Below are 230,686 nucleotides of genomic sequence, written 5' to 3'. Positions count from 1 at the left end.
CGGGTGAAGCGGGGGAGCAAGTGTCACTACGGGAGAGCGTCGCTCTGGCCGATTTCGACCCCAGGCGAACGAGTCGATATTTTCGCGCACTGGCGAGCCTGATTGATGGCGCTGAGCGCTCCCATCTTGCAGCTGTTATTGAGGAAGCGTTGGTGCCTACTGAAAGAGCTTGCCGAATATGAGGGGATTGACGGCGACGAGTGCGACAAACGACGCTTTCCACCATGGAACCCATCGAACTTACCCTGACCCTTGTCGCCAAGTTTGAAGTCGGATCGCAGCCCCAGTCGCAGGGCGATATATCGCCCGAAAGGTGCCGGGCAATCCGAGCGGTCTTGCTTGACCGCGTGCAAGACGACGAAGACATCGAGCTTGTTGGTGATTTGCTGATGGATTGGTCGGATGCTGATTGGTGGATTGCGTGTCGTTGCACAGGGGCACCGTTGGCCAATGCGCCAATCCTTCACCCGCGCGTCAGCCATGCCGCGCCGGATACGGACGCCGAAGACAAGTTTGCGCTGGTCCGCATGCCTAAGCGTGGTGCGCACCACGAAGAGTGTCCGTTCGCTGGGTCGGCAGGCAACGAAGCCGGGGCTGCTGTCGCCACAGACCGGGGTCCCCGAGCGATGGTCCGGGGACTCAGTGTGTTGACCGCGACGCACTCGCGACAGGCCACAGCGACAGGTGGAGGCGCCCATCTGGCAGATTCGAATCCGCGCGGCAAACGAATTCCGACGATGGCCCGCGTTCTCTTTACTCTTCTGGAGGCTGGCGGTCTGCAGAAGGTACACGTCAGAAAGTTCAGTCTGGCTGACCAGCTCTCGACGCTCCGGGACGTCATCAGTCGCCGTTTCATGGATGATGCCGAATTATTCCCCGCCGCTGGATGGGTGAGGACCTCGCTGAGCGAGTTTAATGACCTCGCTCGCCTGTTGGCTGAAGAGCGCTCCGTGAAAGCATGGCCACGAGGACTCCGCGCGCATGGACTCATCATTGATCACGTCGGCAAAGTGCGGGAAAGAAGCGGTCGGCTGTTTCTGGCCCCCACGCATGGACAGGAGCTTGAGGTCCACGGACGCGTCCGTCGGCCAGGCGCGGAGACGGTGGGCCCCTACGTCGCAATCATGCTGGTCACCGTGCCAAGAGCTGGCGGCGCCGCTGTGATCTCTCAGGCATACCTGCATCCAGCGGCAGATTCGAAAGGGTTGCTTCTGGTCGACTCGGATCTGGAGCGCAAAACGTTGGGTCAGCTCCTCATCCTTCAGCATAAGTTGCGCTCCGAAAGCGGAGACAAGGTTGAGATCGAAAAGCCCTACCTCGACCACTATGGTCCTGGTATTCGCCCCGACTTCATCGTTGCATACGCCGATCGGAAAGTCGTCGTCGAGACCATGGGATATATCGGGGAGGACTACGCCGAGCGCAAAAAGCGGACGCAGGCAGAGATGCTCTCGATCGGACCGGTTCTTCATGATGAATCACCCCACGACACCATTCTCTCGAGATTGGTGAAGGCGCTACAGGATCCTTGAATTCGGCTTGGATTTTGATGAAGGACGGCACCTTCGGTTGTGCAACCGCTGCTTGAGACGATTCTGTCTCCCTCGCATCAGTCAATCGCCGGGGTCTGCAAAGCCGAATTCCTCCGCGTATGCCCGAACGTTCATGTAGCGCGTCAGTTCGTCCACCAGCGTGGCGGGCATCACTGTCCGCTCATTGATGCGGGCAAAGACCCCGACCACTGCAAGGAAGGCTGCAGAGACAAGGGAAAGCAGCACACCCCGGACGGAGACGAGTGCACCAAGGATGTCGGTCGGCCGCGCCGACAATTGTGGAGCGGCCGGGGAGGGCAGGAAGGACAATGGGTAAATGACCCCGGCGAGGAAGAGAACGACGACCAGGGCAAGCCAGAATCGCATGGCGCGCCGGTTGTTTGCTGACTGTCCGCTGGAGGCGAGGCAGTTTCCAATCAGCCGGATGTGATGGTCGACCTTACGGCGCACCTCATCGATGCGCTCGCGTTCGGTGCGCATCATCCTCAGCAGCTCCATGTTGGGGATGCGGGGCAGGGTCCGTACCGACTTCTCGACAAACGCATCGACGCCGAACGGCATGCCGGTTCTCTTCAGCACGGCGGCAGTAGCCGGCGACATGGGACGGTTGCGTCGTTCACGCGCCTTTTGTCGCGCGTCAAGATGTGCCTGAAGGAGGGCGTCCATCACTGTGCGGTTGGCTTCGGGCGCCACGAAGGGTGACATCGGAAAATCGGCAAGGAGTCCGTCGACCGTGAGCTGGTCGTCGTCTGTCTCTTCGGTGTTTTTCAGGTGCGCACCCGCCTCCTCAAGCGCGTCTTCGTTGTACCGCCTCGAATACCATTCGAACCTGCGCGCGCCAGCTTCGTCGCCAAGCCGCTGCGCCTCGGTCTGGAGTTGGGTCATCTCCTGCACGCTTGACTCGTGCGCCGTCTGGTTGGCAAGCACCTTGTTGATGATGAAGCCGGCGAAGATGGCGACGATGGCGGCAGCGGATTGGGCAAGGGAGCTGAAAAACCAGTCCCAGTCGGTATCGGCAAAGGTGGGTGTAGTCATTTGGCTCAGGAGCTGGGCGTTGCCGACGAGGATATCTCGATCGATGCCATGCACGTGGGGGCTTCGTTCATTCCGGGGTACGTCCAGCTGGGTGCGCTGACAACCCAGCCGGAACGGAGCGGCTCAGGCCTCGGGCCAGTAGCCTCGCTTGACGTCTTCCTCGGCCACTTCCATCAGGTGTTCGAGGAGTGAGTCACCATTTTGCATGCGGCGGTCGATTTCGTTGATGTGGCTCACCGTGTAGTTCCCAGTAACCTGTTTGCCGCCGCGCTCAACATGCACGATGAATTGCTGGCCATCGGAATTTGCGACGACATCATAGGTATTTTTGTTGTGGATGAATGACTTGGTCTGGAGAGGCATTCTCGGGTGGTCCTGTGATTGAGTGATGCAGCAATACGCGTGGAATGGAATTTCCCGGCGGATGACCGTCTGCGGCGTTTGCGCCTCTGGGCGGCGGCCCCTCACCAGGGCCGTCCGAAAGCCTGAGGGGGGAAGCGTCTCCCCGATGCACGTTTCCGGCGCCCATATGCACTTGCTTCGAGCACATGATTCATCGCAAATATGGTCGATTGCCTCATTGTTGATTTACGCCGTGACAGATGTGTCCGATTGAGGGCCGGTTTGATGCCATCCCTTGAATGCGGGCGACGTGACGACCTCTGCAACGGGGGCGTAGAATCGCCGGACTTCGTCGTTGGTGGACGGTCCCGATCAGAGGGCCGCAGCGGATAGATGTGATAACGAAGCCCGCCTGTGTATTCAACCACGACCCGGTCACCCGCTTTCAGGCCATGGGCCTTGAAGAAGTCTTCCTACCAGTCGCGGGCGCGGAAAAACTTCTTCTCACCGTCAGTATCGGTAAGGGTTAGTTCACCGGTGCCATGGTGGATCTCCATACGTTCCGGTGCTACCTCGGCCCAGGAACCACTGCCCTTGACCGACTCCGGGAACATCCCTTAGATCGAACTCAGGTGGATGTGGTTGTAGGCAAGATTTGCCTCGGTCAGTTCGACAATGCCGTATCTCAGGAACAACCCCGGGGTTTGAATGGGGGCGAAATTAATGCGCAGCCGATTGCACGTCTTCCGTGTATCGGTCGATTCGACGGCTTGGGCTTCAGAAAAAGCATCGGACCTGTATGTAATCCAACACCCATTGTCGGGGGCTTCCCGCCTGTGACTCGTCGGCGGCAGGCGGCATATTCGCGACGGTTGAGCTCAGAGCCTGCCAGATTGAGTTCAGGATGCGGCCATTGCTTGCGGCGAGTGCGCCATCCCTGGCGCTGACGCAAACACGACGCCTGGATGTCAAGTAGCCGGGGTCAGGCGACTTTCGCCGCTATCAAATCCCTCGTCTTTCAACACATCACGGGCCATGGCCTTCGCGGCCCTCTGTGCACGGATGAAGCTGATTTCATCGTTCTGGACCTTCTTCTTGAAGCGAGAGTAGATCTGCAGCGTCTCCCACGTCGCGCCCGCTTGGACAAGTTCGTCCTCCACGATGGCCCGTGTGGCAGCCTCGCCATACTTTCGGATCATGCCTTTGTAGGCGCGGTTCTCAAACAACTCACCCGCAGTGCCACTCGCGTCTTTGATGAGGCTCTCGGATACCAGGAGGCTCGGAAGGGCAGGCAAGAGGTCGCCGGGCTTATCGACCGCTCCAATCGGGTGGTTCGCCTGTCCCGCCAATTTCCCGGCCCGTCGATGGCATTCACGTTGGCCCATGAACTGGGGCATGCCGTGCTCCACCCGGAAGGCGGCGGCATCCATCGCGACCGCTCGGGCTCATCGACGAGTCCTGCAGAGGTGGAAGCAGATTTTTCTGCCATCCACTTCCTGATGCCCGAGCGTCTGGTCCGTGAAAGGTTCGAGGACCCCTTTGGCACCGCACCGTTCGTTCTCAACGACGAAACGGCATTTGCACTTCGCATGAAAAACCTCGACATCGCCGAGGAGCGTTTTCCGACGGAACGCTCGCTTTCGCGGCACCTCGCCGGGCTCGAGCAGTACGACACGCGCCACTTTCCGTCCCTGGCATCCATTTTCGGGGTCTCATTGACCACGATGGCCATTCGCCTGGAAGAACTCGGGCTGCTGTAAGGCGGCAGTGCGGATGCAGGCGTCGGGAAATTTCATGCGTGGTCACGGATGACCATTTCCCTCGTGACCATGCATGCGGCACGGCTGGAGCTCTTACTTCCCTTTCTTCTGGGTCAGTACGCTGCCGGCCAGCGTCTTGGTGGTCTGGTTGCTCCGCCCGTCGTCGACCGCCTTGGCCGCGACGGTAGCGACCTTTGCCGACGTTGTCTTTGAGGTTCCCGCCTGGGCAAGGGCGCTGGCGGCAACCGTCTTGGCGGCTTTGCTCGAGGCGGGATTGCTGAGCACGTTTGATGCCTTCGTTGCGACGGGCTTGCTGGTCTTCTCGTTCCTTCCCGTGGTTCCTCCGATGGCTTTGGTGTGGGGGCTGCTTCGATGCATCCTGCCGAACACTTCCAGCCGTGTCTGTAGGAACACACCTACACCGGATGGTCTAAGTACAACTACCCCCACTTTTGCGATTCAAACCACCGTCCAGGTTTGCGACGCCGGGGTGTGGGACTCACACGCCGTCGGCGCTCCTGAGGGCTGATGCCTCCGGAAGCTCAAGGTGCCTGATCTCGGGAAGTGGGTCTGCAGGTGCTGCCTCGAGCCACATGCGGGCCGCTGCGTTCGTGTCGGCTGGGAAGTGTGTGAGCAGCTCGATGGCAAGCTCGCAGGCGTACAGCCGCAGAGCCGGAACGTCATCATCTTCGGTCCGTGTCACCCCGGAGCGCACGCCATAGGTTGCCTCCGCGTACAGGTCGCCAAGCGCTTCCCGCAGGCTCTCGGTGTGCGCGTCTTCGGTCCGTGACCGGAACGCGCGGACAGGCTTGAGCGCGGCCATATCCTCAACCCAGGTGAGACCCAGTCCCTGATGGGTCTGGGCGACAGGGCACCGCATGCGAAAATCCCAATGCCAGTCGTCAAGATGTGCCCGCATCCAGTTTCGCTGGGTAAGCTGCTCCGCTCATAGCGTCGGCAAACAGAGCGGGTGTTAAACGCCATGCTCAAGGCTCCTGTGGCCACATAGGCCCAGTGGTTCCACACCCCTGACAGTGACCCGAAGGTGCCAACGACGTCCTTCCCGATGGCATCCACGCCCTGCCATTGACGCCATCGTAGACGGGAGCGGGCTCCATTCTTGCGCGCGTTGAGTGCCTCCAAAGGAAAAGCCGATGGCCTCGAGTTAGGCGAGGATGGCTTCGTCGGTTCGAACCGGTGTGTCCGTGACGCAGAAGCTCTCGAAGCGGGGGAGGGGAACAATGGCAAAAGGATTGGGCATGGACGCAGGCCGGGAATCCGAGCATGGCTCCGCGAGGCTCGCTGTGAACCGCTGGGCGTTGGACAATCGGTCGTAGGCAGCGTCACCTGACTGCCCAGGGATGACTAGCGAAGCAGCGCCAGCTCGAGCCCGAGAATCTCTTCGGCCCGTGTGATGTCGTAGCCGAAGACGTTGGGCCGTCCGCTCTGGCCTTGCCGAATCGACGCCCCTTCGATGGGATTGAACAGTTGGACATAGCCACCCACGTCCTCAAAACGTCCCGTCCTGATGAGCTCCCCGATGGCGTCTGCCGGCTCGAAGTCAGCAAATGCCCTCGATGGGTCCCGCGCCAGCACGACGTCCGCGACCTCCAGGGGGGAAGTCCCCATCACAAGGAATTCCCCTTGATCGAGCTCGACGCGCCTTGGACTCACCAATGGCCAGCTGTCGTGGCGGTCATGCGGATAACAATGGAACGCGCCGACATCGGTGCCATAATCCGGAAGACTTCGCGCATCCCCGATATCCGAGCCAAAGAGGGCGCATTCGAAGACGGCAAGGTCGTAGCGCCGCCCATAGCCTTGCGCCACGTCATAGATGACAGATGTTGCGACATCTGCTGCAAGGTCGGCCACCCTCTGTAACGAGGGAAGGCGGAGATGTGGCGAGCCGACCGCCGCAAGCAACCTCGTCAGCATCGTGTGCGTCACCAATGCGGGGACGATTGCGCCCGCGTACGCAAAACCCAGCTTCAGTTCAAGCACACCGTCCCAGTGCACCTTGTCGCCATCTTTGATGGGGCGATGCGCTGAAACGCGTAGGGGAAGGAGCTTGCCGGCTTGTTCCGTCAGAGGGCGATCGCGACTGTAGCGCGAGTCCGCCGCCGACCAGACCTGGTTCGTCTCCTGGTTCTTCCACACCACCACACTTGTCATGGCTCTTTCTCGTCCTTGCTCTTGCGCCGCCGGGCAGCAAGGGGCCGTATTGTGGCGGACAGATTGGAGGCCGTCCATATTGCCGGCTCGACAGTAAAAGGCGGTGGATGCATATCCGTCTTGGCCGTCCAGGTGAATGTGGTTTGGGCGTCAGGCACGTCTGGCTTTGGGCTCACTTCCCCACTCGCAGCTGCCGTCTGCGGTATAACACACGGATTGCTGCCGGGAGCCCAGACCGCATGGACCGACCATTGAGCGATGACGAGCGCGTGGCCGCAGTTGGCTCGCCCCAATTTTTCAGCGTCTTTGGGGGCTCTGACCCCGATACGCCTGGTGACAACGACGTGGCCGACATGCGCGACGGCGACGACGCGGCATGGGCAGCCATCCACAATGCGGGGACAATCGACTTGTTGGCACGCTGCCTTGATGGCGCCGACTCGGCGCCATGGTTTGCAGTGCATCAAACCGGCTGCAGACTCAATCGGTTGTTGCCATCCCTCGAATGCAGCGTTGACCAGCTTGCGGCGTTCATGGCCCGCACGCAGGGGACGGCGCTTGCTGACGTTGTAGGTACAGAAGCCGTAGTCCAATGGCTCCATGCGCGTCCGGCCATCGTGGCAGACATCGTAGCGGCTCCCACTGATGCTGTGTTGTCTGTCAACCTCTTCACCGTTGCCCTTCAGGCATCAGGGGTGACGGCAACGGCGCGGAGCCGTCTCGTCGACGGAGATGCACGAATCCGATTTCAAGCCATCAACGCCTTGGCTTGGATGCCTGACGATGAGCGTGGTGCTGCCGAGACCCTCACGGCGCTGGAATCTGTAACTGCCGACCTTGACGACGAAGAGCGGGCCGGTGTCCTTCGCGTTCTGTTTCACGTCAATGGCCTCCATCCTGGGGCCGATATCGCGCCACTTCTCAAACGCTCCCTTGCAGACGGCGGTGCGATGGCCCAGAGCCAGGCTGTCGTCGGTTTGACCCGCACGCCTTCGCTTCTCGCGCTGGCAGCACGTGACGACGTCGCTGAAGCGCTTATTGGCAGCCGTGCGTCGACATCGAGGGTCTATTCTGTTCTGGTTCGCGCGCTGGCAAAGGCAAGCCATGGTGACGCTGCGGTTCGCCTCGCCGAACGCCTTGCTGAGCCGGAAGTAACTGAAGCGCTGCTCGGCTCGTTGCCGGGCGAACATGCAATGGCGGTTGTCATTGGTTGGTTAGGACGGGACGCTGAACGACTCGGTCCTGGGATTGAGCGGTTCTTCAACGAGCGACGGGCGCGTACATTAGGACTCGTCTTCGTGCCCCCGGGGGCGATTCCTGAGGAGCCCGGCATGCGTATCCTCGTAGCGATGAAGGCGATGTGCTGGCTGCTCCTCGAGCCGGTGACCGTTGCCGCCATCATTGTGGCGTTCCTGACCGTGGCCAATGGCGACGACCAGCAAGCGTTGACCCAGCTCCTCCGGACTGTGGTCTACGACCATGCGGCGGCACGCGACCATCTGAGCAGTATCAAGGAAGAATCGGGCGTCATCGCAGTCATCGGCCCGCTGCTGGAAGAGCACGACGCTTACCAGCGTTCGCTGGAAAAGATGGTGACGATTGCCGAAATGCGTCCGTCAGAAGCCCACCGCATGACCCTGAGGATGGTCAAGGACCGGGCTTCGCAAGCGATGGCGCGAGACGTCCATGACCAGTCATCGTTTTTCTCGCTCCTACCGCGCTCCCTCGTTTTGCACGGAGCCGGCATCGTCTACGCGGTTCATGATGCGGAGGGCGGGACGATGCCTGCGACGATGAAGATGGCCACTGTCAGCACGAGCATCGCGCTGCCAACCCTCAGTGTGCTCGACCCGGTCGGATACGACATGCTCAACGTCCGAAACCACCGGGCGGACCTCAAGCAATGATGGCCCTTCTGCGCGAATACCTTGCCTCGTTACGCGAGCGCGACGAACTCGATGCGATTTTTCCTGACCTGCTCGCCGAAGTCGGCTATAGGGTGCTGACCCGACCGCAACGCGGGACGACGCAAAAGGGCGTGGACATCGCGGCCGTTGGTATTGACGAAGGCGATGGCCGGCAAAAGGTCTTTCTTTTCTCGCTCAAGCGGGGCGATTTGTCCCGCCAGGAGTGGGACGGGACACCTCAGGCCGTACGTTCTTCTCTCAACCAGATGATGACCTACCGGAGGAACCGCATCCCACCACGGCTGAGCCGATTGCCCGTTGTCGGTTGCCTGGTCGTCGGAGGCCAGATGCAAGAGACCGTGCTCGACGACTGGAATGCGTTCATCCGGGATGCCGAGCCCTTCGGCATTGAGTTTGTATGTTGGAACGGCGATGACCTCGCGCGCCTTCTGTCCAAGGGCTACCTCAAGGAAGAGGTCATGCCGCAGACCATGCGCCGTGAAATCCAGAAGGCGGTCGCGATGGCCGACTTCCCGGACGTATCCGCACGGCACTTTGGCAAGCTCTGCCGTTCGCTGGTCGCTGACCACACGGACAGTGACATAAAAAAGCGCATCACCGCCATCCGCCAGGTCGCGCTTGCCGCCTCGATTGTCCACGCGTGGTGCCGCGACATCGGCAATCTGGAGGCGGCCTGGCGGACGAGCGAGCGTGCGGTACTCTGCGCCTGGGAGCTCGCCCGTACGGCGCTGCCAGCAAAACCCCGCCAACGCGAGCGAGTGTTGACCGCTGTGAACAGGGCCATCGTACTGCACCGCCAAGTGGCGGCGGAGTACGTCCTCGACCGCATCGCGCCGAATGCGGGGATTCAGCACGGGCTGACCATGCAGGTGCATTCGGCGGAATACGCCGATATCAACCTCGCCCTGTTCACGGCACTTGGCCGAATCGCGATGACAGGCCTCTGGATGTGCCACAGTCCGGGGCCTAACCCTCACGAAGGAGAGACGGAACGCACCGCTCTGACTGCCCTCGAATGCGTTGCCATTGCCCTTCGCATGATTGGCAACAATCCGATCCTCCTTCTGCCCTGTACGGACCGCCAGGCCACCGACATCGCACTGTTTATGCAGCTCTGCGTGTATTCGGGGGCATTCGCACATGAGTCCCTTGGTGAAGGCGTGCGCGGATGGCTCGCATCCATGACGGAGCGCCTGGGCTTCACATTCGCTCGCCGGACATTGTTCCCGAGGGTCGGTTCCTCCTACGAGAATCTGGTCGACCGCCAAATGCCCATGTCCGATGAGGAGTTCAAGACGCAGACAGGCGCAAGCACGCTCATTCCCCTCCTTGCCATCTGGCTGCATGTGTTGGCGCTCGGTAACGAGTACCGCTTTCTGGAAGCGCTGGTCGAGAGCCGGATTCCACACTGCACGTTGCAGCTCTGGATTCCGAGTGAGGATTCGGAGAACAAAATCTACGGGGACGATGCGTACCACGGTCTCGCGGTGTCCGACGTAGACCTCAAGCCGGACGGGGATCGCCTTATCGCGCGGGTCTCGCGCGCATGCCGGCATGACCCCTCGCTCCACTCGTTGTCTGCGGTGACCGCCGGGCTTTGGCCCATCGTCCTCCACGGCATTCGCCATCAGGGTCTGCCGGTGCCGCCGCCATTTTGGCTTGGGCAGGCGAGTAACGAGGACGCATCGGAGCAGCCAGGGACGTAACGGCGTGCATCCTGCGCGTAGTGCGGAAAGAGTGCGTGTGGAACGCTGAAATTCCACGGTCAAAATCGGGCGCTCCGGCGCGCCGGGGCAAGCCGTCGAGGCTTCGAAAGCAGTGGAGTGTGGCGAGAGATGCGGGCAAGGACTTTCCCGGCTACGCACTCGCCGAAGCCGGCGGAGTGGATTTGGATGAGCCATCGAACCGGTCGTAGGATCAGGAGTGGCGCAATCGGTGTCTGAATTCACGGTACCCTGGTCTGGTGGTGGGTCAGGGGGGATCCAGGACTCTCTTATTTGGGTTGCTTGACAGGCCGGGCAGGGCAGTTACGATCCCGGGACACTCACCGGTACACCCGGAATGTGTCCCGACGGTTGGGAGAGAGTGCTTGAGCTGAGTCCCACTCTCTCCGCCAGAGCCCAAGTCTCTATAAATTCTAAGATTTTTATCGAATTTTCGGCTTTGCGGCACCGGTGTTTCTGGGTAGGTCAACTATCCATGCGTCTCGCCCATCATCTGCTGCGCCGCCCGAGCGGCATGTGGTATTTCCGCATCTACATTCCGAAAGACCTTCGCCCAGTCTTCGGCATGACCATTTTCAAACGTTCTCTTGGGACCCGCGATCCGGTCTCGGCGCGCACCTGCGCCTACGCTTTGGGTGCTCGATGTGCTCAAATCTTCGCCAGTGCCAGGATTGGGACGAAGGACTTGGGGATGGATTGGGACGACTTGCTTAGCAAAATCGAGCGGTTCGAGATCAAGGCGGGCCCTGACGGGGTGTCCGTCAAAACGAACGGCACCGACGCGGACAACGCGGCCGGCTTGAAGGCGCTGCAAATGGCGTTGGATAAGCCGCTTTGGGCGGCGCCCAAGCCCGGGTCAGATGCGCCTCAGCTTAAGCTCAACCGTGTCTCGCCGAAGCCACGCAGCGACGTGCCGACGTTGGCGCAGGCTCTGAGGCAATACGAGGAAGTCGAAGCCAAGGACATCAAGCCGAACACCTGGATGCAACGGCAACGCAGTTCCGCTTCCTTCCTGAAATACATCGGGTCAGGCGTCAAGGTGGATCAAGTCACCCGGCCCATGGCGGCCGCGTGGGCCAACCAGCTGCAACGCGACGGGCTCACCAAGCGCTACGTGGCGAACATGGTCTCGCACGTGGCGCAAATCTTCCAGAAGCAGGTTCAGGCCGGGCACCTGGCTACCAACGTCGTGAAGGGCGTGGTGATCATGAAAGCTGCGGACAAGGCTGCTCGTCGGAACCAGGGGCACGCATGGGAGGCGTTCGAGCTGGCTGACCTGCCGAAGATCTTCAACCCGATCGCCATGCAGCGGATGCGGCAGCCGCACGTTCGCTGGGGCGCATTGATCGGTCTTTACAGCGGCGCCCGCGTTTCCGAGGTGGCCCAGCTCTATTTGCGGGACTTTGAGGAGGTGGACGGCGTTCCCTGCGTTCGCATCACCAATGATAACGACGGGCAGTCTTTGAAAACGGAGGCGAGCCGGCGCCTCGTGCCATTGCACCCCGACCTGATCCGGCTTGGTTTGTGGAAGAGGGTGCTTCATCGTGGGTTCGTGGGGAGCGATGTGGTGAGCGTGGGTGTCCATGGGTCCTCCTGATCGAAGAAACCTAGCCGAACGAGCGTCGCTGTCAATGCCAGTGCGCGATCCAAAATAGCCTCAAGTGAGCGTGATGGTTCAAGAAAAGCGGGTATGTGCCCAGTGCGTGGTCGAGCCATACCTGGCTGGGGTCATCACGGCGTCGGGCGACGTCCAAGAGTGCGACTATTGCGGCAACGAGTTGCCGACCATGTCCATCGGCGAGGTCGCGGAACGCTTCGACGTCGTGATCGAGAATTTTTTTGACGTCACAAGTCTCTCGGATGCCGTAGTGATTTACGAGAGAGATCCGGCCGGCGATGCTATCGCCGACGTTGTGGAAATGCAGCTTGATGCGGCGGGAGAGGTGGTCGAGGATGTTTTAGAGGCACTCACAGATATCTGGTCCGATCACAGCTCCATGGAAAGCAAGTATGGCGACGATCCCTATTTCTCTGAGAATTCGCATCTCGGAGGATCGTATAGTGTTGAATGGCGGGCAATGGTGGAAAGTCTTCGCTCAGAGGCAAGGCTTTTCAACCCGAAGACCAGCGCAGTCCTCGAACGCGTCTTCGGGCCTATCCTCAGCGACAAGACCCGCAAAGGCTCGGGAGTCATTGTGGATGCTGGGCCGGGCACCGCATGCACGACGCTTTTTCGGGCGCGTGTATTCCAGTCGCTCGAAGCCCTGGAACGAGCATTGCATCATCCAGCTCGTGAGATCGGGGCGCCCCCGCCGGGAGTTGGGCGGGCAGGGCGCATGAACGCTAAGGGTATTTCAGTCTTCTACGGCGCAACATCGGCGAACACGGCTGTTGCCGAGGTTCGACCGCCGGTCGGAAGCCATGTCGTTGTCGGGCAGTTCACGATAAGTCGATCGCTCAGGCTGCTGGATCTCAACGCCCTTGCTGACATCGTGCCAGCTGGTGTTCGCAGCTATTTTGATCCGTCGACCAAGGATGTCGTGGCTCGCCACGATTTCCTTCGATCATTGTGCGACCAGTTGGTCATGCCCGTGATGCCTGAGTTTGAAGACGATGGCTACCTAATTACGCAACTGATCGCTGACTTTTTGGCGACGCACTCTGATCTCGCGCTCGACGGAATCCAATTTCAGTCAGTTCAATATGGCGACGCATCGTCGGAGCGCGGGCAGAATGTCGTGTTGTTCAATAAGGCTTCGCGGGCCGAGGGGGCAGGGCCAACCGCGGCCGATCGCGTTGCCTATGTCAGCCTCTACGAACAGGAAGATGAGAGTGAATACTGGTGGCCTCAGATAACTTTTATTGATCCTGCCGACTGGAAAAATCCGCCTTATTGGCACCATGATCGAGATGAGCGAAAGGCTGCTCTAACCCTCGATACTCAGTCCTTGGTTATCCGGAAGATTGAGGGTGTGAGCTACAAATCGAACACGTCAAAGATCCACACTGATTTTGCTCCATCGAAGGCTGAAATGTAGAAGGTGGAATACTGAGGTCTATTCACGCTCGGATCGGTTCGAGAAAGCCAACGCGTTGTTTGTAGGCATTGCTTTTTTCACTGAACCAGTCTCAGCACCGGCGGTCCTAACCGACGCTAAGTTAAGAAGCGGAACGAACAGCCCCTATTGGCATAGTGCGTGCTAGGGTATTTTGATCAAGAACGCCGGGAAGACTGTAAGGATGAAAGAGGCCAAGCAACTGCTGTTGGGGCTCCTCGACTACATCGGTGAGCAAGCAAAGCTTGTGAAGCCGGAAGGCTTTCAGCTATCCAAGCTCGCCGGTCCGAAATTTGGTCCCCTAGATCTGGCGGGTCTTCCGGCGCTGCGATTCAACGTGGCGGAGGCCGGCGGGGCCGCCTGGCTCCGTATGGATCGGCTCGAAGCCATTCACGCCCCTGAGTTCCCGGCACCCCTTCTTCCTTTTGCTTCTGCATCGCAGGATCCGAGCGGTCAGCCGCCCGCTATCAACGGCACAGCCTTGGAAGCACATCTTGCTGCCAATCCTGAGGTAGACGGTGAGGAATTCCGCGCCGCCGTAGCCGCCGACTTCGAGCTCTACGCCAGCGAGTGGTGGGGATGGTCCGAACAGGAGAAGCCGCGCCGTCGCTCCATCGACCTCTACACGTCGTTCTTTGCCCTTAAACAACAGATCGAGGCGGAGGAAACGGCTAAACCTCTGGAACTGGTCTGGGGAGTCGGGGTGGCGTCCTGGAAGCTGGCCTCCGAGGAGGGCTCGCTCAGCTACGAATACCCGCTGATGACGCAATCGGTCGAAATTGTCATGGATGAGGAGACCATGGCCATTGAGATCCGGCCTCGTGATATCGAGGCCCGGTTGGAGCTGGATGCCCTGGTGGCCGCCTCTGTGATTGGAGCCGCGGAGGTGGAGCTGACTGCCAAGAAACTGCTGGGCCGAGAAGGGTCTGCCGACCTGTCGCCGTTCGATCCCAGTTCCTACGCTCACATTTTGAAGTTGGTGGCTTCCAACTTGGACGCCAAAGGTTCCTATCACGAGATATTGGCGGCTGGCGAACCTTGGCCGGCGCCGGGGCCGCACTTCGTGGTGACCGATGCGTGGGTTCTCCTGGCACGGCCACGGCAACACAATTTTCTTTTGGAAGATCTGAAACGCCTCAAAACAAAGGTCGAGGAGGCCAGTGAGTTGCCCAGCGGGCCGTTGTCACTGGTGACTCCGCCGTCTGACGAAACAACGTTTATCACGCCCATACGTTTTCGGGGACTGTCAACGAATGCGGGGTCAGACGGTGTCAGCGATAGCAGGATTGAAGAACTTTACTTTCCTCTGCCGAGCAACGAAGAGCAGATCACGATCATTGAACGGTTGGAGCGTGCACCGGGCGTAACCGTTCAGGGGCCGCCCGGGACCGGGAAAACGCACACCATCGCCAACGTCATCTGCCACTACCTGGCAACTGGGCGCCGTGTCCTCGTCACGTCACGGGGAGAGCCGGCCTTGCAGGTGCTTCAAGAGAAGTTGCCGGTAGAGGTCCGGCCGCTGACTGTCGCGCTTTTGTCGAGCGATCGGGACGGCACCCGTCAGTTCCAGGCATCTATCGAAGCCATCCAGCACAGCGTTTCACAGCTCAATCCACGCGAAACCCAGCGACAGATTGAAATCCTCAAAGCAGGTATAGATCGCACCCATCATGAATTGTCAGGTATCGAGCGCCGACTGGACGCCATCGCGGCAGACCAATTGGGCGATATCGAGGTGGACGGCGAGAAGATCCGCGCGCAGAAAGCCGCCGAGCTGTTGTTGCGCGGACAAGAGGAGCACGGCTGGCTGCAAGATAACCTCACACTTGCCTCAGAGCATCAGCCTCCGTTGAGCGAGGACGACATGTCGGCCTTGCGGTTGGCGCGTCGCCTGGTGGGGGACGATCTAGTGTATCTCGGGGCGACGCTTGCTGATGCCGACGGCTTGCCGTCCGCGGAGCAAGTGGGAGAGTTGCACGAGACGCTAATTAGCCTGAAAACGCTCGATCGAGATATCGCCGAGGTTCCCGACCTTGCAGTGCGGGGAAACACGCCTGAGGTGCATCAGGCCGTCCAAGAATTGCTGAAAAGCGTGGAACTGGCCCAGCGAGAAGTCGAAATCTTCGAAACAGCAGCGGCTTCGTGGGGCCCGGCGTTTCGGGAGAGGTGCCGCAACTCGTCTTATGGAGCGGAACGGGCTGCTTTCGAAGCCATTTTCGGCGACATTGATCGGCTGGTTGCAGCTCGTGCTGAATTTCTCCGGCGGCCGGTTCTGTTCCCAGCCGAGGGGTTGAGCTCGCCAAAAGCAATCGAAGGTGTCGCGCGGGCTGCCCAGACAGGTAAGCCCTTCGGTTTAATGGCTGTGGGCGCTGGCGACGCTAAGAAGTGTTTGGCGGCCGTCAAGGTTTCGGGCTTGCCGCCGCAAGATGCGGACAGTTGGCAACATGTTCAGCGCTATGTGTTTCTTCACCAGGAGTTGGCTTCATTCGTGGCTAGATGGAACACTTTCGCCGAGCCGCTGTCTTTGCCAACGCTGTCGGAAGGGACGCTTGATCTGAGGAATATCGAGACTTTGGCCACGGCAGCCCGGAAGGTCCACCGGCTCAGCACGCATCTCGACCGTGTCTTGGTCAATCAGGCCTCTTCGGTGTATGCAGACGTGCCGACGCCAAAGCTTCACGGCGGCTCGGGTGGTCTCCAAGAAGTCGCCCAGAGTTTGAGGAAATATCTGCAACGGGTAGCTCTGGCCCGTGCGGCGCAGGGGGTTACGGCCTTTCAGGAGCACTTGGCGGGTCGAACAGGAGCGATATCCGAAAACCTGCGTCAGTTCGGCCATCATCTGCTCGGCCAATCCCAGTGCACGGTCGAACAGGTCAGCTCCGAATACGTGAAATTGGTCGCGGATCTCAGGCGTGTCTCTGGCCTCGGATCGCACCTGGCCCTCATTGCTGCCTCCGCCGATCGGTTGCGAGCCGCGGGGGCTGTTTTGTGGGCAGAACGCATCGAACGGGAGCCATGCGGTCATTCCGGCGACGACAAGGTGACGCCGGCCCAATGGCGCAAGAGCTGGACGTGGGCACGGTTGCGGGGGCATTTGGAACAGATCGAGGCACGTCACGAGTTACGGGCGCTCGCGACACGACGGTCGGAACTCACCAGCGGGCTTCAACGCCTTTATTCTGACCTGGTGGCGAAGTCCGCTTGGTTGGCGACAAAGAACAACGCCACCGGAAAGATCATGTCTGCCCTCAATGGGTATGCGACGGCTATACGACGCATCGGTCAAGGCACGGGGGCGAATGCGCCGCGCTATCGTCGGGATGCCCGTGACGCGATGAATGACGCCGCGGGAGCCGTGCCGTGCTGGATCATGCCGCATGCACGGATTTCGGAAGCGATGCCGGCAGATATCGGGGCTTTTGATCTCGTGGTGGTGGACGAGGCCAGCCAGTCAGACCTTTGGGCGCTTCCAGCCATATTGCGGGGCAAGAAGATCTTGGTGGTCGGTGACGATAAGCAGGTGTCACCTGACGGCGGTTTCATAGCGGCCCAGCAAATTGAACTTCTGCGCCAACGCTTCTTGGGCGATCAGCCTTTTGCGGCGGACATGACGCCGGAAAAATCGCTTTATGATCTGGCTGCACGCGTTTTCGCCAGTCATCAGGTGATGTTGCGTGAGCATTTCCGGTGTGTGTCCCCGATCATCGCGTATTCGAACCGGTTCTACGGAGGCGCCATCCGGCCGCTTCGCATCCCCCTTGCGTCGGAGCGAATTGACCCGCCGCTGGTGGATATCTTTGTTCCCACCGGCCGGCGCGACACTAAGGACTTCAACCGGGACGAGGCCGAGGCGATCGCTGACGAGATCGGAGCAATTATCGCGAACCCGGCTTGGTGCGACCGGACCCTTGGAGTGGTGTCGCTTCTCGGGATCGAGCAAGCAAAATACATTGATGAGGTGGTGCGGGCACGGTTCCCAGCAGCAGAATTGCTGCGGCGTAAGTTCACGAGTGGGGAGCCGCGAGCCTTCCAGGGCAGCGAGCGCGACATCGTGTTCTTGTCCATGGTTGCAGACCGGGACCGCCACCATGCTCTGTCGCGGTTGGGGCACGAACAGCGGTTCAATGTGGCCGCCAGCCGAGCCAGGGATCGAATGTATCTGGTGCGTTCCGTCGAGCTCAGTGACCTTTCTGAGGTTGATCTTCGCCGAGGTCTCATTGAGCATTTCAGCCAGCCGGCGGTGCCGCGGGAGATCGAGGGCGAGAGTCCCATTGATATGTGTGAGTCAGGTTTCGAGCGGGAGGTTTTCACGAAGCTTACCGAACGGGGGTATCGCGTGATCCCGCAGGTGAAGGTGGGCGGCTTCCGAATTGACATGGTGGTGGAAGGGGCCGACGACCGCCGCCTGGCCATCGAGCTTGATGGCGATGAGTTCCACGGTCCGGACCGCTGGGCTCATGACATGAACCGCCAACGTATCTTGGAACGCGCCGGTTGGACATTCTGGCGGTGCTTTGCCTCGACGTGGTCGCTACACAAGGATGAAGTGCTGGCCGAACTGCTGTCGACGCTACACCAGATGCAGATTGGGCCTACTGGTGCGCTCGGGCAGTTGGCCACATTGGTCGAGCGGCGGGTCTGGCAGCCGCGGAATAAGCGCATTCATGAAGCCGGGGACGAAGTAGACCTGGTGATCCAGCAGGCCGTTGATGATGCTCGAACGGATTCGGCTTGACTACAAAAGTGCGCAGAGCACGATGCGAGAACATCGAACGAAGAGCGCGTCTTCCATGTTGTGCCAACATGACGCTTACATCCATCCAAATCCAACGTTGCGCGCGAGAGATGAGCCCGACCCTTGTAGACCCGAAAATGGAGACCTAACTGTGAAGCCTTGGAGCATAATTTCGCCGGATGACATTGATGTCGTAGCCCCAGACGGATCCATAAGATCAAGCGTTAAGGGGTATTTCTCCGGAAAGCAATTCGTCATTGATGACATGAGCGTTGATGTTCGAGAAGGGGATGAAATACGCCGGACTCTTCCGAATGGTCGGGAAGAGGCATTCGTCGTGACGGATCCAACGTGTTACACAGCGGGCCACTTTGGGCCGCATTATCAAGTGGCTGTGACCAGGCGCGGCATATTCGACAGGCACGTCGGCGGCAACTACACAATTAACGTGTCGGGAAATAATTCGCGGGTGAATGTCGGTTCGACCGACAACTCATCAAACACCGTCGAAGCCCCTGGGGTCGATGTTGCGGCCTTGGCGGCAGAATTGACGAGGCTGCGGGAGGCAGTCGCTGCCAAGGCCAGCCTTCCAGAGCAATACGTCGTGATTGGCGCCATCGCTTCGGCGGAGCTGGCGGCGAAGGACGGCGATGGGCAAAAGGCGACGGGCGCCTTGGCAATGCTAGGGAGTGCCGGCCATTGGGTTCTAGATACAGCAAAGGACATTGGAACCAAGGTAGCTGCCGAGGTGATCAGTCGGCAGCTTGGAATGCCGCCCGGCTGATGTGCAGCGGACCGGGTCGCCATGCCCTGGGTAGTGCTTCGTAGGAAGGGGGGGGGCGGTGCTGGCTCCCTTGGAGGCACTTTTTTGTGAGCTACGGAAGTCGGTCATGAGCCTAAGGCTTTGATCGGAGCACCAGTCACGGCGTCACGACCGCCCCAGCCCACGGTTTGCTCAGCCCAGCCACCCCGCGTGACGTCGGTCACGTAACGAGCGAAGCGCTATGTCAAGGATGCTTGACATGCCTAAGCGTTCTGGTTGGATGGTTCGCAGGGGCGGGCTGCATTGGGTTGGCCGCCGCTGCATCGTTTTGGTCATGGATGACCGTTCATCGCCTGCGCTCAGGCGACTTCATCAGGAGGATGACATGTCATTGCACGCCCGCCCCCATCTCGAAACCCACCGGCGTTCGTCGGGCCACTCCGCTGTTGCTGGCGTCGCCTACCGCCTCGGTCTTCGCTTGCTCGATCGGCGAACCGGCGTTTGGCACGATTATCGCCGCCGCAAGCTGGGCGAGGAGATCGTCCGGGCCCTGACCATTGCGCCGGAAGGCGCCCCCGAGTGGGCTACGGATCCCGAAGAGTTGTGGAACCGGGTGGAGGCCGCTGAAAAGCGGCAGGACAGCCAGGTGGCGAGGGATTACAGAATTCCGATTCCACTTGGCCTCACGGACCATCAAGCGGGAGACATGGCAGAAGAAATGGCACGCTTCATCTGCCGCCAGCTGCACACCGCGGTCTCCCTGGGTTTGCACCGCGACAGCCACATCGATGCGTTGGGTGCAGAGAAGACCGCAGAGAAAATAGGTTTTCATGCGCACCTCTATTTCCCGACGCGTCGCTTGGAAGAAATCGCTAGTGAGGACGGCACGTCGGGGTGGGCCCCGGGCGCTAAGCTCGTGCTGCTCTCCAACAAGAACACCGCGGGTGCGTTCGTCGAACAGCTCAACGAGAAGTGGGCGGACTTGGCGAGGGATCAAAGGCAATCGAATTCGCAGAGCATGTGCTGGCGTCGATCATCGCGGAACTGGACAGTCGACTGCGGACCAAATTGCGCGATGAGCCTGCCCTTCGGGTTGGCGGAGGCGGAGCCTCGACCTTGCCGATGTTCTGTCTCGGCCTCCAAGTTAACTCTCCGTGCCTGCAAGCTGGCGGTAACTTGGTATCGCAAAATCGGCTTCGGCCACCACGGCGGTGGCAACACTAAGGAATGTTATGCCCGTTGGCACCATCGTGATCGACTGGGATACTGATCGAACAAACAGCAACATCTGCGACGATCTTTTGGAACACGACGTGGTCATCGTGGAAATTGGCACACGACCCATAAAGATGCACAGGGCGCAGGCCATTTCAGAAGAGTTGAAGCAGCGCCCGGAGCGGTGGGCGAAAGAGGAAGATGGCGATGTCTTCTTGCTGACCTACGTGGTCGATAGCAAGGGGCGCATTTGCACTTACGACACCATCGATGATCTCGATAACTACGACGAATTCGATGTGCTTTTCCTCACCGATGACGATGGTGTAGGGACCAAGGGTGTGAAGGCCGGCATCGAGAAGTTGACGGTCGAGTGGCGCAAGAGGGGCAAGCCCAATCGCTACGCCACGTATTTTGAATACGACCTGGAAGACGACGAAGAAGAAACCTGAGCCACGCGATATGGGCCTCATTGCTTCGAACGCGTCGCCGGTGTTCTTCGCCGGCCAATTAGAATGCGCCTTCGAACGGACGCGGCCGGGCGCTCTGCTCACTTTCCGGCAGGCTTGGTGTCCACCAGGACGTATTGCCCCTTGTCGCCCCACCTTGGCGACTTCGCATCCAGCTTGATGCACGGGTGGCCGCCGCATGAGGTCATGTGGACCTCGGCGTAGGCGGTGGCCGTTTCTGCGTCCACGTTGGCCGCCGCGGTTCGAGCTCGGGCATCGCCATACGCTTGCCATTCCATCCACAGCACGGCACCGCCGCCAGCGACCAAGAGCACCATCGCACCCATCACCGCCAAGTAAGCCAACTTGGCTTGACGCTCCAGGCTCGCCGCAGCGCGAACGACCGCCTCATCGAGCCGCTGGGTTACGCCTTGCATCTTGCTGCCCGCCTGAGCGGCGGCTTGATCAAACTTCCCGGCGCCCTCATGTAGCGCGGCGTCGACGCCTTGCCGGGCAGACTGGGTGACGTGTGTGCTGGCGCCGTGGACGATGCGATCCACGTCCGCCTTGATGCCGGCGAGCGTTCGGCTCAGAGCCTGGGTGGTTTGCTCGCTGTGAGAGGAGGCGGCGGCGCTCCGGCGCTCCAGGGTTTCGGCCAGAAGGGCGAGTTGCTTGGCGGTTTCGATCAGCGGCGAAAGGTTGGCGTCCATGTTTACCTGCGCAGGGTGGGTCCGGTATGTTTGCCCCAGAGTCTAAGCCGAAGGAGCGTGCGATGGGTGACCCGACATTGACCGACGCCGACCTCTACGGCCCCAGCGGCCGACCGGAACCCACCGACATCCACCAGCGCGATCTGGGAGATTGCTACTTCCTCGCGCCCCTGGGATCGCTCGCTCACCAGCAACCCGGCCGCATCCAGGATGCGATCACCTACGATACGGCGTCTGAGAATTTCAACGTCACCCTTTATCAGCATGGGCACGGCGGATTTCTTGGGCTGCAAAGCGAGGCGAAGCCGGTCCACGTCCAGGTCAGTCAGGCCGATGTCCGCGCGGACATCCGGCTCAGCGACAACCTGATCGAGCCGCACGGCGCGAAGCACAGCCCCATCTGGCCGGCCGTCATGGAGGCCGCCTATGCCGATTTGGCAAAAAAGAAAGACGAGACGATTGACCAGGGGTTGGATGGCATTGGGCACGGGGGTTATCCCAAGTCGGCGATGTATGCCCTGACGGGAGAAACGTCGAGCCGGATCTCGGGACACGAAGCGAAGGGGCTGCCGCTGGACAAGGTCTACGATCGCATCTATGGCGCTTTAGACGAAGGCCGCCCGGTGGTCTTGAACACCAACTACATGTCAAGCGTGCCCACCGACGGGTTGATCAAGGGTGACGGGGGTTCGGGCCATGCCTACATGGTCGAGGGCATCAGCAAAGACCCGCAAGGTAACGTTGCGGTTACGGTGCGCAATCCGTGGGGCATGAACGTTTCCCATGGGTTGGGAATTGAGTCTCCCGATCCCCTGGTGAAAGTGGATCTGAAAACCGCCTTGGGCAACGGCCACGTGGACGATTTGGAGTTCGGTCCGAAGCCGCCAGTTCGGACGCAGGACAAGGAGGCGAAACCGGAGCAGGGTCAAGACCCGGCAGCGAAAGAACACGCTGCCGCAGTGAGGACGGGCGATCCCGCGATGGACCGTTTGCTGGCCTCCCTCAACGACCCTCAGGCCATGGGCCACGCGCTGACCGCTCTCGCGCAGTCGCTAGATGGCCAGGCATTCTGTGCAGAAGGGCAGGCGCAGTATCAGGCGATGGAAGCTCAGCAGGCCCAGCAGGCCCAAGCCCAAGTTGCACAGCAGTCACAGGCGGCGCAGCAACAGACCATTTCCGGACCGGTGATGACACGCTGATATGAAACCCATGACGCGCATTCTCACTGCTGTTTTCTTCTGCATCGGCTTCGTGGGCGTTGCCCCGGCCAAGGACGCATCCATGACGCTCGACCAGCTGCCCGTTCCCGAAGCTTTCAGTCCGCGCGCGCCGCTTGGCCCAACGGATCAGGCCGAAGCGCAAGAGGCGCTGGTTGCGGCGGTGGCTGGCAAGGTGAAACGGGAAGGGTATGTCATCACCGATCGCCGGATCTTCAATTGCGTTGGCTACGATCCGGCGACGGGCCCGCAGTGGGTGGTGCTGCACGCCGAGGTGGGCAACGCGATGGTGGATACCTTCGAGGCCAAGGAGTTCTACGATCACCTGGACGCGAAAGGGCCACACCACCTCTCGATCTGGCGGACTTCGCACGGCGACGTGATCGCGGTGGCGCAGTCCTACGAGACGTCCGAGGGAAAGGTGTTGGTCGGTTACTTCATGCTGGGCAAAGAGTAGGGCGGCGATGAGCCTGCCCTTCGGACGGGCCGATGCCGAACATCGGACATCTCCGACGTTCGGCGCCGGCCTCCGTTAGATGTTCCTGCCCCTGACCGGCGACGGTGCGCCTTAGCGCTGTTTGCCCCGATCCTTAGCGTTGTTCGGTAACCACGTCGAGCCCAGACGATCGCGGCCCTCAGTGGCTTGACGAGCCGCACAGCTAGGACAAAGCCTGGGTCCCGTGTCGCCAAGGGGCATCGCACATCCCCGGCAGATCACACCGTCTTCCATCGCGTCAGACCAATCACCCATTTCCTCTCTCCCTATTTTCTTCTTATCGAGTTGACCGGCTCTTTGACCGGCAGCAAGATATTGCGCCTGTGAGTTAGGCGACGCAAGGATCAGGGAGACGGATGGTTATCGGTTTCATCTGGGACAGCGGCTGCGATCCGCATACCGGCGTTGCCTGCACTCGCTAAGTGACAATAGCCTTGCCTTAAGGACCTGCTTACACGCTGACATCAGCAGGCCGAAATCCTCCCCTCATGAGAAGACTACGATGTTCTGCGAATGCACAGATTGTGGGCACGAATTCACCCCCGAGATCCCTATAAATTTCTCATGTCCCAAGTGCGGAGGTAGACGCCTAAAAGGACGGGATCACATCAAGATTTCGCTCACCCCGATCGAGGTCATTGGTTATCGCATGAGGGATGGGACGAGGAGGGGGAAGAAAAATCGAGACAGCGTGAAGTATACAAAGCGGCTCAGCTTTTTCAGGGAAACGAAGGAGTGGCATTACGTTGAGCGGACGCTTGATCGGAAGTTGGACCTATACCACGAATTCATAACATGCAGAGAGACAGGTCGTGTCGTCCGTGACATCTGCGAGCCTTTGTCAAAGCACCAGGGTCACGGCAGTGCGAAAGTAAAGCCCGCGGCGAACAATGCCGATGCGGAACCGACGGATATCCCGCCCAATACTAAGCTCGATGACCAAAAGGATTGATGTCACGTTGACTCGACAGAAAAACATGACTTACATCGGTCGCGTTGTCGGCGTCTGCACAATTTCGCCGCTTGCGTGATACGGTTAGCGGACCGTGGTCAACCAGTGAGGTCAGCGCCTCTCAGAAACCAGGTGCTGCGAGGGCCTGTGGGACGTGTGTGGAGCTGAATCCCACTCTCTCCGCCAAATCAAAGTTCTTCTCGCTCTATCCGACGCTTACAAGTGCCTTAATAGAGCCGGCCAGGCCGCTCGGCTGGTTAACTCCAAGCATGCATTTTTCTCATTACCTCTTGCGGCAAGGAGATTGGGCTAGCCATATTCCCTTCTTGGCGAGGACCAGGCGATACGGCCCCATGGGCCAGCCACGGCAATGCCATAGGACTACCTACATGACGATCCAAATACGCTTGGGCGTTTGGGCAGTGATCGCCGCACTAGCGCTTTCCGGCACGGCCGGTGCCAGCGACCATGGCTCTATCAGCGTCCGCACCGAGACCTACCCGCGGCCGCCATATTCTGGAGCGACCTATTACATCTACGAGCGGGATGGAAACGGCATCTGCACGAAACTAGCCGTATGTGACAAATACGACGAATGCGACACGAGCTACCACGTTGGAGTGTTCAAGGATCCGGAGGATGTCCAGACCGGCGAACCTTACGGTGGTTCGCCAGCGGTGACCATCCCGGAAGCGAAGTTACGTAAGCATCAATGCCTGGTCAAGTTCGTGCCGGATGCACTCTAAGCTACCAGCCGTTTTGAAGGATCACGACGCCTTCTAGAACGGGCGAAAGGATCCAGGGAGTAAATTCAGCAACCAAGGATTCGAGATGACGGATGATGATTTGGAACAAGCGCGAAGCGCTTTGCGCACATTCATGGCGGACATGAAGCGGTGGGAGTTGGGTTTCTATCATGAAAAGCTCGACGCAGTGAAAAACGGGCGCGACGCCACACTCATAGACAATCAAGGTCGTAAAGAGCTTTCGGAGGTTCTGGAAAAATGGTCGCTCCAGGATAAAACAAACCAAGGTCGTCTAATTGATCTTGGTTGCTCTGATCTATCGACGTATGACCCGGACAGCGATATTGAAGGTAGTGCGGAATTTACTGATGGTGATGCGATGTTCACCATTCACCAGAAAACTGGGCTCCAAACGATATCTCGATTCACATTGAATCTCGAATCTGGCGCGTGGAAAATTAAAAGGAAAGAATTCCTCAACTACAAGGATAAATGGCAGCGTTCTGTACTGTGAGTCCAGCCTTGCTAGATGTGCTGACGGCAGGATGTGTTACCTCACGATGCATGATTGAGAGCAGTGCGCGATCACGTTCGGGTTATCGAGGTGCCCCTCAGTAATGTCAGTTCGCATGTCTGACCGTGAGGGCACCTGAAGAGTTCAAGTGCGCTGTCAATGCACGACAACGCATTCCATGTCCGGCATCCAGCGCCCTTCAGTCGGCCAACGCGGATCGCTGGCGAAAATTCTTTACAGTCATCCAGACCGCCGAGATGAGGAAGTAGAACGCGCCAAAGCCGGCGTAGGGCGCAATCGTGGTCACGTCCAACGGCGCACTGCTATGCGCCTGATGAAACATGAAGCCGCCTGCAAGCGCTGACTGAGCGCCGCTGAGAACCATCGGCCATTGCCCGCTCGTGGTTTTCCAGCGCCGTACGGCAGTGGCAAGCTGCAGCAAGCCGGAGAAGATTGCCCAGGCGCCGAACACTGTGATGACGGCGGGCATGCCGACGGTAAGCGCCCAGCAGACGGCAAGTGCGATGACGATGCTGACGATGAAGTTGAACTTCTGCGATGGATTGGCGGCAAGACCACCGCTTCTGCGGGCATCGAGATAGTTGGCCAACGCGTCCCACGTCGGGTAGACGACAAGCAGGGCCGCTCCGATAGCGGGGTTGTGCCTGCCCACGAGTGCCGCCAGAGCAATCCATGCTATCGAGACTCCCGTTCGCAGGAAGTAGTAGGTCTGGAGCCATTTATTTAGTGAGCGATCAGCGGCTGGGGCGGGGCTTTGCATGTCAGTTCTCCAGGCGGTTGGCGATGTAGGAATCGCGTATATCTAGTAGTAGGTAGGTTTTGGAGTCGTAGCCTCCCTGGCTTTTTGCCGAGAGGCCGGAATCAAGTTTCAAAGCATCAAGGCTAGGGGTTGTCTGAATGGAAGCGCTTTTCCGTCACCTTTTGAGCGTGCCCACAGATGCTAGCCTACTAGTAGGTAGATATTCAATATGCCGCTACGGGGCCGTAGTTCGGTGTTCACAAGCCTCACGAGCTGCGCCGCCTTTCTATTCGGGTAAGCCCAATCAAGCGGCCGGATAGTGGGTATACAACGTATATTGCCGACGCAGACTGGCACAAGAATTCCCCACCGCTGCTCGATTTTGATCAATTACCTACCTACTGGTAGAATCGTTCAAGAGCAACTTGGATGGTATGGGCCATGTACGCAGAGCTTTCCCCGAAAGCCGCCGAAATCGTGTCGGTCACTCGCGCACTGCTGGAGACGGGCGGATATAACGGCTTCAGCTATGCGGACATATCCGCAAGCGTGAAGATCAGCAAGGCGAGCATTCACTACCATTTCCCCGCCAAGGCTGACCTGGTACGCGAGGTGATAGCGCGGTATCGGGCAGAAGCCCGCGAAGGCTTGGCCCTGCTGGATCGGCAGATCGCTGACCCGGCGGCAGAGTTGAAGGCTTATGCCGACTACTGGTCCACGTGCATCAAGAATCGCACGTCTTCGTTCTGCATCTGCGCCATGCTGGCCGCGGAGATTCCGAGCCTTCCTGCCGAGGTGGTCTCGGAGGTGCAGGGGCACTTCGAGGACCTTACGGCGTGGCTCACGTCGATCCTGGAGCGCGGGGTGGCCAAGGGACAGTTTCGTCTGGAGGCCAGCCCTCTGATCGAAGCGAAGTTCTTCATGTCTTCGATACATGGGGCCATGCTGGCTGCGCGAGGGTTCGGGGATCCTCGCGTGTTCGAGTCGCTGGTACAGGTATCCATGCAGCGCCTGACCCTGAGTGCCTGAGTGCCTGGCGGCGGGTATCGACAGCTACGCTTCACCATCGCGGGAAGTTCAAGTCAAACCGAGATTCCTGCCAACGGCAAAGGTGGCGAACAACAGGCCCGCGGCCAATACCGCGAAGACGATGGCCACTACCGCCAGCTTGCCAGCCACGCGTAGCAATGCGCGCCTGTCGATCTTCCGCCCCTTCTTCCCCTGGTCGTAATGCCACTTGATGGCCAGGAACATGCCCGTACCGAAAACGAGAACCTTGAAGGTGATAAAGGCTATGGGGATCCAATCCAACATGGTGTATTTCCAGGCTATTGCTTGTCACTGTCGATCATGAGGATCCTTCCCTAAGACGCTGCTTCAGCAGCTCCATTTCTAACTATTGCCAAGGCATCGTAGTTGAATCGTTATCGCGCCAACCCAGGAAATGACGCCGGCATCCGGCGAGTGTTGCGACGAAAATAGATGAAAGAGGAGGAATGCCAGGGCCTGCCATGCATGAGTGATGCTTCACCCTCTAAACCATGCTACCTAAAAACAATTTCCATACATCGGGACAAATTGTCCCAGCTCTGAACGGAGGTCGCAGGCAGGTCGCTGAAGGCGGATGCCACGCTTCATCGTCGGGATTTTCGAGGTTGATACGCGTCACCCGGTGACGGAAGGCACGTCGTCATGGGTGTTGACCAGGGCATCAGGCGTTTCTTTCTGAGGCAACATCCCAGGTGGCACCCTCGTAGAAAGTCCCTGCATCGGCTGCGTGCACCATGAGATACGCCAGTTCCTGACGGGAAATATGCGGCTTCATCCCCAGTCGCTGGCGCGAGCTGGGCTTGAGCGAGCTGCCATGGGTCAGCTTTGCGTCATCCAGCCTCGGTGCGCGCACAATGATGTAAGGGATGCCGGATTGCTTGAGGGCCTCCTCGCGCTCAAGCACGTTCTCCTGCATGCCTGGTTTTACGGCGTTGAGTAGCCACCAGATCCACGAGGAATCCTCGGCACCGATGACGGAGAGGAGCACGAAGCGCCGGGCGCCTTTCTTGATCGCGGCTTCCATCGCATGGATGCAGCCGCGGACCATGACGCTATGGATATCGGCCCTGGGCTTTCGGAACCCATGCGTGTCGACGGTAAAAAATACGGTGTCGATCCCATCGCATAGTGCCTTTTCAAGCGAAGCTGCGTCCTGGACATCGGCAGCCACCGGGGTGACATTGTCCCGGGCTGCCACTGGGCGCCGGGATATCGCGATGACGTGATCCCCACGGGCCGACAGCAATTGGGTGATCGCTTCGCCGGTGCCGCTGCTTGCCCCGACTACGGCATAGCGAGTCATGCCATCTCTCCGAGGCCATGCAGCACGTGTGGATGTAATGCCGGGCCGCTTGCAACAAAGCCCTCCGAACCAAGGTGCCAGTCATTGCCGGCGGTGTCGGTAACGATGCCACCTGCCTCGCGTACCAGGAGCGCACCTGCCGCCAGTCCCGATCCAACGCCGGCATGCTGCCAGAACGCGTCGATTCGTCCTGCAGCCAGATCCAGTAGTTCCATGGTGGATGGCACGGACGTGCGTACGAGAAGGGCTCTGTCGAGCATGCGCTGAAACATCCGCGACATCGCCTGGTGGACGGACGCATCCTGGAAAGGTTTTGCCTGGGCGGTGGCGACAATCGACGCGCGCAACTCGCTCTTGCCAGACACATGCAGGGTCTGCTGCCGCTCTGTGGCGCCATGGCCGGCTTCTGCGGTGAACAGTGCTCCCGACAAGGGCACATAGATGGCCGCCAGTACGGGCCTGCGCCCCTCCAGCAGGCATGCGGTAACCGCCCAGCCTTCGCGTCCGTGGACGTGGTTGACGTTGCCTTCCACGGTGTCCACGACCCAGCCATGACCGCCATCCTCAGAGGGCAGGGGCTCTTCATCGTCCAGCAGGATGCTTCCGGGAACGGCTGCGAGCAGGGCGGCTTCAAGCGTCTTGCCGACAGCCTGTTCATTGGCGGAAGCCGCTTCCATCAGCGCTTCCATCGTCGAAGGGCGGGCGCTTGTATCGAAGCGCTTTAGCAGCATCTGGCCGGCGGCCTCGATAGCGGCGCAGGTAGCGGCAAGGGTTGTCGAGGGGTAAGTCATGGACATTTCCTGGGGACTGAAGACCCTTCTATAATGTGAGTCATCACTTAGGTTTTCTACTCGCATTCCCTATGGACAAGCCTTCCCGCCACACGCCTTCGCGCCCCCGCAAAAAGCCTGTCCAGGCCCGTTCCCTGGCCACGGTTACGGCCATCCTGGATGCGGCAGCTCACATTCTGGAGTCGGCGGGTCCATCGGCCTATTCGACCAACGCGGTGGCCGCCCTGGCCGGGGTAAGCATTGGATCGGTGTATCAATACTTCCCGACCAAGGACGCCATTACGCGGGCACTGATAGATCGCGAGACAGGCGTCTTGCTGGAAGACGTAAGTCGTGCCGTCGAGAATGCCCATGGCGCGGAGGCCCTGATGGCCTTGATCGGGGTGGCCGTGCATCACCAGCTCCGGAGACCTGCGCTGGGCAGGATTCTCGACTACGAAGAAGCAAGGCTGCCCATGCAGGAAGACATGGCGCAGGCAGCCGAGGGAGCCAGGGTCCTTATCCTTCGGTGTCTGCAAGAGCTGAAGGAACGCGTGGAAAAACCGGCGGAGGCTGCCGCCGACGTCATGTCGATCATCAAGGGCATGGTTGATGGAGCGGGTCAGCGTGGGGAGGTCGATGAAACAGGATTGCGTTGCCGCGTAGAGGCGGCGGTGACCGGCTACCTTGGACAGATCTCGGCCAAGGGATCAAGTCGTCCGGCTTCGTCGCGCGGTTCGTGATGGCGATGAATGCCGACACGTGCCTCGCAGAATAAGGACCATTTGACGGGTCACATGGATAGCTCGATATATGCGTGCTCCGGAATCCTGCCGTCAGCACAGGCGAAGAACGGCTCATCTCCGCTACGCTCGCACCTCCAATACCTATGAAAGGAGTCAGTCGTATGCGTAGCTCTCGTTTCGTGTCCTTCCTGGGTCTGCTGAGCGTATGTGCCGTGGCCGGAACCGCTTCCGCCGCTGCCGCCACGGCGTCCTCGGGTACCGGTCTGGGGCAGTCATGGCCGAATGTCCCTGACGTCAGCAGAAATGGCAGTTTTCATGCATATGTGTTTGAGCGCAATGGAATTCGCTTCATCCAGATCAATGACTCCAACGGTGCGGTACGGGGTGCAGTAGCCTACGTTGCAGGAGAGGTCCTGACGCTGCCCATCGGACTCGATGCCGGAAACGTCGTCGTGGGTGAGGATGGTTCGGCTCCGTCGGGAGGGCAGTCTGTCTATCAGGATGGTGAGGTTTCCATCAACGTATCGGGTCAGCCGAATGGAGCGATGCAACTCATGGTCGAACCCTGCAATCCGCTGGTCTGCTCAGTAAAGGGGCAGTGACTTCATTGATGCATTTGGATGGAGGAGGGTGATAAACCATCCTCCATCATTATGATTTAAGTATCCGACGCGCAGTCTGCGCAGATGCCGAGCGTGCACGGGTCAGCAGCGCACCTGAGATGATCAGGGCCAGGATCGCCTGGGCCTGAAGCGTTGAAGGGTCGACGAGCAGTGTCGGCGCGGTAAGCGCGAGTGCAATGCTCGCAGCCATGCCGCCCAGGGCCGTTCCGTGCCACCCATGTCGCCAGGCAACGCCAAGCATGGGAACCATCAACAGCAGGCGACACGTCTGGCGGAGCCCGGGCTCATGAGCATGCAGCGCGAGCCACGTCATGAAAGCCATTGCAGGTATGGCCCACCATAGAAGGTCGCGGAAGAGCGCACTGCGCCAGATTCGCATGCCGCTCACCGCTTCGCCCCCGAGATCCCGGTAGCGTTCATGGAGCGCAAGGATGGCTGGTGTAAGGGTCAGGGCCCCGAGATAGGCGCCAAGTGTGTATGCGAGCAGGTATCCCGGCCACGCCGTATTCGGATCGGGCCATTCGCCTGTGGGTGAACTCAAAATGGACGCAAGCGCGGTAAGGAGCGTTGCAACTGCGGTGATGGCTGCCACGCCCAGCGCGGCGCCGAGCATGAGCGGCATGCAAACGCGGCCGTTGGCATCATGTAGCGCCCATCGCTGTCGTAGCGGCTTCATCAGGGCCATCCACAGAACCACCATGGGAACCGATTCGGAAATGGCCCATGGAATGCCCAGATCCGAAACGCAAAGCAATGAGGTTTCCAGAAGCGGGATTCCTTCGCCAAGCGCCAGCGCGGGCCAGTAGCGCAAAGGCAAAAGGAACAGGCAGGCAAGGCGTAGGCCCGCGGTAATCATCCACTGGGGAAAAGAAAGATGGCGTGCGATCTCATAGGCGGCGCCGTAGGCTGCCGCGATCGCCATGTGTTGTCCCCAGATGCTCCAGTGCACGTGAGTGCTGAACCGATGTCCTGCGCTTCCCTTCACTCCCGTCCCCTAGGTCGTGTTGCGATGGTAGTCCTTGCTGATCCTTCACCCCATCAGGAAATCATGCCACGAAAACAACCATAAGTTGGGTGTTTGCGGAATCTGGCGTGGCGACCTGCCGAATATGCATAAACTGGCCGTTGGATGAGCCACTCGTAACGTAGCCACACGTTAACCGGGCTCGCCTGCCTGCAGGCATGATAGTTCCGCGATCCCCACGCCGCTGTCCTGAAACAAGGGAACCACGTCCTTTCGTCGTTGCATTGCCCGAAGCGACAATGCCGCCCATCTCCCTGAGCCCGACGAAGCCGTTCCATGACAACATCCCCGCTGCGCGAAGCCGCCCCGCGTACAGCGACACCGGATTTAGTGCCCTCGACGCAAACCGTGGTATTGGCCATCGCCCAGGCCTTTTTCACTGCGGCATTGGCGGTCGATCTTACTCTTACCGGCATCACGGGCTACCAGCTGGCGCCCTATAAAGCCCTCGCCACACTTCCCTTCGCCACCATCACGGTAGCTGGCGCATTGGCAACATGGTTCGCCGCGCAACTCATGCGTCGCATCGGGCGCCGTCGTGCCTTCATCACCGGGGCGGCGACCTGCGCGGTGGGTGGTTGCGTCAGCGTCTGGTCGGTTATTCATGGCGACTTCTGGTTGTTCTGTCTCGGTACGGCCGCCGTGGGTGTGTTCCAGGCCTTCGCCCAGTACTACCGGCTGGCGGCTGCCGACTCGGTGGGCGCAGGTGCCAAGGCGCGGGCCATTTCCACCGTGCTTGCCGGCGGCGTGCTGGCCGCGGTGCTTGGTCCTTTGCTCGCTGCCTGGAGCCGGAACTGGCTGTCGACGGTCTTTGCGGGTTCCTACCTCGCCGTGGCCTTGCTGGGCACCGCGTCTGTCGTCCTGTTCCTGATCGCCTATCGCGACCAGCCCGATGATGCGGGGCCTGTTGTCGTCGGTGTGGAGGATGTGCGTACGTTGCCTGCCATCCTCACCACGCCGATCTCGCTTGCGGCCCTCGCCAATAACGCCATCGGCGGCGTCGTCATGATGTTCATCATGACAGCGGCCCCGCTTGCCGCGATGGAAGCCCATTATTCGGTGGACGACGGAGCCTCCGTCATCCAGTGGCATCTCGTGGGCATGTATGCGCCGTCGCTGTTTGCGGGTCGCCTGATTGATCGCCTGGGTCTTCCATGGGTGCTGTTTGCGGGCATCGTGCTGAGTGCGCTTTGCCCGCTGGTTGCACTCGCGTCGGGTACATTGATCGCCTATCACGCGGCGCTTCTGTGCCTGGGTATCGGCTGGAATTTCATGTTTGTCGGTGGCACGGCGTTGCTTGCATCGTCCTACCGGCCTGCGGAACGCACGAAAGTGCAGGGGGCCGCGGAGTTGCTGCGCTATGCCACCACTGCCGCCGCAACACTGGCTGCGGGGCCTGTGCTGGAGCGCTTTGGCTGGGTGGCGCTTAACGTCTGCATGCTTCCCTTGCTTGTTCTCGCGACAGTGATGACGCGGCACTGGGTACGAAGCACCTCGCGCACAAGCCGCTACGTGGGATGAGCGCAGTGCGCAGCCACGATGTCGCTTTCGTGGTCTTCCCCGGGTTCCAGATCCAGGATCTCGCCGGTCCGCTCGCCGTATTCGAATGTGCCGGCAATCTGGTAGATAGTGCGCCATATCGCTGCCATGTGGTGTCGCAGTCAGGCGGCCCCGTGGCAAGCAGTTGCGGGCTTGTGGTGTTGACCACGCCGTTCAATAGCCAGCGCTTCGATACCGTGGTGGTTACGGGCGGGGATGTGTCGAACGAGCCATCGGGTCATCCCGTGCTCGCGGCGCATCTGGCGCGCCTTGCCGCTATCGGCAAGACGCGTATGGCCAGCGTCTGTACGGGTGCTTTTATCCTGGCCGAGTCTGGCCTGCTCGATGGTCGCCGTGCGACGACACACTGGCGCTACGCGCTCCTGCTCCAGCGCCGTTTCCCGGCTTTGCGGGTGCATAGCGACGAGATGTATATCCACGACCGGGGTGTATGGACGTCTGCAGGCGTTACCGCGGGTATCGACCTGTCACTTGCACTGATAAGCGACGATCTTGGCGTGGATGTCGCGAGGGATACATCGCGTCAGATGGTGTTTTCCCATTACCGACCGGGTGGTCAGGCACCGTTTGTCTCGTCGAACGAACGGGAGCCCGTCACCGATCGGATGCGTGGGGTGATGGACTATATGTCAACCCATCTCGCAGAAGACCTTTCGACCGGACGTCTTGCAGGCATGGCAAGACTGAGCCCTCGGCAGTTCTCCCGGGCATTCTTCGCCGAGACCGGCTACACGCCGGCCAAGGCGGTTGAGCGTTTGCGCGTGGAAGCGGCCACCCCGCTCGTAGAGGCGGGTCATGAGCCCATCGAACGTATCGCGACAAGCGTCGGCTTCATCGATCCGGAGCGCATGCGCCGCGCGTTCATCCGGGTCACCGGTCATCCGCCGCAAAGCATCCGCCGCATGGCCCTGCACTCGGGTTCAGTCCCTCGGCCGGTCGGCTGATGGACAAAAGGCCGCATGGCGTGAATTGAGTAATTCCCTTATAAAGGGACGCATGAACCGAATCGCGTTTTTCGTATCCCCCGGTTTCTGGCTGCTCGATCTGGCCGGCCCCATGGGAGCGTTCGAGGCTGCGTCGGCGGTGGCGGAGCAGCCTCTCTATGAACTCGCCATCACGTCGGCAGAGGGTGGGGCGGTGACCAGTAGTGCAGGGGTGTCGCTCCCCACCATGGCCCACGGCAGCTTCTATGCCGACACTGTCGTATTTGTCGGCGGCCAGATCGAACCCATGATCGCGCCGGAGGTGGTCAATGCGGCGAAAGCGCATGCCGCGCAAGCCAGCCGCGTCGCCAGCGTGTGCACGGGTGCGTTCCTGCTTGCAGAAACCGGCCTGCTCGACGGCCGGCGTGCCACCACCCACTGGAAGAAGGCCCTGCAATTCCAGCAACGCTACCCGTCGGTGCGAACAGAGGTCGATGCCATCTTCGTGTCCGACGGACCCATCTGGAGTTCTGCGGGCGTCACGGCGGGTATCGATCTCGCCCTGGCGCTTATCGAAGCCGACCAGGGTCCGGAGATCGCACGCCTGGTCTCGCAAAGTCTCGTGGTCTATCACCGTCGTTCCGGTGGGCAGTCGCAGTTTTCCGAGATGTCACAGATGGAGCCGGCATCGGACCGGATTCGTCGCGCGCTCACCTTTGCGCGGGAGCACCTCAACCAACCCCTTCCCATCGAGCGCCTGGCCGAGGCTGCGAATCTGAGCGTGCGACAGTTTGGTCGTGCGTTTCGCCAGGAGACGGGCGAGACACCGGCAAAGGCCGTCGAGCGCTTGCGCGTCGAGGCGGCCCGCTCCCGGTTGCGCGATGGCGCGGAGCCCGTGGAGCGGATTGCTGCGGCGGTCGGTTTCCATGACCCGGAGCGGATGCGCCGGGCCTTCGTCAAGATTCATGGCATGTCGCCACAGGCCATGCGCCGTGTCGCGAAGGGCATGCCCGAAGAACAACACGCCTGACGCCGGATTCCCCTACGGCTTCTTCTGCTGTGCTGGGGTGACTCAAGATACGTCAACGGCGCCGAGATACACGTCAATGGCGGGCAGCACGTCTAGCAGAAACCACATCATGTGGTGAGAGATGCAGGATTCTGTGTCTCTCGGTACGTCTTCACATCTTCAAGCGGGAGCGCACTCACACGACATGTCTTCGTGTGATCGATGCTGCGCATTGATATGCGCGATGCATGGGCAAAAACGAGGGAAGTTCGTCCTTTCGTCATGAGCTGGCGTTGACGAGAATCCGGGCCTTGATCGGCATACGAGACAAACCTCCCATGAAACACATGATGTTGCCTGGCCTGCGGGGCATGACCGCATGAGCACGACACCTGAAAACTCAACCGTCCCGAAGAGTGCATCGAACATGCGGTGGCGCTCCGTGGCGTCACTTCTGTCCATCGCTGTTCTGGCGGGCATTGGCATCGTCGTCGTGCCCGCTACGAAAACATCTGCCGCACCGGTAGCGCCGCTGCCCACGGTATCCGTGGCCAAGCCGCTACATCGCGAAATTACCCAATGGGACGACTACGTTGGACGCTTCGAGCCCAGCCGCACGGTCGATATCCGGCCTCGCGTCTCGGGTCAGGTGGCCGCGGTCCATTTCACGGATGGTGCGCTGGTGCACAAGGGGGATCTGCTTTTTACGCTCGACAAGCGCCCCTTCGAGGCAGCACTCGCCGAAGCCCGGGGCAACCTCGCTTCGGCGCAAAGCGACCTGGTGCTGGCCCGCGCCGACCTCACCCGCTCCGAGCATCTGGTCGGCGATGACGCCATGGCTCAGGGTGAAATGGATCGCCTGAAAGCGCGCGTGGGTGCAGCGACGGCGGCGGTCACGAGTGCGACGGCCCGGGTGCAGGGCCGATCGCTGGACCTTGAATTCACTGAGGTCCGTTCTCCCATCGACGGTCGTGTATCGGACAGGCGTATCGACCCGGGCAACCTCGTGGCCACCGGCGACGGTCGCAACGGCACGCTGCTGACGACGGTCAATGCACTCGACCCGATCTACTTCGTGTTCGATGCATCGGAGGCGATGTTCCTGAAATCCCGGCGTGCGGAAAATGCAGGGAAGAGTGAGGCGGTAGCCGACGTCCGGTTGCAGGATGAAGCCGACTATCGCTGGCATGGCCGGGTGGATTTTATCGATAACGGACTCGATCCCCGCGCGGGAACGGTTCGCATGCGTGCCGTCATCGATAACCCCGCGTACTTCCTGACGCCGGGCATGTTCGGAAACATGCGCCTGGCGGATCGTGGTGCGGCGTCCGCGTTGCTTGTGCCGGATGAAGCCATCCAGACCGATCAGGCCGACAAGCTTGTCCTGGTCGTGACCACCGATGGCACAGTCAAGGCGCAGCGCGTGCAGACCGGTCCGCTGGTTGAAGGACTTCGTGTCGTCGAATCGGGGTTGTCAGGCAACGAATCGGTCGTGGTCAGCGGAGTGCAGTACGCAACGCCGGGCTCGAAGGTTGAAGGCAAGCCGGTGACCATCTCACCCGTAGCGACACCCTCCGGCGTGGCGGCACCCCTTGCGGCTAGTGAGGCGACCCTCGTCCCGCAAACGTCCCCGCATCGCCTGACCTCCCAAGGATCATAGCCATGCGTCTATCACGCTTCTTCATCACGCGGCCGATTTTTGCCGGTGTGCTGGCCGTCATCATCACCATCATCGGTGCCATTTCCTACTTCCGGCTGCCTGTGTCGCAGTACCCCGACGTCATTCCTCCGCAAGTCGTCGTTTCCGCCCATTTCCCGGGCGCCACGGCCGAGACGGTGGCCGAAACGGTCGCTGCGCCCATCGAACAGGAGATCAATGGTGTCGACAACATGCTCTACATGTCGAGCCAGTCAACAGGCGATGGCAAGGTAACCATTACCGTCACTTTCCGGATCGGCACGAACCTGGATGCAGCACAGATGCTCGTCCAGAACCGGGTCGCATCCGCCACGCCGCGACTGCCCGAGGAAGTGCAGCGCCTGGGCGTGACTACCCGTAAGACGGCGCCCAGTGCGCTGATGGCCGTCAACCTCGTTTCTCCCGACGGTACGTTCGACCAGAGCTACATCTCGAACTATGCGCTGACGCAGGTGCGCGACCGCTTGAGTCGCATCGACGGCGTCGGTGATGCGGTGATCTTCGGCAGTCGCGAGTTCGCCATGCGAATCTGGATCGACCCGGGTCGCGCTGCAGCGCTCAATCTCACGGCCGGAGAAATCGTTGCAGCGCTTCGCGCGCAGAACGTCCAGGTGGCCTCGGGTGCCATTGGTGAGCCGCCCGTCTCGGATGCCAACGCATTCCAGCTGAGCGTGCGCACCCTGGGGCGGTTGAAGGACCCGTCGCAGTTTGCGGATATCGTCATCCGTACGGACGCGGCAGGCCGCCAGGTGCGCGTCCGGGACGTGGCGAGGGTCGAACTGGGCGCGGCGGACTACAGCACCAACGCCTATTTGTCGGGCAAGCCGTCCGTGATGATCGGCATTTTTCAGCGACCCGGTTCCAACGCATTGGAGACCGGCAAGGCCGTCGAGCGGGAGATGGACGAGCTGACGAAAACATTTCCGCGTGGCCTCGAATACAAGAGCATGTGGAACTCGACGAAGTTCATCGAGCAGTCGACCGAGGCGGTCATGCACACCTTGTTCGAAGCCGCTGCCCTGGTGGTGCTCGTGATTTTCGTCTTTCTTCAGAACTGGCGGGCGGCCGTTATTCCCATCGTGGCTATTCCGGTCTCGCTGGTCGGCACCTTCGCTCTGCTGGCCATTGCCGGGTACAGCCTGAACAGCCTTTCTCTTTTTGGCCTCGTGCTGGCGATTGGTATCGTAGTCGATGACGCCATCGTGGTCGTGGAGAACGTGGAGCGAAACCTGGCCCTCGGTCTTGCACCCGTGGACGCGGCGCGCAAGTCGATGGATGAAGTGTCGGCTGCACTGGTAGCCATCGTGCTGGTGCTCTGTGCGGTCTTCATTCCCACGTTCTTCCTTGAGGGCCTCTCGGGTGCCTTCTACAGGCAGTTTGCGTTGACGATTTCCGGCGCCACGGTCATCTCGCTCGTACTTTCACTCACGCTTTCACCCGCACTGGCAGCACTGCTCCTTCGTCCGCATGCCGAAAAGGCAGCCAGCCATCCCGTCGTTGCCGCGCTCCATCGCTCAGGTGATTCGTTCAACAGCCGCTTCGATAGCTTTGCCGCGGCGTATGGCAGGCTCACCACCCGGATGGTCGCGAGGCCCAGGGCCGTCATGGTGTCCTATGCCGCGCTGATTGCCGCAACCCTGGGGTTGTTCTACGTGACGCCTTCGGGCTTCATTCCTGCCCAGGACCAGAGCTACCTGATTACCATCATCCAGTTGCCGCCGGGTGCTTCGCTGGCGCGGACAGATGCGGTCGTCCAGGAGGTCTCCCGGCGTGTGCTGGGCATCGAGGGGGTACGCGGCACCATCATGCTGCCGGGCTGGGATGCCGCCTCCAACACCAACGCGCCCAATGCCGCAACGGCGTTCATTCCACTCAAGCCTTTCGCCGAGCGTTCCCGTCACGCCAGCGACATCCTGGCCGAGGCCCGGCAGAAGACGGCAGGCATCACGGACGCACGGGTCCTGGTGATTCCGCCACCGCTTATCGACGGCATCGGCTCCGCAGGCGGGTACCGCATGATGGTGCAGGACAGGGGAGGGAGCGACTACCACGCACTCGGCCAGAAAGCCGGCAAGCTCATCGAGAAAGCCAATGGCACCCAGGGTCTGGCGCAGGTCTTTACCTTCTTCAATACACTCACGCCGCGCATCTTCGCGGATATTGATCGCCGCAAGGCCGACATGCTCGGCGTACCTCCGGAGCGTGTGTTCGAAACGCTGCAGGTCTACCTTGGCTCGGCCTATATCAACGACTTCAACCTGCTCGGACGCACGTTCCATGTCACCGCGCAGGCTGACCAGGCCTTCAGGCGCAGCCGTGCCGATATCGTCAACCTGAAGACACGCTCGGACGGTGGAGCCATGGTGCCCATCGGTGCCGTGGCGACGCTCAAGGATGAAACGGGGCCGTATCGTGTCGTTCGCTACAACCTGTTCCCCGCCGTCGAGGTGGATGGCGATACGGCTCCCGGCTATTCAACGGGTTATTCGATGGCCACGATGGAAGCGCTCGCCACGCAAGTACTCGGTCCGGGCTATGGCTTTGAGTGGACCGGCATCGCCTATCAGCAGAAGACGGTGGGCAATACCGCGGGCCTGGTATTCCTGCTTGCAGTGGTTTTCGTCTTCCTTGTACTTGCGGCGCAATACGAAAGCCTGACGCTGCCGCTGTCGATCATCCTCATCGTGCCGATGTGCCTGTTCGCGGCCATGATTGGGGTCAATATCCGCGGGATGGACAACAACGTCCTGACCCAGATCGGCCTCGTGGTGTTGATTGCACTGGCCGCCAAGAACGCCATCCTGGTCATCGAATTTGCCCGGCAGGCGGAGGAGCAGGACGGATTGAGTCCCGCGATGGCCGCTGCCCGTGCCGCGCAGATGCGCCTTCGGCCGATTCTCATGACGAGTCTTGCGTTCATCCTGGGTGCCGTGCCGCTGCTTGTAGCCACGGGCGCCGGCGCCGAGCTGCGTCAGGCTCTGGGTACCGCGGTGTTCTTCGGCATGCTTGGTGTTACCGGCTTCGGCCTGCTCTACACGCCTACGTTCTACGTGGTCTGCCGCGCCCTGGCCCTGCGTCTGGAACGCCGCCGCCTTGGCCGGACGCCGGCATCCACGCTTCTGACTTCGGACTGAGACCCATGCGGATTCGTATCTTTACCCTGTCGACTATCACATTGGCCCTGTCGGCTTGTGCGGTCGGTCCGGATTACAAATCTCCCGATGTTCCGTCGTCTGCGCAAGGTCCGTTCCTGATGACCAGCGCTACCGTGTCGGCGGATGCGCCCGCGAACGATTATTGGTGGAAGCTTTACAACGATCCGGTGCTCGACCGCCTCATCGACGACGCGCTGCGCGCCAACACGGATATCCGCGTTGCTCTTGCTCGTCTTGATCGCGCAAGGGCTGATCTGCGCGAGGCCAGGGCTCAATGGTGGCCGTCCACGGATATCGATGTCAGCGCCAATCGCCAGCAGCTCCCGGCAGTGCAGATGTTGCCGGGCTATGCGCGGGACAATACCTATGTCGATGCGGGGCTCAGCGTCGCCTATGAGGTGGATCTTTTTGGTCGGATACGTCGGCAGGTGGAGGCTGCGCGTGGGAACTACGGTGCCGCCGAGGCGGACGTCGATGCCGTACGGGTAACGATCGTGGCCGACACGACAAAGGCCTATGTGGATGCTGCCAGCGCTGCCCGGCGCCTGGACGTGGCACGACATATCGTCGCCTTGCTCGACCGAACCCTGGGCGTGACCAGGGCACGGCAGGAGGCAGGCCTGGCCGGCGTCCTGGATGTCACCCGCATCGCCGCACTCCGGGAGCAGCGCAACGCCGATATCCCGGTCATTGCCGCCGAGCGCCAGGCGGCCCTGTTCCGTCTTGCTGTCCTGACCGGCAGGGCACCGAAGGATCTGCCGGCGGAGGCGGCTGCCCGGGCCACGGCACCACGCATGGATGAGCCGATCCCGACGGGTGACGGTATGCAGCTGCTCGGTCGCCGCCCCGACGTGAAAGCGGCCGAGCGACGTCTGGCGGCTGCAACGGCAAACATCGGTGTCGCCACGGGCGACCTGTACCCCAAGGTATCGCTGGGGGCGTCTGTCGGTTCGACTGCCTACGGTTTCGGTGACTACTTCGGGCAGGGGCCCTTGCGCTGGATGCTTGGCCCGCTGATTTCATGGTCGTTTCCCAACCAGGGGCACGTTCGCGCGCAAATCGACCGCTCGAAGGCCGACACGCGGGAAGCGCTGGCACGATTCGACGGCACGGTGCTCCAGGCCCTCGGAGAAACGGAGACGGCATTGTCGAACTATGCGCGCGTCCTTGAACGTCGTCAGGCACTCGCTTCAGCACGGCATGAGGCCGAGCGAGCGGTCAACATCGTCCGGGCACGGCAGCGGGAAGGGCAGATCGACAATCTCTCGCTGCTGGATGCCGAACGGACGTTTGCAGATTCCGAAGCCGATCTCGCTAGCGCTGATGCCCGTGTCGCCGATAGTCAGGTGGATCTCTTCCGGGCACTGGGCGGCAGCTGGTCGTCGGCAGCGGTGTCCGGGGTCAATCCTCCCCTCGGGATAGCCATACGCGAGGCAGGTATGCCTTGGCGCACCCCTTGAAACAGACCAGTTGCCCCTGCGTGCCGGTAAACGACAGCAGCGTGCCGTCAGCCATCTTCAACTCCAGCAGGCCGCCCGGAACCGGCGAATGGATGACGCCGTCGTGCACAAGGGTGACCGGCATGGCGAAGGTTTTCTGCCCCCACCGCCAGTACGCCATGCCTTTGTCACCCTTGATCGAGATCTCGGCGGTATTGGGGCCATATCCCTCCTTGTCGTAGAGGTGTATTTCCTTTGACCTGCAAGCGACTAGCAGAATGATGACGGAAGCCACTGTCAGGGATTGGACAAGCTGCATGGCAACTTCTTCCTGGTGAAGATCGGGTGTGTGAATGTTTACTCGGCAGACGATCACGGACGGGGCCGGTTCGCCATGATCGTGGCCTTTCATACCGGCCAGTCGGTGAAATCCAGGGCTACGTATCCCCGTGGCGATGGCGGGGGAGACGGCGCGCAATAAAAAACCCGCAGAGGGGAGTCTGCGGGCCTTGGGGAACTCCATCCAAGCCAGGCAAGCGAGCAGGGGAACTCAGAGCCATGGCGGTGGGAACGTCGCCTCGCGGCGACCTGAGGTACAAGCTATTCCCCTGGAAGTTAACGCCACCTGAGTTTTCATGGATGAGGCTGGGTATGTTCAGCATCCATACCATGACGCATTTTCTTGCGCATGAGGGGGATATTGCGCCGAGCCTTATGGATGCTCTTCATTCTTGTGTACCGGCTTTCACTGGAGAAGGACGTCGCAATGTCACGGGCGGCCCGACCTTTGGAGGCTCACTCAAGTACCGGAAACCCTCGCATGTCGAACGCCCCCATCCTGATCGATCCGACCACCCGATTCCCGGGGCCGCCGTTTCATACACCGAAGCAATCTGCTCCAGGGCTTGCCGCAAAGCTCGATCCGCCCGCCGACCATGGAGAACGCTCGTACAAAGGCAGCGGCAGGCTGCAAGGACGCCGCGCTCTTGTCACGGGCGGCGATAGTGGCATCGGGCGTGCTGTGGCCATCGCTTTCGCGCGGGAAGGGGCTCACGTCGTCATCAATCATCTGCCCGAGGAAGAAGCGGATGCGAGAGAAGTCGTGACCCTTGTCGAGGCGGAAGGCGTTGTCGGAAAAGCCATCCCCGGTGACCTGAAGGACGAGGCATTCTGCAAATCCCTGGTCGGCCGTGCCGCTGAAGCGATGGGTGGCCTGGATATCGTCATCAACGTGGCAGGTCGCCAGACTCACCAGGCAGGCATCGAAGACCTGACCACCGCGCAGTTCGACGAGACCTTCAAGGCCAACGTCTATGGCCTATTCTGGATTTGCAAGGCCGCCATGGCCTTGCTTCCCAGAGGAGGCACCATCGTCAATACCGCTTCCATCCAGGCATATCAGCCTTCGGACATCCTGCTCGACTACGCCTCAACGAAAGCCGCCATCGTGGCGTTTACGAAATCGCTGGCGAAACAGGTGGCCGAAAAGGGCATCCGGGTGAACGCCGTGGCACCGGGCCCGATCTGGACGGCACTCCAGCCGTCGGGCGGCCAGCCTATGGAGAAGATCAAGAACTTCGGCGCCAGCGTCCCCATGAAACGACCGGGACAGCCCGTGGAGTGTGCCCCGCTGTATGTCCTGCTGGCCTCGAACGAGTCCAGCTTCGTCACCGGCGAGACCTATGGCGTGACGGGCGGCAATCCGCTGCCCTAGTGTCTTAAGCCGCGGGTGGGGCGCGGAGGCATTCGCGCAACGATGCGGTTTTACGGGATTTATATGGGATGACGATTTCCCGTTACTCCAAACGCTTGCCTGCCTTCTCATAATGAGTGGGCAGGCTGATTTCACCAGGCGTTTCGTGGAGCAGAGAAATGGCGCATCCGTCCCATATCGGCATGAATATCCGTCGCGAATGCAGCAACCAGAACATCACACTGGATGAGTTGTCCAGGCGGACCGGACTTTCGGTGGGGCGCCTATACGAAATCGAAGAGGCGGGAGGCTGCCCAAGGCTGTCCGAGATCATCGGTGTGTCCCGGGCGCTGGATGTTCCCTATACGGCGCTTCTGGTCAGTACGGCAAGGCCGGGGAACACTTCGGGCCGGTCGATCGTATCGGGTTCGCTGAGGCTGCATCGCCAGCCGCATGGTATGAAGCACGCCTCGTCCCGGTAAGCGACGCTGGGGTCAGCGTCTCCCCGGAGACAAAAGTCTCACGCGCAACCAGCGACATTCGCCCCTGCACCAGTTTCCACAGGGAGAATGTAACGTGACGAATGACGCCGCTCCGCCGCCGGAGATCGATGTGCCGCCCCAGCCAGTGGCGGAGGTGGAAGCGGAAGAGATGCCGTTGCCCAACGACCCCAAGACGGTCTTTCTGGGCATACTGACCGTCATTGCGGTGCTGGGCTGTGCCTATGTTGCTCGGGAGGTGATCCTCCCGGTCGTCCTGGCCTTCATCCTGAAACTGCTCCTCCAGCCCCTGATGCGGTTGCTTGCCAGGGTCCGGGTTCCGCGGCCGGTGGCGGCCTTGCTGCTGATCGTGGCGCTGTGGGGCCTGCTGGCCGGGCTGGGAGGCATGCTGAGCGGTCCGGCGCAGAGTTGGGGGCAACGGCTCCCCGAGGGCCTGCCTCGCCTGCAGGAGCGTGTGAAGGTCATCAGTGCCCCGCTGGACAGCCTGAAGGGGATGCTGGCGCATGCCAAGGGCATGATCGGGGCATCCGACGAAGGCACGGCGGGTCATCCGGCGGCTGCTGGCATCGATTTCCAGGGCGCCATCCTGAGTGGGGTCCAGACCTTCGCGTCTGAATTCCTGACGATGTTCCTCGTGCTCTTTTTCCTGCTCAACTCCGGCGATACCTTCCTGCGCCGGCTGGTGGAGGTGATGCCCCGGTTCCGGGACAAGCGTCAGGTGATCGACATTGCCTGGCAGGTGGAGAGTGACGTGTCGTCGTACCTGGTCACCATTACCATGATGAACCTGCTCGTCGGCATCGCAACGGGCCTGGCGATGTGGGCATTGGGACTGTCCGATCCCATCCTGTGGGGGGCCGTGGCGTTCCTGCTGAACTACGTGCCGATTCTTGGTCCGCTGGTGGGCGTGGTGACCTTCCTGGGTGTGGGCATGCTCAGCCTCGATCCGTTGTGGAAGGCCTTCATGCCCATGGTGCTCTACGGCGCGATCCACGTGCTCGAAGGCGAGACCATCACGCCCATGCTGCTGGCGCGACGCTTTACGCTGAATCCCGTCATCGTGATCATCGCGCTGCTGTTCTGGGACTGGATGTGGGGTGTGCCCGGCGCCATCCTTGCCGTACCGATGCTCGCCATCACCAAGATTCTCTGCGACGGCATCCGTCCGCTCGCTGCGTTCGGGCATTTCCTCGAAGGGGATCGTCGTAAAGCGGCCGACGAATCGTAGCGAGCGGGCAACCGGTTTATGCCCGCTCGCCCCGTATAGGAATGAGTCCACCTGGTGTCACTGCAATCACAGTGTGCGCGTGACGGATATCCATCTCCTGCAGGCCCGTCATGGTACCGAATGCCGGAAGTATCCCTGCGGTGTCGTCGAAGACGAACGCGGGCAGGCGATGCTTGCGCCATCCATCTCGCACGATGACGCCAGGGTGGACATGCCCTGATAGAACATAGCCACGAGGATCGGTTTCCGGATGGTGGGTGAGAACGAACGGTGGCTCCATCACCGGTTCCCGGAGCACGCCGATACCGAGTGAGCGTGCGTCGAAGTGGCGGTCGTGATTGCCTTCCACCAGCAGCATGTCAATGTCGGGATGCCGATGTCGCCATGCACGCATGGCCGTCACCCATTCGCTACCGTCCGTGGCCTCGCCGTGGGCAAGATCGCCCAGGATCACCAGCCGGCGTGGGGTGAACTCGTCGATGAGGGCATCCAGTCGCCCGATGTCCGTATAGGTATCGCCACTGGGCACGGCGATGCCGGCGCGGCGGAAGACGCCGCCCTTGCCGAGGTGGACATCCGCGACCATCAAGGTGCCCGTATCCGGCCTGAAAAGTGCGCGTTCTGCGTGGGCGATCAGGCGCGCGCCTGCAATAGCCAGCTCATACGTCATCATGTGTCTGCCTTCGCTTCAAGGCTGGCTCGCATGCGTTCCACGCGCGATCGCCAGTCGTCTGCGGAGATGCCGCCGCGCAAACGTTCTACCCATAACGGAAACGACAAGGGGGTAAGCCGGGGCGGCTCCTTCCATACCAGCTGCGAGCGGGCCATGCGCAGCATGACGCGGCGCAGGCGCTTCACCTCCAGATGCAGTTCAAGTACCTCGTGATCGGCCTGCCAGAGCAGGGGATGGTCGGGATCGTGCCTGCGCAGCACGTCGTAAAGCAGGCCGCTCGATGCCTGGAGCTGGCGCAGTGTCTTCGAATGGGCGGGATAGCCGCTGAAGACCAGTCCGGCCACGCGGGCGATTTCCCTGAACTGCCTCCGGGACAGCTCGATCAGGTTGATGCTCCGCACGATATCGGTAGCGAGCCGTGATGGGTGCAGCAAGCTTCGCATGGTGGCCGTATCCAGTGGCGGAAGCGTCGCGGCGGTGATCGTGAGCCCGTAATCGTTCACGGCATAGCCGTAGTCGGCCGGATGGATGAGCGACAACCGGTAAGCGAGCAGGGCGGCCATGCCCTCGTGTGCGAGATGGCCGGCGAAAGGATAGAGGAACAGGTAATCGCCATCCCGGGTACGAATCCGTTCGCACAAGGTTTCCTCCGTGCCCGGCACGGCGGATTGCCTTCGCTGGATGGCAAGCAGGGGTTCAAGCCGCTTCATTTCAGGCGATGCGGTGGCCTTCGAAGCCAGCGCGTGTCGCAGGTGGTCGGACAGTTCGCCCGACAGGGGCAGCCTGCCGCCTTGCCAGCGAGGCACGCCACCACGACGGCTGTTTGCCGCGCGCACGTAAGCCGTCATGTCACGGACGCGGACCAGCTCAAGGTTGCGACCGGCAAAGAGGAATCGGTCGCCGGGCCGCAGGCGCGCAATGAATGACTCCTCGACGCTGCCAAGGCGCGCGCCCTTGAGATATCGCACCTGGAGGCTGCCATCGGAGGTGATGGTACCGATCGAGAGGCGATGCATGCGCACGATGCGCGGTGCGCTCGCCAGGTATCGACCATGTTCAAGCACCAGCTTCCGGTATTCCGGATAAGCCGCCAGGGCGCTCCCTCCGGTCACCAGGAAACGAAGCGTTGCATCGAAGCGCTCCCGTGGCAGGGATGCGTATGGCCATGCCGAGGTGACCTCCGCATAGGCTTCGTCGGCGTCGAAACCGCCTGCCACCGCGAGTGTAGTCAGGTGCTGGGCGAGAACATCCAGGCATCCCTTGCGTGGATGGCGGGGCTCCAGATGACCCTGGCGCAGCGCATCGCGGGTGGCGGCAATGTCGGCCAGTTCGAGCAGGTGCGTCGGTACGCACAGGATGCGCGAAGGCGCACCGGGTTGATGCCCGCTGCGCCCGGCCCTTTGCAGCAGACGGGCGATGCTCTTGGGGCTGCCTATCTGGATCACCTTCTCGACACTGGAGAAATCCACGCCAAGATCGAGGCTGGACGTCGCCACCACACATCTCAGCCTGCCTTCGCGCAAGGCTTCTTCGGTCGCGAAGCGCAGCCTGGGATCGATCGAGCCATGATGCAGGGCGAGTGTGTCCGGATCTTCGGGCCACACGGAGGCAAGCGCCTCGTGCCAGAGTTCGGCTTGCGAGCGTGTGTTTGCAAACACGAGGCTGCTACGTGCGCTCATGAGCGTAGCGAGTACGCGCGGCAGCTGTCGCAGGCCCAGGTGCCCGGCCCAGGGAAATCGTTCGCCGGCTTCGGGAATGGCCGATTCGACAATGATCTTCTTGGGCGAGGAAGCACCTACCAGCACACCACGGGGCGTGAGCGCGGCCAGTGCTTCGTCAAGGTTGCCCAGCGTGGCTGACAGGCCCCAGATCCTTGCATCGGGCCGATAACGACGCAGGCGGGCCAGGCCAAGGAGCAGCAGGGTTCCGCGCTTGTTGCCGATGAGTTCATGCCATTCGTCGACAACGATGCCCTGTAGCCGCGAGAAACGATCGGCAGCATCGGGATAGCTGAGCAGCAGGGCAAGGCTTTCCGGCGTGGTGACCAGCAGTTCGCAGGCGCCACGTCGTAGCCGCGCGCGCTCGCCGCTACCGCTGTCGCCGGTACGACGAAGCACGCGCCATGGCAATTCCATGGCCTCGACGGCGGCGCTCAGGTGCTGCGTGGTATCCGTAGCCAGTGAGCGCAAGGGAGTGATCCAGAGCAGTTGCAGCCCTGCCGCGGGATGAAGCACGCCGTGGATGAGCGGGCCGCCGGCCGCTGCCAGCGTCTTGCCGGTGCCCGTGGGTGCATGGATCAATCCATCCTCGCCAGCTGCCCAGTGTCGCCATGCTGCGCGCTGGAAAGGCGCCGGGCGGCGGCCCTGCGACGCGAACCACGCCACCAGGCGTGATTCAGCCCGTCGCCAGCTTGCGGAGGTCGGCGAGGTGTTCGGCATCGTGGATGGACAGGTCGGTTCGCCAGCGGAGGATGCGCGGAAAGCGCAAGGCCACGCCGGACTTGTGGCGGCCGGACAACTGGATGGCTTCGAAGGCGAGTTCGAAAACGTGAGTGGGCGTGACCGAACGGACCGGGCCGAAACGTTCAATGGTGTTGGCCCGGATCCATCGATCCAGGGCGGATATCTCGGCTTCGCTGAGGCCGGAATACGCCTTGGCCACGGTCACCAGTTGTCCTTCGTCCCAGGCGCCGAAGGTGTAGTCGGTAAAGAGCCCCGAGCGACGGCCATGTCCGGGCTGGGCATAAAGCAGCACGCAATCGACCGTATAGGGATCGATCTTCCACTTCCACCAGTCGCCGCGTTTGCGTCCCACGCGGTATGGTGAATCCAGGCGCTTGAGCATCAGGCCTTCGGTCTGGCGCGCACGCGATTCTTCCCGGACCGTCTCCAACTCGGCCCAGTCGGTCGCGGGAACGATGTCGGAAAGGCAGAAGGTCGCGCCCAGTTTACTGACCACGGCTTCCAGCTGGGCGCGGCGCTGATACAGCGGCTGTTCGCGGATATCCTCGCCGGCGATTTTCAGCAGGTCGTAGGCCACGAAACAGACGGGAACCTCGGCCATCAGGCGTGCACCGGGTGCCCGCTTGTTGATGCGTTTCTGTAGTGCGGTAAAGGGCATGGGCGCGGGTGATCCGGGTGCCCATGCCATGATTTCCCCGTCCAGCGCGCATCCGTCGGGCAGTGCCAGCGCGGCCTGTTCGATTTCCGGAAAACGCCCCTCAAGCAGCTCGTTGCCCCGGGACCAGAGAAAGCTGTTGCCATGCCCACGTATGAGCTGGGCACGGATACCATCCCACTTCCATTCGGCCTGCCATGCTTGTGGGTCACCGAGTTCGGAGACGTCCCTTTCGAGTGGCGACGCAAGGAAGAAGGGGTAGGGGCGTTCATTGTCTTCGTCGGCACCTTCCGGCGCCGTAAGCAAGGCGAAGCTATCTGCCCCGGGAGTCCAGTCGCCGCTGAGGCGATGTGCCACGAGGTCGGCGGGGATCGCATAGGCGTCGGCGATGGACTGGATCATCAGCCGCTGTGACACGCCTACCCGCAGGGACCCCGTGAGCAGCTTGTTCACGAGGAACAACTCGTCTTTTCCGAGTAACCGCCACCACTGGCGGAGGCGCTCCACGCGCTCAGCGGACTCCATCGCCCGCAAGGAAGGAAGTCGGGACGTCATCCACTCCTGCAAGGCTGCGTTTTCGCCCGGCATGTCCGAGACCGGCAGCATGAGGGTGATCGTTTCGGCGAGGTCGCCTACCTGGGCGTAGCAATCGTCGATCAGCCACGTGGCAAAACCGGTTTCTTCCGCCAGCGCCACGCGCATTTCACTGGAAGTCGCGGTACGTTTGAGTTTGCCACCACTCAGGATATAGACCGCCCAGGCGGCATCCGCCGCCGACGTCTCCAGCAGATAGGCGGCGATGGCCTCCCGTTTGGCCAGGGTCGATGTCGTGCGGTCGAGCTTGCCGAACAGGTGGGCGAAGCGATGCATCAATCGCCCTCCTCGGATGAGCGCGGATTCAGCACCACATCGCCCAGGGACGACAGCGGCCGCGCATCATGGCCAGCTTCGCGCAGGTAGCGGATAAGCGCTTCGCCGTCGCCATGGGTCACGTAGATCCGGCTGGCGCCGGAATCCTGCACACTGCGAACCAGACCATTCCAGTCGGCGTGGTCCGACACGATGAAGCCCCGGTCGTAGCCGCGCCGGCGCCGGGCACCGCGTACCTGCATCCACCCGGAAGCGAAGCCGGTCGACGCCTGGGCGAACCGTTTCATCCAGGGCGAGCCGGCCGCCGAGGGCGGGGCGAGGATCAGCTCGCCGGCAAAGTCCCGGCCGCGGGGCGATTCACCGACGGAAGCCGTAGAAACCATCGCGACGCCCGCTTCGCGGTAGACATCGACCAGACGTAGCATGGCGCCGTGCAGGTGCACGGTACGATCCGTTCTCGCCGCCAGTTCGGCCAGCAGGCGCTGGGCCTTGCCCAATGCATAGCAGAACAACACAGCAGGTACCTGCCGGGCCGCGCAATCGTCCCACCAGGCCAGCAGGTCCGTGATCACCTGGGTCATCGGGGGCCATCGGTAGATGGGTAACCCAAAGGTGGATTCAGTGACAAAGATATCGCAAGGGACCGGCGTGAACGGCTCGCAGGTAGGGTCCGGATCGCGCTTGTAGTCGCCGGAGACGACGGCCACCGTGCCGGCCGCCTCGATCCGGATCTGCGCGGACCCCAGCACATGTCCTGCCGGATGCAGGGAGACCGTGGTCTCGCCCAACTGGAAACGCTCGCCGTAGGGGTGTTCGATCAGCGCAGCATCTTTACCCAGGCGCTCGCGAAAGAGGGGGAGCCCTGTCTCGCTGACGTGATAGAGCGCGCTACCGGCGCGGGCATGGTCGCCGTGGGCATGCGTGATGACGGCGCGTTCCACCGGCCACATCGGGTCGATGAAAAAGTCTCCAGCCGGGCAATAAAGCCCTTCCTTACGGGGCTGGAGAAGATATTCGTTCATTCATGGGAGGCTAGGGTGCCCTCCGTCAAGAGTCCGTGTCGGAAACGAGTTGCCTGCAAACGGGCCTTCCAGGCTGAATCGTCGTGGTTACGCGACCCAGTCCACACAGTGAGCGAAGCGTGTGGGCCGCAAGGACATGTATTGAGCCACACGCGGGCGTTGCGCGCGGTTCGGGCTACTGCCGTGCGGCAGGAGATGGTGCCAGATGATCATGTCGCCCCGCCTGGCGGCGATCGGCTTCATGGTAAGCGTTCGTCGTGCGTGGTCTTGCGCGCTGGTACCTTGCGGAACGCTTTTCAACCACTGTTTCAGCGAACGGTGAAAACCAGGCACGCAGCTGAAAGCTCCCTGGTCCTCGTCAACATCGGCCAGATACAGGATGCCCTGCATGTCGAGGCAATGTGGCTCGGCCAGCGTGGCATCCCAATGCAGATGGGGCCCCGGGAAGGGCCAGTTTTCGCGTTCCGGGGGATTCAGGCCGCCCTGATCAATCGTGACCCAGAGATCTTCACGACCCCAGAGCTGGGCATGGGCCTTGTGGATGCGTGGCGCGCAGCGATTGGCTACGAGTGCAGGGTGCCGGAGCAGGGGCACCCAGATGGAATGCCCCAGTGATTCGCGATACCAGGACTCCGGATCGTCACGGTCCATTCCCAGATAATCGTAGATGGCCTGTTCCGCGGCTTCGGCGGCCGGCGCGCTGATGGCATTGCGGAGGATGACGTAGCCGTGTTCGTCCCAGTGAGCGAGATCCTCCGCATCCAGGCCTTCCACGTTATCGAGGTCGCCCACTTCGGAGCCGACGGTCTCTCCTTCCAGCGCCTTCCTGAGCCGGTCCAGCGATGCTTCAGGCAAGCCGCCGTCATTGCATTCGCAGACCCATGCTTCGAACTGCTCATAGCCAGGGCGCTGATAATGGAGATACCGCAGGGTTTCCAGAACGTTGAGGCGCAAGCCAGCCAGAAGAGTCTTCTCGACATCCTGCGACAGTGGTGCGACAGACCCGGGTTCGCACTGGAGGGCCCAGTACGTGTGCAACTCTCTGATGCCCAGTTTTGTCGTCATCGGGGTCATGTAGGCACTCAGGCAGCCACGTCACCGGCAAAGAAGCCCAGGTACTTCACGTGCCCGGCTTCTCGCTCATGTGAAGCCGCCGAATCCGTGCCGGCCGAGCGAAGCAGGTCCAGCGTGGCCTGTCGATTGGAAAGGAACGTCCACGATACGTCCGGCGTTTCGTCACCACTCACCGCCGCAGCCGCTTCAAGTGCTTCAAGAAGCTGTGCCGGGGGCACGGACAAGGCGACGATGCCTTCGTTGGAAAGCCCGGTCGTCGCATGGTCGAGCAACTGGCACAGGAGGGCCTTGGTCGCCGTATCGCGCTGGTCGGCCGCATGGGAGGCCTTGATGGCGTTCACCGTATCGGGATCAGTCCACTGGCCGGACGCATCGCGGATGATTTCTTCCGCCTGCCAGGCTTCGGGCGGGCATAGCTTGTTCGAGGGTTCAAGCTCGATGAAGGGATTGAGCTCGGCCGGATAGACGCGGCACACCTGGGGCCGTGTCTCATACACACCGCAGCGCATGTCGGGCAGCAGGTTGGGGCATGGGCCGTCGAAAGAAGCTACGAGGGTGGCGATGACCCGGACGGGCATCTGGGCACTGCGAGCCGCGAACGACCGGCGTCGCTTGTGCTGGGCCAGTCCGTTCTCCATCGGCGGCTCTTCGGGCCAGGGGATGGCTTCGCTGAAGAGCTGTATCTCGCCCCCGTTGCGCAGCCAGCGGATGGCTTCGTCGACGCTCAACGGTAGTCGCAGGCCGTGGCAGCAGCGGCCGCACATGGTGCAGGAGAAGTGGACAGTCATCGATACACGCCGACGGGTAATGATTCGAGACGGGGAGGCCGCGGCGTTTGTAACGCCGCTAAAACCCTGGGGTCTCTGGATGGTGCGTAAGCGTACTGGAAAAAGAAAGCCCCGAAGGGGATCGGGGCTTATGGCCGGTTATGTCCAGCCGGTCGATGCGTGGCGGTCGCGCGCGAGGCGCGTTCCTACAGGGGTCTTATCCAGATGTTGCGGAAGCTGATGGGTGCCGAGGGGTCGCCGTGAGCCTGTAGCTTGACCGGTGCGTCCGTGTACGGGTTGTACCTTGGCTTGCCAATGTAGAGGGTTTCGCCGGTGAGCTGGGTGTGGTTCTGTACCAGTACGCCGTTGTGGAGCAACGTGACATAGGCGGGCGACTTCAACGTGCCGTCGGCCGCGAACACCGGTGCCGTCCAGATGATGTCGTAGGTCTGCCATTGGCCCGGAGCGCGCATGGCGTTCACCAGTGGCGCGGTCTGCTTGTAGACGCTGGCGGCCTGGCCGTTGACATAGGTGGGATTCTTCCACGAATCCATGATCTGGATTTCGTAGCCTTCGTCGCCGGGACCGGTGGAGGCGAGGAACACACCGCTGTTGCCACGTGCCTGGCCTTCGCCAGTGATATTGGCTGGCACCTGCCATTCCAGGTGCAGCTGGTAATTCCTGAAGTGCTGCTTTGTCTGGATGTTACCGGTGGTCTTGTCCACCGTCAGCACGCCGTCATGGACTTTCCAGTGAGCGGGGGAATGATCCTTGGAGGCCTCCCACTGGTTGATGTCATGACCGTCGAACAACACGATGGCATCGGAAGGCGGCGCGCTGTCCTGCTTGCCGGTCGCTACGACCCTGGGAACCGGCTCCCATTGCTCGGTTGCCTTGGGGTCGGTCTGCGCCCATGCGTTACCCGTTGCGGCGACTGCCACAAGAAGGGCGGGGGCAATGAGGTTTTGCCGTTTCATGGGTTTTCTCCGGTGGGAGTTCATACCGCGCATATCTTGAACGCCTCGGCAAACGAGTTGAACGGGTCGGGGTGTGCCGGCATGAATTCATGCGCGATGTAGCCCTGGAAATTCAGGTCGGCGATGGCCGTGGCAATGGCCCGGTAGTTCAGTTCCTGGCTGCCGTCGATCTCATGGCGTCCCGGCACGCCGCCGGTGTGGAAGTGGCCGATCCATTGGATGTTGTCGCGGATGGTGCGTATCACGTCACCCTCCATGATCTGCATGTGGTAGATGTCGTAGAGCAGCTTTACATGGGGTGAGTTGATGCCTTTCATCACGGCCACGCCGAAGGCCGTGCTGTCGCCCTGGTAGCCGTGGTGATCCACCTTGCTGTTCAGCAGCTCCACGCATAGCGTGATGCCATTTTCCGCCGCCAGCGGGGCAATCTTCGACAGGCCCGCCACGCAGTTGTCGAGGGCCTGGCGATCATCGATGCCCGCCTTGCGATTGCCGAACATGGTGATCATGTTGGTCAGGCCGGCCTGCTTCGCGAGGGGAATGGTGGTTTCCAGCTCTTTCAGCAGCGTGGCGTGGTTGGCCGGGTCGTTGAATCCCATGGCGATGAAATCATCTCGGCGCGAGGGATAACCCATCGACACGGCCATGCCGTTATCGGCCGCCACGGCCCATTCGTCTGCATACAGCAGGTCGACGCCCACGAAGCCGATGGCCTTCAGTCGTTTGCAAAGCTCGGGTAACGGCGCATCGGAGGTCCAGCGGCTCAGCGATTGTTTCAGTCGTCCTGCGGGTACCTTGCCCGCCGCGGCCTTGCCGGGCGGCGTTTTTGCCGACGCCAGCAGCGGCAGGGCGCCAAAGGCCGCTGCCGCCGCTGTCAGCTGATTCAGCGCGGTGCGTCGTGCGGGATTGGCGGGGGAGGTGCTCATGTCGGTTCCAGTCCCAGGATGGCGCGATTGAAGGCGCGGTCGCTGCCGCTGGCGGCGAAGTCGTCGAACGCGCGCCGGGTCACTTCGATGATGTGGTCGCGAATGAAGAGGGCACCTTCCTTCGCGCCTTGCTGGGCATCTTTGATGCAGCATTCCCATTCGAGCACCGCCCAGCCGGGGTAGTCGTATTGCGCGAGCTTGCTGAAGATCGCACGGAAATCGATCTGTCCGTCGCCCAGCGAGCGGAAGCGGCCCGGGCGATCGATCCAGTTCTGGTAACCGCCATACACGCCCGCGCGGCCGTTGGGCCGGAACTCGGCGTCCTTCACGTGGAAGGCGCGGATGCGCTCGTGATAGAAGTCGATGAACTGCAGGTAGTCCATCTGCTGCAACATCATGTGGCTGGGGTCGTACAGGATGTTTGCCCGGGGATGATGATCCACGGCATCCAGGAAACGCTCGAAGGTGGCCCCGTCGTGCAGGTCTTCGCCGGGGTGCAGTTCGTAGCAGACGTCCACGCCCACGTCGTCGAAGGCATCCAGGATAGGCCGCCAGCGCCGGCCCAGTTCGGCGAAAGCCTCGTCGATAAGGCCTGCCGGCCGTTGCGGCCATGGGTAGAACAGGTGCCAGGCCAGTGCGCCCGAGAAGGTCACGTGCGAGGTCAGGTTGAAATGCCTGCTGGCCTTCGCGGCCAGCATGAGCTGGTTGGCGGCCCATGCCTGGCGTTCCGGCGTGTTGCCGCGCAGGGCATCCGGGGCAAAGGCGTCGAACAGGCGGTCATAGGCGGGATGCGACGCGACGAGCTGTCCTTGCAGGTGCGTGGAAAGTTCGGTGACTGACAAGCCATGCTCTGCCAGCATGCCGGCGATGTCGTCGCAATAGCCCTTGCTCGCCGCTGCCTGCTCAAGATCGAACAGGCGCCGGTCGTTGGTGGGAATCTGCACGCCGACAAAGCCAAGCGATGCCGCCCAGCGGGCGATATCCGGCAGGGTATTGAACGGCGCCTCATCCGCTGCGTACTGGGCGAGGAATATTCCCGGGCCCTTGAGTGTCTTCATGCATCAGATCCTGAGTTGCGTTTCGATGGCCCAGGCGCGTCCGTTCCCTGCCTGGGACAGGGGAATGTCAGACCTGAGGGCACCCGGGACCGGGTCGTACTGGAGAATCTGCGTGCAGCCGGGCTGGGACATGAAGAAGGCCAGCATGGTCAGCTTCTTGGTCATCAGCACGAAGTCGGCTGCGGGTGGCGGAGTGCTGCCATGTTTCGTGGCCAGGGCTTCGCCATGGAGCTTGTTGACCAGGGCCTTGCGCTGGGTTTCGTCCAACTGGGCGAAAGGCTTGCCGCCGGCCTGGTCGAAAGCTTTCAGGGCGCTGAGGTAACGCTGTTGCTCGGCCTTCGTGTAGACATCCTTGAACATCTGGTCGATGAACAGGGGGGCGCCGATGTCGATGGCGCCCGGCGTATCGGTACGGGGAATCACGATGTCCGCCACTGACGCAATGACGTCGTTCTGCGGGGGACTGAAGAATCGCGGTCCGGTAGCCGGCTTCTGCGAGGCGGCATGCGCCTCGAACACGGCAAGCAGGGATGGCCCGGCGATGGCGCCGACGGCCAGGGCGGACATGCTCTTCAACCATTCACGACGGTTCATGGCCATATCCTCAGATGTTGCCGCGCTTGAGTTCTTCCACGGCGTAGTTGGCCGCGCGTGCGGTCAGGGCCATGTAAGTGAGGGACGGGTTCTGGCAGCCGGACGAGGTCATGCACGAGCCGTCGGTGATGAAGACGTTCTTCACGGCGTGCATCTGGTTCCAGCCATTGAGCACGGAGGTCTTCGGATCGCGTCCCATGCGCGCCGTACCCATCTCGTGGATGCCCGCGCCGACGTTGGCCTTCATCGAGTACGAGGTCACGTTGCGATAGCCGGCAGCATTCAACATTTCCATCGCATCGCTGATCATTTCCTTGGTCAGCAGAAGCTCGTTTTCACGGTGAGCCGCATCGAAGTTGAGTGCGGGCAGGCCGTATTTGTCCTTGATGGTCTTGTCGAGGGTGACGAGGTTCTTGTGCGAAGGAAGCATCTCGCCGAAGCCCATCATCGATATCGTCCAGGGACCCGGTTTCTCCGCCGCATGCTTGAGTGCATCGCCCAGCAGGGGTTCGTCGACCAGTCGTGTCCAGTCTTCGCGTCCGGCGCCGCCCTGGAAGCCGAAGCCGCGCAGGTACTTGCGCTTGTCGGCACCCACGTTGCGATAGCGCGGGATATAGAAACCATTCGGGCGACGTCCGGAGTAATAGCGATCTTCATGGCCGTCGACATCGGCGCGTGCGCCATTGCCGAAGATGTGATCCATGATGTTGTGGCCTACCTCGCCGCTATCGTTGCCAAAGCCGTTGGGGAAGCGGCTGGACACCGAGTTGAGCAGGATGTGCGTGGTACCGAAGGTGGACGCACACAGGAAGATCACGCGGGCGAAGTATTCGGTCTGGTGACCGGTTTCGGCGTCGAGCACCCGTACGCCGGTGGCCTTGCCCTTCTCGTTGTCGTAGATCATTTCATAGACGATGGCATTGGTGACCGTCGTCAGGTTGCCTGTCCTCTCGGCCGAGGGCAGGGTGGACGAATTGCTGCTGAAATAGCCGCCGTAAGGGCAGCCACGCATGCAAAGGTTGCGGTACTGGCAGGTGCCGCGCTGCGGGCTCTGGTCATGTTTCAGCGGGGCGGACAGATTGGCCGTGCGCCCGATGATGAGCTTGCGGTTCATCTTGCTTGACAGCTTGCCCTGGAAATCCTTCTCCACGCAGTTGAGTTCCATGGGCGGCAGGAAGTCGCCGTCCGGCAGCTGCGCCAGGTGATCGGTATTGCCGCTGACGCCGATGAAATGCTCCACGCGGTCGTACCATGGTGCGATGTCTTCATACCGGATCGGCCAGTCCACGCCCACGCCTTCCTTGCCATTGGCCTCGAAGTCCATGGGGCTCAGGCGGTAGCTCTGGCGTCCCCACATCAGCGAGCGACCGCCCACGTGGTAGCCACGGAACCAGTCGAAGGGCTTGGTTTCTTCATACGGATTGTCGATGTCGTCGACGAACCAGTGCTTGGTGGACTGGGTGATGCCGTAGAACGAGGGGCGGGTGTGTTTCGGATGGCGCGCGATGTCTTCCTGCGTCGGCTCGTCCGCATAGGGCAGTTCCCACGGCGCTTTCATGGCGGTGGGGTATTCACCGTGGCGGACCATGGGGCCACGGTCGAGGATGAGGGTCTTGAGTCCCTTTTCCGTGAGTTCCTTGGCGGCCCAGCCGCCACTGATGCCGGTGCCGACGACGATGGCGTCGTACGTGTTCTTTTCCATGCGTGTGCCTTCAGACGAGGTTGCGATCAGGAAAGGGGGCGCTTCAGCGCAGGGGGCGCAGGTAGTCGTAGTCGACGCGCGCGGCTTCGAGCTGGCTCATGCGGGCAAACGGACCTTCCTGCTCGACGAAGCAATGCTTCAGTCCGGCAGCATCTGCCGCCGCCATGATCGGCTTGTAGTCCAGCGTGCCGCGGCCCAGTTCCGCGCCGGGGTAATCCTTGCTGTTGCCGGGCAGGAAATCCTTGGCGTGCATAAGCGGGATGCGGCCGGGGTTGGCCTTGAAGTAATCGGCGGGATTCTTGCCACCGGCATGCACCCAGCCGCAATCCATTTCGAACTGGACGAGCTTATGGTCCGTTTCCTTCAGGAGCACGTCGTAGAAGGTCTGGCCACCACCCACGTCGGAGAACTCCAGGTGATGGTTGTGGTACGCGTACTGAAGACCCGCCTTGCGTGCCTTCTCGCCGAGCTGGTTGGCATAGTCGGCCGTGCGCTTGGCACCATCGAGCGAATAGTCGGCATCGGCCGTGTTGCGCTCCTTCTGCATGATGGCAGGCAGCATGCTGCTGACGATGTAGCGCGAGCCCAGTACATGCGCGGCCTCGATGCCCGGCTCGAAGCCCAGGCTGTCGTAATGCAGGCTGGGTGAGCTCAGGCCGGCTTCCTTCAGCTGGTCGCGCAGGGTCTTCGCCGTCGTGGTGACGATGGCCTCGATTTCCGAGTAGCCGATCTTCTTAAGCGTCTTGAGCGTGCCGATGGGGTCGTCCTGATAGGCCTTCAGCACCATGTAGAGCTGTATGCCCAAGGTCTTGCCCTGCGCGGCAGCGGCCAGGAGTTTTCCGGGCGCGCCGAGGGTAAGCCACGCTGCCGTGCCACAGAGTGCGGAGCGGGTCAGGAACTGCCTGCGATTCATCATGGAGGGATCTCCTTGGATAACGTGTTCGGGTCAGGTGGCGCTGGTGACCGGTTCGCTGGCCGTTGCCTTGCGATCCTTGAACAGCAGCACGAAGAGGACGAGCACCACGGCCGCGCAGGCGCCGGCAATCATCCAGATGGCATACCAGTCGTGCGTGGTCACGCCCTGGGCGTTCGTACGCGAATAGGTGTCTACCGCCACGCCGGAGAGCCACGATCCGACGAACATGCCCAGGCCATAGGTGAGGAAGGTGATCAGGCCCTGGGTGGCCGCACGCAGCGCGAAGGGCGCCTCGCGATCGATATAGATCTGGCCCACGACGAAGAAGAAGTCGAAGCAGATGCCGTGCAGGATGATGCCCAGCCACAGCATCCACATCAGCTCACCCGGGTTGCCGAAGGCGAACATGGCGTAGCGGATCACCCAGGCCAGCATGCCGACCGCCAGCATGTACTTCACGCCCAGCCGGCGGAAGAACCAGGGGATGAGCAGCATGCAGAGGATTTCGGACATCTGCCCACCGGTCATCTTGCCGGCCGCATTCACCACGCCCACTTCGTTGAGGAAGAGGTTGGTGAAGGCGTAGTAGAACTGGAGGGGGATGCAGATGAGGAACGAGGCCAGGGCGAATACCGCCATGGACCGGTTGCGCAGCAGATGCAGGGATTCCAGCGGTAGCGCATGGCGCATCGTGAAGCGCTGCGGGTTGGCCAGCGGCGGCGTGGCGGGCAGGGTGAAGCAGTAGCCCGCCATCACGATGGAGAGCGCCGCAGCGAGGTGCAGGGGCGATGCCGTGGCCTCCACGCCGAGGGCGCCGACGACCAGGCCGACGGCAATCCAGCCCAGTGTACCGAACACGCGGATCGCACCGAATTCTTCCTGAGGATCGCGGATATGGCGCATCGCGAGCGAGGTGGTCAGCGCCAGGGTAGGCATGTAGCAGAGGCTGTATGCCAGCAGCGCGGCATAGAGCACACCAAACGAGCTCTGCTGTGCGGCAATCACCAGCAACACGGCGCCGACGATGTGCAGCATGGTCAGCACGCGGCGCGTATCGAACAGGCGGTCGGCGAGCAGGCCAACGAACAGCGGCGAGATCATTGCGCCGATGGCGGTGGTGCCGGCGATGGCGCCGATTTCCGTACCACTGAAATGCAGCGTCTGGCCCAGCCAGGTTCCCACCGTGACGTACCAGGCGCCCCAGATGGCGTATTCGAACAGCATCATCAACCTAAGGCGCCATTTCATCCCCGTTTCCCCTTTTTGCGTGATGTTCCCAGAGGGTCTTCGATGTGTTGCCAGACGCCGCCCGCGGCGTGGCTCTTGAGCATTGCGTCGATCACCAGGCTGTTGCGGTAGCCATCGGCGAAGGTGGGCAGCGCATCGGGCCGCGTATCGGCCGTGCCGCCCTGTCGTATCCAGGCATAAGCGTCGGCGATCAGGTTGCGGAAGGCATCGGCCCAGGCTTCCGGATGACCCGCCGGCAGGTGTGCATAGCCGCGTCCTGCCGGGTCGAGCAGGGCAGGGTCGCGCGTCAGCACCGTATTGGGCTGGGCGTGATGCCCCACCCACAAATCGTTGGGCTGCTCCTGGCGCCACGCCACCGAGGCGAGGCGCCCGCTGACTTCCAGGCGCAGGTCGTTCTTGTGGCCCGGAAGCACCTGGCCCACCGTGACGCAGCCGCGTGCTCCGTTGTCGAAGCGCAGCAGGACACTGGCAAGGTCTTCGCTGGTAATTTTTACTTTGCGGCGCGCGGCTGACTTTGCCGCGCTGGCGAACGCTTTCGTCGAGGTGGCAGGTGCTTCGCGCGTCGGTACGGCGGTGTGCAGGTCGGCCAGCACGGAAACGATGCGCGCGCCGGTGACGTGCTCGGCGAGATCGCACCAGTGCGAGCCGATGTCGCCGAGCGCCGAACTTGCACCGCCGCGCTTGGGGTCCAGTCGCCAGGAATAGGCGCGCTCGTCGGTGAGCCAGTCCTGCAGGTAGCAGCCATGCACGAATACCGCCGGGCCTATCTGGCCTTTGGCGATCATGGCGCGTGCCTGCTGGACGAGGGGGTAGCCGCGATAGTTGAACGTCACCACATGCGCCACGCCTGCTACGCGCGCCGCTTCGTAAAGCTCGCGCGCTTCGTCCGTCGTGCCAGCCAGCGGCTTGTCGGAGACCACATGCTTGCCGGCGCGGAGCGCTGCCAGGGATACGTCTCTATGCAGGTGATTGGGCGTGGTGTTGTGAACCACCTGGATCGCGGGATCGGCCAGCAGCTCGTGATAGCTGGCATACGCCTTTGCCACGCCCAGCTCGCGCGCCCGTTTCCGCGTGGATTCCGGACTGGAGCCTGCGATGCCGACGATCTCCACGTCGCCAAGGCGGCGCACGGCATCGAGGTGATGGGCTGCAATGAAGCCGGGGCCGACGAGACCCATGCCGAGCTTCTTCATCGGTCTGCTGCCCTGGCGCTGGTCTTCAAGGACTGGCCTGCCATTTCCCCTCCGCTGTGCAGATGCCATCAAATGTATTCGATTACATTTTCATGGACACCCGCACCGGCTGTGCTGGTTGTGTTCGTACTGGTGCGCCGCGCCCGCTGCCCCATCGATGCGCGTCGTGAAATGTGGCAACGTATGTAGCAGATGTCCAAACGCAGTTGCAACGATTTAATGTAATCCATTACATTGCATTGCAGCATAAGCGACAGGGAATACGAGGCCATCGTGCCGTTCCGGCCCGCACCCGGCTGCTATCGTGCGCGGCACGTTGGCGACAAACCAAAGAGGAAAGCGCGTGAGCGAGGCGTCACCGAAGCGCAGGAAGCAGGGAGCCAACGGCGGCAAGGCCGATGCTGCGGTGCAGCCTGTACGCGTGCGCACGGTCAAGGAGATCGCGGCGGCGGCCGGCGTATCGGTGGCCACGGTGTCGCGCGCCCTTCAGCGGCCGGAGGTCGTAAGTGAGAGCACGCGCCAGCGCATCCATGAGGTGGTCAAGCGGCTGGGCTATACGCCCAATGCCCTGGCGCGCAATCTGCGCACCTCGCGTACGCGTCTGATCGTGGCCCTGGTGCCCGACATCGCCAATCCGTTCTTCTCCGAGGTGATCCGCGGCATCGAGCAGGTGGCGCACGAGAACGGCTATTCGGTGCTGCTGGGCGAGACCCAGGGCAGCCTGGTGCGCGAACAGGCGTATGCCGACATGGTCGCGGCACGACAGGCGGATGGCATCATCACCATGTCACCCCGCGTACCGGCCATCCCCATCGATGGCCGCCTGCCCGTGGTGAATGCCTGCGAGTACGTCAAGGACAAGGACATCTCAAGTGTCTATATCGACAACGTCGCCGCCGCCGTGGCGGCGATGGATTATCTGGTTGCCCTGGGGCATCGGGAGATCGCCTTCTTCGCTGGCCCGGCATCGAGCCCGATCTGCGTGGATCGCGAACAAGGTTATCGCCTTGCATTGCAGAAGGCGGGTATTGAGCCGGACCCGTCGTTGACGGTGGTGGGGGACTTCTCCATCGAGGCGGGCGAACGTGCCGTTGACCTGCTGCTTTCACAGAGCCGGCCATTCAGCGCCGTCTTCTGCTCCAACGACGAGATGGCCATAGGCGCCCTGCGTGCGCTGAGCGCAAGGGGTGTGCGCGTACCGGAAGATGTTTCCGTGGTGGGCTTTGACGATATCCGCTTCGCGCGCTATACCTCGCCTTCGCTTACTACCATCGCCCAGCCAAAGAATGCACTGGGGCGCGAGGCGATGAGCATGATGATCGAACTGCTCAATGACCCTTCGGTGCCATCGCGCAAGCGGGTGTTGTCGGCGGATCTCGTGGTCCGTGGGTCCACGGCACCACGATCAGGCGGCTCGTCATCCCGGTCGTGACCGGGATGACGACGATCAATGGTCAGCGGCTATGAGATACCCCAGCCGGGATCATGACGCATCCACGGCAGTTTGCTCCGCCCCCGTATTAGTCTTCGGGGCGTTCAGGTCTTTCAGGATGTTGTCCGCAGCCTGGAACGCCAGGGCGGCGATGGTCAGCGTGGGATTGCCGGTTGCTACCGTGGGGAACACGCCACTACCTACCATGTACAGGTTGCTGTGATCCCATGATTGCTGCCGTGAATTGAGCACGGACGTTTCCTTCTTGTCGCCCATGCGATAGGTGCCCACGATGTGACCGGCGCCATAGAAAGTGAAGGTATCTCCCTTGTAGTCGAAGTTGGTGGCCGTCACCTGGTCCGGGGTGCCGTAGAGCACGGGTGAGGGCGGTTTCATCGTGTATTCCGTGGCGCCCATTGCATTGAATATCTGCGTCGATACGGCCTTGGCCGAGACGAAGGCGTCGCGTTCGTAGTTGCTGCGGATGCGATAGGTGACGTAAGGGCGGGGCAGGCCGAGATGATCTTTTGCCGTCGCTGACAGCTGCACCCGGTTGTCCGGGTCCGGAAGCTGCTCGATCAGGTAGCCCAGGCGAATCTGCCGGATGTAGATGGCATTGAGCGTCTGGGTGAGCTGTGCGCCGAAAAGCGTGCTGTTGGCGGGTAATGAAGGATCGAAGCGTAGTGGCTTGCCTTGCTGGTTCTTGGAGTCGCCGTTGAGCTGGGTGTTGTTCTGCCCGAACACGAAGTCTGCCAGCGTGGTGTACGGATCGTTCGATGCCCACTGCCAGCCTTCGTTACCGATCTCGATACGATATGCCGAGCGGTTGCTGCGGAACGTGCCGTCGCGAAGCGACTCGAAGCCCGAGGTCGAAAGTGGGCCGCGATAGGCATAGATCGGATCTTTCGCCAGCGCCCAGGCCAGGTACATGACATGGTCCATCAGGTTGCGGCCCACCTGGTCACTAGAGTTGGCGACGCCGTTCGGGAAGTTCTTGTTCTTGTTCGACATCAACAGGAGCCGCGGCGTTTCTATGGCATGGGCGGCCAACAGGTACGTGGTGCCAACGGCCGTGCCCGTGCCCGTCTTGTCCCCGAGGTGGTCGTCATAGGTGATGTAGTCGATGCCGATGACCTTGCCGGACTTGTCATCGACACGGATATTGCTCGCCACCGTCCGGTAGTGGATCTCCACGTTGCCGGTCTGCAAGGCATTGGCGAGGGTGACCGTCGCATCGTATTTGGCCTGGATGGGACAGATGGGAATGCAGTTGGTGTTGCCTGCACACTGGCGGCGATCGCCGGGCAGGGAATTGCGCCCCTGGGGCGTCGGGGTGGTGAAGAGGTTGATGCCATCGACGGTCACGCTATGGACCTGACCGAACGCCGTATCGACCAGTGATTCCACGATGGGTGGCATCGGATAGTTATAGTTGGGCCCGTAGGTGCCGGATGGCTCTACACCGAATTGCTGGTAGATCTTGTCCAGGGCGACCTTGTCGCCCGCTACGCCGATTTCGTTGGTGGCTTTCTCGTAGTAAGGCACCAGGCCCTGGTAGAACGTCTTGCCACCGGGCCAGTCCACGCCATGTCCGTATCGCGTCTTCAGTTCGAAGTCGCTGGGGAAGAGCCGCAGGCTGGTTCCCAGCCAGTGCCACGTGGTGCCGCCACCGATGCGCTCATAGGAACTGCCGAAGGCGAACACGGCCTCCGGGCTGTCGGTCTTCAGGTTGGGCGCTTGCGGCGGGTAGGTGAAGTAGCACTGGTCCGGTTTGCGCCAGGCGCCTATCTGGAGCACGGTGTAGCGCGGCACGTTTTCCAGCGACGGGTTGGGTAGCCCCAACGGGTTTTCCGGCGTGGACTGTTTCGGGTCCTGCGTGGTCGGCGGATAGGGTGACTCCGGTGTCTTTGCATTGGCCTTGAAGAACGTGCTCATGTAGCCGCTGCGATCCACCGGTACTTCCTGGCCGGCTTCAAGGATCAGTACCTTCTTGCCCTGCCTGCCAAGCTCATAGGCAACGATGGAGCCGGAGATACCCGAGCCCACGATCACGATGTCATAGGTTTGCGTGGTCATGACTGGCCTCCCGGATTGCCCGTGTAGTCGCTGAGTGGCACCGGGTCTTTTGCCCAGTAGCCGTAGCGGTAGTTGGAATCGCCCATGGGGTGGGACTGCATCACCTGCCAGACGAGGCTCGACGTATAGGCGCCCTCGGAAATGATGTCGCTCACGGTACTCGCCGGCGTTGTCGCCGTGGCGGGGATGACGGTTGGCCACGCGCCCGCGTACCACATGAAGATCAGCTTGCGGCAGGCGAGCACGAATGCTTCGCCATTGGCAGAATCCAGCATGGCCTGCCCGATTTGTTGCGGCGTGAGCTTGCTGGCCTGGAGGCCTTCGAACTTCTGGAAGATCTGGCTAGTCAGCGACGGGTTCCCGCTCTCCTGTGCAATCTTCTGCGTGAACAGGGGCAGGTACACCGATTTGATATCCACCGGGTCGAGGTCGGGTGCGATCACGCTTTCATTGAAACCCGTGAGCACCGCGCTGAGGCCGATGAAGTTATCCATATCGCTATTCATGGCTCGTCTCCTTGGGAGCTACTGGGCGCGTTGGAGCAGATAGGTGAAGTCCGAGAACTTCCCCTGCGTGGTGGTGGCGTTGTTGTGGCAGGCCATGCAACTGCTCGAGGTCTGCTTCACGCGGCCCTGGATGTAGGTTTCCAGCGTGGTGTTGGCGAGGAAGGACGGCGCGGGCACACCCGTCGGGTCGACCTTGCTCTGGGCGTTGGTGGGCCACTGGGTGCTGACCAGCTGGTAGTTCAGCCATACCGAGTCGGGATTCACTGCCGCCAGCGCCTGGTGGTAGGACGCATTCAGCTGCTGCGCGTCGTCGGTGATGGCTATCACGCGTTGCACCTGGCTGGGCTTCGTGTGCGGATTGCCCGGGTTCCATGGACGTGCCGGCGGTTCGTTGACCTTGCAATCCTTGCAGCTCGGGTCGAAGAAGTTGTATGCGCTCAACGTGGGTTTCTGGCCGGCCGTAGGCACGTTGCTTACGTGCTCGAACGTGGACCAGATCCATTGCGGCTCGGCCGTGGTCTTGTGGGCAATATGAAAGCCGACCAGTCCGACCTGGGTCAGCACGCAGGATGGCTTGACGCCGGCTTCTTCCGCCGGGTTGTCGTAGACCAGCGCATAGGTTGTGTAGAACTTCGAAGGGTCGTACTTGCCGCCCATCTTGACCCATGCGGTCTTGATCATGATGGAGCCGAGCTGCTGTGATTTCGGGTTGCTGGCCGGGAAATCGGCATCCGCTCCGAACGCCTGCTGACCTGCCTTGGAATACAGCTTGTTAGTAAGGATGTAGTTGAACATCACCTCGTTGGTGGAAATGGCGAAGCGGGTGTACTGGCCGTTCTGGTCGATCAGGGGGCCGGTCTTGAAGGGCTCGGCACTTTCGTCCAGCACGCTGGGCGTCTTGCCGACCTGGGTCAGGTGCATCGTTCCCGGCGGGAGGTGTTTGGGGTCGATGTTCTTGCAGACGTCGGGGAGAGGGCTGTCCTGGCCCCAGGGTGCAGGTGTGGCGCCGCCGGCAAGGAAGATGCTTCGACTTTCCCGGTAGCTTTCCCACACGGTGGGACTGTTGGTGGACTGGCCGATCTTTACATTGTTATTCGGCGTGCCGTCGGCATTGGCCGGCCAGTTCAGTGCAACGAACGACTGCCAGGAAAAATCGTCGAAGTCGTGTTGCAGGGAGGCCAGATCCGGCGGTTTTTTGCTGAGCGTGATCTCCAGTGGAATCTGCGATGAAAGCGTGGGCACGACAGGCGCAGCCGATGGCGTCCCGTCGGCGGCATGGGTGACCTGGGCGGTCAGTAAGAGCGATAGGCCGAATAACACCGGGTAAATGCCATATTTGCATTGCCCCGTGGAAAACAGGTGTCTGGATGTCATTGCAATCGTCCTGGTCCACAATGGTTCGAAAAAAACCATGGGGCGTTCCGGCACAAGAAGGAGCGCCACCACTCGTAGGGGCGAAGCCTGCGCAGTCATGAAGCATTCGAAGACGGCAGCCCTGGCCACCGGGCCCCATTGTCTGGCGCGGGTATGCGGGTCGGTACACGTTTTCCCTGGCCGGAATGTGCGTTAGCGGCAGCGGAGTGGCCCCGAGCGTGACGCTTTTGTCTGTCAGGCAGTTTCGTGCGCCGGCACCGCAAGAAACGGAGTGTCGGGCGTGGCCGGTAAACCTAGAGTGCTCCCTGGCATTCAACCAAGGGACAGCGACTGACATGATTCAACTCGACGCAAAGGTGGCCATCGTGACCGGTGCCTCGGCAGGTATCGGCCGCGCCATCGCAAGGATGTTCGCTGCACAGGGCGCGGCGATCATCCTTACCGCCCGCCATCGGGAAGCTCTGGAGGTGGTGGCCGGAGAAATACGTGCTGGCGGCGGCAAGGCCTATGTCGTGGCGGGGGACGTGTCCCATGCCGAAACCCACGAGCAATGCGTGGATGCCGCCGTCCGCGAGTTCGGAGGGCTGGATATCGCCATCAACAACGCTGGAATGGTTGGGCCTATCCTGCCCCTGGCCGAGATAGCACCGGAGGACTGGCAGCAGACGCTCGCCACGAATCTCACGGCGGCCTACCTGGGTGCCCGCGCCCAGATCCCGGCGATGCTGAAGCGTGGTGGTGGATCGATCGTCTTTACGTCCAGCTTCGTCGGAACGAGCGTGGGCCTTCCCGGAATGGCTGCGTATGGCGCCGCCAAGGCCGGATTGATGGGACTCGTGAAAGGCATCGCAGCGGACTACGCTGCGCAAGGCATTCGTGCCAATGCCCTCCTGCCCGGCGGCGTGGATACCGCCATGGCGGGTGATCAGCAACAGAAGGATTGGGCCGCCGGTCTGCACGCCATGAAGCGGATCGCCCGGCCCGATGAAATCGCTTCGGCGGCGCTGTTTCTCGCCAGCCCCATGTCGAGCTTCGTCACCGGCTCGGCCCTGTTCGCCGATGGCGGAAATGCCGCCGTGAAGTGAAGGATGATCAGCGTAGCCCGATCATGCCGTTGTCATAGTTCATGAACATCGCATGTCGCTCGAAAAAGGCGATGCCTACGCAGGTGCGGATATTCATGTCCTGATTGATCACGATTCTGTCGGTTCCGATATCGCCTACGCGTGAACTGTAGACGGTATCGGGGCCGATGGCGAAACGAAGGATCGCGTTGTCTGCCAGCGTGGCATCGAAACTCGCACCCCTAGGTACGTTGATGATGGTCTTCGGATTGCCCGAGTCGAACATGACGCTGCCGTGGTATTGATAGCCATCGGCCGATATCGTTGCGTTGCCGATGATCTGCGAGCATACGTTGAGCGGTCCCCGGTTGCCGATGATCCCGCCACGGCATCTGGCATAGACCCTGGCAAAGCCACTCGACATGTTGTCGGTGAGTCCCACGGTCAGCAGGCGGTCCAGGGGGCAGTGCTCCAGTTGCGAAAGGGGGCAGTCGGACATCGAAACACGGTTCAGAAGGAAGCCTTGCCCGATGCCTGTCGCGAATGCCAGCTTGCGGAAGGGGCTGCTGAGACCGCAATCCGTTACCACGCGTTCGTCGCAGACCACGGCGGTGCGTGGTGCCTTGTTACCGTTTGCGCCGTCGTCTTCCGGATTTTTCAGTGCATTGACGTCGGCATTGATGCCAATGATGTTGGCCGTGGAATTGGTCGGGGCAAACGGATGGTATCCCTTGTCATTGCCGGCGGCATAAGCAAACAGCACGGGAACCAGGCCGGTGACGACCTGGCCGTCCTTGCCGAAGGTGATCTGCGCAAAGCCGAGGTTGCCCTTGGAAGAATGAGCTTTGTCGCCGCGCCCGCCGTATTTCTTCTCGATGACGACATCGGTAACGATGATTCCGTTATAGGAGATGCGCCTGCTGCCCGGGGGAAAGTGGAAGCCATCCCTGGAAAGGATCGAGGGCGGAAACACCTGGAACGCATTGAGTACGACACCCGCCGAACCCGTATCGATAAGTCCGTGGATTTGCCTTGCGTCATCTCCGACCCGGATGGGGGCAAAAATGCGATCGATCCTGGGCTCGATACGCGCTGCGTTGAGTTCCACGGCCACGGGCCGAGTCACGAAGCTTTCGCAGTAGATCGAGACGGTATAGTCCACGCCATGGCCGGCGAGGTTGTCTACCACGCACATCTGACCGGCTGGCTGTCTTGCGATGTCGACGGAGGCAGGCCCCCGGCCTGGGTCTACGGTGAAGCGGGTTTCGTGAGGTGCCAGGGTGACCTGGTTGCTGCCAACGCGCAGCACGAGGCCCTCTCCCTCCAGGTGGTGGATACGCCCGGCGACGGGTCCGGTGGCCGGCCGGCTGTCCTCGATGACATTCGACGAAGCGGCCGTCTGGCATCCGGACAGGCACAGTAGCGCGCTGGTGGCGAGCAGTTTCAGGAGGGGGTTCGGGCGGACCATGCGCTTTGGTTCTCGGGATGAAGCAGGGTGCGGGTAAGTAATGCCAGGCGAACGGGCTGGGCAGGGGTGGCGGGATGCTATCGGAGGGGCGCTGGTTCTGATTGACCGTTGCGATCACGAGCGCAGGAAAATCCATTTCCAGACCCATGGTAAACGAGGATCATTCTCATTTAAACTCGCCCGCTGATTTCAGGGGTGCGTGTAGTGAAGCGAAAAATTGCGATTCTTTCGGCTGCCATCGTGGTGGCGTTTTCGGGCACGCCTGGCCGGGGTGCCGACGTGGACCCGCCGTCGGAGCCGTCCAAAGCGAAAGCCCTGCCGGGCGTGGAAGTCACGGCAAACCGGGGCGCCGAAGGTCGTTTCGTGATCGATACCGCCGACGGTGCCGCCAAGACGGATGTGCCCGTCCATGAAACGCCCCAGTCGATCAGCGTGATCGGCCGCGACCAGCTGGATGATCGCAACGTACAGACCCTGAACGATGCACTGCATTACACGGCGGGCGTCGCCACGTACTACAGCAACGATACCCGCAACGACGCCTTCACCCTCCGCGGATTTGGTGCGGAATTCATGTATCTGGACGGTACCCGGCTGGGCGCCGTCGCCGGCCGCGGGCTGGATCAGTGGCGCGTGGATCCTTATCAGCTCGACCGCATCGAGGTGGTCAAGGGCCCTGCCTCGATGCTGTATGGCCTGGGCGAGCCGGGCGGGGTGGTGAACATGGTGTCCAAGATGCCAACCGAAGATGCGCGCCACCAGGTCGACATCACGGCGGGCAGCTATAACCACTATGGCCTGGGTATAGATACCTCCGGCCCCCTGAGCGACGATGGGCGCCTGCTCTATCGTTTCATCGCGCAGGAGAGCTACAGCGAAAACCAGGTGGACTACGTGCACGGTACACGCACGCTGCTCGCGCCATCGCTGACCTGGCGTCCGGATGACAGGACGTCGCTGACGGTCATGGCGACCTACCTGCACGACGACACGATGGACAGCAACAACTTCCTGCCGCGCATCGGGACCCTGGTTCCCAATGACCTGGGGCAGAAGATCTCCACGCGGCTGTCCACGAGCAACCCGGGTTACGAAAACTACGACAAGACCCAGGCTTCCATCGGGTATCTGTTCGAGCGCGAACTCAGCGAGGCGTGGCGCTTCCGCCAGAACTTCCGTTACGCATACCTGACCCTCGACAACCAGGCCCTGTTCGGCTTCCGTCTTCTGGCGGACCAGCAGACGATCCTGCGCGCGGCGATGAACCTGGGTTCGAGCTTCAACAACGTGGACCTGGACAATCAGTTTCTCGGCAAGCTCGAAAGCGGCCCCGTGAAACACACCGTACTGCTTGGCCTGAATGCCACCAGCCAGAATTTCGCCGATAACGAAGGCTACGACTACGGCTATCCCCTGAATCTTTATCATCCGGTCTACGGGCCGGTGCAGCGACCGGATTACAACGATACGCGCACCCGCCAGCTGCAACAGCAGATCGGCCTGTATGCGCAGGACCAGATGAGGTACGACCGGTGGGTGCTGGCACTGAGCGGCCGCGAGGATGCGGTGCGCTCCACCACTCACGATTATCTGGGCGACACCCGCCAAACGCAGACCAATCACGCGTTCAGTGGTCGTGCCGGCCTGATGTACCTGTTCGATAACGGACTGGCCCCTTACGCCAGCTATTCAACCTCGTTCCTTCCCGTTGCTGGCACCGATGCGTACAGTCACCCCTATCGACCGCTGACATCCCATCAGGTGGAGGTGGGGCTGAAATACCAGCCTGCGGCGATGAATGCGACCTTCTCGGCCGCCGCCTTCGACCTGCGCCAGAACAATACCCTGACCCAGGTCGACAACCCCATGCTCAATGGCAGCGTGCAGCAGGGGCAGACTCGCAGTCGCGGTATCGAACTGGAAGCGACGGCCGAGCTTACCTCGCAGCTGAAGCTGCTGACGGCCTACACGCTGCAAGAGGTGAAGGTCACCAAGGGGAGTATCGACGACCCGACCGTGGGCAAGGCGCCCTCGGCAACACCCCGCCACCTGGCGTCCGTATGGCTGGATTACACGTTGCCGCGCGGGCCTTTCGCCGGCCTTGGCTTCAACGCAGGTGCCCAGTATGTCGGCGCAAGCTATGGAAACAGTGCAAACAGCTTCCACGTGCCGTCGTTCACCGTATTCGATGCGGGCCTGCACTACACGCTGGCGCAGTGGCGCTTCGTGCTCACCGCCAATAATCTGACCGATCGCATCTATGTCGCCAGATGCGGTATCGATACACGCTGCCAGTATGGCCAGAGGCGCAACGCCATGCTGACCGCCCGCTACAGTTGGTGATATGGCAGAACACGATTCGCCTGCATGCTTCGGTACTACAGCCGCACCATGGGTTGCAGCATCCTCGCCAGCCAGCCGGAGAACCGCAACGGAGCGTCGGTTGCCGCGACACATATGCACGGTACCCCGGGAGCCGTGACCGGCTGGTGCTCGGTATCGCAATCCAGGTCGGCCATGTCGCCGGGAGCGAAGTGGCCAAGGGTGTCGTCGTAGGCACCGCGCAGGATCATCGTCAGCTCGTTGCCGCCATGGGTATGCATCGGCAGGCTGCGGCCCGGGGCGACACGCAGCAGCATCAGGTGGTCGTCGGTTACGTCGCGTGCGCGGATGTGATGGATGCCCGGGCCGATCCACTTCCACGGTAGCGCACGATATGAGCGCCCGAAGTACGGCCAGAGCGGGGCAGGCAGCAGGTCGGGGTCGTGCCGCGCAGGTGTCTCCGGTGGAGCGGGTACGGTCTCCGGCGCGTGTTGCTGTATACGGGCGAGGAGTTTTTCGTGTGCGCCCGGCGAAAGCGGCATGCCTTCCTGCTGGTTGAGCAACTGGCCCCCGATGGCATCAGTGTCGCGCAGGCGGTCGCGGCAGGTGCGGCAGACACTCAGGTGCGCGGAGACGACGACGGAGAACGCGCTCGACAGCGCTCCGGCGGAGTAGGCCATCAACGTGGCGATATCGGGGTGGTGGTGCGGCTTCATGGTGCTTTTCTCAGTGTCCCCTGCAAGCGGGCGAAGGCCCGTCGCAGGCTGGACTTGACCGTGCCAAGGGGCTGGTTCAGTTCCCTGGCGATCTCGCTATGGCTCTTGGCTTCGAAATAGGACATCCGGATCATCCGGGCCTGCTGGGGAGGCAGGTCGTCGATGGCGCGATCCAGGCCGCGTCCGTCCGCGAACGATTCGGCGCTGGTAGCGCCGTCTTCGGACGGCAGCGCATCCAGCATCTCCAGATCGTCCTGCACGGCCAGCCAGTGAGGCTCGCCGCGTATGCTGTCGATGTACAGGTTTCTGGCGATACGGAACAGCCATGTGGACACATTGGCCCGGCACGGATCGAACTGAGCGGCGCGGCGCCACACGCGGAGCATGGCCTCCTGCACCAGCTCCTCCGCCTGCGACGGTGGCACGCCCATGCCGGTGAGGTAGCGCTGGAGGCGTGGACCGAAGTGGGCGAAAAGGCACATGAAGGCATCGGTATCGTGTTGCGCGCCTATGCGGCCCACCTGCGCAGACCAGTAGGCCGGATCATCGGTGTCCTGGGGTGCTTGAAGGGGCACGCGACGAACCGCCTCGATCGGAGTGACTTTAGGATGGGTCAGGTCTGGTCGCATCATACCGGTTCGGCGAAATCCACACAGTCGGTCGCCAGGGATCGTTACTGGCTATACGAAGAAGGAGGATTTTTGGATGCATTTCGCCGCCAGACGCCAGCGTTTTAACGTGGGGCTGCCTCCGGCCACTGCTGGGGCACCTTCCGCAGCTGGCTCACGTCATATCCCATGGCGGCGACCCGCCCGGCGAGGGCGGCATAGTCCGCGCCGCTGATGGCCGGCTCGCGCGCCATGATCCAGACGTAGTCCCGCTTGTCCCGTGCCACGATCACAAACCGGTACCCGGGGTCCAGCCACGCGATGACGTATTGCGCCTTGATCGGCCAGATGAACTGCATGCCCCACACGGCATTGCGTTCCCCGGGATGGGCGAAGCCGGTGGCATGCATGGTCTTCAGGTCGCCGTCGGCCTTTTCCTTGCGATATCGGAAGGTGGTCTGGATGGTGCCGTCCGCCGCCAGGCGGTACGACTCCACGGCATTGAAGGCACCCTTCTCGAAACGGCTGGGAATCGATGCGATCACGTACCAGTCGCCCATGTAGCGCGCGACGTCCACGCTGGATGTGCGCGGTACCGGCGGCTGCGTGGAACAGGCAGCCAGCGGGCAGAGCATCAGGCAGGTGCGTGCAAGGTGCAGCGGCAGGATTTTCATGGCTTGCCTCCCTTAGCGTTGGCGGACGAAGCGGTAATGCGCCACCAGCCACTGCTGGCCATGGTCATAGCCAAACAGCTCGGCACACGACATCCAGAACATGCGCCATCGTTGGAACCAGAGCCGCCCCAGTGCATTCGACCGGTAGGCGTCGGACAGGATCTGCACTACCGCATCGCGATGATGATCCTGATTGGCCAGCCAGGCATTGGCCGTGCGTTCGTAATGGGTGCCATCGAGCAGCCACTGTTGATCGATGCGTAGGTCGCGCTGGAACCAGAGCAGGGTGTCGGCAGCGGGCATCATGCCGCCGGTAAAGAAATGCCGGCCCATCCAGTTGTCCTCGCCTGCGGTCTCGAACAGGTAGGCGGTCTGGCGATGAGCGAAGATGTGCACAAAGAGCGAGCCGTCCGGGCGTAGCCAGCCGGCAATGCGGGCCATCAGCGCCTGGTGATTGCGCACGTGCTCGAACATTTCCACCGATACGCAGCGATCAAACTGCGCTGGCGGCAGCTCCAGAGCGTTGATGTCGCAGGTGATTACGTGGATGTTCTGCAGGCCGCGGCGCTGGGCTTCGGCTTCGATATGCTCGCGCTGGGAGTGCGAGTTCGATACGGCCGTGATGCTGGCATCGGGATAGCGACCGGCCATCCACAAGGTGAGCGAACCCCAGCCGCATCCCAGTTCCAGGATGTCCTGCCCATCGGCCAGTTGCGCACGTTCGGCATAGAGCTGGAGCATGGCGTGTTCGGCCTGGTCCAGCGATTCGCGGCCCGTGGGGAAGTAGCACGACGAATACTTCAGGCGCTCGCCGAGGCAGTGCTGGAAGAATGCCGTCGGGACTTCATAGTGCTGGGCGTTTGCCGCATCGGTATGGATTGCCAGCGGGGCCTGCATCAGGCTCTGCACGAGTGCCCGGTGACGCGCCTGCTCCGCTTCGATGCCGCCGGCCCGGCATTCGGCCAGGCGTTGTGCGCAGAGGCGGCGGATACCCAGGCGGATCAGTGCATCGGGAAGCTGTCCGCGTTCTGCCAGGCCAAGGATGCCGGGCGCCGCATCGTGGGTGGACAGGGCCTGATGGTCATTGACGATCGTGTTCATGGGATGCTCCGGCAGGAAACCAGGGAATGAGCATGGGGGTGGTCCGCTGGTAGTCGCGGTAGTCGTCGCCGCGGGTACGCAAGGCCTGCGCCTCCGTAAACGGGATGCCGCTGACCCAGCGCAGGAAGGCGTACATGACGACAGGCCCGCTCCACGCCAGCCAGTCGATGGGCGAACCGATGGCGAGCGCCACGTAGGCAAACCAGTGCAGCCACTCGAAGAAATAATTCGGATGCCGCGAATAGCGCCACAGACCGCCACGGAATGTCCTGCCACGCTGACCGGGCTGCTCGCGATGACGCCCCAGCTGGCGGTCGGCGATGGCTTCGCCTGCGACGCTGACAAGCCACAGCAGCACCGCGAGGATCATCCAGGGCGAATAAGGCAGGGGGTTCGCAGCGACGGCGAGAAACGGCAGGGCGAACAGCGAGACGAGAATCGCCTGCGCCTGGAAGAAGACGAAGAACTTGCCCTGGTGACCGGCCCAGTGCGAGCGCAGGTAGCGGTAGCGGCCGTCTTCTTCTTCGGAGCGCACGCGTCGCCAGAGGTGCAGGGCAAGTCGGGCTGACCACAGGGCGCCGAGGACGCCCATCAGTGCCCGTGGCAGGAGGCTCCCTTCTCCGGCAACGGCCATGAGGACTGCGGCAAGGCCCAGGCCGGAGGCCCACAGTACATCGACGATGCCGGCGTTGCGGTGACGCTGTTGCCACCACCAGCCGGCGGTCATGATCACGCTCATCAGGGCGGTCAGGACCAGCAGGGGGAATGCGTAGGTCATGAGGGGCGCTCCACGAGCTGCGGGTGGGCCAGGGCCGCCATATGGGCGAGCACGGGCAGTGCAATGGCCCACGTCACGGCAAGCCAGGCCACCGCCAGGTGGCTGGGTGAAGGAAGTGCCACGGCCTGCCATCCTCGTGCGGCGCCCAGATACGCCAGCGGTGCGCCGATGGCGCCGAGGACCGCGGCGAGCAGGGGGCGAAAAAGCACGAATGAAAACGAACGGTTCAAGGTGGTGGCAAAACAGAGCCAGAGCATCAGTATCCAGGCGGGCGCGCCGCCCGGAGGCAGTGAAGGTGCCGGCGTGGCGTAGCGCCACCAGCCCAGCATGGATGGCACGCCGTCCACCACCATGCCGAACAGCAGGGCCATCCCAAGCAGGCGGCATTCAGCCGCAGCGCCGGGAGAGAACGCGAGCTGGATGCTTATGAAAAGCACGCCAGCCAGGAGGGGCCAGCCTGTCTGTCCACGGCCCGCACCGATCACCAGGGCAAACCACAACGCCTGGTAGCCGACCAGGTTGAACCACTTCATCGTCGTGGTCCGTGCGTTTTTCACGCCACCCACCGATCCGTCGCCGGGCGTGCCTCGGGGCGGGCGAGCAACAGGTGGGACACACCGATGGAGCGCTCCAGGAAACCACCCTCGCAGTAGGCGAGGTAGAACTCCCACAGCCGTGTGAAGCGCGTATCGAAGCCCTGTCGATGAACCTCGTCGAGTCGTTCGAGGAAACGCTGGCGCCATGCATGCAGGGTTCTTGCGTAGGAGAGACCAAAGTCCTCCTGGTGCACGAGGGCAAGATCGCTGCTGCGTGTCTTTGCCGCCAGCATGGCACTGACCGAAGGGATGAAGCTTCCCGGAAAGACATGGCGCTTGATGAAGTCCACCGAACGCAGGGCCTGTGCGTAGCGATGGTCTTCGATGGTGATCGCCTGGACGAGCGCCACGCCGTCCGGCTTGAGCAACTGACCGATCTTCGCGAAATACGTATCCATGTAGCGGGCCCCGATGGCTTCGATCATCTCGATGGATACAAGGCGGTCAAAGCGGCCTTCGAGGTCGCGATAGTCCTGCTGGAGCACCGTCACCCGGTCATCAAGACCTGCCTCCTGTATGCGCGCGCAGGTCAACTGGTATTGCTCGGCGGAGATGGTGGTGGTGGTGACCTGGCAGCCGTAACGCGAGGCCGCATGCACGGCGAAGCCACCCCAGCCGCTACCGATTTCCACCACATGCATCCCGGGTTGCAGGCCCAGCTTCCGGCAGATCACGTCGAGCTTGCGCGTGGATGCCGCATCGAGCGTATCGGTATCGGATGCCCACAGGGCCGACGAATACATCAGGTCGTCGGAAAGAAACAGGCGGAAGAAATCATTGCCCAGGTCGTAGTGGGCGGCGATGTTGCGCCGGCTGCCCGCCTTCGTATTTTCGCGCAGGGCATGCCAGGCCCGCATCGCCATGCCGCCCCAGCGGGCGAGACCGGTTTCCATGCCATCGAGCAGATCACGGTTGCGTACCAGCAGGCGGATAAGGCCCACCAGGTCGTTGCATCCCCAGCAGCCTTCGATAAAGGCTTCGGCCGCACCTACGCTGCCGTGCGTTGCCAGCATGCGATAGAAGCGCAGATCGCTGATCTCGATGTGGAGGCTTGCACCCTGGGCGGTGTTGCCCAGTTCCGTCGAGCCGAGAGGGTCGCTTACCACGAGGCGTCCGTGGTTAATGGCTGCCAGCGTGCCCAGCAGCTGACGCCGCAGGAAGCGGTCGAGTGGAGAGGCGTCGGACGAACGGACAGCCAGGGGCGGGTTTTTGATGAGTTCGTTCATGACGCGTCTCCGGGCGAGTGCCCGTCATGGGCGCTGGCGAGTGGGGGCGTGGCGGGATGATCATGGACAGGCGTGCGCTTCAGCCACAGGCGCAGGGCCTGCCAGTGAATGGCACCCATGACCTTTGCGGTCATCAGTGGATAGCGCCAGAGCACGCGTGCGAGCGATGCCCCGGTGAGCGGGCGCCTGTCCAATGCCAGGGTGGCGTCGAATTCGCAGGCATCCGCACGATGTACCTTCATATGGACGCGGAGGTCATCCCCGGGGGCCGTGAACCGCCAGTCGTAATGGCGATCCATGGCCATGAAGGGCGATACATGGAATGCCTTGGCGAATTCCCAGGCCATGGCACGACCATGGCGGGATGCACGGTCCACAGGAAGCACATAGGCATGCCGCTCGCGCCAGGGCGTGTTCGTGATCTCGGCAACGATACAGTCGAGTGTGATGCCATCGGTGGCATAGCAGTAATAAAACACCACGGGATTGAACACGTAACCTGCGTAGCGCAGATGCGCGAGCATGCGGATGGGGCCGCCGGGCCGCTGGCCAGTGTCGCGTTGCACTTGTTCGCGAATGGCATCGGCCAGCGGTACATCCGGCGCGCCGAGGTAGTCGCTCCGCCGCCATTGCGCAAGATTGGGCCGGCTCGCAGACCAGAACCAGTGCGAACGAAACACATCGTCGATTTCGTCGAGATCCAGGTACAACTGCGCCATGCGGTAGGTAAACGCATGCGGGTGGGGCAGGTGACGGCGATGCGTCACGCTGCCTTCGTAGACAGCGCTGGCCCAGGCAGTCATGTGCAGGCGCTCGCGGCGAGGGGCATGCCAGGGCCGTAACCGATACCGCGAATGCCGTTCACGACATCGACGGCACTGCGCATGCCATCCTCGTGAAAACCCCAGCCCCAGTAGGCGCCTGCAAACCAGGTGTGCCGTTGACCCTGGATGTCGTCCCTGCGTGCCTGTGCGCGAACTGTCGCTTCCGTGTAGACAGGGTGCGCATAGGTCATCCTGCGCAGGATCTGCGTCGGGTCGATTCGCGCGGTCTGGTTCAGGCTCACTACGAAGGGGCGCGGCGAATCGATCCCCTGGAGCAGGTTCATGTTGTAGCTGACGGTGCAGTGTTCTCCGGGCCCCTCGGGGATCAGGGCGTTCCACGCCGCCCAGGCCTTTCTCCGGCGGGGAAGCACGCTGGCATCGGTGTGCAATACGGTGTCGTTGACCTGATATGGGATGGCACCGAGGATGTCGCGCTCTTGCACGCTGGCGTCTTTGAGCAAGGCGAGCGCCTGGTCACTGTGGCAGGCCAGCACCACTTGATCGAAGGCCTCTTCGCCCGCAGCGGTGCGGAGCATGATGCCGTGCGCCCGGCGAATTACCGCATGCACCTGGCATCCGATGCGCTCACTCACGTTCCAGCGTTTGCGCATCGCATCGATATACGTTGCCGAGCCACCCTTCACGACCTGCCATTGCGGACGATCCGCGACCTGGAGCATCTGGTGGTTGGCCATGAAGCGCACCAGGTATTGCACGGGAAACTTCAGGATCGTCTCTGCCGGGGAAGACCACAGGGCCGATGCCATCGGCAGCAGGTGCTCATCGCGGAAAGCTGCGCCATAGCCGTTTTCCGCCAGGTAGTCACCGAGGCCGGCATCACCGGATGCATCGTCCAGTACGCCCGGCGCCTCCCGGTAGAAGCGCAGCAGGTCGCGCACCATGCCGATGAAACGCGGTGACAGCAGGTTGCGGCGCTGGCAGAACAGCGTGTCGAGCGTGGTGGCGTTGTATTCCAGTCCGGTCGCCGCGTTGCGCACCGAGAAACTCATCGTCGTCGGCCGGGAGGTTATGCCGAGTTCGTCGAACAGCCGGTGCAACAGGGGGTAGTGCCGAGGGTTGTGGACGATGAAGCCCGTATCTATCCGGTAGTGCCGTCCATCCAGCGCGATGTCGTGGGTGTGGGTATGGCCACCGAGATAGTTGTTGGCCTCGAACAGCACGACCTCGTGGTCCTTGCCCAGCATCCAGGCGCTGGCCAGTCCCGAGATGCCCGAGCCGATGATGGCAATGCGCATGTCACTTCCCTGCCTTCGCGTGGACCCAGGCCGGGATCGGCTTCAGGTCCCATACCAGTCCGAGCGCCTGCATGGCTTTGAGGCCGTACCAGGTGATGTCCACTTCCCACCAGCGGAATCCCTGCCGGGCCGATCCGGGGTAGAAGTGATGGTTGTTGTGCCAGCCCTCGCCGAAGGTCAGCAGGGCCAGCCACACGTTGTTGCGACTGGCATCACGCGTCTTGAAGCGCTGCCTGCCGAACTGGTGGGCCAGCGAGTTGATTGTCACCGTGGCGTGGAACAGCACGATGGTGGAGACGAAGAAACCCCACACGAGCATCTGTGGTCCCGTGGTGCCCAGCGCCGGCCAGTACGTGGCGAGCAGGGCGCCTGCCACGTAAAGCGCTATGGCCAGCACGACGGGCACGACGAGGTCGTAGCGGTCGAGCCAGCGCAGTTCCGGATAGCCACGCAGATCGGGAAGACGGTCGAGATCCGTGGCAAAGGCGGCCGGGGTCAGGAACCAGCCGGCATGGCTCCAGAGAAAGCCATGCACACGCGGGGAATGCGGATCCTGCGGCGTATCGGCGTGGATATGGTGATGGCGATGATGAGCCGCCCACCACAGCGGGCCGCGCTGTACGCAGGCGGCGCCGATGATGGCGAACACGAACTGGACGGTGCGGGACGTCCGGAAGGCGCGGTGCGAGAAATAGCGGTGATAGAAACCCGTAAGCGCGAACATGCGCACGGCGTAGAGCGAGGCGGCCACGACAAGCGCGACCGGCGACACCCCGACCCAGATCACGCACAGGCAGGCCAGGTGCATGGCCAGGAACGGCGCGGCGCGTATCCAGTCGATCCGCTGGTCGTCGGCCGTGGCCGCCACGGCCTGGCTGTCGAACCACAGGCGCAGGCTGGCGAATCGACCCCGTCGCACCGTCGGGGTGGCAGGAGAGGAAGGTGCGATGGGGTTCATCAGGATGTCCCGTGCCGGTCTTGATTCACTTACGTGGAATCTGACCGAACGGATGCATCACTGTGTGCAGCGTGACACCAGGGGCATGCCGCGTGCGGCGGCGATGTCCTGCGCAGAAGCGGGAGGCAGGTCATCGGTAGCAGCAAAAACGATGCGTACGCGCTGCGACTGGCCGCTATCGTCGCGGATATTGCCCGTGCCCTCGAACTGGACCAGACGATGCCCGGCCACGGTATAGGTCATCACCACGCTGGGTGCGATGACACCCAGCAGGCCGCCCAGGGCCATGCGGAAATGCCGATATTGCGGGGACGCGGGTGCGTCGTCGTCAGGGCCGAGCTTGATCCGGAGGGCATCGAGCCGGCTCGGCACGACGAAGCGTGCGGTCGTTCCAGCGTCACGATCGATGGCCGCCCAGTGCTCACGGACGAAATCGTCGAACCCGGCATCCACGACCGTGTCGGAACGCAGCGGCAGTTCCGCAGACTCGGCACGTTTGCCTGGATTGCGTTGCACGACAATCTTCAGGCGGGTGTCCTGCGCATGCACACTTTCCCGGTATCCCGTTCGCTGGTCTTCGAAGTCGATGTCGGGAGCCCACGGATCGCCGCGATATGTCAGTAGCTTGCGGGCAAACGGAGCGCCACCGGGGCAGCGGTAGAGCACAAGCCGGTTCCGCACCCCCGCCTCGTCGAAGACCCAGTGCTCTTCCCGATAACGAAGCTCATCGGTGCCCAGCCGATAGGCCGTGCCGGTGTAATGCGCCTGGGAGGCCGCTTTCAACGGGGGAGCCAGGGCCAGGAGTCCGGAACCCAATCCAAGAGCGGCGGCAAGGCGGCCTAGCGTAAGTACGGGTGTCATGGGGCATCCACGGAGGAAAGTGCCATCGCCCCTGGAGCCCGAGCGAGCGGATTGTTCCCCGTGTCTTACGTGACCTTCCGTGATCCGGATGCATCGGCGCCAGCCCTGTTACCCTCTCCACACTTCCTTCACGCCGGTATCCGGTTAAATTCACGGCTGCCAAATTTGTACGACTCCCCGGCTGGCAGGCTCGGGGCCCGCTCTCCATGTCCGGAAGTCCGCCGGTGACCGATGAATCGACGCAACTTTTCGACCTGGAGCTCAGGCTCCTGCTGGAAGCCGTCTACCTGCGCTATCACTTTGATTTTCGTGGCTATGCGCTGAGCTCGATCCGCCGGCGGGTGCGCCATGCGATGACCCGGTTCGACTGTGCCCGGGTGAGCGACCTGCAGCACCGGATCATCCATGAGCCGGCCTTCTTCGCCGAGGCTATCCAGTACCTCACCGTGCAGGTCTCGGAGATGTTCCGGGACCCGGCCTATTTCCGCGCCCTGCGCGAGGATGTGCTGCCGGTACTGGCGACGTATCCGTCCATCAAGGTCTGGGTGGCCGGGTGCAGCAGTGGCGAGGAAGTGTGGTCGCTGGCGATCATGCTGGCCGAGGAAGGGCTGCTGGAGCGCACGGTGATCTATGCCACCGACATCAACGCCGATGCGTTGACCCGGGCGGAGCAGGGCACCTACCGGGTGGAACGCGTGGCCCAGTTCAGCCGCAACTATGTGGCGGCAGGCGGTCGCGGCTCGCTGTCGGACTACTACACCTCGGCCTATGGCAATGCGGTGTTCAACCGGCGCCTGACGAAACAGGTGGTGTTTGCCGACCATAGCCTCGCCACCGACTCGGTGTTTTCCGAAGTGCACCTCGTGTCCTGCCGCAACGTGCTGATCTATTTCAACCGGGATCTCCAGGATCGGGCGGTGGGTCTGTTTTCCGAGGCACTGGTCCGCAAGGGCTTCCTGGGACTGGGCAGCAAGGAATCACTTCAGTTCGGTGTCCACGCGCCGATGTTCGAGCCGTTCGTTTCCACGCAGCGCATCTACCAGAGGAGGGCATCGTGAGCTTCATCATCGGAACCCCCGTGGCCGCTCCCCGGCCCGAGCGCAGCACCCATTTGCTTATCGTCGACGACATTCCCCAGAACCTCACGGCGATGGAGGCACTGCTGGCGCAGGAGGGCGTGACCATCCTCAAGGCATCCTCGGGTGCCGAAGCGCTGGAGCTGTTGCTCCGGTTCGACGTGGCCCTGGCCCTGCTGGACGTGCAGATGCCGGAGATGGACGGTTTTACCCTTGCCGAGCTGATGCGCGGATCGCAGCGTACGCGGCATGTGCCGATCATTTTCCTCACGGCATCGCCCGATGACCCGGCGCGCTCCTTCAAAGGCTATGAGACGGGCGCCGTGGATTTCCTGCACAAGCCGGTGGAGCCCCGGGTCATCCTGGGCAAGGTCGGCGTGTTCATCCAGTTGTACCGGCAACGGCTGGAGCTGGAGCGACGCAACGAACAGCTGGAACGCGCCCTGGACCTCAACCAGACCATGATGGCCGTGCTCACCCACGACCTGCGCACGCCCTTGTCGGCCGTGACGCTGTGCGCCGACCGCCTGATCGAGGAGGCCGACGGCACGACCTTCGCTCGCACCGCCTCCTATGTGCGCACCAGCGCGGCCCGCATGTCGCGGATGATCGAGCAGATGCTCGATTTCTCGCGTATCCGCTCATCCACGCTCACCATGGATCTTCAGCCGGCGGACCTCGGCGAGGTCTGCGACGAAGTGGTGGCAGAGATGCGCCGGGCCCATCCGGAGCGGGTCATCGCCCTGTCCACGGCCGGCGACCTGCGCGCCACCTTCGACACCGTGCGGATGGGGCAGGTGGTGACCAACCTGCTCGGCAATGCCGTGCAGCATGGCGAGGGCGCCGAGATCACGGTGCACGTGGATGGCTCGCAGGAAGACATGATCGGTTGCTCGGTGCGCAATGCCGGCCGTATCGCGGATGCCTTGCTTCCGCGATTGTTCGAGCCGTTCAAGGGCACGTTCAACCCAAGCACCGGGTTAGGCCTGGGCCTGTACATCGTGGATCAGTTCGTCAGTGCCCACGGCGGCTCGGTGCATGCGGAGAACAGCGAATCCGGCGTGCGCTTCGACGTGCGTCTTCCGCGCCGGCGCGCTGCCGGCCGACTTGTGCCGGTCGAGGCGAGGCTCACGGAGCGGTCTGCCTGATGCGTCGTCCCACCGAACCCGCCGATGCCGAGCCTGTCGCGGCTACACTCGCGCATCGATCCGGAGCCAGCATGCCCCACACCCGATTCCCTCGCATCATCGGTTTCGAGGTGCCACCCCTCAAGCCCCAGGTGGACGTCATCCGTGACGCGCCCATCGTGGCGTTGCTTGACGTTGCGCCATCCGATGACTGGGTTCATGCCTTCAATGCCGAAGTGGCCGGCCTGAAGGGCGAACTGGGCCTTGCCGAGGTTTCCATCGAGGCCCACCGTATCTTCTTCTTCGGTTCCACGGCCAATGGCCGGCGCCTGTCGGGTGCCGTGCGCGGGCTCGTGGAACAGGTCACCCGGCTTACGATGGACAGCCGGCTTGCCGGCGGCACGGTCGACACGCCACCTTCCGCGACCGGCACGGCCGACGAGACGTCGTCGGCCGGCTCGCTGGGTACGGTGCTTGTGGTGGAAGACGACGAGATCCTGCGCACCATCGCCTGCGATGTGCTTGCGGGGGCTGGCTGGGAAACACGGGAGGCGGCCGATGCGGCCTCTGCGCTGGGCGTGCTCGAGGCCGATGCCGTGAACGTCGTTTTTACCGACGTCGACATGCCGGGCACCATGGATGGCCTCATGCTGGCGGACCACGTCTTCAATCACTGGCCGGCCATCGGCCTGGTGGTGACGTCCGGTCGCTATTCGGTGGATGCCAGCCGCGTTCCGCGTGGTGGCGTCTTCCTGTCCAAACCCTATCAGCGCCGGCAGTTGCTGGCGGTCATCGATCTGGTGACCCACGCCGCGTCCAGACGCGCCTGATCGTCCCACCTTGCCCTGGTCCTCCATGACTTCCGACCCGAAGCCCCGCCGTCCGTCGCGTCGCGCCACTGGCGACACGCGTACCCTCATCGCCCTGGCGATCGTCATCGTATTTTTCGTATGCAGCGGCCTGATCGCGGCGTCGAACATACGCACCATCCGCGACGACAACACGCTGGTGATCCGTTCGCAGGAGACCGTAGGCGCCCTGGGCGACATCCTGTCCAGCGTGCAGGATGCGGAAACGGGGCAGCGCGGCTTCCTGCTCACGGGCAACGAGCGCTACCTGGAACCCTACCGAAACGCGCTCGCGATCATTCCGGCACGCATGGATGCCATTCGCAGCGGGGTAAGTGGCGACTCGGGTCAGTCGATGCGCCTGCGTGAACTGGGTTCGCGCGTGCAGGACAAACTGGACGAACTGAGCCAGACCATCGAGCTTCGGCGCACCCGTGGCCTGGAAGCGGCCCTGGTCGTGGTCAATTCCGATCGTGGCAAGGCTGCGATGGACGATATCCGCTCGCGCCTGGGTTCGATGCGTGCGGCGGAGTTCGACCAGCGCACCCGGCGCCTGGCGGAAATGGAAACCGCGTACAGCACGGCGTGGACCTCCGGTGCGGCCAGCGCCTTGCTGGGCATCGGCCTGACGCTGTTCGTGGGCATCCTCATCCGTCGCAATGCTGTCGCGCGCGAACGCGAGGCCTGGTTGCAGGCCGGGCGCCTGGAGCTGGGTGCCGCCATGGCGGGCGACAAGGACATGAGCGAGCTGGCGGGCGTGATCCTGTCCTTTCTCGCCCGCTTCCTGCGCGCCGAGGCGGGCCTCCTGTTCACGCCGTCGGCTCGCGGTTTCGAACGCGCCGGCGCCGTGGGCGTGGCACCGGAAGAGCCTGGCACGGCAAGCCGCACTACCGGCAGCCTGTTGAGCCGGGCCGTCGACGAGCGCCGTGTCGTGGTGGTGTCCGACGTGCCGGAGGGCTATTTCCAAGTGGGTTCCGGACTGGGCAAGGCACCGCCGCGTCACCTGGTGATCGTGCCGACGATCGGTGACGACCAGGTCCAGGGTGTCGTGGAACTGGGCTTTTTCAATCCGGTGGACGCCGAGGTGGTCGCCCTGCTGGAGCAGGCGTCGCCGGCCATCGCCATCGCGCTTCGCTCGGCCGCGTACCGCGCCGAATTGTCCCGTCTTCTCGAAGAGACCATGCGCCAGTCCGAAACCCTTCAGTTGCAGGGCGAAGAGCTGCGGGCGTCCAATGAGGAACTGGAAGAGCAGAGCAGGGCCTTGCGCGAATCGCAGCAGGAGCTGGAATTGCAGCAGGCCGAGCTGGAGCAGACCAACGCCCACCTGGCCGGACAGTCGCAGCAGCTGGAAGCCCAGCGCGACGAGCTGGCGCTCGCCAACGAAGCCATCGAGGCAAAGGCGCACGAAGTGCAGCGCGCCAGCCAGTACAAGTCCGAGTTCCTGGCCAACATGAGCCACGAACTGCGTACACCGCTGAACTCCGCGCTGATTCTTTCCAAGCTGCTGGCAGACAATGCGCACGGCAACCTCACCGAAGAGCAGGTGAAGTTCGCCCGCACCATCCACGCATCGGGTGCCGATCTGCTCACGCTCATCAACGACATCCTCGACCTGTCGAAGATCGAGGCAGGCCATGTCGAGGTCCGTGGCGAAACCTTCGAAGTGAAGGGTCTGCTGGACGATATCGCCGCGTTGTTCTCGCCGGTGGCGAACGAGAAGGGCCTCACGCTCGACGTATCGTCGGCTACCGACTGCCCGGCCTTCATCGAGAGCGATCGCCTGCGTATCGAGCAGGTGCTCAAGAACCTGTTGTCCAACGCCCTCAAGTTCACCGAAGCCGGAAGCGTGAATCTTTCGGTACGAGCCGGCGCGAAGGGCATGGTGGTCTTTTCGGTCACCGACACCGGCATCGGCATCGCTGCGGACCAGCAGGCGCGCATCTTCGACGCGTTCCAGCAGGCGGACGGATCGATCAGCCGTCGCTACGGCGGCACGGGCCTGGGCCTGTCCATTTCGCTTGAGCTGGCGCGCCTGCTCGGCGGCGATATCTCCGTCGCAAGCGACCCGGGCCGGGGCAGCATGTTCACGCTGACCATCCCCGTGCGGCTCGCGAGCGCCCAGGCCGTGGTTGCGCGCGCACCGGCACCGGCCGTCGTTCCGATGCCTCCTGCACACCGCCCGGTCATGGCGCCCGCACCTGTCGCGCAGCGTGCTCCGGCGCCGGTATCCATCGATCCGCGCCATCTCATCCTGGTCATCGAGGACGACGTGGCGTTTGCGGGCATCGTCAGCCAGCTGGCCGAGGAAATGGGCTTCCGCTCGCTGGTGACCTCCACCGCGTCCGAGGCGCTGGCCGTGGCACGCGAGCAGATGCCACATGCCATCGTGCTCGACGTGGGGCTGCCGGACCAGTCGGGTCTGTCGGTGCTGGATATCCTCAAGCACGACGTGCGCACGCGTCATATCCCGATCCATGTCGTATCGGCGGAAGACCATTCGCGCACGGCGCTGTCGCTGGGCGCGGTGGGTTACCTGGTGAAACCGACCACCCGCGAGGCGCTGGCCCGCGTTCTGGATTCGCTGGAATCGCGACTGTCGCAGCGCCCCCGTCGCGTGCTCGTGGTCGAGGACGACGCGGTGCAGCTAGATGCCATCCGTCACCTGCTGGCTTCGGCGGATGTGGAAACCATTGGTGCCTCGTCTGCCGCCGATTGCCTCTCGTTGCTCAGCCACGAGACCTTCGACTGCATGGTGCTCGACCTGTCGTTGCCCGATACGTCTGGTTTCGCACTGCTGGAAACGCTCAGCAGCCAGGATACGTACGCGTTCCCGCCGGTGATCGTCTACACGGGGCGCGTGCTCTCCGCAGCGGAAGAAGATCGCCTGCGTCGTTATTCCAGCTCGATCATCATCAAGGGCGCGCGCTCGCCGGAACGCCTGCTCGACGAGGTGTCGTTGTTCCTGCATCGCGTGATTTCGGAACTGCCCGAGCCGCAGCAGGGCATGATCCGCGCGGCGCTGAATCGCGACGCCACGCTGGAAGGCCGTCGCATCCTTCTGGTGGAAGACGACGTACGCAACGTCTATGCCCTGATGAGTGTGCTCGAACCGCACGGCTGTGAGCTGACGATTGCCCGCAACGGCCAGGAAGCCATCGACGCGCTCCACGCGTCCGTGGATGGCGCGGATATCGACCTGGTGCTCATGGACATCATGATGCCGGTGAAGGATGGCCTGACCGCCACCCGCGAGATTCGCCAGAATCCGCGCTTTGCCGATCTGCCGATCATTGCGCTCACCGCCAAGGCGATGCCGGACGACCAGCAGCAGTGCCTGCAGGCAGGTGCGAACGATTACGTAGCCAAGCCGCTCGACGTGGACAAGCTGCTGTCGCTGATCCGCGTCTGGCTTACCGCCTGACTTTCGACGGGCGGGGCAAGGCGCAATAACCCGCGGCTTTAACAGGCCCGGGTGACCCGTTACACTGGCGGCACGGAGATGGCATGCCTCCGCGAACCGCCCTCGGGCTGATGATGCCTACGTATCCTGGAATCCTCCGGGGCGTAGGCTCGTGCGTTTCTCGCCCCGTTATTCCAGGTGTTTCAACGACACACCTTTTGGAATCCGCATGCGACGCCTTCGTTCACTGGAACAATGGGAACTGTTTCCCTACATGGGCAAGTGGCTGCTCATGGCTTGCGCGGCTGCCGTTCTGGCCGGCTCCGCTTCCGCTTTCTTTCTCCTGGCTCTGGAATGGGCGACGAACACCCGCGAGGCATCGCCGTGGCTGATCGGCTTTCTTCCCTTGGCAGGTTTCGTGGTGGGCTGGGCGTATCAGCGCGTGGGCAAGTCGGTGGAGGCGGGCAATAACCTCATCATCGACGAGATCCACGACCCTCGTAAGATCATCCCCCGGCGCATGGTGCCGCTGGTGCTTATCGGCACGGTGGTATCCCATCTCTTTGGCGCATCGGTGGGACGCGAGGGTACGGCCGTGCAGATGGGCGGTGCGCTGGCCGACCAGCTGACTCATGTATTCCGGCTGCGAGCCGACGACCGGCGCATCCTGCTGATGGCCGGCATGAGTGGTGGTTTTGCCGCAGTGTTCGGCACGCCGCTGGCAGGTGCATTGTTTGGCCTGGAAGTACTGGCTATCGGGCGCATGCGCTACGACGCGCTGTTTCCCTGCGTGATTGCCGCCATCGTGGCCGATCAGGTCTGCCTGGCGTGGGGTGTTCACCACACCCACTACGTGGTGGATCATGTCTGCGCACTCACGCTGCTGCCGGTGCTGGGCGTGATCGCGGCAGGTATCGTTTTCGGCCTCGTGGGCCTGCTCTTTGCCACGGCCACACATCATCTGGGTGGCTGGATGAAGCGGCGGATTGCCTATGCGCCACTACGCCCGTTGCTGGGTGGTGCGGTGATTGCGCTGTCTGTCAGCGTCCTGCCTGCATGGCGGTATATTGGACTGGGCATTCCGACCATCGTGGAAGCCTTTCAGCATCCTGTTGCGCCCTGGGATTTCGCGGGCAAGTTTGCCTATACGGTCGCGTCGCTGGCGTCGGGCTTCAAGGGCGGCGAGGTGACACCGTTGTTCTATATCGGCGCCACGCTGGGTAATGCGCTGGCGCCCCTGCTGCATCTGCCTGTCGGGATGTTGGCCGGATTGGGTTTCGTCGCGGTATTCGCCGGCGCGGCGAACGTGCCGTTGGCCTGCACCGTGATGGCAATCGAACTGTTCGGGCCGTCCATCGCGCCGTTCGCACTGATTGCCTGCGTTGTGAGCTATCTGTTTTCCGGACACGCAGGCATTTATCACGCCCAGCGCCTTGGCCGGGCCAAGCATGTGCGGCACCTGCCGGAGGATCTGCGGCTGGCCGAGGTCAAGGCATACAGGAAGAAGCTACGCGAGACCCCGGCCGTGACGGACGACGTACCTTAAGGCTGTTTCGCGGTGGGCTGGAATGCGCTTAGCGGCTTGACGTAAGGGCCGTTCCAGTCTGCGTCGAAGATGCGGCCAAGCGGGCGCACCAGTGGGCCGTGGATGAAGATCGAGGCATTCACGGCACTTTCGAAGTAGCTCCAGCTCCAGTTGCCGGTGCCGACAAAGCCCGACTCGTCGTCGACGAGAGCGTACTTGGCATGTTCGACACGGGCGTAGGGAATGGGGCCGGACGACGCCTGCGGCAGGCTGGAATACTTCACTTCCACGCCGGGCATGAGCGCCAGGCTTTGCAGGTAGGCGAGGTCATGGCCGCGCAGCGCCCAGTCGGCCACGATGACCTGTACCTGCACGCCGCGTGCGGCGGCATTGCGGATGGCAAGATCCAGTGCGGTCCAGTAGCCCTTGGGGCCGAAGTCCTTGAAGGCCGACATCGTCATCACCTGGATGCGGATGCGGGTGCGTGCCTGGTCGAGCATCTGCGTCAGCGTCGGAGCTTCCAGCGTCAGCCAGGACGGCTGGAGCGCTGCCGGGCTGAAGGCGGGGAAGATAGTCGACGGGCCATCGTCCTTGCCGTTGATGACGACGGGGGAGAGCACGGTGGCCGGTTCGAACGAGGGGGCGGCTACGAGCGGTGCGGCGACCAGTGCATCGGCCGGTTTTTCGGCCAGGTGCCACAGGTGGTCGAATTCCGCACGGAACGTCTTGCCGATGCGTTCGTCGCCGATATGCACGCCCACTTCGTGGATGTGCTGGATGGCACGCCAGTCCCAGTTCTGGCTGCCCACGAAGACATCGCGATCGTCGATCTCCATGAACTTCACGTGCAGCACGCCGCCGGTGAGGTCCTTTACCGGCATCTGGCGGATCGTGATGCCGGGCAGGCCCGTCAGTGCATCGACCCAGGGCTGGCTTTCATGCATGAAGCTGGTGTCGATGAGCAGGTTCACCCGCACCCCTTTCTTCGCCTGCGCGACCAGCGCATCCACGATGGGCGAAAGCGCATGGCCGGGCGGGTTGGTCAGGTAGAAGGCGGCGATGTCGATATGGTCTTTCGCGCCCTTGATCATCGACAGCCAGGTAGGGCCGGTGCGTGCCGTATCGGGCAGGCCGTAGCTGGTTTCTTCCGGAACGCTCTCGACCCATTCGAAGGTGCTTTGCTGGCGTGCCGCCGGAGCCGCATGGCTCGACAGGGGAATCAGTGCAAAAGCGGCGGCAAGGGCCAGCAGGGGACGGCGGGTTGAGCGCATGCGGAGGAACCTGGCGAGTGTTGATCGTTATAGAGTAACACCGCCGTGTGACGGTTGGTTCGCATGCGCCGCAAGCCACGCAGGAACCTCCGTCACCGCGATATCCTGCGCTGCGTTGAAGGTGACGGCCTTGTCCCAGGCAACGCCGGTATCGCGCGCGAAGGCCAGGTGGTACCGGCGCATCTTGTCGTGCGGATGGGCCTGCACGGCGTCGCGCAGTGCGTCGACGGTCCACAGGGTGCGTTGCGTTTTCCTGCCCAGGTAAGTGTCCACCATGTCGGCCAGGCGTTCGTAAGTAAACGTGTCGCCCGCCACGAAGATCACCTTGTCGTCGATGCGAGGCTCATGGGCGAGGATGGCAGCGGTGAGCTGCCCGATGTCTTCGGGCGTGGTCACGGTGAGGCGGTTGTCCCAGCGCCCCAGTGCATTCACTTTCGCCGCTTCGAGATCGACAACGCCGAACGCAGGTTCAAAGAGGAAACTGGTGAACATGCCGGTGGATACGATGACCCAGTGCGTGCGCGACTGCGCCCGCAGCATGTCGCGCACGTCGAGCTGTTCGTCGAAGATGCCCTGGTCACTGCCGCGTCCCACCACGTCGTAATCCACGCCGAACTGCCAGGGCACGTAGCGATCCACCCCCGCGCGAAGCACGGCGGCAGTGATGCGGCGTTGCGTGCCCGCGCCGCCGACGAACCCCGTGCAGCAGATGACCGTGGCGTAGGACGCGAATATGCCGGCAAGCTCTTCTTCCGGCGCGCTGGCGAGGTCACAGCGGACGATATCCACGCCAAGCGCACGCAGGGCAGCATTGCGGGTCGAGTCCGTTTCGTGTGGCCGGGCAGGTCGTAGCAGCACACTGAGCCTGCCCTTGACCGGCTGCGCCGCGAGGGCCTTCAGTACCGCCATGCCCAGTTCTCCCGCGCCGATGACAAGGGTGTGCTGTTCCGTGGTTTTGATCGCTGGCATCGTTTTTCGACTTCTGTGGGGAGACGTGGCATAAGCTGAGGTGCGGGCGATTCGCGGACAAGAAGGCACACGAGTGATACCGGACGACATTCCCTTCGCTGAGGTCATGGCGCGCTCACGGGCGGCCTGCGAGGCACTGAGCGACGAAGACGGCGGCCTGAAGCGCGAGGTGCTGGCCCATGCGGGCAATCGCTGGTCCCTGGGCATCGTGTACGAGCTGGGCGTGGCGGGGACGCTTCGCCATGCCGAACTCGCGCGTCGGCTTCGTGGCGTCACCCAGCGCATGCTCACCAGGTCGCTACGGCAGCTTGAGCGCGACGGGCTCATCGCACGGCACGACCATGCCGAAGTGCCGCCACGGGTGGATTACACGCTTACATCGCTTGGAAAAGGCCTGCTGACGGGGATGCTGCCGCTGTGGACGTGGGTTATGGATAACGCGGATGCCTTCCGCGCCGCGCGTCGCCGCTTCGATGGTGATGACGCGACCTGACCGGAATCGTTACCATGCCCGGCTGACAAACGTATTGGAGATACCGGTGACGCAAGTTCCTCCCCAGAGCGTGACCGATGAGGCGGTATTCCAGGCGCGCGTGGAGCAGGCCTGTGCGACGAATGCTGCCGTCGCTTCGTTATTGTCGGACGCCGGAGTGCTGAATCCGGCCGGCACCTGGCTGGTGCAGGTGTTGAAAGGGCAGGCTGCGGTCACGCAGGCGGCGCACGATACGGCCCTGGCCGCCGACGAATTGCGCAAATACCAGAAATTCGCACGCCCCGGTCAGCCCAGCCCGCATATCGTCCAGCTCCGGCAAAAACAGGCCGCGGCACGCCAGGCCTCCGCCCGGGGCAAGCAGGCGTATACCAAGGCCGCGATGGAATTCGCCCGCGCACTGCCGCTGACCATCCCCCCACGCGAATCGCTGGACAGCGTAGTGACACGCTGGATCACACTGAACATCCCCATCCAGAAATAAGCCACCCTAACCCGTCATTCCTGCGAAAGCAGGAATCCAGCGCCCCGGTAACCGTTTATCGCCGATGCATCACATCGGCTCCTGCTCTGCCCATCCTCTCAGCCCTGAGCTCCTGTTTTCGCAGGAGCGACGACTCTGCTGCCACGCCTGAAACATCAGCACCGGCCACAGATGCCCGTGCCACTGCTGTCGCCCTTCAAGAAACGCCTCCCATATCGGCAGGATTTCCTCCGGATCGAAAATACCCTGCTGTTGCAGGTAACGGCGGTTGAGCAAGTCACCGGCCCATTCGCGCAATGGCCCGCGAAGCCACGCCGCAACCGGTGCTTCAGCGATGGGCTTGTGTGTCGCCAGCAGTTTCTCTGGGAGATATCGTTCCGCCAGCCTCTTCAGCACCAGCTTGTGTTCCCGGTATCCGTACCGGTAAGCCACGGGCAGGCGCCATGAAAAGCGCCACACCGATTCGTCCATGAACGGAAAGCAGGGCGTCACGCCATGCGCCATGCAGGCTGCTTCGGCGGAAGGCAGCAGCCCCTCGCCAAGCCGCATGCGCTGGTCGACATACTGGAGCCGGTCGGCCGTCGCTTCCGTATCCAGCCATTCGTCGGGCCGGGAAAACACGGTGGGATAGGCTTCCGTTCCTGGTACGGCGAGCCCGGGATGCTGCCAGAGTGTCGTCGCATCGTGGTAGTGGTCTTCCACGGACGTGGCAGTGAGTTTCACAAAGGGATCGCGCGCATGACCACTCCACGCGTGAGCCTTCCTTGCCAGTTTGAACGATCCCAGCCGTTGCCGGAAACGCATCGGCAGGGAGCCTACGAATCGTGCCTGGCGTGTCGCACGTCGGTAGGCATCATGGCCGAAGAACAGCTCATTGGCGCCCTCGCCAAGCACGATCTGCTTATGGGCATGACCAGCGGCCCCGGCAGCCATGCCAAGTATCACGGCGGAAGGCAGGCACGGCGGCTCGCTGGCCGTGCTGATGACCCGCTCGACCTGTGACAGGACATCGTTGTGTCCCAGCACCACCGGATCGAAATGGCAGCCCAGGTAGCTGGCGATCCTGTCGGCGCGTTCCAGGTTCTGGGTCTGTCCTTCGAATCCAACGGCAAACGTCTGTAGGGGTTCTTCCTGCTGAGCCTGGAGCATGGCGGCGATGACGCTCGATTCGACATCACCGGTCAGCAGGGCGCAGGACTGCCTTCCATGGCGTGCCTCGATCGACATCGCCAGTACGTCGCGAAGATCCGTTTCGGCTGTTCGCAGTCCGTCGGATCGCCGTTCTGCGATTTCTCCCAGCACCTCCTTGCGAACGTCCCAGTAACGCCTGAATGGCAGGCCGGTAACGTGGGCCGGGGGAGCACCATCAAGCTGAAACTGCACGAAGCAGCCGGCCGGCAATCTGGAAACGTCCTTGTAGATGCTATGAGGCGATGGGATATACCCATGCCTCAGCAATGTGGCAACGGCACTCCTGTCGATCGCAAGTGGGCTGGCCAGTTGCTCGATGGCATTCACTTCGGTGGCAAAAAGCAAGCCATCTGCCGTGCTGGCGATGTACAACGACTTCTCGCCCATCTTGTCACGCGAGAGGGTAAGGGTGGCTTCGACGCTATCGATCACGGCGACACAGGCGGATCCACGTATCTGTGCGATCGCACTCCCGACGCCTTGCGAGCGGATGCGTCGTATCAGCCTGTCCGCCGGCGAATCCAGGTCCTGCATGGCCCACATGACGGGCGATTCATCGCGGGAAAGCGTGAGGTCACCGGCAACGACCACGATGTAGCGACCGTCGTTGGAACGGGCGGTGGTCGCAGAGACCGGACCGTGGGCCGGCCGGCATGCGGCGATGGCAACGCCGAGAGGTGCATGGGCCTGCACATGACGCACATGACCTCGATGTGGCATGGCCGACAGCATGTGCCCGGACAACGACATCAGCGATTCTTCGGACATCGGGCGATACGCTCGCCACACGCCAGCCAGACCGGACATATCGATCACCTGCCAAGAGAGGGGTATTCAGGAGAGGGGCGGAGCATCAACCGCGCGAAGAGGTTGCGCTGCCGCGCCATCGGGCATGCAGGGCAGGCGGCGCGATGGTGGCGAGGATGCCGGCCACGGCCAGGCTGATGCACAGGATGGCGAGTGAGCCGTAGATGCTCCCCGTGACGGAGGTGGCGATGAGCGAAGGGTAATCGTCGTTCGGTCCCGTCCTGTCCAGCACGGTCAGGGCTTCGGCCAGGCGTAATGGGCGCCCTGGCGGCAGTGCCTCATTGGGATCGGGCAGCAGGCCGCCGATGTAGATCTGGTTCATCAGCGAAAACGCGCCCACCAGGCCAAAGGTTCCACCCAGGAACGCGGCGGCCAGTCCCAGTCGGAGCGGATTGCGCGAGCCATCGCCGGGGCTGAGGCTGGACAGTCGCATCATGCAGCATGCGATGGCACCGCCCAGGGCCGTACCCGCGATCATCGCGAAGCCGACCCAGCTTGCCTGGGATCGCGTGAGATAGAGACCGAAGCAAGCGGCCGACGTCACTGCGATGCAGATGGGTATGAAGGCGTGTCGCAATGGACGCGGCACATGGGCCCATAACAGGGGGCCTGCGACGAAAGCACTGATGACGAAGACACATAGCCGGACTTCCGGCCTCATCGATCCGGGCGGATCGATATCCGGATTGCCGATCGAGAGGATGACCAGGATCGCCAGCGCGGATACCCCGCAGCTCAGCAGGGAAAGCAGGGCGCGCCTGAGCGGAGTGGACCACAACGAGCGTGGCGAGACCTTGATGCCGCGCGTGGCATTCAGGCGGGCGAGATAGAGCCCTGCAAAGATGAGGCCGTCGATCAGCAGCATGGCGGACGACAGCACCTGCTTGCGGTGATCCACGTTGCGCACGAACGCCAGGCAGAACGAGATCAGGGAGACGGTCGACAGCAGGGCAAGCCAGGGATCGATCCTGAGCCGGTGGCCCTGCTTTGCCGGCCAGGTGACCGGGCACAGGATCAGTGCTATCGACGATGCCGCCACGGCCACGAGGAAACCGCCGTCGGGCGTGCTGATCGTGTCGATCAGGGGAAGGACATCGGCTGTCAGCAGGTAGAGCGCCACCGCGGGCAGTGCATGCAATGCAACCCGGGACGCCGCCTTCGGTGCAGGAAAGAGATGGGTTGCGTTCCTGGCCAGCCAGATGAGGTGCAGGCCGATACCCGCGCCATAGGCGAAGCTGGCCGCCAGCATGAACCAGATGTCGATGCCACCGTGAAAGGTTGCCGAGGCGAGGCCTGTGAGCACGAAACCCGGAAGCAGGCCACTGCGGATACCGGGCGCGATGGGATCGGATCGTAGCGACAGGAACACCACGGACGTGCCCATGGGCATCATGGCCAGCACCCACTCACCTTGTTCCCAGGTGATTCCACGCTGCCAGAGATAGTCGGACGTCCATGCACCGAAGGCCGCCAGCGGCATCACGATGAGCACGATGACGAGACAGGCAATGGCATGGTCGGTGAATCCACCTGAGCGGGCAGATGTCGTGGGTTTGCTCATGTAGGCGCTCGGTGATGGGATGTCCAATGACGGGAGGCATCCTAAGGTCGCTATGTCCGGGGTCCATGGACGTTTTATGGACGACGCATGGAGACCGGGGCAGCCAGGGAATGTGTTCATGTGCGTGCCATCAGGCACGCCAGAGGGCGCTTCAGTCGAGCAATGCGGCGCCGCCAAGCAGATCGTGCGTGACCCGGTCCCTGAACCGGGCGCTCCGGCGGGAGCCATCGACGTTCATCAGGACAACGACGGCGTGGCGCCGGTCATCGCTCAAGGCCACCATGTTCGATGCACCGGGATCGCTGCCGCTGTGGCCGATCACCTGTCTTGCGCCCACGTCCTCCGAAACCCAGCCCAGGCCCTGGTACGGAGCGATGGCCGGATCGACCTGGGATCGCAGCATGCGTGCCAGGGCCTCATCGGAAGCTATCGCGCGCGTTGAAGCCATTCCGGGCAGCATGGCGTTAAGCAGCGTGGCGAGCTGGTGTACCGAGCAGCGCAGCATCCCTGCGGGCACATCCGGGTAGCCTTGTTGCGGCAGAGGGGTGAAAGCATTGGCTTCGACCACGTAAGGCGTGGCGAGGACGTCACGGCCGAATGCAGCGATCGACCAGTGAGCGCCCTCGATGCCCAGCGGGGTGAAGACGTTGGCCTGGACATAGGAAGCGAAGCTCTGGCCGCTGACCGCCTCGACGACATGCCCGGCCAGGGCCATGCCGACATTGGAGTAGGACCAGCTTGCTCCTGGTGGGTGTGGCAGGAACGATCCATCGCGGGACCAGGTGTTTCCACCTTCGACCAGATAGCCACTCAGGAAATCGGAGAGCTTCTGCGGCGAATCGCCCGGGTGGGTCAGGTCGCCATAGCCTTCATCTGAAATGCTGGAGGTGTGGGTCAGCAGGTGATGGGGCGTGATGATCTGCTTTGGGTACCGGGGGTTTCTCACCGGAAAGTCGAGGTACCGGTCCAGGCCCTCGTGCAAATCGTGCCCCTTTCGCTCGAACAGCTGGACAAGCGCGAGCGCCGTTGCCAGCTTGCTCACCGACGCCAGATGCATGGGCGTGGTTGCCGTTAACCTTCGTCCTTGATGGATATCGGCCATGCCGAAGGCGGCGGTGTAGTGATGCGCGCCGGGTGCCGTGATGGCCACGGCGGACCCAGGGACCTTTGCTGCCCGCATGAGGGAAGGCATGCCTGCCTCGAACTCGCGTCGCCATGCGTCGAACCGGGTTGCCCTGGAAGGGTATCCAGCGACGGGCCGAAGCGGGAAGAGCAGCATTCCGCCCAGCCCCAGCTGAAGTAGCGAGCGGCGTGTCAGTGTCATGAGCCATTCCTTCCCGTACGCGGGACGTGTTCCTGATGAGGGGACACTCTAGGAACGCCATGTGCGGGAGCCATGGACGTTTCATGGATACCGCGTGGAGCGCAGCGAATGGCCGCATCACGATGCCCTGGAAATCAGTTTTTTCCCGATGGGCGAGGCCCGCGCCGCTGGCGATAGTGCTGCCACGAGGTTCTTCCTGGCCTCGTTTCAGCCATCGAATGGCTTCATCCATCCATGCATCGAGGGACTATTTGCCATGCCCAACATCGCCATCAAACGACTGATCGTTTTCGGGGACAGCCTTTCCGACATCGGCGTCAAGCGCAAGACCGTGGCCGGCCAGTTCGCCGCACTCTTCGGACTGATGCGCACCAACCAGGTCAACCGCTTCAGCGACAATCGCAACTGGACCGACTTCATCTGGGAGTGGGCCGGCGGCCAGCCGCTCATTACCGTCGACAAGCCCACGTCGGAGGCGGCCGCCACGCCGCATCTGCGCTGGAGCCAGAACAGCAACCGCGCATCACGCACCGATAATCCGCTGTTTTACGTGAACTACGCCGAAGGCGGTGCGATGGGTGGTTCCGATCGCTGGGGTGCCGGCCTGGGGACGTTCCGCGAACAGTTCGATCGCTATCGTGCCGACTTGCGCGCCTATGGCCCCACGCCGGGTAATGGCCTGTATCTGATCTGGTTCGGCCTGAACGACCTGGTGACCAACGGCCGCGATCCGGCCGACATGAAGGCCGTGGCCCAGCAGATGAGCCAGGTCTGCCAGGAGATCATTGCGCTTGATCCCAATGCGTACTTCCTCTTCGGCAACCTGCCCAATCCACAGGAGGCGGTGCGATATCTCGGCCAGGAAGCGACGGACAAGGTGCTCGGCTTCGCGGATGGTTCCTTCAATTTCAGCCATGAGCTGGCCAAGGAAATCAACGAGAAGTTCCGGAGCAACCCGGCACATGTCGTGGACATCTATACACGGATGGACCATGTCTGCCGCAACCTCAACTCCTACGGCTTCACGAAGGAGAAGCAGCCTACCGGCATCGAAGTCCGTTATGGCGCCCCGCCGAGGAACCAGCTGGCCGCCTATTGCACGACCACCAGCGACGGCGCGCATCCGACCGAGGAGGTCTACAAGGTGATTGCGCAGATCTGGGCGGACGAGATCCGCAAGCACTACGACGTGGGCGTGCTTACGCCGAATACGGAAGCCCGTTTCACCACGAAGGGCAGCAACTGACCACAAGCCCCGCACCCTTCCGGCGTGCGGGGCCGCGATGATCAGATCAGGGAGCGACCCAGGCGATGCTCATGGCTCCACATTTTTTTATAGGACCATTTCTCATAGGCGCCGCCAAGGCTGAAAATCATCTCCTTGCCCAGGCCAGCGCATTGCTCGCGAGCCGTCTGGATGTTCAGCCATAGCAGGATGCTGCCCAGCCCGAAGTGATTCAGTTCCGGGTCCATTGCGCCGTTGTGGTCGTCGAAATAGACCCAGCGGGGACACTCGGCCCGGTAGATCAGGTCATAGGCGCAGGGGCGACCTTTGTAGAAGAGCACATGCCCGAACATCATGGAGCGGATGGCACCGATGAACGCCGCCAGCTCGTCATGGCGATGGCCCGGGTGGCCGCCCGGCCAGCGCATGATGAACAGTTCACGGTAGATACGTGCAAGCTCGTCGTCGCCGAAGCTATCCACGGAATGAATCTCGCCACCCTGATCGAGAAAACGATTGAGCTCGGCGCGACGGTTTTTCCGTGTCTTCTGGGAGAATTCGTCCTTTACCAGGCAAATGGTCCGTCGGTTCAGGGCGCCATAGGCGAAGTTGAGGAACTGCCCGCGATGTCGATGGGACAGCCGCTTGGATCGGGCAGGCAGGTAGGTCCGGTGACCGGGGTCCATCGGCAGGATGATGTTGTCGAAGATCACGGGTGCCTTCGTCACCGGATGGGCAATGACATCGTTGCTGTCGACGAAGTAGGCGCCGACGATCTGGCCTTGCACCTCCTTGTGATAGAAGGCCACGGGACCGGCGCCCCGGCTGTCGAGGTGGGCGAGGATCGCCGGATGGGCGCAGAGGCTCCCTCCGAACCGCTCATAGGCACGGCGATAGGTATCATGGTCCGATCGTTGCCATCCGGACAGGATCTTCTTGAGCATGGGGGCGGACTTGCGGGGGATGTCCGCACGTTATGACGCCCGTGTTGTAAGCCCATGGACGAACTGTGGAGTCAGTATGGAGACCCCAGGCCATAGCCGACAGTGATACATATCGCCACGGCCACGACCCAGGCAACAAGCATCCAGGCATGGCGTCTGATGAGGTCCAGCATGGTGATGATTCCTGCGGGAGGCGGCACCGGAACCCCGGTGCCGCGTCGTGGTCAGTACCGCGCGGACACGCTGAACAGCACCTGGCGGGGCGCGCTGCGCTGCAGCGTCTGGTAATCACCGGAGAACGGCGAGCCGGCAATCGTGGCCGTGCCGATGTTCTTCCGGTTGATCAGGTTGCTGGCATCCAGCCGGAAGCTGAGCTCCGGGCGATTGCCCCTGGCCGGCAGCGTATAGCTGGCATAGGCGTTGACCTGCCAGTAGTTCGGCACGTAGATATCATTCTCGTACGAGAAGGGCTGACGCAGGTACTCGGTGCTGGTGGCACCGAAGCGCCAGGCGTTGAAGTGCGCCGATACGTCGGTGACCAGCGAGACGATGGGATAACCCGGCTGGGCCTTGCCCTTGATGGGAAAGACATTGCCGTCCACGGCGAAGTCGCGATCATAGAACGACCGCGCCACGGCCACGCCCTGGTACACCTGCACATGCCTGGACAGGTCGGCGGTAAGGCCAAGATCGCTGCCGAAGATATGCATGCGCGGCATCACGCCCACCGTATTCACCTGGGCAAACTGGCTGCCCACCGCGGCGGAAAGCAGGCGGTTGCGGATCACGCTATAGAACGCATCGTAAGTGAGGGTCACGTTGTCGAAACGATGAGCGACACCGGCGGTGAGGTTCCAGTCGGATTCGGGGCGGATCGACTGGACGGCCTTGTCGAATTCGTCCTGGCTCGACACGGTCCACACGGATGCCGTGTAGCCGATATTGCCGCGCTGGGCTACGCGATAGCCGTTCTCGGACTCGGCGAGATCCACGAAGACATCGGTTTGCGGTGTCGGGCTCCAGAACAGCGAAAGATGCGGCAGGAAGTTGTTCTTCACCCGCAGGGTGCCGTACGGAGCCTGGTCGGCACCGATGCCGCCACCCGTGGTGGAGAAGCTTACGCCCTTGAAACCCATGCCAAGGGTCAGCTCATCATTGATGGCGTAATCGTCGTGCAGGTAGAACTGACGCGAGCGGGTACGCCAGTGCGATGCATTGGCGATCTGGAACGCCGGGCCATACGTGGTATACGGTCCCGTGGTGTTCAGCGGCGCACCCTGACCGAGCAAGGGTTCGTTATACCAGGAGGTTTTCGCATCCGAGTTCGTGCGCTCCTGCCAGAAGCCGGCTGTGAGCGTATGGTTTCCGGCTGTATACGTGAAGTTGAGCATGCCACCGAAGCGATTCACCTTCGGGCTCTGCACCTGCTCGGAAAACGGCGCGCCGGTGGGCGAGGGCGTATTGGGGTCGGCGAGACTGGCGTAGGTCTTGCTGTTCGCTCCATAGAGCTGGACGCTTCCGCTCAGGTCCGGCGAGATGCGGAAATGATGGGTGATGGATTCGATGTAGTCGCTGGTGGTCTGGCCGGTGTCGTAGGGCAGCAGGGAAGTGAGCTTGCCGCAGGTATAAACGCCGCACGATGCATCGGCGTTCTCAGGAAGTGCGGCGTTATAGGCATCGGCATAGTTCGGATACCGGCTGTCCGCCTTCCAGCCCAGGTTGCGGATCATGTCGAACGACAGGTTGTTGTAACCCCACACCTCGGCATGGCTGCCGGAGAAGAAGAAAGTGAAGTCGCCCCATGACACGTCCTGCTTCACCTTCAGGTCGCCACGCAGGAAGTGCTGCGTACCGGCAGCCTGGTACTTGTTCGCCGATACCCGTTGCAGGTCCGCCACGATTTCCGGACCGTTCTCGCCCAGCTTTCCGGTTTGGCCGGAGAGCGTCGTTACGAGCGTCCGGTTGCTTCCATAGGCCTGCTTTACCGTTGCGCCCGCTGTTGCCGAAGGCTGCACCAGTGCATAGGCGATGCCACCACCGTTGGCGCTGCTGGAAAACAGGCTTTCACGGGCGGAGCCCGGTGTGATGTCGATGGAGCCGACCGCATCGGGCACCCCCACGTTGACCACGCTGGTACCGGTCATCGAGAGGAAACTGCTGTCATTGAGCGGCACGCCTTCGAACGTCACGCCCATTTCGCTCATGCGGAAACCACGCACGAACAGGCTGGTGGCCGAGATATCCAGGCCCAGGCCATCGGTGGCGGTATAGGAGGCCCCCGGCACTTTCTTCAGCAGGGCAAGCGAATTGTCTCCGCTGAGCGAGCCCTCGAAATCGCTGCGATTGAGCACGTAGGCGTTGGCACCCACCGGCTGGATCGACGCGAGTGCCGCGCCCGACGTGGGTGCGGCCACGGACACACCGTCGAGCACGACCGGCGTGTCATCGTTCTTCTGCTTCTTGGTATTTTTCGTCGTGTCCTCTGCATGTAGCGGCAAGGCATGCAGGCCAAGTCCGATGACCAGCATGGGAAGACGAAGGCCATATAGCAGGTGGGCTGGGCGCGTTGCGCGAACCGACTGGGCGCGCGGGCAGGCGGAGGAAGCATTCTTGATCGTGCGGAAAATCATGGGTACATCCAGGTGCGGGTACGGACGCCGGTCAGGGCCGGCGTGGGCGTCTTGGCGAGAAAGGTGCGAGGCGGTGGTCAGGCCGCTCGCCAGCTGGTGAATCCGGAACTGCGCGTGGGCCTGACCGGTGTGCGGCCCATGACCTGGGAGTCGGTGCCATGCTGTACCCGGTGCAGCATGGTGCGAGTGGGCTTGAAGTCGTCGCAGAGATCGGAAAGCAGGTGGAACACCATGCCGATGTCCGCGTTGTGTCGTGACGACGCGTACAGGTCGATATCGACGGCGTGCCGATCGGGAAACGTGCGCAACACGATGTGCATGTCGTCGGCCATGATGGTGCCGACGACACCTTCGTGGGCCGAAGCGGCGAACAGGTCGCCCGCAATGCTCACGTGATGGCGCATCACATGCTCCACGCAAAGTGCGCGGATGGATGCAGGGTCACGAAGGGCATCGACAGACGTGCGGCAGCCTAGCCATTCGCCAAGGAAGTGAATGCTGTGCATGGGAAGTACTCGCTGAAGGCGTGACGGGACGCGCGGGCTCGTATCGCGAGGTGGCCGTAAAAGGCGCACGGTCACGCGACAGGAGGGCCTGCGTTATTTCAGAGGCAGTGAGTTGTCACGACGACACGGAACGTGCCGGCGCGCGACGATGCGGCGTGGCCGCGTCGTCGGTCAGCGAGATGGAGGGCGCATGTCAGCGTGGATGTTGCAGCGACGCGCCCGGGCGTGGCCCGGGCGTGGCAGGGCGCGGACGCAGGTCCGGCTGATCAAGGGGAAAAGAGTTGTTTTCATGGCTCATCGCCTGTGCGCCGTAGGCAGCACAGACGACGGCCGGACTTCCCTAGGCGAGGAAAGCGCCGGTCGACCGGATGCGGCCGCTGCTGGCGTCCAAGTTTTCATTAGGCACCGACATCGGAGCGATGACTCCGTTATCGGTGCGGCTACTAGGGTAACTGTCCATTTCTCGCAGGTGGGTAACCAGACAAGTGCCACGGGAGACCCGTAAGGCCGGGGCACGATACTCAGGCTCGCAGGGGCCTGTCAACGAAAATCTCCTGCATTGCAGCAATGTAATGCGGGTTTGCAGATGGACGGCCGAAAACGATCGCCTCATGCAGGCGTGGCCATGCCATGCAGCGTGGCTTCCGTTGCGTGATAACCGCTGATTTCCACCGTGACGTGCACCAGTTCTTCATGAACGGACAGATGCCTGCGCACGGTATCCGCAGACAACGGTCGTTCGCTCACGACAGCGACGATGCAGGCGAAACGACCATTGCCCACGCGCCATACATGAAGGTCGCTGATGGATGCATGGGGAAGCTCCTGCGCGAAGACCTCGCGAATCTCATCGACCACGGGATGATCCATGTCGCCGTCGAGCAGGATGCGACCCGATGTACGAACCAGGCTGATGGCCCACTGCGCGACGAGGAAGGCGCCCAGGATGCCCATCACCGGATCGAGCCAGGCGATGCCGAACAGCTTGCCACCCAGCAGCGCGAAGATGGCCAGTACGGAGGTGGCGGCATCGGCCACCACATGCAGATAGGCGGAGCGAAGGTTGATGTCTTCGTAGTGGTGATGTGCATCATGGCCGTGATGGTCGTGGCCATGATGATCGTGACCGTGATGGGCACCCTTCAGAAGCCATGCGCAAAGCAGGTTCACCAGCAGGCCGACCACGCCGATGGGAAGGGCTTCGTCGTAACTGATGGGTACCGGATGCACGAGATGCTCGATGGACTGTACGAGCATGAAGATCGCCACGACGCCCAGTAGGAGCGCGCTGCTATAGCCCCCCAGCACTTCGATCTTCCAGGTGCCGAAGGCGAAGCGGCGATCCGAGGTCAACCGGCGGGCGATGACGTAGGCGGCGGCAGAAATCCCCAGGGCCAGCGCATGGGAACTCATGTGCCAGCCATCGGCCAGCAGGGCCATGGAGTGAAAGAGGTATCCTCCTGCAATCTCCACCACCATCATGACGGCGGTGATCGCGACGGCTATCAGTGTGTTCTTCTCGGCGAGGGGATTGCCTTCGTTGAAGTGATGGGAATGCTGGAAGGGGCGCGGATCGGGCGTCATCATGGCCTTGGCCTGTATAGGGTACCCCCCTATACTATCCACCCGACGAAGAGGTTGTCATGTCCCATACCATTGCCAACAAGAAAGCCCTTATCACCCGTGTCCGGCGAATCAGCGGCCAGGTGGCCTCGCTGGAAAAAGCCCTTGAAGGCGATACGGGCTGCGATGCCGTGCTCCAGCAGGTGGCATCGATTCGCGGCGCCGTACAGGGGCTCATGAGCCAGATGCTGGAAGACCACCTGCGCGAGCATGTGGCGGAGAGTAATCCGCATGCCCTGCATGAACTGGAACCCGTGCTGGCGGTGCTGCGCAGTTACTTGCGCTGAAACACGCGAGGATGCGGGTAAAGGGGCGTAAACCGCCATGACGGTGGTACGTATGGGCGTCACAATGTGCGATGACCTGCTCCCCTACGTGAAGGAAGCCCCATGCGTCGCCGCGATCTCCTGAAGGCCGGACTGGCCCTCCCGCTCCTGCCTGCCGCCTTTTCGACCATGGCCGGAGCCTTGCGTGGTGGCGCCATGTCTCGGGTACGGCCTGGCGATGCCGCATGGCCGGATACGGGGGCATGGGAGGATCTTCGCCGGCAGGTCGGTGGCCGGTTGCTCAATCCGGTATCGCCTTTTTCCGGCGCGGCCTCGGCCACGTCACGGGCCGAGGCGCTGCGCAACCTGCACAACCCGTACTACCTGGGCGACCAGGTGAGCCTGACGCAGACCAGCGGCTGGTTCGGCGCATGGACATCCCAGCCCAGCCCCTGGGCCGTGGCTGCAGAGAGCGCGGCGGATGTGGCGGCGGCAGTGAATTTCGCCCGCACGCATCGTTTACGCCTGGTGGTGAAGGGCGGCGGTCACAGCTATCAGGGCACCTCGTGCGGCGCCGATGCGCTTCTGGTCTGGACCCGTCCCATGAATGCCGTGACCCTGCACGATGCCTTCGTGCCCGAGGGTTGCGAAGGCCATGCCGCGGAACATGCCGTGAGCCTGGGCGGTGGGTGCATCTGGATGGATGCCTACGATGCCGTGACCACGCGGGGCGGTCGCTATGTGCAAGGCGGTGGCTGCCTGACCGTGGGCGTGGCCGGCCTGGTGCAGGGTGGTGGTTTCGGGCATTTCTCCAAGCGCTTCGGCAGCGCGGCCAGCAATCTGCTGGAAGCCGAAGTGGTGACAGCCGATGGCCGTGTGGTCATCGCGAATCCAGCGAGAAACCCCGACTTGTTCTGGGCGTTGAAAGGCGGTGGCGGCGGGAGTTTCGGCGTGGTGACCCGGGTCACCCTGCGCACGTATGAACTGCCGCAGTTTTTTGGTGGCGTGGGAGGAAGCATTCGTGCGGCGACGGACGAGGCGTTTCGTGCCTTGCTTGATCGCTTCTTCGCGTTCTACGCCAGTGATATGTTCAATCCGCGCTGGGGCGAGCACATCACCCTGCGCAAGGACAACGTGCTCAACCTGACGATGATGTTCCAGGACATGGACGATGCCGCAGTGAAGCATGCCTGGTCACCGTTCATCGACTGGGTGGGCCAGCGCAGCGAATACACGCTGGAAGAGCCGGTCAATGTGCTGACCGTGCCTGCGCAGCATCTGTGGGATGGTGCCTATTTCCACGAACATTTCCCGGGGCACATGCTCAACGACGAGCGTCCCGGTGCGCCGGCACGGAACATCATCTGGAACGGCCAGCAGCATGAGGCCGGCTGGTTCATCCACGACTATCGTTCGATCTGGCTGCCGTCTTCACTGCTGGACGATCATCGCCGTGCAGGGCTCGTGGACACCCTGTTCCGTGCCACGCGCCACCATGGCATGGAATTGTTCTTCGGCAAGGGCATGGCCGGAGGCACGGCGGAATCGATCCGGCGCACACGGGACACGTCGATGAATCCACAGGTGCTTGATGCCTTTGCCCTGGCCATCATGGGTGCGGATGCCGAGCCTGCGTATCCGGGCATGGACCCTGTGCACGTCGATGCGGCGCAGGCCCGTCGCGACCAGCGTGACCTTGGCGCGGCGCTGGCCGAATTGCGCAAGGTTGCCCCGGCCGGCGGTGCCTACGTCTCCGAGAGCGATTACTTCCAGCCCAACTGGCAGTCGGCCTTCTGGGGCACTCATTACCCGCGCTTGCTCGCAGTGAAGCGCCGCTACGATCCCGATGGCCTGTTCGTGGTGCACCACGGCGTGGGTAGCGAGGATTGGAGCGCCGACGGTTTTACCCGGCGGGCGGTTTGAGGAAGGCGCCATTCGGACCAAACGCCGCCGTGACAAACCGCTCGCCTATCAGCTGATGCGTGGCGGCGTCAGGGTGCAGGCGGTCGAGCAGTGGTAGTGCATCGTGATCGGCTGCTCCGTAAAGCACCTGCCCATCCAGATAGTGCAGATGAGGGTCAGTTTTCGTTCGTTGCGCCATGATGTGGGCGAGTTCGCGGCGAATCGTTTCGAGGGTGAGCTTGCCGGCGGCGCTTTCGGCGGGGTTGCCCGTGGCTCGAAACATGACCTTGCCTTCCATCAGTGCTTCGGTATCGAAGGCGCCGGGACCCGGCGTGGTTTCGTGGATCGGGCAGTACAGCGGGGAAATCACCAGCAGCGGTGTGTCCGGATGTCCTTCGCGCACAGTATCGAGAAAACCATGCACCGCAGGCACGAAAGCACGCAGGCGCATCAGGTCGGTGTTGACCAGGTTGATGCCCATTTTCACGCTGATGAAGTCGGCTGCGGTATCGCGCAGCGTGCGAGCGATGAATGGATCGAGCAGGGCACTGCCGCCGAAACCCAGGTTGATCAGATCGACGTTGCCTGCAAGGGATACGAGTGCTGGCCAGATGGTGCTCGCGCTTGCGGCGTTGGAGCCCTGGCTGATGGAGCTGCCGTGATGCAGCCAGACCTTGCGGCGTTCATCGGGGATGGCCATGGCGGGGGCATTGGCACGCAAGCCCACCACTTCCGTGATTTCGTTGTAGGGAAGCCATATTTCTATACGCTTTTCGCCCTGCGACAGGTCGGGGAAGCGCAGGTTGGCGATGGGGCCTTCCTGCCGGCTTACCTGGCCCGTGCGCATGTCGATCGTGACCACATCACCGCCTTCGGCCGTTGCCTGGGCGGTGAGCTCGCCATCGACCAGCAGGTCGTAGATGCCTGGCGGACGCGCAGGCACGCCTGCGTAGACATGGCGGGTGGGTAGCGTATCCAGTTCCAGCATGGTTGCGCTGGTGCGCATCACAAGGCGCACGCCTGACGGCTGCGCTTCCGCCATCGTGAGTTGCGGGTCTGGGTATTGGGCCCGGGCCCAGGCCGGAAGGCGGTGTAACAGGAGACCGCGCGCGGTTGTTTCGATGTCGATGGCGCCACGGAAAAAATCCGCGGAAAGAGGGACGGCAGTCAGTCCGTCGCTTGCAGTCGTCATGGGGATATCGTTTTAAGGGGACATGGGATTGTATCGATTTGCCATGCATTCTGTTGTGCGAAAGCCTGGTGATAATGCACCCAAGGCCATCATCTCGCCGGACGCTCTGGCAGGCGACAGCCTTTTGCTGGAAGGACACGTGCTGCGCATTGTTATGTCATGGCCCTGAGGCGCTACCTCAATCGCCCGGCAACGTAATCACCACCTTGCCGAAAGGTCCTCGCCCCAGATGATCGAAAGCTGCGAGCGCGTTGTCGAACGCATAAGTGGTATCGATGACAGGCTTGATCCGGTGGTGATCTATGGCGCGGATCATGTTTTCAAGGGATGTACGGTGCCCCACGGTGATGCCCTGGATCACGGCACGCCGCAACATGAGAGGCAGCACAGGCAGCGTGATATCTGCGCCGTCGAGGAAGCCGATCTGCGCGATCCGGCCGCCGCTTGCCAGCGCGCTGGCCGATTGCCTCAGGTTGTCGCCACCTATCAGTTCAAGGATGTGATCCACGCCGCGTCCTTCCGTGAGTTCCAGCGCTTTTACGGCCCATGCAGGGTTCGCACCTGTATCGATGATGGCATCGGCCCCCAGGTCACGTGCCCGGGCAAGTTTTTCCGCACTGCGTGACGTCACGATCACCTGTGCGCCCAGAGCCTTCGCCAGCTGAAGGCCGAAGATGGCGACGCCGCCGGTTCCCTGGACGAGGACGGACTGACCGGCATGCAAGCGGCCGGTTTCCACCAGGGCAAACCACGCGGTGAGTGCGGCGATAGGCAGGGTGGAGGCTTCGGGAGCACTGAGCGATGCCGGTGAATGCACGAGCACGTCTTCGTGAAGAATGATGTATTCGCTCAGGACGCCAGGCAGCGGACCGCCCAGTGACAGACCGTGACGGGTCATGTCGGGCGGTGGTTCGCCCTCGATCCATGGGGTCCAGAAATTGGCAACGACCCGATCGCCTTCGCGGACGCGACTCACGCCGCTTCCTGTGGAAACGACTTTGCCAGCCATGTCGGAGGCCGGTACGAAGGGCATGGCCGGTGGCCCGGGCAACAGTTCTCCCTGGATGACCAGCCGGTCACGATAGTTCAGGGAGACGGCCTCTACACGCACCAGGACTTCACCGGGGCCCGGCTCAGGCACGAGAACGTCCGTCAGATGCAGGTTCTCCAGACCAAAGGCGGCAAGCTGCCAGCATTTCATGGTGCGATTCACGAGGGTGCGCTCGGCTTGAAATAGGAAGCCCGCATCCTATTGACGATCCCGGTTCTCTGGTTGCGCTATATTTTCCGATTATTGGAGCGGATAAGGCGTCAGTGACATGGGGCAGCATCTGCATTCGCACCTTCAGGGGCTGTCGGCGTTCGTGCATACCGTGGAGACGGGCAGCTTCACGGCTGCTGGGATACGCATGGGCATGTCGAAGTCGGCTGTCGGCAAAGCCGTTGCCCGCCTGGAAGAGCGGCTTGGTGTCCGGTTGCTGGAACGCACGACGCGCAGCCTCAGCGTCACGGCCGAGGGGCGAACCTATTACGAAAGTTGCCTGCGCGTCATCGACGAACTGGGTACCACGGAATCCTTACTGGCTGCGCGACACAACAGTGTTTCGGGGGTATTGCGGGTCAACCTGCCGCTCTCGTTCGGTCGTTCATGCGTCATGCCGGTGCTGCTCGAACTGTCGCATCGTCATCCCGGTCTGGAGCTGGATGTTTCCTTTACGGATCGGTTCGTGGATCTGGTGGAAGAGGGCGTGGATCTCGCGGTGCGCCTGGGTGGCGTGGGTGATCACGCCACCTTGGTTGGACGCTCGCTCGGCATGCAGCGCTCGGTCATATGTGCCGCGCCTTCTTATCTTGAGCGCAAGGGTCGTCCGCTGTCGGCGGACGACCTGGCGTCCCACGACTGTGTGGCCTTCGCCAAGGATGGGCGTCCATTACCGTGGACGGTGCGGGGTGCGGACGGGTTGCCGTTGATGATGGCGGTTCGACCTCGACACACGGTCAGCCACGGCGAGGCGCTGCTCGATGCCGTGGTGGGTGGGCTTGGCGTTGCCTGCCTGTCGACGTGGCTGATTGCCGGGGAGCTGCTCAAAGGCACGCTTGAAGTGCTGCCAGTGGGCTTGCCGTATGGCGATGCACCCATAACGGCGTTATGGCCTAAGTCGCGTGATCTGGCGCCGAAGGTGCGTGTGGCGGTGGATGCATTGGTGGCGGCGTTTTTGCCGGTCCCGCCCTGGGACAGGTGAGGTGCATCGTTCTGATGTGACGGTCGCGCGCAAGGCGCGCTCCTACAACGCACTGATGCCCTTGTAGAAGCGCGCCTCGCGCGCGACACCCGCCAAGGCGAGTGCGAAGCCCTTGTAGGAGCGCGCCTTGCGCGCGACACCCGCCAAGGCGAATGCAAAGCCCTGTAGGAGAGCGCCTCGCGCGCGACCGTCCTGTCCTCAGCCCAGCCGACGCGCCATATCCTCCATCGATTCGACGAACCAGAACGCATCTCCCTGATTCGCCTCGCGAACGAAGTCACGCAAGGCCTCGCTTCGCTGCACCGCGGCAGAAATGTCGCCGACGAAAACGAGGCGTATCCGGTAATTGACGAACTTCTGGACGATCGCACCCGCCACACCGCTGCGCAGCCGCAGGAAATCCTCGCCAAGCCTCGCCGCGGGAAAGGCCACCATATCGGCGCGCTCATCCATGGCAGCCATCAGCAGTTCCTTGCCGTCGGCCTCCGTGGAGAGCATCGGGCCTGCGGTCGGGCAGACCAGGACATGATGTCCATGGACAGAATGGATCGCTCCGTGCATCGGTGGCTTCTCCTTGCGTGCGAGTGCGCTTAAACGGCCATCACCATAAATGGATCACGCATCCGGGTCGAGGCGGCCTGTCAAAAAAGCACCGGTAAACCGATTGGTGGATTGACGGGGATTGTTACGGGTTGGTAATACCTGTGTGCCGGAAAGGCGCTTGTAAGCCGGGCGGAGTAGATGCCGTGGCATGGGTCGAGCCGGACAATCCCACCAGGAGAGGCTGATGAACGACGACGATATCCTGCACGTCATTGCCGTGAACGTGGTCAGGAAGACCCAGGGTGATCCTAAGGCGATCACTCGTTCATCCCGGCTCACCGAGCTTGGGCTGACGTCGATCGACGTCATCGAGGTGCTTTTCGATGTCGAGGAAGACCTGGGCAAGGCCTTGGGACGCCCGATCAAGCTTGATGACGCGGATATCGCCGGCGAGACCGTCGGTGACCTGGTGGAAGCGGTGAAGAAGACGCTGACGCCGCAGCCTGCGGGCGGCCATGCACCGCCACCGCATGGAACGCTCCCCCATGGCACGCCGCCGACCGGCAGGCATCACTGACGCCATGTCGATGCGCCGCGTAGTGATTACAGGCATGGGCGCCATCAGTGCGCTGGGCGAGGGTGCGGAGGTGCTGTGGGAGGCCGCGCGGGATGGTCGCCATGGGCTGCGTCCGCTGGATCATCCGGAAGCCGGCCAGATCCGGGCGCCGCTTGCCGCACAGATACCCCATGACTGGGACCCTTCCCGGCATTTCGAGGCTCGCCAGTTGTCGATGCTGGACAGGGTTTCGCAGTTCGCCTGCATTGCGGCGAACGAGGCATTGAAGCAATCGGGCCTGGATCTGCACAAGGACGGCCTGGCGGACCGTACGGCCGTGATCGTGGGCACGGGTGCCGGTGGTGATACCACCCACGACGAGCAGGCCCGCCAGCTATATGCGGGCAACTCCGGGCGCATCCATCCGCTGACCATCATTCGCCTGATGATCAACGCACCGGCAAGCCAGATCAGCATGGCCCATGGCACCCGTGGGCCGGCGTTTGCCGTGGCCAGTGCCTGTGCATCGAGCAATCACGCCATTGCCCAGGCTCTATCGCTTATCCGCAGCGGCATGGCGGATGTCGCCATCTGCGGTGGCACCGAGGCGTGTTTCAGCTTCAGTGCGTTGAAGGCCTGGGAAGCGATGCGGGTCATGGCAACGGATACCTGCCGGCCATTCAGTGCGAACCGTAGTGGGCTGGTGCTGGGCGAGGGGGCCGGCATGTTCGTGCTGGAATCGCTGGAACACGCGCGGGCGCGTGGCGCGACCATCCTCGCTGAGCTTGCCGGCGCAGGCATGAGCGCGGATGCGGCGGACATCGTGCATCCCGACCCCGGGGGCAGCCGGCTCGCAATGCAGCGTGCGCTGGCCGATGCGGGGTTATCTGCGGATGCCGTGGATTACATCAATGCCCATGGCACGGGTACGCGTGCGAACGATCCGGTGGAGACGCGGGCGATCCACGAGGTTTTCGGTGAGCATGCGAGGCGCTTGCTGGTGTCTTCTACCAAGCCGGTGCATGGGCATGCATTGGGTGCTGCGGGCGCGCTGGAGCTTGTGGTTGCGCTGGGTGCGCTTCGTGAGGGCATCGTGCCACCGACGTTGAACCTTGAGGTTTCCGATCCTGAGTGTGATCTTGATTACGTGCCCCTTGAGGCACGCAAGCACCCAGTGCGCGTTGCGATGAGCAATTCGTTTGCGTTTGGTGGGCTTTGTGCGGTGCTTGTGGTCAGGCGGGTGGATTGAGGGGCTTGTTTTCGATGGGGCGGGGTCGTGTTGCTGGTGAACCGGGGTGCTGGGTTCCTGTTTTCACAGGAACGACGGATAGGGGAGGTGACGACAACCCCACCCGAAGCCGTCGTTCCTGCGTACGCAGGAACCCAGCGCGATGCAGTCGGTTGTCGCGGCGGTATCTCCTACGTAAAAGCCGATGCAGCGCCTTCGCTGTGCGGGTGAACCGGGGCGCTGGGTTCCTGTTTTCACAGGAACGACGGGTAGGTAGGGTAACGACAATCCCACCCGGGGCCGTCGTTCCTGCGTACGCAGGAACCCAGCGCGATGCAGGCGGTTGTCGCGACGGTATCTCCTACGTAAAAGCCGATGCAGCGCCTTCGCCGTGCTGGTGAACCGGGGCGCTGGGTTCCTGTTTTCACAGGAACGACGGGTAGGTAGGGTAACGACAATCCCACCCGAAGCCGTCGTTCCTGCGTACGCAGGAACCCAGTGCGATGCAGTCGGTTGTCGCGGCGGTATCTCCTACGTAAAAGCCGATGCAGCGCCTTCGCCGTGCTGGTAAACCGGGGCGCTGGGTTCCTGTTTTCACAGGAACGACGGGTAGGTGGGGTAACGACAGCCCCACCCGAAGCCGTCGTTCCTGCGTACGCAGGAACCCAGCGCGATGCATCGGGTTTTCGCGAATGCGCCGCCTTACGTAACGCTCTTCAAGGCACCACCGACTGCAGGTTCATGGCAGGCAATGCCGCATCGATCCTGTCGTGATTCAGCCGCTTTCCGGCTGCGTTGACGAAGACCTGCAACGGACACTCCCCCGGCACGGCACAGCCCTGCACACGCACGGGACGTCGCACCATCCCGTCATAGCGATTCGTCCGCAAGGCATCCATGGACGGCATCATCTGCCTCACCAGCACAAACTCGTGCCCCTTGCGTTCGACCAGCGTAAACGAAAGCGCGCCACCGGGCGGGTAATCGTCCGGTCGTGCGGCATCGTGCCAGTCCAGTCCGAACACGCCAGCGATATTGGCGAGGTTCGTATCATGCCCGACCAGCACGACCGCGCCATGGCCGCCAGCGATAAGCGGCGCAACGACAGGCTTGTCGCCTGCGGCCACCTGCAGCGTGGCAAGGATGTGCGCGGCGAGATTGGATCCGGCAAGGCTGGCGGCCGGCAAAGCCTTCTTGCCCGCGGCGAACTGCGCGTTATGCAATTCGATCAAACGGCCCAGAAGGTCCCTGTTCCCCCGCCCGAATGCCACGGAAGACATCGGCATGCCTTCAGCGTAGGCCAGCATCAGGTTTTCGCTCAACGTCCCGGCCAGTTTCATGGCAGCCCCCGGCTCTACCGGCAGCAGTTTCCTGCCTTCCTGCTGGGCCACCTCTGCGCAGTGATCTGCATGGCAATCGAGCAGCAGTGACTGCAACGCCTTCAATGCATCGTGCGCGGGCGCCTGGTTTGCCGAACCATCGTCGTCATCGTCCTTGCGATAGTGGAAGAGGGCGTTGTCTTCATCGCCCCTGGTGGCGAGATAGCCTGCCTTGCAGCCCGGCGCCAGGCCCCGGACAAGGGCCGCGCTGCTTTCCCGGTTGCGTGGCGTGCTGTCGCCGATGACGACAGGGGACGCGGAGCTATCGCAGGAAGAGGCGGCCAGCCCCTCCTTGTCCAGCTCACTCCTCCAGCGCACGCCGATGGCGCGCATGCCTTCGCTCCCGTGTGCGGTAAGCATGCCCGGCGCCACCGGCCAGGCAGGCCACTCACCATGCGCATAAGCCGCATACGTCTCGCCCGGTTTCGTGGGCGAACGCACGCCGTGACGGATCAGGATCACCTCCGCACGCACGACGTCGGTAGCATGTGCCGCCGTGGCGAAGCCCAGTGCGAATGTCAGCAGGGCGGCCTTCACAGCTTCACCGACAGGTCGAGGAAGATGCCCCGGCCCGGCAGGCCGAAGTAGAGCGGTGCACCACCTACCGACTGCGTACCTGCATAACCCGTGATCTTGTGGACGTTGAACAGGTTGTTGACGTCGACGCTGATCGAATAACCCTTGGTGCCTGCCGGACCATGATCGGTGCGATAACCCGCAGCGGCATCCACGCTGAAATAGCCCGCGATGCGGTTGGCATCCTGGAACACCGGATGGCCACTCTTGTCCACGGTATTGTCCACGCCGTACTGGTGGCCGAGGAACTTGCCCATCAACGAACCGAAGTAACCGCTGCTGGCGCTGTAGAGCAGGCCGAGTGCGGCCGTCACCTTCGGTGTGCCGGCTACCTGCACGTTGCTGCTCTTGTACGTGGCTTCGTTATAGCTGGCATTACCGTAAAGGCTGAGCTCGTGGGTCAGGGCAAAGGTCGCTTCGGCCTCGGCTCCCTTGTAGATCGCGCCGCCACCGTTCACGTAGGCATTCTCGTTGCCATTGCCGGTGGCTACCTGGGTTTCGGCGATGAGATTGGAGAAATCGATGTAGTAGACGTCGGCGCCGAAGGTGAGCTGGCGCGACGCATACGCCGTGCCGAGCTGATAGTTCTTCGTCAGTTCCGGATCCACTCCCTTGGGACCATTGACCTGGATCACGTCGATGGGCGGCGCAAGAAAACCCTTCGCGGCCTGCGCATACGCCGACCACGAATCGCTGATGCTGTCATGGATGCTGATCGAGGGAAGGGTGGCGCTATAGGTGGCCTGCGCGGTGAGCGGTACGGGCGGCGAGACCTTGTTCAAAGGCGCATCGATGCGCCGGGTCACCTCGGAGTAGCGCACGCCGGGGCTCACCGTAATGCTGTCGGTCACTTTCCAGTCGTACTGCAGATAAGGCTGGAAGGTATCGGTGCGATCGCCCAGCTGATAGTTGTAGGTGGGGCCATACTTGGTGCCCGTTTGCGCGCCGGTGGTCAGGTCCAGCGGGAACTGGTAGCGGGCATCGATGTTGCGCTCCAGCCACGCGCCCGCGAGCAGGCGGCCCGGGCCGAGGTCGCGGCCGAAGCGCAGCACGTCGCCGAAGGCGTGGAAACCCGAGTCGGATTGCTTGCCCGGCAGGTCGGCAGCGATGGTGGCGACCTTCTTGCCCTTGGCGTTGTAGAACGTCACGCCGTTGTCTGCCGGGTTGATGTCGGTGGCATCGGCAGCCTTGCGTGCCCAGTGGTCGAAGGTGTTCAGGTACACCTTGTTCTCGATATCCCACTCGCCCACATGTGTGTCGAGGCCGAGGTAGGTAAAGCTGGAGTAATAGGCTGCGTTGTTCGCATCCTGGTAATTCTGCACCGTGGGGTCGTCTCCCAGGCCGAAACGCCAGCCGTACTTCGCGATTTCGCCCAGCGTGGCGCCTTGCACGGTATTCTGGTGCTCGCGGTTGTAGCTGGTGACGAAAGTCAGTGTCGTGGCCGCGCCGAGCTGGCTGATCGTCTTGATGAAGATATGATCGCGTTTGTCGTCGGTGCCCTTCAGGTAGGTGTCGCTCGACTCCTTGGAAATATCCGCGAACACCTTGGTATTGCCGATGGTTTCGTCCGCCGAGACGCCACCGGCGCGCGTGTTCCAGCTGCCGATCGTGAGATAGGGCGTGATGCCCGGTTCATCAGACGGATCGCGCGAGCGCAGGCCGATGGTGCCACCGAAGGTGGCGTTGCCGATCGTGCTGCCGCCGCCCGGGCCGCGATCGATCTGCGCCTGGCCGAGCACATGATTGTTGAAATAGGCGGACGTCGTGTGATGCAGGTCGCTGGCGTCGCCGAAGGGGATGCCATCGAAGGTGATGTTGAACTGGCCGTCCTGGAAACCTCTCAGGCTGATGCCTTCGTTCTTGCCCAGGCCCGGGCCTTCCGGCGAGGTCACGGTGACGCTCGGTGCGTACTTGATGATGTCGTCGAAGTTGGCGTTGAAGCGCAGGCCGTCGCGGATGAAACGCTCGTCGATCACCGAAGTCGGCTGCGATGCGTCCAGTGGCGGGGCGCTGGGCGCAAGCGTATCCACGGCGTTGGCGCTGACACTGACGGGGGCAAGATTCCTTGCCGTATCACGGGTGTCGATCGCCGGCAGAGGTGCTTCGGCCGGTGCGGCGCCGGCGGAGACGTTTCCCGGGACGATCTTCGCCGTGGTTGGTGCCACCAGGCGGTAATCGAGGTGGGTATCGCGCAGCAGGGCCGTGAGGCGCTGCGCAGGCGCCAGGCCTGCCGGCACCGCGTGGCTGCGCACGCCGTCGGGAATGGCATCGTCGTACACCACCTGCCAGCCCGTGTCATGGCTGAACTGGTCGAGAGCCTGTGCCAGCGGCATGGCGGCAATGGCCGTTGACGGCGTAGCCGCCTGGACGACGACGGGTGTCGCGCTGGCGAGGGCCAGGGCGATGCACATGGCGAGCGAATGACGCATGCGGGTACTTCCTTCGAGGGGTGGGAAAGGACACGTGTTGTCGTCCGACCTCATCCAAGAGTCCCGGCGCGGTGGGATGGGTACCGCCGATTCGATGAATTTTTTCTTACAGCGTGCGCGTGGACTGGATCCTGATGCGATCCGGTTCGCGCTGCACACGCACGCCGGAAAGGCTGCCGAGATAACTCACGAAGGCTTCGGGATCGTGCGCGTGAAATACACCGCTGATGCGTTTTTCCGACAAGGCGGCATCCTCGATGCTCAGGGGGCGTGTCGTATACGCATTGAAACGTCGTGCGACGACGCCGATGGGCGTGTCGTGGAAACGGATGTCATCCGGTAGCCATGCGGTGGCGGCGGAGGTATCCAGCACGCTGCGATCCAGCACATGGCCGTCACCGTCGACGTGCAGCGATTCGCCACCGGCGATATCGGCCACGCGGTTGCCTTCTGTTGCATGCCCGAGCAGACGGCGTGCGCCACTGTCGATCCATGCCGAAGACATGCGCCAAACGGAAACCTTGCCGCTGATCACGGCCACACGGGCACCGTCGCCATCGCGATCCACGTCGAACACGGTGCCGATATCCTCGATACGCTGCCTGCCCACTTCCACGCTCAGGGGACGCAGCGGATCGTGCCCTACATCGAAGGACGCCTTGCCTGCCATGAGAACGATGCGCCGCGCGTGGCTGTCGAAGTCCACATCCACGATGCCGCCCGGTGACAGGTGCAGCAAGGTGTCGTCGGGCAGCTTCACCATGCGCACCTCGCCCGTGTCGGCGGCGTAGCGCACGGGCGTTGTGGCGGCAGGCACCCAGGCCCATGCCATGCCGACGGCCAGCAGCAGCGATGCGGCGGCCGCCACGTAGCGCAACCGTGGGCGCCGTACGGCGGCAGGTTTTGCCTGCGGGCGTGGATGTTCCGCAAAAAGCGGCACCACGCGTGACTCGGCCATGGCGGCGGCAAGCAGGTCAGCGGCAAGCGTTTCGTCCAGAGCGGCGGCGGCATGCATATCGCCATGCAGGCGGGCAATGGCGAGGTATTCGGCGATGTGGCGGGGGGAGTGCCGCAGCCATGCCATGAAGCGATCACGGGCAGTGGCATCCGGCTCGTCACGCATGTCCAGATACCAGGAGGCGGCCTCTTCGGCGATGCGACGGGTGTCATTCATAGTGCTGCATCCCTTGCCGGCACGCGGCCAGTCCCTTGACGATGTACTTCTTGACCATGTTGGTGGAAACGCCCAGCGCCTCGGCAATGTCGCGGTAGGGCATGTCGTCGCGGTAGTGCATGACCAGCACCGCACGACACTTCGGCGACAGCCGGCCGATCACATCGGCAAGGCGGCGACGACGCAGTTCCCTGTCCACGTCGGCACCGGCCTCGCAGGGCGTGGCCAGCCGTTCGATGACCTCGTCGATATCCTCGCCCGTCACCGGAGCACGCTGGCGTAGCTGCGCATGCTCCTTGACCAGGTTGGCAGCCACGGTGAACAGGTAGGCCTCGGGATTGCGCACGGGCTCGTTCTGCGTGCCTGAGCTGCGCAACAGGCGCAGATACACCTCCTGCACGAGATCCTGCGCGTCCCAGCGATGGGCGACACGGCGCAGGAAATAACTGGCGAGCTTGGGACCCTTGTCGGCGAGAAGGTGCGCCCAGCCCTGGGGCGTATCGGTCACGCGGCGACTCCAGGTTCGTTGCCGCAGGATGGGCACGGAGTATGTCCGTGGTGTGACGGCGCCCGTCTTTTACCGACGCTTGCCGGTGACACCGCGGGTCACCCACCAGAAAACCAGGGCAAGCAGACTGATGGCCGCACCCAGCCAGCAGACACCTTGCCAGCCGGCGTAGGCGTACATGGCCGTGCCGGCCGCCGCCCCGGTACCGCTGCCCACGGCGTAGAACAGCATGTAGAGCCCCACCATGCGGGCATGGGCTTCGGGACGCGAGGCGAACACCATGCCCTGGTTGGTGACGTGAATGGCCTGCCCACCCATGTCCAGCAGCACGATGCCAAGCATCAATGCCGCCATGGAATGTTCCATCAGGCTCAGTGGCACCCATGCGCCCAGCAACAGCAACAGTCCGGCGGCGCTGGTACGCGCGCCGTAGCCCTGGTCGGCCCAGTGACCTGCGCGGATGGCGGCCAGGGCCCCGAGCGCACCCACCAGGCCGAATGCGCCGATGACCGTATGGGAGAACGCGTGTGGCGGCGCGCTCAGGGGAAGCACCATCGCGTTCCAGAAAATGTTGAACACGGCGAACATGAGCAAGGCCAGCACGCCGCGTACCTGCAATACCCGTTCTTCGCGAAGCAGCCCCGGCATCGACGCAAGCAGGGCGAGATAACCCATGGGGCGCTCCGGTACAGCGCTTCTGGGCAGCTTCAAGCGCAGCGGCAGGATCAGAAGCAGGGAGAACGCAGCGGATATCACGAACGTACCCCGCCACCCGGCGATATCGCCCATGGCACCGGAGAACACGCGTGCCAGCAGCAGGCCCATCAGTACGCCACCTTGCGCGATACCCACGACCCGGCCACGGCTACCGGGTGGCGACACGCTGGCGGCATAGGCGATCAGGCCCTGGGTCATGGCCGTTGCCAGCATGCCGATACCTGCCATGCCCGCCAGCAGCAGGTACCACTCGTGCACCATGGCGACACAAGCCAGCAGGCCCGACAACAGCAGGGACTGGATCACCATAAGGCGGCGTCGCTCGACGCGATCACCCAGCGGCACCAGGAAGACCAGCGCCATGGCGCATCCGACCTGCGTCGCGGTCATGACCTGTCCCAGCCGGGCATCCGACACGCTGAATTCCCGGCCGATGGCATCGAGCAGGGGCTGGGCGTAATACACATTGGCGACACAAAGGCCGCACGCGAGGGCGAACAGCAGCGCGACGCCGCGCGATGGCGGCACCGACAAGTCAGTGGACATGGGGGCTTCCTTAATGGTTGCAAATTGAAACTAGTGGAAGGCTAGGCTACATGGTTTTAAAATGCAACCTTGCTGACCGGAGTCGCAGAACCATGAGCGAGCGCATCCACCCCACCAGCGCCATCTGCCCGGTGGCCCGTTTTCTCGATGCGATCGGTGATCGCTGGTCCTTGCTGATCGTGCGCGATGCCTTCGACGGTTCACGGCGATTCGGCGACTTCCAGCGTGAACTGGGCGTGGCCCGCAATATCCTCACCGACCGTTTGCGACGACTGGTGGATGCCGGTGTGCTGGAGCTGCAGCCGGCGTCGGATGGCAGCTCTTACCAGGAATACGTGCTTACAGCGGCGGGAGAACAGCTCTTCCCCGTGGTGGTGGCGATGCGCCAGTGGGGTGAAAAAAACCTGTTCGAGCGTGGCGAGCGCTGCTCGCGGATGGTCGATACGAAAACCGGAAAGCCCGTTCCCTACATGGCGCCCCTGGCGAGCGACGGCAGCCTGCTGCCCGCCGCTCGCACGGAAATCCGGCGCCCGGGGTGAGGCGGTTCAGCCGTCTTCGCGAAGGATGCTGGCGTAAAGCCCGGGGTCGGCATTGGAGCCGGAAACCACGATGGCCGTGGCTCCGCCATGCACAGGGGCCTTGCCGAAGAGCAGGGCAGCCAGTGCCACGGCACCGCCGGGCTCGATCACCAGCTTCATCGAGCGGAAGGCGAAGCGCAGGGCATCGCGTACTTCGTCTTCGCTTACGGTCAGGCCGCCGCTCAGCAACGCCTGGTTGATCGGAAAGGTGAGTTCGCCGGGTGAGGGCGTCATCAGTGCATCGCAGATGGTGCGGGCGTCCTTTGCCACCACCTGCCGGGTGCCCGTGGCGAGTGAGCGCGCGGTATCGTCGAAGGTCGCAGGCTCCACGCAGTAAACGTGCGTTTCCGGGCGCGTGCCTTTTACCGCCGTCGCGACGCCGGCCGTCAGCCCGCCACCGCCGCAACAGACCAGCACGCTGGTGACATCCACGCCCATGGCGGCAGACTGCTCCATGATTTCCAGTCCCACGGTGCCCTGGCCGGCCATGATGTAAGGGTCGTCGAACGGCGGCACGCGCACGGCGCCCCGTGACTGCGCGATACCGGCAGCGATGTCCTCGCGCGATTCGTTGAAGCGATCGTAGAGCACCACCTCGGCACCGAGCCGGCGGGTGTTCTCCAGTTTGTTGGCAGGTGCATCGGCGGGCATGACGATGGTGGCGGGAATACCCAGGCGACCGGCGGCGGCTGCGACGCCCTGGGCGTGGTTGCCGCTGGACCACGCCACGACGCCGGCCTTGCGTTCCACGTCGTTGAGTCGCGAAAGACGGTTATAGGCACCGCGAAACTTGAACGAACCGGTGTGCTGGGCACCTTCGAACTTCACCAGCACGCGGCGGCCGGCATGATCATTGAGGGTGTCGAATTCCAGCAGCGGCGTGCGCACGGCCACACCCTTCAGTTGTTCGGCGGCCGAGTGGACATCGGTGATGTCGATGGCGAGGCTCACGGGCATTTCCTTGGCGGCAGGCGATCTGCCGAAGCTTAGCCTGTCGAAGCAATGCACCGCCACGCTACCCTGTAGGAGCGCGCCTTGCGCGCGACCGCTCTTCGCGAAAACCTGTCGCGCGCAAGGCGCGCTCCTACAAAAAATCCCACGAGCGGTGAGAGACGGCCAGGTAAAGTCCGGGAGCCGTGAGGGGCGGCTCCCGGAGGGTGGGTTACTTGCCCAGGTTGCTCAGGAAGCGCTTCGTGTACTGCAACACCGTGGTGGACGGCAGTGAGTTGCAGGTGGGCGAGGCGGTGCCCTGCGAGCACGGCGTGTCGCGGTCGAGCGACCAGAAGTGCACGCCCGCCAGCTTGTTGGTCGCCGCGTAGCTGGTCACCTTGTCGATGTCCGCAATCTGGAACACGTTGCTGGAGACGTCGTTCACGCCGATCATCGGGGTGATCTCGATCTTGCTCAGCGGAATGCCGTAGGTGTGCTGCAGGTTCTGCACGGCCTGGATCGCCGACTGGCCCATGTCGCAGACGCCGCCGCTCTTGACCACGCAGACACTGGGAATACCGCTGCCGTAATCCATGGTCATCAGGTTGATGGTGTAGTTCTGCAGGCCCGAGGCTTTCACCAGTTTCACCACGGCATCGCCCGTGCTGTTCACGCCACCGTAGCTGCCGTCGGAAGCGCCGAGCGTGGCAAGGGTGAACGAGAAGCGCAGGTTCGGGTAGAAGCCGGCGGCATACACCGCGCCGTTGACCAGCGACTGCAGCTGGGCCTGCGACTGGCCGGCTTCGATGTCGAAGTCGACACCCACCAGGTGCGCGCCGTTGTAGCGGTCGATGAAGGCCTTCAGGTTCATCGGGCTGCCACAGGTGAAGCTGCCTGCTGCACCACCGGTGGAAATCACATAGTTGATGCCCGCGCTGTTGATCCGCGCGATGTTGGCACTGGCGAACGCCGCGCCCGGCACGCCACCCCAGTTCTCGCTGCCGCACTCGCCGGTGGCAAAAGCCAGCGTGATGGCGCCGAGGTTCGGTACCTGGGTGGATACGAGGCTGCCTGCACCGACCACGGGAATCCGCGTGCCGGTCACGCTGGTCGAGATGATGTTGGTGTTCCAGTCCATGTTGATGGAGGTGTCCTTGTACGGACTGAACAGCAACGTGCCCGGGGTGGGGGGCGGGTTGTCCGGCGGCGGATTATCGGGCGGGGGCGTGCTGCCGCCGCCATCGCAGGCTCCCTGCGATGTCCAGGGCTGGCCGCTGCCCGAAGGGCCACTGTGCGTGGACGGGTCGTCGCCCTGGGTCCACCAGTTGGCCACGTAGTTGTTGCCGTTCTGGCTGGCGGTATTGCCGCCGGTATAGACACTGGATGCGCTCCATGCCGCCGCGCATGCGGTGGCAGCGTGGGCCGATTGCGCAGGGAACAGCGCGGCGGCAATGGCAAGGGCGAGCGTGGCGGAACAGCCGCCGAGGACTTTCAGTGACATCGGACACCTCCCGGTTCGAGTGATGGATCCCGAACGGGAAGTGGCCAGCCTCTCCCCGAACGAGGTACTGCCTGCACGACGAAGCGGGGAGGGGTTTAGTCCTGGATGACAACGTTGTCTACTTTGTCCATGACAATTTGTGACGGCTGCCGTGAACGCCGTTTGCTGCCTTGCCGCGTAGCTTTGCCATTCGTGTCGCGAATGAGGCCGTCATGGTCCTGCTGCATCGCGACGAGGCGAGGGCAAGTAAGGAGACAGGCGATGACAACGATGGTCACCATCCTGTCCGATCCACCGGGGACGACCCCGCCCGTGCTTGCCGAAAACGGGGTCGTTTCGTGATCAGGCGTGGTCAGTCCCGGCCGTCAACGATTCCCAGGCGTCGATCTCAGCGATCACGGCGTCCAGCTTCTCGCGGGCACGGTGCAGGGCATCGGGACCCAGCAGAAGGTGCAGCGGCGGCTCGCTGGCGTTGACCGCCTCGATGATGGCCTTTGCGCCCAGCACCGGATCACCGGCCTGGCGACCGGCCATGGCTGCCAATGCTGCGCCGCCCCGGCCCACGCTATCGGTATAGGCGGCGTCTTCCTTTTCGCTGCGCCGGATCGAGTGGTCCGACAGGAAGTCGGTACGGAAGGCCCCCGGGGCCACCGCCGTGACGCGGATGCCCAGTGGTGTCACTTCCCGCGCCAGGCTGGCGGAGAAACCTTCCAGGGCGGACTTCGCGGTGGCGTAGAGCGCGGAGCCTGCGCCCGGAGCGCGCCCGGCGATGGAGGTGATGTTGACGACGTGTCCGCTGCCTTGCGTGCGCAGGTAAGGCAGCGCGGTGCGCACGATACGGATGGGGGCGAATACGTCCACCTCGAACAGGCGGGCCATCTCGTCGTCGGTGGACTGTTCCAGCGCACCCAGCAGGCCGTAGCCGGCGTTGTTCACGATGACGTCCACCTGGCCGGTGATGCCGAAGGCCTCGCGGGTGGCCCGTTCGGCCTCGCCAGGCCGGGAGAAGTCGGCATGGATGACGTGCAGGCGGTCGCCGGCATGCGGCACGTCCGGGTGGCCTTCGCGCACGGTACCGATGACGCGGTGGCCCTGTTCCAGGAGCAGGCGGGTCATGGCAAGGCCGAGGCCGCGGGAAATACCGGTAATGAACCAGGTTTGCATGGGATGTCCTCCGTGGGTGATGGGGAGAACGATAGGTCAGGCAGCGGAGCTAATGAATATTCAATTTTCTAATCTAGCTTGTAAGCCATGCTGAATAATGCTCTGCTTCCGTCATGGACTCCCTGCCTTCCAGTGCCGACTACAACCAGCTGCGTGCCTTCGTCGCCGTGGCGGAAGCCCTCAGTTTCTCCCGGGCCGCCGAAACGCTGGGAGTCACGCCGTCGGCACTCAGCCAGACCCTGAGGGGGCTGGAGACCAGTGTCGGCGTGAGGCTGCTGCATCGTACGACGCGCAGCGTATCGCTTACCTCGGCCGGCGAACGCTTGCTTCAGGAGGTGACGCCGTCGATCCAGGGCATCCGCGAGGCGATGGATACCCTGCGACGCAACGGTGGACGGCCTTCGGGCCGCCTGCGCATCCACACCTTCCGCTCCGCGGCGGAAAATTACATCGAGCCGATCCTGGGCGCCTTCGCCCGCGACTACCCCGAGGTGGTGCTCGATATCACGCTCGATGACGAAGTGGTCGATGTGGTGGGTGGAGGCTACGACGCCGCATTACGTCTGGGCGAGGTCATCGAGCGCGACATGATCGCCGTACCGCTGGGGCCGCCGATGCGCCAGATCGCCGCGGCCTCGCCGGACTATCTCGCACGTCACGGCGTGCCGCTGCATCCGCGCGACCTGCTGCAACACCGCTGCATCCGCTGGCGATGGCCCGGACAGGCCCATGCCTATGCCTGGGAGTTCTTCGAGAACGGCGCCTGGTTCGAGGTGACCGTGGACGGACCACTGGTGGTCAGCGACAAGACCATGGCCGTGCGCGCCGCCGTGCAGGGCGTGGGCATCTGCTTCACTGTGGAATATGCCTTGCTGCCGGCGTTGCACACAGGCGAACTGGTGCCTTTGCTTGAGGCCTGGTCGCATCCGTTTCCGGGGATGTACCTGTGTTATCCGCAGCAACGCCAGATGGCCCCGGCACTGCGTGCGTTCATCGATGCGGTGCGCGACGAGGCTAGTCGCGTAGATGTCCCAGCAATTCGCTCACTTCTTCCTCGGTAAGGCCCACGCCCTCCACGGACAACCACACGGGAAGCCCCGTACGCCGGTTGGTGAGCTGGCAGGCCCCTTCGGGCGGAACGATGCCGATCAGCACGTCTTCCAGTGCGATCGTGCCGTCGTAGATGCTGGCGATGGCAAACCCGTGCTCCTGTTCGAGTACCGCGAACTGAAGTTCCGAATGCCACCAGACGACGAGTGAAGCCATGCGCGCGCTTCAGTACGTGGTGGCCAGGGAGGCGAGGGCGTGCAATCGGTTCGCGTAGTCGCTGAAGCCGAGACCGCTTGCGGTCGGATCGTCGCTTTCGTCGAACAGATAGATGCCCTCCATGGCGATACGCGCACCCAGTGCTTCCAGTTCGAGCAGCACGGCTTCGTCGAGCTGGAGATGGATGGGCACCGCGATGTCAGTGTCGTTGCGGGGTTCGCCGCTGGGCTGGGGAAGGCCTACCGGCTGTCCGTCCACATTAAGCACGACAAAGCGATCCTCTGCAATCTGTCTCAGGCAGTAGGGGAAAAAGCGACGATAGAAGGGACGATGCACGGGTTTGCACTGGGGGAGAGCCGGCGCCGGTATCGGTGCCATGACCACTCACTTTACAGTGGATGGCCGTAGCGTGGCGATACCGGTGCCGGCCACCGCATCATGTGCCGCGGGTCTCCCTGCGCAGGCGTCGGCGCATCAGCCAGCGCCATGCCACCGGCAAGACCAGCATGGACAGCAGGGGCGCGGTGACCATGCCACCGATCATCGGCGCGGCAATGCGCTGCATCACCTCCGAGCCGGCACCGTGACCCAGCAGGATCGGCAGCAGGCCGGCGAGGATCACCGCCACGGTCATGGCCTTCGGCCGCACGCGCTGCACGGCGCCATGGACGATGGCCGCATCGAGCACGTCGAAGCCGGCATCCGGGTCCGCGCGATGGGCCTGCTCCCAGGACTGCCGCAGGTAGAGCAGCATCACCACGCCAAACTCGGCGGCCACGCCTCCCAGTGCCACGAAGCCGATCACGGTGGCAACGGAGATGGCCTGTCCCAGCCACAACACCAGCCAGAGTCCCCCCACCAGGGCGAGCGGGACGCTGGTCATGATCAGCAACGCTTCCCCCATGCGACGGAACAGGGCGTGGATCAGCCCGAATACGATCAGCAGCGCGGCAGGGATCACCCAGGCCAGTCGTGCCCCGGCGCGCGCCAGGTATTCGTACTGGCCGGACCAGGCGAGGGTGACACCGGCCGGCAGCGTGACCTGCGTGCCGACGGCCCGTTGCAGCTCGCTGACGGTGCGCCCGAGATCGCGACCATCGGTGTCCACGTACACATAGCTGGCCAGCTGGCCGTCTTCGCTTTTCAGCATGATCGGACCGGCATGCAGCGTGATGTCGGCAACTTGCGAGAGCACGAGCTGTGCGCCACCCGGGGCCACGATGGGTAGCTGGCGCAGCGCGGCGATGGAGTCGCGGTCCGGGCGGGCATAGCGCACCACGATCGGATAACGTTCGCGACCGTCCACGACCTGTCCCACCGTATCGCCGCCGACCAGGGTGGCGATGGTTTCCTGGATATCGCGCTGGGTGAGTCCATAGCGCGCGGCGTCCTGCCTGCGCACGTCCACATCCACGTAACGCCCGCTCGCCGAGCGCTCGGCAATGGCCGAGGTGACGCCGGGCACGTTGCGTGCGATGCCTTCGATGCGATCGGCTACATCCTGGAGTGCGGCGGTATCGGTGCCCAGCACCTTGATGCCGATGGGGCTCTTGATGCCCGTGGCGAGCATGTCGATGCGATTGCGGATGGGAGGTACGAAGAGATTCGTAAGACCGGGCACCTTCACCGCGTGATCCAGTTCGGTCTTCAGTTTTTCCATGGTCATGCCCGGGCGCCATTGCGAGCGGGGCTTGAAGGTGATGGTGGTCTCGAACATCTCCAGCGGCGCGGGGTCGGTGGCGGTTTCCGCACGCCCGGCCTTGCCGAAGACATGGTCCACTTCCTGCACCGTCTTGATCATGCGGTCGGTGAGTTGCAGCAGCTGTGCGGCCTTGCCTGCCGATATGCCTGGCAATGCCGTGGGCATGTAGAGCAGGGTGCCCTCGTCGATGGGTGGCAGGAACTCGTGTCCCAGTCGCGACAGCGGCCATGCCGCACTGACCACCAGCAGCAAGGCCATGGCGAGCGTGGTTTTCGGGTGGCCCAGTGCCTTGTGCAACAGAGGGCGATACAGGGCGGTCAGTCCCCGGTTGAGCGGATTGTCGTGTTCGGCACGGATGTGTCCGCGCACCAGATAGCCCATGAGCACCGGTACCAGGGTCACCGACAGTCCGGCGGCTGCGGCCATCGCATAGGTCTTGGTGAAGGCCAGCGGCTTGAACAGCCGGCCTTCCTGCGCTTCGAGGGCGAACACTGGCACGAAGGAAAGTGCGATCACCAGCAGGCTGACGAAGAGTGCGGGGCCGACTTCCGCGGCGGCATCCGCCACCAGTTGCCAGCGCTGCTCGCCCGATGGCTCGCCGCCGTGTTCGTCCCGCCAGTGCTCCAGATGCTTGTGGGTGTTTTCGATCATCACCACGGCCGCATCGACCATCGCGCCGATGGCAATGGCAATGCCACCGAGCGACATCAGGTTGGCCGACACGCCTTGCACGTACATCACGGCAAAGGCCGCCAGCACGCCCAGCGGCAGGCTCACTACCGCGACCAGCGTGGAGCGCAGATGCCCCAGGAACAGGGCGCAGACGACGGCGACGACGAGGAACTCCTCGATGAGCTTGTCGCGCAGGTTATCCACCGCCGCATCGATGAGGCCGGAGCGGTCGTAGGTGGTCACCACGTCCACGCCAGGAGGCAGGCTGCGTCGCAGCGTGGCCAGCTTGTCGCGCACGGCTTCGATCGCGGCACGTGCGTTCTTGCCCGAGCGCAGCACCACGACGCCACCGGCCACCTCACCCTGGCCGTCCAGTTCGGCAATGCCGCGACGGAAGGCGGGGCCACGTCGCACGGTAGCGATGTCGGCCAGGCGCACGGGAATGCCGCTGGCATCGTGTCCCACGGGCACGGCGTCGAAATCGTCCCGGGTGCGCAGATAACCTTCACTGCGCACCACCATCTCGGCCTCGCCCTGTTCGATCACCGAACCACCGTTGGAGCCGTTCGCATCGCGCAGGGCAGCCAGCAGCATGGCCGTATCGATGTGCCGCGCGGCCATGCGGGCGGGATCGGGCACCACCTGCCACGAAGACTCCATGCCGCCGAGGCTGGCGACTTCAGCCACGTCGGGCACGGTTTTCAGCTGGTAGCGCAGGAACCAGTCCTGCAGGGCGCGCAGCTGGCCGATGTCGTGGTGGCCGGTGCGGTCCACCAGTGCGTACTCGTAGATCCATCCCAGTCCGGTGGCGTCGGGCCCCAGCGACGGATTCACACCGGCAGGCAGGCGGTCGCGTACCTGGCTCAGGTATTCGAGCACGCGCGAACGGGCCCAGTAGAGGTCCGTGTGATCGTCGAACAGGATGTAGACGTAGGAGTCGCCGAAGAACGAATAGCCGCGAACGGTACGTGCACCGGGTACGGAGAGCATCGTGGTCACCAGGGGATAGGTCACCTGGTCTTCCACGGTCTGCGGAGCCTGGCCGGCCCAGCTCGTGCGTACGATCACCTGAGTATCGGAGAGGTCCGGCAGCGCATCCAGCGGCGTCTCGTGCAGGGCGACGATGCCGGTCACCGCCAGCAATGCCGCCAACGCGAGCACGACGAGGCGATGAGCCATCGACCAGTGGATGAGGCGGGCAATCATGGGCTGGCCTCCTTCGCGGGTGTGGGCTGGGCATCGAGACGACGCAGGCTGCCGGAGAGGCTGGCTTCGGAATCGAGCAGGAACTGACCGGACACGACCACGCGTTCGTCGCCCTGCAAGCCATCCACGATCTCGGTATAGCCACCGGACGACTGCCCGGTGCGCACTTCTTGCGGACGAAAACGCCCGTCGCCGTCGTCCACGATCACGCGTGCCTGCTCACCGGTTTCGACCAGCGCTTCGTCGGGCACCAGGGGATGTTCGGTCGACGCCGTTGCCTCGATCGTGACGTGCGCGAACATGCCCGGTGCGAGGCGATGCTGCGGATCGGGCAGCACGATGCGTGCGCGTCGCGTACGGGTGTCGGTATCGACCATCGCCAGCAGGGTGTCGACGGTGGCGTGGAACGGTTCGGCGATGCCATCCACGCGAACCGTCACGGGCATGCCGGCCATCACCTGTGCGGCGGATGCCTGCGGAACCGATGCGTCCACCCAGACCCGGTCGAGTCCCGCGATGGTCATGAGGGTCTGGCCGGCGATCACGCGCTGTCCTTCGCGGACATCGACCGTCGCCAGTACGCCTGCGCGCGGCGCGATCAACGTGGCGCCGCCCGTGCGACCTGCACCGCGCACGGCGCCGGTATCGAGACCAAGGGCGGCAAGACGTTCACGCGAAGCACCGGCCAACGCGCGCGCATCGTCCGAATGCACATGACGAAGTGCTTCGTTTTCCGCCAGCGCACTGTTCCATTCGGGCGATACGAGCGTGGCGAGCGGCTGGCCCGCCGTGACCATGGTGGACGGCGCGGCCGTAAACAGGCGATCCACGACACCATCGGCACGTGCGCTCACCGTGACCGATTCGGTGAGATCCCATGCCACGGTGGCGGGCACGTCGATGCGCTGCACCAGGTGACGCCTGATCACGGGCGCCGTGCGCAGGCCCAGGTTCTGGCGAACGGAAGGGTCGATGCGCACGCTGGCGCTTCCGCCATCACCGTCGGCGGCATAACGCGGCACCATGTCCATGCCCATCGGCGACAGGCCCGCCTTGGGGAAATGCTGGTCGGGGATCATGGGGTCGTACCAGTAAAGGATCTTCTTGCCTGTCGCTTCAGGCGCGGATGGCGCAGGGGTATCTGCATGGCGTCCGGCCACGAAGCCGGCAGCGATGGCTGCGGCCAGGGCGGTGGTCACGAGGAACAGAAAGGGAAGAGTCTTCACGGGGTGTTTCCTTGCGGCAGCAGGAAGGCGAGGGCCGCCCAGGCGCGGCCGTAGTCGGCGCGCAGGCGCGTTTCGTCGAGACGCAGTGCGAGTTCGTCGCGCCGGGCTTGCAGCAGTGGCTGGATGTCGCCGCCGCCGCGATAGCTCGCCAGCGCAACCGTCACCCGGTCGTCGGCCAGTGGCAGCAGGCTGCCGTGGTGGCGCTCCAGCTGGGCGCCCAGCGATTTCCAGTTCTCCAGCGCGGACTGCACCATGGCCTTCTGCTCGCGGCGCGCATCCTCATGCTCGTCGCGCACGGCATCCGCATCCGCCGTTCGCGCGGAAATGCCGCGATCCTGGCGGTTGCGGGTGAACAACGGCAGGCTCACGCCGACCTGCAACGACACCATGTCGGACAGGCCACGCACGCGCGAGCCATAGCTGGCGCCGATGCTCCAGTCGGGATGCTTATCGGCACGGGCGCTGGCAAGCGCGGCGTCGGCCGCCCGCTCGCGCGGCGTCCAGCCCAGCAGCGCGGCTTGCTCATCGAGACGGCCGAGCAAGTCTTTCTCGCTGCGGGGCAACGTCGCGAAATCCGGATCGCCGGCCAGCTCGTCATGGCCTTCGTCACCCAGCCAGCGCACCAGTTGCGCGCGCGCCTGGGCGAGCTTTCCGCGGGCAGCGTCCATGCGGTTCTCGATGTCGAGCGCACCCGCCCTGGCGGCGAGCACGTCGTTGGCGCTGCCGCCGCCGCGCAGGCGTGCCTGCGCGACATCGACATCCGCGTTCAGCGAGCGGCGCATGGCGTCCAGCGCCGCAAGTTCGCCCTGGGCCTCGGAGACGCCGATCCACGCTTCGGCGGCCTGCCTGCGCACGAGCAGGCCGGTGGCCTGGGTGTCTGCGTCGGCGACATCGATGCGTGCCCGCGCTTCCTCGCGCTGGGCCTGGCGTTTGGCGGACGAGGGCAGCACCTGGGTGATGCCCACCGTGCGCATGGTCATGTCGTCGCCACCGGCGGTGAAGGCGCCGCGCCCCTGGACGGCGAGGTTGTCGATGCCGACGCTGAGCTGGGGATCGGGCAGGGCGCCGGCACGCAGGGCTTCCTGGCGCGTGGATTCCGCCTGGTCGCGACGCGCGTCGAGCAAGGGTGTGCGTTGCACCGCGAGGTCGGTCGCGGTGGACAGACTGAGCGTGCCTGCCGTGGCCAGTGGCACGGCAAGGCAGGCCAGCACCGCCGCGCAGCATGCGCGGAGGAAGCGAACCGGCACGGTGCCGGATCGCGGGGAAAGGGGAAACATGGGATGGCTCCGGTCGGATACGGGACAACGCCGCGCACGGATGCGCGGTCGCTAACGGAATCGACCGGGGGCTAGATCAGCAGGCTACAGAAGCGCAGCGCCGGCGGTGGCTCGGGGCGCTGGAACGTGGGATCGGGCAGGGGCTGGCTTTCGGGTGCCAGCGCGATGCTGCCTTCGAGCACTGGCGGCATGGCCGGCAGTGCGAGCGGTGGCAGGGAGGGGAGCTGCGCCGTGGACGGCGAAACGCTGTGGTCCGCGCAATGCGAGGTGCAAGCTGGGTCCGGCGCCTGCGGGGACGGCGCGCTCATCTGCGCACACTCGCCCTGCATCGCCATGGCATTCGCCGCAGCGGGCGAACACGCATACGCCGCCAGTGCCAGCTGCTGGAACAGCAGGCAGAACAACGCCAGCCCGATCGTGAGCAGGCGTTTACGGCGATTGAGGCGGAAGCGGCGCATGGTGCGAATGGTAGCGCCTGGCGGATCACGGCGACCATCCCCTGTTCGGGGGAGATGCTTCGATGCGCAAGGGCTTCCGGATATAAATGGGAATCGTTATCATTTAGTCACACTTTCTTCAGGGTCTGCCCCATGGCTGCCGTTTCCTTCACCCGCACGGACATTTCGTCCGGGCGACGCTTGCTCTTTGTCTTCGCCATGGGTGCACTCGCCGTGCCCGGGATCGTCCATGCAGGGGATACCGACACGGACGACACGACCCGCAAGGCCCGTCGCGACACGGCCACCCGCCTGGAAGGCATGCAGGTGAACGCGGCAGCGGAAAAGGAGACGACCGAGGGAACCGGCTCGTACACCACGCGGATCACGGCAGCGGCCACGCGCCTGCCGCTGTCGATCAAGGACACGCCGCAGTCGGTCAGCGTCATCACCCGCCAGCGGCTGGACGACAGCAACATGCAGTCGCTGTCCGACGTGCTCGCCGGCACCACGGGCATCTCGTCGAACAGCTACGACAGCGAGCGCATCAGCTTCTATTCGCGCGGCTTCCTGATCAACAGCTATCAGTACGACGGCATCCCGACCACGGTCGATGACACGTACAACGCCGGCGATGCGGCATCGGATACGGCGATTTATGACCGCGTGGAAGTGGTGCGCGGTGCCACGGGCCTGCTGACGGGTGCTGGCAATCCGTCGGCATCGGTAAACCTCGTGCGCAAGCATGCCAATGCCACGGAGCCCACGGCGAGCGTATCGGCCGGTTACGGTTCGTGGAACAACCGTCGCGTTACCGCGGATGCGTCCACGCCGCTCAATCGCAGCGGCAGCGTGCGTGCGCGTGTCGTGGGGGTGTACCAGGATCGCGATTCGTACATGCGTTTCTACAGCAACAAGAAGAAGCTGATCTACGCCACGCTGGATGCCGACCTGGGTCCGGATACCTTGCTCAGCGTGGGCTATACCTATCAGCGGGTGATTCCGCGTGCCGTGACCTGGGGTGGTACGCCGATCTTCTATGCCGATGGCGGCTCCACGGATTTTTCTCGTTCGGTAACCACGGCGGCGAAGTGGTCGAGCTGGGCTTCGACGGCGAAAACCGCTTTTGCGACGCTTACCCAGGGCCTGGGGGCTGACTGGACCTTGCGAGCCAACGCGAGCCATTCCAGCAACGACTACGATGCGAAGCTGCTTTTCGTTTCCGGTTATCCGGATCGCCGTACGGGCCTGGGCATGACGGTATTACCCGCGTGGTATCTGGGCGGGCGTCAGCAGAACAGTCTTGATCTGTACGCCAATGGCCCGTTCCAGCTGTGGGGACGCGATCATGAAGCGGTGATTGGCTGGAGCGTGAACCAGCAGTCGGGCGATACGGATGCGCATCCGAGCGCTGATCTGCCTGGTGTGGGTAATTTCTATGCGTGGGACGGGAACTTCCCGAAGCCCGCATGGGGCGCGCCGTACCGTACCAATACGATGACGACGCGACAGACGGGGCTGTATACGGCACTGCGCTTCTCGCTGGCCGACCCGTTGAAGCTGATCGTGGGGGGGCGGTACAGTGGCTGGCGCACCGACCAGTGGTCGTATGGCAGCATGTACCGGTTCAATCGCAAGGTGTTCACGCCGTATGCGGGCCTGGTCTGGTCGTTCAACGATACGTATTCGGCCTACCTGAGCTATACGGATATCTTCAATCCGCAGTCGTATCAGGACAGGAATGGCCGTTACCTCGATCCTGTCACCGGTAAGAACTACGAACTGGGCATGAAGGCGGCGTGGCTTGGCGGTCGCCTTAATGCGTCGGTGGCCGTGTTCGACGTGAAGCAGGACAACCTGGGCCAGCCGGATGCCAATTACATGGTGCCCGGCACCACGAACCAGGCCTATCGTGCGGCGAAGGGCACCACGACCAAGGGTTACGAGGCCGAGTTGAGCGGCGAACTGGCAACGGGCTGGAATGCAACCTTCGGTGTGTCGCATTACACGGCAAAGGATGCATCCGGCGCGGACGTGAATACGGCGCAGCCGCGTACGTCGATCAAGCTGTTCTCCACCTATGACCTGCCCGGTAGCCTGCGCGGGCTCACCGTGGGCGGTGGCGTGAACTGGCAGAGCAGCAACTACACGGCGATCAAGGGGCCGTTGGGGAATCCGGTACGGGCCACCCAGCCGGCCTATGCACTGGTGAGCGCGCTTGCGCGGTACCGCTTCAACGATCGTTTCTCGATGCAGTTCAACGCGGACAACCTGCTGGACAAGAAGTATTACCAGCAGATCGGCTTCTACACGCAAGGTATGTATGGCGCACCACGCAACTACATGGTGACGGCAACATACGACTTGTAAACCATCACCCCGTCGTTCCTGCGAAAGCAGGAACCCAGTGCCCCGGTTTACCAGCAGACACCGCCACGCTACATCGGCTCGTGTGTAGGTGACCCTCTGGCGAGAACCGATTGCACCGCACTGGGTCCCTGCTTTCGCAGGGACGACGTGAGGGGTAGGTGGGGAGCTGCAATCTCATAGCCCGTCGTTCCTGCGAACGCAGGAACCCAGCGCCCCGGTCCACCAGTAAACACCGCCACGTTGCATTGGCTTGTGTGTAGGTGCCCCTCTCGCAAAAACCCACCGCATCGCACTGGGCCCCTGCGTTCGCAGGGACGACGTGAGGGATAGGTGGGGAGCTGCAATCTCAGAGCCCGTCGTTCCTGCGAACGCAGGAACCCAGCGCCCCGGTCCACCAGTAAACACCGCCACGTTGCATCGGCTTGTGTGTAGGTGCCCCTCTCGCAAAAACCCACCGCATCGCACTGGGTCCCTGCTTTCGCAGGGACGACGTGAGGGGTAGGAAGGGAAATGCAATCTCGCAACCCGTCGTTCCTGCGAAAGCAGGAACCCAGCGCCCCAGTTCACCAGTAAACACCGCCACGTTTCATCGGCTTGTGTGTAGGTGGCACCGTCGCAAAAACCTATTGCACCGCACTGGGTCCCTGCGTTCGCAGGGACGACGTGAGGGGGTCAGGCGGCGGAGGTGTGGGTTCTGGATATGTCACGACCGGGTGGGCCCAGCTCGAAGTCGCGGTACTGGTCCGGGTTACCGGTGCAGCCCGCTTCTGCCGCCTTCGCGATGTTGTACATCTCGCGGGCGGTGACGTAATGGAGCACGTAGCGTTGACCGTCGTTGTACCGCGACTCCAGGTAATCGTGCATGTCATCCACGGGCTGACCCAGCAGGGTATCCATGTCGCGCTCCTGCGTGCCATGGGTATGCACCTTGATGAAAACCCACTCAGGGCGGCCTTCCACATGGATACCCGTATTCACCCACTGATCCACCCTGTCACGGGTAGGTGGGCAGCCGCGGCGGATGTCCGAATTCTCGATGCGCGGAATGATGCCGAAGCGCCGGTTTTTCCAGTTAAGCCCAAGCACGCCCTGGATGATCAGCAGATCGCCACTGGCCTTGCCACCCACACGCATCGGCACACCCTTGTTGTGTGACTTCGGGCGATGAGGATCGTCCGCGGCGTAGTAAATGGCATTGGACATCGCCGTCTGCGTTTCGCTCGGCGCAGACGGCAGGGTGAAATCGGCATAGCAACCCAGCTCGCGCAACAGCACCAGCTCGTTGTTGATGCCGCACCAGCGGCCGTCGGCGCGGGAATTGTCCAGGCACCAGTTGCCATGGATGAACGCAAAGCGCAGCTGATCCGTCACCGGGTCGCGTGGAAGCGCATCGTGCCGTTCGTGCAGCAGTCGGTTGAAGCGGTCGATCGTGGCGACGAAGTTTTCCGGCGTGTCGTTGTCGTGGTGCAGGTGGATCTCGATTTCGCCATATCCATCGGCACAAAGCGCCTGGAGTTTGTCCAGGTGCTCGGGGACGTACTCTTCCTCCGGATAGAAAAAGCAGTGCTGCGGCATGCGTCCGTCGGCATCGCGATGGCGCGATGCCATGCTGCGATACTCGCGGCACCAGCGATCGACGCGCGCCCGCTGGGTCGGCAGGTCCACGCGCCCCCAGTTCGGCTCAAAATGGTCCACGAAGCAGAACAGCACATGGATAGGGCCTTCCACCTTCGGTGGCTTGCGCCGGGTCAGGTAACCCCACAGCCAGTACTGCATGTTGCGCACGCGGATCGCGACCGTGACGGCAATCGCCAGGCAGGCGAGCAGGACAAGGGCGACGATGGCGATCATGCCGGTGCTCCGTTCGGTACCAGGGTCAGCAACTGCTCGGCGTTGTTGCGCCATTGCCTTTCACTGGCGATGTAATCGCGGGCAGCAGCGCCCACGCGCCGCCGTTCGTCGTCATGGGCAGCCAGGGCCAGCACCCGCTCTACGCAGGCAGCGGCATCGCCATGGGGGAACAGCCAGCCGGTACGACCATCGGCGATCACCTCCGCCACCGGCGCATAGTCCGGCGCGACCACCGCCACCCCCATGCCCATGAACTCGAACAGTTTCATGGGAGAGCCGTAGTGATTGGAATTCGGCAGGACGGCATAGTCCATGCAGGCGATCCAGCTGGCGATCTCGTCATGCGGGACACGTCCCGGCAGCAGCACCCGCCCGGAAAGCCCCCGCGCGGCAACCAGTTCACGAACGGCGGGCAGCGTCTTGCCGTCTCCGACGAAAACCAGGGCCAGTTCCGGCGCTTCGGCCAGCCGGTTGGCAATGGCTTCGACGAAGGCATCCATGCCATGCCAGTGGGCAAAGGCGCCGATGTGGCCACAGACCGTCCGTCCTTCCAGTCCGCGCTCACGTCGCAAGGCATCGCGGTCGAAGCGCGCGGGGTCGAAACGCGGAAGGTCTACGGCATTGGGCGAGACCACCGAGGGAGCGATCTGGCCGTAAGCCTCGATGGCCTTGTCGCGAAACCATGTGGAGATGAAGACCAGGCCGGTGGCGTGACGCAGGCACCAGCCCTCGATGCGTGCCGCAAGGCGCTTCATCGTCAGCGGACGCACGCGATCGACGAGCGCCGAGTCGTTGATTTCGAGCACGATGGGAATGCCCCGGCGACGGGCCAGCCAGATGGTGGCGAACAGGAACAGCGAGTAGCGCTCATAGATCAGCGCCGGCGCGCCACGCCGCCATGTCCGGGTCATGCGGACCAGCGTCACGGCGTTGTAGAGCAGTTCGAACAGCTCGAAGACGATGCCGGGAAGGCGGGTCACCATGCCGGCCAGGCGTCCCTTGCCGCCGCCGGACGCGGCAGCTTCGGTTTCCTTCTCGGGATCGGCGCCGGGAAACGACATCACTTCCACGCGATGTCCCAGTTCGCGCAGGGCATGCACGATGCCGCGGATATGCACGCCTTCGACGTGCCGGCCGCGAGTGCGGTGGTGATAGAGGATGTTCATGGCGCATTTCCCGGCAGGGCCGCGAAGCGCATGCCCTGTGCCAGCCAGCGCGGCAGCACCACATCGAGTGCCTCGGCCGCCTTGTCGCTGTCGTCATGCATCAGCACGATGTCACCCGGTGCGGGCGGTTCGTCGAGCAGGCGGGATATAAGGCTGCTGACCGGGCGATCCTGGTAATCGAGGCTGTCGTACGACCAGTACACCAGGCTGCGCCTTTCCCTGGCGAAATGCATGAGCAGGCGTGGCCCCACATAGCCATGCGGCGGACGCATGCGATGGTGTGGGCGGTCGTCGAAACGGCGCAGCAGCGCATCGGTTTTATAGATCTCGTCCAGCTGCGCGCCGATGTCCATGTTGCTGAAGGACCAGTGGCTGTAGGAGTGGTTTCCCACCATATGGCCCTCTGCGACGATGCGCTCGACGATGCCCGGATGCGCGGCGATCTTTTCGCCGACAAGGAAGAAGCTGGCCTTCACCCCATGGCGCGCGAGAGTATCAAGCAGGCGTGGCGTGTGTTCCGGGTCCGGACCGTCGTCGAAGCTGAGGTAGCGCAGCGCTGCATCGCGGGTGCGGGTCAGTACGAGGGTGTCGGGCAGCAGGGCCAGCAGTTCGTGTTTCTTGGGTCGGCGGATCATGCGTTGGCCCTCAGGTGTGCACGGGCTTCGCCGAGGACCTGTGCCAGCGCCTGTTCGAGCCGATCGATGTTGTCATCCCAGCGGAAGCCGGCGGCGTGCGCCGCGATGGCTGCGTTGTCGTAGTGCCGGTCCAGCGATGCGACCAGGGCCAGGGCCAGCTCCCGTGGCTCATGTGGTGGGACGAGAATGCCTGCATGGGGAGGAAGGATTTCGGGGATACCGCCCACGGCGGTCGCCACCACGGGCGTGCCGCAGGCCATGGCTTCCAGCACGACGTTGGGCACGCCTTCGTTGTGGCTGGGCAGGCACAGTACGTCCGCCGCACGGAACCAGTCGACGAGGGCGGCATGGTCCGCGGCTCCGGCGAAGCGCACGGCGGGCGCGCTGCACAAGGTGCTGGCAAGGCTTTCCAGGCTGGTGCGATCCGGGCCGTCGCCCACATAGACCAGGCGCGCATCGTGATGTCGCGTGACCAGCGTGGGGAATGCACGGATAAGGTCGTGACAGCCCTTGCTTGCTTTCAGGTTGCCGACGTAGAGCACGATCGGCACTTCCGGCGGCAGGCCAAGGCGACGGCGTGCCGCGATGCGGTCGCCCGGCTGGAACAGGCGGGTATCCACGCCGTTGTAGAGGGTGACGATCCGCTCGGGACTCACGCCCAGGGCGGCCGCCTTGTCGGCCAGCGCGCGGCTCACGGTGATCACCATGCCGGCCTGCTGAAGCGCATGCCGTACCTGGGGCCGGCGTAGCGTCGCCTCGGCCTGTATGTTCAGATCGCTGCCGTGCACTTTCGCGAGATACGGGATGCCCAGCCAGCGCGCCAGCCAGCCGCCGGCGACGGCATCGGGAAAGGCCCAGCTCGCCAGCAGCACGTCGTAGCCTTCCGAACGCAGCCGCCTGCCGTGCTGCCACAGGACGCACAGCAGGAAGCACAGCGCATTGAGGAAGCGGCCGATGCCGGGCGGATGCCAGAACGTGAAATGCCGCGCGACGACACCAGGCACGCGCACGACGTGACGGGCAGGCCCCTTGCGCTCGCGAAAATCGACCGCGGTGAGCACATGCACATCGTGGCGTTCCCCCAGCCGCTGGAACTGCTGGCGATTGAATGCGCCACGACGCAGGTCCCATGGCGTGGGAAACAGGTTGGTGACGACGAGCACTTTCATGCGAAGCCCTCCACGCCACCGAAATAGAGACGACCGTAACGCTCCGCCATGGTATCGAGCGAACCATGGGTTTCGACCCAGGCGCGCGCCTCGTGACCCATGCCGGAAGCGTGTCGTGAGGAATCCAGCAGCTCCAGCATGGCCTCGGCGAAGCGTACAGGGTCCGCGGGTGGTACGAGCCTGCCGGTGCGCCGGTCACGCACGATTTCACCGTTGCCGCCCACATCCGTGGCAACAATGGGCAGCGCCGTGGCACAGGCTTCCAGCAGGGCCATGGAATAGCCCTCGGTCACGGAAGACAGGGCAAACAGGTCCAGCCCCTGCAGCAGCTGGCAGACATCGTCACGGTCGCCGAGGAAATGCACGCTGCCGGCCACGCCCTCGTCGAAGGCACAGGTGCGCAGCGCCTCGCGCAGTTCGCCGTCGCCCACCAGCACCAGGGCGGTATCGGGCCGGTTACGGCGCACGATACGGAAAGCGCGGATGAGGCTGGCCTGGTCCTTGGTCCAGTTGAGCCGGCCCACGGTGCCGATGATGCGCGTGCCGGGCGCGACGTTGATGAGCCGGGCCAGACGCTCGTGCATGGCGTCGGAGGCCACGTCGAAGCGATCGACCACGATGCCGTTGGGCACCACGCAAGTCTTCGCCGCCGGAACGATGCCGCGCTCCACGGCATCGCGGCGGGCCGCCTCGCAGACGGCCACCACGGCATCCGTGGCACGCAGTGCACGGCGGAACAGCCATTCGCGCCGTCCGGGCTTGCGATTGGCCCCCATGCCATGACGTGTATTGACCACCTGGCGGATACCCATGCCCAGGCTTGCCAGCACGGCCTGGTAGTGGGCGACGACGTTATGGGTGTGCAGTACTTCGGTGCGATGGGCCACCAGATGCGCGCGCGCGCGGCCGATGGCGCGCAGGTCGATGCCATCGCGCTTGCCGCAGGCGTGGACGGGAATGCCAAGGGCTTCCAGCTCGCGGGCCAGCGAGCCTTTCTCGTAAAGGCAGACGACTTGTACATGTTCGCCGCGCGCCTGCTGCGTCTTCGCAAGGTCGAGCACCATGCGCTCCAGGCCGCCGCGATTGAGGTTTTCCACGAAGTGCGTGATGTTCACGGCGTCAGCTCCGAGATGGTGACGCGGAGCTTGCCGCTGCGGGTGAGCGGAATGTCGTCCACGAAATGGCAGTGCAGGGTCGCGCTGGTTCCCAGCACCCTGGCGACCTCGCGATGGATGTATTCGAGCGAGGCATCGTCGAATTCACGACCGCGCACGATGGACAGGTCAAGGCGATCCAGCTGGCGCTGCACGAGCTGGAAGCGGGTCAGGCCGGGTACGTCCTTCAGCATGTGCGGGAAGAATTCGCCGGGCAGGATGTGCCCGTCCGGCGTACGGATGGCATCGAGCTTGCGGCCGTCCACGGAGGCCAGCAGGGGCAGGCCACGACCACACGCGCACTGGCGGTGTTCGCGGGTGGCCATGTCGCCGTTGACGTAGCGGATGAAGGGCATGCCGTAGTTGAACAGGTCGGTGATGGCCACCTCGCCGCTGGTGCCCTGCACGGACTTGCCATGCGCATCGAGGGTTTCCACGACGAGGTGATCGGCATTCACGTGCAGGCCGTCGCGGTGCTCGCACTCGGAGGCGATCAGCATGAACTCCCGGCAGCCGTAGGTATTGAAGGCCGGGGCGCCGAACGCGCGTTCGATCAGCTCGCGCTGGAACGGGTGCAGGGCCTCCGCGGCACCGATGATGGAGGCGGGCCGGGCAATCTTCCGCCCGGTGGCGAGAAGCCATTCCGCCAGGCGCACCAGTGGCCCGACATAGCCGACGATCACCTCCGGACGCCAGCGATCGATGGCATCCGCGTAGCTGGCCATGTTGGCTTCGGTCATGGGGAAGCTGTCGAGCATGCGACGGGCGAACAGGCTGTTGTAGACACGATCTTTCAGCCGATGGCCCAGGCTGGGGTTGCCCACGGCACCACCCCACAGGAACAGCGTGCGCCGGCCCATGCGTGAGCCGGCCCAGCCGTAGCCACGCCACATCACGGCAACCCGCCGGTCGTTGCTTTCGCGGGTGAAACCGAAACGCAGCGGTTCACCGGTGGAGCCACCGGTGGCCTTGTATCCGAGCGTGTGCTTCAGTGAGGTTGCCTTGAGGTCGTCGAAGTTTTCGCGGATATCGGCCTTGGTCAGTACGGGCAGCTTCTGGATGTCCCCGGGGCTGCGGATATCGAACGGGGTGATGCCCAGCGCATTCCAGCGTCTCTTGTAATACGGCACTTCGCGATAGCACCAGTGCACGAGCTTGTGCAGCCGCTCGAACTGGAGGGCCGTCACGTCCTCCGCGGCGAGCCACTGGTCGCGTTCATAACGACGGATATGCTGCGGCGTATCCCGCCGCCGCAGGCCGCGCTCGTAGGCCGGCCAGATCACATGGCGAAAAGCGGTTTCGTAGACGCTCATACGGTTCGCAGCAGCACGGCGACAAGAACGAAGATGAAGGCCACGCCACCTGCGGCGGTGGGCACCCAGCGCCAGCCGTGGTCGGCCAGGCGGTAGACGGGAAGATGCGGCCAGCGCCGGCGCGCGCCGACATGGTAGCCGGCGACCATGGCAGCGATGAGGTAGAGCACCACCATGTAACTGCGGCTGAGGAAGAAGGCTGCGGCAAACAGCCCGCACAGCGACAGCAGCAGGGTGAGTGCCATCTGGCGTTCTGCCACCCACGCCGGACCCACCTCGGCAGGCGGATGGCGGATCACGCTCAGCATCATGAGAAAGCCATAACCCACGAAGGCGAGCCAGACCATGAAGCCGATGAAACCGGTTTCCGCCAGCACGAGGACGAAGGAGTTGTGTGCGGTCAGTTCGTTGTACTCGGTGAAGTTGCCCGCGCCGACGCCAAAGGCCGGGTGATCGCGGAACATTTCCAGGCCGGCATACCACGCATCGACACGACCGGCCGCCGATTCCTCGCCGGCATCCAGCTCTTCCATGCGCGAGGACACCAGCTTCATGGCGGCAAGACCCAGCACCCCCAGCATGCCCGCCACGACGACGCCACGTCGGTACCAGACATAGCAGCCTGCCACTACCAACACAGCCAGCAGGGCGCCGCGTGAATTGGTGAGGTAGGTGCCGTAGAGCAGCAGCACGGCGCAGCCCAGCCAGAAGCAGCGCATGATCCCGCGCCCCGGTCGGCCCAGGAACATCGCCATGGGCAGGGTGGCGGCGAACAGCAGGCCCAGGTCGTTGGGGTCGTTGAAGATGCCCACGTACTGGATACGGTTACCGTCGCCGAGGGGAATGCCTGTCCAGCCCATGCCGGTACGCGCCTGTTCGACACCGTGCAGGGCAAGCACCGACGCGCACAGCACGAACACCGCCATGGCGATCGCGACGCGCCGTTGCGTCGTGCACGCGGCACCGAAGACGAAAAAGGCGATCACGACAGGGCCGAAGCGTGCCAGTTCGTCCAGCGCGCCGCCGGTCCAGCCGTTGGTCACTTCCGAGATCATCAGTACCAGCAGGAAGGCCGGCAGGATCACGAACTGCGGCGCCTCGAACGTCTTCTCGCGCGAGATAGCCCAGGCGAGGAAGGCCAGCAGCAGCACGGCAGGCAGGATGGGCACGGTTTCGAGTCCGACCACATAGTCCTGTGGCCGGATGATGGTGAGCACCACGTACAGGAGGATCAGGGGAAACATGGCTGTGCCTGCGGACCCTGTGCTTCATGGGCGGCGGTGGGATAGCTCATCAGCTGGGGCAGCGCGAGCATGGCGGCGAACCAGCCAGGGCCCATGTTGCTCTCCACCGGCAGGCGATAAAGCGAGTAACGATTTTCCGAGGGCTCCGGATTGGTGCCGCAGATGTAGCTGCAGGCAAGCTGGAAGCCGGCCTGACGCGTGGCGGAGATCACCGCATCGTTATAGGCACGGTCCCCGCCGACCGGATAGGACATCAGCACGGCCGGGCGGGCAAGCTCCCGGTCCAGCGTGGCTTTCGATTCACGGATCTCGCGCTCCATCTCGTCCAGCGGCAGGCGTGCGAGCATGCGGTGATGCACGCCGTGAGAGCCGATTTCCAGGCCGGCCGATTCCATCTCGCGCACCTGCTGCCATGTCATGGGGCGGCACTCCGCCGGACGCGCATGGCGTGACGACATGTTCCATTCCGCCTCAAGGCGTTCGGTCATCGCTGTCTGGGCTTCGGCATCGAGCCATTTCATGCGCAGCAGGACCTTGCCCGCAAGGCGGCGGCGCAGGGAGCGCTCCTTCGGCAGCATGACGTCGATGCCCAGCTCGGGCAGCACCAGGCGCGGCGAGGGCGTGACCAGGATCATGTGGACCAGCCAGTCATAGGCGTAGGGCCGGCCGCTGTCGATGTGTCCCGTGGATACGAAAAACGTGGCCGGAACACCCAGTTCTTCAAGAATGGGCGCCGCGACATGGTAGTTGTCGTCGTAACCATCATCGAAGGTCACCGCTACGGAGTCGGGCGGCAGCACTTCGCCCGCGTCCAGCGCGGCGATCACGTCGGTCAGCCGTAGAGGGCGGAAGTGACGTTTCAGTCGCGTCATCTGTTCGCGGAATTCGTCCGGTGGCGTGCTGATCAGCTCCATGTCGAAGCCGTAGCGGTCCGGATCAGGCAACGGCATCACCCGGTGATAGGCCAGGATGCGCAGGTCGCGGTGCCACCACGCGCGCACGCGTTGCAGCGGATGCAGCAGGCCGCTTGAATAACACAACTGGCCTAGCCGGCCACGGATGCCTGGGGCGCCTCGTCGTTCCATGTCGATCACCATAGGTGCAGCCTTCGGTTGCGCGCGAACGCGAGCAGGGCCTGCGCCGCGAAAAGGTTGAGATAAAAGAACGCCAGCGCGATGCGCAGCGGAAAACGCCGGCCCAGCGCCGGGGCCAGCACGGCAACGCCCACCAGCACGGCGGATACCACGATGGCGCAGAAGGTCAGCGCATACATGGGATGGCGGGTGGACAGCGCGGCGCTCGCCAGCGTCATGAGTACGATGAGCCAGGGGGCCAGCAGGCGCAGCAGCTTATGGCTGGCGAAGCGGAACCACAGCGGATTGGCGGCGGGAGACAACAGCCAGGGCGCAAGCTGCACCAGCTGGTAATTGCCGGCCAGCGTGCGGATCTTGCGGCGGCGCTCCTGTTCGGGGTGGGTCGACGGCTGGTCCCAGGCGATGGCACGCGGCTCGAAGACCACGCGATAGCCTTGTGCGGCGACGCGCATCGGCACGAGTACGTCGTCGAGCACCGTGCCTTCTGGCAGCGGGCGGAACAGGTGGCGACGCATTGCATACAGCGCGCCACTGACGCCGATCGTGGAACCAGACACGCTCTCCGCATGGCGTATGGCTTTCTCGTAGCGCCAGTAGAAGTCCACACCCTGGGCAAAGCCGCCGCGCACGTTTTCCATCTGCAATTCGCCACCCACGGCGCCCACGCCAGCGTCGGCGAAACTGGCGGCCAGCTCCCGTGCCGCCGACGGCGACAGACGCTGGCGGACATCCGTGAACAGCAGCAGGTCGCCCGAGGCTTTCGCCACGGCATCGTTGAGGCATGCGGCCTTGCCCCGGCGCTGGTCGAACACCAGCACGGTGAGGTCGCTACCGGCATGGCGGCGGGCGATGGCAACGGTATCGTCGGTGCAACCATCGCAGGCGAGCACGATGTCGATCCGGCCCTGCGGATAGTCGAGCGCGCGCAGATTGTCGAGCTTTTCGCGCAGGTGCCGTGCGCCATCGTGTACCGCCATCACCACGGTGATGGCGCACGACACCGCACCGCGATTCACCGGACGTGGCGCCAGTCGCGCCTGGCACCAGACCACCAGCGGATAGCCCACGAAAACGTGGACCAGCAGCAGGGCCGACGACCAGAAGGCGAACCAGGCAAGATGGGTCATGACGAAATCCCCTGTGACCGGTGTCAGCCGCGGCCCAGCAGGCGGCTGAGCAGCCCGCGCTTTGCCGGTGGAGGCGCGGGCCTGGCCAAGGCGAGATCCGCCGCCAGGGTGCCCAGCGTGCCGTTGGCGATGTCCAGCAGGTTCATCTGCACGCCGGTGAGCTTCTGTACCCGGGCCGCCATGTCCACCGCGAGCAGCGAATGGCCGCCGACGTCGAAGAAGTTGTCGCTGGTGCGCACACGTGGCATGCCCAGCAGTTCCTGCCACACGCTGGCGAGCAGGCGTTCGCTCTCGCTGCTGGGCGAGGCGTCCGGAGCGGCTGTTTCCTGCTGCATCCCGGCAGGCATCGGCAGGGCATCGACATCGATGTCTCCTTCGGGAAGCAGGGGCAGCACATCCAGGCCGACGAGGCTTGCGGGCACCGCCCAGCCAGGAAGACGCGCGGCCAAGGCGATGCGCAGCATCTCTGCGTCCTGTTTCATGCCCGGGGCGGATACGTACCAGGCGCGCAGTTCGTCATCCGTCATTACCGCCACGGCCCGCACGACGCCAGGCTGCGCCAGCAGGGACGCCTCGACGGCAAGAAGGGAGACATCGACGCCGTGCCGGCTGACGACGCGGTCCATGCGACCCAGCAGCTGTACCCGCCCGTCGGCAAGCCAACGGGCGAAACGATGCCTAGAGGTATCGCCGGCGCTGGTGGCTCGTGCGCCAAAGGGCTGCGGCGCAAGGGGGCCCTTCAGCAGGATCGTGCCGACGGCACCGATCGGGCAGGGTTCACCATCTTCATCCACGATCCATAGCTGGCAACCTGCCATGGGACGTTCGTCCAGCAGCGGCAGCGCAGGAAAATGGTCGAACCTGCCGGGCTCGCGCGCACCGGTCAGTGCGACCAGCGGACCGAGCAGCGATAGCACCGAGCCATTCGTGAAGCGGTTATTACCCGTGGCCTGGTTGCCGGCATGCTTCGCCAGCGCATCCACGGCGAGTGCCAGGGCGGCATGCGACAGCGAAGTACCAGTCGCGTGTCCCTCGTCATCGAGGGTATGGAAGGCGATGGCAGGCGTGGCCGGCGACGGCGGCTGGAAATGTAGCGGTGCACCGCCATCGGGCAGCGGCTCGTCGAGCCACACGGCGCAATCGGCAGGCCAGTCCAGCGGTGTTTCGAGCGAACGTTCACCCACCAGCAGCGTCGTGTGTGCATCGGTCAGCACTTCCCGGCGCCATGTCGCCGGATCGGCGCGGTCGAGCAGAAGCAGCGTGCCGCCAAGACGCAACACGGCAAGCGACGCAGCAAGGCGATCCAGTCCGGTATCGAGGCACACACCGATCACGGCACCCGTCGCTGCTCCACGTTCCACCAGCGCCCGGGCAACCTGTCCGCTACGGCGTTCCAGCGTTGCGAGGGAAAACGAGGTGCCATCGGACAGTGCCTGGGTGGCATCCGGTGAAGCGGTGATCCTCTCGTCGATACGACTTACCGGATGGGGCACGTTGTCGGCGACGTCGGCATGCCACTGCCGCACGCGTTCGCGCTCGGCCTCGGTCGCCGCCGTGAGCCGGCCCACGGCGATCGACGGATCGTGGATCACCAGTTGCACCATGGCCAGGTAGCGTTCACGCATCAGCTGGGCGGTATCGCTGCGCAGCAGGTCGGCGTTGTAGGTGACACCACCGACCATGCCGGCCTGGTTTTCCAGGAACCATAGGCCCATGTCCTCGGTGGCGGCGCTCTGGAACAGCAGGATCTGTTCGTGCGCGAGGCCGCCCCAGTCCACGTTGCGCTGGCGTGCATCCTGGAACGAGAACAGCGCCTGGTAGAGCGTGGCACCGGTGCCATGCCCGATGCGCAGTTCACGTTGCAGGTATTCCAGCGGCACGTCGGGATGGCCGAAGGCGTCGATGGCCACGCCGCGTACCTTGCGCACGAATTCCACGAAGGACAGCGTGGGATCCACGTGCACATGCAGCGGCAGCAGGTTGTTGAAGTAGCCCATCACCGATTCCACCTCGGTGTGGTTGCGGCCTCGAACAGGCGTTCCCACCACGAGATCACGCTGACCGGCCGAGCTGGAGAGCATGGCGAAGTAGAGCGCGAGCAGGGTCATGTTGAGCGTGGCTTCAGCCTGCCGTGCCACCTCGTGCAGTGCATCCGTGGTGACGCGGTCTACATGGATCCACTCGGTATGGCCCAGCCCCGACATGCCGGGACGACGAGGATGATCGGTGGGCAGCGGGCGGATATCGCCCATCTTTGCCAGGCGCTCGCGCCAGGCGGTCAGCTGGGCCTGGAAGGCCGGTGTTTCCAGCCAGTGCGCATGCCATTCGGCGAAATCGCCATAGGTGACCGGCAGCGCGGTCAGCGGCGAGGGCAGGCCGGCTGCGAAGGCGCGGTAGATGGCCGACAACTCGTTGCAGAAGATGTCGAACGACCAGCCATCCCAGATGATGTGATGCGGCATGAAGAACAGCACGTGCTCGTCGTCCGCGAGACGGAACATGCGCGCGCTGAACAGCGGCGCGCCGCCCAGGTCGAACGGCGTATCCGTCAGCTGGCGCAGGCGCGCCATCAGGCGTGCCTCGCGCTCGGGGGCCGGAAACAGGCTGAGGTCTTCGGCGGGAAACAGGCGGTAGTCCAGCTGCGGTCGCACCACCTGCAGCAGTGCCTCGCCGGTATCGACGAACGAGGTGCGCAGGCTCGGCTGACGTTGCACCAAGGCCTGGAAGGCCATGTCGAATGCGTGTTCGTCGAGCCGGCCGCGCAGGCGATGGGCTGACGGTGCGTTATAGGTCACCCGGCCCGGATGCATCTTTTCCAGCGCCCAGAGGCGCCGCTGCATCAGCGACAGGGGCGCGTGGTCCTGGCTGTCGCGATGATCGATGGGATCGGGTCTTGCGATATCACTTCCGCTCAGCGCATCGATGGCGATGGACAGTCGCTCGATGCTGGGCGCATCGAACAGCGTGCGGAAGGAAAGCGTGATCTCGAATTCGCGATTGAGGCGGGCCGTGAGCTGCGCTGCCAGCAGGGAATGGCCGCCCAGTGCAAAGAAGTCGTCGCGCACATCGAGCCCGGGCAGGCTGAGCACCGACTCCATGGCCGCCGCCACGCGGCGCTCGGTGTCGTTGCGCGGAGCGATACGCTCTGCGTCGTTCACGGCGGAATGGGCCATGGGCGCCGGCAGGGCCTTGCGGTCGGTCTTGCCATTGGGCAGCAGGGGCAGTGCGTCCAGCACCACGAAGTGCTGCGGCACCATGTAGTCGGGCAAGCGGGCGCGCAGGCGGCTGCGCAAGGTGTCCTCGTCCAGTGTGGCACCTTCGCGCGGCACGATGTAGGCGACCAGTCGCACGTCGCCCGGCCGGTCCTCGCGCGCCATGACCAGGGCGCGGGCCACGTCCGCTGCATCGGCGAGCACGCATTCGATTTCACCAGGTTCGATGCGATAGCCGCGCACCTTCACCTGGAAGTCGAGGCGACCCAGGTGCTCGATCAGCCCGTTCGCCAGCCAGCGGCCGCGGTCGCCCGTGCGATACATGCGCGCATCCGGGCTTTCCGACCACGGATCGGGCAGGAAGCGCTCGGCGGTAAGTTCGGCACGATCCAGGTAGCCCAGCGTTACACCCGCGCCACCGATATGGATTTCGCCAGGTACGCCCAGCGGGCAGTGGTTGCCGTGCGCGTCCAGGATATGCACGGTGGTGTTTGCGATGGGCCTGCCGATATAGATGCCTTCGCGGGGGTCGGACACGCGCCAGTAGGTGGAGTAGACCGTGGTCTCGGTGGGGCCGTAGCCGTTCCACACCTCGCCGCAGCGATCGAGCAGGGCTTCGGCCAGGTCCACCGGCAGGGGCTCGCCGCCAGAAATCGCACGGAAGGCAGGGCGGCCGTGCCAGCCCGCTTCCACCAGCAGGCGCCAGCCGGCCGGCGTGGCCTGCATGACCGTGGCATCGCAGGCTTCCACCAGCTGGCGCAGCTGCGCGCCATCGCGTACATCGTCACGGCCGGCAATCACCACTTCCGCGCCGCTGGTCAGCGGCAGCAACAGCTCCATGAAGGCGATGTCGAACGACAGCGTGGTGACGGCCACCAGTCGGTCGTCCGGTGCGATACCCGGGATGCGCTGCATCGCGGTGAGGAAGTTGGCCGCGGCGCGATGCGGAACGCGTACACCCTTGGGACGGCCGGTGGAACCCGAGGTGAAGATCACATAGGCGACGGAATCGGGCGTGGCTGCGCGGCGGTTGCGCTCGGGGCGATCGTCCGGGGCCTGCGCGACTTCGGCACCGTCAAGCGCGAGCCGGCGGGTGGCATCGAAGTCGAAAGGCAGCGGTGAATCGTCATCCGTGACCAGTGCAGCGAGCGCGGCATCCGCGGCCATGAAGCTGAGCCGGTCCGCCGGAAAGGACGGATCGAGCGGCACGTAGCCGGCACCGGATTTCAGCGTGCCGAGCACGGCGGCCAGCATGTCGGTGCCGCGCGCCAGGCACAGGCCCACCAGCGAGCCATGGCCGATGCCACGCGCACGCAGTGCATTGGCGATGGTGTTGGCGCGTGATTCCAGGGCAAGGTAGCTGAGCGACCGGTCGCCATGCCTCACCGCCGCACGGGTGGGCGCGCGATCCACCTGCCGCTCGAAGAATTCATGCGCCAGGCGCAGTTCGGGGAAGGGCGTGGGAGCGGGCTGCAACGCGGCCAGTTCGCGATAGACGGCCTCCGAGACCACGGGCAAGGCAGCTGCGATGGCCTGCGCATCCCGGGCGGCTTGACGCAGCAGGGTCACGTAGGCATCGAGCCAGCCCTGTACCGTGGCACCTTCGAACAGGTCGGCGTTGTACTGGCATTCCAGGCGCAGGCCATCGTCAAGCTGCACGGCGTTGACGAACAGTTCGAAGTTTTCGTAATCGCGCGGAACGGCCTCTACGTCGAACGTCATCCCGGGAAAGCTGATGACGCTGTCGTCGAGTTTCGCATCGAGATTGAACAGTACCGAGACCAGGGGCAGGCGCGACGGATCGCGTCCCAGGGACAGGCGGCCCAGCAGGCTGCCCAGCGTGTAGCGCTGGTGGTCGAAGGCATCGAAGAGATCACCACGCACGCGCCCCAGCAGGCCAGCGAAGGTATCGCCGGCATCCACGCGCGTACGCAGGGGCAACACGTTCACGGCGTGGCCGACGAGGGTGTCCTCGCCGGTGGCCGCCTGGCCGGCGGTGGGGATACCGATCACCAGGTCGTCCTGGCCGGTAAGCCGCTGCAACAGCACCGTAAAGCCGGTAAGCAGCGTGGCATACAGGCTGGCACCGTGCGCCACGCCGAGCTGGCGCAGGGCGGCCAGCTCGGCGGCGTCGATGGTGCGGTCTTCGCGCCGTGAGGCGAACGAGCGCCGCCGCGGGCGCGAGCGGTCGGTGGGGAGATCCAGTACGGGTGCCGCGCCGGCAAAGCGGTCGAGCCAGTACCGTTCATCCTCCCGTGCCGCTTCCGTGCCGGCGTGCGCCGCCTCGTCCAACGCGAAGTTCGAGAACGCGCCGGCCGGGGCAGGACCCTGTCCCTTGCCCGTGCCTTGCGCGTATAAGGCGGCGAGATCGCGCACGATCACGCCGAACGACCAGCCGTCGCACACGATGTGGTGTGCGGCGAGGGTCAGGATATGGTGGTCGTCGCCTAGCCGGAACAGCTCGGCGCGTACAAGCGGGCCGTGTTCCAGGTCGAAGGCGGTGGTGACGATGCGCGACCAGGCGGCACGAAGCTTTGTCTCGCATTCGTACGCTGCCATCAGCGAGAAATCGTGGGTCGCCAGCGGCAGCCGCCCATGTGCGGCGATGAACATGTGTTCGCCGTCGGCGCTGAACGTGGAGCGCAGGGCTTCATGGCGTTCGACGAGGCGATGCAGCGATGCTTCCAGTGCATCGAGTACCAGGGTGCCCCGGAACGTGATGGCGATGGCTTCGTTGTAGGCCAGCGAAGCCTCTGGCTCAAGGTGGGACGCCAGCCACAGTTCGCGCTGGGCGGCCGTCAACGGAGCGAGGCGGGCCAGCGTCGCTCCGGTGAACGGGTCGTAATCGACCGCCGTGGCGGTGGCGCGCTCCGGCGACGTCATGCGCCCACCCTCAGATACTTGCCCGGCAGGTCGGGATTGGGAACGAACCAGGCCGGATGGCCTTCAGGGTCCTTGCCCAGGCGTGCGCCGGGCAACGGCGGCATAGCGGCATCGAGGCATGCCGCTTCCTGCCGCCGTGGCAGGAAACCGGCTTCCTGGAGTTCCAGCACCGATTCACGGAAGGCGCCGGCAATGGCGGCGAAATCCGCCTCGTCATGCGCCGTGGTGAAGAAGCACGGGAAGTTGTCGAGGATGTGGATCCCGCGGCTGCGCATCATGGCGAACAGCAGGTCCTGCAGGGGATGGTCTTCCATGAACTGGGTTTTCCATACGGAGGCGAAATGGACGATCTTCAGCGGTGCGCCCACGTCGGCGCAGAAGGCGTTGAGTTCGTCCGCCATGGTCGTCACGCGTGCATTCAGGCGCTCCTGCAACGCAGCGCCTTGCGTGGAGAGGTGAGTCAGCACGGCATGGGTCGCGGCCAGTGCGAGCGGATGGCGCACGAACGTGCCGGCGAAATAGGTCACGCCCACGGTCGGTACGGAGTCGTCGCCGAAACGCCAGTCACCGCCGTCCAGCGCGTCCATGAATCGCCGCCTGCCGGCTATGACGCCGATCGGGAAGCCGCCGCCCACCACCTTGCCGTACGAGGCCATGTCGGCATCGATGCCAAGCACGGCCTGGGCACCGCGAGGGTGCGAGCGGAACCCGGTGACGACCTCGTCGAAGATGAGCAGTGAACCGGCTTCCTCGGTGATCGCGCGCAGTTCGCGCAGGAATTCCACCGGCTGGAAATCCGGACGCCGGCTCTGCACCGGTTCGACCAGCACGGCGGCGATGTCATGCGCACGCTCGCGGATGATCGCCAGCGATTCCGGCGTGCCGTAGTCGAGCACGAGCACATGTTCCGCCGTGTTGCGCAGGATGCCGGGAGCAGCCGGTACGGAGGTGAGCTTCTTCGTGCCGCGCACGATCACTTCGTCGAAGATGCCGTGGTAGGAGCCGGTAAAGATCACCAGGGTCTCGCGACCGGTGACCGTGCGGGCCACGCGCACGCAGCCCATGACGGCTTCGGAGCCGGTATTGCACAGCGCAGCGCGGTCGAAGCCGGTCAGGTCGCAGACCTGCCTGGCCACGATGCCTGCAAGGGGATGCTGCGGGCCGATTTCATAGCCGCTGTCCAGTTGGTTGCGCACGGCATCGAGCACGAAGCCGGGCTGCCAGCCGAAGAGATTCATGCCGAAGCCGTTGAGCGCATCGATGTATTCGTTGCCGTCGATGTCCCATACCTTCGAACCCTTCGAGCGTTCCACCACGATCTGGTAGACGATTTCCTTCAGCAGCGGGCGGAAGCCGTTGACCACGCGCGGGTCGGCCAGGTGGTCGCGGTGCTCGGTCGTGTAGGCCTTGGAGGCCTTCGTGCGCTCGACGTAGCGGCGGATGAAGGCATCCAGGCGCGTGCGCTGGCGCGCGGTGAGTTCGGTGCCTCCGGTATGAATGCGCGCGATGGCGCCGAAGGCCTTTTTCACGTCGTAGGTGGTGTGGGCCACCCCCGATTCCTCGGCATCCACCGCCGCTGGTGCAGGGGCCGACCGTGTCGGCGACCCGGATGTACCGCCATCTCCCCGCGTGCCTGTGAGCATTGCCAGCTGCTCGCGCATGATCTGCATTTGCTGGGCGATGACGCTCTGGACGAGGTCGGCGGGAGCGGAGGTGGGGGTTTCAACGGGCTGTTCGCGCGCGATGCGCGCTCCTGCAGGGGGCTGTTCCGGGGCGAGGCTGTTGTCGAGGCGGGTGGCCAGGTTGGTGAACGTATCGCAACCGTCCATGAGTTCGCGGAAGGCGATCTTCAGGCCGTAGGTCTTCTGCAATTGCAGGGCCACCTGGGTCAGCGCCAGGGAATCCAGGCCCAGTTCGACGAAGCTTGCCGTGGCGCTGGCGCCGGCCAGATCGTTGCCTGATACGTCTTCGAACAACGCGATCAGTTCGTCGACGAGACGGCGGGAACGTGGGGTGGCTTCACTGGGCATGGGGTACTCCGGTACGTCGGGTGTTACGGCGGGCGTCGCCGGCATGACGCTGGCGATGGCAGTCACCGACGCCGGCGGGCGTGCGTCGATCCAGTGCCGTTTGCGTTCAAAGGGGTAGGTGGGCAGGCACACGCGACGGCGCTGGCCACGGTGGTCGAGCGTGGCGACATCCGGGCCGGCGCCTACGCTCCACAACGTGCCGACGGCATCCAGCCATGCGCTGCGCTCGGCCGCCGCATCGTCTGCCAGCGAAGCGATGACACCGCGTCCGCGGCATTGCGCATGCTGGCGGGCCAGCTGGGTGAGCACGGAGCGGGGGCCGACTTCCAGGAATGTATGGGATGTGTCGTCGAGTGCATGCAGCAGTGCTGGGGAGAACTGCACCGTCTGGCGCAGATGCGCGGCCCAGTAATCGGCCGAGGTGGCATCCGTTGCGCTCAGCACGCCGCCCGTCACCGTGGACAGGATGGGCAGCCCGGGCGCGGAAAGGGGCACGCGGGCCACCTCGGCACGGAAGGCATCGAGCACCGGGTCCATCATCGCCGAGTGGAAGGCATGCGACGTACGCAAGAGGCGGCAGGCGACGCCTTCGTCCTCAAGCACAAGGCGGAAAGCTTCCACCTCATCGTGCGAGCCGGCGACGACGCTTGCATTGGGCGCGTTATCCGCCGCCAGCGAAAGATGAGACGGCAGCCGCGAGCGGAGTTCGGCGACGCCCAGTCGCACGGACAGCATCGCGCCCGGCGGCAGCGCCTGCATGAGCCGGCCGCGACGGGCAACCAGCCGGGCGGCATCTTCCACGGCCATCACCCCGGCGATGGCCGCGGCGGCAAATTCACCGATGCTGTGACCGATCATCGCGGCGGGCCGGATGCCGAGACTCATCCACAGGCGTGCCAGGGCATATTCGATGGCGAAGGTGGCAGGCTGGGTCAGCGCCGTCTCACGCAGGGCATCCTCGTTGCCATCGAACAGTGGTTCGCGCAGGTCGAAACCGAGTTCGTCGCGCAAGGCGTTTGCCACCTGGTCCAGCGCCTCCCGGAACACCGGCTCGGTGGCATGCAGTTCACGCCCCATGCCGGTGTATTGCGAGCCCTGGCCAGGGAACAGAAACACCACGCCGGGACGAGGGTCACGGCAGGCGTGGCCGCTGGCAGCAGCGGCTATGTCGCGCAGCTTCGCTTCGGCATCGGCGGTATGGGCGGCGACGACATGGCAGCGATGCAGGAAGGCCTTGCGCCCCACCGCCAGGGTCCATGCCACGTCGGCGAGGTTGCCCTGCGGATGCGATGCAAGGTGGTCGGCCAGGCGTGCGGCACTCGCGGCAAGCGCCGATGGCGACCGGGCCGAGAGAAGCAGTAGCTGACTGCCACTGGCGACATCGGAGGGTGTCCTGGCCGGAGCCTCGGCGAGAATGGCATGGGCATTCGTGCCGCCAACACCGAATGAACTGACACCGGCAAGCAGCGGTGTTCCAGCCGTCTGCCAGGGGCGCAGGGTGTCGTTGACGACGAATGGTGACCCGGCCAGTCCCAGTTTCGGGTTGGGCGCGGTGAAATGCAGTGATGGCGGCAGGCGCCGTTCGCCCATGGCCATGGCGGTTTTGATGACACCCGCCGCACCGGCTGCCATCACCAGGTGCCCCACATTGCTCTTCAGGGAGCCGATGGCGCAGAACCCCGCGTCGGCGGTATCGCGGCGAAACGCCTCGACAAGGCCTTCCATCTCGATGGGATCACCCAGCGGCGTGGCCGTGCCGTGGGCTTCCACATAGGAAATATCACGTGCGCTGACGCCGGCGTCGCGCAGCGCCGCCGAGATCACGGCGGCCTGGCCTGCGGCATTGGGCGCGGTGAAGCTGGCCTTTTGCGCGCCATCGTTGTTCACGGCGACGCCGCGAATCACCGCATGGACGGTATCGCCGTCACGCAAGGCATCGCTGAGGCGTTTCAGCAGCACGACGGCGGCGCCATCGCTGAATACGGTACCGCCTGCTTTCTCGTCGAAGGTGCGCGTATGCCCGTCGGGTGACAGCATCGAACCTTCCTGGGCCACGTAGCCGCTGCGTGGTGGACAGCTGATGGAGACACCGCCGGCCAGAGCCATGTCGCAACGTCCGGCACGCAGTGAGTCGAATGCCTGGGCGATGGCCACGAGGGAGGTGGAGCAGGCCGTGTTCACGCTGACCGCCGGCCCGGTGAGGTTCAGCTTGTGGGCAACCCGCGTTGCCAGGTAATCCTTCTCGTTGCCCAGCATCACCTGGAACGCGCCAAGACGATCGATCAGGTCCTGGCGGCCGGCCAGGTGACGCTGGTAATAGGTGGCGTTGTGCATGCCGCCGAAGACGCCAGTGATCTTCTCGTTGCGATCCGGCACGTAGCCGCCGCGCTCCATGCATTCCCAGCACAGTTCCATGAACAGGCGCTGCTGTGGATCGGTCAGCTCGGCTTCGCGGGGAGACATGCCAAAGAAGCCCGCATCAAAGCATTCCACATCGTCGATGACGCCCCGCGCGTGGACGTAGCCGGGATCTTCCCGCTCCATGCCTACCGCAGGATCCAGTTCATCGGGTGAAAAGAAGCGGATCGATTCGCGCCCGGCGCAGAGGTTTTCCCAGAAAGACTCGACGTCGGGTGCACCAGGAAAGCGGCCAGCCATGGCGATGATGGCGATTGGCTCGCTACCTGACGCGGTACCCCTGGAACCCGGCGGCTCTGTGACGGTATCGGTGTTCTGGGCCAGCGCAGCCAGGCGCGCGGGGGTGGGGTGGCCGAACAGGTTCACGAGGGTGGGTCGGGTCGATACCGTGGCATGGATGGCGGTGATGACACCTGCGGCGAGCAGGGAATCGCCGCCCAGGTCGAAGAAATTGTCATCGCGGCCAACACGATCCAGGCTCAGCACGTCCTCGAAGATGGCGCAGATGCGTTGCTCCATGTCGCCGCGTGGTGCAGCGTAAGGGGCTGCAAGCTCCGGGCGTGCCTGATCCGGGTCGGGCAGGGCGTGTCGATCCAGCTTGCCATTGGTATTGATGGGCATGCAGGCCATGCGCTTCCACGCGGTCGGTAACATGTAATCGGGCAGGCGCTGCGCCAGGGCGTCACGCAGCGTGCGCGCGTCATGCTGTTCTTCGGCGGCATACCACGCGACGAGCCGCTTGTTGCCGGCGCGGTCCTCACGGGCCGCGACCACTGCATCGGTTACACCCTCGATGGCGCGGAGTGCCAGTTCAACTTCGGCGGTTTCGATCCGGTAGCCGCGGATCTTCACCTGGCCGTCGATGCGGCCGATGAAATCCAGGTTCCCGTCGTCCCGCAGTCGCACCAGGTCGCCGGTGCGATACAGCGTGCCCAGTGCCGATTCGACGAATCGCGCAGCGGTCAGTTCGGGCCGGTTGAGGTAGCCGCGTGCCACGCCGCTGCCACCGATATACAGCTCGCCACGCATGGCGGGGTTGCCGTTCTCGTCGAGCACATGCAGCGAGGTCTGCCCGATGGCCTTGCCGATGGGAATGGCGTCGTCGCTGTTCCAGGAGGGGGGAATGGCGAAGGTGGTCGCGAAGGTCGTGCATTCGGTGGGGCCATAGCCGTTGACCAGCCGGACCCGGGGTAGCGCCGAGAGGGCCTTGCGCACATGGCGCACAGACAGCGCTTCGCCGCCGGTCAGGACGCAACGCAGGCCGGCCAGGTGCATCGGATCATCGTCGATGATGGCGTTGAACAGTGCGGCGGTAAGCCATGCGTGGTCGGCGCCATGGCGCGTCACGGTACGCGCGATTCCCGCCCCGGTGGGCGTGTGCTCATCGTGGATCACGCAGGTTCCCCCATTCAGCAGCGGGGCGAAGATCTCCAGCGTGGACGCGTCAAAACCCAGCGGTGCGGCATGCAGGACCACGGGGGCGTCGAAGTCCATGAACGCGGAGTGCAGCACCAGTCGGAGGATGGACCGATGACGGATTTCCACCCCCTTGGGCTGGCCGGTGGACCCTGAGGTGTACATGGCATAAGCCGTCGATTCGCCATCGCCGGTGGATGGCGTGTTTCGCTGCGCCGAGGGTAGCTGGCCGGGGTCCAGGATCTTCCATCGGGCGTCATGGCGGCGCGTAAACACCACCCGCGCGCCCGCATCGTTCAATGCAAACGCCAGTCGCTCATCCGGCCACGTCGTATCCAGCGGAAGATAGGCCGCGCCAGCCTTCAGGATACCGAGCAGGGCGGCAATCGCGTCCGCGGAGCGCTCCATGAGCAGGCCGACATAATCGCCAGGCGAGACACCTTCGGCGAGCAGGGCAGAGGCCAGGGCGTCACTGCGTTGATCCAGCTCGGCGTAAGTGAGGGAGCAGGCATCCGAGGCGATGGCGATCCGGGCGGGGCACATGCGGGTCACGTGGCTGAAACGCCCGTGTACCGTCGCATCGGCGGTCGTGTCGAAGGCTATCCGACCTTTCATGTGCTCCCCCCAAATGGCATAGGCCGGATGACCGGTCCGTTGCGCGGCGCCCGCAGTGGACTGCGACCGGGTTGAGGACTCCATTCGCACTGCACGTTCCAACCGATCAACGGGTGATCCCCCACCGGGCGACCGGGGCGGGAAGTCCCCGCACCGTAGGGTTCATTTATAAGGGTCGGCACGAAACCGGCATATACGACAGGCGGGCTAGCCGGGTTGGTTAGCCTTGCCATGAAGGGTTCACCAAAAAAAAGCCCCGCCTGGGGCGGGGCTTTACCTCGGCAGTGGATGGCTTACTTGTGCTTCAGCGTGTAGTTGGTCGAGCGGAATGCGACGGCATCACGCTTGACCTTGCTGCCATCGAATGACACCCAGATATCGATCCAGAATGGAGACTGGTCAATGAGGGTCTCGAGCCATTTGCGATCAACGTCACCCAGATAAATCTGTGGACCGGACACGGAGTTGAATGTCTTTTCGATGTATTTCTTTGTTTCGCCATTTTTGTCGCGGCCCCGCACCTCGATCCAGTAGTACATGCCCGATACAAGCCATGCAAAGGGTTCGATCTGCAAGGTGCCGTCACCCTTGAATTTCGAGAGATTCAGGTCGTACAGGCCGTCCTGCTGCTTGATGGTCGCCCGCCTGAATTTTGTCGTATTGCCGGGAATTCGCTTGACCGTAAGGCGAAGCGTTGGCGAATTGTGATCCTTTCCGTCGCGCTTGACAGTGAAGTAGACCTCGACGACATGGCCATGGTTGAATCGCATGACATCGCTGTCGACGAGCACCGCGATGTCCTGGTTGAACACCGTGGGCACAACTACTGTGCGACTTCCCTGGGGGGTGTTGTCTTCCCAGTACAACGTGATCGTATCGCCGGCCTTGAATCCGTTTTCCTTTGGCAAGGTGATGTTAATTCGATGTGCAACGCCTTGCGAATCGATCAGGTCGCCCGGATCAAGCGTGTTCTTGACGCTTCCCGAACCCGTTGCCCTGTCAACCACAGGGAGCAGTAGCTTGAGTGACTCCTGAAGCTGAATGCTGTAATCCGTCTTGCGAAAGCGAATGGCGTCGTTTTTGTTCGCGGACTCATTGAAGGAAACCCACAGGGTCAGCGTGAGGATCGATCCACCTTTCAGGCTGTCGAGCAACGTCCGGTCGAGCTTGCCGAGGCTGATGGTCGGGCCTCCTGTATAGGGGACGGTTGCACCCTTGACGATATCGACATCCTGTCTCCCGCCGATGGCGAATTCAACGCTGGCCGTGAGCCAGTATCGCTGGCTGGCTGTCGCCATGGGGTAGGTTGCGATAATGACATCGGCATCGCCCTTGAAGGTACTCAGATCGATGATGTGGCCGGTGGCATCTTCCTGAGTAACCTTGGGGCGACCCAGTTCATCCTGATCATCCGGAAGGTCTGCGACGCTGATATTTGCGGTAATCGATTCGAGTGTCTGGCTGCCGCGAATGATGGCGTACTTCACCGGAATGACGTTGCCCAGGTTATGGGCCAGTACGGACAGCTTGATATCCACGTTCATGCCGGCCGTCGGCGCGGTGATCAGAACTTCATCGCTGCCGGCGTTGCCGCCGGTATTCCAGTAGACCCGTAGCTGATCGCCTGGCTGCAGTCCGACGGCTGAAGGTATGTGGACCTGAAGCTTCGTCAGTTTCCAGGGTTCGACAAGCTTGCCGTTGGCGTCCGCCTGTACGACCGTCGGCGCAGGCGGACGCTGTGCGGCGGCCTGCCTGATAGTGAAACTGGTGGTCCTGAACTTCACGGCATTGGCCTTGTTGGGTGAGCCGTCGTAGGTCACCCACAGGCTTGCGATCATCGTCGAGCCATCCGCCAGGGACGCCAGTCGCGTGCGATCCAGTGAACGAAGAGTGATGGGATTCGACAGGCTGCCGAATGCCTCGCCTTCGGCGATATTCCACGTCACCGCACCGCCGTTGCTGTCCCTGCCTTCGAGGGTGAGCCAATAACGCTGGCTGGCATCGGCGAATCGGAACTGATCCACCGTAAACGCCGCATCTCCCGGGAACAGGGCCAGGTTGAGTGTTCCAGCGGGGTTCTCCTGGGGGCTGCGTGGCCGTGGCAGAAAAGGATCGCCGTCGGCGATGCGTGCGACGAAGACGGTTTCGCTTTCTGACTCGAGCTTCTGGCTGCCCCGCTCGATGACATAGCTCACGTCCACGCTTCCGCCGAAACTGTAGGGCAGCACGGCGGTATCGATGGCGACACTTGGGTCCTGCCAGGGGAAGCGGTTCTCCACCTCGCGGGATCCATCCTGTGTAGCAGCTTTCCAGCGTACGATCAGAATGTCGCCCTGTTGGAACGCGACGCTGCGAGATACGCTTACTGTGATGCGGGTGGTAGTTAGTGGATGGATGATGTTGTTCGCATCCACCGGATCAACGATGGGTTTGGGGAGCTTGCCTACCTGGCCGGTGATCCGGGTTTCCGTATTGTCCGAACGCCCGAGTTGCTGGCCATTGCGTGACACCGTGTAGTACTGGATCAGTTCACCACCTGTAAGTTGCTCCAGAAAGGACGCCTGCATCGTGAATTCAACGTAAAGCGCCCCCGTGGCGTTGAGTGTCGCCGTAACGGGATCGACCGCCGTGCCGTCCGACCGTTTTCCAGACGAGTAGAGGATGATGCTGTCCCCGGCCTGTATGCGATTGTCGATGACCCATACGCGAACCGCAGGCATGCCAGGCTTTAGCTCGATGGCGCCATTGGCGGCATCGGGTAACAACGGGGCGTTGAAACGATTCACTCCCGAGTCCGCCAGGGCAGGGGGTGCCCATAGGGAGTGATTCCTCACGACGTCGAAAATGTGGTAAGTCACGAGTGCCATGCCGTTATCGGTGCCGGCGATGATTGTCCAGGGCACCGTTACGCGGACATTCTGGCCGACAGGCGAGTCAGTTCCGATGACTATCACGGGAAATGCATAAGACCCCCACTCCAGGTGGAGCTTGTCCCCGACGGTCATGTTCAGCCACGCCGGAATCGTGATGATCAGATCGACGTTGGGCGGGATGGGTTGCCTCAGTTCGGGAATGGCAGCCAGGTTCTCATTGATGTTCGGCGTTGCCGGGTTGGGATCCGGGCCGCCGGGAATGGTGAACTTGACCAGTACGGGCTCCCTGTCGGAGAGAATGGTTTCCGGCGTCAGGGGGCGGTAGATGGTGTACCAGACGTCCACCGTTCCAGGATAGGGGGATATCTTTGGCCCTGGTACATGCAGGGTGACGGCGACGTTCGGATCATCCTGCAAGGGTTCGATGATGACGGGTGCGTTTGCATCCGCCCAATACACAGAGATGACGTCGCTCTTCTGGAGCGTGCTGGAGCTGATCTGAACCCAGGCGCCACTCCCTGGGTAAGGTGAGATAGCTCCGTTGTTGATGCCACCGAACTCTGTCTTTGCGGGTAGGTAAGGTGCAGGTGCATTGGGCATGGCAGGACGTCCTTGTGGTAGCTCCCGGCGTGATAGCGCCGGGAGCTGATGGCATGACTATGGGATCAGGAGTGCCGGAACCGGAACCGGCGCCACCTCGCCGATGATTTCCAGCGGCTTCCCGAGAGCAGACGCTGCGTGAAGGTTGACCCGATCGAAGCCCCCGTACCCGGCGGCCGTACATCGACGATGAGGTACTTGATGGTCTTCGCCGGATCGGTGCCGTCCGCCGGCGTGTAGCGGGGAATGGAAGGGTAATCCTTTCCGTCGCGGTGAACGGAATAGGTCGCCCACAACGAGCCGTATCCCTGCTGCCCGTTGGATACACCGATGATCCGGGTGATCAGCGTGGCGTAGGGCACCCGGACGTTGAAGAAAAAGCGGTCGGCACCCGGAGGTGAGCCCCCATCCTCGGGAATCCAGTCGTCCTTGGGCTGAAGGTCACGATCCTCGATGGTATAGGAGAATATTTCTGGTGCGCCGAGGTCATCCGCGTTGCCTCCAGTGCCCGGATCGAAAACACCGCCATTGGTCCGCTGGTTGTAGTAAACGGATACTTTGAAGAAATCGCCGGACTTTATGTTTTTTTCGTCAATGTAGACACGGATCAATGCGCCATCCTGCCCCCTCGCAAGATTGAGTGCAGGGCGCGTATCGCGGTTCAGTGCATTGCGGAACACGACTTCAGGCAAAGGGTCTCCGCCGCCCGGGATATCATCCCCGGACTGATAGATCACCCTCGTGACTGGGCCAAGAGCGAAATTGACGACACCCGGAGCCACCTGTCGACCTACCCAGGGACGGAAGTAAGCTACGCCAGCCGGCCGCGGACCAGGTGGCAGCGGAAGCACGGCAATCGACAGGTCCTGGTTCGGATTCACGACAGATACCCGGGCACTGACCAGACCGATTTCCGTGCCGCCTTCACTTACCTCATGCAGCTCGACGAGATCGCCCGCAGCAAAAATCGGCGTTGTGCCATCTGCCAGGCGGAAGTCCAGGATGGCTGTTGAATTGTCCCGGTCAGCCGGAGGTACGACGTTGTCCTCGGTGCTGTCGGGACCGCGAACGACGACGGGTCGGATCTTTCTATGCTCAGGGTTGTCCGGGTCGGGATCCGGCCCTGGCGGAAGGATCAGGTTGATCCCCTGATTTTTCGCCGGCGAGCTGAATTCGAATTCGTCGAGGCGTATTACCTTGTACGTGCCCACGGCCGTGCCCTGCTGTGCACCTCCGCCGAAGCCATCAACAATGTCGCGGATGTCGGCATAGGTGAGTAGCAGGCTGGCAATGGGGTCTTTCGGATTGCCGGGATTGCTCGGGTCGTTGACATCATCATTGGTCAGTGGCCCAAGGAAAAAGCGTTGCCCTTCGATGGTTCCATCGATGACGTCGCCAACGGCAGGGTTGACGTAGGGCGGTACGCCGACCCTCACCTGCTTGCGGGCCTGCTCTTCGTAGATGACGCCATCCGCAGCGGTTTCCGTAAAAACCAGAGGCTGCAGTCCCGATGGAACATTGCGGATCAGAAGATGCATGAGCGTGACACCGGACTCGGCAGGGTTCTGAGCCTTGTCGACTGCGATGTACTTGAACTCGACATCACCTTCCAGATTGGCCCCAAGGAGTGCCTCGAGTGGAAAATCGAGAATGGTCGTGTCCCTGATGCCAGACACCGCAACGGGAGTGATGCTTTCCCATGGGCCCGGTGGATTCATGTTGCGGAACATCCCCGTCAGCCTGTCACCGATCGCCTGAAACTTGTAGGCTGCGACATAGCCTCGCAATACATTTCCGTTGTTTGCGATGTCTTCTGCGGTAGCGCGATTCGAGGGGTAGTCACGGAATTCAATCGGAGTCAGTTCCTTTCCGCCGGGTTCGGTGTAATCGAGTTCAACCCAGTAGGGCACGGAATGGAACTCGTTGCCAACGAGGCTCTGCCAGAAGACCCAGATTCGATAAAATCCATCAGTCTTCGGAATATCGTTGTAAGCCAGGTCGAACACGACGGTGTCGGGGGTCGTGCCGGTCTGGCTGGCGGTAAAGGTACCCAGTACAGGGTCGATGTCAGTGTCGGGTTTAGTATCCTTAATGAACAAGAAATACACATCATCATCGGCCGCCTGTTCCCCATACGGCGCGCAGCGGATTTCGAGCGTCCCTCCCGCAACCGGCAGGTCAGGCGTTTCAATGTAGTAATCCTCTCCCGGATTTGCAGGATCCTGAGGCTTGGCCACCGGGATCGTAATGATCATGTCCGACGATTGCTCGGATGTCGGCTGGAAGAAGGGCTCCTCGTGGTAAGGCTTCCGCTCCGCGATGTTCGGCTCTTTACCCATGACGTGCTCCATGTCGTTGAAAGAAAAAACAGGCTAGGCCGTCGATGATGGCTGGTGGCCACCCTGGACGGGCTGGGTACCGCTGCCCCAGTGTTGTGGATGACAGTGCTGGCGGCGTACGGATGTCGACGATGAGGTGCTTGATGATCCGCGGTGGCGTACCGGGTCTATAGCGCGGAACGGAGGGGTAATCCTTTCCTTCGCGGCGGACGGAATAGGTGGCCCACAGCGATCCGTAGCCCTTCTGGCCATTGGATGCGCCGATGATCCGGTTGATAAGGGTGACGTAGGGGACTCGGATGTCAAAGAAGTAGCGGTCGGCACCGGGAGGCGAGCCACCATCTTCGGGGATCCAGTCGTCCTTTGGCTGAAGATCACGAGGTTCGATGGTATGGCGAAACACATCCGGTGTGCCGAGGTCATCCGCGTTGTTGCCGGTCAACGGATCGAAGACACCGCCACTGGTCCGCTGGTTGTAGTAAACGGTGACCTCGAAGAAATCGCCAGACCTTATGTTCTTCTCGTCGATATAGATCCGGATCAGCGCACCACTCCGCCCACGCTGAAGATTCAGCGCAGGACGTGTGTCGCGATTGAGGGCATTGCGAAAAGATACTTCGGGAAGCAGGCGGCCTCCCCCGGGGATATCGTTCTGGGCGAGGTAAACCACGCGAGTGACAGGGCCCATCGCGAAGTTGATGACGCCGGGGGCCACCAGTCTGCCTACCCAGGGCTGAAACCAGGTCACGCCTGTTGCATTGTCGGGGCGACTATCGATACGCAGCACGGTATCGCGCTTCTCGTCAGTAATGCTGATTCGTGTGGTGACCCGGCCAAGGTCCGTGCCATCGTCGGTGAGCTCATGGATCTCCACGAGATCGAAGTCACGGTAGATGGGTACGCCATCCCTGGCACTCTCCCAGCGCAGTGTGGCCGTTGACAGGAGAATGTCCGCTGCGGGAATGACGTTGTCTTCATCGCTGGTTGGCCCTCTTGCCACCAAGGGACGAATAGCTTCGTGACCTGGAGTTCCTGGTTCAGGATCCGGGCCCGGCGGGAGGATGAGGTTGATGCGTTGGTTTGTTACGGGTGATGCAAATTCGAATTCGTTGAATCGGATGACGGCATACCGGGCCACCGCCGTGCCAGCCTGGGCTGCGCCTGGGAAGCGATCCACGATAGCCCTGATGTCTTCATAGCTCAGCAACCGTTTGACGATGGGATTTCTCGGGTTGCCCGGATTGGACGGATCATCCACATCGGCGGCGACCAGTGGGCCAAGAATCCACCTGAATTCATCGATCCATACGTGAATCACGTCTCCGCTTGCGGCATTGGCATAAGCGGGCACGCTGATCGTCATGCTTCGTCGGGCCTGCTCCTCGTAGATGACGCCATCCGGAGCCGTTTCCGTGAATACGGGAGCCCGGAGCCCGGAGGGCAGGCTGCGCATCAGCAGATTCATGTAGGTTGAAGCGGATTCCGCCGGGTTCAGAGCCTTGTCGACCGCAATGTACCTGAACTCCACCAGGCCTTCGAGGTTGGCAGCCAGCAATACCTCCAGTGGAAAATCCAGGATGATGGTTTCCCTGGCATCGACGACCAGGACCGGGTCGATGGTTATCCATTCGCCGGGCGGGCTGACGTTGCGGAACATGCCAGTCACCTTGTCACCCGGAACCTGCCATTTGTAGGCAGCAACGGAACCCCTCAGCAAACCGCCAGCGGCGAGGATGTCGAGTACCGTGGCGCGGCCCGTCGGGTAGTCGGCGAACAGGATCAATGGCAGCTCGCGGCCCCCCGGAGGCGTGTAGTCAAGGATCAGCCAATAAGGCAACGCGTCGTATTCATTGTCGGTCAAGCCCTGACACACCACCCACAGTCGATAGAGTCCGTCTGTCTTCGGAACATCGTTGAAAGCCAGGTTGAATGAGACGAGGTCAGGAGTGCCATCACTCTGTGCTGCGACAAACCGGCCGACTGCCCCGTCGCGTCCGAGGACCGGTGGATCGTCCTGGATAAAAAGATAATAGATGTCTTCGTCCGGTGCCTGATACGTATAAGGAAGGCAATGAATGCGAAGTGTTTCCCCCGTGGCAGGCAGATCCGGTGTCTGTATATAAAAAAACTGGCCGTCGGGATCATCCGGAAATTCCGGCTTTGCTGCCGGAATAGTGATGCGCATGTCGGGTGAGGGTAGGCCGCGCGGCCTTGGCCAGGCAGATGCTGGCATCGGGATCGATAACCCGGGACGGGGAGGTGAAACGGGAGGGCTATATTGCCTCATCAGGCATCGTCCGTGAGATCTGCTGTCTATCCGTCGTCTGCTACGGATCAGAGCGTATGGCAACGCATCTGGCAGCGGAATACAGCTCTAGTTGTAGGTGAAATCAGGGAAAAACGGCAGATTTACCGCAAGGTGGCTGATCTTTCAGGGTGACGCAGGCTCCGAGGTTTTATTTTCACGAAATGTTCATGGTTCGAGGCGTAGCTACCATCCACACCGTATATGGCGATGTCCGGACCCATCGCAGCGGTGATATTCACCATTACTCACAAGATCGCTCAGGAAGCAGCGAGGTCCTGTCATGTCAAATCGATTTTTCAGACTACGCCCAATAGTGGTGGCCTTCCCATTAATGGTGGAATGCCCGTTCCCCACGCCCGCCTTACCGTAAGCCTTTCAGGCGCGCGTCAGATCTCGCTCGCGAGCGAGACCACGCCCTTTTTCCGGGCAACGAAAACCACTACCAGGACTCGTCATGAGCATTCAAGAGAAGGGCGCCCTGCGCCTGTCATTACATGTTGCCATGCTTTCAACGTGCGCCAGCGTGTCGTGGTCCGTCCAGGCGGGTACCGTCATTGGCCCGGGCACGGTCTACGTTCGTGCAGGAGATCCGGTGGAGAACTGGAGTGTTATCGACCAGGGGCGGCTTGTCGTGCAGGATGGTGCGGCAACGGGTCGTATTGCTGCCAGTGGTGGCAGCGTGGTCGAGGCGTACGGTGCAGCCGTCCGCGGCGCGGGAGGCGGCCTTGGCATCAACAGCGTCACTTTCAGCGTTAATGGCGGTAGTAAGGCCATCATCGAGCGATCCAGCATCACTGACGACCAGGGGCGCGCACTGGCACTGCGAAGTACCGACACGCTGCCTGCTTCAGCACAGGTGCGCGCATCGCAGTTGAGCGGTGCCTACGATGGCATCCTCATGGCTGGCTATGGCGCGTTGTCGCTGGAAAATGGCACAAGCGTAAGCGGCCTCGCCAATGCAGGCGTGCAGATGTCGACAGGAACACTTTCGGTGAGTGGCGGCTCCATCGTGCACGGGCAGAAGTACGGTATTGCCATCACGGACGATACCCGATCTGAGCCCAGTGGCCTTCGCGTGGTCAATGTGGATGGTTCGACGATATCTTCCACGGAGGATGCCGCCGTATTGCTGGATCGACGAGGACGTAACAAGCCTACGGTCGCGACCATCAATCTCTACAATGGCGGCGTCCTGTCCGGTGGAAATGGCATCGCCGTACAGGCGTTGACCGGTACCGAGGGCACGGTCAACGTCTCACAAAGCCTGCTTTCAGGCGATCTCGTTGCGGTTGACGATGGCTTGCTGGACGTCAATCTCAGTGACTCTGGCGCAGGCTGGACGGGTGCGGCGACCAACGTCAGGAATGCCACACTCGAGGCGGGTTCGCACTGGAATGTGTCGGGCAATTCGGATGTGGCACTCCTGACCATGAATGGAGGAACGGTCGGATTCCAGCCGCGTCTCGACGGTACGCATAGCAATCTCGTCGTGCATGGCGACTTCGCAGGTTCCGGCGGCACGCTTCAGTTCAACACCGTCATGAACGCCGGAGGCCCGCTATCGGCCCAGGCTACTGATCGTTTGTTGATCGAAGGCAATGTCACCACGGCGGGCACGACGCTTGTGAGGGTGACGCCCACCGGCGCGGGCGCCAGTACGGATACCAATGGCAACGATATCCACGACCCGAACGAAGGCATCTCGCTGATCCAGGTCAAGGGTAATTCGCGCGCCGATGCCTTTGCGCTGGCCGGTGGCTACGTGGCGGTGGGGCCCTACCAGTATGTGATGAGGGCATTCGGGCCGGGTGAAGCCGATCCCTCTCAGAGTGCGTTCGCCAGCGGAGCCGCCAGCTGGGACTATCGCCTCGGCAGTCGCATGTGCACGAAGGATGGCTGCGACCCGGTGGTCGAGCCACCCGTCACGCCGGAACCACCGGTCACTCCGGAGCCCCCGGTCACGCCGGAGCCCCCGGCGGAGCGCGTTGCCGTGGCACCGCAGCTTCCGGCCTATCTTTCGCTGGTTCCCGCGGGCCTGAAATACATGGATGAAATGGATAGCGACCTGCTGCGTCGCCTGGGTGATATCCGTGGCGGCGATACAAGTGCACCGGTGGGCGGGGAACTGTTTGCGCGCTATGTCGGTGGACAGTTCCGTTACGAGTCCAATCGTTCGTTCCAGAATTACGGGTATGCGTTCGACCAGCAGATCAATGCGTTGCAGATCGGCGGCGGCCTTGTGGCTCTGGATAATGACCAAGGCAGCACGCGCATCGGCTGGGCCCTTGACCATGGCACCACCCGCGTCTCGCCGCGCGCCGTGGATGGCAACAGCTCCGCAAAGCTAAACGCAACAGGCCTCTCCGCATGGCTGACATGGGAGCATGGCAGTGGCTGGTGGGTGGATGGCCTGGTGGGAGCACGCCGTTTCAACGGCGACGTGGGCACCGATCTGCGTGGGTCGGATGTAGCGCATGTAAATGCCACCGGCTGGACGATGTCGGTGGAGACCGGCAAACCATTTGCCATCGGCGGCGAGTGGACTGTAGAGCCGAGGTTCCAGCTGAAGTACCAGACCTTTGCGGTACGTGATTTTTCTGACCAGGACGATCTGGACGTCAAACTCGGCATGGCAAAGCAGGCCAGTGCAACGATCGGGGCACTGGTCAGCCGGAAGGTAGACCCCAGGCTCGCACCATATGCGCGCATGGACTTTACCCATAGCAGCAACGGCGACCCGAATGCCGACGTCAACAGCGAGGCGTGGAACCTGAGCGATCGTTTCCGTACGGGCCGTGTTGGTAATTCTGTCCGTGTGGCGGCGGGTGTTACCAGCCAGCTGACGCCGCGCGTGCAGTTGTACGGCGAGGGAAGTTACGAGCGTTTCGTGGGAAGTTACGGCATGCGTGGCTGGGCTGGCAATGTCGGTATGCGCGTAACGTTCTGACGCGACGGCAGCCGTTAAAACAAAGGCACCCTTCCGGGTGCCTTTGTTTTTTCCGCTCTACCATCCCCTTCACCTCGACACCGACGGCACCTTCCCTTCCGACCTCGTCATCCTGCGAAGTTTCGTCTGGAGGTGTCTCCTTATCTGGAGGCCTCCCTGGGCTACCACCCCCCGGCGTTCCATGCCTGCGTGCCGTCATGGCACGAGGGAAAGTCCTGCCGCGGTGTCGAGTGGTCAGGCTAACCATTTGAGCATTCGAGGAAAATGTGCCAATGGTTGTAGGCGTCATCGTCCATTTCCGGACGCTTCTAAGCGGGGTTTCAGCTGGTCATTACGGACCTTGGCGTCAGGTCGCATTGGGAGTGTCCAGAAACGGGCAATATCTGTCCGCTTTCGTCAGCGTATGGCGATCAGCCACAGGGCGGCGCCTTGTGCAGGGGATACATGCCAGCGAACCCGGTAGCGACCGGCTTGCCCGACCTGCTTCCAGGCAACGACCGCCTGGACGCCGCTTTCGTCGGGTAGCCGCGTGAAGTTGTCGATGACCTGAAAACCGTCGTCGGGGGCGACGTCCATGCGCTTCACGCCGCCGTCTCCCCACCAGAAGGCAAGCAGCACAGCGGGGCCGTCAACGTCGATCACGTCGCTTGCCACGGTAGTGGAGGGCGCGGCGTAGTTTTGCTTCAAGGCGACCACGCGGTTTGCGTGCATGACCTCCACGAACGAAAGCGACAGCTCCCCGGAGGGATGTCCTGGCTTAGCCACGGAAAGGCGGTGGGCAGGGCCTCCGCGGCTGTTCAGTGCCACATATGGCCTTACGACGAAGGCGCCGTCATAGCCTGCATAAGGCAAACCCGCATCCAGTGGTCGCCACCGGTTGCCATAGTTGTCGGCAGGTGTGGATGCGTTGTCGGCGTAGCCAGCGTTGAAGGCAATGAAGATGCTTGACGACGCCTGCGTGTCCATCGGCAGTGTCGTGGCCGGGTTCTGGCCGAGCCCTTCGGCCTGGCCAAGGAGGACATGGGCTCCGAGGACCGGGCCTGGCGATTCCCCGGCGGCGGCCCGCAGGCACGAAAGGCAGAGCAGCAGGAGTGGTAGCGATTTCACGGGTGCCCTCCAAAAGTGATACTTGCCAGTCGGTACGCACTGGACCACGCTGGGCGCATAGACAAGGCGATGCGCGCAGGGGACGCCACATGGCCGACGACACCGATTTTCTCGAACTGTACGGCAAGCTGCGTCTGCGGCCGGATTGCACGCTGGACGAATTCCGGCTGGCTTATCGGCGCTATGTGGCGCACTGGCATCCCGATCGTCGCAGGGGAGATCGTGCCCGTGCTTTGGCTGAAGAGCGATTGCAGGAACTGACCGCGCAGTATGACGCGGCTATTGTTTTCCACCGGCGTCATGGCCGGCTTCCCGGCGGGGCCGTTGGTGTCAGGCCGGTGCTGCACCGCCTGGGCTTGCATGAAGACGCCGCGTTCATGCCACCTAAGGCGAATGGTCCGCGCAGGCGCGGGCGCCTGTTGATGTGTGGCGTGCTCCTCGGAGCAGGGGTGCTTGGCGTGGCCTTGTTTCCTTCGGCGACACCAACCCCTGGCGAACCGTTGGCGGCCAGCGGGGCGGGGCGTGTTGCTGAGGCAGTGGCCGGCGCGGAGCCTTTGCATGCAGGCATGTCCATGGACGAAGTGCGCCGCGTGGAAGGCGATCCGACCCGCCGCGGCGAGCAGCGCTGGGAATACGGGGCTTCGTGGGTAGCGTTCGATGGTGGCGTAGTCAGCGACTGGTACAGCTCGCCGTGGAGCCCGTTACACGTGGCCACGACGCGCATGCCGCGTTAGCGGGCGCCGCGCCCGAAGATCACCACTTCCACGGTTTCGATCAGGATCACCAGGTCGAGGAAGAAGCTGTGGTTCTTTACATAGAACAGGTCGTATTTCAGCTTTTCGGCGGCGTCTTCCTCGGACGCGCCGTACGAGTAGCATAGCTGCGCCCAGCCGGCGAGGCCGGGTTTGATGCTATGGCGCAGGCCGTAGTAACGGATCTTGCTTTCGAGGTCGGTGACGAATTGCGGGCGTTCCGGGCGTGGGCCGACGATGCTCATGTCGCCGCGGATCACGTTCCACAATTGCGGAAGCTCGTCGAAGCGGAGTTTGCGGCAGATTCGGCCGGTGCGGGTTATCCGGTCGTCGTTGGCACGGGCCCAGCGGGCGACGCCGTCCAGCTCGGCATCGGTACGCATGCTGCGGAATTTGTATAGCCAGAATACCCGGCCCTGTGCGCCGACGCGCTCCTGGCGATAGAGAATCGGTTGTCCCGCTCCCGATTCCAGGCGAATCGCCAACACGACGCCGAGCATGATCGGCCAGCAGAGCAGGGCGATGGTCAGTGAAGCGGCGATGTCGAAGGCACGCTTGACGAAGATCGCCAGTGGCGACGCATTGAAGCCACCGGAGAAGACAAGCCATGACGGATCCAGCATGGTCAGCTGGACACGACCCGCCTCGCGTTCGACGAAGGTGGTGAGATCGGTGATCTGTACGCCCAGCTGGCGGCAGGCAAGCAGGTCGTCCATGGGCAGGCTGCCGCGACGGTCGTCCACGCCAACGACGATTTCGTCCAGACGATGGATACGCGCCAGTTCGGCGAGGCTGCTGTCGCGCGCGATGAGCAGATCGTCGGGCACTCTGGGCTGCTCGTTTGTTGCGGGCACGTAGCCGACCAGACAGAATCCGCGCCGGTCCGAACGTCGGCGCATCCGGTTGTGGATCTGCGCGGCCCGCTCGCCGGCACCCAGCACGATGACACGGCGCTTGAGTGCATCCAGTTCAACCACGCGCATGAACAGGCCACGGAAAGCGGCGGTGGCAAGAAAGCCGATGAGCAGGGCGATGGCGAAGACACCGCGACCGACGTAGATCTGCGGAAGTATGTAATAGATGACCACCAGGCCCAGGCCACTGAAGGCGAAGGCAATGGCATGTCGAGCAAGCTGTCCCCGCCAGCTCATCCGCAGGTTGGCCCGGTATTCGCCCAGTGCGGCCATGCCGATGAAGATCGCCATGGCAAACGTGATGGCGCGTACCGCCAGGAGCGACGGTGGTGCCGTCAGCTCTTCCGGCGCGGGTGCGAAGCGGATCAGGGTGGCGCCTTGCAGGGAAAGCGCAAGCAGGCCTAGCTCGCACGCCGCAAGCAGGGTGATCCAGCGCAGGATGGGTTGCCGGAACAGGCGGATCATTGCAAAGCCCCCTTGGTCATACCGTGGAACCTTAGGCACAGGGCCGGCTGGTGTCGATTGCACCTTGCGGCTTCCGTGCGGCTAGGCCGAGTGGGTGTAACAGGACTGTTTCAACACGCCTCGCCTTTCACGTCGTCCCTGTGAAAACAGGGACCCAGTGCGGTGCGGAGGGTTTTCGTCAGAGTGTCACCTACACACGAGCCGATGTAGCGCGGCGGTGTTTGCTGGTGAATCGGGGCGCTGGGTTCCTGCTTTCGCAGGAACGACGGGCTGCAAGCTTACGATTCCCTGCCTACCCCTCGCGTCGTCCCTGCGAACGCAGGGACCCAGTGCGGTGCAATCGGTTTTCGCCAGAGGGTTACCTACGTACGAGCCGATGTGGCGTGGCGGTGTTTGCTGGAGAACCGGGGCGCTGGGTTTCTGCTTTCGCAGGAACGACGTTATAGGAGGTCGCGTAGCTGCTCTGCCAGGCGCAGGCTCAGTGCGATCAGGGTGAAGGTGGGGAAGGCCCAGCCGCCGGTGGGAAATACCGAACTGCCGGCGACATGCAGGTTGGCCATGCCGTGCACCTTGCCGTCGGGGTCAACGACGCCCTGGTCCGGCGAAGCCGACATACGCGTGCTGCCGATGTGGTGCGCGGTGCCATGCACTTCGGGAGGAATGGTTTCATCCTTCACCCACGCTGCCGCCTCGAAATGGCCGCCACACGCATCGGCAAGGCGCTGGCCGGTCAACGCGGTGACGGTGCGCCATGTATGCCGGTCCAGATCAGTCAGCCGCCAGTCGACGCGTACCTTGCGCAGGCCAAGGGCATCGCGTGATTGGTCCAGGACCACACGGCTGTCACGATTCGGCGCCTGTTCGAAGAAGCCCACCAGGTCGACGCGTTCGCTGCGCACCGTGGGGCGGTCACCTATTTTCTGCGCCACCGCGCGAATCACGTCACCGATATGGAGGCCAAGGCGTATAGCACTGATAGCCAACCCCTGCGGCAAAGCGACCGCGCCTGCCGGACCATTCTGCATGGCAGCGCATAACCTCGCTTCCAGCAGCGCACCCTCGTCGCGCGTCGGCGGTCGTAACGCGGCGCGTACGTCGCGCAGGGCGCGGATGCCGCGTGGAACGTCGCCTTCGACAGCAAAGGGATGCACGCGACCGTTGAGGACACGATGGCGGCGCTGAGCCGACATCGCCACACCGATCTCACTGGCAAGCGGGGCGCGCACCTTGCCTATGGTGCGTTCGTATGGCCGGGTAAGGCGATCGGGCGTGGCCGATTGCACGGTGCCGAGAGTGCCGCTGGGGTGATCCATGAAATAGCGGCCCACCATGTCGCGATCGTTGCCGAGACCCTTTGGCGCTACTTCGTCCGACAGAAGCAGGATGCGCGCGTTCTCGATGCCACCCGCCGCCAGCACATAGTGCCGGGCATGGACCCGGCCGCGGCGCCCCTCGGGCGTGCCGATGCGCAGGCCGGTCACGACGGTGGCCGATTCGTTGGATTCCAGAGCCAGTGCGTTGGCGTGGAGCAGCACGGTGATATTCGGCGCGTTGCGCATTTCCTCGCGATAGGCCTCGCCAAACGTAATCGGGCTGCGCGCGAAGACATAGTTCGCCATGGCTTCGGGGTCGAGGTCCAGTGGCGCGCGCGGTGTCGGGCCGTCGAAGGCGCCGGGTCCGAAGCCATGCGTGGCATCGATACGGCAGAAGTCGCGTGCCTTCTCATACCATGGCGCAAGATCGTCGTAGCGCAGGGGCCAGCCGCTGTCGGGCACCCATTCGCGAGGCTCCATGTCGCTGTCCGCCAGCGGAATGCAGCCTCCGCCCCAGAGCGTGCAACTGCCACCGAACACGCGCATGCGCGACGTCCCGGCATCGAAAGGCGCGGGTCCAGACGAGGTTCCGTCATAAAGCGACTGGCTGCGCTCCTCGCCTGACAGGCCGCCGCCTTCGATCAGACACACCCGCAGGTGGCTTCCTGCGAAGGCCCGGGCAATGGCGATGCCGGCGGGGCCGGCGCCGACGATGCACAGGTCGGCATGGTGGTCGGACGGCGTTTCGCCGTCCAGATAGTCCAGGATCACGTACGCGTCTCCTTGAAACGTGCGTCGTCGCGGAAAGGGTCAGGCGGCGTAGTACTCGCGATACCAGTCGACGAAACGCTTCACTCCTTCGCGTACGTCGACCTTCGGGGCATAGCCCGTGTCATTCCGGAGCGCCGTCACGTTGGCCTCGGTGTCGGGGACGTCACCGGCCTGCAAGGGCAACATTTCCAGACGGGCCTTGCGATCCAGGCATTCTTCGAGCACGTTGATGTAGTGCAGCAAATCCACCGGCGTTTCGTTGCCAATGTTGTAGAGCCGGAAGGGGCCCACGCCGCTCGAACCCGGGTCGGGCCGGTCGCCCAGCCAGTCGGCATTGCGCGTGGGCACGCGGTCGAGGGTGCGCAGCACGCCTTCCACGATGTCGTCCACGTAGGTAAAGCTGCGCTTGTGCTGGCCGTGGTTGAACACGGGTATGGCTTCACCGGCGAGAATCGCCTTCGTAAACAGAAACAAGGCCATGTCGGGCCGGCCCCATGGGCCATAGACGGTGAAGAAGCGCAGGCCGGTGCAGGGCAGGCCGTACAGATGCGCGTAGCTGTGCGCCATCTGTTCGTTGGCTTTCTTCGATGCGGCGTAGAGCGTCAGCGGATGTTCCGTGGGCTGGGCCTCCGAGAACGGCATGGCGGTATCGGCGCCATAGACCGAACTGGTGGAAGCGAATACCAGGTGCTCCACGTTGTGGTGGCGGCAACCTTCCAGCACATGCAGGAAGCCGGTGACATTGCTGGCGATATATACGTGCGGGTTTTTTGCCGCATAGCGAACACCGGCCTGCGCGGCAAGGTTCACCACCCGTTGCGGGCGGTGCCGGGAGAAGACGTCCTCGACGGCCGCCCGATCCGCCAGGTCGGCGTGGATATGGGTATAGCCCGGATGCGCCGCGAACCGCGCAAGACGGGCCTTCTTCAGTCCCACGTCGTAGTAGTCCGAAAGACAGTCGATGCCCACCACCTCGTCGCCGCGCTCAAGCAGTCGCATCGCGACATGCGATCCGATGAAGCCTGCGGTACCGGTTACCAGCACTTTCATGGCGCGATCGTCTCAGAGCCGGCCGTCCACCGCATGACGCGGCAGGACGTACTTCACGTCGTAAAGCAGGCAGGCCGGCTTGCCGAAGGCGCGGATGCCCTCGGCCCCCAGCGCCACGAACTGCCGGTGTCCCACCGCCACGATCACCGCGTCGTAGCTACCCACCCCGGGTGATTCGACCGGTTCGATACCGTATTCGTGAACGGCTTCAGCCGCGTGAACCCAGGGGTCGTGCACGTCCACCGACACCCCGTAACCTTCCAGCGCGCCAATGATGTCCACGACGCGGGTATTGCGCAGGTCAGGGCAGTTTTCCTTGAATGCGAGGCCCAGCACGAGCACACGGGCGGACACCGGGTTGATGCCCTTGCGCACCATGAGGCGCACGACCTCGCTGGCCACATAGGAACCCATGCCGTCGTTCGTGCGACGGCCCGCCAGGATCACGTCCGGGTGGTGGCCTACCTGTTGCGCCTTGTGGGTGAGGTAATAGGGATCGACGCTGATGCAGTGGCCGCCGACGAGGCCGGGCCGGAAGGGCAGGAAATTCCACTTCGTACCGGCGGCCTCCAGCACTTCGAGCGTGTCGATGCCCAGCCGGTTGAACAGGATGGCCAGGTCGTTGACCAGGGCGATGTTGAGATCGCGCTGGGTGTTCTCGATGACCTTGGCCGCTTCGGCCACCTTGATCGAGCTGGCCCGGTGCGTGCCTGCGACGATGATCGAGCGATACAGGCGGTCGATGAAGTCGGCCGCTTCAGGCGTGGAGCCGGAGGTGACCTTGAGAATGCCGGTCACGCGATGCTCGCGATCGCCCGGGTTGATACGCTCGGGGCTGTAGCCGGCGAAGAAGTCGCGGTTGAACACCAGCCCTGATTCGCGTTCGAGGATAGGGACGCAGACTTCCTCGGTGCAGCCGGGATATACGGTGGATTCGTATACGACGATGTCGCCGGCTTTCAGTACCCGGCCGATGGCCTGGCTGGCCCGGATCAATGGCTGAAGATCGGGGCGCTTGGCGTCGTCGATGGGCGTGGGCACGGTGACGATATAGACGTCACAGGTCGCCAGATCATCCGATCCTGAGGAAAAGCGCAGCTTTGAAGAGGTGGCCAGTTCATCGGCTTCCACCTCGAGCGTGCTGTCATGCCCACCGCGCAGTTCGTCGATGCGGGCATTATTGATGTCGAAACCGAGGGTTGCGTAGCGCTTGCCGAATTCCACGGCCAGCGGAAGGCCGACATAGCCAAGGCCGACGATACCGATACGCGCGGTTTCCAGCGCACGGGGATATTCGGCAACATAAGGTTGCGATCCGGCGGGCGGCGCGTGTGCCGCTACGCCGCTTTCGGTCCGGCGGCTTGCTGTGTCCATGCGCGGGTCCTGCCCCTTGGGTTGGCTTTTGTCGGGCCTCTTCGGCTCGGATAAAGCGTATCAACGCACCCTGCCCGTGCCTGTAGCGCTTATGGCGCTGGCCGAATGGCCGATACCCGGGCGCCACCAAAAGATAGAGGTATGGACGGCCCAACGTAGAATTGACGTTTACAACGCTGCGGTGCCGCGATAAGGTTCACGGGCCTGCCAGTGAGGGCCGGGTCCTCGATGTTCAACCTGTTATGCGATATTCCCATGCCCACGCGATCTGCCATCGGCTCCCTGCGCGTGGCTTTGCTCGACGACCATGCGCTCGTGCGCAAGGGGCTCGAAGCGGAGCTTGCCAAGGCACCGGAAATCGTACTTGTCGGCAGCTATGGCAGCAGCGTGGCCTTTCGCAACATGCTGAAGTCCATGCCCGTGGATGTGGCACTCATCGATTATTCGCTCGGTCATGGCGACATGGACGGCCTGGCGCTGGTCAAGCAACTGGTCGCGGCTTATCCATCGCTCAAGATCCTCATCGTTTCCGCGTACGACGATGGCGTCATGGTCGGCAACCTCATCAATGCCGGTGCGAGCGGTTTTGTTGCCAAGAGCCGCGAGCCTGAAGAAATCATCCGGGGCATCAAGGAAGTCCACAAGGGTGAGCAGTACCTCGCCTATACGCAGACCGTAAGCAAGAAACTGCCGGCCATCGCCTTGCTCTCGCCCAAGGAGTATGAAGTGGCCCGGTACATCGCCGAAGGCAAGCTGATCAAGGAAATCGCCGAAATGCTCAACAAGAGCGTCAAGACGGTCAGCTCGCAGAAGACCTCGGTGCAGAGCAAGCTCGGTGTCAAGAACGACGTTGAACTGCTCAGGGCACTCATTCCCCACTTCGAGAGCATCGGGCGGTCGTGATGGCCTTTGTCGCCAGGATGGCGTTGTTGATGATGGTCTGCGTGGCATGTGCCGCCGCCACGACGGCACCTCCTGACGAAGCGGCCGTGAAACGCTGGGCTGCTGCCCATCCGGCAGTGGAGGTGGTGCTGGACGACCAGCTTGGTGGGGAGGTGGCGGGGGGCGAAGCCAACCCGCTGGTCACCGAATATCTCAAGCTGGCCTCGCGCAACACCGGCGTGAAGTTCGAGACCTTCAAGGTCAAATCCTGGGTAGAGGCGGTCAAGGCGTTTCGTGACGGGCGCGCCGATGTGCTGCCATCGCTGTCGGATCGCCTGCTCACGGCCGATGCAGGCCCTGGCGTCATCCTGTCCACGCCGTTCTACGTGGGTCGCACGCTGATCATTTCGCGTACGGTCGGCCCCGAAAAGCTCGATTTATACGCATTGAAAGGGCGAACCGTGGCGTTCCGCAAAGGTGGTGCCTATGAGGAATGGCTTCGCCGCGAACATCCGGAGATACAACGCGTGCCGCTGGACGATATCGTCCAGGTGCTGGCAGCGGTGGAGAGCGGCATCGCCTATGCGGCGGTAGGTGTGGATGTTTCCTACTATCCGATCATCCGGCGAGACTATCCGCTCACCCTGCATGTGGCCGGCGACGTACCGGAAATGCCGATCACGGTGCGGGTGGCCGTACGCGCCGACCAGCCCGAGTTGCTGGCCCTGGTGCAAGGGGCGCTGGAAGGCATCGGAGACGGCGAAAACAAGCGGATCGTCGAACGCTGGCTGCAGACGGTATACCTGCGCGCGCCGACGCTCGCGCAGATCATCGCCATCTACCGTACGCAGCTTCTCATCGGCGCGGGCCTGCTGCTTTTTTCGTTGTACTGGATGCGTCGTGCCCAGCTGATATCGAAACGCAGCGAAAAGCAGAAGACCATGCTGCTGGCGGTGGTGAGCCACGAAGTACGCAATGCGGTGAATGCCGTCACCTCATCCATCGACCTGCTCGGGCGCACCTCGCTCGACGGCCCCCAGCGCGACCTCATGGCCATTGCCGCGTCGAGCAGCCGCAATCTCCAGGACATGCTGCGCAATGCACTGGATTTTGCCCGCAACGAATCCGCCGGTTTCACACCTGACCTCGACGCGTGCGACGCCTATGCGGTGGCCCGGGAGGTGCTGCATTCGCATCATGTCGCGCTGGAAGGCAAAGGCGTCAAAACCCGGTTGCAACTGCCTCTTGGCCCGCTGCCCTGGCTGCTGCTGGACAGCGCACGCTTGCGCCAGGTGCTGGACAACCTCGTAGGAAATGCCGTCAAGTTCACCACGAAGGGTCACGTGGGTGTTTCCCTCTGGCAGGACGACGGTGGCACCGCGTCGGACCACGTCCGAAGGCTCTATGTCGAGGTATCCGATAGCGGCGAAGGCATTCCCGATGCGATGCAGCGCACGGTGTTCAAGGCCTTCGGACAGGCTCACGGCGCCCGCTCGCGGCGTCTGGGTGGTGCGGGCCTGGGGCTTGCGGTCTGCCGGGATATCGTCAGCCAGCTCGGCGGTACGCTGGAACTGACCAGTGCGGTTGGCGTGGGGACCACCGTTCGCCTCATTCTGCCGACCAGCCTCGTGCCGGCGGAAGACGGCGAGGAAGATGCATGGCACGGTGACGATGAGGCGGCCGGCGAGGGCATGGTGCTGCTGGTCGAGGATCACCCGGCCAACCGACAGGTGCTGGCCGCCCAGCTTCGCCACCTGGGCTATGAAGTGGCCACTGCCGGCGACGGTCGGGAAGCAATCGACCGGTTCGGCATGGGCGATATCGAGGCCGTGCTACTCGATTGCGAGCTGCCCGACATGCCCGGCTACGACGTAGCGCGTGAACTGCGCGCCATCGAAGGGCGTGACCACACCGGGCCGGTGAAGCTCGTGGCCATTTCCGCGAATACCGGCGAGGAACACGTGCGACGTTGCGAGGCGGCGGGCATCGATGTCGTGCTGGGCAAACCGCTGGACCTTCCGGCCTTGCGCAGGGCACTCTCGGACCCCTTCGATATCGGGCAGGCCCGGGAGACGTTCCGGGTGGAATCACGCGCTGATCTGCAACATATCCGGAGGGCCCTCGATCAAGGCGAGCGGGCCGATGCCTCCCGTGCGGCGCATCGCATGCGCGGTGGCGCGCTGATCTGCGGGGTAACCGATGTAGCCGAGGCATTGGACGAACTGGAGGCGCTGTTGCGCTCGCCCAAGGCCGATGTCGACGCACTGCATGCTCTGCTGGAACGGATCGAAACGATGCTGTAACCGCGACCTTCGGCCGGGCGGACTGGCCCTCCGGCCTATGGGCGCCGGCGCACGAACCGGCGCATGATTCGTTCACCGTCGCATGGGAGTCGCCATGAACGCCCAGGTCGCCACGCCCGTCTGGCAGGGCACGTCCAGCCGCATTCCCTTCGTGAGGGCATGGCAGGAAGCCCGCTATGCGCGTCGCTTTTTCGCGCATACGGCACTCACCCATCATATCTATCGCGGCGTATTCGCCAGCTTCGACGAAGCGCAGGCGAGTATTCCGCCGTCGCGTACCAGCGGCTACGACAACGACGGTTCGGCGGATCTCTACCGCGAGCGCACGCGGCGGGTCTTCATCAACGATTATCCGATGATCCACTGGTTGGGTCGTTTCTTTGGCGAAGGCGCCTCCACGGTGTTCGACATAGGCGGCCATATCGGCATCGCCTACTACGCTTACCGCAAGTATCTCGATTATCCGCAGGCGCTTCGCTGGACCGTGCTCGACGTACCCGCCGTGAATGCGGCGGGACGTCGCTGGGCCGATGAGCACGATGCGTTTCGTCGCCTGGCGTTCGCCGATGACATGAGCGAAGCGTCCGGCTGTGACATCCTGTTCGCCGCCGGTTCGCTGCAATATCTCCGGATCACCCTGGCCGGGGCATTGGAGGCTTTACCGCGCAAGCCGCGCTTCCTGCTGCTCAATTCCGTGCCGGTCCACATGCGCGAGTCGTATTTCACGGTGCAGAACATCGGCGTAGCCTGCTGCCCGTACCGGGTGACCGCCGAGCGGGAATTCCTCGGCGGCCTGGCAGCACTGGGCTATCGCCTGCTGGACCGCTGGGAGAATCCCCAGCGGCACTGCACGGTGCCGTTTCATCCGGAGCTGTCGCTGGATCGCTACTTCGGATTTGCCTTCCGGCTGGGCGACTGAGTTTCTTCCCGGCGTCGCTCCATCCAGTCGTACAGCACTGGCAACAGCACCAGGGTGAGCAGGGTGGAGGTGATCAGGCCACCTACCACCACGGTCGCCAGCGGTCGCTGGGTTTCGGCGCCCACGCCCGAGGAAAGCAGCATGGGTACGAGGCCGAGGATCGCCACGCTGGCTGTCATGAGCACGGGGCGAAGGCGTAACGATGTGCCCCTCAGCACGGCGTCGCGTACTCCCAGCCCGGCCTGCCGCTGCTCGTTGAGGAAACTCACCAGCACGATGCCATTGAGCATCGCCACGCCGAACACCGCAATGAATCCGATGGCCGACGGCACCGAAAGATACTGGCCGGTGAGAAACAGGCCAACGATGCCACCGATGACGGCAAAAGGTACGTTGGCAAGGATCAGGCCGGCGTAGCGCACCGAATTGAACGCGGTATACAACAGCACGAAGATGAAGAAGATCGTCGCCGGCACGATCAGCGACAGGCGCTTCAGCGCGCGCTGCTGGTTCTCGAAAGCACCACCCCATTCGGTGTAGTAGCCCGTGGGCAGCGCGACAGCTTTCGCGATGCGCTCGTTGGCCTCCTGCACGAAGCCGTCGATGTCGCGGCCACGCACATCCATCTGGATCACGGCGTAGCGTTGCAGCGATTCGCGGCGGATGAACGAATAGCCTTCTGCCTCGCTGACCTTCGCTACCTGGTCGAGCTGGACCAGCGCACCCGTGGGGGTGCGGATCGGGATGCGGCGTATCGCGGTGAGCGAGGCCTTGTTCGCATCGTCCAGGCGCACGGTCATGTCGAAGCGACGGATACCATCCAGCAGGGTGCTGACGGCCTCGCCACCGATACCGTTGCGAACCACCGCAAGCACATCGTCGGCATTCAGGCCGTAGCGTGCCAGGGCGTCGCGATCCACTTCGATACGCAGCTGTGGCTTGCCGATATTGGCCTCCAGCGCCAGGTCGGCCACACCGGGTACCTGGCTGAGGATGTCCTTGATGCGGCTGCTCTGGCGGTCCAGTTCGCCCAGGTCGTCGCCGTAGATTTTCAGCGCGAGCGTGGCACGAACGCCGGAGATCAGTTCCTCGATGCGCATCTGGATAGGCTGGGTGTAGCTGACCACGGCGGTGGGCAGCGCATCGGACAGTTCCTTCTGCATGTCAGCCTCGATGGATTCCAGCGTTTGCCCGCTACGCCAGCCGGACTTCGGTTTCAGCGGGGTGTAGACCTCCATGTAGTTCACATCCGCCGTTTCCCCCTTTTCGGCGCGGCCGATCATGGCGAGCGTGGTATCCACCTCGGGAAACTTCGCCTTGATCCGCTCGGCGACCTGCCGCGACAGGTCGATGGATTCCTCCAGCGAAGCCGAGGGGATCGACGTGATTCGCCACATGATCGCGCCTTCGCGCAGGTTGGGCATGAATTCCTTGCCCAGGAAGGGAAACAGCGCGAGCGAACCCAGCAATGCGACGCCCGCCACGGCGATCACGGTGCGACGATGCGACAACGACCAGCCCAGCAGCCTGCCATAGCCGCGCTTGAGCCACGCGACCAGGCGGGTGTCCTTTTCTTCCTTGGGCTTCAGCACCAGCGCGGCAAGCACGGGGATCAGGGTGAGCGACAGAATGAGGGAGCCGGCCATGGCGAAGCTGATGTTGAAGGCCATGGGCTTGAACATCTTGCCTTCCAGACCCTGCAGGCTGAACAGGGGAAGGAACACCACGATGATGATCAGGATGGCGAAGGCGATGGGGTTGGCCACCTCGCGCGCGGCTTCCAGCACGGCGGCCGTACGGTTCACGTCTTCGCCGTGGGCCTTGCGTTCGGCCATGATGCGGAACGCGTTTTCCACCATGACCACCGCGCCGTCCACCATCATGCCGATGCCGATCGCGAGCCCCGCCAGGGACATCAGGTTGGCCGAGAGGCCGGCCTGGTCCATGCAGATGAAGGCGATGAGCATCGCCAGCGGCAGGGTCACCACCACGACGAGCGCGCTGCGTAATTCACCGAGAAACAGGAACAGCACCACGGCCACGAGGATCGAGCCTTCGATCAGGGCCCGTACGGCCGTGCCCACGGCGGCGTTGACCAGTTCGGTGCGTTCGTAGACCGGCTTGACCTCGACGCCCTTCGGCAGCGACTGCTTGACCGTGGCGAGCTTCGCCTTTACGGCCTCCACCACGCTGCGCGCGTTCTCGCCGATGCGGGCCAGAGCCTGGCCCATCACCACTTCCTTGCCATCGCGGGTGACCGCGCCGGTGCGCGGCGCGCCCGCCTCGATGACGCTGGCGACATCGCGGACATAGATCGGGGTGCCGTCTTCGGTCTTGAGGACGATGCCGCCGATGTCCTGCGCGTTGCGCACGAGGCCGATGCCACGAACCAGGTATTGCTCGCGCCCCACGTCGATGAAGTTGCCGCCGACCTGGGCGTTGTTGCTCTCCAGCGCCTGCATGACATCCTTGAACGACAGGTCGTGGGCGATGAGTTTCATCGGATCGACCTTCACCTGGTACTGCTTCTCCTGGCCGCCCCAGGAGGTGACGTCGTCGACCCCGGGTGCAGTGCGAAGGATCAGCCGCACCGTCCAGTCCTGCAACGTGCGCAGGTCCATGTCGGAGGGCGCATTCTTCAGCTTCTCGTCGGCGCGCTCCACGGTGTACCAGAACACCTGGCCGAGGCCGGAAGTGTTCGGCCCCATCTCGGGCTTGCCATAGCCTGCCGGGAGCCGGTCGCCGACTTGTTGCAGGCGTTCGTTCACCAGCTGGCGGGCGAAATAGATATCCATGTCGTCGGCGAAATACACTGATACATACGACAGGCCGAACAGGCTGACGGAGCGGATCTGTTCGACCTTGGGCAGGCCGGCCAGGGCCGATTCGACCGGCGTGGTCAGCAATTGCTCCACGTCCTCGGCGGCGAGGCCGCGGGCTTCGGTATAGACGTTGACCTGTACGGGCGTGACGTCGGGAAAGGCATCGATGGGCAGGCGGCGTACGGCCTGGAAGCCGAGGAAACCGATCACCATGAAGACGATCAGCACCAGCACCTTGTACTTGAGGGATAGGGCGACGAGGCGTTCCAGCATCACTCTTCTCCCAGCTGCGAGCGCAGGATGCGCGCCTTGAGCGCAAAGGCGCCCTTGCGCACATAGACAGCACCGGACGCGAGGCCCTGGCGGATGGCTGTCCAACCGTCGCGTGTTTCACCGGTTTCTACGGGCGCTGCTTCGAAGGGTCCGTCCTTGGTACGACGCACGAAAACGGTGGGCTGGTTCTGCAACAGCACCACGGCGTCGGCCGGCACGGCGAGCTGGCGGCTTTGCGTATCGATGGCGATGCGGGTCTCGACCAGTTCGCCGGGGTGCAGCAGGTCCTTGCGGTTGTCCACGCGGATACGAACCGGCACGGTACGGGTTTTCTCGTCGGTCTGGTGGGAGCGCTGGATCACCTTGCCGGGCAGGGCGTTGCCATGTGCGAGCACCGTGACGGCGCTGCCTTCCTTCACTTCCTCGGCAGCGGCCGGCGCAAGCCGGGCTTCCACCCACACGGAGTCCTCGGTGACCACGGTAAACAGGGTTTGCCCCGGCTCCACGCGCTGGCCCACGAGGAAGTCATCGGTAGTGATACGCCCGGCGCTGGGTGCCAACAGCTCGAAGCTGCCATCGGCGGCAGACGAACCGCGTTTGACGACGCGTGCGACCTGTCCGTCGGAGAGACCATAGGCGCGCAGCTTTGCCCGTGCCTGATCGCGTGCGACCAGCGCTTCGTTGTAGCGGCGCGCAGAGACGGCCTGCTCGCCAAGGGCGGATACACGGCTCCAGTCCTGGCTGGCAACGATGAGTTGCCCCTGCATTTCGGCCACATCGACACTGGACAGTTCCACCAGCGGAGCACCGGCGGTAACGACATCGCCCAGCTTTGCTTTGCGGGCAACCACCTGGGCGGCGACACGTGGCGAGACGAGCACGGTGGAATACGCATCTACCTTCACTTCGCCGGGCGCACCGATCTGGTCGGTGACCGAGCGTTCGGCGAGGGTATCGAGGACGATGCCGGCATCGCGGATGGCCGCGGCGTCAAGGCGAAGGGGATTGGCCGGCGCGGCCTCTTCCGCATGCAGCGGCAGAAAGGCGACAGCGAGAGCGAGGCCGAGCAGGTGACGGCGCAGGGGAGATTTCATCGGGAAGCATCCTGTGAGGGACCATCGATCCAGTCCGTGAGGCGGCCGGCCGTGGCGAGGTAGTCGAACCAGGCCTGCCAGGCCTGGCTTTCGAGCGCGAGCCCGGCCAGGGCGGTATCGAGGCTTTGCTTGAGTTGTACGAGATAGTCGGAGGTGCCGATCTCGCCAGATTGCCAGAGCCGTTCGAGCGTGTTCGCCCGTTCTTCGAAGGCATTGGCGCGGCCACGCCGGAAGGCTTCGCTGGCCGCGCGCAGCGCTTCGTACGTGGCGGCGTTCTGGTGCAGGGACGCGTCCACGCGCAGGCGTTCGGCCCGGCGGGTTGCATAGGCGGCATCGGCATTTGCACGGGCGGCATCGATATCCGCCCGCCCGGTATTCAGCACGGGCAGGGGAATCGATACGCTGACGCCGATGACGCGATCCGTGCGTGCGCCGCTGCGCACCTGTCCACCCGTGAGGCTGAAGGTTGGGTCGGGCAGTCGCGCGCGCTGGGCTACGGTGACGCCGGCCTCCGCGCGCTCCTGCTCCGCGCGCGCCTGGATCAGTTCAGGGCGTTCGTCGGCGGCCAGCGGCTGTATGGTGTCCGCGCGCGGCGGCAGGTCCTGGGGCAGGCCGGGCAGGTCGCGTTCGTTTTCGCCGAACGAAGCCAGCGCGGCAAACGCCGAGGCACGCTGGCCCGCCAGGGCGGCCTGTTGCACCTGTGCTTCGCCGAGCGCGAGCCCGGCCAGGTCACGTTCGGGACTGCTGATGTCGCCCACGCTGAGCCGTCTGGCGGCCAGTTCATCGAAGCGGCGCATGAGCTCCACCCGCTTGCGACCGAGGTCTTCCTGCGCAGTGGACAGGATCGCCATGGACCATGCCTTGAGCCATCCGGCGGCGATGTCACGGCGCTGGAGCGTGTACGCCGCTTCGCGGGCGCGTACTTCGGCGTCACTCTCCGCCATGCGGGCGCGACGCTTGCCGGTGACATCCACCGCAAGGCTTGCACCGACCGTGCGGCGATCCACGTCGGCGTTCTCGCCGTCGAGGTTGAGGGTGGGGTTGTAGACCGGCTGGGCGGCAGCGCGCGCACGAGCACGTGCAGCCTCCAGTTCGGCCTGCGCGGCCTGTACCTGCGGGCTGCTGGCCCAGAGGTTGCGCACGGTATCGCGCAGGGGAAGGGGTGCGGCGGGCCCGGCCGTGGCGGTCGCGGCCAGGAACGCGCACACGGCGCCCAGCGCCGCGTTACGCAGCTGGAACATGAGGGGATTCTCCCGAAAGCGATCACAGGGCGACGCGACCGCTCGGGCGGCCGTCGTCGGTCAGCGTGGCGCGATCAGGCGATGGGAGGGCGTAGCGGGGATCGCTGGAAATGCGGCGACGGTGCGGCCGGAATCGCCGCAGGAGGCTGTGACGCAGGGATGGCCGCGACCACGGGCAGAATGGTCGCGGGCATGGCTACCGTATGCGCACAAGCGCAATGGCAGCCCTTGCCTTCGTTGAGCACGCAGTGGTCGCCATCGTTGTCAACGGATGCGCTGATACCGGGTGCATCGCCGATGAGCGTCGTGACGGGGCCCGGACCATCCAGGATGCAGAACGTGCTCATGCCCACCTTGAACAGCAGCACCGCCAGGGCGAGCAGCCACACGCCGCGATGGCGACGTAGGCGGTTCAGCAGGCGTGGCGAGGCGGCGGGCATGGGCGAATGCTAGGCAGGCAGGCGCCTGTTAGACAATCTCATCCGGCATATCCGATCGTGCAGGAGCGTGCCTTGGGCGCGACCAGTGATCGCAACCCGGTTGCGCGCAAGGCGCGCTCCTACAGGTCAATCGATGCCCGCGAGGCGGTAGCCTACCTGGAGTTCGGTGACCAGGTGACGGGGGCGGGCGGGTTCGTCTTCGAGTTTCTGGCGCAGGTTGGCCATGTACACGCGCACGTAGTGCGGGCGGTTGGCGTAGCCGGGGCCCCAGACGTCGAGCAGCAGTTGCTTGTGCGTGAGGACCTTGCCCTGGCCGCGTACGAGCGCGGAAAGCAGGCGGAATTCGATGGGCGTGAGGTGCACCGCTTCGTCGCGGCGGGTTACCTCGTGCGTGGCGAGGTCCACGCTGATGTCGCCGAAACGGATACGCGAGCCTGCATGGCCTTTGTCACCAGCGAGGCTGGCGCGGCGCAGTTGCGCGCGCACGCGGGCCACCAGCTCGGGTACGCCGAAGGGTTTGACGAGGTAGTCGTCGGCACCGGCTTCGAGCGCAGCGACCTTCTCCGTTTCGCTGTCGCGTGCCGACAGCACGATGATCGGCGCTGACGACCAGCCACGCACATCGCGGATCACGGCTTTGCCGTCGTCGTCGGGCAGGCCGAGATCCAGCACGATCAGATCGGGCTGGCGACTCGCGGCATCGATACGGCCGCGCAAGGCGTCTTCGGATTCGAATACCTGCATGTCCTCACGCTCCAGCGCGAGACGCAGGAAGCGGCGGATATCGCTTTCGTCCTCGATGACGAGGATGCGCGGGCGGGTCATGTCAGGTCTTCCATGTCGATGGTGGGCGGGTCGCCTGCCGCAAGGCGGATCTCGAAGCGCGCGCCGCTGGGCACGCGACGCGAGGCGACGATGCTGCCGCCATGCGCCTCGACGATGCGACGGCACAACGCCAGACCGAGGCCGACGCCGGGCACGGACGATTCGCTGGTACCACGAGTGAAGTCGGCGAACAGGCTGCTTGCATTGATATCTGCCGGAAAGCCGGGGCCATCGTCTTCCACCCAGACATGCAGCATGGCGCCGATGCGGTCGGCGCGCACCCAGATGGTGGCGTCGTTGGGCGTGTATTTCACCGCGTTATCCAGAAGATTGGCGAGCACGCGCTCGAACAGGCCGGCATCGAGTTCCACCAGGGGCAGGGTGGGCGCCAGTTCCACGACGATGCGACGGCCGCCGAGCGGAATGGTGGAAAGCGCCGCGCCAAGCACTTCGTCCAGCGCATGCCACTGGCGGTCGAGGCGCACGCCTTCGCCCTGCAGGCGTGCCGTGTCAAGCAGGTTGCTGACCTGGCGTTGCATGCGATCGGTCTGTGCCGCAATGGCATGCGCTACGTCGTCGTCGCCCAGCATGCCAGCCATGCCGCGAATGGCGGTCAATGGCGTGCGCAGGTCGTGCGACACGGCGGCGAGCAAGGCGTTGCGCAGGCTTTCGCCTTCCATGCGCAGCATGGTGTCGTGCGCTACTTCCACGAAGTGCACACGCTCCAGCGCGAGCGCCACCAGCGATCGGCAGGCATCGAGCAGGGCGGCACGGTCGCCATCCAGCGGTGCCGGGTCGGGGCGCCGCAGGATCAGCACGCCACGCGTGCGCAGCGGTGTGACCAGTGGCAGGTAGGTGGCATCGCTGGCTGGCAGCGTCTCGGTATGGCGTCCGGCGGGGCGGCCCTGTTCGAGCACCCACTGGGCCACCGCAGCATCGCCACCGGCATGATCGATGATGCGCTCGTCAAGGCCCGGCAGCAGCAGGCTGACGCTGCCGTCGAACAGGGGGCCGACACGATCGGCGCATATGCGCACGATGTCGTCGTTGCGCACGGCGCCGGCAAGATCGCTGGCGACGGCGGCCAGCGCACTGGCGCGCCGCTCGCCGGCCAGGGCCGTGACGGCCTCTTCGCGCAGACGCGCGGCGAGCTGCCCCGTGACCAGTGCCACCACGAGCATCAGCACGAACGTGAAGATGTATTGCGTGTCGGAGACGTGGAAGGACCACACCGGTGGCACGAAGAAAAAATCGAAGCTCGCCACGCATGTGAGGGCAGCCAGCGCACCGGCCGCACGACCCCAGCGCAGCGCCACCAGCACCACGGTGAGCAGGAACAGCATCACCACGTTGGAAAGGTCGAACACCCTCAGCAGCAGCGCGGCGATGCCCGTGCTGGCCGCGCAGGCGGCCAGGGCATACAACAGCGCGCGGAAGCGTATGGGGCGCCGCCGCGCCGGATCGGGGCGCTGGATCATCGGTGGCCACGCGTGGTCGGGACTGGCCGGCGATGATACCTGCGCCCGGGCGGGCGCAGGTATCTGGAGCATCGTGACGGCCCTCACATCAACGGCGTGAGCAGCAGGTCGATGAGCTTGATGCCGATAAAGGGCGCAATGAGGCCGCCCACGCCGTAGATCAGCAGGTTGCGCACCAGCAGGCGCTGGGCCGGAGCGGGGCGGTAGCGCACGCCGCGCAAGGCAAGCGGAATCAGCGCCACGATGATCAGGGCGTTGAAGATCACGGCCGAGAGAATTGCCGAAGCCGGCGAATGCAGGCGCATCACGTTCAGCGCATCCAGCGACGGATACGTGGCAACGAAGGCCGCCGGCACGATGGCGAAGTACTTGGCTAGGTCGTTCGCCACGCTGAAGGTGGTGAGCGCGCCGCGGGTCATGATCATCTGCTTGCCCACCTCGACCACGCGCAGCAGCTTGGTCGGGTTGGAATCCAGGTCGACCATGTTGCCGGCTTCCTTGGCCGCCTGCGTGCCGGTGTTCATCGCCACGGCCACGTCGGCCTGGGCCAGCGCCGGGGCGTCGTTGGTGCCGTCGCCGGTCATCGCCACCAGGCGGCCCTCGCCCTGGTAGCGGCGGATGAGGGCAAGCTTGTCCTCGGGCGTGGCCTCGGCCAGGAAGTCGTCCACGCCGGCTTCCGCGGCGATGGCGGCGGCCGTGAGGCGGTTGTCTCCGGTAATCATCACCGTGGCGATGCCCATGCGGCGCAGGCGGGCGAACTGCTCCTTGATGCCGTCCTTCACGATGTCCTTCAGTTCCACCACGCCAAGTACCTGGCGGCCGTCGGATACCACCAGCGGTGTCGAACCGCGACGGGCCAACGACTCCACGCTGCGTTCCACGTCCACGGGAAAGGCGCCGCCCAGCGCTTCCACATGGGCACGGATCGCGGAAGCGGCGCCCTTGCGGATGATCCGCTCGCCCAGATCCACGCCGCTCATGCGGGTGCGCGCACTGAACGGCACCGCCACGCCGCCATTGAGTTCGCGGCCGCGCAGGTCGAAGCGCTGCTTGGCGAGAATGACGATGGAGCGGCCTTCGGGAGTTTCGTCGGCCAGCGAGGCATATTGCGCGGCATCGGCCAGCGCGCCCTCCTCGATGCCCATGGCCGGCAGGAAGGCGTGGGCCTGTCGATTGCCGAGCGTGATGGTGCCGGTCTTGTCGAGCAGCAGCACGTCCACGTCGCCTGCTGCCTCGATGGCGCGGCCGGAAATGGCGATGACGTTGTTCTTCAGCATGCGGCTCATGCCGGCAATGCCGATGGCCGAGAGCAGGGCGCCGATGGTGGTGGGAATCAGGCACACCAGCAGGGCCACCAGCACGGTCAGGCCCACGACGCTGCCATGGCCGCTCAGCAGCACGCTGAGCGACGAGAACGGCAGCAGGCTTGCGCACACGGCGAGGAAGATCGCAGTGAGTGCCACCAGCAGGATGGTAAGCGCCACTTCGTTGGGTGTCTTGCCGCGGCGGGCGCCTTCCACCATCGCGATCATGCGGTCGAGGAAGGCTTCGCCCGGGTTGGCGGTGACGCGCACGATGATCCAGTCGGACAGCACGCGGGTGCCGCCGGTCACCGACGAGAAGTCACCGCCGGATTCACGCACCACGGGCGCGGATTCGCCGGTAATTGCGGATTCGTCGACCGAAGCGACGCCTTCCACCACCTCGCCATCGGCGGGAATGGTGTCGCCGGCTTCCACCAGCACGAAGGTGCCGGCCACGATCTCGTCGCTTGGCACGATATGCCAGGTGCTGTCGTAGCGCGGCTCGCGCAGTACACGGGCATGCACGCGCTTCTTCGCGGCACGCAGTGCTTCGGCCTGGGCCTTCCCGCGTCCTTCGGCCAGCGCCTCGGCAGCGTTGGCGAACAGCACGGTGAACCACAGCCAGGCGGCGATGGCGAAGATGAAACCCGTGGGAGCGTCGGCGTGCCCGCGCAGGGCCTGGATGCCGAGCACGGTGGTAAGGATGCTGCCGAGGTATACGACGAACATCACGGGGTTTTTCCACTGCGTGGCCGGAGCAAGCTTGGCGAACGCGGCGACGATGACGTCGATCAGGCCGGGCGAGGCCACGGCGGGGCGCGGAGCGATGTCGTCGGGGATGGTGGGATGCGGGGTGGTCATGGGCATCTCCGGATTAAGGCGTACCACCCGACGCCGTGGCGTCGAGAGCAAGGTTGAGGGCAAGCACGTTCACGCGCGGTTCGCCGAGCAGGCCGAGCTGCCGGCCGGTGGCCTGTGCGTCGATCAGCGCGACGACGCGTGGCAGCGGCAGGTGTCGTTGTCTGGCGACGCGTGCGGCCTGCGCATGAGCGTTGGCGAGCGTGATATCGGGATCGAGGCCGGACGCGGAGGCCGTGACGGCATCCACCGGCACCGGTGCGTCCGCCGCGAGGCCGTTTTCCTTGCGGTAGGCATCGGCACGGTCGCGCACGCTGTCGAGCAGCTTGCGGCTGGTGGGGCCGAGGTTGCTCGCACCACTGGATGCCGCATCGTACGAGGTGTTGCCGGTGATGCTGGGTCGTGGGTGAAAGTAGTCCGGGCGATGGAAGTCCTGGCCGATCACGGTCGAGCCGATGGTGGCACCACCGTGCGTGACGAGGCTGCCGCTGGCCTGGCGAGGGAAGAACGCCTTCGCCAGCGCCGTGCTGGCGAGTGGATAACCGAGCCCGGTCACCGCCATGAACAGCACGGCGGACACGAGTACGGGACGAACGAGGGAGGAAGTCATCGCGTGGCCTTCAGAAGGTTTGTCCGGCGAGCATCGCCAGGTGTTCGACGATCGGTCCCAGCGCAAGCGCGGGCAGGAAGGTCAAGCCGCCGACGACGAGGATCACGAAGATCAGCAGGCCGGTGAACAGGGGCGTGGCCGTGGGCAGGGTGCCCTGGCTTTCGGGGACGTTGCGTTTGGTGGCCAGCGAACCGGCTACGGCAAGCATGGGCAGCAGGGTGAAGTAACGACCCAGCAGCATCGCCAGTCCGATCGTGGTGTTGAAGAACGGCGTGTTCGCATTGAGGCCGGCAAACGCCGAACCGTTGTTCGCCGTGCCCGAGGTGTAGGCGTAGATAAGCTCGCTGAAACCGTGTGGACCCATGTTGGCGAGGCTGGCGGGAGCATCGGGCCATACGGCGGCCAGGGCGGTGAAACCCAGGATGCAGAACGGATGGGCCAGCACGGCGATCATCACGTACTTGATCTCGCGCGCCTCGATCTTCTTGCCGAGGAATTCCGGCGTGCGGCCGATCATCATGCCTACCAGAAACACGGTGAGGATGGCGTAGGCCACGAGGTTGATGAAACCGACGCCCACACCGCCGAATACGTCGTTGAGCATCATCAGCGACAGCGGTACGAGGCCACCCAGCGGCGTGAGCGAGTCGTGCATCGCATCGACCGAACCCGTGGTGGCGGCGGTGGTCACGGCGACGAAGGCGCTGGTCTGTGCGATGCCGAAGCGGGTTTCCTTGCCCTCCATGTTGCCGCCGGCCTGCATGGTGCTGGCCTGCTGGTCGATACCCATGCCGGCGAAGGCGGGGTTGCCGTGCTGTTCCGCCGTGTACACCACGCAGAGGAAGCCCACGAACATCACGACGAAGGCGGCGAGGAAGGCCCAGCCCTGGCGTCGGCGCGTCAGCATGCGGCCAAAGGCATACGTGAGCGCCGAGGGCACGAGGAACATCGCCAGCATGTGCAGCGTATTGGTGAGGGGCGTCGGGTTCTCGAACGGGTGCGCGGCATTCATGCCGAAGAAGCCGCCGCCATTGGTGCCGATGTGCTTGATGGCTTCGAGGCTGGCCACCGGGCCGGTGATGATGTGCTGCGTGATGCCTTCCAGCGTGGTGGCATCGACGCTGCTGGCGAGGGTCTGCGGCATGCCTTGCCATACGTACACCAGCGAGAGCAGCAGGCAGGCCGGCAGCAGCACGCGCCAGGTGACGCGGGTGAAGTCCACCCAGTAGTTGCCGACGTCGCGGGCTTCGCGCTGTGCGAGGCCACGGATGAAGGCCGCGCAGCCGGCGATGCCCGAGGCGGCACTGACCGTCATCAGGAAGGTGATCACGGCCATCTGCGAGAAGTTGGACAGGCTGGATTCGCCGGAGTACGACTGCCAGTTCGTGTTGGTGATGAACGAGGCGGCCGTGTTGAACGCAAGATCGGGCGTTTGCGAGGGGCGTTGCAGGGCGTCGAAGGGCAGCAGCGACTGCATGCGTAGCAGGGCGTAGCCGAGCAGCATCATGGCGGCATTGCTGAGCACCAGGGCAAGGCCGTAGCGTTTCCAGTCCATGCCGCTGCCGGCATCGACGCCGAGCAGGCGGTAGGTGAGGCGTTCGGGCAGGGCGTGCGCCGTGTCCGTGAGCACATGGGTGAGCCAGCGGCCGGCCACCACCACGAGGGCGGCCATGGCGGCGAGTACGAGGGCGAACTGGAGCAGGTCGATGGGCATGGCTTCAGATCCGGTCCAGCGCGACGACGAACAGCGCGGTGACGGCAAAGAACAGTGCCGCCACCGCCAGGAAGACGATGTCGTTCATAACATCCTCGATAAAGCGGTCAGAACCGCTCGGGTTTGATCAGCGCATAGCCCAGGTAGGCAAACAGCGCGACGAGAAGAAGACCGCCGAGCCAGCTCATGGCGCGGCGGTCGCGGTGGTGGGGAAGGGCATGGCAGGCTCCGTGAGTGAATAGGCGATCAGCGTAGGAGCGGGCCTTTCAAGACGGCACCGAGATGGGCCACCGGCGTATAAAGGCGGTATCAAGACTGTCCGGAGCATTCCCGTGTCGATTGCCGAACCGTGCCCGATCTGCCAGGGACTGGGACAGGTGACCTATGTGGACGAGGAAGTCGGCTGCCATGTCAGCGAGCCCTGCTGGGCCTGCACCCCCGATCCCCAACCCTGTAGGAGCGCGCCTTGCGCGCGACCGGAATAGCCGGGCGCTCACGTCTCCGACCGGTCGCGCGCAGGCGCGCTCCTACAAGAACGCGCCCTGCATAACTCGCCACAACCCTGTAGGAGCGCGCCTTGCGCGCGACCGGGGTAACCGGGCGCTCATGTCTCCGACCGGTCGCGCGCAGGCGCGCTCCTACAAGAGCGCGCCCTGCATGACTCGCCACAACCCTGTAGGAGCGCGCCTTGCGCGCGACCGGGGTAACCGGGCGCCCACGTCTCCGACCGGTCGCGCGCAGGCGCGCTCCTACGGGGAGACTGGATTGTTATGATGTAACATTTCGGCATGCCCTCCGTCATGAACAAATCGAACGGGCCGCTCTCCCTGGGCGCCGTCCGCATACCGCCTTCGCTGGACGATCGCGTCCCGGTTTTCGTACTGACCGGCTTTCTCGGTAGCGGCAAGACGACCCTGCTCAACCGGGTGCTCGCAAACGAGCCCGGGCCCACCACCCTCGTGGTGGTCAACGAATTCGGCGACATCGGGCTGGATCACGCACTCATGGTCCACGCCCACGACGACGGCGTGGTGGAACTGGCCGGAGGCTGCATCTGCTGCTCGCTCAACGGCGACCTGGGCCGCACGCTGGCCGACGCTATCTGGCGTTTCTCGCGCAAGGGAGAGCGCCAGTTCCAGCGGGTCGTGGTAGAAACCACCGGCCTCGCCACGCCGGCCGGCATCACCCGCACCCTGCATCGCGACCATCGTGTGGCGGCGTACTACCGCCTCGCTGGCATCGTGACCGTGGTGGACGCGGAAACCGTGCTCTCCAGCCGCCACGACCACCCCGAGGTGGTTCAGCAGGTGGAAGCTGCGGATCGTCTGGTGGTCAGCAAGCTCGACCGGGTAGGCAAGGCCGTGCGCCCTCGCGTCGAGGAATGGCTGCGACGGACGAACCCGCTGGCCAGCGTGGCCGACGGCTCGACGGATGACCCGTTCGAGGTCAGCCCCATTTCCTGGCGACTGGTGGGTGCAGCGGAAGACCCAGCGGGCTACCACGGGACCATGCCCAGCCGCTCCCTGTCCATCGATGCCCCCGTAGACGAAGAGGCCTTCGCCGGCTGGCTCGACCTGCTGCTGGCCGCCGCCGGACCGGCGTTGCTGCGGATGAAGGGCATCGTGCATGTGCAGGGCGACGATGCGCCTCGCGTGGTCCACGCCGTCCAGGGCACGGCGTATCCGGCCGAACGGCTGGCACCCCGACCCATGGACGCCCGTGGCACCCGCCTGGTGCTGATCGGCCACGCCCTGGCGCAGCCCGACGTGACGGCCCTGCTCGCCGTCGCGCCGCTGCTGTTTCCGGGCCTGGCCGTCGCCTGAGGCGTACCATGACTTCCCGCAGGCTCCCGGCCTGGACGTATTTGTTACAAAGTAACATTTGCGGTCGCCACTCCGGCGGCCACGTTCATGAGGAGAAGCGTTCGATGCGGTATCTCAAGGGAACGATGCTCGGCGTGCTTCTGGTCGCCACGCCCGCCGCCTTCGCGGACGAAGGCATGTGGACGCTGGACCACCTGCCGTTGCAGCAGATGAAACAACGCTACGGGTTTGCGCCGGATGCGGCGTGGATATCCCGCGTGCAGAAATCCACCGTGCGGCTGGCCGAAGGGTGTTCGGGCTCCTTCGTGTCGCCCGATGGCCTGGTGATGACCAACCACCATTGCGCGAACAGCTGCCTGTCCCAGCTTTCCACCACGGGCAACTTCATGGAAAACGGCTTCTCGGCATCGCGCCGCGAAGACGAGCCGAAGTGCCCCGAAGTGGAGCTCAACCAGCTCGACACGATCACCGACGTCACCGACAAGGTGCTCGGCGCACTGAACGGCAAGGATGGCGCAGAGCGCATCAAGGCCGAGCGTGCCGTGGAAAGCGACGTGGAAAAGGGCTGCGTGGCCGGTGATGCGAAAGCCTGGCGCTGCGACGTGGTGAAGCTCTACAACGGCGGCCGCTACGCGCTGTACAAGTACAAGCGCTTCCAGGATGTGCGCCTGGTATTCGCACCGGAACAGTCCATCGCCTTCTTCGGCGGCGATCCGGACAACTTCAATTTCCCGCGCTACGACCTCGACGTGACCTTCTTCCGCGCCTACGTCGACGGCAAGCCGGCAAAGACCCCGGATTACCTGCCGTTCTCGCCCAAGGGCCCCAAGGCCGGCGACATGACCTTCGTGGTCGGCAACCCCGGCTCCACGCAGCGTGCGGTGCCGTGGGCACAGCTGGAAGACATGCGCGATCACAAGCTCGTGCCTTCCGTGGCTTTCCTGTCCGAGCTTCGCGGCGTGCTGTGGGAATACGGTCGTCGTGGCGACGAGCAGGCCAAGCAGGCACAGGACCTTCTCTTCGGTTTCGACAATTCGCTGAAGGTCTATCGTGGCTGGCTCGAAACCCTGACCGACAAGCGGTTCCAGCAGACCAAACAGCAGGATGACGCTGCACTGCGCCAGTGGATCGCAGCGGATGGCTCGCGTCGCGAGAAGTTCGGCGATCCCTGGGCCGATCTTGCCAAGGCCCAGTCGAAGGCCCTGGAACTTCGTGACCGCTTCAACCTGCTGGAGAACGGACGTGGCTTCGACGTCGGCGGCCAGCTGTTCATGCAGGCGCGTACGCTGGTGCGAGCGGCTGCGGAACACGGAAAACCCGACGGTGAACGCCTGCCGGAGTATCGCGATGCAAACCTCCCTGCACTGGAGCAACAGGTGGTTTCCACCGCGCCGGTGTATCCCGCGTTCGAAACCACCCTGATGAGCTGGTCGCTGGAAAAGCTGCGCCAGATCCTGGGTGCAGACGATCCGTTCGTGAAGCAGGTACTCGGCACGCACTCTCCGGCTCAGGTGGCCGACTCACTGGTCAAGGGCACGAAGCTTGCCGATCCTGCTGCGCGCAAGGCGTTGTGGGAAGGTGGTGAGACGGCCATCGCGGCATCGAATGATCCGATGATCGTGCTCGCGCGGTCCGTCGATCCGGAAGCGCGTGCCATCCGCAAGCAGTACGAGGATGAAGTGTCCGCACCGACGTCGAAGGCGGAAGAAGCCATCGCGCAGGCACGCTTCGCGCGCGACGGTACGTCGAACTATCCCGATGCCACCTTCTCGCCGCGCCTGAGCTTCGGCAAGGTGGTGGGCTGGAAGGAGAAGGGCAAGGACGTGCCTCCGTTCACCGACTTCGCCGGTGCGTATACGCGTGCGACAGGTGCCGATCCTTTCCGGCTTCCGGATAGCTGGATCAAGGCCAAGTCGTCGCTCGACCTGTCCACGCCGTTCGATTTCGTCACCGACAACGACATCATCGGCGGCAATTCGGGCAGCCCGGTGATCGACAGGGAGGGCCACGCCATTGGCCTCATCTTCGACGGCAACATCCATTCGCTGGGTGGCGATTTCACCTTCGACGGCACGATGAACCGCGCGGTGGCGGTGGATACCGCGGCATTGCTGGAAGCCGTACGCAAGGTCTATCACCTCCCGGAACTGGCCAAAGAACTCGAGGGCAAACGCCAGTAAAAGGCTCTTGTAGGAGCGCGCCTTGCGCGCGACCGTTATGGCCCGTACCTGGCCGGCCGCAGCAGCGTTCGGCGGAATGGTGATCGCCAAAAGCGGTCGCGCGCGAGGCGCGCTCCTACATGGGCGGCGAGGCGTGCGTTTTGCGCACGCCTCGATTTACCCGCGGTAACTTGCGAAGCCTGCGCCCAGGGCGCAGACTTGCTTTCCAGCCACGCGCCGCATTGCCGGTCGACGCAGCCACCCTTGCTGCCCGTATCGGGCATGGTGATGTGGAGTGGTCATGGTCGACAGTTATCGTTTCTTCGATACGGTGGTCAAACACCGCATCGTGTTGAGCCCTTCGATGGTGCGTTTCGTGTTCACGGGTGAGGATGTCGCCGGCATGGCGTTTCCCGGACCCGACCAGCGCATCAAGATGTTCTTCCCCGAACAGGCCGGCCAGCGGCCGGAGTTGCCACGCGGCCCCGACTGGATTGCTGCCTTCCGCGCACTCGACGACGCATCGAAACCCGCGATGCGCACATACACCATCCGGGCCTTGCGTGCGGATGTCGCGGAAGTGGATATTGATTTCGCGGTGCACGGAAGCATCGGCCCCGCATCCCGCTGGGCGCTGGAAGCGAAAGAGGGTGATTCCATGGTGCTGTTCGCGCCGGATGCGCGCGCAGAGCACGACTCGCGCGGCTATGAGTGGCATCCGCCGCAGGATGTCGATCGCGTACTGATCGTGGCGGATGAGAGCGCGCTGCCTGCCGTGGCTTCGATTCTCGATCACATCGCGGCATCGCCATCGCGCCCGCGCATCGAGGCGCTTATCGAGGTGCCTACCGAAGCAGACCGCCTGCCATTGGCAGCCCTCGAAGGGCTGAGCGTCCGCTGGCTGCCACGCGATCACGCGTACGACTATGGCCAGCGCTTGCTGGAAGCCCTGCGTGACGTGCCATTGCCGCGTCACGACGTGGATGCCGCCGTGACCGATATCGACGTGGACAACGACATTCTCTGGGAGCAGGCCAGCGGTGGTGATGGCGCGTTCTACGCCTGGATCGCCGGTGAAGCGGCGGCGGTGCTGGATATCCGCCGCCACCTCGTCAACGAACGGGGCGTCGATCGCAAGGCCATGAACCTCATGGGCTACTGGCGCAAGGGACGTTCGCTGGACTAGCGCAGCATGGCTTCCGTGCCTGGCTTCAGTCAGCGGTGGAAGTAGTGCGCCTTCATGTCATCGAGCAGGCTGGGATGGCCCGCGTCTTCCCAGCCCAGGGCCGCCCGGGTCTGCGCTGCGGAGGCCGGTACATCCAGGGCGGTGAAACGGGCGAACCAGGCGAAATGCGCGGCGGCATCTTCCGGCGTAAGTGCCTGCACGGGCACGTTGAGTTCGCGGCCGATCGTTCCCGCGATATCGCGGAACGGCACGCCTTCTTCCGTCACCGCGTGATAACGGGCACCCCGGCTGCCTCGTTCGACGGCGAGTCGATAGACGCGGGCGGCATCGAAGCGATGTACGGCCGGCCAGCGGTTTGCGCCATCGCCCACATAGGCTGCCACGCCCTTGTCCCGTGCAACGTTGACCAGATGCGGCACGAAACCGTGATCGCCATCGCCATGCACGGTGGGCGGAAGTCGCACCACCATGGCGTGGACTCCGCGTGTCGCGACGGCTTCCGCGGCCGCTTCCGATGCGCGTGGGTACGCGGGCGAGACGGGAAGTGATGCGGTGTCTTCGGTGGCCAGGCGCCCATGTTCCATATGCCCCAGGCCCGACGTGATCACAAAGGGTTTTGTCGAGCCATCCAATGCGTTGCCGATGGCGTCAATGGCGCGACGGTCCAGCTCGCAGTTCTCAAGGAAGCGAGAGAAATCGTGGTTGAACGCGGTATGGATCACCGCATCGGCTTCGCGGGCGCCCTGGCGCATGCTGTCCAGGTCTTCCAGCGAGCCACGGACGACCCGGGCGCCGGTGGCGGCCAGCGCTTTAGCACCGGCATCCGAGCGCACGAGACCACTGACCTCGTGCCCATGGGCAAGCAGTTCCTGTACGACGGCCGAGCCGACGAAGCCGGTGGCTCCGGTGACGAATACGTGCATGGTGTTGCTCCATCATTGGTCGATGGCGTTACTCTTGTCTCCATGGATATCGGGGTAAAGTCGTGACGTTATACGGGTATAAGGACTAACAGGATGGCGACGACCACAGCGAACGCGGACCTGCTCGGTGTGTTCCTGAAGGACCGCCGCGCCAAACTCGACCCGGCTGCCCTGGGTTTCACGACCGCGCGCCGACGCACGCCTGGATTGCGACGGGAAGAAGTCGCGCAACGAGCCAGCATCAGCGCCACCTGGTACACATGGCTGGAGCAGGGCCGCGGCGGCGCACCTTCGGCCGAGGTTCTGGAGCGTATCGCGCAAGCCTTGATGCTCACCGACGCCGAGCGCGAACACCTGTTCCTGCTTGCGCTCGGTCGCTCGCCGGATGTGCGCTACGTGGAAGACGACAGCGTGACCCCGCGCCTGCAAAGAGTGCTGGATGCCTTTGCCATCAGCCCTGCCTTCGTGAAGACGCCGCTATGGGACATCGTGGCCTGGAACCGGGCCGCCACCATGGTGCTGACGGACTACGGCAAGCTGCCGCCCGAGCGCCGGAATGTGCTCCGGCTCATTTTCCAGGATTCGTACGTTCGCGAGGCTCAGTTCGACTGGGAAGGCGTGGCGCGTTTCGTCGTGGCGGCCTTTCGTGCGGATGTGGCACGCGCAGGCGTGGCGTCGAAAGCGGAGGGCCTTGTCGCGGAACTATGCAGTTCAAGTGCTGATTTCGAGGCGATGTGGCGTAGCAACGACGTGCGCGGCTATGGCGCCGGGCTGAAGCGCCTTCGCCACCATGCGCTGGGCCCGATGAGTTTCGAATACTCATCCTTCATCGTAGACGGCCGCCCCGACCTCAGCCTCGTGGTGTACAACCCGGCCACACCGGAAGATGCCGACCGCTTGACCACCCTGATGCGCAACACCCCCCTGTAGGAGCGCGCCTTGCGCGCGACCGGGTTGTCGCGATAACCGGCCGCGCGCAAGGCGCGCTCCTACAGGGAGCAGGTTTCGCGGACACAGGTGCGCAGCCACGTGTGCGTCGCATCGCCATCCATGCGCGGGTGCCAGAGCATCGACAGGGTTATCGCCGGAATATCGACGGGTAGCGGGAATGCATGCATGCCCTCGTGCAGGGCACGCGTATGCCGCTCGGGCACCGTGGCGACGAGATCGGTGGCGCGGGCCAGCGCAATGGCCGGCCCGAACCCGCTGACGATCACCGCGATATCGCGTTGCAGGCCGAGCGCCTCCAGCGCGTCGTCGACGACACCGCGATCAGGCGCGCGGCGGGACACCAGGACGTGGCTTGCCGCGGCGTAGTCGCGGGCATCGGGTAGTCGCTGTGCCAGCGGGTGTTCCTGGCGCACGACGCCGACGAAGCGATCCTCGAACAACGCACGCGTGCGGATTTCCGGGCTCGTGCTGGTACCGACCACGCCGGTTTCCAGATCGACGCTGCCATCCCGCAAAGGGGTGCTTCCCTTGCGCACCTTCTGCATGAAACGCAGCCGCACGGCCGGTGCATCGGCACGCAGGCGGCTGATAAGTGCGGCCCCGAAGCTTTCGGCGAAGCCATCGCTGCAAAGCAGGGTGAAGGTGCGTGAAAGCTGCGAGAGATCCGGTGCATGCGCCGGTTTCAACACGGCATCCGCATCGCGCACGAGCTGGGCGACACGATCACGTAGTTCCAGCGCGCGTGGCGATGGCACCAGTGCGCTGCCGGCCCGCACCAGCAACGGATCGCCGGTGGCCTCGCGCAGTCGCGCAAGCGCCCGGCTCATGGCCGAAGGGCTCAGCTGCAGCCGCCGTGCGGCGGCCGCGACGCTGCCCTCGGCGAGCAGGACATCGAGGGTGAGCAGCAGGTTGAGGTCGGGCTGCGACATGGCGCGGACGATACCATGCGACATGGCGTGCCACGCAGGTAGTCAATGCATGCGTCGCGCCTTCCGTGACGGCGGGGGCGTCACTACGCTGATGCCATCCCTTTATTGCGAGAGCACCCCCTTGAACCTGTCTTCCGTGTCCGGAGAACGCTCCGGGCAGCGCTCGGCCGCGCCTTCGGCCCGGCCCGCGCTTGCCGCCCTTTCGTTGTGCATGCTCATGTCGTCGCTGGGCACCAGCATCGCCAACGTCGCACTACCCACCTTCGCCCGGGTGTTCGGCAGCAGCTTTCACGATGCACAGTGGGTGGTGATCGTGTACCTCGTGGCCGTGACGGCCCTCGTCGTGGTGGCCGGTCGGTTCGGTGACCATGTGGGGCATCGCCGGCTGCTGCTTGCCGGGTTGCTGCTGTACACCTGGGCGTCGCTGTTCTGCGGACTTGCCCCGTCGCTGCCCTGGTTGTTGCTCGCCAGGGCGCTGCAAGGCGCCGGCGCAGCGGTGATGATGGCGCTTACGCTGGCCTTCGTGGCGGGTACGGTGCCCCGGGAGCGCATTGGTTCGGCGATGGGCTGGCTTGGCACCACGTCGGCCATAGGCACCGCACTGGGGCCGTCGCTTGGCGGCATCCTGCTCGCGACGCTGGGCTGGCGGGCGATCTTCCTGGTCAGTATTCCGCTGGGAATGCTGGCGATCGTCTTCGCCTGGCGTTACCTGCCTGTCGACGAAGTCAACGAAACGCGTGCGCAGGCACCGCTGCTGGATTTCGGACTGCTGCGCGACCGTCGCCTTGCCATGGGCTGTGTCGCCAACCTGCTGGTCACTTCCGTGATGATTGCGACGCTGGTGGTCGGGCCGTTCTATTTGTCCAATGCTCTCGGACTTACCACCGCAGGCGTGGGCCTGGCGATGCCGTGCGGGCCGGTGGTCTCGGCAGTGACGGGCATCCTGTCGGGTCGCCTGGTGGACCGACATGGCGCGGATCGCATCGGCATCCTGGCCCTCGGATGCATGGTGGCCGGTGCGGCTGCGCTGGTGCTTGTCCCGTTGCGATACGGATTGCCGGGTTACCTGCTTGCGTTGCTCGTGTTGACGCTGGGCTATGCCACGTTCCAGGCGGCAAACAACACGGCGGTCATGGCGGGGGTGCCCGGAGGGCGTCGTGGACTTGTGTCGGGTTTGTTGAATCTGTCGCGCAATCTGGGGCTGGTGGCGGGGGCTTCGCTGCTTGGTGCGGTGTTTGCGCACGGGGTGGGGCGCGATGATGTAGCGGCCGCTGTGCCTGCTGCCGTGGCGGCGGGCATGCATCTGACCTTCATGGTGGCAACCGGATTACTCCTGGTGGCGTTCTGGAGCGTAGCGTGGTCAAAGTCACGACAACACCACCTGTAGGAGCGCGCCTTGCGCGCGACCGCTACGGAGCCATGCGCGGATCACTCCGTAGCGGTCGCGCGCAAGGCGCGCTCCTACAGGGGTGGGGTGTTCCATCCTGCGCCCAGGGCTTTGTACAGGGCGATGCCGGCGTCGAGTTCGTCCTGGTCGTTCAGTAGTCGTGCGTCGCGTGCGGTGTTGAGCGAGCGTTGCGCGGTGAGCACGGGCTGGTAACCGCTGAGGCCCTGGCGATAAAGCCGCGTCGCGCGATCCAGCGCCGCGCGGCTGTCGTCGATGGCCGCCGCGAGGTATTCGCGGCGGCGCCTTGCCGTGTCCAGGCCGGTGAGCGCGTCTTCCACATCGCGCAGGGCGAGGCGGACATCACGCTCCCATGCAAGCCGCGCCGCCTGCGCTTCCGCTTCGGCATGAACGACGTTGGCGCGGTTGCGGCCACCGTCATAGACCGTCTGGCTCCCTGCGAATGCCAGGCTCCACGATGCGCTCGCCGCGCTGAAGAGATCATGGAGCAGGTGGGCGTCGGTACCCAGCGACAACGGAATGCTGAAACGTGGATAGCGTGCCGCTTCGGCGACACCGATATCCGCTGTGGCAGCGGCAAGGCGACGTTCGTCCGCGCGCAGGTCGGGGCGCTGGCGGATCACGTCCGAAGGCATGGAGAGCGGTAAACGTGGCGGCAGCAGCGGTGTGGGTGCTGTTGCCTGCAAGGCTTCTTTCCAGTCGCCGGGGAAGCCACCGGCAAGCACGCCCAATGTATGGCTCAGGCGCGCGATCCCGGCTTCCAGTTGCGCGGGCTGTGCCTGTGCGGCTTCACGTTCGGCGCGGGCCTGCCGGTAATCGGCTTCGGTGCCCAGCCCCGCGTGCCAGGCGCGCTCGGCGATACGCTCGCTATCACGTAGCGTGTCGATGTTTTCCTGCGCAACGGTCAGGCGTGCCTGCGTCATGCGCAGCTGGCCGTAGTCGGTCGCCAGTTCGGCGAGCAGCGCGACGCGCAATGCGTAGCCATCGGCTTCGACGGCCGATACGCGTGCATCCGCCGCTTCGAGGTTGCGATGCAATCCACCGAACAAGTCCAGCTCCCAGCTGGCGTCGATGCCCGCATCATAGGCTTGCGTTACGCCGGCCCCCGGTGGATCGGTGCGCCGGCTGGTGCGCAAGGTCTGCAGGCTTCCGCGTGCGCCCACACTGGGCCCCAGCCCTGCCGCCGCGATACTGCGGTCGGCCCTGGCCTGTTGCAGGCGGGCCAGGGCAATGCCGAGATCCTGGTTGCTCGCGAGCGCCTGGTCCACGAGCCGGTCGAGCAGGGGATCGTCGAAACGCCGCCACCAGGTGCGCAGCGATTCGACATCGGCCGGGGTCATGCCGTCGTGCGACTGGCTCCAGGTCGAAGGCAGCGAGGCGCGTGGTGGCTGGTAATCCGGACCCACGGTGGCGCAGGCCACCAACGTGCCGGCCATGGCGACAACGAGCAGGCTTTTCATCGTCACATCCACTCGTGCAGCCAGGTGGTCAACCGGCCTTGCGAGCCGTCACGACCTGCGGGATCGCCGACATCCACGCTGCCCGTCATGCCCGCCACGAGGGTCACGCCGGGAGGCAGTTCGCCGAGTTCGATGCGCACGGGAATACGCTGGGCCAGCCGTATCCAGCTGAAACTGGGCTCCACGCTGGGCAGGCCGGTGGCGTCAGCCTGCTCGTTGGTATCGGTGATTCCACGCCCGATGCTGTGCACGCGACCGGGCACGATCGCATCGTATCCCATGAGGCGAATGCGAGCGGCGGCGCCGGGGTGCACCTGGCGAAGCTTGGTTTCCTCGAAATACCCGGTGAACCAGAAACTGTGCGCATCGAGCAGCGCCAGCGCAGGCTGGCCGGCCACCGCGTAGTCACCGTTGCGCAGGCGCAGATGGGTGATGTAGCCATCCGTCGGCGCGTGCAGCTCGGATCGGTACAGATCCAGCCGCGCGAGGTCCAGCGTCACCTGCGCACGGCGCTGCGCGGCCCGTGCCAGGGCGATGGCGCGTTGCGCCTGCTGGATGTCTTCGCGCGGCACGAGGTCGTCCATGCCCTTGCGACGCTGCGCGTCCTCGATTTTCTGCGCGAGGGTTTCGCTGGCGGCATCGAGCGCGGCTTCCGCATCGTCCACGGCGACGCGGAAGCGTTCCGGGTCGATGCGATAGAGCACATCGCCTTTCTTCACGTACTGATTGTCTGCGACCGTCACGTCCACGACGGTGCCAGACACTTCGGGAGCGATGCGCACCACCTGGGCACTGACACGACCGTCGCGCGTCCATGGGGCAAGTACATAGGCACGCCATAGCGATACGACGAGCAGGGCGGCCGCCGCCACGGCGGCGAGGGTGAGCAGGGCGCGGGCAAACCGCTTCAACAGGGGGAGGGCATCAGACATGGAGGATCAGCAATGAAAGCAGGATGACGGAAAGCGCGAACTCGAACAGCGCGGGATGCCACGCATGACGGAGCACGCCCAGGCGGGCCAGCAGGTGGCGGAGCACGACGAAGACGAGGCCGGCCACGCAGGCGTAGACGAAGAACGGCGGCAGGTAGATGCCCGCGATGGAGAATTCACTGAGCACGGGATGAATAAGACCCTGGTGTGAAGTAATCGGCATGCCGGTCGAGCAGGGCGGCGATGTCTGCGAATGCGTCGGCGGCGCAAGGCGATGCATCGCGCAACTGGCGCGAAGCCCTGCGTGCATGGCGGGCAACAATCGCCGGCATGCTGCTGCGGCGAGCCATGCAGGCGAGCGCATGGCGTATGGACCGGGTTGTATCGTCGGCTTCGCGCAGTGCGCGCAGGCGGAGCAGGTCGCGGCCAAGATGCAGGCTGGCGAGCGCATCGGTCAAGGCGGCATCGAGCTGCTGTGGCCTGGTTTTCAGCATGGCGCCCAGTTGCGCAAGCCGGTGCTGTTGCCGCCAGCGCCATGCACTTGTCGACGGCGTGGCGCCACGCAGGATCGAAAGGCTGGCATCGCGGATGTGCAGGCGCAGGCGTTCCAGGTCACGCGCGGGCTGCTTCGGCAGCACGACGCGAAAGGCGAGCACGGTGAACGCGGTGGCGAACAGCCAGGACAGCGACCAGTTCAGGAACTGGGCCAGGTCGGAGTGCATGGGATTGGCGGCGCCGGTGAGCGTGTTGAAGCCAACCAGGTAGGCGAGTGCGGCCAGGCCGTGTCGCGGCAGCGTGGTGGCATAGATGCCCGGTATCCAGAACAGCGCCAGGGACACCAGCAGCAAGGGCATGCCATCGATATGCGGCAGGATGCCGAAGGCGCAGCCAAAGGCGGCAGGCACCGCCACGACCGTGCCCTTGAAGAAGCCCCAGGCACCGGCCGCAGGGTCGGGGGCCAGGGCCAGCAAGGCGCAATAGGGCGCCACGATCAGCAGCATCATGTCGCCGTCGGTCCACCCGGTGACGAGCCAGAAGGCACCGGCGAGGATCAGCGTGATCGCCGCGCGCAGCCCATTGCGCCACGCGCCAGGGTAGTCGCGATGAAAGGCCACCGGCGCGGCGTTGCGTGGCAGCGCGCGGTGCAGGCCCTCGATGCCATCCAGTGCGGCAAGAAAGTCGTCGATCTGCCCGGCAAGGCGTGCATGCGCCATGCATTCGCGCGATAGCAGGTGACGCGCATGCTTCAGCCGTGCGCGTGCGTGGCCGGTATCACCGTTGCCCAGCGCATCGGCGGCATCCTGCCATGCCTTCGCCCATCCTTCGGGCGCCCTCGCTTCGGTTTCCACCGCCGTGGCGAACAGCGACACCATGGCATGGCGGATCGATGCCGCACGCCGGGCCACGTCTTCGGATTCGGCGTTGCCCAGCGAGAGCAGATCGTCCACGCCGTAGATGTCGCCGAGCACGGCCCGTCGCTCGGGTGACAGGCGCGAGGTTCCCGAGGCGATCTGCTGCGCTACGCTTGTCGCGACGTGGGCGGCCAGTCGCGACAGCAGGGCTTCTAGCCGTCCGCGTACGCTGCGTGTGCCGGTGAGCGCGAAGACGAGGGCCAGGCACACCACCCCGATCAGCACGGTGGAGCCGCGTCCGACGATGTGTTCGAAGGCGTGTTCCGGATGCTGCATGGCGCCGAAGGTGGCGAGGCCTACGGTGTAACCGGCGACGACCGCGCCGGTGCCACGGAAATGACGCAGCACGCTCATGCCGGCCACGCACAAGCCCAGCCAGATGCCGAAGCCGATCACGAACAGCCAGGGCTTCTGGGCAAATGCGGCCATCAGCACGAACGAGGCGAGCATGCCGCCCAGTGTGCCGATGAAACGCCACGCGCCCTTGCCGATGGCGGCGCCCTGCACGGGATTGACCACCAGCAGCACGGTGGACGCCGCCGAGTACGGCGTTTCCAGTTCCAGCAGGTAGGACACGGTGATCGCCAGCGCGGCGGCCAGCACCGAGCGCATCACATAGCGGGCGCGGGGTGTACCGAGATCCAGCCAGCGCAGCGCGTCGGTAAGGTATGGGATGGAAGTGGTGAGGGAGCGCACGGGTGAGCCGGAAGAGCGAGGTCCGGCTCATGGTGGTTGTTGCGAATGATTCGCAAAAGTTACGTGTCCGCACTCCATGAGTGCGTCCGGTGCAATGGTGGACTCAGTGCCCGCAGAGCTGGCGGATCGTACGCCGCAACCAGCGATGCGCCGGATCGTTCTGCCAGCGCGGGTGCCAGGTCTGGCTGATGTCCACCGGTTCCAGCGGCACGGGCAGCTCGAACAGCTGTACATCCAGGCCGGCGCGCAGGACACCTTCGGCGAGCTGGTTCGGCAGCGGCAGCAGCAGGTCCGAGTCGAGCAGGGCGAACGCACCGGCGTAGGGTGTCGGCACCACGAGAGGCACCTGCCGGGCAAGGCCCAGGGCTTCCAGTGCGTCGTCGATGGGACCGCGCGCCCTGCCGCGACGGGAAACGCCGATGTGCTGCCACTGTACGAAGCGTTCGGCAGTGACCGGTCCGTCGAAGAACGGATGCCCCTTGCGCGCCACGCCGACGAAGCGCGTGGAGAACAGCGGCTGCACGCGCATTTCCGGCCCGACAGGGCGGAACGGGTTTACCAGCAGGTCGATGCGTCCGCTGCGCAGCGCCTCGCCGTCGATGTCATCTTCCTCGGGAGTGAAGCGCAAGGTGGCGCGCGGCATCTCTCGGCTCATGGTATCGAGCAGGCGTCCGGCATACATGCCGACGAAGATGTCGTTGGCGCGCACGGCGAAGCGGCGTTCGATGCCGGTGAGGTCCACATCGATGCCGGGAGCCAGCAGGGCGGAGGCATCCTCGACGGCCTGGCGCACGCGCTCGCGCATCTCCAATGCACGTGGCGTGGGCACCATCGTGCGTCCGGACTGCACGAACACCGGATCACCGAGCGCGTCGCGGATGCGTCCCAGCGTGCGGCTCATGGCAGGTGCACTGAGGTTCATGCGGCGCGCGGCACCGGCTACGCTGCCTTCGGTCAGCAAGGCATCGAGGGCGATGAGAAGGTTGAGATCGGGAGCGGCCATGCCTTCTATAGTGGACCAGCGCCCGATTTGCGTACAGGAAGACTTGTAGATGACGGATGCGATGCCATAGTCGGCGCATTCCCTTTCCGGAGCCTCCCATGGCACAACCCAGGCTGTTCACCCCGCTGCGTATCCGCAACCTCGAATTGAGCAACCGCATCGTCATCGCGCCGATGTGCCAGTACTCCGCGCAGGAAGGGCGGATGAACGACTGGCACCTCATCCACCTGGGACAGCTGGCCTTGTCGGGCGCTTCGCTGCTTACCATCGAGGCCTCGGCCGTGCTGCCCGATGCGCGCATCACCTATGGCGACGTGGGCCTGTGGGATGACGCCACCGAAGATGCCATGCGCCGCGTATTGGAAGGCGTGCGTCGCTGGTCCACGATGCCTATCGGTATCCAGCTGGCCCATGCGGGGCGCAAGGCATCCTGCGAGGTGCCCTGGGTGGGTGGGCGGCAGGTTGCGCCGAATCATGACAATGGTTGGCAGACGGTGTCCGCGTCGGCGGTGCCGTTCCATGAAGGCGATGTGGCGCCCCTGGCGCTGGATCGCGTAGGCATGGACCGCATTCGCGATGCCTTCGTCGAGGCGGCGAAGCGTGCCGACCGGCTCGGCATCGACCTGGTGCAGATCCATGCGGCACATGGGTACCTGCTGCACCAGTTCCTGTCACCGCTGTCGAACCGGCGCAATGACGAATACGGCGGTTCGCTGGAAAATCGCATGCGTTTCCCGCTGGAAGTATTCCGCGCCGTGCGCGAGGCATTCCCGGCGGACAAGCCGGTGACGGTGCGCGTGTCCGCGACCGACTGGTACGAAGGCGGCTGGGATTTAGAGCAGACCATCGCTTTCGCCCGGGCGCTGGAGGCTCTCGGCTGCGATGCCATCCATGTGTCCAGCGGTGGCCTGCACGAACACCAGAAGATTGCCGTGGGGCCAAACTACCAGGTGCCGTTTGCCCGCGCGGTAAAGGCGGCGGTGTCGATTCCCGTGGTGGCCGTGGGCCTGATCACGGAGCCGCAGCAGGCCGAGGCCATCGTCTCCACGGGCGACGCGGATGTGGTGGCCCTGGCCCGCACGGTGCTCTACGACCCGCGCTGGCCCTGGCACGCCGCAGCCGAGCTGGGCGCCACGGTGATGGCGCCAAAGCAGTACCTGCGCTCGCAACCGTCGCGCTACCGCCAGTTGTTCGATGCCGAGGGGCCGCTGCAGGCAGCGCCCACCTGGTCGCGCAACGCCGAGGGTCGCTACGTATAGGCGGCGATGACGCTGAAGCCCACCGTGACTTGTAGGAGCGCGCCTCGCGCGCGACAGGTACAAAGCGTTGCCCCCGTTCAAGCCGTAACGTGGTTTGTAACGGGTGGCTCACCGCCTTGACCGGTCGCGCGCGAGGCGCGCTCCTATAAGGGGGATTGAATCCAGTGTACTGATTGGTACACTGGATTCACTTCGGTACGGAGATGCCTCATGCCCCCGCTCGTTCCTCCCTTTACCCACGACACCGCCGTCGCCAAGGTCCGCCTTGCCGAGGACGGCTGGAACAGCCGCGACCCGCGCAAGGTCTCGCTGGCTTACTCGCCCGACAGCCAATGGCGTAACCGTGCCGAATTCGTCACCGGCCGCGAGGCCATCGTGGCCTTCCTCACCCGCAAGTGGGCGAAGGAGCAGGAATACCGCCTCATCAAGGAACTCTGGGCGTACACGGGTGACCGTATCGCCGTGCGCTTCGCCTACGAATGGCACGACGACAGCGGTAACTGGTTTCGCTCTTACGGCAACGAGAATTGGGAATTCGACGAGGCCGGCCTGATGCAACGGCGCTTCGCCTGCATCAACGACCTGCCCATCCGCGAGCAGGAGCGCCGCTTCCACTGGCCGCAAGGGCGTCGCCCGGACGACCACCCGGGGCTGTCGGACCTGGGCCTGTAATGGCGCGCCTGGTCTACGAACGCGCCGACGTGGTGCCCATGCTCGCGGAGGTCTTCCGCGAACTGGGCTATGACGGTGCCAGCATGGCGCGCATCCACGAGCGCACGGGGCTGGGCAAGGGCAGCCTTTATCACTTCTTCCCCGGCGGCAAGGACGACATGGCCGCCGCAGTGCTTGCGGACATCGATGCGTGGTTCGAACGCCACCTGTTTGCATCTTTGCGTACCGATCCTCCCGCCCGGGCGATCGACGCCATGTGGCAGACCGTGGCCAGTTACTTCCAGGGTGGCGGCCGCGTCTGCCTTGTCGGTGCATTTGCACTGGATGGCACGCGGGATCGTTTCGCCATCGCGGTGGCAACGTATTTCGCACGCTGGATCGACGCACTGGCCGATGCACTCGTGCGCGCCGGGCGTGATGCGAAAGCGGCGCGCGATGCGGCGGAAGAGGCCGTTGCCGGCATCCAGGGTGCCATCGTGCTTGCGCGTGCGCTGGATGATCGCGAGACGTTCGCCCGCGCCATGACGCGCCTTGCGCAGCGATTGCGCGCCTGACCTCGACGACGACGCATAGACGTGAAAAGCTTGGCGTCTTGGGCTTCACGAAGGGAAGAATGATGGACGCCGACACGCAACGTTGTACCTGGACCGGTGCCGATCCGCTCTATTGCGATTATCACGACCAAGAGTGGGGCATCGAGCTGCACGATTCGCGCATGCTCTGGGAGCAGCTGATGCTCGAAGGCTTCCAGGCCGGCCTGTCGTGGATCACCATCCTGCGCAAGCGCGAGTCGTTCCGCAAAGCCTTCAAGGATTTCGATCCGGCCAGGGTCGCCCGTTTCGGCGAGAAGGACATCCTGCGCCTGCTGGACGACCCGGGCATCGTGCGTTCGCGCGCCAAGATCGAGGCCACCATCAACGGTGCGCGCATCTACGAAGCCATGCGCAAGGCCGGCGAGGACTTCGACAGTTACTGCTGGTCGTTCACCGGCGGCAAGGTGATCCGGGGCGACGGTCGCACTTTTCCCACACAGACGCCGCTGTCCGTCACGATCTCGAAAGACATGAAGAAGCGCGGCTTCAAGTTCGTGGGGCCGACGATCGTCTACGCCTGGATGCAGGCCGTCGGCATCGTCGACGACCATGCACGCGATTGCTTCCGCCGTCGTCAGGCCTGAGCGATCAGCCTGCTGGCGGCCATCGGCGCATTGCGGAATGCCACGCCGAGCCGGTTGTAGGCGCTCATCAACGCGATGGCTACGCTGAGGTCGGCCAGTTCCTTGTCGCTGAATACGGCGGTCGCGGCGGCATAGTCCTCGTCGGGCACGCCGGTGCGATCCACCTGCGCCACGCACTCCGCCCAGGCCAGCGCGGCCTGTTCGCGCGGCGAGAACACGGCACCGGCCTCACGCCAGGCCGAGGTAAGGATCAGCTTCTCGAAGGGCACGCCATGTTTGTGCAGGTCCTGCGAGTGCATGTCGATGCAGTAGGCGCACTGGTTGATCTGCGATACCCGCAGGTACACAAGGTCGATCAGGTCGCCCAGGCCACTGCCGGCGAGGTACTGGTGAACGGCGAAGAGCCCCTTGGTGCTGTCGGGGGCAACCTTGTTGTAGTTGATGCGCTTGCTCATGGTGGCGGTTCCGGGTGTTGTGGATGTCACCAGCTTGCGCCCGGAACGGTACGTCCGAAAGGGCCAAGTTCTGCAATTTCGGATGTACCATGTTTGGATGGATGGTTCCTTCGGCATACGTATCGACCGCTCGGCCGGGCATTCGCTGGCCGAGCAGATCGCGGACGGCATTCGCGAAGCGATTCACGACGGCCGCCTCGCGCCGGGCGCGCGCCTGCCCTCATGGAACGACCTCGCCGTGCAACTTGGCGTAGCCCGGGGCACCGTACGACAGGCCTATGAGCGACTGGCCGACGGCCAGTTCGTCATGGCGGCCGGCGCGGCCGGTACCCGTGTGGCGAAGCGGCCTCCGGCCTCACGCCCGGTGCCTGAGCCGGCGAAGGGCAGGGAGTCGTTCGGGCCGTTTCCCGCAGGTGCCACACGGCCACTGCCGTTCCAGCTGGGCGTTCCGGCTGCCGATCTTTTTCCGGCGGCCGTATGGTCCCGGAAACTCATGCAAGCGGCACGCAAAGCCATCGACGTACCGACGGGCTACCCGGATGCGTCCGGCGAACCGGGTCTGCGTGCCGAGATCGCCGCTTATCTCGCTGTCGCCCGGGGGCTTGCCTGCCGGCCGGCGCAGGTCTTCGTCACCCACGGCTATTCGGGCGCTTTCAGCATCGCCATGCGCATCCTGCGTGCGCAGGGGCAACGCGCCTGGGTCGAGGACCCGGGTTACCCGTTTGCGCGCACGGCGCTTGCATGGTCCGGCGTGGATGCCGTGGGCGTGCCGGTGGACGATGACGGCCTCGATGTGGCGGCAGGCATGGCCCGGGCTGCGGACGCGCTGTTCGCCCTGGTCACTCCAGGCCAGCAGGCGCCGCTGGGCCACACCCTGTCGCTGGAACGCAGGCATGCGTTGCTGGACTGGGCCGCCACCGGCCGCTGGATCGTGGAGGACGATTTCCTTGGCGAGTTGCAACTGGTGCGTCGCGCGGCTCCTGCACTGGCGTCACTGGACGGTCGGCGCGTGCTGCACATCGGCAGTTTCAGCAAGACGATGTCACCGTCGCTGCGCATTGGCTTTCTCGTGGTGCCAGAGGAGCTGACCGCCGCGGCGACACAGGTGGCGGGCACGTTGGATCCGGCACCCCCGCCGGTCGTGCAGAACGCGCTTGAATCCTTCCTGCACGAGGGCCACTACCTGCGCCATCTGCGGCGCATGAAGCGCGCGTATGCCGAGCGTCGCGATGCGCTGCTTGCCGCGCTTGCCTTGCATGGCCTCGACGGCCACGCAGGTGGTCTGGCCATTCGGCTGGAACTTCCGCCGGGTACGGATGATGTCGCCCTTGCACGCGCCATCTTTTCCTCGGGGCTGTCGCCGGTACCGCTTTCGCCCTGGTACATGGCTGACGGGGTATGCCAGCCCGGCCTGCTGCTGGGCGTGACCAATGTGCTGCCTGTGCTGGCCGAAGCGCATGTAGCGACCCTGCTGGCCGTGATGGCGCAGGAGGGTGTGCGGCCTTGAGGGTATGATGTGCGGCCTTTCCCGCCTCGCAGGCCGCCTTCTTGTCGTCTTCGCTGCCACCTTCGCCGGATCTGTCCGATGCGTTCACCGACGCCGATCGCGCCTTCATGGCGCGTGCCCTGGAGCTGGCGGCGCATGCGCGCGATGCGGAAGGTGAAGTGCCGGTGGGCGCCGTGCTGGTGTTGGACGGGCAGGTGATCGGCGAAGGCTGGAACCGCAATATCGGGCTCAACGATCCCACGGCCCATGCCGAGATCCAGGCCTTGCGCGCAGCGGGGCAAGCGGTGTCGAACTATCGCTTTCCGGGCTCGACGCTTTACGTGACGCTGGAACCCTGCGCGATGTGCGCCATGGCGATGGTGCACGCGCGCATCGGCCGGGTGGTGTTCGGCGCCACCGATCCGAAGACCGGCGCGGCCGGAAGTGTCTTCGATACGCTGGTGTCACCGCTGCACAACCACCGGGTGACGGTGGAAGGTGGCCTGTGTGCCGACGTGGCGGGCGACTTGCTGCGACAGTTCTTTCGCGCGCGACGCTAGCCGGCGTACGGCGCCAGCGCTTCGGCGCAACCGCGTTCGATCTTCAGCGTGATGAGTGGATCGGCACGGGTGACGCCAAAGTTTACCGAGGCGATGGGCAGGCCGCGCCGCGAGGCTTCCAGCACGAAGCGGTAGCCGGAATAAACCATCAGCGATGACCCGAGCACCAGCACGGCATCGGCACGCTCAAGATGGGCCCATGCCGTATCGACACGTGCACGCGGTACGTTCTCGCCGAAATAAACGACATCGGGCTTGAGGATGCCGCCGCAGACCTCGCAGGCGGGGATGTGGAACGTGGAGAAATCCACGCCATCCAGATCGGCGTCGCCATCCGGAGCGATCGTCGCGTTCAGTGTCATCCATGCCGGGTTGGCCGCCTGGAGCCGCGCCTGCATGGTGTCGCGCCGGGTGATGTCGCCACACTGCATGCAGCGCACGCGGTCGAGCCGGCCATGCAGGTCCACCACGTTCACGCTGCCGGCCGACTGGTGCAGGCCGTCCACGTTCTGGGTGAGCAGCAGCTCGATGCGTCCGTCGCGCTCCATGCGGGCGAGGGCGCGGTGCGCGATATTGGGCTGCACGTCGGCAAAGTGGCGCCAGCCGATCATGCCGCGCGCCCAGTAGCGGGCGCGCGCAGGCGGGCCGCTCATGAAGGATTGCAGTGTCATCGGTGGGCTACGTTTCCACTCGCCGTTGCCGTCGCGGTAATCGGGGATGCCCGAATCCGTGCTGATGCCCGCGCCTGTGATGACGAACAGGCGGGCATGGGCCCCGATGAAGGCGTGAAGCGGATCGGCTGGCGTGGCGATGGCGGCTGGCGTGTTCACGGGGCGGCACTATAGCCGAAGCGGGTCCACCGTCGTGCGAAGGACGCCGAGCAGGCGGCCCACGTCGTCACCGAAGCGACGAATGGCGTCGTCGAGCTGTGCATCGCGGCCGTGGGCCAGCAGGCGTTCTTCCAGGCCCAGCCCGGTATTGGCCAGCGACGTAGCCTCAGCGAGCCCGAGTACCCCAGCTACGCGGTGCAGCCACGCCTGCAAGGCCGCACCACCCGGCGCATCGAGCAGGGCATCCAGGGCATCGAGGTCACGCCCCAGTGTCTCGTCCAGCAGGTGCACCATGCTGTGCAGCGCCTGCTGGCTGCCCAGCGAGGCGCGCAGGGTGTCGATGTCCACACCATGGGTGTCGAAGGGAAGGTTCAGCTCAAGGATGACGTGGCGCGAACCGTCGTCGTTCGTCTCGTGGAACAGCAGGGCGGGTATACGCCGCGCCATGGCCGTCGCCCGCGACCATTCGCGCGGCGACAGTTCGGCCGGGCTCGTCAGCGTGACGTGGATGCGCTGGCCGTGCACCTCGTCGGCAACGACATCGGCGTACACGGCGATGCATGGCTGCTGGCGAGCGGCACTGGCGTTGATGAGGTGAGCCAGCAGTGAGGCGATATCCGGGAAGGGACCACATAGCGAGGACGAGAGCGTGGGATCGATTTCCACCCGCGTGATCGCGGGATGTCGCTGGAAACAGGCCACCAGCGAGGGCAGGTTGTCCGCGCGACCGGATGACCGGCACTGTGACATCCGTCGGCACAGAAGGCGGCGGATTCGTGACAGGATCGCTGCCGTTATGCTCAACTTCCGCCCCCGTCAGCCGGGGACGACCCGCAGGTGCACACGGAACAGGCACAGGAGGAAGGATCAACCATGGCGTATCGCGTCATCGTCGCGGACGATCATCCTGTCGTGCTGAAGGGCATCGCCCTGGCCCTGGCCCGCAACGACCTGGCCTGTGTAGTGGGCGAGGCACAAACCCCCGAAGCCCTGCTGGAAGTGCTGGACTCCGTGCCCTGCGATGCACTGATCACCGACTTCAGCATGCCCGGCGATGGCGAGGATGGCTTCGCACTGCTTGCGGAAATCGGCCGCAGGCATCCGGATCTGCCCGTCATGGTGATCACCACGCGCGTCAACCCGGCGCTCTACCGGGAGATTCTCGCCAGCGGTGTGCGCGGACTGGTGGGCAAGGCAGGCGATGCACGGGAGATTCCCGAGGCGCTGTACCGCATCATGAACCGGCGCAACCATACCTACGTGGGCTCGTCGGTGCGGGCGGTGCTGGAACAGCGTTACGAACTGCCGCGGGGCAAGCCCGGCACGTTTTCGTCGCTGTCGCCGCGCGAGGTCGAGATCCTGAAGATGTTTGCCGCAGGCAATAGTGTCACCGACATCGCCCGGGCGACGGGGCGGGGGCTCTCTACCGTCAGCCAGCAGAAGTCCAGCGCCATGCGCAAGCTGCGGCTGGATTCCGATGCGGAAGTCTTCGAGTACATCGATCATCTACGCCTCCAGAGCTAGTGGAGGGGCACCATAGGCGGCCCCTGATGGGCGGCATATGGAAGAATTCTCAAAATGGGGTCAGGTTTTTTCCTAGGCTGGCGTGCTCCTGCACGCCCGGTTGACCTGCCGGTCAGCCAGCCGCCTTACAATGCGCCCCTTGTGTGCCATGGGGCACCGGAAGGAGAGGCTTTGGTGAGTGCGAAGATCAGCCCGCTGGCGGGCAAACCGGCTACGGATGGCAAGCTCGTCGATCTCGGCGCCCTGGTGGCGGCCTATGCCGACCTGAAGCCCGATCCGTCGGTGCCCGAGCAGCGCGTGGCCTTCGGTACGTCCGGCCATCGCGGCAGCTCGTTCGAGCGCTCGTTCAACGAATGGCATGTGCTGGCGGTGGTGCAGGCCATCTGCGAATACCGCGCCCAGGCAGGCGTCGACGGGCCGGTGTACGTGGGCATCGATACCCACGCACTGTCGCAGCCGGCATTCGAGAATACCCTGGAAGTACTGGCGGCCAATGGCGTGGAAACGCGGGTCTCCACCGGCGGCGAATACACGCCGACGCCCGCGGTCTCGCACGCCATCCTCGTGCACAACCGTGGCCGCGACAAAGGCCTGGCCGACGGCATCGTCATCACCCCCTCGCATAACCCGCCGGACAGCGGTGGCATCAAGTACAACCCGCCGCACGGCGGCCCGGCCGACACGGATGCCACCTCGTGGATCGCCCGCCGGGCGAACGAGCTGATCGAAGGCGGCCTGCGCGACGTGAAGCGCATGCCGTACGCGCAGGCACTCAAGGCTTCCACCACGCACGAGTACGATTTCCTGCAGCGCTATGTCGGCGACCTGGGCGACGCACTCGACCTGGACATCATCCGCGCCAGCGGCGTGAAGATGGGCGTCGATCCACTGGGCGGCGCCGGCGTGCATTACTGGGCGGCCATCGGCGAGCGTTATGGCCTGAACCTCACCGTGGTGAGCGAGACGGTGGACAAGACCTTCTCCTTCATGTCGCTCGACTGGGACGGCAAGGTCCGCATGGACCCTTCGTCGTCGTACGCCATGCAGCGCCTCATTCACCTGAAGGACCGCTTCGACGTAGCGTTCGCCTGCGACACCGACCACGACCGTCATGGCGTGGTGGCACCCAGCGCAGGCCTCATGCCGGCCAACCACTATCTCGCCACCGCCGCCTGGTACCTGTTCCAGAACCGCCCGGGCTGGCGCGCTGATGCCGCCGTGGGCAAGACAGCGGTAAGCACCGGCCTGCTGGACCGCATCGCTGCGAAGCTGGGTCGTCCACTGCGTGAGGTGCCGGTGGGCTTCAAGTATTTCGTGCCGGGGCTGTTCGACGGCAGTCTTGGTTTTGGTTGCGAGGAAAGTGCGGGTGCCTCCTTCCTGGCGAAGGATGCTTCGGCGTGGTCCACCGACAAGGACGGCATCGTCGCGGCCTTGCTTGCCGGTGAGATGACCGCACGCCTGGGCCGTGATCCTGGCGAACTGTACCGTGGCATCACCGCCGAACTGGGCGACCCGGCCAATGCGCGCATCGATGCGCCGGCCAGCCACGCGCAGAAGCAGAAGCTCTCGAAGCTGGCGCCCGAACAGGTGGCCTCGAAGACGCTGGCAGGGGATCCCATCGTCAGCGTGATCAACCAGGCCGGCGGCCAGCCCATCGGCGGCATCAAGGTGATGTCGGAGCAGGGCTGGTTCGCGGCGCGCCCGTCGGGCACCGAGGATATCTACAAGGTGTACGGCGAGAGTTTCCGTGGCCCGGAGCACCTGGAAAAGGTGCTTGAGGAAGCACAGGCCATGGTCGACAAGGCGCTGGGTTGAGCATGACGGAGCGTCCGCTGAAAGTCGTGGTCGGCTCGCACAACCCGGTCAAGGTCGGGGCGGTGCGCAACGCGCTGGAGCCTTTGTTTCCCGGCATCGAGGTCACGTTCGAGGGCATGCATGCGCCTTCGGGCGTGGCCGAGCAGCCGATGACGGTGGCCGAGACACGCGAAGGTGCCCTCAATCGCATGAACTACTGCCGCCAGCATGGTGGCGAGGCAGATTTCTACGTAGCGCTGGAAAGCGGCGTGGACGTGACCGAGGATGGCCCGGGCAACTTCGGCTATGTCGCCATCGCGCACGCCGACATGGTGTCGGTGGGTTGCACGGCGTGGCTGCCGCTGCCGCCGGTGGTCTACGAAGCCCTGCTCGACGGCGAGGAGCTGGGCCATGTCATGGACCGGTTGTTCGACACCGTGAACATCAAGCAGCAGGGCGGGGCCATCGGCCTGCTGACCAGTGGTCACGCCACACGCGAGGCCGCGTACACCCAGGCCATGGTGCTGGCCATGGCGCCATTCCTTCATGCGGATCTCTACGGCGCCGAATGACGCCGCCCGAAGGCCGGGGCGCTGCGGCGCTCCGGCCTTCGGATGACACTCAGCGCATGCCGCCCGAGGCCACGATCAGCTCGCCGGTGAGCCAGCGGGCTTCGTCGGAGGCGAGGAAGGTGACGATGGGCGCGATATCGCCCACCTGGCCGATGCGGCCCAGCGGGGTCTGGCTGACGGCCCAGTTCTCGAAGTCCGAGCCGATGAAGCCAGCCGTGTGTGTGCCCTCGGTCTCGACCATGCCCGGATTGACGCTGTTCACGCGGACACCGCGCGGGCCGAACTCGCGTGCATAGACACCGGTGATGGCGTCCAGCGCGCCCTTGGTGCCGGTGTATACCGCGCTGCCGGCCGGGGTGATGCGGGTCACGGTGGAGCCGATGTTGACGATGCTCGACCCTTCCTTGAGATGACCGATGGCTGCCTGCGTCACCAGGATGGCGCCGAGTACGTTGATGTCGAACATGCGGTGGAACTGCTGCTCGGTGGTTTCTTCCACGGGGGCCATCTCATAGACGCCCGAATTATTCACCAGGACGTCCAGACGTCCGAAATGCTCGATGGCCGCCTTGACAAGGGCTTCGGCATCGGCCTGCTTCGATACGTCGCCGCCCACGGCGACGGCCTTGCCGCCCGCGGCCTCGATATCGGCCACCACCTTGTCGGCACCCGCCTTGCTGGAAGCGTAGTTGACGACCACCGCCGCGCCTTCGGCAGCCAGTGACTTCGCGATGGATGCGCCGATGCCCTTGGATGCGCCGGTGACGAGGGCGACCTTGCTGGAGAGCTTGCTCATGATGGGATGTTCCTGATGGATGAAGGGAGTGGGCTTCGCAACGAAGCCGCGTCGCCTCGTCTTGGGGACGCATCCGGCGGGGTGTTACAAGTCGTCAATCACAACACTTTTGAGCAAGACGCATGATTTCTTAGGACTGCCCCGCTTGAAACGGGGTGTGCATGCCCTATTCAATGAGGCGTCCCCACGGCTTTGTGGCCGTCTTCTTCCTTTTCCCGGATACCGATCATGAGCACCCAGACGCCTCTGGAACCCGTCGACACCTTCGATTACGTCATCTTCGGCGCTACCGGCGACCTGACCATGCGCAAGCTGCTGCCCGCGCTGTACCGGCGTTTCGCGGAGGGGCAGGTGCCTGCGGACTCACGCATCGTGGGTACGGCACGCTCGGCGCTCGATGATGCCTCATACCGAGACAGGGCGCGCAAGGCGCTGGTGGAGTTCATTGGCGCAGATGAGCGCAACGACGACAAAGTGAACGCGTTTCTTGAGATGGTTCACTATGTGAGCCTCAACGGTGCAGAGAGCGACGGCAACTGGGACGGTCTGCGTGACGTGCTTGCCGGTGGTGAGGATCGTGTCCGGGTCTTTTACCTGGCGACCGCGCCTGCACTGTATGGCGCCATTGCCGCGAACCTGGCCGGTAAGGGCTTCCGCACCGAGGCCTCGCGCATCGTGCTGGAGAAGCCGATCGGCACCGACCTGGAAACCGCACGCAAGGTCAACGAAGACGTGGGCCGGCATTTCCCGGAAAACAGCATCTTCCGCATCGACCATTACCTGGGCAAGGAAGCGGTGCAGAACATCATCGCACTGCGTTTTGCCAATCCCATGCTTGAGCGCATGTGGGACAGCGAGTCCATCGAATACGTGCAGATCACCGCGGCAGAAACGGTGGGTCTTGAAGGGCGGGGTGGTTATTACGACGGTTCGGGCGCACTGCGCGACATGATCCAGAACCATCTGCTCCAGGTGCTCACCGTGGTGGCGATGGAGCGACCGGCGTCGCTGGATGCCGATGCGTTGCGTGACGAGAAGGTGCGCGTGCTGACCTCGCTGAAGCCGCTGGACCGCGACAACCTGGGCGCGAACGTGGCGCGTGGGCAGTACGTCGGTGGTACCAGTGGTGGCAAGGACGTGCCTTCCTATCGCGATGAGCTGCCGGACGGCACGCCGAGCCGTACCGAGACCTTCGTGGCGCTGAAGGCGGAAATCGATACGCCGCGCTGGAAGGGCGTGCCGTTCTACCTGCGTTCGGGCAAGCGCATGCCGCAGAAGCTCACGGAGATCGTGGTGCAGTTCCGCGCCGGTGAGCCGGGGCTGTTCGGCGAGTCGCGCCCGGGAAGCCGTCTGGTGATCCGCGTGCAGCCGAACGAGAGCGTCACGCTGCCGTTGTTCGTGAAGCATCCGGGTAACGGGTTTGGTCTTGAGGAGGTGGATGCGCTGTCGAAGCTGGGCGATCCGGCTCGGGTGCGCTTCCGCGATTCGTATGAAGGGCTGATGCTGGATGCGGTGAAGGGTAGTCCGGCGTTGTTCGTTCGCAAGGACGAGACCGAGGCCGCGTGGCGCTGGGTGACGCCTATTCTTGAGGGCTGGCGTGATGACCAGCAGGGGCCGGAGGCTTATGAAGCCGGCACCTGGGGTCCCGCGTCGGCGCGTGCGTTACTGGAGCAGGCGGGGCATGCGTGGGTCGAGGATATCGCGGCCTGATCGGGTGGATGGTTTCGTCGGGCGCATCGACTGCGTTCGGCGGAACCGTATGTCCAGTCGCGCGCAAGGCGCGCTCCTACAGGCGGCGGGCGGCTTATGTAGGAGCGCGCCTGCGCGCGACCGGACATATCGCGGTCTGAACCATGCCTCATCGCCCAACAAAGCCCAGACGCAAAAGAACCTAAACCACCACCTCAGGCCCCTCCTGCCGCTCCAGCAGCTGCGCCAGCCGGTCCAGCCCCTGCTTCAGCCGATGCCGCTCCTTCACCCCACCCAGCGACACACGGATGGCCTCCGGTCCCGGTGACGCTTCCGGCCGGAAGGCATCCGACGGCGTCACGGCCAGCCCTTCCAGCCTCGCCGCCGCGGTCAGCGCCCCCGCCGTCCAATGCGACGGCAATGCCAGCCACAGGTGAATCCCCTGCGTGGGCTCCCCCGACATCCCCAGGGCCCGGGCTGCAATCTGCTGCCGCTCTGCTGCCTCGGCTTTCACCCCGGCCAGCACCTGCGCGGCCATGCCGTCATGAATCCATTGCGTGGCAATGGATGTCATCAACGGCGTCGCCATCAGCGTCACCGCCCGCAAATGGCCGAGAAACGCAGCTCGCGCCGCCTGATCCGGCACCGCGACATACGCCGTGCGCAAACCGGGTGACAAGGCCTTCGACAACGTGGCGATGTAATGCGTGCGCTCCGGTATGTGCCGCGCCAGCGGCGAAGGCGCATGCTCGGCAAGCATCCAGTACGGATCATCCTCGATCAGTTGCAGCCCTTCGTCCCGGATCGCCGTGGCCATGGCGGTGCGCCGGCTTTCGGGCATCGTATCTGCCGTGGGATTGCGCAAGGTCGGGTTGAGATAGACCACCTTTGCCCCGGTACGCCGTGCCGCTTCCAGCAGGGCCTCGGGCAGCATGCCATCGTCATCCGCGGCCACGGTCGCCAGCTGGCGACCCAGCCGCGCCGCCGCGGCGATCGCGCCGGGATACACCGTGGGTTCGACCAGCAGCGTATCGCCGGGCCGGGTAAGCGCCAGGATGATGCCTGCCAGCGCCGCCTGGGCACCGGGGCAGGTAACGATCCGCTGCGGATCCACCTTGCCCAGCATGGGCTTGAGCCAGTACATCCCGGCAGTGCGATCGGCCTCGCTGCCGCCGCCGGGCTGGTAGCTCATCAAGGCATGCGTGTCGGCATGGGTCAGCACCTGGTCCACGCCCCGGCGCAGCAGGTCGGTCAGGTCGAGGCCCGCCGGCAGCGGCGGCAGGTTCATGCCCAGGTCCACCACCTGGCCGGTATCGAAACGTGGCGCCGACACGAAGCTGCCCAGCGCGCCCCGTGCATGCAGCAGGTTGCGCTCGCGCGCCTCGGTATAGGCGCGGGTGACCGTGGTCAGGTCGATACCCAGCGTGGCAGCCAGTTCGCGCTGGGCCGGGAGGCGGTCTCCGGTGCGGAGCCTGCCGTCGGCGATGGCGCGTTCGATGAAGCGCATCACTTGCTGGTAGCGGGGGCCTTGTTCGTTGAAGGCGTCCTTCCAGTTCAGTGTTTGTATGGATCTTGGCTGCGTTGTCATGCGGGTGATGTATGGGGTCTATGGTTCGTAGTATGAACCTCATGCGTGATTAAATGCATACAAGATGGGTGGCGCGATGGGAACGAAAAAGCCCCGCCGGTTGCCGGGCGGGGCTTTTGGGGGCTATGGGGGTGTCGCTTCGAAAGGTCGCGCGCAAGGCGCGCTCCTACATGGCAAGACTGTAAAGCGAAGCCGAAACGCCTGCATGGCGAGACTGTAGGAGCGCGCCTTGCGCGCGACCGGCGAAGCCGGAACGTTCACCCCTCTCGCCGGGCGAGAATATCTTCAAGCAGACTCACGACACGCTCGCCCTGGCCATCGAAGACCAGTTCCAGTGCCGTACGCCCGTCGAATTCCTCGATGGGCGTGTTGTGGATCCACTCCCACACCGCCTGCCGGTTCGGCTCGATGCCGTGGGCGAGGTTGGCGATGCGGCGCATGATGCCGACAGCCATGGTCGTCAGAAAGCCCTGTTGATCGCGAAGAAGAAGCTCTTGCTGTCGTCGGCATCGACCATCGGGCTGTTCTTGATGGCATCCGGCAGCTTCGAGTAGCGGACGCCGCCGATGGCGGTCCACTTCGGCGTGAAGCGATATACCGCCGACAAGTCGACGTACGGCGCATTGCCGCCACCGGCACGGTAGAACGGCAGGCCGCTGCGTGCCGCTTCCCGGGCGCTGATGCCGTAGTAATAGTTGTTCAGGTGGCTGTCGCTGCGGCTGATGCCGACCTTCGGGATCAGGGTCAGCTTGCCTGCCGGAATCGCATAGCCGTAGCCCAGGTCATAGCGCGTGCCGCCACCGTTGCCGGTGACCTTCTTGCTGGCGTTCGCTTCGATGAAGCCCCAGGTGGCCGAGTGGCGCCAGGCAAAACCCGCCATCGCACCGATGTTGCGGTTCGACAGCTGCTTCAGCTGCGGATCGCGCGTGTCCTCGTGACGGAAACGGTCACCGTTGGGCGACACCGCGATGGAAATCTCGTCGGACGGGCTGGAATACAGCTTGTAACCGATGGTCGCGCCACGGAAGTAGAACGACTTGCCCTCGTAGTTCACGAGCGGCAGCGGCCAGGCCTTGTTGTCGTAACGCTTGTACGGGCTGGGGCTCCAGGCGGCGGCAAGGCCGATGGACCAGCCCTGGTGGCGGCTGCCGTCATCCTGGGACTGCGCGTGGGCGGAACCGGCCACGGCAACGCCTGCAAGCGCGGCCAGCAGCGGGAGGGAACGGGTATGACGGAGAGTCATGTCGGGGGGAACTCCATGGGGGACGGCGACATCGCCGCCGATCATGGCGATGTCACATTGCCTCAACATTGCGTCGGCCGGTGGCCGATTTTCGCGTGCTAGCATCCCGGCCGACTGTCGAGGACGAGTGCATGCGGATACTGTTGGTGGAAGACGAACCGGAGATGGCCGCGGCCTTGCAATCCGGATTGCACCGGCACGGCATGCTCGTGGACGTCGCCTCCGACATCGCCAGCGCGAGCGAGGCACTGCAAAGCAAGGTGCACGATCTGCTGTTGCTCGACCGGCAGCTGCCCGATGGCGACGGTGCCACGCTCGTGGCGAAGGCACGCGCCGGCCAGTCCGACCTGCCGGTCATCATGCTGACGGCGCGCGGTTCGCTCGCCGAGCGCATCGAAGGACTCGACCAGGGCGCAGACGATTACCTCGTGAAGCCCTTCGCCCTCGAAGAGCTGCTGGCACGCATCCGCGCCATTTCACGTCGTCCGGCGAAGGTGGTGCTGCCGACGGTGAATGCGGGTCGGCTGCGCTTCGATTTCTCGTCGCGCGAGGCGCTGGTGGACGGCACGCCGCTGCGACTTCCGCGTCGCCAGTTGCTGTTGCTGGAAGCCCTGGCCTATCGCCTGGGCCGCACGGTGCAGCGCGAAGTGCTGCTGGATGCGGTCTATGGATTCGATGACGCGATCCAGTCCAACGCGTTCGATGCACACGTTTCCAAGCTTCGGCGCGCACTGACCGAATCCGATGCAGGCGTGGAAATCCATGCGATCCGTGGCATCGGCTACATCCTGCGCGAGACGGTCCATGGCCGCGCGTAGCCGCTCGCTGACCACGCAGCTTGCGTGGCGGCTGGTGGTGCTGCAGGTGGTGATCCTGATCGCGACCATCGCCGCCATCGTGTGGAGCATCAGCCAGCCACGTACATCGTTCATCGACGAAGATGTGGCGCGTACCGTCGCCAGGTCGCTCGACGTGGAAGACGGACAACTGGTGTTCCATCCCACGTCCGCCATGCAGGACTACCTCGACGAGGCCCCCACGCTATGGTTCCACGCGGTGGACGACCGCGGCCACGTCATCACCCATGGCACGGTGCCCGAGGTATACCGGCCGCTTGCCGCGTCGCTGCGCCTGCTCGAAGCCTCCGAGGTGCATGCGAACAACCGTCCCCTCGAACTGACCATGCGCATCTATACGGAAGACTCGCCGGACGGGCGCCTGCGCCTGATCGTTGGTGGCGGTCCGTTGCTGGGCGTGGGCATGCTTTTCGTAAAGGTGGCCTTCTGGCTCAGCTGGCGCATCGGCCTCCCACTGGTGCTGGTGACCCTGATTGCCGTGCCCTGGATCATCCATCGCTCCATGGCAGGCGTAGGCAAGGTGGCCGAGCAGGCCGAAGCCATCGACATCGACCAGCGCGGTGCGCGACTGGAAGATGGCGCGGTCCCGGGCGAGTTGCAGCCTCTGGTGCGCACGTTCAACGCCACGCTGGAACGCCTGGGCGAAGGCTACGAAGCCCGCGACCGTTTCCTCGCGGACGCCGCGCACGAACTACGTGCACCCATCGCCATCCTCGAAACCCGGCTGGAGAGCCTGCCGCAGGGCGAAACGCGGACCCGCCTGCTGACCGACCTGGGCCGCCTGTCGAACCTGGCCGAGCAGTTGCTCGACCTCCAGCGCCTGGGCAAACACGAGACCGAACTGCTGCCGACGGACCTGGTCAGCCTGGCGCGCGGCGTGAGCGCCGACATCGCGCCGCTGGTGATCGATGCCGGCTACGAGCTGGCCATGGATGCCCCGGAGCGACCGGTGGTGATCCTGGGCGACAGTCAGTCACTGAGCCGCGCACTGACCAACCTCATCCAGAACGCCATCGTGCACGCGGGCGGCAAGGGCTTGATCCATGTTCAGGTCACCCCGGACGGCGCCTTCGAGATTGCCGACCAGGGGCCGGGCATTCCCCTGGAGCAACGCGCGCAGGTCTTCACGCCGTTCTACCGGGTACGCCCCAGCAGTGTGGGTACCGGCCTTGGGCTGCACCTGGTGAGCGAGATCGTCGCCCGCCACGGGGGCGAAGTGCGGGTGACGGATGCGCCGGGCGGCGGCGCACGCTTCCGCATCCAGCTGCGCCTGGCCTGATCACCCATTGCATCCCGCGCCGACACCCGCATTATCGGGAGGTCGCAGTTCACGGAGATGCCCCATGTCGAAATACGCCAAGACACCCGAAGCCCTGGCCCGGCTTACGCCCGAGCAGTTCCGGGTGACCCAGCAGAGCGGTACCGAGCGGCCGTTCCACAACGAATTCCATGACAGCAAGGCGGTGGGCCTCTATGTCGACGTGGTGTCCGGCGAGCCGCTGTTCACATCGCTGGACAAGTTCGACAGCGGGTGCGGCTGGCCCAGCTTCACGCGGCCGCTGGACGATGCCAACGTGCAGGAGCTGCGCGACAGTACCCACGGCATGATCCGCACCGAGGTGCGCTCCACGCATGGCGACAGCCACCTGGGTCACGTCTTCCCGGACGGTCCGCGTGATCGCGGCGGCCTGCGTTACTGCATCAACTCGGCCTCGCTGCGCTTCATTCCGGTGGCCGAGCTGGAAAAGGAAGGCTACGGCGACTACGCGAAGCTCTTCGGAGGTGCGGCATGAGCGCGAAGGCCATTCTTGCCGGCGGTTGCTTCTGGGGCATGCAGGACCTGATCCGCAAGCTGCCGGGCGTGATTGCCACGCGTGTGGGCTACACGGGCGGCGACGTTCCGAACGCGACCTACCGCCACCATGGCACCCATGCGGAAGGCATCGAGATCGAATTCGATCCGGCGAAAACCAGCTACCGGAAGCTGCTGGAATTCTTCTTCCAGATTCATGATCCGTCCACCCGCAACCGCCAGGGCAACGATCTCGGGGCGAGCTATCGCTCGGCGATCTTTTACCTCGATGACGAGCAGAAGGCCGTGGCGGAAGACACCATCGCCGACGTGGATGCCTCGGGCCTGTGGCCGGGCAAGGTCGTGACCGAGCTGGCTCCGGCCGGGCCGTTCTGGGAGGCGGAGCCCGAGCACCAGGATTACCTGGAGAAATACCCGAACGGTTACACCTGCCATTTCCCGCGCCCGGACTGGGTGCTGCCGCAGCGCCAGGCCTGACGGCAGGGGCCGGCTCTGGTATAAGAGCCGGCCCCGCTTGCCGGGGGACCAGCAGGGCGGGGGCCCTGGGGAGGGACATCGATGCGGACAGGGACAGACGGGGGCGCCATGCGCCCATCGTGGATGCGAAGGCATGCGACGTGGCTGTGGCCGGCCGCGCTGGTCGCCATTGGCGTGCTGCGGGCCATCAACCGCTACCTGATCGACGTGGCGAACGACCACGCCACGCTTTTCGTACCCAAGCTGATCGAGGAGCTGACCGGCTCACTGAGCTTCGGCGCGTTCCTGCCCGTGCTTTTCATCGCACTGCGACGCATGCCGCCCACCTGGTACGCGCACCTGGGACTTTTTGCTGCGTTGTCCGTGGCACAGACCAGTCTCATGATCGGCCTGCGATGGGTTGTCTTCGGTATCGCGCGGCTACCGGGCTATGCGTATCCGCCCACGGTGTGGCGCTATCTCATGGAAGTGCCGACCCAGCTGTTCTTCTACGTGATGATTGCGATCGGGCTATGGCTTTTCGATCGCTATCGCGAGGGCAAGGCGCGCGAGCTGCGTGCGGCCCAGCTCGAATCGGCGCTGTCGGAAGCACGGCTCGAAGCGCTGCGCCTGCAATTGAATCCCCACTTTCTGTTCAACGCACTCAACGTCGTTTCCGAATTGCTGTACGACCGGCCGCGCGTTGCGGACGAGATGCTCTCGCGCATCGGCGAACTGTTGCGCTCGACACTCGCGGCCACCGCCCAGGAACACCGGCTGGCCGACGAATGGCGGCTGCTTTCGCTATACCTGGATATCCAGCGCGCGCGTTTCGGCGAGGGACTGGATGCCGTCGTGCAAGCCGATCATGCGCTGGACGATCTGCGCGTGCCGTTCCTGATCCTGCAACCACTGGTGGAAAACGCCATCGAGCATGGCGGTGCGGGTGACGATCGTCGCGTGCGCATCGATGCCACGCGCGAATCGGGCCGGGTCATGGTGCGCATACGCGACGCGGGTGGTGGCGAGGCAAGGGCAGGGCATGGCATCGGCCTGCGCAACGTGGACGCGCGGCTGCGTCACTTGTATGGCGACGATGCTGGCGTGCGGCTGGACCCGGTGCCCGATGGCGGCAGCCTCGTCACCCTGTGGCTGCCCGCACGACGCTGGGAGCTGGCATGAGCCTGCGGGTCGTGGTGGTGGACGACGAGGCGCCGGCACGTGCGAAGCTGCGTCGCTACCTCGGCGAAAGCACGGGCCTGCTGTGGGTGGGCGAGGCGGCCAATGGTCCCGAGGCCGTGGCGCTGGTCCGGCGGGAGCGGCCGGACGTGGTCTTTCTGGATATCAGCATGCCCGGCATGGACGGTTTCGCCGTGCTCCAGGCACTGGGTGATCCGTTGCCCGCCGAGATCGTCTTCGTCACGGCGCATGACGACCAGGCGGTCCGCGCGTTTGAAGTGCATGCCTTCGATTACCTGCTGAAACCCGTGGGGCCGGAACGTTTCGAGCGCCTGGCAAGGCGGCTCGTGGGACGCGTGGCGCCTTCGCTGGCCGCGAAGCTGGATGGCCTGCTGGATGGCTTACCGGCTACCACGCATTACCTTGAGCGCCTGCTGTTGCCCAGCGGTGAGGCAACGGAACTGGTGCGGGTAGAGCGCATCGACCGCATCGTGGCCGACCGCAATTACCTCCAGGTGTTCGTCGACGGAAATGCACACCGTTTGCGCGGCACCCTGGACACCATGCTCGGCCGCCTGCATCCCTCGCAGTTCGCCCGGGTGAACCGGTCCACCATCGTGCGCTTCGATGCCATCCGCGAGGTGCAGCCCTGGCCCGATGGCGAGCAGCGCCTGTTGCTGGCGGACGGTGCCCGCGTCACCTGGACCCGTCGCTATCTCGACGACCTGCCACCCGGGATCGGCCTGAGGCCCTGAGGGCTTTCGTCCCTGACGACGCCCGTTTCGTCCCCGGACACCCGAATCCGCCCCAAGGGGCGGCGCAGACTCCGTCCATCCCAACGGAGAGACCCGCATGGCCAGGAAAACCGTTATTGCCGCGGCTGTTGCCGCCATCGTCGTCGGTAGCGCCTGGGCGGTGATTCGCCCCGACCAGGCCCTGCGCGTCGGGGCGGGGCTTGCCGCCCATCACATCTGTTCGATGGTCTTCATTGGCGGACAGGAGGCCGGGCCGACGTTTCGCGAGCTGGTCACGCCGATGATCGGCCAGTCAGGCGCCGCCTTTCTCACGCCACGGGTATTGCGCGACCGGCAGCGCGTGGAGGTGGATGGTCCATTCGGCATGCTTGCCGCTGCCGACTACACGCCGGGGTATGGCTGCCGGCTGGACCTGCCGGGGAATCGTCCGCTGGTGCCCGACGGAGCGCGCCACCTGGCACGCAAGGATGGTTTTTCGCCGGATGGACTCGTCGTGGCAAAGGATTCGCATATCGCAGCAGCGATCGATCGCGTGTTCACCGAGCGAGCGGACGAGCCGGTCATGAATGTGAAAGCGGTCGTGGTGATCCGGGACGGGCAGGTGATTGCCGAGCGCTATGCGCAGGGATTCGACGAACACTCGCCGCTGCTCAGTTTCTCGGTGGCGAAATCGTTCACCAATGCCTTCATCGGCATGCTGGCGATGCGCGGCAAGGTGGATGTGACGGCACCGCTGGGTGCGCCCGAGTGGCAGGCACCCGGCGATCCACGCGCAAGGATCACGGTGGAAAACCTGATGCGCATGAGCAGCGGCCTGGACGCGGAGGAAGCGGAGTCGCCGTTCAGTGCGGTGGCGAAGATGGAATTCCTGCATGGGGACATGGCGGGTTTTGCAGCTGCCCAGCCAGCGAGGGAGGCGCCGGGTACGCATTTCGATTACACCTCGGCCGATACGTTGCTGCTGGATCGGATGGTGGGTGAGCGCGTTGGCGGTGGTCCGGCGGGGTTGCGTGCCTTTGCGCGGCGAGAACTGTTCGACCGGCTGGGCATGGGGGATGTGACCATGGAGTTCGACGGGCAGGGGACGTTTGCCGGGTCGACTTATGTGTATGCCTCGGCGCGTGATTACGCACGGCTGGGGCAGCTTTACATGGATGATGGCGTGGCGCCGGATGGGACACGGTTATTGCCGGAGGGCTGGGTGGCGTGGTCGCGGCGTTCGACGCTGGGGGCGCCGTATGGCGCGGGGTTCTGGACAAACGACGGGCCCAGCGATGTGGCGAAGTTGCGTGTGGAAGGCGGTTTTCCGAAGGATGGATTCTTCGCCAGCGGAACCATGGGCCAGCGTATCTACATCGTGCCGTCGGCGAAGCTGGTGGTGGTGCGCTTCGGTTATTCGGCGCCGCCGTCGTATGGCATCGAGGATGATGTGGGGTTGATCGCTGCGGCGATTGGTGCGCGGTGAGTTTGTTTGGATGCCCCCGTATCACCGGTCGCGCGCAAGGCGCGCTCCTACAGTGGCACGGTGTCGTTGTGGGCGGCTCGTATCACCGGTCGCGCGCAGGCGCGCTCCTACAGGTGTGCGGTGTCGTTGTGGGCGGCTCGTATCGCCGGTCGCGCGCAGGCGCGCTCCTACAGGTGTGGGGTGTCGTTGTAGGAGCGCGCCTTGCGCGCGACCGGTATCAGCGGAACGCTGCGAATCAACCAGCGCCCAGAGGGTGCGCGCTTACGACATCAAGAAGCTGCGGCATGTGATCGATCACCGCCAGCGCCCCAACGTTGTAGATATCGAGATCCTTCCGATACCCATAGCTGACCAGCACCACCGGCACACCGGCATCGTTCGCGGCCAGCAGGTCGCTCTCCGAATCGCCCACCATCAGCACCTGGTCAAGCGGAACCCCCGCTTTGTCAGCCAGATGCTTCAACGGCACCCCACTGGGCTTGCGCTCCGGCAACGAATTCCCACCCACGATGCCATCGATGTACGGCAGCATGCCGCGTACCTCGAGCAACGGCCGCACGAATTCCTCGTTCTTGTTCGTGCACACCGCCAGCTTCACGCCCCGCGCATGCAGCGCTCTGAGCGTATCCACCGCGCCATCGTAGGCGATGCCATCCAGCGCGGTATCCCCGTAATGCTTGAGAAACCCCGGCATCACATCGTCGATATCGGCATCACTGCCGGCATGACGGAACGCATAGGTGATGAGCTTGCGCGAACCCTCGCCGACCCAGCCCGTGATCTGCGCTACATCGTAGGTAGGCAGTTTCCAGTCGTGCAGGGTGCGATTGACCGATTCGGCGATATCGGCCGCGCTGTCCACGAGCGTGCCGTCGAGGTCGAAGATGACCAGGGAGAAGGACATGAGCGATTCCATAGTGTAGGAGCGCGCCTCGCGCGCGACCTGCGTAGCCGGTGATGATACGGCTTCAGGGCTTTGTTGGCTTGTCGCGCGCGAGGCTGAAGTGGCCGGGTATTTGAGGACCACAGATAGGAGCGTTAAGCCGCCAGCGCCTCAAACTCCGCTGGCGGTCGGTAATCGAGCGATGAGTGTAAACGCTCGTGGTTGTAATAGCCGATCAGATAGTCGATCACCTCGATCCGAGCCGCTTCCCGGGTGGGGAACGGCTCGGCCTCCAGCCATTCGTGCTTGAGGCTGCGAAACACCCGCTCGACCACCGCGTTGTCCCAGCAATTGCCCTTACGGCTCATGCTTTGGATGGCCCCGTGCTGGGCCAGATGAGCGACGAAGCGATCGGAGGTGTATTGGCAGCCTT

At 63.7% G+C, this 230,686-nt stretch carries 185 protein-coding genes, 1 pseudogene and 1 riboswitch; of the genes and pseudogenes, 73 read left to right on the top strand and 113 right to left on the bottom strand.

Annotated elements, in window-relative coordinates:
- The first annotated feature begins 224 nt into the window (after positions 1 to 224).
- Entirely contained in the window at positions 225 to 1,532 is a 1,308-nt protein-coding gene (locus HBF25_RS10980; protein WP_166948318.1) for a hypothetical protein, read from the top strand.
- Positions 1,533 to 1,613: 81 nt separating this feature from the next.
- On the opposite strand, the gene HBF25_RS10975 is transcribed toward HBF25_RS10980, so the two are convergent.
- The 3 genes from HBF25_RS10975 to HBF25_RS22175 all read right to left on the bottom strand — a co-directional run bounded on the left by HBF25_RS10975 (position 1,614) and on the right by HBF25_RS22175 (position 4,327).
- Entirely contained in the window at positions 1,614 to 2,642 is a 1,029-nt protein-coding gene (locus HBF25_RS10975) for a hypothetical protein (protein ID WP_166948310.1), read from the bottom strand.
- Between the two features lie 69 nt (positions 2,643 to 2,711).
- On the bottom strand, positions 2,712 to 2,951 hold the full coding sequence (locus HBF25_RS10970) for a hypothetical protein (protein ID WP_166948308.1): 240 nt from the start codon (positions 2,949 to 2,951) through the stop codon (positions 2,712 to 2,714).
- Positions 2,952 to 3,898: 947 nt separating this feature from the next.
- A complete protein-coding gene (locus HBF25_RS22175; protein WP_243853180.1) occupies positions 3,899 to 4,327 on the bottom strand; it encodes a hypothetical protein in 429 nt (142 codons plus the stop codon).
- Here HBF25_RS22175 and HBF25_RS22170 point away from each other — a divergent pair.
- The gene (locus HBF25_RS22170) at positions 4,295 to 4,690 is read left to right on the top strand and encodes an ImmA/IrrE family metallo-endopeptidase (protein WP_243853179.1); all 396 of its coding nucleotides are present in this window, start codon (positions 4,295 to 4,297) and stop codon (positions 4,688 to 4,690) included. The two genes, HBF25_RS22175 and HBF25_RS22170, sit on opposite strands and share 33 nt — an antisense overlap.
- A gap of 93 nt (positions 4,691 to 4,783) precedes the next feature.
- Here the strand turns inward: HBF25_RS22170 and HBF25_RS10955 are convergent, their stop codons facing one another.
- The 3 genes from HBF25_RS10955 to HBF25_RS10945 form a co-directional block, all read right to left on the bottom strand.
- Complete coding sequence (locus HBF25_RS10955) at positions 4,784 to 5,068, bottom strand: hypothetical protein (RefSeq protein ID WP_208392531.1); 285 nt, start codon at positions 5,066 to 5,068, stop codon at positions 4,784 to 4,786.
- 121 nt (positions 5,069 to 5,189) lie between these two features.
- On the bottom strand, positions 5,190 to 5,609 hold the full coding sequence (locus HBF25_RS10950) for a hypothetical protein (RefSeq protein ID WP_166948302.1): 420 nt from the start codon (positions 5,607 to 5,609) through the stop codon (positions 5,190 to 5,192).
- Between the two features lie 446 nt (positions 5,610 to 6,055).
- Positions 6,056 to 6,865, bottom strand: coding sequence for a hypothetical protein (locus HBF25_RS10945; protein WP_166948300.1), 810 nt, complete (start codon positions 6,863 to 6,865; stop codon positions 6,056 to 6,058).
- 239 nt (positions 6,866 to 7,104) lie between these two features.
- Between HBF25_RS10945 and HBF25_RS10940 the strand changes: the two genes are divergently transcribed.
- The 8 genes from HBF25_RS10940 (at position 7,105) to HBF25_RS10905 (ending at position 20,738) form a co-directional block, all read left to right on the top strand.
- Positions 7,105 to 8,772: a hypothetical protein gene (locus HBF25_RS10940; RefSeq protein WP_166948298.1), complete on the top strand. Its 1,668-nt coding sequence runs from the start codon at positions 7,105 to 7,107 to the stop codon at positions 8,770 to 8,772.
- Positions 8,769 to 10,499 (top strand): hypothetical protein, encoded by a 1,731-nt coding sequence (locus tag HBF25_RS10935; protein WP_166948296.1) that lies wholly within the window; start codon positions 8,769 to 8,771, stop codon positions 10,497 to 10,499. Before HBF25_RS10940 ends, HBF25_RS10935 begins: the two co-directional genes overlap by 4 nt.
- 493 nt (positions 10,500 to 10,992) lie before the next feature.
- Positions 10,993 to 12,114, top strand: a complete 1,122-nt coding sequence (locus HBF25_RS10930; protein WP_166948294.1) for a DUF6538 domain-containing protein — start codon at positions 10,993 to 10,995, stop codon at positions 12,112 to 12,114.
- Between the two features lie 190 nt (positions 12,115 to 12,304).
- Positions 12,305 to 13,555: an RES family NAD+ phosphorylase gene (locus tag HBF25_RS10925; protein ID WP_166948292.1), complete on the top strand. Its 1,251-nt coding sequence runs from the start codon at positions 12,305 to 12,307 to the stop codon at positions 13,553 to 13,555.
- Positions 13,556 to 13,757: 202 nt separating this feature from the next.
- Complete coding sequence (locus HBF25_RS10920; RefSeq protein ID WP_166948290.1) at positions 13,758 to 18,308, top strand: AAA domain-containing protein; 4,551 nt, start codon at positions 13,758 to 13,760, stop codon at positions 18,306 to 18,308.
- A gap of 151 nt (positions 18,309 to 18,459) precedes the next feature.
- On the top strand, positions 18,460 to 19,092 hold the full coding sequence (locus HBF25_RS10915) for a hypothetical protein (RefSeq protein WP_166948288.1): 633 nt from the start codon (positions 18,460 to 18,462) through the stop codon (positions 19,090 to 19,092).
- A gap of 238 nt (positions 19,093 to 19,330) precedes the next feature.
- On the top strand, positions 19,331 to 20,341 hold the full coding sequence (locus HBF25_RS10910; RefSeq protein ID WP_166948287.1) for a MobA/MobL family protein: 1,011 nt from the start codon (positions 19,331 to 19,333) through the stop codon (positions 20,339 to 20,341).
- Positions 20,304 to 20,738: a hypothetical protein gene (locus HBF25_RS10905; RefSeq protein ID WP_166948285.1), complete on the top strand. Its 435-nt coding sequence runs from the start codon at positions 20,304 to 20,306 to the stop codon at positions 20,736 to 20,738. The genes HBF25_RS10910 and HBF25_RS10905 overlap by 38 nt, the downstream gene beginning before the upstream one ends.
- A gap of 98 nt (positions 20,739 to 20,836) precedes the next feature.
- On the opposite strand, the gene HBF25_RS10900 is transcribed toward HBF25_RS10905, so the two are convergent.
- The gene (locus tag HBF25_RS10900) at positions 20,837 to 21,445 is read right to left on the bottom strand and encodes a hypothetical protein (protein WP_166948283.1); all 609 of its coding nucleotides are present in this window, start codon (positions 21,443 to 21,445) and stop codon (positions 20,837 to 20,839) included.
- Positions 21,446 to 21,507: 62 nt separating this feature from the next.
- On the opposite strand from HBF25_RS10900, the gene HBF25_RS10895 reads away from it, so the two are divergent.
- From HBF25_RS10895 to HBF25_RS10880, 4 genes are all read left to right on the top strand, one after another.
- A complete protein-coding gene (locus tag HBF25_RS10895; RefSeq protein ID WP_166948281.1) occupies positions 21,508 to 22,644 on the top strand; it encodes a C2 family cysteine protease in 1,137 nt (378 codons plus the stop codon).
- Between the two features lie 10 nt (positions 22,645 to 22,654).
- Positions 22,655 to 23,119 (top strand): hypothetical protein, encoded by a 465-nt coding sequence (locus HBF25_RS10890; protein ID WP_166948279.1) that lies wholly within the window; start codon positions 22,655 to 22,657, stop codon positions 23,117 to 23,119.
- Between the two features lie 1,380 nt (positions 23,120 to 24,499).
- Positions 24,500 to 24,856 (top strand): hypothetical protein, encoded by a 357-nt coding sequence (locus HBF25_RS10885; protein ID WP_208392530.1) that lies wholly within the window; start codon positions 24,500 to 24,502, stop codon positions 24,854 to 24,856.
- Between the two features lie 85 nt (positions 24,857 to 24,941).
- Positions 24,942 to 25,370 (top strand): NTF2 fold immunity protein, encoded by a 429-nt coding sequence (locus HBF25_RS10880; protein ID WP_166948277.1) that lies wholly within the window; start codon positions 24,942 to 24,944, stop codon positions 25,368 to 25,370.
- Between the two features lie 199 nt (positions 25,371 to 25,569).
- On the opposite strand, the gene HBF25_RS10875 is transcribed toward HBF25_RS10880, so the two are convergent.
- Entirely contained in the window at positions 25,570 to 26,151 is a 582-nt protein-coding gene (locus HBF25_RS10875; RefSeq protein ID WP_166948275.1) for a DUF308 domain-containing protein, read from the bottom strand.
- Positions 26,152 to 26,571: 420 nt separating this feature from the next.
- Here HBF25_RS10875 and HBF25_RS10870 point away from each other — a divergent pair, with 420 nt between their 5' ends.
- Positions 26,572 to 27,159 carry a TetR/AcrR family transcriptional regulator gene (locus HBF25_RS10870; RefSeq protein ID WP_166948273.1) on the top strand — a complete coding sequence of 196 codons (588 nt, stop codon included), beginning with the start codon at positions 26,572 to 26,574 and terminating at the stop codon, positions 27,157 to 27,159.
- 48 nt (positions 27,160 to 27,207) lie between these two features.
- Here the strand turns inward: HBF25_RS10870 and HBF25_RS10865 are convergent, their stop codons facing one another.
- From HBF25_RS10865 to HBF25_RS10855, 3 genes are all read right to left on the bottom strand, one after another.
- A complete protein-coding gene (locus HBF25_RS10865; protein ID WP_166948271.1) occupies positions 27,208 to 27,444 on the bottom strand; it encodes a hypothetical protein in 237 nt (78 codons plus the stop codon).
- 397 nt (positions 27,445 to 27,841) lie between these two features.
- Positions 27,842 to 28,483 carry an NAD(P)H-binding protein gene (locus tag HBF25_RS10860; protein ID WP_166948269.1) on the bottom strand — a complete coding sequence of 214 codons (642 nt, stop codon included), beginning with the start codon at positions 28,481 to 28,483 and terminating at the stop codon, positions 27,842 to 27,844.
- On the bottom strand, positions 28,480 to 29,274 hold the full coding sequence (locus tag HBF25_RS10855) for an inositol monophosphatase family protein (protein WP_166948267.1): 795 nt from the start codon (positions 29,272 to 29,274) through the stop codon (positions 28,480 to 28,482). Before HBF25_RS10855 ends, HBF25_RS10860 begins: the two co-directional genes overlap by 4 nt.
- A 71-nt stretch (positions 29,275 to 29,345) precedes the next feature.
- Between HBF25_RS10855 and HBF25_RS10850 the strand changes: the two genes are divergently transcribed.
- Both HBF25_RS10850 and HBF25_RS10845 read left to right on the top strand, forming a co-directional pair.
- Complete coding sequence (locus tag HBF25_RS10850) at positions 29,346 to 29,996, top strand: TetR/AcrR family transcriptional regulator (RefSeq protein WP_166948265.1); 651 nt, start codon at positions 29,346 to 29,348, stop codon at positions 29,994 to 29,996.
- A gap of 164 nt (positions 29,997 to 30,160) precedes the next feature.
- Positions 30,161 to 30,601: a hypothetical protein gene (locus tag HBF25_RS10845; RefSeq protein WP_166948263.1), complete on the top strand. Its 441-nt coding sequence runs from the start codon at positions 30,161 to 30,163 to the stop codon at positions 30,599 to 30,601.
- Positions 30,602 to 30,650: 49 nt separating this feature from the next.
- On the opposite strand, the gene HBF25_RS10840 is transcribed toward HBF25_RS10845, so the two are convergent.
- Positions 30,651 to 31,544, bottom strand: coding sequence for an MASE1 domain-containing protein (locus HBF25_RS10840; protein ID WP_166948261.1), 894 nt, complete (start codon positions 31,542 to 31,544; stop codon positions 30,651 to 30,653).
- Positions 31,545 to 31,922: 378 nt separating this feature from the next.
- Here HBF25_RS10840 and HBF25_RS10835 point away from each other — a divergent pair, with 378 nt between their 5' ends.
- The 6 genes from HBF25_RS10835 (at position 31,923) to HBF25_RS10810 (ending at position 41,452) form a co-directional block, all read left to right on the top strand.
- The gene (locus HBF25_RS10835) at positions 31,923 to 33,167 is read left to right on the top strand and encodes an MFS transporter (RefSeq protein ID WP_166948259.1); all 1,245 of its coding nucleotides are present in this window, start codon (positions 31,923 to 31,925) and stop codon (positions 33,165 to 33,167) included.
- Positions 33,168 to 33,172: 5 nt separating this feature from the next.
- Entirely contained in the window at positions 33,173 to 34,150 is a 978-nt protein-coding gene (locus HBF25_RS10830; RefSeq protein WP_341778076.1) for a GlxA family transcriptional regulator, read from the top strand.
- 52 nt (positions 34,151 to 34,202) lie between these two features.
- Entirely contained in the window at positions 34,203 to 35,159 is a 957-nt protein-coding gene (locus tag HBF25_RS10825) for a GlxA family transcriptional regulator (protein WP_166948255.1), read from the top strand.
- 421 nt (positions 35,160 to 35,580) lie between these two features.
- Complete coding sequence (locus HBF25_RS10820; protein WP_208392529.1) at positions 35,581 to 36,798, top strand: efflux RND transporter periplasmic adaptor subunit; 1,218 nt, start codon at positions 35,581 to 35,583, stop codon at positions 36,796 to 36,798.
- A 2-nt stretch (positions 36,799 to 36,800) separates the two neighbouring features.
- Positions 36,801 to 39,971 carry an efflux RND transporter permease subunit gene (locus HBF25_RS10815; protein WP_166948251.1) on the top strand — a complete coding sequence of 1,057 codons (3,171 nt, stop codon included), beginning with the start codon at positions 36,801 to 36,803 and terminating at the stop codon, positions 39,969 to 39,971.
- A 5-nt stretch (positions 39,972 to 39,976) separates the two neighbouring features.
- Positions 39,977 to 41,452 (top strand): efflux transporter outer membrane subunit, encoded by a 1,476-nt coding sequence (locus tag HBF25_RS10810; protein ID WP_166948249.1) that lies wholly within the window; start codon positions 39,977 to 39,979, stop codon positions 41,450 to 41,452.
- Here HBF25_RS10810 and HBF25_RS10805 read toward each other — a convergent pair.
- Entirely contained in the window at positions 41,394 to 41,843 is a 450-nt protein-coding gene (locus HBF25_RS10805; protein WP_166948247.1) for a hypothetical protein, read from the bottom strand. The two genes, HBF25_RS10810 and HBF25_RS10805, sit on opposite strands and share 59 nt — an antisense overlap.
- Before the next feature lie 408 nt (positions 41,844 to 42,251).
- Between HBF25_RS10805 and HBF25_RS10800 the strand changes: the two genes are divergently transcribed.
- The 3 genes from HBF25_RS10800 (at position 42,252) to HBF25_RS10790 (ending at position 44,852) form a co-directional block, all read left to right on the top strand.
- Positions 42,252 to 43,145 (top strand): SDR family oxidoreductase, encoded by an 894-nt coding sequence (locus HBF25_RS10800; protein WP_166948245.1) that lies wholly within the window; start codon positions 42,252 to 42,254, stop codon positions 43,143 to 43,145.
- Between the two features lie 158 nt (positions 43,146 to 43,303).
- Positions 43,304 to 43,606 carry a helix-turn-helix domain-containing protein gene (locus HBF25_RS10795; RefSeq protein ID WP_166948243.1) on the top strand — a complete coding sequence of 101 codons (303 nt, stop codon included), beginning with the start codon at positions 43,304 to 43,306 and terminating at the stop codon, positions 43,604 to 43,606.
- A 94-nt stretch (positions 43,607 to 43,700) separates the two neighbouring features.
- Complete coding sequence (locus HBF25_RS10790; protein WP_208392528.1) at positions 43,701 to 44,852, top strand: AI-2E family transporter; 1,152 nt, start codon at positions 43,701 to 43,703, stop codon at positions 44,850 to 44,852.
- A 16-nt stretch (positions 44,853 to 44,868) separates the two neighbouring features.
- Here the strand turns inward: HBF25_RS10790 and pdeM are convergent, their stop codons facing one another.
- The 14 genes from pdeM to HBF25_RS10720 all read right to left on the bottom strand — a co-directional run bounded on the left by pdeM (position 44,869) and on the right by HBF25_RS10720 (position 60,989).
- Complete coding sequence (gene pdeM, locus HBF25_RS10785) at positions 44,869 to 45,525, bottom strand: ligase-associated DNA damage response endonuclease PdeM (protein ID WP_166948241.1); 657 nt, start codon at positions 45,523 to 45,525, stop codon at positions 44,869 to 44,871.
- Entirely contained in the window at positions 45,522 to 47,963 is a 2,442-nt protein-coding gene (locus HBF25_RS10780) for a ligase-associated DNA damage response DEXH box helicase (protein WP_166948239.1), read from the bottom strand. The genes pdeM and HBF25_RS10780 overlap by 4 nt, the downstream gene beginning before the upstream one ends.
- On the bottom strand, positions 47,920 to 49,512 hold the full coding sequence (locus HBF25_RS10775) for an ATP-dependent DNA ligase (RefSeq protein WP_166948237.1): 1,593 nt from the start codon (positions 49,510 to 49,512) through the stop codon (positions 47,920 to 47,922). Before HBF25_RS10775 ends, HBF25_RS10780 begins: the two co-directional genes overlap by 44 nt.
- Entirely contained in the window at positions 49,512 to 50,534 is a 1,023-nt protein-coding gene (locus HBF25_RS10770; RefSeq protein WP_166948235.1) for a ligase-associated DNA damage response exonuclease, read from the bottom strand. Before HBF25_RS10770 ends, HBF25_RS10775 begins: the two co-directional genes overlap by 1 nt.
- 87 nt (positions 50,535 to 50,621) lie before the next feature.
- On the bottom strand, positions 50,622 to 51,608 hold the full coding sequence (locus HBF25_RS10765; protein WP_166948233.1) for a phytanoyl-CoA dioxygenase family protein: 987 nt from the start codon (positions 51,606 to 51,608) through the stop codon (positions 50,622 to 50,624).
- An 8-nt stretch (positions 51,609 to 51,616) separates the two neighbouring features.
- A complete protein-coding gene (locus HBF25_RS10760; protein ID WP_166948231.1) occupies positions 51,617 to 52,396 on the bottom strand; it encodes a YkgJ family cysteine cluster protein in 780 nt (259 codons plus the stop codon).
- Between the two features lie 185 nt (positions 52,397 to 52,581).
- Positions 52,582 to 53,352 carry a 3-keto-disaccharide hydrolase gene (locus tag HBF25_RS10755; protein ID WP_166948229.1) on the bottom strand — a complete coding sequence of 257 codons (771 nt, stop codon included), beginning with the start codon at positions 53,350 to 53,352 and terminating at the stop codon, positions 52,582 to 52,584.
- 20 nt (positions 53,353 to 53,372) lie between these two features.
- On the bottom strand, positions 53,373 to 54,278 hold the full coding sequence (locus HBF25_RS10750; protein WP_166948227.1) for a hydroxypyruvate isomerase family protein: 906 nt from the start codon (positions 54,276 to 54,278) through the stop codon (positions 53,373 to 53,375).
- Complete coding sequence (locus HBF25_RS10745; RefSeq protein ID WP_166948225.1) at positions 54,275 to 55,336, bottom strand: sugar phosphate isomerase/epimerase family protein; 1,062 nt, start codon at positions 55,334 to 55,336, stop codon at positions 54,275 to 54,277. The genes HBF25_RS10750 and HBF25_RS10745 overlap by 4 nt, the downstream gene beginning before the upstream one ends.
- 3 nt (positions 55,337 to 55,339) lie before the next feature.
- A complete protein-coding gene (locus tag HBF25_RS10740) occupies positions 55,340 to 55,930 on the bottom strand; it encodes a gluconate 2-dehydrogenase subunit 3 family protein (RefSeq protein WP_166948223.1) in 591 nt (196 codons plus the stop codon).
- Between the two features lie 10 nt (positions 55,931 to 55,940).
- Complete coding sequence (locus HBF25_RS10735; protein WP_166948221.1) at positions 55,941 to 57,632, bottom strand: GMC oxidoreductase; 1,692 nt, start codon at positions 57,630 to 57,632, stop codon at positions 55,941 to 55,943.
- A 43-nt stretch (positions 57,633 to 57,675) separates the two neighbouring features.
- A complete protein-coding gene (locus HBF25_RS10730) occupies positions 57,676 to 58,548 on the bottom strand; it encodes a sugar phosphate isomerase/epimerase family protein (protein WP_166948219.1) in 873 nt (290 codons plus the stop codon).
- A 30-nt stretch (positions 58,549 to 58,578) separates the two neighbouring features.
- Positions 58,579 to 59,796 (bottom strand): nucleoside permease, encoded by a 1,218-nt coding sequence (locus HBF25_RS10725; RefSeq protein ID WP_166948217.1) that lies wholly within the window; start codon positions 59,794 to 59,796, stop codon positions 58,579 to 58,581.
- Positions 59,793 to 60,989: a Gfo/Idh/MocA family protein gene (locus HBF25_RS10720; RefSeq protein ID WP_166948215.1), complete on the bottom strand. Its 1,197-nt coding sequence runs from the start codon at positions 60,987 to 60,989 to the stop codon at positions 59,793 to 59,795. The genes HBF25_RS10725 and HBF25_RS10720 overlap by 4 nt, the downstream gene beginning before the upstream one ends.
- 343 nt (positions 60,990 to 61,332) lie before the next feature.
- Between HBF25_RS10720 and HBF25_RS10715 the strand changes: the two genes are divergently transcribed.
- Positions 61,333 to 62,421, top strand: a complete 1,089-nt coding sequence (locus HBF25_RS10715; protein WP_341778075.1) for a LacI family DNA-binding transcriptional regulator — start codon at positions 61,333 to 61,335, stop codon at positions 62,419 to 62,421.
- Between the two features lie 51 nt (positions 62,422 to 62,472).
- On the opposite strand, the gene HBF25_RS10710 is transcribed toward HBF25_RS10715, so the two are convergent.
- From HBF25_RS10710 to HBF25_RS10700, 3 genes are read right to left on the bottom strand one after another with little or no spacing between them, the layout of a single operon-like run.
- Positions 62,473 to 64,497: a GMC family oxidoreductase gene (locus tag HBF25_RS10710; protein WP_166948213.1), complete on the bottom strand. Its 2,025-nt coding sequence runs from the start codon at positions 64,495 to 64,497 to the stop codon at positions 62,473 to 62,475.
- Positions 64,494 to 65,003: a hypothetical protein gene (locus tag HBF25_RS10705; RefSeq protein WP_166948211.1), complete on the bottom strand. Its 510-nt coding sequence runs from the start codon at positions 65,001 to 65,003 to the stop codon at positions 64,494 to 64,496. Before HBF25_RS10705 ends, HBF25_RS10710 begins: the two co-directional genes overlap by 4 nt.
- An 18-nt stretch (positions 65,004 to 65,021) precedes the next feature.
- Positions 65,022 to 66,377 (bottom strand): hypothetical protein, encoded by a 1,356-nt coding sequence (locus HBF25_RS10700; protein WP_243853177.1) that lies wholly within the window; start codon positions 66,375 to 66,377, stop codon positions 65,022 to 65,024.
- A 335-nt stretch (positions 66,378 to 66,712) separates the two neighbouring features.
- Here HBF25_RS10700 and HBF25_RS10695 point away from each other — a divergent pair, with 335 nt between their 5' ends.
- On the top strand, positions 66,713 to 67,462 hold the full coding sequence (locus HBF25_RS10695) for an SDR family oxidoreductase (RefSeq protein ID WP_166948209.1): 750 nt from the start codon (positions 66,713 to 66,715) through the stop codon (positions 67,460 to 67,462).
- A 7-nt stretch (positions 67,463 to 67,469) separates the two neighbouring features.
- Here the strand turns inward: HBF25_RS10695 and HBF25_RS10690 are convergent, their stop codons facing one another.
- Positions 67,470 to 68,909, bottom strand: coding sequence for a hypothetical protein (locus tag HBF25_RS10690; protein WP_166948207.1), 1,440 nt, complete (start codon positions 68,907 to 68,909; stop codon positions 67,470 to 67,472).
- A gap of 204 nt (positions 68,910 to 69,113) precedes the next feature.
- Here HBF25_RS10690 and HBF25_RS10685 point away from each other — a divergent pair, with 204 nt between their 5' ends.
- Positions 69,114 to 71,252, top strand: coding sequence for a TonB-dependent siderophore receptor (locus HBF25_RS10685; protein ID WP_166948205.1), 2,139 nt, complete (start codon positions 69,114 to 69,116; stop codon positions 71,250 to 71,252).
- Between the two features lie 35 nt (positions 71,253 to 71,287).
- Here HBF25_RS10685 and HBF25_RS10680 read toward each other — a convergent pair whose 3' ends face one another.
- From HBF25_RS10680 to HBF25_RS10630, 11 genes are all read right to left on the bottom strand, one after another.
- The gene (locus HBF25_RS10680; protein WP_166948203.1) at positions 71,288 to 71,947 is read right to left on the bottom strand and encodes a ChrR family anti-sigma-E factor; all 660 of its coding nucleotides are present in this window, start codon (positions 71,945 to 71,947) and stop codon (positions 71,288 to 71,290) included.
- Entirely contained in the window at positions 71,944 to 72,522 is a 579-nt protein-coding gene (locus HBF25_RS10675; RefSeq protein WP_250876913.1) for a sigma-70 family RNA polymerase sigma factor, read from the bottom strand. The genes HBF25_RS10680 and HBF25_RS10675 overlap by 4 nt, the downstream gene beginning before the upstream one ends.
- Before the next feature lie 158 nt (positions 72,523 to 72,680).
- Positions 72,681 to 73,229, bottom strand: a complete 549-nt coding sequence (locus HBF25_RS10670; RefSeq protein ID WP_166948202.1) for a lipocalin family protein — start codon at positions 73,227 to 73,229, stop codon at positions 72,681 to 72,683.
- A 12-nt stretch (positions 73,230 to 73,241) separates the two neighbouring features.
- Positions 73,242 to 74,330, bottom strand: a complete 1,089-nt coding sequence (locus tag HBF25_RS10665) for an SAM-dependent methyltransferase (RefSeq protein ID WP_166948200.1) — start codon at positions 74,328 to 74,330, stop codon at positions 73,242 to 73,244.
- Positions 74,311 to 75,108, bottom strand: coding sequence for a DUF1295 domain-containing protein (locus HBF25_RS10660; RefSeq protein WP_166948198.1), 798 nt, complete (start codon positions 75,106 to 75,108; stop codon positions 74,311 to 74,313). Before HBF25_RS10660 ends, HBF25_RS10665 begins: the two co-directional genes overlap by 20 nt.
- Positions 75,105 to 75,641 (bottom strand): DUF2878 domain-containing protein, encoded by a 537-nt coding sequence (locus HBF25_RS10655; protein ID WP_166948196.1) that lies wholly within the window; start codon positions 75,639 to 75,641, stop codon positions 75,105 to 75,107. The genes HBF25_RS10660 and HBF25_RS10655 overlap by 4 nt, the downstream gene beginning before the upstream one ends.
- A gap of 20 nt (positions 75,642 to 75,661) precedes the next feature.
- A complete protein-coding gene (locus tag HBF25_RS10650) occupies positions 75,662 to 76,930 on the bottom strand; it encodes an SAM-dependent methyltransferase (protein WP_166948194.1) in 1,269 nt (422 codons plus the stop codon).
- A complete protein-coding gene (locus HBF25_RS10645) occupies positions 76,927 to 77,733 on the bottom strand; it encodes a DUF1365 domain-containing protein (RefSeq protein ID WP_166948192.1) in 807 nt (268 codons plus the stop codon). Before HBF25_RS10645 ends, HBF25_RS10650 begins: the two co-directional genes overlap by 4 nt.
- On the bottom strand, positions 77,730 to 79,010 hold the full coding sequence (locus tag HBF25_RS10640; protein ID WP_166948190.1) for an NAD(P)/FAD-dependent oxidoreductase: 1,281 nt from the start codon (positions 79,008 to 79,010) through the stop codon (positions 77,730 to 77,732). The genes HBF25_RS10645 and HBF25_RS10640 overlap by 4 nt, the downstream gene beginning before the upstream one ends.
- 1 nt (position 79,011) lies before the next feature.
- Positions 79,012 to 79,968 carry an acyl-CoA desaturase gene (locus tag HBF25_RS10635; protein ID WP_166948188.1) on the bottom strand — a complete coding sequence of 319 codons (957 nt, stop codon included), beginning with the start codon at positions 79,966 to 79,968 and terminating at the stop codon, positions 79,012 to 79,014.
- A gap of 57 nt (positions 79,969 to 80,025) precedes the next feature.
- Positions 80,026 to 80,829 carry a hypothetical protein gene (locus HBF25_RS10630; protein WP_166948186.1) on the bottom strand — a complete coding sequence of 268 codons (804 nt, stop codon included), beginning with the start codon at positions 80,827 to 80,829 and terminating at the stop codon, positions 80,026 to 80,028.
- Between the two features lie 224 nt (positions 80,830 to 81,053).
- Between HBF25_RS10630 and HBF25_RS10625 the strand changes: the two genes are divergently transcribed.
- The 5 genes from HBF25_RS10625 to HBF25_RS10600 all read left to right on the top strand — a co-directional run bounded on the left by HBF25_RS10625 (position 81,054) and on the right by HBF25_RS10600 (position 88,826).
- Positions 81,054 to 81,887, top strand: a complete 834-nt coding sequence (locus HBF25_RS10625) for a CheR family methyltransferase (RefSeq protein ID WP_341778074.1) — start codon at positions 81,054 to 81,056, stop codon at positions 81,885 to 81,887.
- The gene (locus HBF25_RS10620; protein WP_250876921.1) at positions 81,884 to 83,053 is read left to right on the top strand and encodes a hybrid sensor histidine kinase/response regulator; all 1,170 of its coding nucleotides are present in this window, start codon (positions 81,884 to 81,886) and stop codon (positions 83,051 to 83,053) included. Before HBF25_RS10625 ends, HBF25_RS10620 begins: the two co-directional genes overlap by 4 nt.
- A 71-nt stretch (positions 83,054 to 83,124) precedes the next feature.
- On the top strand, positions 83,125 to 83,862 hold the full coding sequence (locus HBF25_RS22030) for a response regulator (protein WP_208392527.1): 738 nt from the start codon (positions 83,125 to 83,127) through the stop codon (positions 83,860 to 83,862).
- Between the two features lie 25 nt (positions 83,863 to 83,887).
- Positions 83,888 to 87,301 carry a response regulator gene (locus HBF25_RS10605; RefSeq protein WP_166948182.1) on the top strand — a complete coding sequence of 1,138 codons (3,414 nt, stop codon included), beginning with the start codon at positions 83,888 to 83,890 and terminating at the stop codon, positions 87,299 to 87,301.
- A gap of 65 nt (positions 87,302 to 87,366) precedes the next feature.
- Positions 87,367 to 87,428, top strand: a riboswitch (Fluoride riboswitch).
- An 81-nt stretch (positions 87,429 to 87,509) separates the two neighbouring features.
- The gene (locus HBF25_RS10600) at positions 87,510 to 88,826 is read left to right on the top strand and encodes a voltage-gated chloride channel family protein (protein ID WP_166948180.1); all 1,317 of its coding nucleotides are present in this window, start codon (positions 87,510 to 87,512) and stop codon (positions 88,824 to 88,826) included.
- Here the strand turns inward: HBF25_RS10600 and HBF25_RS10595 are convergent.
- Together HBF25_RS10595 and HBF25_RS10590 are read right to left on the bottom strand one after the other, a co-directional pair.
- Positions 88,823 to 90,076 (bottom strand): phospholipase D-like domain-containing protein, encoded by a 1,254-nt coding sequence (locus HBF25_RS10595; protein WP_166948178.1) that lies wholly within the window; start codon positions 90,074 to 90,076, stop codon positions 88,823 to 88,825. The genes HBF25_RS10600 and HBF25_RS10595 overlap by 4 nt on opposite strands.
- Before the next feature lie 27 nt (positions 90,077 to 90,103).
- Positions 90,104 to 91,045, bottom strand: coding sequence for an aromatic alcohol reductase (locus tag HBF25_RS10590; RefSeq protein ID WP_166948176.1), 942 nt, complete (start codon positions 91,043 to 91,045; stop codon positions 90,104 to 90,106).
- 106 nt (positions 91,046 to 91,151) lie between these two features.
- Here HBF25_RS10590 and HBF25_RS10585 point away from each other — a divergent pair, with 106 nt between their 5' ends.
- Together HBF25_RS10585 and HBF25_RS10580 are read left to right on the top strand one after the other, a co-directional pair.
- The gene (locus tag HBF25_RS10585; RefSeq protein WP_166948174.1) at positions 91,152 to 91,538 is read left to right on the top strand and encodes a winged helix-turn-helix transcriptional regulator; all 387 of its coding nucleotides are present in this window, start codon (positions 91,152 to 91,154) and stop codon (positions 91,536 to 91,538) included.
- Positions 91,489 to 92,019, top strand: a complete 531-nt coding sequence (locus tag HBF25_RS10580) for a hypothetical protein (RefSeq protein WP_166948172.1) — start codon at positions 91,489 to 91,491, stop codon at positions 92,017 to 92,019. Before HBF25_RS10585 ends, HBF25_RS10580 begins: the two co-directional genes overlap by 50 nt.
- Before the next feature lie 69 nt (positions 92,020 to 92,088).
- Here the strand turns inward: HBF25_RS10580 and HBF25_RS10575 are convergent, their stop codons facing one another.
- From HBF25_RS10575 to HBF25_RS10565, 3 genes are all read right to left on the bottom strand, one after another.
- Complete coding sequence (locus HBF25_RS10575; protein ID WP_166948170.1) at positions 92,089 to 94,017, bottom strand: asparagine synthetase B family protein; 1,929 nt, start codon at positions 94,015 to 94,017, stop codon at positions 92,089 to 92,091.
- Between the two features lie 46 nt (positions 94,018 to 94,063).
- On the bottom strand, positions 94,064 to 95,578 hold the full coding sequence (locus tag HBF25_RS10570; RefSeq protein WP_166948168.1) for a hypothetical protein: 1,515 nt from the start codon (positions 95,576 to 95,578) through the stop codon (positions 94,064 to 94,066).
- A gap of 151 nt (positions 95,579 to 95,729) precedes the next feature.
- Entirely contained in the window at positions 95,730 to 96,902 is a 1,173-nt protein-coding gene (locus tag HBF25_RS10565) for a serine hydrolase domain-containing protein (protein WP_166948166.1), read from the bottom strand.
- A 61-nt stretch (positions 96,903 to 96,963) separates the two neighbouring features.
- Between HBF25_RS10565 and HBF25_RS10560 the strand changes: the two genes are divergently transcribed.
- Positions 96,964 to 98,148, top strand: a complete 1,185-nt coding sequence (locus HBF25_RS10560) for an SGNH/GDSL hydrolase family protein (RefSeq protein WP_166948164.1) — start codon at positions 96,964 to 96,966, stop codon at positions 98,146 to 98,148.
- Between the two features lie 41 nt (positions 98,149 to 98,189).
- Here the strand turns inward: HBF25_RS10560 and HBF25_RS10555 are convergent, their stop codons facing one another.
- The 4 genes from HBF25_RS10555 to dmeF all read right to left on the bottom strand — a co-directional run bounded on the left by HBF25_RS10555 (position 98,190) and on the right by dmeF (position 103,794).
- On the bottom strand, positions 98,190 to 99,071 hold the full coding sequence (locus HBF25_RS10555; protein ID WP_166948162.1) for a GNAT family N-acetyltransferase: 882 nt from the start codon (positions 99,069 to 99,071) through the stop codon (positions 98,190 to 98,192).
- A 224-nt stretch (positions 99,072 to 99,295) separates the two neighbouring features.
- The gene (locus HBF25_RS10550; RefSeq protein WP_243853176.1) at positions 99,296 to 101,701 is read right to left on the bottom strand and encodes a TonB-dependent receptor; all 2,406 of its coding nucleotides are present in this window, start codon (positions 101,699 to 101,701) and stop codon (positions 99,296 to 99,298) included.
- Between the two features lie 77 nt (positions 101,702 to 101,778).
- Positions 101,779 to 102,207, bottom strand: a complete 429-nt coding sequence (locus HBF25_RS10545; RefSeq protein WP_166948160.1) for an S-adenosylmethionine decarboxylase — start codon at positions 102,205 to 102,207, stop codon at positions 101,779 to 101,781.
- Positions 102,208 to 102,816: 609 nt separating this feature from the next.
- Complete coding sequence (dmeF, locus tag HBF25_RS10540) at positions 102,817 to 103,794, bottom strand: CDF family Co(II)/Ni(II) efflux transporter DmeF (protein ID WP_166948158.1); 978 nt, start codon at positions 103,792 to 103,794, stop codon at positions 102,817 to 102,819.
- A 56-nt stretch (positions 103,795 to 103,850) separates the two neighbouring features.
- Between dmeF and HBF25_RS10535 the strand changes: the two genes are divergently transcribed.
- Both HBF25_RS10535 and HBF25_RS10530 read left to right on the top strand, forming a co-directional pair.
- A complete protein-coding gene (locus tag HBF25_RS10535) occupies positions 103,851 to 104,117 on the top strand; it encodes a metal/formaldehyde-sensitive transcriptional repressor (protein WP_166948156.1) in 267 nt (88 codons plus the stop codon).
- A gap of 102 nt (positions 104,118 to 104,219) precedes the next feature.
- A complete protein-coding gene (locus HBF25_RS10530) occupies positions 104,220 to 106,019 on the top strand; it encodes an FAD-binding oxidoreductase (protein WP_166948154.1) in 1,800 nt (599 codons plus the stop codon).
- Here HBF25_RS10530 and HBF25_RS10525 read toward each other — a convergent pair.
- Together HBF25_RS10525 and HBF25_RS10520 are read right to left on the bottom strand one after the other, a co-directional pair.
- On the bottom strand, positions 106,000 to 107,190 hold the full coding sequence (locus tag HBF25_RS10525; RefSeq protein ID WP_166948152.1) for an SGNH/GDSL hydrolase family protein: 1,191 nt from the start codon (positions 107,188 to 107,190) through the stop codon (positions 106,000 to 106,002). The genes HBF25_RS10530 and HBF25_RS10525 overlap by 20 nt on opposite strands.
- Before the next feature lie 178 nt (positions 107,191 to 107,368).
- Positions 107,369 to 108,391, bottom strand: a complete 1,023-nt coding sequence (locus HBF25_RS10520) for a zinc-dependent alcohol dehydrogenase family protein (RefSeq protein ID WP_208392526.1) — start codon at positions 108,389 to 108,391, stop codon at positions 107,369 to 107,371.
- A gap of 118 nt (positions 108,392 to 108,509) precedes the next feature.
- On the opposite strand from HBF25_RS10520, the gene HBF25_RS10515 reads away from it, so the two are divergent.
- Positions 108,510 to 109,433 carry a LysR family transcriptional regulator gene (locus HBF25_RS10515; RefSeq protein ID WP_166948148.1) on the top strand — a complete coding sequence of 308 codons (924 nt, stop codon included), beginning with the start codon at positions 108,510 to 108,512 and terminating at the stop codon, positions 109,431 to 109,433.
- A gap of 198 nt (positions 109,434 to 109,631) precedes the next feature.
- On the opposite strand, the gene HBF25_RS10510 is transcribed toward HBF25_RS10515, so the two are convergent.
- A complete protein-coding gene (locus tag HBF25_RS10510; protein WP_166948146.1) occupies positions 109,632 to 109,994 on the bottom strand; it encodes a DUF4180 domain-containing protein in 363 nt (120 codons plus the stop codon).
- 226 nt (positions 109,995 to 110,220) lie between these two features.
- Here HBF25_RS10510 and HBF25_RS10505 point away from each other — a divergent pair, with 226 nt between their 5' ends.
- Both HBF25_RS10505 and HBF25_RS10500 read left to right on the top strand, forming a co-directional pair.
- Positions 110,221 to 110,553, top strand: a complete 333-nt coding sequence (locus HBF25_RS10505; protein ID WP_166948144.1) for an acyl carrier protein — start codon at positions 110,221 to 110,223, stop codon at positions 110,551 to 110,553.
- Positions 110,522 to 111,781, top strand: coding sequence for a beta-ketoacyl-[acyl-carrier-protein] synthase family protein (locus HBF25_RS10500; protein ID WP_243853175.1), 1,260 nt, complete (start codon positions 110,522 to 110,524; stop codon positions 111,779 to 111,781). The genes HBF25_RS10505 and HBF25_RS10500 overlap by 32 nt, the downstream gene beginning before the upstream one ends.
- 695 nt (positions 111,782 to 112,476) lie before the next feature.
- On the opposite strand, the gene HBF25_RS10495 is transcribed toward HBF25_RS10500, so the two are convergent.
- The 5 genes from HBF25_RS10495 to HBF25_RS10475 all read right to left on the bottom strand — a co-directional run bounded on the left by HBF25_RS10495 (position 112,477) and on the right by HBF25_RS10475 (position 119,089).
- On the bottom strand, positions 112,477 to 113,676 hold the full coding sequence (locus tag HBF25_RS10495) for a histidine-type phosphatase (protein ID WP_166948142.1): 1,200 nt from the start codon (positions 113,674 to 113,676) through the stop codon (positions 112,477 to 112,479).
- A complete protein-coding gene (locus HBF25_RS10490; protein WP_166948140.1) occupies positions 113,673 to 116,144 on the bottom strand; it encodes a TonB-dependent receptor in 2,472 nt (823 codons plus the stop codon). The genes HBF25_RS10495 and HBF25_RS10490 overlap by 4 nt, the downstream gene beginning before the upstream one ends.
- Before the next feature lie 106 nt (positions 116,145 to 116,250).
- Entirely contained in the window at positions 116,251 to 117,318 is a 1,068-nt protein-coding gene (locus tag HBF25_RS10485) for a FecR family protein (RefSeq protein ID WP_166948138.1), read from the bottom strand.
- Positions 117,311 to 117,826, bottom strand: a complete 516-nt coding sequence (locus tag HBF25_RS10480) for an RNA polymerase sigma factor (RefSeq protein WP_166948136.1) — start codon at positions 117,824 to 117,826, stop codon at positions 117,311 to 117,313. Before HBF25_RS10480 ends, HBF25_RS10485 begins: the two co-directional genes overlap by 8 nt.
- Positions 117,827 to 117,895: 69 nt before the next feature.
- Positions 117,896 to 119,089, bottom strand: a complete 1,194-nt coding sequence (locus HBF25_RS10475) for an MFS transporter (RefSeq protein ID WP_166948134.1) — start codon at positions 119,087 to 119,089, stop codon at positions 117,896 to 117,898.
- Positions 119,090 to 119,193: 104 nt separating this feature from the next.
- On the opposite strand from HBF25_RS10475, the gene HBF25_RS10470 reads away from it, so the two are divergent.
- A complete protein-coding gene (locus tag HBF25_RS10470) occupies positions 119,194 to 119,628 on the top strand; it encodes a winged helix-turn-helix transcriptional regulator (protein WP_425483463.1) in 435 nt (144 codons plus the stop codon).
- 6 nt (positions 119,629 to 119,634) lie between these two features.
- On the opposite strand, the gene HBF25_RS10465 is transcribed toward HBF25_RS10470, so the two are convergent.
- The 3 genes from HBF25_RS10465 to HBF25_RS10455 all read right to left on the bottom strand — a co-directional run bounded on the left by HBF25_RS10465 (position 119,635) and on the right by HBF25_RS10455 (position 123,262).
- Positions 119,635 to 120,618 (bottom strand): threonine ammonia-lyase, encoded by a 984-nt coding sequence (locus HBF25_RS10465; RefSeq protein ID WP_208392525.1) that lies wholly within the window; start codon positions 120,616 to 120,618, stop codon positions 119,635 to 119,637.
- Positions 120,619 to 120,829: 211 nt separating this feature from the next.
- Positions 120,830 to 122,098, bottom strand: a complete 1,269-nt coding sequence (locus HBF25_RS10460) for a carbohydrate-binding protein (RefSeq protein ID WP_166948128.1) — start codon at positions 122,096 to 122,098, stop codon at positions 120,830 to 120,832.
- Between the two features lie 342 nt (positions 122,099 to 122,440).
- Positions 122,441 to 123,262: an SDR family NAD(P)-dependent oxidoreductase gene (locus tag HBF25_RS10455; RefSeq protein WP_166948126.1), complete on the bottom strand. Its 822-nt coding sequence runs from the start codon at positions 123,260 to 123,262 to the stop codon at positions 122,441 to 122,443.
- Between the two features lie 113 nt (positions 123,263 to 123,375).
- Here HBF25_RS10455 and HBF25_RS10450 point away from each other — a divergent pair, with 113 nt between their 5' ends.
- Positions 123,376 to 124,323 carry a LysR family transcriptional regulator gene (locus tag HBF25_RS10450; protein WP_166948125.1) on the top strand — a complete coding sequence of 316 codons (948 nt, stop codon included), beginning with the start codon at positions 123,376 to 123,378 and terminating at the stop codon, positions 124,321 to 124,323.
- On the opposite strand, the gene HBF25_RS10445 is transcribed toward HBF25_RS10450, so the two are convergent.
- The 6 genes from HBF25_RS10445 to HBF25_RS10420 all read right to left on the bottom strand — a co-directional run bounded on the left by HBF25_RS10445 (position 124,277) and on the right by HBF25_RS10420 (position 131,069).
- Positions 124,277 to 124,528, bottom strand: coding sequence for a hypothetical protein (locus HBF25_RS10445; RefSeq protein WP_166948123.1), 252 nt, complete (start codon positions 124,526 to 124,528; stop codon positions 124,277 to 124,279). The genes HBF25_RS10450 and HBF25_RS10445 overlap by 47 nt on opposite strands.
- A 9-nt stretch (positions 124,529 to 124,537) precedes the next feature.
- Positions 124,538 to 124,906, bottom strand: a complete 369-nt coding sequence (locus HBF25_RS10440) for a hypothetical protein (protein WP_166948121.1) — start codon at positions 124,904 to 124,906, stop codon at positions 124,538 to 124,540.
- A 58-nt stretch (positions 124,907 to 124,964) separates the two neighbouring features.
- Positions 124,965 to 128,108 carry an efflux RND transporter permease subunit gene (locus HBF25_RS10435; protein ID WP_166948119.1) on the bottom strand — a complete coding sequence of 1,048 codons (3,144 nt, stop codon included), beginning with the start codon at positions 128,106 to 128,108 and terminating at the stop codon, positions 124,965 to 124,967.
- Positions 128,105 to 129,334 carry an efflux RND transporter periplasmic adaptor subunit gene (locus HBF25_RS10430; protein ID WP_341778073.1) on the bottom strand — a complete coding sequence of 410 codons (1,230 nt, stop codon included), beginning with the start codon at positions 129,332 to 129,334 and terminating at the stop codon, positions 128,105 to 128,107. Before HBF25_RS10430 ends, HBF25_RS10435 begins: the two co-directional genes overlap by 4 nt.
- Positions 129,331 to 130,611 carry a TolC family protein gene (locus HBF25_RS10425; protein WP_166948117.1) on the bottom strand — a complete coding sequence of 427 codons (1,281 nt, stop codon included), beginning with the start codon at positions 130,609 to 130,611 and terminating at the stop codon, positions 129,331 to 129,333. Before HBF25_RS10425 ends, HBF25_RS10430 begins: the two co-directional genes overlap by 4 nt.
- 71 nt (positions 130,612 to 130,682) lie before the next feature.
- Positions 130,683 to 131,069 carry a hypothetical protein gene (locus HBF25_RS10420; protein ID WP_166948115.1) on the bottom strand — a complete coding sequence of 129 codons (387 nt, stop codon included), beginning with the start codon at positions 131,067 to 131,069 and terminating at the stop codon, positions 130,683 to 130,685.
- A gap of 132 nt (positions 131,070 to 131,201) precedes the next feature.
- On the opposite strand from HBF25_RS10420, the gene fhuE reads away from it, so the two are divergent.
- Positions 131,202 to 133,418: a ferric-rhodotorulic acid/ferric-coprogen receptor FhuE gene (fhuE, locus tag HBF25_RS10415; protein ID WP_166948113.1), complete on the top strand. Its 2,217-nt coding sequence runs from the start codon at positions 131,202 to 131,204 to the stop codon at positions 133,416 to 133,418.
- 672 nt (positions 133,419 to 134,090) lie between these two features.
- Here the strand turns inward: fhuE and HBF25_RS10410 are convergent.
- From HBF25_RS10410 to HBF25_RS10345, 14 genes are all read right to left on the bottom strand, one after another.
- On the bottom strand, positions 134,091 to 135,269 hold the full coding sequence (locus HBF25_RS10410; protein ID WP_166948111.1) for a hypothetical protein: 1,179 nt from the start codon (positions 135,267 to 135,269) through the stop codon (positions 134,091 to 134,093).
- On the bottom strand, positions 135,266 to 136,435 hold the full coding sequence (locus tag HBF25_RS10405; RefSeq protein WP_166948109.1) for a glycosyltransferase family 4 protein: 1,170 nt from the start codon (positions 136,433 to 136,435) through the stop codon (positions 135,266 to 135,268). Before HBF25_RS10405 ends, HBF25_RS10410 begins: the two co-directional genes overlap by 4 nt.
- Complete coding sequence (locus HBF25_RS10400; protein WP_166948107.1) at positions 136,432 to 137,070, bottom strand: polysaccharide deacetylase family protein; 639 nt, start codon at positions 137,068 to 137,070, stop codon at positions 136,432 to 136,434. The genes HBF25_RS10405 and HBF25_RS10400 overlap by 4 nt, the downstream gene beginning before the upstream one ends.
- Positions 137,067 to 138,239 carry a glycosyltransferase family 4 protein gene (locus tag HBF25_RS10395; protein WP_166948105.1) on the bottom strand — a complete coding sequence of 391 codons (1,173 nt, stop codon included), beginning with the start codon at positions 138,237 to 138,239 and terminating at the stop codon, positions 137,067 to 137,069. The genes HBF25_RS10400 and HBF25_RS10395 overlap by 4 nt, the downstream gene beginning before the upstream one ends.
- Positions 138,236 to 139,354, bottom strand: coding sequence for a glycosyltransferase (locus HBF25_RS10390; protein ID WP_166948103.1), 1,119 nt, complete (start codon positions 139,352 to 139,354; stop codon positions 138,236 to 138,238). Before HBF25_RS10390 ends, HBF25_RS10395 begins: the two co-directional genes overlap by 4 nt.
- Complete coding sequence (locus HBF25_RS10385; protein WP_166948101.1) at positions 139,351 to 140,706, bottom strand: phenylacetate--CoA ligase family protein; 1,356 nt, start codon at positions 140,704 to 140,706, stop codon at positions 139,351 to 139,353. Before HBF25_RS10385 ends, HBF25_RS10390 begins: the two co-directional genes overlap by 4 nt.
- A complete protein-coding gene (locus HBF25_RS10380) occupies positions 140,703 to 141,950 on the bottom strand; it encodes an O-antigen ligase family protein (RefSeq protein WP_166948099.1) in 1,248 nt (415 codons plus the stop codon). Before HBF25_RS10380 ends, HBF25_RS10385 begins: the two co-directional genes overlap by 4 nt.
- Positions 141,938 to 143,035, bottom strand: coding sequence for a polysaccharide deacetylase family protein (locus HBF25_RS10375; protein ID WP_243853174.1), 1,098 nt, complete (start codon positions 143,033 to 143,035; stop codon positions 141,938 to 141,940). Before HBF25_RS10375 ends, HBF25_RS10380 begins: the two co-directional genes overlap by 13 nt.
- A 5-nt stretch (positions 143,036 to 143,040) precedes the next feature.
- On the bottom strand, positions 143,041 to 144,171 hold the full coding sequence (locus HBF25_RS10370) for a glycosyltransferase family 2 protein (protein WP_166948095.1): 1,131 nt from the start codon (positions 144,169 to 144,171) through the stop codon (positions 143,041 to 143,043).
- 23 nt (positions 144,172 to 144,194) lie between these two features.
- The gene (locus tag HBF25_RS10365; protein WP_166948093.1) at positions 144,195 to 150,266 is read right to left on the bottom strand and encodes a non-ribosomal peptide synthetase; all 6,072 of its coding nucleotides are present in this window, start codon (positions 150,264 to 150,266) and stop codon (positions 144,195 to 144,197) included.
- Positions 150,263 to 156,745 carry a polyketide synthase gene (locus tag HBF25_RS10360; protein WP_243853173.1) on the bottom strand — a complete coding sequence of 2,161 codons (6,483 nt, stop codon included), beginning with the start codon at positions 156,743 to 156,745 and terminating at the stop codon, positions 150,263 to 150,265. The genes HBF25_RS10365 and HBF25_RS10360 overlap by 4 nt, the downstream gene beginning before the upstream one ends.
- Before the next feature lie 293 nt (positions 156,746 to 157,038).
- Positions 157,039 to 160,218 carry a hypothetical protein gene (locus tag HBF25_RS10355; protein ID WP_166948089.1) on the bottom strand — a complete coding sequence of 1,060 codons (3,180 nt, stop codon included), beginning with the start codon at positions 160,216 to 160,218 and terminating at the stop codon, positions 157,039 to 157,041.
- Positions 160,219 to 160,283: 65 nt separating this feature from the next.
- The gene (locus HBF25_RS10350) at positions 160,284 to 162,557 is read right to left on the bottom strand and encodes a hypothetical protein (RefSeq protein WP_166948087.1); all 2,274 of its coding nucleotides are present in this window, start codon (positions 162,555 to 162,557) and stop codon (positions 160,284 to 160,286) included.
- Positions 162,550 to 164,742, bottom strand: coding sequence for a hypothetical protein (locus HBF25_RS10345; RefSeq protein WP_166948085.1), 2,193 nt, complete (start codon positions 164,740 to 164,742; stop codon positions 162,550 to 162,552). Before HBF25_RS10345 ends, HBF25_RS10350 begins: the two co-directional genes overlap by 8 nt.
- Positions 164,743 to 165,319: 577 nt before the next feature.
- Here HBF25_RS10345 and HBF25_RS10340 point away from each other — a divergent pair.
- Positions 165,320 to 167,812: an autotransporter family protein gene (locus HBF25_RS10340; RefSeq protein ID WP_166948083.1), complete on the top strand. Its 2,493-nt coding sequence runs from the start codon at positions 165,320 to 165,322 to the stop codon at positions 167,810 to 167,812.
- A gap of 396 nt (positions 167,813 to 168,208) precedes the next feature.
- On the opposite strand, the gene HBF25_RS10335 is transcribed toward HBF25_RS10340, so the two are convergent.
- Positions 168,209 to 168,919, bottom strand: coding sequence for a hypothetical protein (locus tag HBF25_RS10335; RefSeq protein ID WP_166948081.1), 711 nt, complete (start codon positions 168,917 to 168,919; stop codon positions 168,209 to 168,211).
- 89 nt (positions 168,920 to 169,008) lie between these two features.
- On the opposite strand from HBF25_RS10335, the gene HBF25_RS10330 reads away from it, so the two are divergent.
- Positions 169,009 to 169,653: a J domain-containing protein gene (locus HBF25_RS10330; protein ID WP_166948077.1), complete on the top strand. Its 645-nt coding sequence runs from the start codon at positions 169,009 to 169,011 to the stop codon at positions 169,651 to 169,653.
- Here the strand turns inward: HBF25_RS10330 and HBF25_RS10325 are convergent.
- The 4 genes from HBF25_RS10325 to tviB all read right to left on the bottom strand — a co-directional run bounded on the left by HBF25_RS10325 (position 169,650) and on the right by tviB (position 175,465).
- Positions 169,650 to 171,050: a TIGR03013 family XrtA/PEP-CTERM system glycosyltransferase gene (locus tag HBF25_RS10325; RefSeq protein WP_166948075.1), complete on the bottom strand. Its 1,401-nt coding sequence runs from the start codon at positions 171,048 to 171,050 to the stop codon at positions 169,650 to 169,652. The genes HBF25_RS10330 and HBF25_RS10325 overlap by 4 nt on opposite strands.
- Positions 171,051 to 171,490: 440 nt before the next feature.
- Positions 171,491 to 173,134 carry a GMC oxidoreductase gene (locus HBF25_RS10320; protein WP_166948073.1) on the bottom strand — a complete coding sequence of 548 codons (1,644 nt, stop codon included), beginning with the start codon at positions 173,132 to 173,134 and terminating at the stop codon, positions 171,491 to 171,493.
- A 39-nt stretch (positions 173,135 to 173,173) separates the two neighbouring features.
- Positions 173,174 to 174,184 carry an NAD-dependent epimerase gene (locus HBF25_RS10315; RefSeq protein ID WP_166948071.1) on the bottom strand — a complete coding sequence of 337 codons (1,011 nt, stop codon included), beginning with the start codon at positions 174,182 to 174,184 and terminating at the stop codon, positions 173,174 to 173,176.
- 12 nt (positions 174,185 to 174,196) lie between these two features.
- On the bottom strand, positions 174,197 to 175,465 hold the full coding sequence (tviB, locus tag HBF25_RS10310; protein ID WP_243853188.1) for a Vi polysaccharide biosynthesis UDP-N-acetylglucosamine C-6 dehydrogenase TviB: 1,269 nt from the start codon (positions 175,463 to 175,465) through the stop codon (positions 174,197 to 174,199).
- A gap of 348 nt (positions 175,466 to 175,813) precedes the next feature.
- On the opposite strand from tviB, the gene HBF25_RS10305 reads away from it, so the two are divergent.
- The 3 genes from HBF25_RS10305 (at position 175,814) to HBF25_RS10295 (ending at position 179,662) form a co-directional block, all read left to right on the top strand.
- Entirely contained in the window at positions 175,814 to 176,461 is a 648-nt protein-coding gene (locus HBF25_RS10305) for a response regulator transcription factor (protein WP_166948067.1), read from the top strand.
- Positions 176,461 to 178,743 (top strand): ATP-binding protein, encoded by a 2,283-nt coding sequence (locus HBF25_RS10300; protein ID WP_243853187.1) that lies wholly within the window; start codon positions 176,461 to 176,463, stop codon positions 178,741 to 178,743. Before HBF25_RS10305 ends, HBF25_RS10300 begins: the two co-directional genes overlap by 1 nt.
- A 94-nt stretch (positions 178,744 to 178,837) precedes the next feature.
- Complete coding sequence (locus HBF25_RS10295) at positions 178,838 to 179,662, top strand: TIGR04325 family methyltransferase (protein ID WP_166948063.1); 825 nt, start codon at positions 178,838 to 178,840, stop codon at positions 179,660 to 179,662.
- Here HBF25_RS10295 and HBF25_RS10290 read toward each other — a convergent pair.
- The 9 genes from HBF25_RS10290 to kdpA form a co-directional block, all read right to left on the bottom strand.
- Positions 179,629 to 182,757 (bottom strand): efflux RND transporter permease subunit, encoded by a 3,129-nt coding sequence (locus HBF25_RS10290; protein ID WP_166948061.1) that lies wholly within the window; start codon positions 182,755 to 182,757, stop codon positions 179,629 to 179,631. The genes HBF25_RS10295 and HBF25_RS10290 overlap by 34 nt on opposite strands.
- Entirely contained in the window at positions 182,757 to 183,851 is a 1,095-nt protein-coding gene (locus HBF25_RS10285) for an efflux RND transporter periplasmic adaptor subunit (RefSeq protein ID WP_166948059.1), read from the bottom strand. Before HBF25_RS10285 ends, HBF25_RS10290 begins: the two co-directional genes overlap by 1 nt.
- A complete protein-coding gene (locus HBF25_RS10280) occupies positions 183,848 to 185,092 on the bottom strand; it encodes a TolC family protein (RefSeq protein WP_166948057.1) in 1,245 nt (414 codons plus the stop codon). The genes HBF25_RS10285 and HBF25_RS10280 overlap by 4 nt, the downstream gene beginning before the upstream one ends.
- 74 nt (positions 185,093 to 185,166) lie before the next feature.
- Positions 185,167 to 185,532 (bottom strand): hypothetical protein, encoded by a 366-nt coding sequence (locus HBF25_RS10275; RefSeq protein ID WP_166948055.1) that lies wholly within the window; start codon positions 185,530 to 185,532, stop codon positions 185,167 to 185,169.
- A gap of 126 nt (positions 185,533 to 185,658) precedes the next feature.
- Positions 185,659 to 186,357 (bottom strand): response regulator, encoded by a 699-nt coding sequence (locus tag HBF25_RS10270; RefSeq protein ID WP_166948053.1) that lies wholly within the window; start codon positions 186,355 to 186,357, stop codon positions 185,659 to 185,661.
- Entirely contained in the window at positions 186,354 to 187,907 is a 1,554-nt protein-coding gene (locus HBF25_RS10265) for a DUF4118 domain-containing protein (protein ID WP_166948051.1), read from the bottom strand. The genes HBF25_RS10270 and HBF25_RS10265 overlap by 4 nt, the downstream gene beginning before the upstream one ends.
- Before the next feature lie 11 nt (positions 187,908 to 187,918).
- On the bottom strand, positions 187,919 to 190,000 hold the full coding sequence (gene kdpB / locus HBF25_RS10260; protein WP_166948049.1) for a potassium-transporting ATPase subunit KdpB: 2,082 nt from the start codon (positions 189,998 to 190,000) through the stop codon (positions 187,919 to 187,921).
- Positions 190,001 to 190,013: 13 nt separating this feature from the next.
- Complete coding sequence (gene kdpC, locus HBF25_RS10255) at positions 190,014 to 190,607, bottom strand: potassium-transporting ATPase subunit KdpC (protein WP_166948047.1); 594 nt, start codon at positions 190,605 to 190,607, stop codon at positions 190,014 to 190,016.
- 10 nt (positions 190,608 to 190,617) lie between these two features.
- Complete coding sequence (gene kdpA, locus HBF25_RS10250; RefSeq protein ID WP_166948045.1) at positions 190,618 to 192,321, bottom strand: potassium-transporting ATPase subunit KdpA; 1,704 nt, start codon at positions 192,319 to 192,321, stop codon at positions 190,618 to 190,620.
- Between kdpA and HBF25_RS22400 the strand changes: the two genes are divergently transcribed.
- Positions 192,320 to 192,448 (top strand): hypothetical protein, encoded by a 129-nt coding sequence (locus HBF25_RS22400; protein ID WP_279588195.1) that lies wholly within the window; start codon positions 192,320 to 192,322, stop codon positions 192,446 to 192,448. The genes kdpA and HBF25_RS22400 overlap by 2 nt on opposite strands.
- Here HBF25_RS22400 and kdpF read toward each other — a convergent pair.
- Entirely contained in the window at positions 192,429 to 192,509 is an 81-nt protein-coding gene (kdpF, locus tag HBF25_RS22675) for a K(+)-transporting ATPase subunit F (protein WP_166948580.1), read from the bottom strand. The two genes, HBF25_RS22400 and kdpF, sit on opposite strands and share 20 nt — an antisense overlap.
- A 612-nt stretch (positions 192,510 to 193,121) precedes the next feature.
- Here kdpF and HBF25_RS10240 point away from each other — a divergent pair.
- The 3 genes from HBF25_RS10240 (at position 193,122) to HBF25_RS10230 (ending at position 197,489) form a co-directional block, all read left to right on the top strand.
- Positions 193,122 to 194,144, top strand: coding sequence for a CobW family GTP-binding protein (locus HBF25_RS10240; protein ID WP_166948043.1), 1,023 nt, complete (start codon positions 193,122 to 193,124; stop codon positions 194,142 to 194,144).
- A gap of 104 nt (positions 194,145 to 194,248) precedes the next feature.
- A complete protein-coding gene (locus tag HBF25_RS10235) occupies positions 194,249 to 196,324 on the top strand; it encodes a S46 family peptidase (RefSeq protein ID WP_166948041.1) in 2,076 nt (691 codons plus the stop codon).
- A 280-nt stretch (positions 196,325 to 196,604) separates the two neighbouring features.
- A complete protein-coding gene (locus HBF25_RS10230; RefSeq protein ID WP_166948039.1) occupies positions 196,605 to 197,489 on the top strand; it encodes a siderophore-interacting protein in 885 nt (294 codons plus the stop codon).
- A gap of 29 nt (positions 197,490 to 197,518) precedes the next feature.
- Here the strand turns inward: HBF25_RS10230 and HBF25_RS10225 are convergent, their stop codons facing one another.
- The gene (locus HBF25_RS10225; RefSeq protein WP_166948037.1) at positions 197,519 to 198,412 is read right to left on the bottom strand and encodes an SDR family oxidoreductase; all 894 of its coding nucleotides are present in this window, start codon (positions 198,410 to 198,412) and stop codon (positions 197,519 to 197,521) included.
- 93 nt (positions 198,413 to 198,505) lie between these two features.
- Between HBF25_RS10225 and HBF25_RS10220 the strand changes: the two genes are divergently transcribed.
- Entirely contained in the window at positions 198,506 to 199,342 is an 837-nt protein-coding gene (locus tag HBF25_RS10220; protein WP_166948035.1) for a helix-turn-helix transcriptional regulator, read from the top strand.
- Positions 199,343 to 199,401: 59 nt separating this feature from the next.
- Here the strand turns inward: HBF25_RS10220 and HBF25_RS10215 are convergent, their stop codons facing one another.
- A complete protein-coding gene (locus HBF25_RS10215; protein WP_166948033.1) occupies positions 199,402 to 200,292 on the bottom strand; it encodes a LysR family transcriptional regulator in 891 nt (296 codons plus the stop codon).
- 49 nt (positions 200,293 to 200,341) lie between these two features.
- Between HBF25_RS10215 and HBF25_RS10210 the strand changes: the two genes are divergently transcribed.
- Positions 200,342 to 201,679, top strand: coding sequence for an MFS transporter (locus HBF25_RS10210; RefSeq protein WP_243853172.1), 1,338 nt, complete (start codon positions 200,342 to 200,344; stop codon positions 201,677 to 201,679).
- Positions 201,680 to 201,753: 74 nt separating this feature from the next.
- Here the strand turns inward: HBF25_RS10210 and HBF25_RS10205 are convergent, their stop codons facing one another.
- The 5 genes from HBF25_RS10205 to HBF25_RS10185 all read right to left on the bottom strand — a co-directional run bounded on the left by HBF25_RS10205 (position 201,754) and on the right by HBF25_RS10185 (position 207,200).
- Positions 201,754 to 203,157, bottom strand: a complete 1,404-nt coding sequence (locus HBF25_RS10205) for an efflux transporter outer membrane subunit (RefSeq protein ID WP_166948031.1) — start codon at positions 203,155 to 203,157, stop codon at positions 201,754 to 201,756.
- A 2-nt stretch (positions 203,158 to 203,159) separates the two neighbouring features.
- Complete coding sequence (locus HBF25_RS10200; protein WP_166948029.1) at positions 203,160 to 204,089, bottom strand: efflux RND transporter periplasmic adaptor subunit; 930 nt, start codon at positions 204,087 to 204,089, stop codon at positions 203,160 to 203,162.
- Positions 204,082 to 204,276, bottom strand: a complete 195-nt coding sequence (locus HBF25_RS10195) for a DUF1656 domain-containing protein (protein WP_166948027.1) — start codon at positions 204,274 to 204,276, stop codon at positions 204,082 to 204,084. Before HBF25_RS10195 ends, HBF25_RS10200 begins: the two co-directional genes overlap by 8 nt.
- On the bottom strand, positions 204,266 to 206,197 hold the full coding sequence (locus HBF25_RS10190; RefSeq protein ID WP_208392524.1) for an FUSC family protein: 1,932 nt from the start codon (positions 206,195 to 206,197) through the stop codon (positions 204,266 to 204,268). The genes HBF25_RS10195 and HBF25_RS10190 overlap by 11 nt, the downstream gene beginning before the upstream one ends.
- 103 nt (positions 206,198 to 206,300) lie before the next feature.
- Complete coding sequence (locus HBF25_RS10185) at positions 206,301 to 207,200, bottom strand: LysR family transcriptional regulator (RefSeq protein WP_166948025.1); 900 nt, start codon at positions 207,198 to 207,200, stop codon at positions 206,301 to 206,303.
- A gap of 98 nt (positions 207,201 to 207,298) precedes the next feature.
- Here HBF25_RS10185 and HBF25_RS10180 point away from each other — a divergent pair.
- From HBF25_RS10180 to HBF25_RS10165, 4 genes and pseudogenes are all read left to right on the top strand, one after another.
- Positions 207,299 to 208,393, top strand: a pseudogene (locus HBF25_RS10180) (NADH:flavin oxidoreductase/NADH oxidase); the annotation flags it as partial.
- 276 nt (positions 208,394 to 208,669) lie between these two features.
- Positions 208,670 to 209,131, top strand: a complete 462-nt coding sequence (locus tag HBF25_RS10175; RefSeq protein WP_166948021.1) for a nuclear transport factor 2 family protein — start codon at positions 208,670 to 208,672, stop codon at positions 209,129 to 209,131.
- Positions 209,131 to 209,685, top strand: coding sequence for a TetR/AcrR family transcriptional regulator (locus HBF25_RS10170; RefSeq protein WP_166948019.1), 555 nt, complete (start codon positions 209,131 to 209,133; stop codon positions 209,683 to 209,685). Before HBF25_RS10175 ends, HBF25_RS10170 begins: the two co-directional genes overlap by 1 nt.
- Before the next feature lie 59 nt (positions 209,686 to 209,744).
- Positions 209,745 to 210,308, top strand: coding sequence for a DNA-3-methyladenine glycosylase I (locus HBF25_RS10165; RefSeq protein WP_166948017.1), 564 nt, complete (start codon positions 209,745 to 209,747; stop codon positions 210,306 to 210,308).
- Here HBF25_RS10165 and HBF25_RS10160 read toward each other — a convergent pair.
- On the bottom strand, positions 210,299 to 210,763 hold the full coding sequence (locus HBF25_RS10160) for a carboxymuconolactone decarboxylase family protein (RefSeq protein WP_166948015.1): 465 nt from the start codon (positions 210,761 to 210,763) through the stop codon (positions 210,299 to 210,301). The two genes, HBF25_RS10165 and HBF25_RS10160, sit on opposite strands and share 10 nt — an antisense overlap.
- A gap of 97 nt (positions 210,764 to 210,860) precedes the next feature.
- Between HBF25_RS10160 and pdxR the strand changes: the two genes are divergently transcribed.
- Both pdxR and tadA read left to right on the top strand, forming a co-directional pair.
- Positions 210,861 to 212,270 carry a MocR-like pyridoxine biosynthesis transcription factor PdxR gene (gene pdxR, locus HBF25_RS10155; protein ID WP_166948014.1) on the top strand — a complete coding sequence of 470 codons (1,410 nt, stop codon included), beginning with the start codon at positions 210,861 to 210,863 and terminating at the stop codon, positions 212,268 to 212,270.
- Positions 212,271 to 212,311: 41 nt separating this feature from the next.
- Positions 212,312 to 212,809, top strand: a complete 498-nt coding sequence (gene tadA / locus HBF25_RS10150; protein WP_341778072.1) for a tRNA adenosine(34) deaminase TadA — start codon at positions 212,312 to 212,314, stop codon at positions 212,807 to 212,809.
- On the opposite strand, the gene HBF25_RS10145 is transcribed toward tadA, so the two are convergent.
- Both HBF25_RS10145 and HBF25_RS10140 read right to left on the bottom strand, forming a co-directional pair.
- Complete coding sequence (locus HBF25_RS10145; RefSeq protein ID WP_425483457.1) at positions 212,806 to 213,639, bottom strand: NAD-dependent protein deacetylase; 834 nt, start codon at positions 213,637 to 213,639, stop codon at positions 212,806 to 212,808. The two genes, tadA and HBF25_RS10145, sit on opposite strands and share 4 nt — an antisense overlap.
- Before the next feature lie 9 nt (positions 213,640 to 213,648).
- Positions 213,649 to 214,389, bottom strand: coding sequence for a hypothetical protein (locus HBF25_RS10140; protein ID WP_166948013.1), 741 nt, complete (start codon positions 214,387 to 214,389; stop codon positions 213,649 to 213,651).
- Positions 214,390 to 214,512: 123 nt separating this feature from the next.
- Between HBF25_RS10140 and HBF25_RS10135 the strand changes: the two genes are divergently transcribed.
- From HBF25_RS10135 to yjjX, 3 genes are all read left to right on the top strand, one after another.
- Complete coding sequence (locus HBF25_RS10135) at positions 214,513 to 215,163, top strand: response regulator (RefSeq protein ID WP_166948012.1); 651 nt, start codon at positions 214,513 to 214,515, stop codon at positions 215,161 to 215,163.
- Positions 215,164 to 215,337: 174 nt separating this feature from the next.
- Entirely contained in the window at positions 215,338 to 216,978 is a 1,641-nt protein-coding gene (gene pgm / locus HBF25_RS10130; RefSeq protein ID WP_166948011.1) for a phosphoglucomutase (alpha-D-glucose-1,6-bisphosphate-dependent), read from the top strand.
- A gap of 2 nt (positions 216,979 to 216,980) precedes the next feature.
- Positions 216,981 to 217,529 carry an inosine/xanthosine triphosphatase gene (gene yjjX, locus HBF25_RS10125; protein WP_166948010.1) on the top strand — a complete coding sequence of 183 codons (549 nt, stop codon included), beginning with the start codon at positions 216,981 to 216,983 and terminating at the stop codon, positions 217,527 to 217,529.
- 49 nt (positions 217,530 to 217,578) lie between these two features.
- Here the strand turns inward: yjjX and HBF25_RS10120 are convergent, their stop codons facing one another.
- Entirely contained in the window at positions 217,579 to 218,325 is a 747-nt protein-coding gene (locus HBF25_RS10120; protein ID WP_166948009.1) for a glucose 1-dehydrogenase, read from the bottom strand.
- Positions 218,326 to 218,553: 228 nt separating this feature from the next.
- On the opposite strand from HBF25_RS10120, the gene zwf reads away from it, so the two are divergent.
- Positions 218,554 to 220,035, top strand: a complete 1,482-nt coding sequence (gene zwf, locus HBF25_RS10115) for a glucose-6-phosphate dehydrogenase (protein ID WP_166948008.1) — start codon at positions 218,554 to 218,556, stop codon at positions 220,033 to 220,035.
- A 181-nt stretch (positions 220,036 to 220,216) separates the two neighbouring features.
- On the opposite strand, the gene HBF25_RS10110 is transcribed toward zwf, so the two are convergent.
- From HBF25_RS10110 to HBF25_RS10100, 3 genes are all read right to left on the bottom strand, one after another.
- Positions 220,217 to 221,602 carry an aminotransferase-like domain-containing protein gene (locus HBF25_RS10110; protein WP_166948007.1) on the bottom strand — a complete coding sequence of 462 codons (1,386 nt, stop codon included), beginning with the start codon at positions 221,600 to 221,602 and terminating at the stop codon, positions 220,217 to 220,219.
- A gap of 257 nt (positions 221,603 to 221,859) precedes the next feature.
- Positions 221,860 to 222,057: a hypothetical protein gene (locus tag HBF25_RS10105; RefSeq protein ID WP_166948006.1), complete on the bottom strand. Its 198-nt coding sequence runs from the start codon at positions 222,055 to 222,057 to the stop codon at positions 221,860 to 221,862.
- A 5-nt stretch (positions 222,058 to 222,062) separates the two neighbouring features.
- Positions 222,063 to 222,845, bottom strand: a complete 783-nt coding sequence (locus tag HBF25_RS10100) for a MipA/OmpV family protein (protein ID WP_166948005.1) — start codon at positions 222,843 to 222,845, stop codon at positions 222,063 to 222,065.
- A 131-nt stretch (positions 222,846 to 222,976) separates the two neighbouring features.
- Between HBF25_RS10100 and HBF25_RS10095 the strand changes: the two genes are divergently transcribed.
- The 7 genes from HBF25_RS10095 (at position 222,977) to HBF25_RS10065 (ending at position 229,370) form a co-directional block, all read left to right on the top strand.
- Positions 222,977 to 223,663, top strand: a complete 687-nt coding sequence (locus tag HBF25_RS10095) for a response regulator transcription factor (RefSeq protein ID WP_166948004.1) — start codon at positions 222,977 to 222,979, stop codon at positions 223,661 to 223,663.
- Positions 223,650 to 224,981, top strand: a complete 1,332-nt coding sequence (locus HBF25_RS10090; protein ID WP_166948003.1) for a sensor histidine kinase — start codon at positions 223,650 to 223,652, stop codon at positions 224,979 to 224,981. The genes HBF25_RS10095 and HBF25_RS10090 overlap by 14 nt, the downstream gene beginning before the upstream one ends.
- Positions 224,982 to 225,045: 64 nt before the next feature.
- On the top strand, positions 225,046 to 225,495 hold the full coding sequence (msrB, locus tag HBF25_RS10085; RefSeq protein ID WP_166948002.1) for a peptide-methionine (R)-S-oxide reductase MsrB: 450 nt from the start codon (positions 225,046 to 225,048) through the stop codon (positions 225,493 to 225,495).
- Complete coding sequence (gene msrA / locus HBF25_RS10080; protein WP_166948001.1) at positions 225,492 to 225,992, top strand: peptide-methionine (S)-S-oxide reductase MsrA; 501 nt, start codon at positions 225,492 to 225,494, stop codon at positions 225,990 to 225,992. Before msrB ends, msrA begins: the two co-directional genes overlap by 4 nt.
- A 108-nt stretch (positions 225,993 to 226,100) precedes the next feature.
- Positions 226,101 to 227,153 (top strand): sensor histidine kinase, encoded by a 1,053-nt coding sequence (locus tag HBF25_RS10075; RefSeq protein WP_166947999.1) that lies wholly within the window; start codon positions 226,101 to 226,103, stop codon positions 227,151 to 227,153.
- Positions 227,150 to 227,905, top strand: a complete 756-nt coding sequence (locus HBF25_RS10070) for a LytR/AlgR family response regulator transcription factor (protein WP_166947998.1) — start codon at positions 227,150 to 227,152, stop codon at positions 227,903 to 227,905. The genes HBF25_RS10075 and HBF25_RS10070 overlap by 4 nt, the downstream gene beginning before the upstream one ends.
- A gap of 97 nt (positions 227,906 to 228,002) precedes the next feature.
- A complete protein-coding gene (locus tag HBF25_RS10065; protein ID WP_166947996.1) occupies positions 228,003 to 229,370 on the top strand; it encodes a serine hydrolase domain-containing protein in 1,368 nt (455 codons plus the stop codon).
- Between the two features lie 235 nt (positions 229,371 to 229,605).
- Here the strand turns inward: HBF25_RS10065 and gph are convergent, their stop codons facing one another.
- Together gph and HBF25_RS10055 are read right to left on the bottom strand one after the other, a co-directional pair.
- A complete protein-coding gene (gene gph / locus HBF25_RS10060; RefSeq protein WP_166947995.1) occupies positions 229,606 to 230,274 on the bottom strand; it encodes a phosphoglycolate phosphatase in 669 nt (222 codons plus the stop codon).
- Positions 230,275 to 230,408: 134 nt separating this feature from the next.
- The coding region (locus tag HBF25_RS10055; RefSeq protein WP_166947993.1) for an integrase core domain-containing protein at positions 230,409 to 230,686 on the bottom strand (278 nt) is incomplete at its 5' end.

It is taken from the genome of Luteibacter anthropi (assembly GCF_011759365.1).
GTDB classification, from domain to species: Bacteria; Pseudomonadota; Gammaproteobacteria; order Xanthomonadales; family Rhodanobacteraceae; genus Luteibacter; species Luteibacter anthropi.
The sequence above is the reverse complement of the archived record's forward strand: the minus strand, read 5'-3'. Positions and strand labels throughout refer to the sequence as shown.

Excerpts from the sequence above, each read along its gene's own strand:
- HBF25_RS10810 (WP_166948249.1), top strand. The coding sequence starts at position 39,977 with ATGCGGATTCGTATCTTTACCCTGTCGACTATCACATTGGCCCTGTCG.
- HBF25_RS10535 (WP_166948156.1), top strand. The coding sequence starts at position 103,851 with ATGTCCCATACCATTGCCAACAAGAAAGCCCTTATCACCCGTGTCCGG.
- HBF25_RS10730 (WP_166948219.1), bottom strand. The coding sequence starts at position 58,548 with ATGATGAATCGCAGGCAGTTCCTGACCCGCTCCGCACTCTGTGGCACG.
- HBF25_RS10940 (WP_166948298.1), top strand. The coding sequence starts at position 7,105 with ATGGACCGACCATTGAGCGATGACGAGCGCGTGGCCGCAGTTGGCTCG.
- HBF25_RS10300 (WP_243853187.1), top strand. The coding sequence starts at position 176,461 with ATGGCCTTTGTCGCCAGGATGGCGTTGTTGATGATGGTCTGCGTGGCA.
- HBF25_RS10385 (WP_166948101.1), bottom strand. The coding sequence starts at position 140,706 with ATGAGCGTCTACGAAACCGCTTTTCGCCATGTGATCTGGCCGGCCTAC.
- HBF25_RS10930 (WP_166948294.1), top strand. The coding sequence starts at position 10,993 with ATGCGTCTCGCCCATCATCTGCTGCGCCGCCCGAGCGGCATGTGGTAT.
- HBF25_RS10135 (WP_166948012.1), top strand. The coding sequence starts at position 214,513 with ATGGCGTATCGCGTCATCGTCGCGGACGATCATCCTGTCGTGCTGAAG.
- HBF25_RS10970 (WP_166948308.1), bottom strand. The coding sequence starts at position 2,951 with ATGCCTCTCCAGACCAAGTCATTCATCCACAACAAAAATACCTATGAT.
- HBF25_RS10585 (WP_166948174.1), top strand. The coding sequence starts at position 91,152 with ATGGCGCGCTCACGGGCGGCCTGCGAGGCACTGAGCGACGAAGACGGC.
- kdpF (WP_166948580.1), bottom strand. The coding sequence starts at position 192,509 with ATGAGCTGGCTCGGCGGTCTTCTTCTCGTCGCGCTGTTTGCCTACCTG.
- HBF25_RS10935 (WP_166948296.1), top strand. The coding sequence starts at position 8,769 with ATGATGGCCCTTCTGCGCGAATACCTTGCCTCGTTACGCGAGCGCGAC.
- HBF25_RS10065 (WP_166947996.1), top strand. The coding sequence starts at position 228,003 with ATGGCCAGGAAAACCGTTATTGCCGCGGCTGTTGCCGCCATCGTCGTC.
- HBF25_RS10600 (WP_166948180.1), top strand. The coding sequence starts at position 87,510 with ATGCGACGCCTTCGTTCACTGGAACAATGGGAACTGTTTCCCTACATG.
- HBF25_RS10525 (WP_166948152.1), bottom strand. The coding sequence starts at position 107,190 with ATGACGACTGCAAGCGACGGACTGACTGCCGTCCCTCTTTCCGCGGAT.
- HBF25_RS10725 (WP_166948217.1), bottom strand. The coding sequence starts at position 59,796 with ATGAAATGGCGCCTTAGGTTGATGATGCTGTTCGAATACGCCATCTGG.
- HBF25_RS10435 (WP_166948119.1), bottom strand. The coding sequence starts at position 128,108 with ATGATTGCCCGCCTCATCCACTGGTCGATGGCTCATCGCCTCGTCGTG.
- HBF25_RS10855 (WP_166948267.1), bottom strand. The coding sequence starts at position 29,274 with ATGACTTACCCCTCGACAACCCTTGCCGCTACCTGCGCCGCTATCGAG.
- HBF25_RS10295 (WP_166948063.1), top strand. The coding sequence starts at position 178,838 with ATGAACGCCCAGGTCGCCACGCCCGTCTGGCAGGGCACGTCCAGCCGC.
- HBF25_RS10475 (WP_166948134.1), bottom strand. The coding sequence starts at position 119,089 with ATGTCCACTGACTTGTCGGTGCCGCCATCGCGCGGCGTCGCGCTGCTG.
- HBF25_RS10515 (WP_166948148.1), top strand. The coding sequence starts at position 108,510 with ATGGGGCAGCATCTGCATTCGCACCTTCAGGGGCTGTCGGCGTTCGTG.
- HBF25_RS10755 (WP_166948229.1), bottom strand. The coding sequence starts at position 53,352 with ATGAAACGGCAAAACCTCATTGCCCCCGCCCTTCTTGTGGCAGTCGCC.
- HBF25_RS22170 (WP_243853179.1), top strand. The coding sequence starts at position 4,295 with ATGGCATTCACGTTGGCCCATGAACTGGGGCATGCCGTGCTCCACCCG.
- HBF25_RS10695 (WP_166948209.1), top strand. The coding sequence starts at position 66,713 with ATGATTCAACTCGACGCAAAGGTGGCCATCGTGACCGGTGCCTCGGCA.
- fhuE (WP_166948113.1), top strand. The coding sequence starts at position 131,202 with ATGGCTGCCGTTTCCTTCACCCGCACGGACATTTCGTCCGGGCGACGC.
- HBF25_RS10735 (WP_166948221.1), bottom strand. The coding sequence starts at position 57,632 with ATGGAAAAGAACACGTACGACGCCATCGTCGTCGGCACCGGCATCAGT.
- HBF25_RS10275 (WP_166948055.1), bottom strand. The coding sequence starts at position 185,532 with ATGCCCGCCGCCTCGCCACGCCTGCTGAACCGCCTACGTCGCCATCGC.
- HBF25_RS10710 (WP_166948213.1), bottom strand. The coding sequence starts at position 64,497 with ATGACCACGCAAACCTATGACATCGTGATCGTGGGCTCGGGTATCTCC.
- HBF25_RS10425 (WP_166948117.1), bottom strand. The coding sequence starts at position 130,611 with ATGTTTCCCCTTTCCCCGCGATCCGGCACCGTGCCGGTTCGCTTCCTC.
- HBF25_RS10305 (WP_166948067.1), top strand. The coding sequence starts at position 175,814 with ATGCCCACGCGATCTGCCATCGGCTCCCTGCGCGTGGCTTTGCTCGAC.
- dmeF (WP_166948158.1), bottom strand. The coding sequence starts at position 103,794 with ATGATGACGCCCGATCCGCGCCCCTTCCAGCATTCCCATCACTTCAAC.
- HBF25_RS10775 (WP_166948237.1), bottom strand. The coding sequence starts at position 49,512 with ATGCATCGCTTCGCCCACCTGTTCGGCAAGCTCGACCGCACGACATCG.
- HBF25_RS10520 (WP_208392526.1), bottom strand. The coding sequence starts at position 108,391 with ATGAAATGCTGGCAGCTTGCCGCCTTTGGTCTGGAGAACCTGCATCTG.
- gph (WP_166947995.1), bottom strand. The coding sequence starts at position 230,274 with ATGTCCTTCTCCCTGGTCATCTTCGACCTCGACGGCACGCTCGTGGAC.
- HBF25_RS10925 (WP_166948292.1), top strand. The coding sequence starts at position 12,305 with ATGTCCATCGGCGAGGTCGCGGAACGCTTCGACGTCGTGATCGAGAAT.
- HBF25_RS22030 (WP_208392527.1), top strand. The coding sequence starts at position 83,125 with ATGCCCCACACCCGATTCCCTCGCATCATCGGTTTCGAGGTGCCACCC.
- HBF25_RS10805 (WP_166948247.1), bottom strand. The coding sequence starts at position 41,843 with ATGAAAGGCCACGATCATGGCGAACCGGCCCCGTCCGTGATCGTCTGC.
- HBF25_RS10450 (WP_166948125.1), top strand. The coding sequence starts at position 123,376 with ATGGACTCCCTGCCTTCCAGTGCCGACTACAACCAGCTGCGTGCCTTC.
- HBF25_RS10650 (WP_166948194.1), bottom strand. The coding sequence starts at position 76,930 with ATGAACGAACTCATCAAAAACCCGCCCCTGGCTGTCCGTTCGTCCGAC.
- kdpA (WP_166948045.1), bottom strand. The coding sequence starts at position 192,321 with ATGCCCATCGACCTGCTCCAGTTCGCCCTCGTACTCGCCGCCATGGCC.
- HBF25_RS10340 (WP_166948083.1), top strand. The coding sequence starts at position 165,320 with ATGAGCATTCAAGAGAAGGGCGCCCTGCGCCTGTCATTACATGTTGCC.
- HBF25_RS10235 (WP_166948041.1), top strand. The coding sequence starts at position 194,249 with ATGCGGTATCTCAAGGGAACGATGCTCGGCGTGCTTCTGGTCGCCACG.
- HBF25_RS10645 (WP_166948192.1), bottom strand. The coding sequence starts at position 77,733 with ATGACTGCCTGGGCCAGCGCTGTCTACGAAGGCAGCGTGACGCATCGC.
- HBF25_RS22400 (WP_279588195.1), top strand. The coding sequence starts at position 192,320 with ATGGCTTCAGATCCGGTCCAGCGCGACGACGAACAGCGCGGTGACGGC.
- HBF25_RS10140 (WP_166948013.1), bottom strand. The coding sequence starts at position 214,389 with ATGTCACAGTGCCGGTCATCCGGTCGCGCGGACAACCTGCCCTCGCTG.
- HBF25_RS10485 (WP_166948138.1), bottom strand. The coding sequence starts at position 117,318 with ATGAATGACACCCGTCGCATCGCCGAAGAGGCCGCCTCCTGGTATCTG.
- HBF25_RS10595 (WP_166948178.1), bottom strand. The coding sequence starts at position 90,076 with ATGCGCTCAACCCGCCGTCCCCTGCTGGCCCTTGCCGCCGCTTTTGCA.
- HBF25_RS10885 (WP_208392530.1), top strand. The coding sequence starts at position 24,500 with ATGACGATCCAAATACGCTTGGGCGTTTGGGCAGTGATCGCCGCACTA.
- HBF25_RS10510 (WP_166948146.1), bottom strand. The coding sequence starts at position 109,994 with ATGCACGGAGCGATCCATTCTGTCCATGGACATCATGTCCTGGTCTGC.
- HBF25_RS10530 (WP_166948154.1), top strand. The coding sequence starts at position 104,220 with ATGCGTCGCCGCGATCTCCTGAAGGCCGGACTGGCCCTCCCGCTCCTG.
- pdxR (WP_166948014.1), top strand. The coding sequence starts at position 210,861 with ATGGATGGTTCCTTCGGCATACGTATCGACCGCTCGGCCGGGCATTCG.
- HBF25_RS10575 (WP_166948170.1), bottom strand. The coding sequence starts at position 94,017 with ATGTCCGGTCTGGCTGGCGTGTGGCGAGCGTATCGCCCGATGTCCGAA.
- HBF25_RS10345 (WP_166948085.1), bottom strand. The coding sequence starts at position 164,742 with ATGCGCATCACTATTCCGGCAGCAAAGCCGGAATTTCCGGATGATCCC.
- HBF25_RS10365 (WP_166948093.1), bottom strand. The coding sequence starts at position 150,266 with ATGACGTCGCCGGAGCGCGCCACCGCCACGGCGGTCGATTACGACCCG.
- HBF25_RS10410 (WP_166948111.1), bottom strand. The coding sequence starts at position 135,269 with ATGATCGCCATCGTCGCCCTTGTCCTGCTCGCCTGCCTGGCGATTGCC.
- HBF25_RS10210 (WP_243853172.1), top strand. The coding sequence starts at position 200,342 with ATGCGTCGCGCCTTCCGTGACGGCGGGGGCGTCACTACGCTGATGCCA.
- HBF25_RS10360 (WP_243853173.1), bottom strand. The coding sequence starts at position 156,745 with ATGAAAGGTCGGATAGCCTTCGACACGACCGCCGATGCGACGGTACAC.
- HBF25_RS10570 (WP_166948168.1), bottom strand. The coding sequence starts at position 95,578 with ATGAGCAAACCCACGACATCTGCCCGCTCAGGTGGATTCACCGACCAT.
- HBF25_RS10240 (WP_166948043.1), top strand. The coding sequence starts at position 193,122 with ATGAACAAATCGAACGGGCCGCTCTCCCTGGGCGCCGTCCGCATACCG.
- HBF25_RS10890 (WP_166948279.1), top strand. The coding sequence starts at position 22,655 with ATGACGCGCATTCTCACTGCTGTTTTCTTCTGCATCGGCTTCGTGGGC.
- HBF25_RS10290 (WP_166948061.1), bottom strand. The coding sequence starts at position 182,757 with ATGCTGGAACGCCTCGTCGCCCTATCCCTCAAGTACAAGGTGCTGGTG.
- HBF25_RS22175 (WP_243853180.1), bottom strand. The coding sequence starts at position 4,327 with ATGCCCCAGTTCATGGGCCAACGTGAATGCCATCGACGGGCCGGGAAA.
- HBF25_RS10860 (WP_166948269.1), bottom strand. The coding sequence starts at position 28,483 with ATGACTCGCTATGCCGTAGTCGGGGCAAGCAGCGGCACCGGCGAAGCG.
- HBF25_RS10870 (WP_166948273.1), top strand. The coding sequence starts at position 26,572 with ATGTACGCAGAGCTTTCCCCGAAAGCCGCCGAAATCGTGTCGGTCACT.
- HBF25_RS10740 (WP_166948223.1), bottom strand. The coding sequence starts at position 55,930 with ATGAACCGTCGTGAATGGTTGAAGAGCATGTCCGCCCTGGCCGTCGGC.
- yjjX (WP_166948010.1), top strand. The coding sequence starts at position 216,981 with ATGACGGAGCGTCCGCTGAAAGTCGTGGTCGGCTCGCACAACCCGGTC.
- HBF25_RS10770 (WP_166948235.1), bottom strand. The coding sequence starts at position 50,534 with ATGAACGAATATCTTCTCCAGCCCCGTAAGGAAGGGCTTTATTGCCCG.
- HBF25_RS10330 (WP_166948077.1), top strand. The coding sequence starts at position 169,009 with ATGGCCGACGACACCGATTTTCTCGAACTGTACGGCAAGCTGCGTCTG.
- HBF25_RS10070 (WP_166947998.1), top strand. The coding sequence starts at position 227,150 with ATGAGCCTGCGGGTCGTGGTGGTGGACGACGAGGCGCCGGCACGTGCG.
- HBF25_RS10760 (WP_166948231.1), bottom strand. The coding sequence starts at position 52,396 with ATGACTGTCCACTTCTCCTGCACCATGTGCGGCCGCTGCTGCCACGGC.
- HBF25_RS10745 (WP_166948225.1), bottom strand. The coding sequence starts at position 55,336 with ATGAAGACACTCAAGGGCCCGGGAATATTCCTCGCCCAGTACGCAGCG.
- HBF25_RS10375 (WP_243853174.1), bottom strand. The coding sequence starts at position 143,035 with ATGGAACGACGAGGCGCCCCAGGCATCCGTGGCCGGCTAGGCCAGTTG.
- HBF25_RS10160 (WP_166948015.1), bottom strand. The coding sequence starts at position 210,763 with ATGAGCAAGCGCATCAACTACAACAAGGTTGCCCCCGACAGCACCAAG.
- HBF25_RS10825 (WP_166948255.1), top strand. The coding sequence starts at position 34,203 with ATGAACCGAATCGCGTTTTTCGTATCCCCCGGTTTCTGGCTGCTCGAT.
- HBF25_RS10500 (WP_243853175.1), top strand. The coding sequence starts at position 110,522 with ATGGCACGCCGCCGACCGGCAGGCATCACTGACGCCATGTCGATGCGC.
- HBF25_RS10420 (WP_166948115.1), bottom strand. The coding sequence starts at position 131,069 with ATGCGCCGCTTCCGCCTCAATCGCCGTAAACGCCTGCTCACGATCGGG.
- HBF25_RS10505 (WP_166948144.1), top strand. The coding sequence starts at position 110,221 with ATGAACGACGACGATATCCTGCACGTCATTGCCGTGAACGTGGTCAGG.
- HBF25_RS10920 (WP_166948290.1), top strand. The coding sequence starts at position 13,758 with ATGAAAGAGGCCAAGCAACTGCTGTTGGGGCTCCTCGACTACATCGGT.
- HBF25_RS10705 (WP_166948211.1), bottom strand. The coding sequence starts at position 65,003 with ATGAATAGCGATATGGATAACTTCATCGGCCTCAGCGCGGTGCTCACG.
- HBF25_RS10605 (WP_166948182.1), top strand. The coding sequence starts at position 83,888 with ATGACTTCCGACCCGAAGCCCCGCCGTCCGTCGCGTCGCGCCACTGGC.
- kdpB (WP_166948049.1), bottom strand. The coding sequence starts at position 190,000 with ATGACCACCCCGCATCCCACCATCCCCGACGACATCGCTCCGCGCCCC.
- HBF25_RS10105 (WP_166948006.1), bottom strand. The coding sequence starts at position 222,057 with ATGGCTGTCGGCATCATGCGCCGCATCGCCAACCTCGCCCACGGCATC.
- HBF25_RS10865 (WP_166948271.1), bottom strand. The coding sequence starts at position 27,444 with ATGTTGGATTGGATCCCCATAGCCTTTATCACCTTCAAGGTTCTCGTT.
- HBF25_RS10850 (WP_166948265.1), top strand. The coding sequence starts at position 29,346 with ATGGACAAGCCTTCCCGCCACACGCCTTCGCGCCCCCGCAAAAAGCCT.
- HBF25_RS10095 (WP_166948004.1), top strand. The coding sequence starts at position 222,977 with ATGCGGATACTGTTGGTGGAAGACGAACCGGAGATGGCCGCGGCCTTG.
- HBF25_RS10800 (WP_166948245.1), top strand. The coding sequence starts at position 42,252 with ATGTCGAACGCCCCCATCCTGATCGATCCGACCACCCGATTCCCGGGG.
- HBF25_RS10635 (WP_166948188.1), bottom strand. The coding sequence starts at position 79,968 with ATGAACCCCATCGCACCTTCCTCTCCTGCCACCCCGACGGTGCGACGG.
- HBF25_RS10205 (WP_166948031.1), bottom strand. The coding sequence starts at position 203,157 with ATGAAAAGCCTGCTCGTTGTCGCCATGGCCGGCACGTTGGTGGCCTGC.
- HBF25_RS10565 (WP_166948166.1), bottom strand. The coding sequence starts at position 96,902 with ATGACACTGACACGCCGCTCGCTACTTCAGCTGGGGCTGGGCGGAATG.
- HBF25_RS10670 (WP_166948202.1), bottom strand. The coding sequence starts at position 73,229 with ATGAAAATCCTGCCGCTGCACCTTGCACGCACCTGCCTGATGCTCTGC.
- HBF25_RS10700 (WP_243853177.1), bottom strand. The coding sequence starts at position 66,377 with ATGACATCCAGACACCTGTTTTCCACGGGGCAATGCAAATATGGCATT.
- HBF25_RS10100 (WP_166948005.1), bottom strand. The coding sequence starts at position 222,845 with ATGACTCTCCGTCATACCCGTTCCCTCCCGCTGCTGGCCGCGCTTGCA.
- HBF25_RS10845 (WP_166948263.1), top strand. The coding sequence starts at position 30,161 with ATGCGTAGCTCTCGTTTCGTGTCCTTCCTGGGTCTGCTGAGCGTATGT.
- HBF25_RS10380 (WP_166948099.1), bottom strand. The coding sequence starts at position 141,950 with ATGTTTCCCCTGATCCTCCTGTACGTGGTGCTCACCATCATCCGGCCA.
- HBF25_RS10270 (WP_166948053.1), bottom strand. The coding sequence starts at position 186,357 with ATGACCCGCCCGCGCATCCTCGTCATCGAGGACGAAAGCGATATCCGC.
- HBF25_RS10395 (WP_166948105.1), bottom strand. The coding sequence starts at position 138,239 with ATGAAAGTGCTCGTCGTCACCAACCTGTTTCCCACGCCATGGGACCTG.
- HBF25_RS10185 (WP_166948025.1), bottom strand. The coding sequence starts at position 207,200 with ATGGCCGCTCCCGATCTCAACCTTCTCATCGCCCTCGATGCCTTGCTG.
- HBF25_RS10640 (WP_166948190.1), bottom strand. The coding sequence starts at position 79,010 with ATGCGCATTGCCATCATCGGCTCGGGCATCTCGGGACTGGCCAGCGCC.
- HBF25_RS10680 (WP_166948203.1), bottom strand. The coding sequence starts at position 71,947 with ATGAAGCCGCACCACCACCCCGATATCGCCACGTTGATGGCCTACTCC.
- zwf (WP_166948008.1), top strand. The coding sequence starts at position 218,554 with ATGAGCACCCAGACGCCTCTGGAACCCGTCGACACCTTCGATTACGTC.
- HBF25_RS10445 (WP_166948123.1), bottom strand. The coding sequence starts at position 124,528 with ATGGCTTCACTCGTCGTCTGGTGGCATTCGGAACTTCAGTTCGCGGTA.
- HBF25_RS10370 (WP_166948095.1), bottom strand. The coding sequence starts at position 144,171 with ATGACCCATCTTGCCTGGTTCGCCTTCTGGTCGTCGGCCCTGCTGCTG.
- HBF25_RS10815 (WP_166948251.1), top strand. The coding sequence starts at position 36,801 with ATGCGTCTATCACGCTTCTTCATCACGCGGCCGATTTTTGCCGGTGTG.
- HBF25_RS10490 (WP_166948140.1), bottom strand. The coding sequence starts at position 116,144 with ATGCGTCATTCGCTCGCCATGTGCATCGCCCTGGCCCTCGCCAGCGCG.
- HBF25_RS10315 (WP_166948071.1), bottom strand. The coding sequence starts at position 174,184 with ATGAAAGTGCTGGTAACCGGTACCGCAGGCTTCATCGGATCGCATGTC.
- HBF25_RS10660 (WP_166948198.1), bottom strand. The coding sequence starts at position 75,108 with ATGACCTACGCATTCCCCCTGCTGGTCCTGACCGCCCTGATGAGCGTG.
- HBF25_RS10690 (WP_166948207.1), bottom strand. The coding sequence starts at position 68,909 with ATGGTCCGCCCGAACCCCCTCCTGAAACTGCTCGCCACCAGCGCGCTA.
- HBF25_RS10265 (WP_166948051.1), bottom strand. The coding sequence starts at position 187,907 with ATGCTCCAGATACCTGCGCCCGCCCGGGCGCAGGTATCATCGCCGGCC.
- HBF25_RS10220 (WP_166948035.1), top strand. The coding sequence starts at position 198,506 with ATGGCGACGACCACAGCGAACGCGGACCTGCTCGGTGTGTTCCTGAAG.
- HBF25_RS10630 (WP_166948186.1), bottom strand. The coding sequence starts at position 80,829 with ATGACACCCGTACTTACGCTAGGCCGCCTTGCCGCCGCTCTTGGATTG.
- HBF25_RS10350 (WP_166948087.1), bottom strand. The coding sequence starts at position 162,557 with ATGGGTAAAGAGCCGAACATCGCGGAGCGGAAGCCTTACCACGAGGAG.
- HBF25_RS10400 (WP_166948107.1), bottom strand. The coding sequence starts at position 137,070 with ATGATCCGCCGACCCAAGAAACACGAACTGCTGGCCCTGCTGCCCGAC.
- HBF25_RS10980 (WP_166948318.1), top strand. The coding sequence starts at position 225 with ATGGAACCCATCGAACTTACCCTGACCCTTGTCGCCAAGTTTGAAGTC.
- HBF25_RS10950 (WP_166948302.1), bottom strand. The coding sequence starts at position 5,609 with ATGCGGGCACATCTTGACGACTGGCATTGGGATTTTCGCATGCGGTGC.
- HBF25_RS10780 (WP_166948239.1), bottom strand. The coding sequence starts at position 47,963 with ATGCCGAACACCTCGCCGACCTCCGCAAGCTGGCGACGGGCTGAATCA.
- HBF25_RS10285 (WP_166948059.1), bottom strand. The coding sequence starts at position 183,851 with ATGAAATCTCCCCTGCGCCGTCACCTGCTCGGCCTCGCTCTCGCTGTC.
- HBF25_RS10765 (WP_166948233.1), bottom strand. The coding sequence starts at position 51,608 with ATGACCCCGATGACGACAAAACTGGGCATCAGAGAGTTGCACACGTAC.
- pdeM (WP_166948241.1), bottom strand. The coding sequence starts at position 45,525 with ATGATGACGTATGAGCTGGCTATTGCAGGCGCGCGCCTGATCGCCCAC.
- HBF25_RS10750 (WP_166948227.1), bottom strand. The coding sequence starts at position 54,278 with ATGAGCACCTCCCCCGCCAATCCCGCACGACGCACCGCGCTGAATCAG.
- HBF25_RS10945 (WP_166948300.1), bottom strand. The coding sequence starts at position 6,865 with ATGACAAGTGTGGTGGTGTGGAAGAACCAGGAGACGAACCAGGTCTGG.
- HBF25_RS10665 (WP_166948200.1), bottom strand. The coding sequence starts at position 74,330 with ATGAACACGATCGTCAATGACCATCAGGCCCTGTCCACCCACGATGCG.
- HBF25_RS10280 (WP_166948057.1), bottom strand. The coding sequence starts at position 185,092 with ATGTTCCAGCTGCGTAACGCGGCGCTGGGCGCCGTGTGCGCGTTCCTG.
- HBF25_RS10895 (WP_166948281.1), top strand. The coding sequence starts at position 21,508 with ATGGGTGACCCGACATTGACCGACGCCGACCTCTACGGCCCCAGCGGC.
- HBF25_RS10555 (WP_166948162.1), bottom strand. The coding sequence starts at position 99,071 with ATGCTCAAGAAGATCCTGTCCGGATGGCAACGATCGGACCATGATACC.
- HBF25_RS10325 (WP_166948075.1), bottom strand. The coding sequence starts at position 171,050 with ATGATCCGCCTGTTCCGGCAACCCATCCTGCGCTGGATCACCCTGCTT.
- HBF25_RS10875 (WP_166948275.1), bottom strand. The coding sequence starts at position 26,151 with ATGCAAAGCCCCGCCCCAGCCGCTGATCGCTCACTAAATAAATGGCTC.
- HBF25_RS10905 (WP_166948285.1), top strand. The coding sequence starts at position 20,304 with ATGCCCGTTGGCACCATCGTGATCGACTGGGATACTGATCGAACAAAC.
- HBF25_RS10170 (WP_166948019.1), top strand. The coding sequence starts at position 209,131 with ATGGCGCGCCTGGTCTACGAACGCGCCGACGTGGTGCCCATGCTCGCG.
- HBF25_RS10110 (WP_166948007.1), bottom strand. The coding sequence starts at position 221,602 with ATGACAACGCAGCCAAGATCCATACAAACACTGAACTGGAAGGACGCC.
- HBF25_RS10835 (WP_166948259.1), top strand. The coding sequence starts at position 31,923 with ATGACAACATCCCCGCTGCGCGAAGCCGCCCCGCGTACAGCGACACCG.
- HBF25_RS10900 (WP_166948283.1), bottom strand. The coding sequence starts at position 21,445 with ATGGACGCCAACCTTTCGCCGCTGATCGAAACCGCCAAGCAACTCGCC.
- HBF25_RS10225 (WP_166948037.1), bottom strand. The coding sequence starts at position 198,412 with ATGCACGTATTCGTCACCGGAGCCACCGGCTTCGTCGGCTCGGCCGTC.
- HBF25_RS10075 (WP_166947999.1), top strand. The coding sequence starts at position 226,101 with ATGCGCCCATCGTGGATGCGAAGGCATGCGACGTGGCTGTGGCCGGCC.
- HBF25_RS10200 (WP_166948029.1), bottom strand. The coding sequence starts at position 204,089 with ATGTCTGATGCCCTCCCCCTGTTGAAGCGGTTTGCCCGCGCCCTGCTC.
- HBF25_RS10120 (WP_166948009.1), bottom strand. The coding sequence starts at position 218,325 with ATGAGCAAGCTCTCCAGCAAGGTCGCCCTCGTCACCGGCGCATCCAAG.
- HBF25_RS10910 (WP_166948287.1), top strand. The coding sequence starts at position 19,331 with ATGCCTAAGCGTTCTGGTTGGATGGTTCGCAGGGGCGGGCTGCATTGG.
- HBF25_RS10215 (WP_166948033.1), bottom strand. The coding sequence starts at position 200,292 with ATGTCGCAGCCCGACCTCAACCTGCTGCTCACCCTCGATGTCCTGCTC.
- HBF25_RS10840 (WP_166948261.1), bottom strand. The coding sequence starts at position 31,544 with ATGGCGATCGCGGCAGCCTACGGCGCCGCCTATGAGATCGCACGCCAT.
- msrA (WP_166948001.1), top strand. The coding sequence starts at position 225,492 with ATGAGCGCGAAGGCCATTCTTGCCGGCGGTTGCTTCTGGGGCATGCAG.
- HBF25_RS10545 (WP_166948160.1), bottom strand. The coding sequence starts at position 102,207 with ATGCACAGCATTCACTTCCTTGGCGAATGGCTAGGCTGCCGCACGTCT.
- HBF25_RS10580 (WP_166948172.1), top strand. The coding sequence starts at position 91,489 with ATGCCTTCCGCGCCGCGCGTCGCCGCTTCGATGGTGATGACGCGACCT.
- HBF25_RS10460 (WP_166948128.1), bottom strand. The coding sequence starts at position 122,098 with ATGTCACTGAAAGTCCTCGGCGGCTGTTCCGCCACGCTCGCCCTTGCC.
- HBF25_RS10440 (WP_166948121.1), bottom strand. The coding sequence starts at position 124,906 with ATGGCACCGATACCGGCGCCGGCTCTCCCCCAGTGCAAACCCGTGCAT.
- kdpC (WP_166948047.1), bottom strand. The coding sequence starts at position 190,607 with ATGACTTCCTCCCTCGTTCGTCCCGTACTCGTGTCCGCCGTGCTGTTC.
- HBF25_RS10955 (WP_208392531.1), bottom strand. The coding sequence starts at position 5,068 with ATGCATCGAAGCAGCCCCCACACCAAAGCCATCGGAGGAACCACGGGA.
- HBF25_RS10090 (WP_166948003.1), top strand. The coding sequence starts at position 223,650 with ATGGCCGCGCGTAGCCGCTCGCTGACCACGCAGCTTGCGTGGCGGCTG.
- HBF25_RS10355 (WP_166948089.1), bottom strand. The coding sequence starts at position 160,218 with ATGCCCAATGCACCTGCACCTTACCTACCCGCAAAGACAGAGTTCGGT.
- HBF25_RS10230 (WP_166948039.1), top strand. The coding sequence starts at position 196,605 with ATGGTCGACAGTTATCGTTTCTTCGATACGGTGGTCAAACACCGCATC.
- HBF25_RS10655 (WP_166948196.1), bottom strand. The coding sequence starts at position 75,641 with ATGAAGTGGTTCAACCTGGTCGGCTACCAGGCGTTGTGGTTTGCCCTG.
- HBF25_RS10720 (WP_166948215.1), bottom strand. The coding sequence starts at position 60,989 with ATGAAGAAGCTCGGCATGGGTCTCGTCGGCCCCGGCTTCATTGCAGCC.
- msrB (WP_166948002.1), top strand. The coding sequence starts at position 225,046 with ATGTCGAAATACGCCAAGACACCCGAAGCCCTGGCCCGGCTTACGCCC.
- HBF25_RS10455 (WP_166948126.1), bottom strand. The coding sequence starts at position 123,262 with ATGCAAACCTGGTTCATTACCGGTATTTCCCGCGGCCTCGGCCTTGCC.
- HBF25_RS10880 (WP_166948277.1), top strand. The coding sequence starts at position 24,942 with ATGACGGATGATGATTTGGAACAAGCGCGAAGCGCTTTGCGCACATTC.
- HBF25_RS10590 (WP_166948176.1), bottom strand. The coding sequence starts at position 91,045 with ATGCCAGCGATCAAAACCACGGAACAGCACACCCTTGTCATCGGCGCG.
- HBF25_RS10405 (WP_166948109.1), bottom strand. The coding sequence starts at position 136,435 with ATGAACATCCTCTATCACCACCGCACTCGCGGCCGGCACGTCGAAGGC.
- HBF25_RS10550 (WP_243853176.1), bottom strand. The coding sequence starts at position 101,701 with ATGATTTTCCGCACGATCAAGAATGCTTCCTCCGCCTGCCCGCGCGCC.
- HBF25_RS10175 (WP_166948021.1), top strand. The coding sequence starts at position 208,670 with ATGCCCCCGCTCGTTCCTCCCTTTACCCACGACACCGCCGTCGCCAAG.
- HBF25_RS10795 (WP_166948243.1), top strand. The coding sequence starts at position 43,304 with ATGGCGCATCCGTCCCATATCGGCATGAATATCCGTCGCGAATGCAGC.
- HBF25_RS10165 (WP_166948017.1), top strand. The coding sequence starts at position 209,745 with ATGATGGACGCCGACACGCAACGTTGTACCTGGACCGGTGCCGATCCG.